The sequence below is a fragment of the Pseudomonas fluorescens genome (genome assembly GCF_005938625.1).
Classification (GTDB): Bacteria; Pseudomonadota; Gammaproteobacteria; order Pseudomonadales; family Pseudomonadaceae; genus Aquipseudomonas; species Aquipseudomonas fluorescens_BD.
Genome location: NZ_VCNJ01000040.1, coordinates 1 through 229114 on the forward strand (window position 1 = coordinate 1; position 229114 = coordinate 229114).

The following is a 229114-nucleotide window of genomic DNA, read 5'->3' on the forward strand; positions in this document are numbered from 1 at the left end:
CGAAAGAGTGGCCTTTTTTGTATCTGTTGAAAAAGTCCTTTCGCAACAATGATCTGTCACTGTGCAGTGAACCGCTTGGGATCTTCAGAAGTCCTCACTTGCGACTATGCTTGAGTCGCAGGCAAGACGTCTGCAATCCAGGAACTGCCCTCGCCGATACCCGGTGAGAGGCGTAGTATTTTGTGATTATTTTTTTCTACAGGGATTGGTAACTTGGCTGGATACCTCCATCCTGTCGCGCACAATCCAAGAGGTGATTGATGCGCGCCAACTCGTCTGATCCACAAGACACCGTCACAGCGGAACATCCGATCAAACCCGAGCGCCTGCGCTTGCTGGATCGGTTGAGCAAATACCGGCAACCGATTGGTCTGGCGGTCACTTTGCTGCTGTTCGCGATTGCGCTGATTGCCTGTCGTCATCTGCTCGCCGAACTCGATCTCGATGCACTGCACGACTCGATTCTCGACGTGCCGAAACCCGCCCTGCTCGGTGCGTTCGGCGCGACCGTGGTCGGCTTCATTATTCTGCTCGGCTACGAATGGTCGGCCAGCCGCTATGCCGGCGTGACCTTGCCGCCGCGCGCATTGGCGCTGGGCGGCTTCACCGCATTTGCGATTGGCAATGCGATCGGCTTGTCGCTGCTGTCCGGCGGCTCGGTGCGCTACCGTTTATATGCACGACTGGGTCTGGGCGCGTCGGAAGTCGCGCACATGACCTTGTTCGCCAGTTTGTCGCTGGGCTGCGCCTTGCCGCCGCTGGCCGCACTTGCAACGCTGAGCGACCTGCCTGCTGCCTCGCAGGCGCTGGGTTTGTCCGAAGGCCTGCTCGGCACAGTCGCCGCTGTCGTGCTGGCGCTTGGCGCAGTACTGGCTATCGGCATCTACCGTCGACGCCTGCCGGAACAACCGTTGCGCGACAACCTGCTGGTCAGGGTTGGCCGCCGCACGTTGCGCTTGCCGGGTCGACGCCTGACGTTCCTGCAACTGATCATTACCGCCCTCGACGTTGCGGCGGCTGCCACCGTTCTCTATCTATTGCTGCCGGAAGCGCCACCGTTCGGCGCGTTCCTGCTGGTGTACCTGCTGGCACTGGCTGCCGGCGTACTCAGCCACGTACCCGGCGGCGTCGGTGTGTTCGAAGCGATTCTGCTGGCCGCTTTCGCCGACAAGCTCGGTGCCGCGCCTCTCGCCGCTGCGCTGCTGCTGTATCGCCTGATCTACGTGGTGTTGCCGCTGCTGGTCGCCTGCGTATTGCTGCTGATCAACGAAGGCCAGCGCCTGTTTCAGACCCAGACCATGCGCGCGGCGTCTGGTCTGGCCGCGCCGATTCTGGCGGTATTGGTGTTTCTGTCCGGCGTGGTGCTGCTGTTTTCCGGCGCCACTCCCGAGATCGACACACGTCTGGAGCACATCGGCTTTCTGATTCCGCATCGCCTGGTCGACGCTTCGCACTTTGGCGCCAGTCTGATCGGCGTCCTCTGCCTGATGCTCGCTCAAGGCCTGCGTCGGCGTCTGTCGGCGGCGTGGATGCTCACCACCATTCTGCTGCTGGTTGGCGCCCTGCTCTCGCTGCTTAAAGGCTTCGACTGGGAAGAAGCGACGCTGATGACCCTGACGGCTGCGCTGCTGGGAGTGTTCCGCCGTTCGTTCTATCGCCCGAGTCGCCTGACCGAACTGCCGTTCTCGCCGCTGTATCTGGTGGCCAGCCTCTGTGTGCTGGGTGCTTCGACGTGGCTGCTGCTGTTCGCCTATCAAGACGTGCCGTACAGCCATCAACTGTGGTGGCAGTTCACCCTTGATGCCGACGCACCGCGCGGTCTGCGTTCGCTGCTCGGCGCCGCTGTGCTGTTGCTGGTGATCGCCCTGACCTGGCTGCTGCGCACCGCACGCCCGGTCATTCACCTGCCGACGCCTGACGAACTCGATCGCGCAGCGAAGATTCTGATGGCGTCGTCGCAACCCGATGGCGGCCTGGCGCTGACCGGTGACAAGGCGTTGCTGTTTCACCAGAACGACGAAGCGTTCCTGATGTACGCCCGCCGTGGCCGCAGTCTGGTGGCGCTGTACGACCCGATCGGCCCTGGCCAGCAACGCGCCGAGATGATCTGGCAGTTCCGCGACCTCTGTGACATTCACCACGCTCGCCCGGTCTTCTACCAGGTGCGCGCGGAGAATCTCCCGTACTACATGGACATCGGCCTGACCGCGATCAAACTTGGCGAGGAAGCCCGGGTCGATCTGCTTCGCTTTGACCTGGAAGCCAAGGGCAAAGAGATGAAGGACCTGCGCTACACCTGGAACCGTGGCACCCGCGATGGTCTGTCGCTGGAGATCCATGAGCCGGGTCAGGCGCCGATGGATGAGCTGAAAGTGATTTCCGATGCATGGCTGACCGGCAAGAACGTGCGTGAGAAAGGCTTCTCCCTCGGCCGTTTCAGCGACGATTACCTGAAGCATTTCCGCATCGCGGTGATTCGCTTCGAAGGCCGCCCGGTGGCGTTCGCCAACTTGCTCGAAACTTATAGCCACGATCTGGCCAGTCTCGACCTGATGCGCGCACACCCGGACGCCCCCAAGCTGACCATGGAATTCATGATGGTCGGCCTGATTCAACACTATAAGAGTCACGGATACGCGCGCTTCAGCCTGGGCATGGTGCCGTTGTCGGGGTTGCAACCCCGGCGTGGTGCACCGCTGACCCAGCGTCTGGGCTCGATGGTTTTCCGCCGTGGTGAGCAGCTGTACAACTTCCAAGGCTTGCGCCGCTTCAAAGACAAGTTCCAGCCTGACTGGGAACCCCGTTATATGGCCGTGCCCGCCGGACTCGATCCGTTGGTGGCGCTGGCCGACACTGCTGCCCTGATCGCGGGCGGCTTGACTGGATTGGTGAAACGCTGATGATTCAACGCTCCCTGAAGTACATCCTGGCTGCACTGATCGTGCTGGCCGTGATTGCCGGCGGCGGTTTCTGGTACCTCAAACGTCCGGCACCGGAACCGACCGTCGAACAATTGACCCCGGCCGACGGCGCCGCCATGACCCGCGTTATCCCGGGCACCAAGCCCAAGGCGCAGGTGCTGGTCGCGGTCAACGACGACCAGAAACTCTCTGAAAAACAACTGACCACCCTGAGCCGCAGTGCCTCGGCGCAGATCGTTCAAGTGATTCTGCCCAAGGACTGCCTGCTGCAAAGCCGCGCCCTGCAATCGGGCCTGCGTGAACTGAACGGCCCGGCCACTCTGGTCAGCGGCATTGGCCCTGGCGCTGTACTGGCCTGGCGCTGGTTGGCGGAACAGAAAGACGACAAGGCCCAAGCCATCTCCGTGGATCTGGCCCTGGAAAAAGGTGGCTGCACCCACCTGCTGCCAAAATCCGCCGCCCACGGCCACTGGCTGGCAGCCTGGAACGACAACCCGGACGACGCCAGCGCAGGTTTCGTGCGCGATCAACCGAACGCCGAAACCAGCATCAGCGACTACGACATCAACTTGCCGCAAGTGCTGAACAACGAACTGCGCAAAATCCTCGTTGGTGGCGACAAGGCCAACGGTGGTCTGGCGATCCCGGTGGTTGAAGTGCCGGCCGGCCAAGCCAAAGACACCGTGACCCTGTTCCTCTCCGGTGACGGCGGCTGGCGCGACCTCGACCGCGACGTCGCCGGTGAAATGGCCAAGATCGGCTACCCAGTGGTCGGCATCGACACCCTGCGCTACTACTGGCAGCACAAGAGCCCGGAGCAAAGCGCCCTGGACCTGACCGAACTGATGCAGCACTACCGGCAGAAATGGGGCACCAAGCGCTTCATCCTCACCGGTTACTCGTTCGGCGCCGACGTTCTGCCGGCGATCTACAACCGTCTGCCGGACACCGAGCAGCAACGCGTAGACGCCATCATTCTGCTGGCCTTCGCCCGCACCGGCAGCTTCGAAATCGAAGTCGAAGGCTGGCTGGGTAACGCCGGCAAAGAAGCCGCCACCGGCCCGGAAATGGCCAAGCTGCCACCGGCCAAGGTGATTTGCATCTACGGCGAAGAAGAGACGGATGAAAGCGGTTGCACGGACAAGACTGCAGTGGGCGAGGCAGTGAAACTGCCTGGCGGCCACCACTTCGACGAGAACTACCCGGCGCTGGCCAAGCGTTTGGTGGATTTGATCGAGAAGCGTCAGAGCAAGGACTCGGTCGCCGAAGAGTGATCTGAGCACCCACAAAAAGCCCCCGCAACTTCGCAGTTGCGGGGGCTATTTACATCTCGGACGATGAACCCGTTCCCCTGTAGGAGTGAGCCTGCTCGCGATAGCGCAGTGTCAGCCACCTAGTTGCCAACTGACACACCGCTATCGCGAGCAGGCTCACTCCTACAAGGGATGGCGCTGGATTCGAGATCTTGTGCAGTGACCGTAAATTTCTTGACTCTTCAGGAAGCTAAAAACGCGAAGTGTCCACATTCCATAAAACGTGGACACCTGCTTGATTGGCATTATCGAATCGTCAACTCCACACTCATTCATTTGCTGAACAAATACCCGCAAAACCGCCAGCAACGTTTAGTTTCGTTTACTTCTGGTCTCGCAATATCAGATGACGCCCACAGACCTTGTAGGCAAACTCCGAAACTCTTGTTGGGGCGCTGTGCCGCTCTATTGCGCTGTTTTTCGACGGGATACTCTCCGGACGTCGCTGACCCATTCAGCGATCGGGCTTGGTAACCCGGTGGAATAAGGCGCAACAGCGCACCCGACACGACTCAGGCGAAATCCCGTCCGAGCCCCTGTGTTATGGCAGCTGTGTGTGGGACGCTTTCGAGCGTGCCGGTTTCCTTGGTTCCCCGGTTTACCAACCTGCGCACAGCTGCCACCCATTCGCTTGGTATCGGATGCGGCAGCTCTCGAAATCAAGGGACCTGACAATGAACAATCCATCTGATCTTAAAACCATCGGCTTCACCCCCTTCCTCTACCACTCGGATCAAGCGTTCTTCAACGTCCGCGCCGGCATCCCGATCATCGATGCCTTGTCGCAATCCTCCGACCTGCTGTCCCTCGCCAAATCCTTCGCCGAGGATGCTGCTTTCATCAGAGACACCGACCGCCATGCTTGGGCTGCGCATTACCTGACGGTGATGGGCAAGGCCTTGATTGATGATGTGATCCAAGCGCTGATCCCACGACCTGCGCGGACGAAGAACGAGTCTGAAGCTGATCTACCTGAACGCACCTCTTGATTCAATACAATACCCTGTGGGAGCGAGCTTGCTCGCGAAAGCGGTGGGTCAGTTAAAAGATTCGTCGACTGACAGTACGCCTTCGCGAGCAAGCTCGCTCCCACAGGGGATTTGCGGTGGGTTTGAAGTTTATGTGCGGGCATAAAAAAGCCCCCGCCAGCCACAAGGCTAACGGGGGCTTATCAGTTGAGGCCAGGCTTACATCTCCACCTGCGTCCCCAACTCAATCACCCGATTAAGCGGCAAATTAAAGAACCGCAAATTACCATTGGCATTCTTCAACATGAACGCAAACAGCGCCTCACGCCAACGCGCCATGCCTTCAAGCTTCGAAGCAATCACTGTTTCGCGGCTGAGGAAGTAGGTCGTGCGCATCGGACTGAAATCCAGATCATCCAGATGGCACAGCTTCAGCGCCTGCGGCACGTCCGGCTCGTCGGTGAAACCGAAGTGCAGGATCACCCGGAAGAAGCCCTCCCCGTGCGCTTCAACTTCGAAACGTCGCGATGGCGGTACGCGCGGGATGTCTTCGTAGACCACCGTCAGCAACACCACTTGCTCATGCAGCACCTGGTTATGCAACAGGTTGTGCAACAACGCATGCGGTACGGCGTCGGAGCGTGCGGTGAGAAACACCGCCGTGCCCTGCACCCGATGCGGTGGCTGCACACGGATGCTGCTGATGAAGATCGGCAGCGGCAATGCGCCTTCATCGAGGCGTTCGACCAGCAGTTGTTTGCCGCGCTTCCAAGTGGTCATCAGCACGAACAGCGCGATACCGGCGATCACCGGGAAGGCGCCGCCCTGAACGATCTTCGGCACGTTGGCGGCGAAGTACAGACCGTCCACCAGCAGAAAGCCCAGCAGCACCGGCACCGCGAGGATCGGTGGCCATTTCCACAGCAGCAACATCACGGCGGACACCAGAATGGTGGTCATCAGCATGGTGCCGGTCACCGCCACGCCATAGGCCGAGGCCAGTGCGCCGGAGGATTCGAAGCCGAGCACCAGCAACACCACGCCGACCATCAGCGCCCAGTTCACCGCACCAATATAGATCTGGCCCTGCTCGTCGCTAGAGGTGTGCTGGATGTACATGCGCGGAATGTAGCCGAGCTGGATCGCCTGACGGGTCAGGGAGAACGCACCGGAAATCACCGCTTGCGAAGCGATCACCGTGGCCAGCGTCGACAGACCGACCAGCGGAATCAGCGCCCAGCTCGGTGCGAGCAGATAGAACGGGTTACGCGCCGCTTCCGGGTTTTCCAGCAACAAAGCGCCCTGACCGAAGTAATTGAGCACCAGCGCCGGCAACACCAGAATGAACCAGGCGCGGGCAATCGGCTTGCGGCCAAAGTGGCCCATGTCGGCGTACAGCGCTTCGGCACCGGTCAGCGCCAGCACCACAGCGCCGAGGATCGCCACGCCCATGCCTGGGTGCACCGTGAAGAAACGCACGGCCCATAGTGGGTTCATCGCATGCAACACTTCGGGGGTGTGGCTGATGCCATACACACCGAGGGCGCCGAGGACGAGGAACCAGGTGACCATGATCGGCCCGAACAGGATGCCGATTCGCGCGGTGCCATGGCTCTGGATCAGGAACAACCCGACCAGCACCACCAGCGACAGCGGCACGACCCAATGGTCGATGCCATCAAACGCCAGCCCCAGACCTTCAATCGCCGACAACACGGAAATCGCCGGGGTGATCATGCTGTCGCCATAAAAAAGCGCCGCGCCGATCAGTCCGCAAACCACCAGCAACGAGCGCAACTTCTTGCGATGCCCTGCCGCCCGCCGTGCCAGTGCGGTGAGCGCCATGATGCCGCCCTCGCCCTGGTTGTCGGCGCGCAGCACGAACATCATGTATTTGATCGACACGACCCAGATCAGCGACCAGAAAATCAACGACAGAATGCCCAGCACGCCGTCGTGGTTGACCGGTACGCCGTAACCGCCGGAAAACACTTCTTTGAGGGTGTACAACGGGCTCGTGCCGATGTCGCCGTAAACTACCCCGACCGCCGCGACCAGCATGCTCAGCGGCTTGGTGGCCGAACCCTCGGCGCCTGCCGCATGACTACTTGCCTGACCCATCCAACACTCCTACTTCTCAGAACCGGCTTCTTTGAATGAAGCACTATGCTTTGTGGTGCAGCATGCGCTGTTTTACCTGTTGTTACAGACGTTTTGTTGACTGTAAAAAATTGGTAAAGCTCAACGGCGCGAAGCATAGCGCAGCACTCGTCGTATTTCCCTGCATAAAGCTGGTCAAGTGCGTTGCCCGCCGCTAGAATTGCGCACTTTTTGATCAGAGGCGCGCCCTAAGCGCCCGTCCGTCGGCTTTCGCACCAAGAAAGCGATGTCACAAAATACCGAGGTTAGACATGTCCACCACTCCTGCGCCGGCCAATCCAAAGGTTGGCTTTGTATCTCTGGGTTGCCCGAAAGCACTGGTCGACTCCGAGCGCATCCTGACCCAGCTGCGCATGGAAGGCTATGACGTGGTGTCCACCTATCAGGACGCCGACGTTGTAGTCGTCAACACCTGCGGTTTCATCGATTCGGCCAAGGCTGAGTCGCTTGAAGTGATCGGCGAAGCAATCAAGGAAAACGGCAAGGTCATCGTCACCGGTTGCATGGGCGTGGAAGAAGGCAACATCCGCGACGTACACCCGAGCGTGCTGGCCGTGACCGGTCCGCAGCAGTACGAGCAAGTGGTCAACGCCGTGCACGAAGTGGTGCCACCGCGTAAGGATCACAACCCGCTGATCGACCTGGTGCCGCCGCAAGGCATCAAGCTGACCCCGCGTCACTACGCGTATCTGAAGATTTCCGAAGGCTGCAACCACAGCTGCTCGTTCTGCATCATCCCGTCGATGCGCGGCAAACTGGTCAGCCGCCCAGTGGGCGATGTGCTCGACGAAGCTCAGCGTCTGGTCAAATCCGGCGTTAAAGAGTTGCTGGTCATTTCGCAGGACACCAGCGCTTACGGCGTCGATGTGAAATACCGCACCGGTTTCTGGAACGGCGCGCCGGTGAAAACCCGCATGACCGAACTCTGCGAAGCCCTGAGCACCCTCGGCGTCTGGGTCCGTCTGCACTACGTTTACCCGTACCCGCACGTTGACGAGCTGATCCCGCTGATGGCCGCCGGCAAGATCCTGCCGTACCTGGACATCCCGTTCCAGCACGCCAGCCCGAAAGTGTTGAAGTCGATGAAACGCCCGGCGTTCGAAGACAAGACCCTGGCGCGGATCAAGAACTGGCGCGAAATCTGCCCGGACCTGATCATCCGTTCGACTTTCATCGTCGGCTTCCCGGGCGAAACCGAAGAAGACTTCCAGTACCTGCTGAACTGGCTGACCGAAGCCCAGCTCGACCGCGTCGGCTGCTTCCAGTACTCGCCGGTTGAAGGCGCTCCGGCCAATGATCTGGATCTGGAGATCGTACCGGACGACGTCAAGCAGGATCGTTGGGATCGCTTCATGGCGCACCAGCAGGCGATCAGCTCGGCCCGCCTGCAAATGCGCATCGGCCGTGAAATCGAAGTGCTGGTGGACGAAGTCGACGAGCAAGGCGCGGTTGGCCGCTGCTTCTTCGATGCCCCGGAAATCGATGGCAACGTGTTTATTGATAACGGCAGCAATTTGAAGCCGGGTGACAAGGTCTGGTGCAAGGTTACTGACGCCGACGAATATGACCTGTGGGCTGAGCAGATCTGATCTGAAGGTCAAAAGCCCCTCACCCTAGCCCTCTCCCAGAGGGAGAGGGGACTGATCGAGGTGTCTTTCGAATTGCGGCGACTAGAAATATCCAGTCGAACTCAGGTTTTGAAAAGCACAAAGATCAGCTCCCTTCCCCCTCGCCCCCTGTGGGGAGAGGGTTGGGGTGAGGGGGAGAGATCTTGCTGGCGACAGAAGTATCCAGCCAGACACCGCAACAAATACAAAAAGCCCCACTCTTTTTACAAGATGCGGGGCTTTTTTACGGCTATCGTTTAGCGGGGGACGGACTCCCTTGAAACGGACAAGAGGCAGACGGGCATGCGCCACCATTCGGTCATCCATACGCCGAAACTCAGCGATTATCAGGAACTGACCCGGGTCTGGGAGGCCTCGGTCCGCGCCACCCATGATTTTCTGCCGGACAGTTACATCGAGCTGCTGCGTAATCTGGTGCTCACGCGTTATCTGGATGCGGTGATGTTGATCTGCACCAAGGACGCCGACCAGCGCATCACCGGGTTCGCCGGGGTAGCAGCGGGCAAGATTGAAATGTTGTTCATCGATCCCGACCATCGCGGCCAAGGGTTGGGCAAGAAGCTGCTGAACTACGCGATGCAGCATCTGAATGCTGATGAACTCGACGTCAACGAACAGAACCCGCAGGCCTTGGGTTTTTACTTCAAACAAGGTTTTGAAGTAATCGGCCGTTCGGAAGTCGATGGCATGGGCCAACCGTATCCGTTGTTGCACATGCGCCTGCGACAAAATCAGCAACGCTCAGGCAACGGCTGACACACCATGGAACTCCTGTGGGAGCGAGCTTGCTCGCGAATGCGGTGTACCAGTCACTGCACATATAGACTGACAGGACGCCTTCGCGAGCAAGCTCGCTCCCACATTGAATTCAGCGCCTGTAAATGGAACCGGGCTTAACCGGCGCCACACAGGTACAATGCCCACCCCTTTTTTGTTACGGCCCTGTCATGACTGACCCGATTCGCCTCTCCAAACGCCTCATCGAACTGGTCGGTTGCTCCCGCCGGGAGGCCGAACTGTTCATCGAGGGCGGCTGGGTCACCGTGGATGGCGAAGTGATTGACGAGCCGCAATTCAAGGTCGGCGAGCAGAAGGTCGAGCTGGACAAGGACGCCAAGGCCACCGCGCCGGAACCGGTGACCATCTTGCTCAACGCCCCTGCCGGCATGGACGTCGAGAGCGCCATGCAATCGCTCAGCGCCGAAACCCTCAGCGAAGAGCACCGCTTCAGCAAGCGCCCGTTGCGCGGGCACTTCCTGCGCCTGACCGCCAGCGCCGATCTGCAAGCCAAGGCCAGCGGGCTGCTGGTGTTCACTCAAGACTGGAAAATCCTGCGCAAGCTCACCGCCGACGCCGCGAAGATCGAGCAGGAATACATCGTAGAAGTCGAAGGTGACATGGTCGCCCACGGCCTCAACCGTTTGCAGCACGGCCTGACACACAAGGGCAAGGAGCTGCCGCCAGTCAAGGCCAGCTGGCAGAACGAAAACCGTCTGCGCTTCGCCATGAAAAACCCGCAGCCGGGAATCATCGCCCAGTTCTGCGAAGCGGTCGGCCTGAAAGTCATCGGCATCCGCCGCATCCGCATCGGCGGCGTCTCGATCGGCAAAGTCCCGGTCGGCCAATGGCGCTACCTGTCCGGCAAAGAGAAGTTCTAAGACTTCCACTGCCGCCACACATTCCGGCAGCGCGCCTGCGCGCTGCCCACAACGCTTATCAGGATTACTCACATGATTCATAACGACGTATTGCGCAGCGTGCGCTACATGCTCGACATCAGCGACAAGAAGGTTGTCGAGATCATCAAGCTCGGCGGCATGGAAGTAGCCCTCGCCGACGTAGTGACCTGGCTCGACAAGAAAGAAGAAGACGAAGAAGGTTTCGTACGCTGCCCGGACGAAGTCATCGCGCATTTCCTCGACGGTCTGGTGATCTTCAAGCGCGGCAAGGACGAAAGCCGTCCGCCGCAGCCGATCGAAGTGCCGGTGACCAACAACATCATCCTGAAAAAGCTGCGCGTGGCCTTCGAACTGAAAGAAGACGACATGCACGCAATCCTCAAGGCCGCCGAGTTCCCGGTGTCCAAGCCTGAGCTTAGCGCGCTGTTCCGTAAGGTCGGCCACACCAACTACCGCCCGTGCGGCGACCAGTTGCTGCGCAACTTCCTCAAAGGGCTCACGCTGCGCGTGAGAGCTTAAAAGCAGCTACAAGCTACAAGCTGCAAGTTGCCACACCGCGTGAACTTGTAGCTTGCAGCTTGCCACTCGAAGCTGGCCGCATGGCCCCCCATTCCTTTCGAAAATAGTGGCTCCGCTTTTCGCGGCTGACGACTAGGGTGTATTGATCCCTAATCCTCAGGACTCGCCATGCACCCGTATTTCTCCCTGCAAGGCCGCACCGCTCTGGTGACCGGCGGCACCCGTGGTATCGGCAAAATGATCGCCAAAGCCTTTGTCGAGGCCGGCGCCCGCGTCTATGTCTGCTCGCGCGATGCCGAGGCGTGCCATCAAACGGCTGAAGAACTCAGCGCCTTGGGCAAGTGTCACGGCGTGGCGGCGAATCTGGCGACGGAAGAAGGCGTGCAGGAACTGGCCGCTCGCCTGGGCGAGCAGATCACGCATCTGGATATTCTGGTGAACAACGCCGGCACCACTTGGGGTGCGCCGCTGGAGAGCTATCCGGTCAAGGGCTGGGAGAAGGTCATGCAGCTCAACGTAACGTCGGTGTTCAGCTGCATCCAGCAGTTTCTGCCGTTGTTGCGCAAGGGTGGTTCTGCGGCGAATCCGGCGCGGATTATCAATATCGGTTCGGTGGCGGGGATTTCTTCCTTCGGCGAGCAGGCCTATGCCTACGGGCCGAGTAAGGCCGCCCTGCATCAATTGTCGCGGATTCTTGCGCGGGAGCTGGTGAGCCAGCACATCAACGTCAACGTGATCGCGCCTGGAAGGTTTCCGAGCAAGATGACGCAGCATATTGGTAATGATGAGAAGGCGCTGGCTGAGGATACGGCGCTGATCCCGATGAAGCGCTGGGGGCGTGAGGAAGAGATGGCGGCGTTGGCGATCAGTCTGGCGAGTACGGCTGGGGCGTATATGACCGGGAATATTATTCCGCTGGATGGTGGTTTCAGTCTGTAGATCGGCGGCGCGGCCTTCGCGAGCAAGCTCGCTCCCACATTGGATCTATGGCGTGTACAAGATCCCTGTGGGAGCGAGCTTGCTCGCGAATAGGCCAGCCCTGCCACCACCAGACTTGAGGTTGGACGGGTTATCATGCCCACCCCGCCCCCGCTTCGAATGCAAACCATGACTTACAGCGTTTCCCCCATCGGCTTCGTGCGCTCCTGCTTCAAGGAGAAATTCGCCATCCCCCGCCAACCACAATTGGCCCCCGCCGCCCGTGGCGTGCTGGAACTGGTGGCGCCGTTCGATCAGGGTGACGCGGTGCAGGGTCTGGAACAGGTCAGTCATGTCTGGCTGCTGTTCCTGTTTCATCAGGCACTGGAAGACAAACCGCGCCTGAAAGTCCGCCCACCACGCCTGGGCGGCAACAAATCCATGGGCGTGTTCGCCACCCGCGCGACTCACCGTCCCAACGGCATCGGCCAATCGGTGGTGAAACTGGACAAGGTCGAGGCCAATCGTCTGTTCATCTCCGGCATTGATCTGCTGGACGGCACGCCGATCCTCGACATCAAGCCCTACGTGCCATACGCCGACATCATCCCCGACGCCGCCAACAGCATCGCCAGTGCTGCGCCACAGCTGATTGACGTGCAGTGGACGGACTCGGCGCTGCAACAGGCGCACACACACGCTCAGCGCCTCGACGAGCCGTTGGTTGAGCTGATTGAGCAGTGTCTGGCGCAGGATCCGCGCCCGGCCTATCAAAACCCGGCGCCCGAGCGCGAATACGGCGCGCAATTCTGGGATCTGGACGTGCGCTGGCATTACCCGACGCCTGAGCAGATTCGCGTGCTCGAAGTCATTCCCGCCATGGTCTGAAACCGCGCCCAATGTAGGAGCTGCCGAAGGCTGCGATCTTTTGATTTTGCTCTTCAAAAGCAAGATCAAAAGATCGCAGCCTTCGGCAGCTCCTACAGGTGAATGTCGCGGGCATAAAAAAGCCCCCATTGCCAATTCAGGCAATGGGGGCTTTTTCAGTGGGGCTTACTTCTCGACGAACGCACGTTCGATCAGGTAGTCACCCGGCTCGCGCATCCGCGCCGAGATCTTCAGGCCGAAGCTGTCGAGCACTTCGCTGGTCTCGTCGAGCATGCTCGGGCTGCCGCAGATCATCGCGCGGTCGTCCTGCGGGTTGATCGGTGGCAGGCCGATGTCGCTGAACAGCTTGCCGCTGCGCATCAGGTCAGTCAGACGGCCCTGATTCTCGAATGGCTCGCGGGTCACGGTCGGGTAGTAGATCAGCTTGTCACGCAGCGCTTCGCCGAAGAACTCGTTCTGCGGCAGGTGCTCGGTGATGAATTCGCGGTAGGCGACTTCGTTGACGTAGCGTACGCCGTGAACCAGGATTACTTTTTCAAAGCGCTCGTAGGTTTCCGGATCCTGAATCACGCTCATGAACGGCGCCAGACCAGTGCCGGTGCTCAGCAGGTACAAATGCTTGCCCGGGTTCAGGTCATCGAGAACCAGAGTACCGGTAGGCTTCTTCGAGATGATGATCTCGTCGCCTTCCTTCAAATGCTGCAGCTGCGAGGTCAGCGGGCCGTCCTGCACCTTGATGCTGAAGAACTCCAGATGCTCTTCCCAGTTCGGGCTGGCGATCGAGTAAGCGCGCATAAGCGGGCGGCCGTTGGGCTGTTGCAGGCCGATCATCACGAACTGACCGTTCTCGAAGCGCAGGCCCGGATCGCGGGTGCACTTGAAGCTGAACAGAGTGTCGTTCCAGTGATGAACACTGAGGACACGCTCGTGGTTCATGTTGCTCATGTACGTTTGACTCCTGGATATTGGGTCTGCGCTGGCTTTTGAAGGCGACGGTGCGCAATTGCATCGCATTCTAATAGCGACGACAATATCTGTTAACTGGATTATTAAGATAAGGGTTATCGGTTATATCGATATGCGATTTACTCTCCGTCAACTGCAAGTCTTCGTCGCCGTCGCCCAGCAGGAAAGCGTATCCCGTGCTGCGGGTCTGCTCAACCTCTCGCAGTCGGCTGCCAGCACCTCGATCACCGAACTCGAGCGCCAATCCAGCTGCCAGCTGTTCGACCGCGCCGGCAAACGGCTGAGCCTCAACGCCCTCGGCAAACAGTTGTTGCCGCAAGCGGTGGCGCTGCTCGATCAGGCCAAGGAAATCGAAGATCTGCTCAACGGAAAATCCGGTTTTGGCTCGCTGTCGGTGGGTGCGACGCTGACCATCGGCAACTACCTGGCGACCCTGCTGATCGGCAGCTTCATGCAGCGCCACCCGGAGAGTCAGGTGAAGCTGCACGTGCAGAACACGGCCAATATCGTGCAACAAGTCGCCCACTACGAAATTGATCTGGGTCTAATCGAAGGCGATTGCAGTCACCCGGACATTGAAGTGCAGAGTTGGGTCGAAGATGAGCTGGTGGTGTTCTGCGCGCCGCAACATCCGCTGGCGCAACGCGGCAGCGCGACCATGGAAGAGTTGACCCATGAGGCGTGGATTCTGCGCGAGCAGGGTTCCGGCACGCGACTGACCTTCGATCAGGCCATGCGTCACCATCGCAGCGCGCTGAATATCCGTCTGGAGCTGGAACACACCGAAGCGATCAAACGCGCGGTGGAGTCGGGGCTGGGAATTGGCTGCATCTCGCGGCTGGCGCTGCGCGATGCGTTCCGACGCGGCAGTCTGATACCGGTGGAAACGCCGGATCTGGATCTGGCGCGACAGTTTTACTTCATCTGGCACAAACAGAAGTATCAGACTTCGGCCATGCGCGAATTTCTCGATCTGTGCCGCGCTTTCACCGCCGGGGTGCAGCGCAGCGACGAGATCGTCTTGCCGACCATCGCTTAAAACAGAATCACTGCCCACACCAGCGCGATCATGCTCAGCGCGACAAACTGCGCGGCGCTGCCCATGTCCTTGGCGTTTTTCGACAGCGGGTGCAGCTCCAGCGAAATGCGGTCGATGGCCGCTTCCACCGCCGAATTCAACAACTCGACGATCAGCGCCAGCAGGCACACGGCAATCAGCAAGGCCTGCTCGACACGGCTGACATTAAGGAAGAACGTCAGCGGAACCAGCACGACATTAAGCAGCACCAGTTGACGGAATGCCGCCTCACCGGTGAAGGCTGCGCGCAGACCGTCCAGCGAGTAACCGGAAGCGTTGAGGATGCGTTTCAGGCCGGTCTGGCCCTTGAAAGGTGACATAAAGTAGAAACCAACCAAAAAGGAGTGGGAAAGCTAGATCAACAAAAGTCAAAAAAGCGTGAAGACGCCAGCCATTATTGGCTCGGAATTGACTCAAGTTGTTGCAGCAGTAAAGCCGCTTGCGTGCGAGTGCGCACATTCAGCTTGCGAAAGATCGCCGTGACGTGGGCCTTGATGGTCGCTTCCGACACACTCAGCTCATAGGCAATCTGCTTGTTCAGCAGGCCTTCGCAGACCATGGTCAACACACGGAACTGCTGCGGGGTCAGGCTGGCGAGACCATCGCTGGCGGCTTTGGCTTCGTCGGAAACGGCGACCGCTTCAAACGCTTGCGGCGGCCAGAAGACATCGCCATCGAGCACTTTGCGCACCGCTTCCTGAATCACGCTGAGGTCGCTGGATTTGGGAATAAAGCCACTGGCGCCAAACTCACGGGATTTGACCATCACCGACGCTTCTTCCTGCGCCGAAACCATCACCACCGGAATCTGCGGGTACTGTCCGCGTAGCATGACCAGCCCGGAAAACCCGAAAGCGCCGGGCATGTTCAGGTCCAGCAGGACCAGATCCCAGTCAGCTTTTTCGGTCAGGCGAGATTCCAGCTCGGCGATGCTCGCCACTTCTACCAGGCGGACATCCGGGCCAAGGCCCAGCGTCACCGCTTGATGCAGGGCGCTACGAAACAATGGGTGATCATCGGCAATCAGGATGTCGTATGTGGCCATTTTTCAAATGATCCTGTTTTTGATGGCAGCCCCGGTGCATTCCGGTCTGGCCAAAGCAACTCAAGATGCCGCTTGAAAGCGGTATCCACAGGGGCACGTTCAACGCCAATCAACAGCAAACACGGCGTTTCAAACCTTGGCCGCACCCTAATCGGCGCCAAGCATGCCCAGCGAAGACGGGGTGGTCAAGCAGCACGGCCGCTGGCTTGTACAGTATGGGCCACTATTGCGCCAACTCCGGCTGCGGCTTTCGTATATAGGGCAACAACTCGGCGTGGGCCGGCGTTGACTCGTTCATGTCCAGTTGCTGCTTGGCGCCCAGATAATGCTGGCTGAACACGTCGAAATAGGCGTCCAGCGCCGAGGCTGCGTCGCTGTCACCGGCCAGTTCCAGGCACAATGCTGCGACTTCGGCGGTGCACAGGTGCTCGCTGCGGGTCGAACGGCGCAAGCGGTAGCGCGAAAGCTTGTCGGGCAGCAGGCTGAGAATCGGCAAACGGTCGAAATACGGACTCTTGCGGAAAATTTTCCGCGCTTCAGTCCAAGTGGCGTCGAGCAGAATGAACAGCGGCCGCTTGCTGTTATCGATCGCGACGGTGTTGGTCACTCGCGCCGGTTCAACGTATTCGCCGGGAAACACCAGATACGGTTGCCATTGCGGATCATTGAGCAGCGCCAGCATCTGCGGATCAGGCTCGGTACGCGACCAGATAAATGCGTGGTTATCGCGCACCACGTCGGCAATCAGCCAACCGGTGTTGCTCGGTTTGAACACTTCCTTGCCGGTCATGATCAGGCACACGCCCGATCGGGTTTCGACACTCGGACGCCAGGCGCACAAACAATGGCTGATGATCACCCGACAGTCGCGGCAACGCTCGGAGCGAAAGCCACGAGCCTGAATCGGCTTGATGCCTTCATCTTCGCGCTGATCGCGCAGACGGGCGACGGCGTTAGGGGCATGATTCATCGCGGATAACGCCGAAAAGCAGGAAAACTCGACACAAACAACACTCGGCAGGGCAATAAAGGCCGGCAGTTTACCAGAGCGACGGGCACAAGCCTGTACCCTCCCGACCGGCTCCCCTATAATTCGCCGCCACTGAACGCACAGTCACGTGGCTGGTCGAAGCACCAGTCACTGAACCAGGAGAGTTTCATGCTGCGCCTTATCGTTCCCACCGCTGCCATTCTGCTGGCGTCGTCCTTCACCGCTCAGGCTGCATCCCTGAGTGAGCAGAATCTGAACCGCGAGCTGCGCAACGTCGCCGCCCAGAGCAGCGTCGGCACGCCTCGGGCAATCAATGAAGACATTCTTGATCAGGGCTACACCGTTGAAGGCACGCAGTTGATCAACCACCTGAGCGTGCAAAAGAGCCACGCCGACAAGATGCGCGCTGACCCTAAAGCCGTGTATTTCCAGTTGGGCGCCTCGGTGTGCAACAACCCGTCGTTCCGCAAGCTGATGGCCAAAGGCGCGATCATGCGTTACGACTTCACCGAAGTGAAAACCAACAAGGCCATCGGCTCCGCCAGCTACCAGGAATCGGATTGCCCGAAAGCCGGCCCGGCGAAGAAGAAGTAATCATCGCGAATTGGCGCGCCGCTGTTCATCCTCGGCGCGCAGTTCGGCCAGCAAGGCCTGTAGATAGTGCGAACGGCGTTCACCGCCCGCCAACCGCCGGCAGCACTCCTCTTCGAGACTGAGATGATTGGTCTCGGCTGATGCCTTCAACATTCGATACAGCTGCGTATCGATCTCCAGAATCACTCTGGCCATGTGTCCCGCCTCCTTGCCACCCGCAAATCCTTAATAGCGTGCACCTTGACGCAAAGCTGTCGTACGGCGCCTGTAAGTTAGTTAATCAGAGGGATTGCCGCTCGGCGCACGTTCGGACGAGCGGTGACGGGACGGGCGGAAAATCAATAAACGGTTGCCAGCCAAAACCTTGCAGCGCAATGATCAAGTCAGCGCGATTGCGCGCAAGGGTCTAGATTCACAGTATTCCCGATCACTTTTTCAACGGCAGGAAAGGAACTGCCGATCGTGTGTTTTTTGCAGCGCGGCACTGACGCTGCTCGTCAGGGCCATCCGCTCTGTGCAGAAGGAGACGTTGAATGCCTTACCAACCGAATGACCTCTTGAGCCGTCATTTTCAGGAAAGCGGTCCCGACCTCATCAGCCAGGTCGAAGCACAACTCAACCGTGTTTCCCCCAACAGCCCGAACATTCCCATCTACCGCGACATGATCCTGACCGTGCTGCGCATGGCCCAGGAAGACCACAACCGCTGGAACGCCAAGATCACCCTGCAGGCCCTGCGCGAACTGGAGCAGGCGTTCAGGGTACTGGAACAATTCAAGGGGCGGCGCAAAGTCACGGTGTTCGGCTCGGCGCGCACGCCGGTTGAACATCCTTTGTATGCCATGGCCCGAGAGCTCGGCGCGGCGTTGACGCGCTCGGACATGATGGTCATCACCGGTGCCGGGGGCGGCATCATGGCCGCCGCCCATGAAGGTGCCGGCCGCGATCATAGCCTCGGTTTCAACATCACCCTGCCCTTCGAACAGCATGCCAACCCGACCGTCGACGGTACCGGCAATCTATTGCCGTTCCACTTCTTCTTCACGCGAAAGCTGTTCTTTGTCAAAGAGGCTGACGCACTGGTGTTATGCCCGGGCGGGTTCGGCACACTGGATGAAGCATTGGAAGTGCTGACTTTGATCCAGACCGGCAAAAGTCCATTGGTGCCGGTGGTGCTGCTGGATGCGCCGGGCGGCACATTCTGGCAAGGCGCGATGGACTTCATTCGCCAGCAACTGGAGGACAACCGCTACATCCTGCCGACTGACATGAAACTGATGCGTCTGGTTTACACCGTTGAGGAAGCGGTGGAACAGATCAATCAGTTCTACAGCAACTTCCACTCCAGCCGTTGGCTCAAACGTCAGTTCGTGATTCGCATGCATCACAAGCTCAGCGATCAGGCCCTAGGGCACATGCAGGAAGCATTCGCCGATCTGTGCCTGAGCGACCAGTTTCATCAACACGACTACAGCGGTGAGGAACACGATGAAGCACAGTTCAGCCATCTGGCCCGGCTGGCCTTCGCCTTCAATGCCCGCACTCACGGGCGCCTGAGGGAGTTGATCGACTACATCAACCTGCCGGAAAACTGGGCTCATTCAAAACCGCAAACAGCGCAACGTTCGCGCGAACCCTCCAAGGTAATTTGAGGGCAAAAAAAACGGCCCGCTATTTTCATAGCGGGCCGTTTTTATTGAATCGATTTAATCGTCCATGCATCTACCGCTGAACAAGCGGTTGATCATCTCCATCGAAAACCCCCGATAGGCCAGAAACCGGCCTTGCTTGGCCCGTTCTTTCGCATCAATCGGTAAATGCCCGGAGAACTTCCTACGCCACGTTTCCTGCAGTTGTTCCTGCCAGCTGATACCGCTTTCGCGCAGGGCAAGCTCGATATCCGCGCGTTGCAAACCGCGCTGGCTCAGCTCCTCGCGAATCCGTAGAGGGCCGTAGCCGGAACGGGCACGGTAGGAAACAAAGCTTTCAAGGTAACGGGCTTCGGAAAGCAGTCCCTCTTCCGTCAAACGGTCGAGGGCTGTTTCGATCATCTCCGCCTCAGCGCCGCGTTGACGCAATTTGCGCGTCAACTCGACTCGACCGTGCTCGCGGCGTGCGAGCAGGTCCATGGCGGTTCGCCGCACCGCGACGAGGGTATCGAGTACGGCGGTGGTCATCGCTGTAATCAGATATCAGCGTCGGCCAGGTCGTCTTCAGTCTCTTTGACTGCAGAGGCCTTGGAGTCGATCACTGTCGGCGTCAGCAGTTTGTCACGCAGTTGTTTCTCGAGCTTCGCAGCGATTTCCGGGTTGTCCGCCAGGAACTTGGCCGAGTTGGCCTTGCCCTGACCGATCTTGGTGCCTTCGTAGGCATACCAGGCGCCGGATTTCTCGACAAAACCGTGCAGCACACCCAGGTCGATCATCTCGCCATTGAGGTAGATGCCTTTGCCGTAAAGAATCTGGAACTCGGCCTGACGGAACGGCGAAGCGACCTTGTTCTTCACAACCTTGACGCGGGTTTCGCTACCGACCACTTCGTCGCCTTCTTTCACCGCGCCGGTACGGCGGATGTCGAGACGAACCGAGGCGTAGAACTTCAGCGCGTTACCACCCGTGGTGGTTTCCGGGCTACCGAACATCACGCCGATCTTCATACGGATCTGGTTGATGAAGATCACCAGGCAGTTGGCGTTCTTGATGTTACCGGTGATTTTACGCAGCGCCTGGGACATCAGACGGGCTTGTAGGCCCACGTGCATGTCACCCATTTCGCCTTCGATTTCAGCCTTTGGTACCAGTGCAGCCACGGAGTCGACGATGATCACGTCAACAGCGTTGGAGCGCACCAGCATGTCGGTGATTTCCAGCGCCTGTTCACCGGTGTCCGGCTGCGACACCAGCAGGTCGTCGACGTTGACGCCCAGTTTGCCGGCGTACTCAGGGTCGAGAGCGTGTTCGGCGTCGACGAATGCGCAGGTCGCGCCGGCTTTTTGCGCCTGGGCGATCACGGACAAGGTCAGTGTGGTTTTACCGGAGGATTCAGGACCGTAGATTTCAACGATACGGCCTTTTGGCAGGCCGCCAATGCCGAGCGCGATGTCCAGACCCAGAGAGCCAGTCGAGATAGCCGGGATCGCCTGACGGTCTTGATCGCCCATACGCATCACGGCACCCTTGCCGAATTGACGTTCGATCTGACCCAGGGCCGCAGCCAAGGCTTTCTTCTTGTTGTCGTCCATTAAAGTCCTCACGTAATCAATAAGGCCTGACGGCCAACACCTGTATAAGTAGCCAGTATTATTCCACAGCGCTCGCGGATCGCCTACCCCTGATTTTCGATTTCTCGTGCCGCTAGTCGCAGGAGCCCCTCTAGCGCGGCCTTCACCGTTTGTCGGCGGACGTCATCGCGGTTGCCGGGGAAGTGCTGAACCTCACTGGTGACCGTTTCGCCAACGCCCCAGGCCAGCCACACCGTGCCGACCGGTTTGTTCGGCGAGCCGCCGTCCGGCCCGGCCACACCACTGACGGCTACGGCAAATCGCGCCAGGCTTTTGTCCTGGGCGCCACGCACCATCGCTTCAACCACCTCGCGACTGACCGCGCCCACCGTTTCGAACAACTCGGTCGGTACATTCAGTTGCTGGGTTTTCTGCCGGTTGGAGTAGGTCACATAACCGGCCTCGAACCACGCCGAACTGCCCGGGATCCGGGTGATCGCTTCTGCGATGCCGCCACCGGTACAGGACTCGGCGGTGGTGACGTGGGCATTGAGCAGTTGCAGACGTCGGCCAAGGTCGGCGGCCAGTTGAGTGATCTCTTTCACGGCGTGCTCCGGATCGTGTGGAATGCCTCCACCGTACACGACCCGGTTGCGCTTTCAATACACAGACTCATTCAAAATGTTCGGGTGCGAGCGCTCTGACATACGCCTGACACGCCTGCAAGGCGATCAGTCCACGGTCGCCGGTGTCGGTGATGGCGACAATTCGTTGAGCATGCGCCGGGTCAAGTCGGGCGCGTACGGTTGCATGATCCACGCTGCCGGCGCCGGCGGTGGCTGACACGTTGCAGCCTGGGGCAGTGTCGCTGGCGTCGAGAAGGACTGACAGGCGCACATCAGCAGTGGCAAGACGATCGCGCAAGCGATCCTGATCACGTTGGGCATCGCTCAGCGCTCGATAATGGGTTTGTTCACTGGCGGCGAGTCGTTGCTCCAGCGCCAGGCGTTTATCCTGCTCAACCTGCTGCGCTGCGGCAGCAGCAACATTCTGTTGATTGAGGACTTCGGCGTTTAACCGTGCCTGCTCCGCCAATTGCCGGCCGTAGCGCCACTCCTGAAACTGCCAGGCTGCGGCAAAAGCAGCAGCGGCCAGCAACACAACGCCAATCATTCGCCAGTGGATTGGCATAGCACCGCCCTCGCCCGTGCCCAGATTTCCAGACGATCCTGCAAGCCGTTCAACCCGCCGTTGATGCGCCGGGTGATGGTGTTGAACTGGTCGCGATCGGCCAGTTCGTTCAAGCCGTTCTGTTCCCAGAACCAAGCGGCAGACTCAGCGGCCCATTGCGGTTGTTCGAGCAGCTCGGGCAACGACAGCAGACGCTCATCGCCGAACAGACCGAGGCTGCACTGACGGTAATTCGAACGGCCGGTAATCTGAATCAACCCGCGCCCCCGATACTTTTGTCCGTCGCCGTCAGCCTCAGGTGTGTTACCCAGACGTAAGGCCAACGTGCCGGTGTCGTATTTGCTCAGGTATTGGTTGTTGCCCAGTTCACGCACATAGCGCAATTGACCCGACTCGTGCCCGACTTGCGCGAGGAACGCCGCGATACGTTTAGGCGTGTTGATATGGCGGCGAACCATGGCGCTATTGAGCGCAGAAACAAAAACGCCCGCTTGGCTGCGGGCGTTGGGCATGATGTCGATAAGGTCTTTTTCAGTAATTTGCATAATGCTTGATCCTCCCTGGATATTGCCCTGATTGAATCATGGTTGACGGCCAATACCTGCCAGCCATTTATTTGCCAGAGTTTTCAGGGTGCCCGCTGCCGCCTCAGGTGTTTCGTCCAATGGCAGCACTTGCCCGCCCGATGACAGCCAGGCCTGATACTCAGTCCAGTCGCGATTGGTCGGATCCTGGGGGATGAATGCTGAATCCTCCATGCGCAATACGCCGCACGCCGTCAATTGGTATGTCATGTGTCACTCCTAGATTTCAGCGTCCGCTGTCCATTCAATCTGCAACCCGTTACCGGGCGCGCTGTTGGGTGATGTCACCGTGCTAAGCGCGAAAGTACGCTGCGTCACACCGTGCACGAACGTCCCCGTACAGGCTGTTTGTACCGTGTAGTTCCAGACCTGATTACCTGTATTTGCAGGGCAATACAGCACGACGGTAGGTTGCACTCGCTTCAGTATTTGCATGTGGATGGCCAAGCCATATTGGCCAGCGTTGGCACCTGCCGATTGACTGAACGAAAGAACGCACGTACTGACGCCATTGTTCGCCTGAATCGGTAAACGGTTGGCGAAAGACTTCTCAAAGTATCGCTGACACAACATCAACTCTTCAGCGACCGGACGGTATTCGAAAGGCGTGGAAACCGGTCCTTCCTCCAACTGGAGTTGCGCCAGATCAACCGTCTGCACAACGTTGAGTGGCAGGTCGAACGCCAGTCTCAGGTGGTCGTTCGTGCCCAGCATTTTCCCCGCAATGGACGGTACTTGAAATGTCGCGGTGTATTTTGTCCAAGCCGTATTCAACTGGAAGACGTCCACCGTTTTTATTACGGATTCCGAACCGCTGACGCCAAACAACTGCCCCACGGTCACTTTCAGCGCGCGCGGCGCATCGGATCTTGCCCAGAACGTGACGGTGGCGGTCTTCCCGGCCAGGGTTCGCACCGACTCAATGGCCTGGGAGATTTTGTGCTCCGTTGCACCAATTCCTGCCGTGGTTTGCTGCCAACGCAGGAAATACGCCGGCTCACCGGCCACCTCGGTTTGCCCCGGGGTGAAGCTTTGCCGGCTGATACCCACAGCTGCATTACCGTTCCAGTCACAGCGAAAACGGTCGGCTACATAACCACCGACGTTCGGTGCCTGATTGGTGATCCCGCGTTGCCAGATATCGAATCCGCCATTGATCAACAGATTCTTGCGGTACACCTGCACCGGGAATTGCTGCAAGGGGTCGGGTTTCGACAACAGCCGAATCGCCTGCGCGAGTTGATTGGTTTGCTCTTCGTCCGGGGTCAATCCTGCGGCTTTAATTGCGCTGAGAATTTCTTCGGTAACGCTGTTACCCCAACTGGCCGGGATTAATGAACCGGGCTTTCCAGCAATCGGGTCTTCATCGACAAACTTGCCGTTCTCCAGGCCGGAGCCGGGAACGCTTTTTGGATAGTCCATGTTGATTCCTCAGCCGTTTGCCCGCAGCAGGCCTTCCAGCCAATCGGGCTCGACCGGACGCGACAGTGCGTTTGGAAAGTCCGGATCATTTGGCCACTCACGCAGAGCTTGCCGGTAAGCCAGCAACTGCTTGAACTCTTCGGCGCGCAGGGTCGTGCCGCCGCCAACTTCAAGCTCTTCAGCGTCGCGGAACACCAACCACTGGGTGTTTTGAAGCACCTGGTTGCGCCATGCACGCTCATGACTGGCAAGCGCAATCGGCGAAATAAGCGGATCGGTCAGTACAGGCTGGCCAGAGTGACTGGCGCTGATGACTTTGCCGCTTGCCTGCCCGGCAAACAGCTCGGCGTATTGCGCCTGGGTGATTTCCACCGCCCCGTCAGGCACTTCGGGAAGTGCGCTGTCGACTCGATCAAAGCCCAGGCTTTGCGCATAGAAATAAATCGTCATGATCAATACCCCCAAACCAGAACGCGACCCGAAATCCCCGGCTCAGCCTTTACACTTCCAGCCAGCACATTTCGGACCCGCGCAACCACTGTCGTTGTCGTGGAGTTCGCGCCGTCAAATGCCCAAACGGTTACGTTGGAGCTACTCCAACCTGCCGGATAGCCTTCATTGGCAACACCTCCGAGGACAGCATTGGGAAACCTGATCGGCAGCGACACCGTCATGTTGCCATTCGCATCGGAGCCCCCCGTTACCCACTGCACGATCAAACCGCTGGGCAACTTTTGATATCCCGATGTGGCGAACTGCGCGGCATAATTGGCTGAATACTTCAGCGCAGCGGTGCCATACACCACCCACACTCCAGACTCCCTGACGAAGTTCGCACTCTCCCCATTGGTCATCACGATCGACGCCAGATAAGCCCCTTGCGGACTGATCTGCGCACCGGTTTTACTGGCCACCGTGACGGGCGCACTATTACGGCAATGCAAGCTGATCGTGGCGCCGCTCGGCACCGCAGCGGCATCCGGAAGCGTCACGGTATACGCCGCGTTACCGCCCAGCCCAATCGAGCAGCCAACATCGGTCTGGGTCAATTGGGTGGCGGCGGATATTCCGCGAGCACTGGCATAACTGCCCAGCGCCCGTTGCACAAACTCGGACGTTGCTGCCGAGCGTCCGCCATCAAACTGCGGCGCCGTCGTGAACAATGTCGGGCTGCGCAAAGCCGCCAACAACTGATTGTTCGACGACTCATTCGGCGTCAGGCCGGCCGCCTGAACGACGTTAAGAATTTCTTGCGTGACGCTGTTGCCCCACGTCGCCGGGATCAGCGAACCGGGTTTACCGGCGATCGGGTCTTCGTCGACAAACTGGCCATTGACCAACCCGACACTGGGCACACTCTTGGGATAGTCCAAGGTTTATCTCCTTAATCTGAAAATACATTGGGCGCAGGCCTCAGCCGCTTGAAGCGGCTAGCCACACCGAGGCCGAAGACCGGGAAACGGTCAAAGGAACAAACGTTTCCTTGTGCAGATATCAATCGGTCACGACAGCGCCGGGAATTGCCGGCCAAGTGACGGCCTCGGGAAAGCCGCCCTGCTTTTCAATGCGGTTCAGCTCTACGCTGTAGAGCTTCCATTCCATCAGCAAAAGCTGTTCATCATGGCTGGCATCGCCGATGTCTTCGGCGTACTGCAGGGGCGCGATTCTCAGCACGGCATCGCGAAGCAACGCATCACGTTTAGCGAGAATGACGCGTTTGCGATCCGCCAGTTGCGCGATGTCATCGACCCGCCAGGCGTGATCCACCCAGATGTGAAAGCCACCCGGCCAAGGCAACCGGGTGAAGCCCTCCGGCAATTCGCCAAGCGCGTTCCAGGTTTCCCGAATGCCTGTGTCAGTGCGATAGACATCCCCACGACAATCGATCTGCTGTTGCAACGAACCCTTGTCATAGGCCCAGGCAAACCCCTCAGGCGCTGGGGAGAGTTCGATGCTCAGCGTCACCGCATTGCTTGGCAGTTGCAGACCGATCCCGGGCACCAGCGGAAACTCGACAGGCCCGGTCAATGCACCGCTGTCATCTATCAGATAATTGAACATGTGCACCTCAGATCAGTTTGATTCGCGCGGGATAAGCGATGTTTCGCGGTCGGGTTTCGCCAGCGAAATTGCCGATATTGCCGATGTAGGCATCATTGTCGAATGCAGGGTTGGGATAGGTCGTTGCCACCGTTGCTGAAGTCGGTAAAAAATTGACGTTGGTGGTAACGTCCCAGGCGGTATCCGGAATCGCTGGAGCAGGCTTGAATGTCGCCCCGGTTCCCGTCGGCAGATAATGGTTGTGGCTTTGCAAAGCGTGCATTTGCAGACTGCCTGTTACACGTCCAGCATCAACGTTTCTGCTCTCACTCAGCACCCGCAAAAATTCGCCCCGAATCTCGGGAATTCGAAAGTTCGAAGCGCCATCGCCACTGGTCCAGGCACCTTCTCTGCCCACTCGGGCCGCTTCGGTCGTCAATGCCCCGGACGCCTGAGCAAAATCCCACAGCCACGGCCATTCGGCCCGCTTGAACAGATCACCGTTGGGAACGCCATAACCACCCGGATTAAGCGTTGTGGTGGTCTCGAACAACGGGCGGCCCAAGGCGGTATTGTCGAAGCGTCCGATCGGCCACCAGCTCCCGGCTCCGTCACTGCGCAGATGCCACCAGTCACCTCCACCCATCAACACCAGAAACGGATAACCGCTGGCCGACAGGTAGGTGTGAAAGCGAATCCTGTCGGTGCCGGATGCTTGAACAACGAGGCGATTGCCGCTGTTGTCGACACGACGAAGAATCACATCGCGTACACCCAGAGCAAGATCCGCCGGAGGTAAAGTCAGGGTCACGGGAGCGGGACTGCCATCGATCAAAACGAGACCGAGTTCCTGCTCGGCCAGTGACTTGGAAGCTGCAAGCCGGGTAATCACCGAACGCATCGGACTCGCGCTACCAACAATCGACTGAATCGCCTTGTACAACTGCCCGGTATCCGCCTCGGACGGCACTAACCCGCCGCCGGTAACCACACTCAGAATCTCCTGAGTCACACTGTTGCCCCAAACCGCCGGAATCAACGAACCCGGCGCTCCCGCCACCGGGTTTTCATCGACGAAACGACCATCGACCAGACCGACGCTGGGGACGCTTTTTGGATAGTCCATAATTGGTTTTCCTGTACCTGGAATATTGATAGGCGATGCCGACAAAGCAGCATCCAGTCACTCGGCAGTCATCCAGGCAGGCTTTTTCGGTCGAGAGCGTTTGGCGGGAAATTTCTTCGCCTGGGGCCACTTGCGCAGCGCCTGCAGGTAGGTCAGCAGCGTCAGGTATTCAGCGTCGGACAGCGTGGTGATCTTCATCAGCTCCACTTCGTCACGGTGACGATCGCGCAACCAGACAATCCGGTTGAATTCCTGATCGCGCCACGCCTTGGCTTCGGCCGATGTTTGCTCTTCAGAAAGAGCTGTCGACTCGACCAGGATCGGCAGACCTTGCTCGTCATGGGATCGCTCGGTACCCGCTACAGGATTTGCGATGACCGACTCATAACGCGCCTCGTCGATTTCAACGGCATCGTCTGGAAGGCTGGTGTGATAACCCGACAAATAGGTGTTGCCGGTGGTGCGGCTATAGAAACGTTTCATTTCAGTTACCCACCCCCAGGACAGTGACAAAACCGGAGCCACCGGAATTACTCAAGACTTGAACCTGGCTGGGATCAAAGTAGGTCACCAAGGGTGGAGTGACGATATCGAAAAAGGGTGCGTTGCCGCTGTGCGAGTAACTTGCCCAGGTAGCGGCGCACTGGGTCTTGAAAGCCACCGGCCAGGGTTTTGCAACATAGGTTTTATCTGTAGCGATGGTGATCATGACCCACTGAATCATGAAGCCCCCCAACCAGCTCGGAAAAGCGATATAGCCGTTCGCGCCAATGCTGTAGGAAACACCAAACCAGAGTTTTTTCGGCGTGACGAAAGTGGTGTCATCCGTCCCCGCATTGACCTGGGCTTGAGTCGCGATCCGCGCCCAGCCAAAAACCGTTTCAGTGGCTTGCACCACTTTCTTTTCGATCGCCTGGAACACCCGCTGCGGAGTCATCAGACGGCTGCTGCTGGTACCCGCCTCGGCCTCATCCTTGCTTGCCAGAGAATCACTTTTGTTCTTTTCGACAATTGCCGAAATCGCCGCTTTGAGTTGCGTAGTGTCGCCCTCGTCGGGGGCTAGTCCGGCGGCAGTGATCACATTGATGACTTCATCGGTAACGCTGTTGCCCCATCGCGCCGGAATCAATGAGCCCGGCGTTCCCATCAATGGGTTTTCATCAACAAATTTGCCATTCACCAGCCCGGAACTGGGCACACTCTTCGGATAATCCATCCCGTCATTCCTCCCTAGTCATAATTGATGTGCACCTTGGTATGCGCCGGCGCACTGCGGTGAATCAGGCATTCCAGTGCCGAGCCCGGGTTGACACCGAAACGCTCACCCCAATAGCTCGCGCCGAAACGCCGACCCAGCAACAAGCGCCCGCCGGTATTGAGCGTCCACATGAACTGCGCTTCCCACGTACCCCAATGCGCCGAGCCGAAACGCGAGCGGCCCATGCGTGGGGCTTCGAGTTCGGTGATGGTCGCGTTGGGGTAACCCTGGCTTTTGGCGATGTCGATGTAGTAACCGACAGCCTGGCTGCCGACCGCGAGCAAGCGCCGGCGTACGGCGAGGCGGCGGTCGTCGAACAGCGGTGTGGCGCCCAGGCACGGGTCGGGCAGGTTCATCACCCGCTCCCAATCCGGCACCAGTTCGCTGACGCCGGCCGGGTCCATCTCGTTGAGCAGGTCGGCGGCGCGGGCATCGAGGCGCGCCAGTTCGACGGCGACGCCTTGCAGCACTTCTTCCAGCTCCGGCACGCGCTCCGGGTCCCACGCAGGGCCAGTGGGCAGCAAGGCGCGCAGTTGCGCCTGATATTGCGCGGCGGTTCTTATGCCCCCCATACGCAACCTCCGAAGGTCAGCAGTTCGCTGTCGTTGGCCGTGACGTTGGCCACGGGAGCTGTCAGCACGTGGTCGGTTTCACCTGCGGCGCTACTGATCGCTTCGCGAATATGGCTGATCAGCAAGTCCTCACCGAGGTCAGCCTCGCGGTTGTGCAAGTCGCGCAATTGGGTTTCGACCGCCGCGCGCACGGCGCTGGTGTCGGGGGTCAACTTCAGGCGATAGGTCACGGGCACCTGAATCGGTGGAAGCACATGCACTTCAGCCGTCACTGGGCGCAGCGGCTCGATGTAAGCCTGTACTTCGGCCAGTTGCTCGTCGTTTGGCACCGGTTGCGGGTCGTCGTCACGCATGATGTACACGCCGACGGTGCCAGGGCCAAGCAGGCCACCACGGCACCAGGCACGCGTCACGCCCGGCACTTCCAGTGCCCAGGTCTCGTAGTCGCTGGCCGAACCGCCATGGGGAATCACGCGGTAAGAACGAATCACCCGCGAGCGCAGCGACTCCAGACTTTCCCGCGCAACACCGCCGCTGAGTCCCGGTGCCAGCACCACAAAACTGTTACCGACCACACCGGCAATCGGCTGCACCGGTGTCAGCGCCAGCCCGGCGTCGGCATTGCCGAGGCTGCCGGGATCCAGCGCGGCGATGGTGGTGGTGTTGCTGCCATTGGCCGTGGTGCGCACGGCGGTGACTTTGTAGGTGCGGCCGTCATTGGTTTGCAGCAGCGTATCGGCGTCGAGCACCGCGCCGGCAGTCGCGGTAAAACTAACGCTACCGGTGGCGACTTGCGCGGGTTTGCGCGGTTGATTCAAACGCAGCGCAGCGATGCGCTCCAGAGTCGATTCATCGGCTTTGTCGGGAAGGATCTGCTCGGCAATCCAGTCGAGATAACCGTACAGACCATAAGCGGCGCCGCCGAGGGTACGGGCCAAGACTTGCGCATCGGACTGGCGCAGCGAATCGCCGGCCAGGTCGCTTTGGGTGCGCTTGATCAGCACCGGCAGCGAAGGGGTTTCAAACGGCATAGATCACCTGCCAACTGTTATCGGGGTTGATGTCCAGACGTTCGCCGTCAGCCAAGGTCAGGACCGTGCGCAGGTTCAGGCGCTGGGCGTCGAGGCGTTCGCTGATGATGTCGATGGCGCTGCAGTGGCCGTCGTCGATCAGCCACTGCAAGGCTTCACGGGCATAGAACTCGGCGTCCATCTGCGTTTGTCGGGTCAGCTTGACCCGGCGCAACAGCCACAGCCGCGAGCCGATGCGATCGTCGGCGACGGTGGGAAAGGTGTCGCCCCACCAGCCGAAACGTTCTTCGTCGTCGAGAGCGTCGTCATCGGCGGCGCGACGCCAGGTGAACAGGCTGATGAGCACGGAGCGGGTTAGCGCGGCATGGAGGTTTTGGCTGATAAGCATCACTTGCCTCCTGCCGGCGCGCCGGTCTGGCCGCTGCCGGCCTGTACACCGACGTGCACGTGTTTGATCTGGCTGATGCCACCGGCGAGTTGATCGCCGGTGGAAACGATCTTGCCGGTCTGGTTGATCACCGGCGTATCGAAGTTCACCGCGCTGCTGGCGCGGATGTTCAGCGTGGCGGTTTCGATATCGATGATCCGCCCGCGCTTGAAGTGAATCCGGTCGCCCTCGTCGGTGTAGATCGCCACTTCGCCCGACGCCAGCGATTGCAGGCGATAGCGGCGGTCAGCGATGACCAGGGCGATGGCGTGGGAACGGTCGCCACCGATGAAGGTGACGACACCTTCGGCACCGGCCAGCGGATGGCTGGTGAAGCCGTAAGGTTCGAAGTGCTCCATGTCGTCATTCACTTCGCCGGCGGTGAGGCGCATTTGCAGCGATTGCAGCTTGGATGCCGAATTGGCGAGCACGACAGTGCCGCGCGCCAGCAGGCGTGTCAGTAGGCTCATGAATTGTCCTCAAGTGGTGAGGTTGATGCTGATCCCTGTGGGAGCGAGCTTGCTCGCGAAAGCGTCCTGACAAGCACCAGAGCGGTGTCTGATCTGACGCCTTCGCGAGCAAGCTCGCTCCCACAGGGGCGGGCGTCAGGCTGATGGTTTTTTCGGGGGGCTCGGATTGGCGTCGAAGGTATGCGGCGGTGCCACTTGCAGCGTGGTCACCGAGCCTTGTGCCGACAGCGAGTACGTGACTTTGGAGATCAGCATGTCGCCATCAAACCCAAGCACCGGATCCGTGACTTTGACCAGCGTGTTGTGCCGCCAAAGATCACCGTTGGCCTGACGCCAGCCCTGCACCTGATATGTGGTGGTCTGCGCCCGCCCCATACGGGTGATGCTCTCCCACTGGGCGCGTTGCTGGGCCAGTTCGAATGTCAGCGCGGTGCCCTCGTTGATGATGGTGGTGCGTCGACGTTTGAAGCTCAGATCGGTCGCGCTGGATTCAACCTCGCTGACTGCCGCCCCGCTCTTCTTGTCCGAACCTTTCTGCTGGCCGATCACCCGGTACTCGGAGAACACCTGGCTCTGATCCATGGGGGCGTTGGCCGACAGGATATTCTTGCCCAGCTCCAGCGCATCACTGGCCCGCCCACCGCTGCCAGGCTTGGCCAGCACCAGCCGGCCCTGCGCGTCATCGGTGGAAAACACCCGGAACAGCGAGAGCAACCGGTCGATCGACTGGAACACCGTTTCGCCCGGCACGATGGTGTGCTTGGCGAGCCGCACGGTCTCGGGAATTTCATTGACCACCATCAGCCCGTACTCCATCGCCAGCGCCTGAACGATGCTCAACAGCGGTTGCTCCTGCCACTGGTTCGGCTGGTTTCTGGCGGCGCAATCGACCAGATCCTGGGTCTTGGAACTGCCCTCGATGCTCAGGCTGATCTGGCGCCCGTCATAGCTGATCGGAGCCTTGAACACATAGCCGGTGAGCACCAGGTCCTGGCCGATTTTCACTTCGCAGGGGTCACCCGGCTTGATCCGCTGGTCCACCGTCTGCCCCGGCCACTGCCAGGTGATGTCAAGTTTGAAAGTGCGGAACTGGCGCTCTAGATCGGCCGTGATCTCCACGCTTTTCCAGCCGCCGTATTCCATGTTGTTGACGGTCAATGTGACGCTGTTATCCATCTCGCTCATGGTTCACTCCCTGGACACTTTCACGTCGTTGGGGGAAAAGCCCGGATGGTTCATCGCGTTGCTTTGAGTCACCTGAGTTACCCGTGTGGCATCGGCAAATTGCTTGTAGGCCACAACCAGCGCCGGCAGGCTTTCCTGGAACGATTTGGTGACCTGGCGCACACCGGATGACGCCACTGCCTTGAGATGCGCCAGCAGCGCTTCCTTGACATCGTTGATTGCCTGGTGGTGCTGGGGATCGGCCTTGTCCAGCATCGGATCAATGGCCACCCCGACCGCCTTCTGCAGCGCTTTCATTTCATCGGTCACCGGTACTTCCGGACGGGTCACGGGTTGATCCGCCTGATGCGCCACCGAAGGTGTCGACGACAGTTTCACTGCCGGGGTCGCCACTGGCATCGACGCCACCCACTGCGCCACTTTGACCAGCATTGTGTCCTGCACCAGATCGGCCATGGCTTGCGCCGCGGCGTTGGTGTCCTTGCCGGTGGTGATCTTCGGCGCATCAGCCTTGCGGATGGCTTCGAGTTGCTGGGAGACGTCGGCAATCACGCCACGGTAGCCCTCCTTCGCAAACTCCTTGAGCTCCTTGATATCGCCGAGCAAACCCTTGAATTCCGCTGCCACTTCCTTGGGTAACTCCTTCACTGCCTTGACCAGTTCAGTGATCTGTCTGTACTGCTCGATCAGCGGTTTGAGCTGCTCCTTGATCACCTCATAAACCCCGGTCAGGCTGTTGCGCAGATTGGCGATGCCGATCCGCGCAGCCTTGATCAGCGTCATCGCCTGTTCGAAGCGTGCCACCGCCGAACCCAGCAGTGTGTCTGCCTTGACCAGCAAGACTTTCTGCGTGCTGACGCTGGCAGTCGGGAACGGCAACGGCTGATCGGGATAGAACTTCAGAGTAAAGGTCACCAACCCGCCGTCCTGGCGGGTGTGGGTCATGTCGCATTCACCGACCTTGACTTGCAGGCGTCCGAGCCACGGATGCACCAGTTCACCACTGCCCGCCTCCAATGCCTTGAGCAGCTTGTCGCGCTGCTCCAGGCAATCGGCGCCGATGATGAATGCGGTGACGTCATGAATCCTGGCCTGCTGGCCGAGATCTTCGAAATACGGCAGGTCGCGCTGCGGATACTCGTGCAACTGACCTTTGCGACCGACCGGGGTTTTCGCCTGATCGATCCAGAACCCGACACCACGAAAGGATGCCGGCAACAAACGGTCACGCCAGTTCATTGGAACCTCCTGCCGACAACGAGCGATAGCCAATGCGCGAAGACAGCGCCAGGCCCGGTTGATTGCTTTGCGGTTGATCGGTGCGCAATCCGGCCGGCGCATTTTCGAAGCGCACGGTCAGGCCGCCTTCGAGTTGTGTGCGGTTGTTGATAGCGCTTTGTTGAATCAGCGCGCCAGAACTCTGTGGCAACGAACCACTTTGCAGTGCACCGTTGCCCGCTGCTTGCGGCGTCGCCCCGAAGAACGCCGGCGCCAGCTCCCCTTTGCCTTCGGCATTGGTCTGGCGTTGCGCTTCGGTGAACGTTTCAACTTTGCCGGTGACCTTGGCGATCAGTCCGGCAAAGCCACCGTCGAACAACTCCTTGATCGGCGCAATGACGGTTTGCAGCTTTTGCCACAACTCGCCGAACCACTCGGTGATCGGCCCCCAGTTCTTGATGATCTGCCCCAACGGCGTCCATTCGAACATGTTGTGCAGAAACTCCAGCACCGGCGCGGCCAACGCTTGCACCACGCGCCACAGCGCCGAAAACACTTCGCTGATCGGTTGCCAGTACATCGCGATCTGTTCCAGCGGCGACCATTCGAACAAGCTCTGGAAGAAACTTTTGATCTGCTGCGCCGACACTTGCAACGCTGCCCAGATCGGTTCGAAGAAGGTCACGATGCTGCCCCAGTTGTTGACGATCATGCCCAGCGGGGAGTAATCGAACAACGTGCCGAAGAAGTCCTTGATGGCTTGTGCCGCCGGTTGCAGCGCCGTCCAGATCGAGGCAAAGAACCCGGTGATCGCCCCCCAGTTGTTGATGATCATCCCCAGCGGTGTCCAGTCGAATAGACCTTTGAGGAACGCCATCACCGGCACACTCAAGGCCTTGAGCAAGTCCCAGATCGCCGAAAACAGACCAGTCAGCGGCGTCCAGTTTTCCAGGATCATGCCGGCGGGCGTCCACGAGAACACCGACTTGAAGAAGTCGATCACTGGCGCGGTGACCGCTTTGACCTTGTCCCAGATCCCGGAGAAGAATCCCGCGATCGGTGACCACAGCGCCGCCAGTGAATCCAGCGGTCGCCAATCGAGGATCGAGCGCAACGTCGCCATCGCACTCACCCCGATGTTTTTCACGCCCTCCCACATGCCCTTGAAAAAGGCACTGATCGGCGTCCAGTTGGCATAAATCAAACCGGCCGCCACCGCGATGCCCATGGCGATCAACATGATCGGGTTGGTCTTGAGCACCATGCTCATCACGTCCATCACCTGGGTCATACCGGTGACGGCAGTTTGCATCGCCGAGAAGGCAATCGCCCCCGCCGCCAGGCCCTCGACCAGTTTCGGGTTGTCGGCAAGCAGGCTGCCGACCTGCGTCAGCATCGGTTCCAGCCCGACCACCAACGCCCCCACCGCCGGCACCAGTGCCGCGTCCACGGCTGCGGAAACCTTTTCCATCGACGCACTGAACACGTTCATGTTCTGCGCTGCGACTTTCGGTGTGGCGGGCAGGTCGACGGTTTTTGCAGCGTCGCCCACTTCGGTCAATTTGCCCTGAAATGCTGCTGCCGACTTGATGCCATCCACAAACGGCGTGATCACGCTGCCGCCCTTGAACAGCCCGCTGATGTCCAGTTTGTCGAGGCCGACCTGCTCGAGATTTTTCTTGAAACTGCCGACCTTGGCCTGAAGGGCGCCGAGCTTGGGCGATAGCTCATCGATGCCCGTGATCAGCACCGGAGTTTTTACTTTCTTTTCTTCGTCTGCCATCACTGCACCTGCTGCATCGCATTGATCCGTTGCGCGTGCTCCAGCGATTCGCGGAGCACATCCAGTGGCCTGGCCATCATCTGTTCGGGGTCAACCTTCCAGAACCAGGCCAGGTCATAGGCGACGGCAATCAGGTCGGTGATGGCGCCGACGCCGCACTCATGAAAAAACTCGCAACGGCCCAGCTCAGCGCGTTGAGGTCAGCCAGATCCAACTGGTTGACCGACGACGGTGGAATACCGGCGCACACGGCGATGTATTTGGCCGCCACATCCATGTCGAGGCTGACTTCTTCGCTCTTGTCGATCTTGTACGGCAGCGCCTTGATCGCTCGCACTTCCTGCACCGTCGGGCGGCGCAGGACGAGTTCGGTCAGGGGCTCGCCGTGAGCTTCGATCGCAACCTGAAGCTTCACGGCGCCGCTCATTGCCAGGTCCCCTTGATGCCTTCGAATTTCAGTTCGATGGTGGCGTCATCGCCCTTGGAGACTGGCTCTTCGACCAGATACGCACCGGCCAGTACGTAGACTTTGCCGTTGCTGAATTCGCAGGTGACGGTGATGTCGGTGCCTTCGATCAGCTTTTTCAGCGGGAAGTCGGCGGTGTGCAGCGCGGTCACTTTGAACGACGGCGCGATGTCGGTTTCCTTGTAGAAGCCGGGTACGACGGTTTCGCGTTTGACCGCCATCAGCGGGGCTTCGCAGCCGCCATTGATGGTCAGTTGTGCGCCGTCGACTTTGACGTAGCAGGTGCCTGCAATCAGTTGACCCATGGTGTTACTCCCTTGCATAAAAAAGCCCACGCGAGGTGGGCTGATAACTTGCCGTCAAACGCGCGGATCAAGCCGCGTCGTCGTACTGCAGACGGAATTGGTTGAGCAGTGCGAACACGCGCAGACCGTTGATGTAATCCGGCGGGAACAGCACGTTCACGCGGCTAGGATCCTGCACGTCGCGTTCGACGATCAGGTGTTCGGCGAACAGCTCGGCGTTCTCGACGTGGCCTTCCAGTTCGAGCTTGGCGTACTGGGCGATCAGCTCACCGCGAATGGTCGCCGGGGTGACGATTGGCTGGCCAGCGCCGAAACGGGTACCGTCGGAGGCCAGTTTGTGGCGACCGTATTTGCTGGTGATCACGCTTTGCAGACGGCGCACGATGAACGCCGACTGGTGCATTGTTTCGCTGTCCAGGTAGGAGTTGTCGGCCTGACCGTAAGCGTTTTTCTGGTAAGTGGTGATCGAGCGCTGGATGCGCACGTAGCCGCCTTCGTAGTACGCGGTGGCGATGCCGTAGTTGAGCAGCGACTGACGCTCGGTCAGGGTGAAGCGTTCACTGGCCGGCGCCGGATCAACGCCCGGCAGGCTGCCGCTCTGGGTTGGACGGCTGGCGTCGGCGGAGATAAACACCGCGGTGCGTGCAGCCAGTGCAGCGGCTTGTACCCAGAACGGTTGCGGAACGCCCGGCTCCAACGCCTGAATTGTCATGTGCTGATCGTTACGTGCCTGGCCGGCTGCAACCAGCGTACCGACGGTGCCGCGTTTGGCGCTGTAGACGTGACCGAACAGTTGCTTGGCCCACGACCAGCGACCGGTGCTGTCATCCATGACCGCTTGCCAAGTGTTGAGGGTCGACAGATCGGACCATGGCAGTGCGATGAACTCGAACGGCTCGTCACCCAGCGCGGCAATCGCCGCCACCTGATCCGGCACACCGGCACCGCCGGTCATGGCGGTGATCGCAGTGGTCAGGCCGGCCGGGGTGTCTTCGCCGTTGCTCTTGCCCAAGCGATTGAATTGCAGGCTGATGTCGTTACCGCTGTCGCCGGTCCATTTGGCGCTCAGGGTGACCACACCTTCGGCAGCGGCAGCGCTGACCGGCAGATCGGCGGTGGCGTTGATTTTCTGCGCCAGGGCGGTGGCCGCCTGAGCAGCGGTGGCACCGTTGACCACGGTGGCTTGCACACGCACGCCGCCGACATACAGATTCAACACGCCAGCCTGAGTGGCGGCGCCAGTCAGGGTCAGCACGCCTTTGGCGATCGCGCCTTCGGCGTTGTGCAGCGGCAGGCACCAGATCTCACCGATCGGGTCAGCCTTGCGGAAGGTCTCGTACATCGAGGCGAGCATCGAGCCCTGGCCGCCGATGCTCTTGGCCAGCGCAACGCTGGAGACCAAAACCAGTTTGCCGACTTCGGTCGGGGCAATGTTGTCGTTGACCTGAGCGACGATCAAACGACGCAGGGTCGAACTCGCGCTATTGGCGGCCGAGTTGTCCATTTCGGCATAGAACAGCGGTACACGAATGTCCGCAGGGATGTTGCTGAATCCGATCGCCATTATTTGGCTCCCTTTTGTTTGGCTGGTGCGGTTTTGAGGGTGATATCGCCGTCGGCCAGACGTCGGCGCCACCAGGCGCTGTCCAGCACTTCACGGCCTTCCAGCGGCAGCAGATCGCCCGCCTCCGGGTCAGGTACAACGCGGCCTTCGGCCGGCAGTACGGTGATGCGATTGCTCATGGGGTTACGTCTCCAGAGAAAGTCATTTCCACGCGCCCATCGGGGCCCGGGCGTTTCAGGTTGGGGTCGGCCGGGTCGATCGCATCGACCCGCACGGTGGCCCCGGTAAAGGACGACAAACCGTCCAGTTCGCGTTCGTGCCAACTCTCCGCAGGCTGACTCGGCAGATTGCGGCCAAGCTGGAACTCGGCAAAAAAGCGCAGCCGGTAGAAGGCGCGGCTGCTGTTGATCGAGACCAGCTCGCCGCCGTCGTAAACGATGGCGCTGTAGTCTTTGTCGGGCTTGAACCCCACCACCGCGCGCCACAGTTCGGCGCGCAGGTCGTGCAACAGATCCAGCGCTTTTGTAGCGTCGCTGGCGTCAAGCACCAGGACGATTTCGAAGCGGTCGCGGATCGGTTGGGTGGTGAGGTTTTGGCTGGTGCTGTTGCTGGCCAGATCGGCGATTGGCAGCACATGCGCCGAAGGTGTTGGCAGATCCGGGTTGCCTTGCAGCAACGCCAGATCGACACCCACCGAAATGTGATTGGCCAGGCTTGGGCATTGCCCACGCAATTGCGTGAGGATCGGGGTGATCTTCATGGGGGGTGTTCCAGAATTGAAATGAGTTGCAGAAAACACCGCGAATCCCCTGTAGGAGTGAGCCTGCTCGCGATGGCGGTGCCACATTCAAAATCAATGTGCCTGACACACCGCTATCGCGAGCAGGCTCACTCCTACAGGGGACTCGTGGGCTGAGAGATCAGTCTTTGGCTTCGGCTTTGGGGTCCAGGCACGATGCATCGATCAGACAGCGATAGCTGTTCTCGCGATTGCCGCTGGCCGTGACCTTGTCGATCGACCAGCGTCCGCGCATGAAATCCGGCCAGGTATCATCGAGCAGCACCAGGCCTTCAGCGGCCAGTCGCGGATCGCCCGGGCAGGTGATCTTCACCTTGAACTTTTGCCGGAGCATCTTGCGCACTTCACCCTCGCCGACGGCAATGGCGTCGGCTTCATTGGGTTGCTTCTGGCGGATGGTCTTGAACGGCGCAAGTCCCGTTTCGACCCAATGCAAAACGCCTGTAACCGCATCGACAAAACAGGTCTTGCAGCCCTTGGCCTGTTCGCGGGCGGCCTCTTCCAGCGTGGCGCTGATGAAGGCGTGATCGCCGGGACGATTGTTGTGGGTGACCGACAATGTCACATCCTGCAGTTTCTGCCCCGAGATTGATTTGATCTGCCCGGGCCGCGCCAGCACATACGCATCGCCATAAGGTTTGGCGACCAGGTTGTACTTTTTTGCCAGCCGCGTCAGAAAGCCCATATCGGTTTCATTGGATTGGTCGACGTGGGCGATCTTGATCATCGAAACGTCCGCCGCGACACGCGATGAAAATCCGTGCTGCGACACCAGTTTGCTAAACAGTTGACCGAGCGTCGTCGGTCCATGACTGGCGGTGCGGCGCTGCTTGAAACCGGTCTCGTCATCCTTGCTGAAAGGCGCTGCAGTGGCCACCAGGGTCAGGCGAAACGGAAACAGCGTCGGTGTCAGGCGAGTGACTTTGAACTGGCCCTTGTCGACCATCTCTTCCATTTCCAGGTAACCCACCAGCAGGCCGATTTTCCCGCCGAGGTTCGGCAGCCCTTCGAGGCCTTCCAGATCAATGGTCAGGGTCAGTTGATCCGACTCGATACCGGCGGCATCAATGTGTTCCCAACTGATCAGACGCTGGTTGAGCAGATCGGCGTTTGCGCCATAGATCTGAACGACCGGGGTAAAACCCAGTGCCATACAACCTCCTTAATCCCAGGCCGTAAGCGCTTTGATCGCGGCGGGTTTGCTGTCGAGCTCAGGCAGCACGATCCAGATGCCTGCAGGCAGGACCGGACCGTGCTCGGCCAGAGTCGGGTTGAGTTTCCACAGGGCTTCTTCAGCGGCATCATCGCTGCGCCCGGTTTCGCGGTAGAGCAGCAGATTCACCGAATCACCGGCCACGCTTCGAACCTTACGCATTGTTGAACTCCGCCAATTCAATGACCCAGTCGACCACCATCGCCGTGCCGTCATCGATGATCTGGCTTTGGGTTTCCTGAACGTTGTTGATCCGCCACAGACCCCAGTTGCGACCGATGCCATCGATCAGCGGCAGCGGTATACGCAGCGCCTGCAAGTCGCGCAATTCATCGAGCCGATCCATGGCCACGGCGTACATCGACTTGCCGGTGATGGTCAGGGTTTCCGGTTTTTGGCCGGTCTGGCTGGATTTCGGTTTGCTGGTGAGGATCTGTATTTCGGTCCAGCCGCCATCGGACTTGCGCAGCAACTGGTGGTACGCAAAGTTGCGCGACAGGCCGAAGATGAAACTGCCCAATGCCATTTGTTGTTTCATCAGGCGACTCCATCGGTGAGGGCTGCGTCACGGCGGGTGCCGAGAGGGTTGGTATTCATCGAGGAAATGAACTGCGTGTTGAAATGGTTTTGCATGACTTGCGAGATCACCGCGCCGACTTTTTCCGAGCTGGCTATTTCGCTGCCGCTGATCTGAATCGACGGTGCATAGGTGATCTGCTGGTTTTGCGTCTGAGCGTTGCTCAGGTCCTTGGCCACTTGCGCGGGAGGCGCGAGTTTGTCCTCGGCAGGCTTGCCCCATTGTTCACCGACGTAAGAACCGAGCATTGCGCCCAGAGTCCCACCGATGAATGTCCCGATACCGGGCGCAATGAAAGTACCGATTGTGGCGCCAATGGCAGTGCCGGCGAGCTCGCCGGCGGCACCTTTGACCGCTTGGTCATCGCCTTCGCGCCAACCTTTCAGTCCGGTATAGGCCGCGTGCGCAATGGCCAGCGGCGCTCCCAGTTTTACCGCCGGCAGCGCTTGGGCGATTTTGGGCATGACCTTGGCGCCGACGCTTTCGACCAAGGGCATAAGCTTGGCAGCAGGCCCTTTGAGTCGCGATGTCATCTCGCTGTTGCCCAGGCGATCGGCGAACAGTTTGAAGCCCATTTTGATGTCATCGAACAGAGGCGCGACCTTAGCCGTGATCCCCCCTAAACGACTGCCCCCACTGGCGCGCGGAACTGTCGTGCGCGCCGCTGTTCTGGCCTGCGGGCGTCGACCCGATCGACGACCCGATCGTTTGTTTTTTCGCCCGCCATCAGAGACATCGTCACCGACGATGGCATCAGCAAGATCGGGGGGGAGTCGCGTCGTCGCCAGACGTAACAGCTTCGCGGAAACGGTGTCGAGGACTGAGGCAACGCCGGTTTTCAGCGCCCCTCCCACAAAAGGAAGAGCAGCGGCACCAAGCAGAACCAATCCTGCAGTAAGCGCCGGGAAAGCCTCCGCCGCAGTACTCACGCCATTGGCCAGCGCGGTGAGCACCACTGCCGCACCATCGGCCAACGGCGCCAATGCCGTGCCGAATGCGGTGGTCAGCCGGGTCAGACTCGCATCGAGCGCATTCCAACGCCCTTGCGACGTATTGCCAAATGCCTCGGCGGATTTCGCGGCTGCCCCCGAATCGGCGCCAAGTTCCGACGTCGCGTACTTACCCTTGTCGGCTACCTGCGAGAAGGCGTTTTTTACATCATCGGGCTTCTTCAGCAGTTCAAGAATCCTGACGTCGTTTTCGCCAAACAGCGTCTTCGTCAGTGCTGCCCGTTCTTGCAGCGGTTGTTTATTGAGTGCAGCAAGCACCGAGTTGATGGCAGCGGGAGCGTCCTTGCGCATCTCTCCTGCCAACGATTCGGGATTCAACCCTAACTGGCTCAGAGCCGTACGCTGCTCCGTCGAAGTCTCTGTGCCCTTGGCCAGCACCGAAGTGATGCCCTTCAGCGCGGCGCTGGCGCCCTCCTTGTCCGCGCCGCTGTTAAGCAGCGCAGCCGCAAACGCGGCCACCTGTTCCGGGGTCATGCCGGCAGTGATTGCAGTCTCGCCGGAGCGTTGCACGACCGAACCGATGTCGGCGGCCTTGGCATCCAGGCCACTGTTGCCGAGATAGCTCGTCGCATCGGCCAGATCCTGGCTCTGATAGCGATCCAGCTTCAGCGACGAACGCCAGGCCGCCAACATCTCGCCAGCCGTTTTGACGTCCATGCTGAACGCCGATGCGTTGATCGCGGCATCACGGGAGAACCATTTCAGCTCGTTCGCCCGTTGGTCACCCTTGGCTCCATCGGCAATACCGGATCGTGCTCCGGCGACTTGAACTTGCAATAGGTCAGCGTTGGTTGCACCACTGGCCGCCACCTGTTTCTCGCTGGCCAGTTCCAGAGTGTTCTGTGAATGCGTTTGCAGCTGGTCGTTGCTCATCTTGAGCAACTGATTGAGTTCAACCAACGCAGTCTCGTTGGCCATCGCCGGCTGCATCAGCTTCGGCGGCGGACGCTGCTCGATCTCGGCCTTGAGTTTGGACTTCGGCTCAGCGCTTGCAGCAGGGGCTGTCGCGCCAGCCTTGAACAACGACTGCTGGCTGACCAGTAGCTCCCGCAGCTTGACCTGCTCCTGAGTCAGCAAACGAATATCCACGCTTGCCAACGCCAACGTGACGTTCAAATCCTGCAGCGGTTTGCCGAGGTTGTCGGGCAGCGTAAATCCGCCCGTTGTATTGCCGCCCTCACCGGCGTACGTGAGCGCATATTTGCTCTCTGCCATGCCGCTCTACTCCTGTTTTACGCCAAGGCGAGTGATCGCTATGTCGTAGCGGCGCAACGCCTTTTCGGCGTCCCATTCCAGAATCTCCGCTTCACTTACCGGGTAAATGAGCGGGACGATATCGAGGATTACTTCGATGTCGCGTTCCGAAAGTAGGCCGCCGGCTGGTTTAAAAAATCGTCGATGCGCACCTGCAATTGCGTCCAGTCCGGGACGGTCATCAGGGCCAGATCGGGGATCATCAGGCCGGTGCAATGGGCGGTGATGAACTCGGCGCGTTCCTTGGCCGTTTTCAGTTTCTTCATCACTTTGGTGGCGCGCAGCACCGGCATTTCCAGGCTCAGCGAGGTCACGGTGCGGCCAGTCACGGCGAGCGGTTGCAGCAGCTGGATCTGGTCGGGATCGGCGGATCTCTCCGCGTCTTCGACCTGGTCGAGAAAGTACGACGCAGGGCGTGTCGACATCTCGTGCACGTACTGGGCGATGCTCACGTAGTCCGGGCGCTTGAGCTGGTCGAGTTCCTTGACCGACAGGCCAGTGGCGAGCAACGCCAGTTCGAAGAACTGATCGTCTTCATCATCGCCGGCGCGTTCCAGCGCTTCTTTTTGCGCGGCGTAGAACAGTGGCTTGAGCTGGATTGTCTCGATCTGCGAACCGTCGTCGCCGGTGATCGGCGACAACAGGTCATGCTGGGGTGGCATCCACGACATGTATGAATTCCTTGGTGATTCTTGGGGGTTACTCAATTTCTGCCAGTCACACTGGCCCACTGTGGGAGCGAGCTTGCTCGCGAAAGCGGTGGTTCAGTCACATTGATGTTGCATGTGCCAAAGGCTTCGCGAGCAAGCTCGCTCCCACAGGGTTTTGTGATTGCCTGTAAGCCGTGAGTTACGGCATCAGCACCGCACGCCGCGCATCACCGAGGATGTCGACGCCGTTGAGCACGAACTTCTGGGTGCGCACATCGATGTCGATCACCGGTACGCCGTTTTCCAGGCGGTTGTAGGTACGGCAGGACAGCTCGAGATTGGTCTTGGGCTTTTCACCCATTTTCATCGCGGTTTCCTCGAGGGATTTCAGCTTGCCGCCGACGGTGTGGTAAGTGAACCAGGTGTTGCCGTCCTGATCCTGACCGGCTTCACGCACGTTCAGCAGAATGTCGTCGCCCAGCTTCACACCCAGTGCCAGCATGACTTCGGCGCCGAGACCTTGCAGGGTCAGCTTGGCGTTCAGCGCTTTGCCGCCCTTGGCCATTTCTTCGACGATGAAGCGGCCGCCACGCATCTCTTCCACGTCGAATTCGATCTTCGGCGGGGTGAATTCTTCAACGGTCGCCGACAACGGCAGGCCTTGCAGGGTGGCCGCGATGGCCTGTCTTACGCGGTTGGTAAACATTAGAGAACGTCCTCCAGGAACTGCTCGATGATTTCATCGCGGGCGTTGAGTTGATAAACCATGTGTTCGTTCGGCGCGTAGCGGCCGTAGTCGATGACCACGTACCAGGTGCCGTTCTTGTACTTCTCGACGCTGTTGAGTTCCGGGTGCAGATAGACGCTGCCACCAGGAATGGTTTCGTCGGCGACCAGGGTTTGCAGCCAGTCGTTGATGCGCTTGACCTCTTGATCCATGAAGGATTTGGTCAGGTTCTTGGCCATGGCTTTCTGGCCCGCCTTGACCAGCTTGCGGCTGATCGCATCTTCGAGGCCGACGTAGCTGATGAACTTGCCGGTGATCGAGCGGTTACCCAGCAACGAGAAGCCGCCGAGCACGGTGCGGGCGTAATAGCTGACGCCGTAACGGTTGAGCAGATCGCCCTCAGTGGAGGTGTCGAGGATGTTGTATTCGACGACGCGGGACACGTCCTCGGCGTAGGTCACCTGGTTGCCCGGGCTCTCCCACTGCTTGACCTTGGCCAGCGCGGCAATCGCCAGACTCGACGGCGACAGGAAGACGTTTTTCTTCGCCGCTTTCGAATACACGGCAGGCATGTTGTGCACCACCAGGCAGCGGTCGAAACCGAGGTCGGCACCGCCGAGTTCCTGGCTGTACAGCACTTGATCGGCGACCGAAGCGTCCTTGCCGTCCAGCACCACACGGGCCTTGATGCGCTTGCCGAACGAGGCGAACTCGCTGGCTACTGCTTTAGTGCCGGTGAAGCCCGGCGCACCGATGATGGTCAGGTCTTCCGGAACGCTGCCCAGCGCAGCTAGACCGAGCTTGCGGCCGGTCAGTGGATCGACGCCGCCGATCACTGCGTTAACGGTGTCGGCCGGGGTCGCGCCCGCTTCGACGATCACTACGTAGACCGGCACCTTGACCACTTTGAGGATCTGGTAGACGGCATGGTACAGAGTGCCCTCTTCCGAACCGGTCGGATCGAGCAGCGCGTGGGTGGTGAAGCTGTTGATGCGGAACGGTGCGTTGCGCGGAATCAGCGGATCGGCTTTCGGCGCAGTGCCGACCAGACCGATGACGTTGTCACCCAGGCCACCCATGGCCTCGGGGGATTCGGTGGCATTGACGGTAATGCCGTTGTGCTCGAAGTTCAAAACCTCAGCCATGTTCAGTCAGCCTTCTTGGCAGCGGCCTTTTTGGCCTGGGTGGTAGGTGTTTTCAGTTCCAGTCGACCGGCGAAGTGCAAGGCACTGGCTTCGACATCGAGCAGATCAAGGTCTTGACCGATGCTCGACCAATGCCCACCGCCGGTGGGGAATGGGACGAGCACGGTGTAGGTTTGGCGGGTTGCCATTTTTCGTTTCTCCATAAACGGGAAAGCCCCTCTTTGGGAGGGGCTTGGCGGGTGTTGAGTTTTTTGAGCGGATAAGAAAACGCCCCGGGGGGGGGGGAGGGGCTCTTATTGAGGTTCTATAGGATCAAGCGGAGCGGAATCAGGCCAACCGTCCAACAGCATATCTTCGTGGAATTCACCGGCCTTGATCGCGCGCAAAAGTGTCAACTCGCGATCAAAACAAGCTTGAACGTGAGCCCGAACAGCCTTGGCGATGGTAATGATTTGCCCCGACCCGATCTCGACAAAACCAGTCACCGTTTTGAAGTTGCAGCGGTAATCGGGATCGAGGACGGCGGACAATCCGGTACTGGCAATCAGCGCCTGGCTGTCTCGGGTGGTCTCGATTTGCAAACCTTCAACGCTTACGCCAGTTGCCTCGCGCCTGTAGCGCTCGACGGCGACAAGTTGCGGATAGTTTGGCAAGACTTCGGCGATTGGCTCCTTGACTACCTCTCCGTCAACCAACCGCCAAACCCCATCTGATTCTAATACCGTGCGACGAAACAGCTCTGCAGTGATCGCGACAGCCCCACTGGGAATATCTGCGTGAAGGGCTGAGTCATAGCGTCCTGTCAAAATGCCTGTGTTATCAAATACTGCATATTTAGTCATAACCACTACCACCCCACAGCAATGACAGTTGTAGGGGCAACCGCACCAAAAGCCCCCGACAAACCAAGGTTTTGAAGCGTTGCGCCGTTTTTATCGCGGGCCACTACCGCTAAGCTGTTGTAACCCGGCGAGCTATTCATACAGTTCGTTGCAATAGCGCACGCCGCCATGGTGGTTGGAAAAGTCATTGGCCACACAAACCTGGTAGTGCCGAGCGAAGTCGTCGGCATGACAACATCGAGCCATTGGATGACAAAGCCGCCCAGCCACGAAGGAAACACTATGTAGCCGCCGGTTGCCCCCTTGAGGATCTGAAAACCCCAGCGGAGCTTTTTCGGGGTCACGATCGTGGCGTCATTCGCACCACCATCTGTCAGCGCCTGCGTAGCGACATTGGCAGTTCCAAGTTTGATTTCGGTCGCTTGTTGAGCGAATACCGAAAGTGCGGCGATATCGATGCTTCCCTGATTGATCGGCGCGTTCCAGGCTTTGATGCACCACATGACGGCGAGGTTGCGCGGGCGAGTGCCGACCAGTGTTCCTCGAGTGTATTGGGCCTCATCTGCCTGAAAGAGTGCGGAGGGGGGAACTCCGGTCGATATACCTGCGCCGATGTAAGCTGCAGACCCCGCAAGATCCCCACCGACGAACGCATGACTGTTTCCCGAACCGTCAGCATTGACCTTCCACGCGGCACTTACAGATTGAACGCCAAGCCCGTCCTGAGTAACGGCGTCGACTCCCATCAGCGTGGCTTTCTGCCAACTGCCTAGAGAGCGACCTGCATCCACGCCTCGACCATGATCCCATCCACGCAGGAACTCACCACGCGATTCCGGCAAGCGGAAATTGCCTGCGCCCTCATTACCTTTGTTGTAAGTGGTGCCGAGGTAAGCGGCCAGGTCAGGATAGGTCGCAATGCTCTGAACACTGCCATCCAGTTCCAGATAACCGGGAGCGACGATACCCGTCGGGAACGCCAGAACAGCACCAACCGGAACAGCAGACTTGAGCCGTTCGACTTCCTTGGCCAGTGCGGCGACATCGATGGTCCCCTGATTGACCGGGGCGTTCCAGGCTTTGATGCACCACATGACGGCGATGTTGCGGGGGCGAGTTTCATTTCCACCGGTGTAGGTAGTAGACCAATTGGGAGTACCACCTGCAGATAGAATGATTCCGTATGAGCCGCCTGATGCTGTAATGGATGTCGGTGCCGAGAAGACGTGGGTATGAGACTTGAGTTCATCTGCCTGGTAGCTACCAATTCCTCGTCCAGCATCCACCCCGCGCCCATGATCCCAACCCCGCAAAAACTCCCCACGCGCCTCCGGCAAACGGAAGTTCCCAGCGCCCTCATCACCCTTGTTGAACTTGCCGCCCAGATAAGCGCTCAAGTCCGGGTACGTCGCACTGCTCTTGACGCTGTTATCCAGCTCCAGAAACCCCGGCGGTGGTGCATCAACCGGGAACGCAACAATCGACCCCACCGGCAACGCCGAAGCCTTGGCAATCAGCGCTTCGACTTCAGCCTTGGTGTAAGAGTCCTTGATCCCAAACCCAGCCAGCGTCTCGGGGTTTGCCCCGGCAGTCGCACGGCCATATTCATCAACCGTCAGACTCTTGTAAGTCCCGGCAGCAATCCCGGTGCGCCCGGCCAGCATCTTGAACGTCAACGCGGTCGTGCCGAGGGTGATCGGTGCATTGGTGGTCAGGTGCCACAACGAATCTCCATTCGCCGTGCCCTCCTCGACCATGACCGTCAGACCCGGCGTAACCTTGGCGTTACTGTTGGCATCGGTCGCCCGTACCCAGTCGCCATTGGCGACGATCCACAGGCCGTTGTCCTTGGCCAGCGTCTGGTTCGCAACAAGCACGCGGTCGCCAGCAATCACTGCAACACCGTCGATTTGCTGCGCACCGTTCAACACGATGTTGGTGGATGCCGCAACACGCACCGATTGCTTGCCATCGAGTTTGCCGAGTTCTTCGGCCAGATAACTCATGACCCAGGCACGGGTGGCTTTGACCACGGTGTCGTCGATCAACAACGTCACCAGCGACGCATTACTCGTCTCGAAAATCGAGCGAATGTAGAACTCTTTGCCCGAACCCGAGGTGGCCAGCACCGGTTTGAACGACTCCGGATATTTGACGATGGCGTAAAGAATCCCGGTGTCAGTCCACAACCCCGCTTCCCGCACATACCAGCCGCCAACATCCGGCGGAATGGTCACTTCGGCGAGCAGCCAGCTCGGATTTTTCTCGTCCTGGAACAGCGCATTGAGCGGTCCGCGCCAGACTTCGCGCTTCAGCGCAGTGGCGGTCGCGGCCGGGTTGTAGACCGTGCCGCCGCCGTCACCGACGGAAATCTGCGTCAACTTGATCGGCGTGCCCGCGGCCTTGCACGCCGTTTCGTAGGCAATCCCTGCGTTGGTGAGCAGGGTGTAATAGTCAGCCATTCAGGCCCCCTGGGGATAAATAGTGGATGTTTCGACGGTGTACATGCCGGCAGCCACGAACGCCTCTCCCGAGGTTTCGAGCCCTTCGATGAACACCGGATAAACCGTGGTCAGTTCGCCGCAGAACGTCGCGGCGCCGATGACGTGATTGCCGAAAGCGCTCAAGCCAACGGAGACCGTCAGCACATCGCGCTCGCTCTTGGCATCAGCCAGACGTCGATCGAGACGGGCGTCGATTTCTTCGCTATAGGGTTGGTCGCTGAAGGCGCGTACGGAAAAGCTGTACGGCGCGCCGGGCGGTGTCTGCTCGTACCAGGCGCGGATCTCGGGTCTTAACTGCAAACCCTTGGCGGCGTTTTCCAGCGCCTTGCGAGTGCCGGCCTGGCGCGCGGTGGGCCAAGCGAGCTCGACGGTCAGGCGCTTTTCTGCCTCCGGTGCGGTGGTGCTCCATTCAGCAACACCGCGATCAGCTGCCAGATACGGCAGAAAAGCGACCGGGGTTTCTGCGGGGTTCATCAGTTCGGGAAATGGCGGCGCGATGCGATCAAGCAGTGCGCCGAAGCCCAGATCCAGGCCGCGTTCGAGGGCCGAACTGTTCGCCGGCAACAACGTCGGGCGCTGAGTTTTTTCACTCATAGCATCAGCACCTCAACCTCGACCGCCGTGCAGTACGGCGCTTGAAACGCTGAGGTCACGATCGGCGCCAACGGTTCTAGAATCTGCAATTGCACGGCGCCGGCGCTGTGCAGCGTGTAGTCGATCCAGCTCGGATCGACCCGGCCTTCGAGGCGATGGCAACTGTCGGCGTAGGCCTGCAATTGTTGTTGCGCAGCGACTTTGGTCAGGCCCGAGTCGGGGCCGGAATTGATCTTGGCGACGACGCGAATCTTGTAGCGCTGAATGTCGGCAGCCTTGACGGTGACGAGGTCGGTTTCCGGTCGTACATCAGGCCGTGCGAAGTGCTGACGAACGCCTTCAAGCAGCGACGCGGAAGGCGTGCCATCGCCGTCGCGGGACAGGACAGTGACCTGCACTTCGCCCGGCGCGGTGCGTCGAGCATTGCCATCCTTGACCTGCGCGGCGAGGCCGTCCGGATTGAAGGTGTAGGTGACATTCACCACACCTGCCTCGGTGGATTCGACCTGCACTGTCGGACGCTCGCCGAGGGTGAAGACTTCGCGGCGATACTGCATCCGCGAACCTGCTGCCGGCGCATGCGGCGCCAGGTAATAACGCAAACGCGCGTCGTCGTCGCTTTCATAAATCGCCGGCACCGGTGGAAATGCTGCCGAATCACCTGGATCAAGTAACTGCCGCTCAAGGCCCATGTCCGCCAGCCGCGCATCGAGATTGCTGCCCGTCGCCCACCACGCCAGCATCTGTTTGATGCGAGCGTTGTATTTGCGCTCGTGGGTTTGCAGCCGCACACAGAAAGCTTCAAGCGCCAATGTCAGCAGTTCGCTTTCGTTCTCGAGACTGGTCCTGAGTTTCGCAGCACTGTCCGGCGAACGTGCCCCGACGTATTCGACGACGAAAGTCTTGAACTCAGCGAGCAAGTCTTCGAAGGCTTCAACGGTGATCAGCGCGGGTTCGGCCAATTGGTTCTGGCCGGGGATCAACATGCTCATGTCACGACCTCGAAGGTTTGTTGACGGTTTTTCCAGGTGCCGGCGAAACGCAGCAGCAGGCCGGCGCCCTGACGGCTGGCGACGATCACTTGCGGTTGAAAATCGCTGATGCCGTTTTCGGCGTTGTAGAACGCTTGCGCCGCGTGGCTCTGGGCCAACAGCAGAACGTCATCACCGAGGTTTTTCCCCAGTAGCGAGGGGATCAGTGATCCGTACAAAGGCCGTTTTTGCCGGGTGCCCAGCGGCGTGGTCAGGGCCCGGGTCGCGCGCTGCACAAACTGCAGCCAGTCGTCGACCGTGGCCCCGCTGTCTCTATCGATTCCGATCATGGGAAGCTCTTGATTCAGGGGCTGATGACGCGGCCCTGGTGATCGACCAATGGGCCGCTGAAGTGCACGCCCGAGGTGTCGATAGTCAGGCCGACGGCACCGAGTTGCAGGATGATCATTTGTGGAGTCATCGCTAATCGGGCCGGGCCGATGCTCAGTTCCAGCGAGTCGCGAGAACCGCTGAAGGCTGCCGGGCCGTTTTGCCAGTGCAGGGTGTGCGAAGCATCGTCGTAACCACTTTCGCTGCCGTCCTGATGCACTCGACGGGTCAGCGTCGGCACCGTGGAGGCTGGCGGAAAGCGATCGCTGTTCAAGCCGAACAACGCCACGCTTTGTGCGCCGCTTTCGCCGCTGCCGTAGTTGAACAGCAGACACTGCTCACCCACTGTTGGAATCCGCGACTCACTTTGCGCCCCGGCACTGGGGTTGAAAAACTTGATGGCCGGCGTGAGCAAGCCACCGTGACTGACCTGACAGCTGTTGCTCGCGGCGTCGACTGTCTGGCAAATGCCGATGCGGCAAAAGCTTTCCGCGCGGCGGTGCAGGTCTTCGATTTCCGCTTCCATCTCGGCCAGGCGCTCGATGATCGGGCCGAGTTGCATGCGCAATAGTGCATCAAACATCTCAGGCCTCCAGCGCGGTGTATTGGTCGGGATCGTCGATATTGCTGACTTCCCAGGTGCGGGCGAATTTCGGCGTACCGAGTGGATCGTCGAGCAAGGTCGGGCCGAGGTAGAGGGTTTGGTTGAACGTCAGCGTCCAGGTTTTGTATTGCTGATCGGCGCGAATGAGTAATGACGGCAAGCCATCAATGTTCATTGGCAGATCGCATTGATCGCCGGGCAAGCTCCAACCGTTGTCGGTGATCAGATTTTTCAGCACAGCGATCAGATCGCATGCTGCAAATGCGCTGGCAGAAAGGGCCGGGATGACTTGCAGGGATACCGTCATGACATGCGCAATTCGCCCGTCAGCGCCACGTACTCCCGCCCCATTCCGGTCGAAGTTGATCAACACCCAAGCCTGATCGCCCGGGGCAATGAAATCATCGTGATTGCCGACATTGAGGTTGAGACCGGCAGCGTTGCGCAGTGTCGTCGCGATGGCCGTGAACAGTTGCGACGGCTGCTGGATCGGTGTGGGCATACATGACCTCCTTTTCGATCGTCCACGCGCAGCCCTGCCGCCAAAATGGCGGCACGGAGAATTAATACGGTTAAGGTTGGTCGCGGGGCGGGACTTCGCAGACGCCGATGCGCTTGGCGGCCCAGCGTTCATACAGACCGATGGCGACGTCGGCGCCGGCCATCGCTGTCAGGCAACCGAACGCGCCAGCGGCCCAGATCGACATGCCGGCGGCATACAGCAGCATGATCGCCGACACACCGCAGATCATGCAGGCACCGGAGCGCAGGGCCAGACGGCGCAGCAGCGGCCAGCCACGTGCGCCCTCCTTGTCGGCCCGCCACATTTCGCCGGACACTCCGCCCACTACGGCAAGGAGGATGACCAGCCAGATCGGCATGTCTGCCAACGCTTGTTGCTCGGTTGTCATGTCACGCCTCCTGGTGTGATGGATGAATTGTGTGTGTTGGGTTCAATCGGTTTCTCTTGAGGTAGGCATTCCAAAAAGCCCGGCGCGGGGGCTGAGCTTTTCAGTAATGCACTCCAGACTTGGTTACGGCGGATATGCCGAATCAGAACGGAGCGACTGGCCAATTGATCGTCGGGAATGTGTTTTGCTCGTTAACTTCGCTGACGGCAACGAAGTACTGCTTATAGGCGATCAAAGCCGACTCGTCCGCTGGAGTGGCGATGCCGAGGTCCGACTTGTATTGCAAAGGGTTAAACATCAGCCAGCGCTCGGCTGCATCAAAACGTTGTTGCATGCGACCGGTGGTGATCAGTTGTTGCTCGAGGGGAGTAGCCGCAACATATTCATCTCCAGCAGGGCCCCAGGTGATTTTCATTCCCGACTGAGCAGTGTCGTTACCGGTGATGTCCCGCCATGCGGCATAGGGTTCATTTGCCGGTACAGCCGGAGCGTCTCCCTCGGTGTCGACCACCTGAAGAATCACGGTGTAACCCATTACGGTGGTTGTAAGTGCGTAACGATTCATTCCAATTCCCTTTTTTGATGAGTTCTAAGCGAACGCTGTGTGTTATGTCTGTCAGTACGGCGCGACAGGCCAGACCAGTTAATAAAGATTCATTTCGTGTTGCTGGGTTTGTTGTTAGCGATAAACATCGCGATGAAGTTAGGCAGGCATTCCAAAAAGGCCGGCACCAGTGCCGGGCTTTTCAGTAATGCGCTCCTTCGCCTTCCTTCAAATCCTGTGTTCAAGAAGGAAGCTGACTTTTCGGCGCTACTGGCGCGGTACGAGTCCATTCAAACTGTTTTTCCGACCGCGGTCCCTGCCCGCCGGATAACTGCTTCTGGTGCTTTACGCTGCACACCCGGGTCAGTTGCCAACCCTCTGAACCGTTGAGGCCGGTTCATCGCTGCCTGTTCTTGTGGAACTAAAGAGCTTTCTTGCCAGCCGCTTTGTCGAGCGGCTTGGTGGCAAGGATATGCATGTATGCATATCCAGTCAATGCGTAAATGCATTTATTTATGCATGATAAATGCGCAGATGCATGGGAGCCCCGCCGTTCAAGGGCTGCAGGTTTTTGTGCAGACGAAAAAAAACCCGCAAAGGGCGGGTTCTATCTGAAGGGGTTCAGGCTAGCGGGCGTACATGCCCCACCAGAAGACGTGACCGAGAATGACGATCTGCTCTTCCTGGATTTCCTGGAAGCTGTAGTCCTCGTCCGGGTGTTCATCGCGATTGAAGCTGCGCAGACGAATGCCGGTGGGCAAGCGGTAGAGTTGCTTCACGCGCAACTGGCCATTGTGGTTGATTGCGTAAAGGTCGCCATCAATGATGTCGCCAATGCCGCACTTGCCCGCATTGACGCCGACGGTGGCGCCATCGCGTAACACCGGCAACATGCTGTTGCCGCGCACTGTCACGCATTTGGCCTGGTCGAACTGCACACCATTATGGCGCAGGCTGCGCTTGCCGAAGCGCAGGCTAGAGCGTTCGCTCTCTTCGATGACGAATCTTCCTGATCCAGCAGCCAATTCAACCTCGCGAAGGAACGGCACCGATACTTCGTCATCATCGACAGGCGTATCGTCGTCCCACAGCATTATGTCCTTGAGTTCCGCGTGTACGTCATCACGCGCGGCACCGGCCGACGGCACGACATCCGCGCGCCCGCGCAATTGATCGGTGCTCACGGCGAAGTACTCGGCGATCTTCGAGATGTGTTTATCCGAGGGATCGACGATCTTCCCGCTGAGAATTCGCGAGAGAGTTGATTGAGGCACGCCGGTGCGACGGTGGAGCTCCGTGGGGGAGATCCCGTGCTGGTCGAGCAGTGCTCTTAAGACGGAGGCTACGTTGCGTTTTTGCATAACGCGCATAGTGCTTGAAGTTATTCGTTAAGACAAATGCTGATTTGCATAATTAACGCATAAAAATGAATTCAGCTGCAAAATGATATTGCCGAGCCATCATTCTGCATTGAATAACGGTCCAGCGCCAACGTGTGGTCAGCCTTTGACGCGACGCGCAGCAGCATTGGCTTTTTTAAGTCGATCAGTTCTGGCCTTCCTGTCGTAATCGTCCTTGGCGCCCATGATTCCCCCGGCAGCGTGCACCCAGTCGGTGGCGGTACAGCCAGAGATCAGCACAGCAGAAGTAAAGACTGAAGCAATGATAAGGATGTTTTTCATATTCGATTTCCCGGTGTCACTGATGAACACGTTGAATTGCAGGGTTGAAGAAAGAACACACCCCGCGAATCTTTGGCGGTGATTGGCTCTTTACTCATCCATAAGCTTTTGCAGTTTTGTCTGAGCCCGTTCGAGCCTCGCTTCCTGTTTCTTGATCACTTTCACATCACCGTACTGACGCGCGGCCTCCAGATAGTTCTGTCTGCGTCGCACTTCGGCTTCGGCCTTCTGGATGGCGCTTGAACGGTCATCTTGCGCGGAGGGTTCTTGGCAATAACGCTCGACATTGGCAAGTGCCTGCTCTAGACCGGACTTGCGATAAACATTGTCCGTCGCCTCAGCGCGCTCAATCTGGAACACAAGTTCGGCACGGCGCTGCGCGCAACTTTCACGGGCACCAGCCCATGAACTATCTATGATCAAAACGCTACCAATCAGCAGAGACAGATTGCAAAACAGACTCGGTCTCATGAGAAAAATCCCAGATAATTTTTTTCTCCAGCGCGGCTACGGAAGTTGCTCACCCGAGACCATGCATTACGACAACCTAACGTTTCCTGTACGCCAGAAAGTGCCGCCATCATCATGTCGCGACAGCGAGCTCTACACGTTGGAAAATGCTCCACCATCCACGCTACTGGTACGTAAACATGATCGAAACACAGCAGAACAGGAGTGCGATCACACAATGTGGAAATACTCACATCCTTTTCTTTTCCAGCAATAACCGCCGGCACAAACACAATACCTTCCCGGCTTATTGCAATTGATCGCTTCCAGGCGGGAGACTTGGCCCCATGAGAACTGCGCACGCAAAACCAGAGCATTTATAACGTTCCTCAACAGCCTAAACATCATCATGTTATTCAAGGCAACTAAACAGCCGCACTGCGCTGACTCTCCGGCAGTCGCAGGGGCTGTTGGCTTGACTTGGATCACATTAACAACGAACGGCCGTTGAGGCCTTACTGGCGTCTTACTCAGTCTTACTTAGTCGCCGGAGGCCTTGCACCCGGGGGGTTTGCGCTAGCGAGGGACGTGGCATACGCCATTGATCAGGTTATTGATGTTGTAGTAATACTCGGCATCGGAGAAGTAATTGAACGTCACCATACCGCCTTGAAAGCCTCTTTCCATGAACGGAAGTTCATCGCCGGCAGTATCCGCGTCAAACTTTACAATCGAACGCGTCTTGAACAGAAACCTGGAAGTATCCAGATGTGTTAGTGCAATCTCGAACTTTCGATCATAGGTATAAACTTTTCCTTCAGGTGTTTTGACGACGTAGTACACATAGAGAGCGCCCTCCCTTGGATCGATCGTCATATCACCAACGCCATGCCAACGAACTTCGTGATCATGAGTATGGACAAAATCGATGGATGCAAAACAGGGGGCGCGTGGAATATCGCGATTAATAAAATAGAAATGCCTGATAACCAGAGCACCAAAGATGCATGCAGACGAGACGCCAAACAATGCGATTATTTTTTTCCAACGAGTTGGTAGTTCACGCATATGGCCTCCCCTTTACTTTCCGGCTTGATACACTTGATCAGTAATTGAGAGAGCGGTTTACGCACATAGTAGTTAATATCGGACAATACAATCGGTGGTTCGAACTCGCTGAGCGCTTTGACAATATCCTCTTTGGACATTCTTTCACTTTCTTCTACATACAATTTCGCTTCGCCTTCTTGCCAGATGAGTTTCCACTCCTCCAGATCAGCGGGCTTTTTAAACACCAGATAAGCGTAAAAGACCGGAAGAGCAATCGCCGACACCAGGATTGCAGGCAAAAGGAAGCGCCAGTAACGACTGAATGGCTTTTTCACCGTGGGAGCGTCGACGATGGACGGTTCAGCATCGTTTACCAACGCAGGCGGCGACTCAGAGGCTTGAGTCTGCGCGCTGACCAACCGGATTTCACACAACAGCACCGCGCCACGGCGTGGCAAAGTTTTGAGACTGTCCCGTGGCAAACCAACGTCAGCGAAATGCGCGCGGAGCATGTGCAGGGTCTTGTAATAACTGCTGTCGGAAATCACCAGCCCGCGCTCCCCCCAGACCCTGGAGATGAGTTGTTCCTTATCAGTCACGCCGGCTATCAGCGCTAGCAGCAGGTCACTTTCATTACTGCCCAGCAAGGCTGACCGCCGCGCCCGGCTGAGGGTCATTTTCTCTGCATCGTAGTAACAATCGCTCGCTGACGCTTGTGAGCCGATGCCCTCTGACTGTTCCAAGCTGCTTCCTCGACTTGCCTTGCGCCCACGCGTTCTGATCATTCGATAGCTTTTCGGCACTATAGGACACAATGCCAACCCGAGCGGCCGCGCGTTGCTGCATCCACCTCAAAAAAACTTCATACTCAGCCCCACTGAATCAACCCACGGGCCGCATCGCTGGCAAACACTCGCCATTTCGTAGATGCGAACGACCCCGTTTTTGCCTTGTCACTTTTTCCGGTAAAGCTAAACCTCTGATGAATAAAGCTATTTCAGACCTGTCCTCCCACACCCCGATGATGCAGCAGTACTGGCGCTTGAAGAATCAGCATCCAGATCAGCTGATGTTCTACCGCATGGGCGACTTCTACGAGATCTTCTACGAAGACGCGAAGAAGGCAGCCAAGTTGCTGGACATCACCCTGACCGCCCGTGGACAGTCGGCGGGGCAGGCGATTCCGATGTGTGGCATTCCTTACCACGCGGCGGAAGGCTATCTGGCGAAACTGGTCAAGCTTGGCGAGTCGGTGGTGATTTGCGAGCAGGTCGGCGACCCGGCGACCAGCAAAGGCCCGGTGGAACGTCAGGTGGTGCGGATCCTCACGCCGGGGACGGTCAGTGACGAGGCGCTGCTCGACGAGCGCCGCGACAACCTGATCGCTGCGCTGCTGGGGGATGAGCGTCTGTTCGGTCTGGCCGTGCTGGACATCACCAGCGGCAGTTTCAGCGTGTCGGAAATCAAAGGCTGGGAGAACCTGCTCGCGGAACTGGAGCGGATCAATCCGGTTGAGTTGCTGATCCCGGATGACTGGCCAAGGGACCTGCCAGCGGAAAAACGCCGTGGCGTCAGTCGTCGTGCGCCGTGGGATTTCGAGCGTGATTCAGCACTGAAAAGCCTTTGCCAGCAGTTCTCCACCCAAGACCTGAAGGGCTTTGGCTGCGAGAACCTGACCCTGGCCATCGGCGCTGCCGGTTGCCTGCTGGCCTACGCCAAGGAAACCCAGCGCACTGCCCTGCCCCACCTGCGCAGCCTGCGCCACGAACGTCTCGACGACACCGTGGTGCTGGACGGTGCGAGCCGCCGCAACCTGGAACTGGACACCAACCTGGCCGGTGGCCGCGACAACACCCTGCAATCGGTGGTCGACCGTTGCCAGACCGCCATGGGCAGCCGTTTGCTGACCCGCTGGCTGAATCGCCCGTTGCGCGATCTGACGGTATTGCTGGCGCGCCAGACCTCGATCACTTGCCTGCTCGATCGTTATCGTTTCGAAAAGCTGCAACCGCAGCTCAAGGAAATCGGCGATATCGAGCGAATTCTCGCGCGGATCGGCCTGCGCAACGCGCGTCCTCGTGACCTTGCCCGGCTACGCGACGCCCTTGGCGCACTGCCTGAACTGCAAATGGCGATGACCGATCTGGAAGCGCCGCACCTGCAAGGTCTGGCGACCACCACCAGCACTTACCCGGAATTGGCGGCGCTGCTGGAAAAAGCCATCATCGACAACCCGCCGGCGGTGATCCGTGACGGCGGCGTGTTGAAAACCGGCTACGACAGCGAACTTGACGAGCTGCAATCGCTGAGCGAAAACGCTGGCCAGTTCCTCATCGATCTCGAAGCCCGCGAGAAAGCCCGCACCGGTCTGAGCCACTTGAAAGTCGGCTACAACCGCATTCACGGCTACTTCATCGAATTGCCGAGCAAACAGGCCGAGTCGGCACCGGCGGACTATATCCGTCGACAAACCCTGAAAGGCGCCGAGCGTTTCATCACGCCTGAGCTGAAGGAATTCGAAGACAAGGCACTCTCGGCCAAGAGCCGTGCTCTGGCCCGCGAGAAGATGCTTTACGAAGCGCTGCTGGAAGACTTGATCAGCCAGTTGCCACCGTTGCAGGACACCGCCGGTGCGCTGGCCGAACTTGACGTGTTGAGCAACCTCGCCGAGCGTGCGCTGAACCTCGACCTGAACTGCCCGCGCTTCGTCAGCGAGCCCTGCATGCGCATCACCCAGGGTCGTCACCCGGTGGTCGAGCAAGTACTCACCACGCCGTTCGTGGCCAACGACCTGAGCCTGGACGACAACACGCGCATGTTGGTGATCACTGGCCCGAACATGGGCGGTAAATCCACCTACATGCGCCAAACCGCACTGATCGTCCTGCTCGCGCATATCGGCAGCTTCGTACCGGCGGCCAGTTGCGAACTGTCGCTGGTCGACCGCATCTTCACCCGCATCGGCTCCAGTGATGACCTCGCCGGTGGCCGTTCCACCTTCATGGTCGAAATGAGCGAGACCGCCAACATCCTGCACAACGCCACCGAGCGCAGCCTGGTGCTGATGGACGAAGTCGGTCGCGGCACCAGCACCTTCGACGGTCTGTCGCTGGCATGGGCGGCGGCCGAGCGTCTGGCCCATCTGCGCGCCTACACGCTGTTCGCTACGCATTACTTCGAACTGACCGTGCTGCCTGAAGCCGAGCCATTGGTGGCCAACGTCCACCTCAACGCCACCGAGCACAACGAACGCATCGTCTTCCTGCACCACGTGCTACCGGGGCCTGCCAGCCAGAGCTACGGTCTGGCGGTGGCGCAATTGGCCGGCGTGCCAAGCGAAGTCATCGTGCGTGCCCGCGAGCACCTGAGCCGACTGGAAGAAACCGCTTTGCCGCATGAAGCGCCGAAACCTGCCGCCAAGGGCAAACCGGCGACGCCACAGCAAAGCGACATGTTCGCCAGCCTGCCGCACCCGGTACTCGATGAGCTGGCTAAACTGGATCTGGATGACCTGACCCCGCGCCGTGCACTCGAAATGCTCTATGCACTGAAGAACCGGATATAAGCACTGAAGAAGCGGATATAACGCAAACGGCTTCAAGCTGTTAGAATCTCGCGCGGTTTGGGATGCTGCTGGCTAATAGCCTGGCCAGCAGGTATCGCTCCCGAACCTGGCGACCCCAACCGTGAAGGGGCAACGCTGCCGCCGCCTGAGGAGAAAATTAGAAATGACCTTCGTCGTCACCGACAACTGCATCAAGTGCAAGTACACCGACTGCGTAGAAGTCTGTCCGGTGGACTGCTTTTACGAAGGCCCGAATTTCCTGGTGATTCACCCGGATGAGTGCATCGACTGCGCCCTGTGCGAACCGGAATGCCCGGCTGTAGCAATCTTCTCCGAGGACGAAGTTCCGGAAGAGATGCAGGAGTTCATTCAACTGAACGTTGATCTGGCTGAAATCTGGCCGAACATCACCGAGAAGAAAGAATCGCTGCCTGATGCCGAAGAGTGGGATGGTGTCAAAGGCAAGATCAAAGACCTCGAACGCTGATCTGCCCCGCGCTCGAATGAAAAGGCCCCTTGCGGGCCTTTTTGCTTTTCTGTCATTTGCTTTTTTACGGGCAAAAAAAGGGGCGGTATGACCCGCCCACATTTTTTCCCTATTCCCTGTATTCCTTTTCATCATCCTGATGAATCGCTTCCTGCGATGTCCGTTCCCCTCTTCCTTGAAGGGCGTGTCTGTCCGTCGACACAATCCAGATACTAAAGAGTTCCCTGCCAAGAGCAATCGTCCCTGGATACCAAAAAAAACTGTAATAAGCCCTTCACATTAAAAAATAAGTATATAAATCAATATGTTAAATACTTAGCTTGAGTACGATCGCCGTCTGCTTCAGTGTAAAAATAACGAACACCTACGGAACGGTAAGCCAAGGCTTACACCGCAAACCTACAAAACCTCCCCTGTAGGAGCTGCCGAAGGCTGCGATCTTTTGATGTTAAAAACAGAATCAAAAGATCGCAGCCTTCGGCAGCTCCTACCTAGGCCGTCGCGCAAAAAAAAACCCCGAACCAGTCGGGGCTTTTTGCGGGTGGTCGTGTGATGCGCTTACTGAAACAGCGACTCGCTCGACAGGCCATTCTTCTCGAGGATTTCACGAAGGCGCTTGAGGCCCTCCACCTGGATCTGCCGCACCCGCTCCCGGGTCAGGCCGATCTCCAGGCCTACATCTTCCAGCGTGCTGCTCTCATGACCGCGCAAGCCGAAGCGGCGTACAACCACTTCGCGCTGCTTGTCGGTCAGCTCCGAGAGCCATTGATCGATGCTCTGCGACAGGTCGTCATCCTGCAACAGTTCGCACGGATCGGTCGGACGATCATCGGTGAGGGTGTCGAGCAGGGTTTTATCCGAATCCGGACCCAGCGAGACGTCGACCGAAGAAACCCGCTCGTTAAGGCCCAGCATACGCTTGACCTCGCCCACCGGTTTTTCCAGCAGGTTGGCGATTTCTTCGGGTGAAGGTTCGTGGTCGAGCTTTTGCGTCAGCTCCCGTGCAGCCCGCAGGTACACGTTGAGTTCCTTGACCACGTGAATCGGCAACCGGATGGTCCGGGTCTGATTCATGATCGCGCGCTCGATGGTCTGACGAATCCACCAGGTCGCGTAAGTCGAGAAACGGAAGCCGCGCTCGGGATCGAACTTTTCCACCGCCCGGATCAGCCCAAGGTTGCCCTCTTCGATCAGATCCAGCAGCGACAGCCCCCGATTTACGTAACGCCGGGCGATTTTGACCACCAGCCGCAGGTTACTTTCAATCATGCGCTTGCGCCCGGCCGGATCGCCACTTTGCGACAAGCGCGCAAAATGAACTTCTTCCTCCGGGGAGAGCAATGGGGAAAAGCCGATTTCGTTGAGATACAACTGCGTGGCATCAAGTGCACGCGTGTAATCGATGTACTTATGTTGTTTAAGTGAAGCGGAGTGTTTGGATTTGGAACGAACGGAAGGTGGAGCAGCCCCTTCATCATTCGACATCGAAGAATCCGAATCGATGCCGGTCTCCATAAGGAGAACCTCATCGTCGATGTCAAACTCCGGCACTTCTTTACTGAGAGCCATTGTTATAGTCCTTTGGTGAGTTCGACCCCAAGCTCAAGCGACGCCTTTATCCTTGGCAGCGCTGGAGCCTGTCCCCTCTACGTGACGGAACAGGCTGGCTTACAAATCAACGTCTTGGCAGGAACTGCAGCGGATCTACAGGTTTACCTTGGCGGCGAATCTCAAAATGCAGTTTCACCCGGTCTGTACCCGTTGACCCCATTTCGGCAATTGTCTGTCCGACCTTGACCTGCTGTCCCTCCCGAACCAACAGCCTGCGATTATGTCCGTAGGCACTGACGTAGGTTTCGCTGTGTTTGATGATGACTAATTCGCCGTAGCCCCTTAAGCCACTCCCGGCGTATACCACCGTCCCATCAGACGCAGCTAAAACAGGCTGTCCCAAATCTCCGGCGATATCAATTCCTTTATTCAAACTACCGTTTGAAGAGAATTTTCCAATCAGAATGCCATTAGATGGCCATCCCCAGCCGGTCGGGGCCGGACCTGCCGGAGGCAGTGGCGCGGGTGCTTGCTTGTTGGCGACGGACGGTGCAACGCCTGCCGAACCGCCAGTAGAACCGGTGGTTGTGGTGGTCGTCGTGCCATTTGCCTGGCGCCGGATTACCGTGGTTTTACTCGAAGAAGAAGGCGAAGAACTGCTGTTGCTGACCACCGCCGTCGGCGTTGAACCGGTGCGGCCATCGAAGCGAATCGTCTGACCCGGATGGATCGTGTACGGCGTAGGAATATTGTTCCGGGCCGCGAGGGCTTTGTAGTCCCAGCCATAGCGAAACGCGATTGAAAACATCGTATCGCCCGGACGGACTACATACTGTCCGGTCGTCACGGTAGGACGCTGGGCCACCGCATTGTTGCGATCGACCACCCGGACATTGCTCGATTTGGTGCTGGAGCAACCGACCAGCAAGGTGCTCAAGACAAGGCCAGTCACCAGGCGCTGAAAGCTCGTGTTACCCATACGCTGCGCAATGACTGTGAGACTCACCCGCCGCTCCCTTTGTGGTGGCTGAAAAATGTGAAATGCCGGATGTCGGCATGAGGTGTCGCCAGTATAACGGGCCGGATCGGCTTTACCTTTAATGAAGCGAAATCGCTTCGCGCACACGTTTGCAAGTTGGCAATCTGCTGCGTTTAAACCATCGCTGCCGGTGTAAGACACAGACGAACGAAAGGAATTCAGCGCACCGGAACAAATGCTCAGGCCAGTGGCCCATTAAGCAGCGGCACGAAACGAACAGCCCCCAGAACGTGTCGGGAAAAGCCGTTTTCCTCACGCACGATCAGCAACAATTGTTGCACTTCACCGGAGCCCACCGGGATCACCATGCGCCCGCCCGGAGCCAGTTGATCGAGCAAGGCTTGCGGTACATCCGTGGCCACGGCGGTGACGATAATGCCGTTATACGGCGCCAGCGCCGGCCAGCCTTCCCAGCCATCGCCCCAGCGGAACACCACGTTGCGCAGGTTCAGTTCGACCAAACGTTCCTTGGCACGGTCTTGCAGCACCTTGATGCGCTCGACCGAGAACACTCGCTCAACCAGTTGCGACAACACCGCAGTCTGGTAACCGGAACCAGTGCCGATCTCGAGCACTTTATCCAGTGGACCCGCCTCCAACAGCAGCTCGCTCATGCGCGCCACCATATAAGGCTGGGAAATCGTCTGGTTATTGCCGATCGGCAGCGCCGTGTCTTCATAGGCGCGATGGGCCAGCGCTTCATCGACGAACAGGTGACGCGGCGTGCGCCGAATCACTTCCAGCACCTTGGCGTTGGACACACCCTCTTCGTACAGGCGCTGGATCAGACGCTCACGGGTTCGCTGCGAGGTCATGCCGATACCGCTGCGCAGCCGGTCTTCGTGTTCACGGGCCATCAGCGCAGTCCCTCCAGCCAGCCGTCGAGGCTTCTAAAGGCATCGTTGAAGGTGCGATCGAGCTGCAACGGGGTGATGGAAACATAGCCCTGCATCACCGCATGAAAGTCGGTGCCCGGGCCGCCATCTTCGGCATCGCCGGCAGCGGCAATCCAGTAACCGGCCTTGCCACGCGGATCGACCACTTTCATCGGCGCCGCCGCGCGGGCGCGATGGCCGAGCCGGGTCAGCTGGATGCCACGAATGTGATCGATGGGCAGATTGGGGATGTTCACATTGAGCACCGTGCGCGGTGGCAGATCGAGCCCGGCATGGGCCTCGACCAGTTTGCGCGCAAAGTAAGCTGCCGTCGGCAGATTATCCACTTGCCGCGAGACCAGCGAAAAAGCGAACGACGGACGCTCGAGAAAACGTCCCTCAAGGGCGGCCGCCACTGTCCCGGAATACAGCACATCGTCGCCAAGGTTGGCGCCGAGGTTAATGCCGGAAACCACCATGTCCGCCTCTCGCTCCAGCAAGCCGTTCAGGCCCAGGTGCACGCAGTCGGTCGGTGTGCCATTAAGGCTGATAAAGCCGTTGGCCAGATATTGCGGGTGCAGCGGACGGTCGAGCGTCAGCGAACTGCTGGCGCCGCTTTTGTCCTGCTCCGGGGCGATAACCACGCACTCGGTATAATCCGCCAGCGCAGCATAAAGCGCGGCAAGACCGGGTGCGGTTACCCCATCGTCGTTAGAAATCAGAATACGCATGGGCTGTCCGTCTGCCCCACCGGCACCAGATCAACGAGTTCGCGCACCAATACAGTGGCGAAGCATCCGGCCGGGAGGACGAATTCCAGTTGCAGAATGTCAGGCTGGGGATAATGCCACGTCAACCCGCCAATGGGCAGCCGCAGGATGCGACGTTCGTGACTCATACCGGCGTTGATCAACCAATCGCGCAGATCCGCTTCACCGGCGGCAATCCCCTGCTCCAGATCATGGACAGCGCCTGCGGTCGGCGAGTCACCTTCGCCCCACTGCGGGCCGGTCGGATGCAGGTCAAGAATCGCCAGACGCGGGTCGCTGCACTCGGCCTCACCGGCCGGGAAAAAACTGCGGCTGTCGGTGAACGCCAGCAGATCGCCGACCTGGGCTTTTTGCCAGGTGCCATCGGCAACCCGTGCGGCGAGCACCTGATTGAACAGAAAACTGCGCGCGGTCGAGAGCAGGCGCGAACGCACATTGCGTTGCTCCGGCAGGGCTTTGCGCGCGGCCCACGAACGCGCGTCAACGACGTTGCCGCCGTCATGGCCGAAACGCTGGGCGCCGAAATAATTGGGGATGCCTTGCCTGGCGATCAGTTGCAGTCGCTGTTCAATCGCATCTTTATCGCCAGCGAACTGAGTCAAGCGCAAGGTGAAACCATTGGCCGAATGCGCGCCGCGTTGCAGCTTGCGTTTGTGGCGAGTGATCTTGAGGATTTTCAGCGTATCGTTTTCCGCCGCCGACAGATCCGGATCGGCCTTGCCCGGCAATTGCACGCTGAACCACTGGCGGGTCAGCGCCTGACGATCCTTGAGACCGGCATAGCTGACCGTGCGCAGCGGCACGCCGGCAGCCTTGGCGATACGCCGCGCAGCTTCTTCAGTGTTCAGGCCGCGTTTCTCGACCCAGATCCACAGGTGTTCACCGTCGCCACTGAACGGGATGTCGAGGACTTCATCGACCTGAAAATCTTCAGCGATGGCTTTCAGTACCGCGGTCCCCAATGGTTCGCCATAGGCGCGCGGGCCGAGCAATTGCAGTTCATTCATGCGCGCAGCAACAAGGCAACGGAGTGCACGGCGATACCTTCTTCGCGACCGACAAAGCCAAGCTTTTCGGTGGTGGTAGCTTTCACGTTCACTTGATCCAACTCAACTTGAAGATCCGCCGCGATCAGCGCGCGCATCGATTCGATATGCGGGGCCATTTTCGGCGCCTGGGCAACGATGGTGTTGTCGATGTTGCCGACTTTCCAGCCTTTGGCATGGATCAGCGCGACCACATGACGCAGCAGCGCGCGGCTGTCGGCACCCTTGAATTGCGGGTCGGTGTCCGGGAAGTGTTTGCCGATATCACCCAGCGCCGCAGCGCCGAGCAAGGCATCGCTCAAGGCGTGCAGCAGGACGTCACCGTCGGAATGAGCGAGCAGCCCGAAGCTGTGTGCAATGCGCACGCCGCCCAGAGTAATGAAATCGCCTTCAGCGAAACGGTGCACATCATAGCCGTGGCCAATACGCATAAAAAAAACGCCCCGATTTTTGTCAGGGCGTGATTCTACCCGCATTAACCGCGCAGAGCGCGTGCGTGATGCTGCAAGTGGTCGTCTATAAAGCTTGAGATGAAGAAATAGCTGTGGTCGTAGCCCGGTTGCAGGCGCAATGTCAGCGGATGACCCGCTTGTTTTGCCGCTTGTTGCAAGGCTTCGGGTTTGAGCTGAGTGGCGAGGAAGTCGTCGCGATCCCCTTGATCGACCAGCAGCGGCAGTTTTTCATCCGCTTCGGCGATCAGTGCGCAGGCATCCCACTCTTTCCACTTCGAACGGTCTTCACCGAGGAAACGGGAAAAGGCTTTTTGCCCCCACGGGCAATCCATCGGATTGTTGATCGGCGAGAACGCCGACACCGATTGATAGCGCCCTGGATTTCGCAATGCGCAGACCAACGCACCGTGGCCGCCCATCGAGTGGCCGCTGATGCTGCGTTTGTCCGACGCAGGGAAATGCGCTTCAACCAATGAAGGCAATTCCTGCACGACATAGTCATGCATCCGATAGTGGCGCGACCAAGGCTCCTGCGTAGCATTCAGATAGAACCCGGCGCCGAGGCCGAAATCCCACGCACCGTCCGGATCAGCCGGCACATCAGGGCCGCGCGGACTGGTGTCCGGCGCAACGATGATCAAACCGAGTTCAGCGGCCATGCGCATCGCGCCGGCCTTTTGCATGAAGTTTTCGTCGGTGCAGGTCAGGCCGGACAACCAATACAGAACCGGCAGCTTGCCGCCCTGCTCCGCCTGCGGCGGCAGGTAGACGGCAAACACCATGTCGCAACCGAGCACGTCGGAGCGATGGCGATAACGCTTGTGCCAACCGCCAAAACTCTTCTGACAGGAGATGTTTTCCAGACTCATGGGGATTCTCCCAGCTGCAAGTGGCAAGCTTCGAGCTTCAAGAACAGGCAAAAGCGCCTTTGCTTGCAGCTTGAAGCTTGTAACTTGGGGCTGCTTTTAGAAATGAATGACGGTACGGATGCTCTTGCCTTCGTGCATCAGGTCGAAGGCCTTGTTGATGTCTTCCAGACCCATGGTGTGAGTGATGAACGTATCCAGCGGGATTTCGCCGCTTTGGGCCATGTCGACGTAGCTTGGCAACTCGGTACGACCGCGCACGCCGCCGAATGCCGAACCGCGCCAGACGCGACCGGTCACCAACTGGAACGGACGGGTCGAAATTTCCTGACCAGCACCGGCAACACCGATGATCACCGACTCACCCCAACCTTTGTGACAGCACTCAAGGGCGGCGCGCATCAGTTGCACGTTGCCGATGCACTCAAAGGAGAAGTCGACGCCGCCATCAGTCATGTCGACGATCACTTCCTGGATCGGACGATCGAAGTCTTTCGGGTTCACGCAGTCGGTGGCGCCGAGTTGTTTGGCGATCTCGAACTTGGCCGGGTTGATGTCGATGGCGATGATGCGCGCAGCCTTGGCTTTCACCGCGCCGATTACTGCCGACAGACCAATACCGCCGAGACCGAAGATGGCCACGGTGTCACCCGGTTTGACCTTGGCGGTGTTAAGCACTGCACCGATACCAGTGGTGACGCCGCAGCCTAGCAGGCAAACCTTTTCCAATGGCGCATCTTTGGAGATCTTGGCCACGGAGATTTCCGGCAACACGGTGTATTCCGAGAACGTTGAAGTGCCCATGTAGTGAAAAATTGTTTCGCCCTTGTAGGAAAAACGCGAGGTGCCGTCCGGCATCAAACCTTTGCCCTGGGTTGCGCGAATCGCCTGACACAGGTTGGTCTTGCCCGACTTACAGAATTTGCACTGGCCGCATTCCGGGGTGTACAGCGGAATGACGTGATCGCCAACGGCAACCGAGGTCACGCCTTCGCCGATCGCTTCAACAATGGCGCCACCTTCGTGGCCAAGGATCGAAGGAAAAATACCTTCCGGATCAGCGCCGGACAGGGTGTAGGCGTCAGTGTGGCAAACCCCGGAAGCGACTACGCGCAGCAACACTTCACCGGCCTTGGGCATGGCGACATCGACTTCTACGATTTCCAGCGGCTTCTTGGCCTCGAAGGCAACGGCGGCGCGCGACTTGATCATGCTGACTCTCCAGTGAATCCAATGAATAAAAAAACCAGACAAGGAGTGTAATACATGGCTTTACAATGAATAATCCGGGCAAAAGCAAAACATTATTGCCATACAGGGATAATCCCGATGTCCGAAAACCGCTGGGAAGGCATCGACGAGTTCGTCGCCGTTGCTGAATGCAGCCAGTTCACTGCCGCCGCCGAACGTCTTGGGGTTTCGTCCTCCCACATCAGTCGACAAATCGTACGCCTGGAGGAGCGTTTACAGACGCGCCTGCTCTATCGAAGTACCCGCCGGGTGACGCTGACTGAGGCTGGACAGACATTCCTGCAACATTGCCAACGTTTGCAGGACGGTCGTGAAGAAGCCTTGCGCGCAGTTGGCGACCTGACCAGCGAACCGAAAGGCATGCTGCGCATGACCTGTGCCGTCGCCTACGGCGAGCGGTTTATCGTGCCGTTGGTGACGCGGTTCATGGGGCTGTATCCGCAGTTGCGCGTCGATATCGAGCTGAGCAATCGCCAACTCGATCTGGTGCATGAAGGGCTGGATCTGGCGATTCGCTTGGGTCGTTTGCAGGACTCGCGGTTGGTTGCGACACGCCTGGCGCCTCGGCGAATGTATCTCTGCGCGTCACCGTCCTACGTTGAGCGGTACGGTCGCCCACACAGTTTGTCGGAACTCTCTCGCCATAATTGCCTGATCGGCAGCTCGGACCTCTGGCAGCTTGAGCAAAACGGGCGGGAATTTTCCCAGCGGGTGCAGGGCAACTGGCGCTGCAACAGTGGGCAGGCGGTGCTGGATGCGGCGCTTCAGGGAGTGGGGTTGTGTCAGTTGCCGGATTATTACGTGCTGGAACATTTGCACAGTGGCGCGCTGATTTCGTTGCTGGAGGCGCATCAGCCACCGAATACGGCGGTGTGGGCGCTGTATCCGCAGCAACGGCATTTGTCGCCGAAGGTGCGCAAGTTGGTGGATTTTCTTAAGGAAGGGTTGGCTGAACGGCCGGAGTATCGTGGGTAACTCACGCGTTGTCTGAGCAGCCGCTTTCGCGAGCAAGCTCGCTCCCACAGGGGGCCCGCAGTGAATGCACATTGGGTGTCAGGCGCAAAGCAAATGTGGGAGCGAGCTTGCTCGCGAAGGCAGCAGAACAGGCAGCACAGCACTCAGCAGCGATTCGCCCAACGCTGACGCAACCATTCCAAATCTTCCGGCCGTGTCACCTTGAGGTTATCCGCCCGCCCTTCAATCAGACGCGGCTTGAGACCGGCCCACTCCATCGCCGAAGCTTCATCGGTAATCACGGCATCCGCCACCAGACTGTCCGCCAACGCCCGATGCAACGCACCGAGGCGAAACATCTGCGGCGTGTACGCCTGCCAGATCACGCTGCGATCCACGGTCTCAACCACCCGACCTTGCTTGTCGACCCGCTTCAACGTGTCGCGCGCCGGCACCGCGAGCAAACCGCCCACCGGATCATCCGCCAGCTCATCAAGTAACTTGTCGAGATCTTCACGACTCAGATTTGGGCGTGCCGCATCGTGCACCAGCACCCAGTCTTCATCATCGGCACCCTGCGCATGCAAATGCAGCAAGGCATTGAGCACCGAACCAGAACGCTCGGCCCCGCCTTCAACCCGCTGAATACGCGAGTCGCCCGCGCACGCGAGGTTCGGCCAGTAAGGATCATCAACCGCAAGACTGACCACCAAACCCTTGAGACTTGGGTGATCGAGGAAACAGCCAAGGCTGTGTTCGAGAATTGTGCGCCCGCCCAGTTGCAGATATTGCTTGGGACGGTCCGCGGCCATTCGGGCACCGACGCCCGCGGCAGGAATCACGGCCCAAAAGGCCGGCAGGGAATTGATCATTGGGCCAACTGGTAAAGGGTTTCGCCGTCCTTGACCATGCCCAGTTCGTGACGAGCCCGTTCTTCAACGGTCTCCATGCCCTTCTTCAACTCGCTGACTTCAGCGTCCATCACCCGATTGCGCTCCAGCAAACCTTCGTTCTCGGCGTGTTGATCAGCAATCTGCTGATTCAGCTCGGCGACTTGCGCCAGACTGCCATTGCCCACCCACAGGCGGTACTGCAGACCGGCCAGTAGCAAGAGCAAAACGAGAAACAACCAGTAAGGACTGCGCATCGAATATCAGGTATCCAGTGAAAAAAGACAGCCACGCCAAAACTTTGAAGCATCTGATAGCACGAAGCCTGGAAAGATCCAGGCTTGTGCTGTCAAGGCATCAGATTAGTGGCAAATCCATCGCTGTCACGACTTTTTCGACACAATCCGGTGTCCTTCCATCGATTTGTACTTAGCCGCGGAACTCGCTGCGACCGTTGTACTTGGCCTTGCCATTCAACTGCTCTTCGATACGCAGCAGTTGGTTGTACTTGGAAACGCGGTCGGAACGGCACAGCGAACCGGTCTTGATCTGGCCAGCCGAGGTGCCCACAGCCAGGTCGGCAATGGTCGAATCTTCGGTTTCGCCCGAACGGTGCGAGATCACTGCAGTGTAACCGGCAGCCTTGGCCATCTGGATGGCTTCCAGGGTTTCGGTCAGGGTGCCGATCTGGTTGAACTTGATCAGGATCGAGTTGGCGATGTTTTTATCGATGCCCTCTTTCAGGATCTTGGTGTTGGTCACGAACAGGTCGTCGCCCACCAATTGAACCTTCTCGCCGATCTTGTCGGTGAGGATCTTCCAGCCAGCCCAGTCGGACTCGTCCAGACCGTCTTCGATCGAGATGATCGGGTAACGTTCGGTCAGGCCTTTCAGGTAGTCAGCGAAACCTTCAGCAGTGAACACCTGGCCTTCGCCGGACAGATTGTACTTGCCGTCTTCGTAGAATTCGCTGGCCGCACAGTCCAGGGCCAGGGTCACGTCAGTGCCCAGCTTGTAACCGGCATTGGCCACAGCTTCGGAGATCACTTTCAGCGCGTCTTCGTTGGACGCCAGGTTCGGTGCGAAACCGCCTTCGTCGCCAACGGCAGTGCTCAGGCCACGGGCCTTCAGCACAGCTTTCAAGTGATGGAAAATCTCGGTGCCCATGCGCAGACCTTCCGAGAACGACTTGGCGCCAACCGGCTGCACCATGAATTCCTGGATGTCGACGTTGTTATCGGCGTGCTCGCCACCGTTGATGATGTTCATCATCGGCACCGGCATCGAGTAAACACCCGGCGTGCCGTTGAGGTTGGCAATGTGTGCGTACAGCGGCAGGTCCTGATCCTGTGCAGCAGCCTTGGCCGCAGCCAGGGACACGGCGAGGATGGCGTTGGCGCCCAGAGTTGCCTTGTTTTCGGTACCGTCGAGCTTGATCATCGCGTGATCCAGGGCTTTCTGGTCGCTTGGGTCGGTACCCAGCAGCAGATCGCGGATCGGACCGTTGATGTTGGCTACCGCTTTGAGCACGCCCTTGCCCAGGTAACGGCTCTTGTCGCCATCACGCAGCTCGAGCGCTTCACGCGAGCCAGTGGATGCACCGGACGGCGCGCACGCGCTGCCGATGATGCCGTTGTCGAGAAGCACGTCCGCTTCCACGGTGGGATTGCCACGGGAGTCGAGAACTTCACGACCTTTGATGTCGACGATTTTTGCCATTGTTGTAAACACTCCAAAGTTGACGAAAACGACGCAGCTAGAGGAAATCTTTTTACCGTCGGCAAGGGGTGTGCAGCGGGCAGACTTGCAGACGATAACGCTCATGCCCGAGGGCATGAGCGACAAATCGTGCGGTACTTTACCGGAGAATTGAGTGTTACGCGGTTTCTACCGTCGGAAAACTCTTCACCAGTTCGTCCAGAGCTTTGAGCTGGGCCAGGAATGGCTCCAGTTTGTCCAGACGCAAGGCGCAAGGGCCGTCGCATTTGGCGTTGTCCGGATCCGGATGCGCTTCGAGGAACAGACCCGCCAGCGACTGGCTCATGCCGGCCTTGGCCAGATCCAGAACCTGTGCACGGCGACCGCCGGCGGAGTCGGCACGACCACCCGGCATTTGCAGCGCATGGGTCACGTCGAAGAATACCGGGTACTCGAACTGCTTCATGATGCCGAAGCCGAGCATGTCGACCACGAGGTTGTTGTAGCCGAAGCTCGAACCACGCTCGCAGAGGATCAATTGATCGTTACCCGCTTCCACGCACTTGTTCAGGATGTGTTTCATTTCCTGAGGTGCGAGGAACTGGGCTTTCTTGATGTTGATCACTGCATTGGTCTTGGCCATCGCGACGACCAGATCGGTCTGGCGCGACAGGAAGGCCGGCAGTTGAATGATGTCGCAGACCTCAGCGACGACCGCGGCCTGATCAGGCTCGTGGACGTCGGTGATGATCGGCACGCCGAAGGCTTGTTTGATGTCCTGGAAGATGCGCATGCCCTCTTCCAGGCCAGGACCACGATAGGAGGTCACAGAAGAACGGTTGGCCTTGTCGAAACTGGCCTTGAACACGTAAGGGATACCGAGTTTCTCGGTGACCTTCACGTACTCTTCGCAAACCTGCATGGCCATGTCACGGCTTTCCAGCACGTTCATGCCGCCGAACAGCACCATGGGTTTGTCGTTGGCAATCTCGATGTCGCCGACGCGGATGATCTTCTGTGCCATCGGGGTTACGCCTTCTTCTGGTGTTGAGCCAACGCGGCTTTGACAAAACCGCTGAACAGCGGATGGCCATCGCGTGGTGTCGAGGTGAACTCAGGGTGGAACTGGCAAGCGACGAACCATGGGTGATCGGCCGCCTCCACCACTTCAACCAGCGCAGCATCAGCGGAGCGACCGGAGATTTTCAGGCCGGCTTCGATCAGTTGTGGCAGCAGGTTGTTGTTCACTTCGTAACGGTGACGGTGACGCTCGACGATCACGTCCTTGCCATAGCAGTCGTGCACCTTGGAGCCGGCTTCGAGCAGGCAGTCCTGAGCGCCGAGACGCATGGTGCCGCCCAGGTCGGACGATTCGGTACGCACTTCAACGGCACCGGTCGCGTCTTCCCACTCGGTGATCAGACCGACAACCGGATGGCCGCTGGCGCGATCGAACTCGGTGGAGTTGGCGTCTTTCCAGCCCATCACGTTACGGGCGAATTCGATGACCGCCACTTGCATACCGAGGCAGATGCCGAGATACGGAACCTTGTTTTCGCGAGCGTACTGAACGGCAGTGATCTTGCCTTCCACGCCGCGCAGACCGAAGCCGCCCGGTACGAGAATCGCATCAACACCTTCGAGCAGCGCAGTGCCCTGGTTTTCGATGTCTTCGGAGTCGATGTAACGCAGATTGACCTTGGTGCGATTGCTGATGCCGGCGTGACTCATCGCTTCGATCAGCGACTTGTAAGCGTCCAGCAGCTCCATGTACTTGCCGACCATGGCGATGGTCACTTCGTGTTCCGGGTTCAGCTTGGCGTCAACCACCGCTTCCCACTCGGACAGATCAGCGCTGCCGCATTGCAGACCGAAACGCTCAACGACGAAATCGTCCAGACCTTGCGAGTGCAGGATGCCCGGGATCTTGTAGATGGTGTCGGCGTCTTCCAGCGCGATCACCGCACGTTCTTCAACGTTGGTGAACTGAGCGATCTTGCGACGCGACGAGATGTCGATCGGATGATCGGAACGGCACACCAGCACGTCCGGCTGCAGACCGATCGAACGCAGCTCTTTTACCGAGTGCTGGGTTGGTTTGGTCTTGGTCTCGCCGGCGGTGGCGATGTACGGCACCAGCGTCAGGTGCATCAGCATCGCGCGCTTGGCGCCGACTTCGAAACGCAGTTGACGGATGGCTTCAAGGAAAGGTTGCGACTCGATGTCACCGACGGTGCCACCGATTTCAACCATCGCCACGTCAGCGTCACCGGCACCCTTGATGATGCGGCGCTTGATTTCGTCGGTGATGTGCGGGATTACCTGGATGGTCGCACCCAGGTAGTCACCACGGCGCTCTTTGCGCAGCACGTGCTCGTAGACACGGCCAGTGGTGAAGTTGTTGTTCTGGGTCATGGTCGTGCGGATGAACCGCTCGTAGTGGCCCAGGTCCAGGTCGGTTTCGGCGCCGTCGTGGGTGACGAACACTTCACCGTGCTGGAACGGGCTCATCGTGCCCGGGTCGACGTTGATGTACGGGTCCAGCTTCAGCATGGTGACCTTAAGTCCCCGCGCCTCCAGGATGGCCGCCAATGAAGCCGATGCAATGCCTTTCCCCAATGAAGAAACAACACCGCCCGTGACGAATATGTAGCGCGTCATGAAAAACCCTAGAAGTCTGCGTTAAAGCGGTACGAGCCGCCGGGGAAAGCGAAGGAAGGCCGAAGCCCCCGATCACCTGCATTAATCACAGTGCACCTTTCAAAAAAACCGCCGCGTTGGGACAGACCGGCAGGTGAAACACCGGTACGTTGCTCGCTACACATTTTTTGGAATCGCCCAGCAAAGACTGCTTGGTAATCGGCAACTCCTGCAATTCAGGCGAATCCACAGAAGTTGTATCAAGAAGGGAGCGTAGTCTACCGGAATGCTCCTTTCAGCTCAAACCTTGATCTTCGTCTGTTGGCTGCCAATGCAATTTCCAGCCGTCCAGCACAGGGCCATCAAGTCCCGGCAGGTTCGCCACCGCGAGCAATTCATCGCCGCGAAACAGCAGCGGCAATCTGCCACGGACGAAACCCGGCACCGAGCGCTCATTGAGCAGGCGCTTGAGGTCGCGATGGCCGCGATCCGCCAGATGCATCACTTCACCGCCCTGACGATAGACAATGCGCAGCGGCCCGCAAGGCGACTGCCCCGTGAACATGACACGTCCGTTATCGGCCAAGCGTAGCGCTGACGCCGGGCTCTGCCACTCGGTGCCGATCACTGGAGTGCGTAGCCAGTCGCCGCTGAGCCACCACAGACGACCGGCACTGCGGTGGAGCTCGCCATCGGCCAGGCGCCAGATCGGTGAGGCATCGTGAGCGGCCTCGCACAGATCCATCCATCCCGACCAATGGTCGCTATCGGGCAGTTGTGTAAAGGGCTCGAGCCAATGGCTGATCGCGTTTCGTTGGCGGGCGGCGGACAGAGCGGCAAGTGGCGCCAGTTCCAGCGACGGCAAACCCAACCATGCGAAATCATGAGCAGTCGCGGCTTGTGCCAGATCGATCTGCGCCAGTTCATCGAGCAGCCCCTGGGCTTCACGCAGATGCGCGGCACTGCGGGCCATGCTCGCCTGCGCTTGTGGCCAGCGCCCGGTCAGCAGCGGCATGACTTGATGGCGCAGATAGTTGCGCGAGAATTGCCGATCCTCATTCGATGGGTCTTCAATCCAGCGCAATTGATGAGTCTGCGCATACGCCTCCAGCTCGGAACGAGAGAAGTCCAGCAAAGGGCGAATCAGTGTGCCCTGCCCCACTGGCCGTTGCTGCGGCATCCCGCCAAGCCCTCTGACACCGGCACCGCGCAACAGACGAAACAGCAGCGTTTCTGCCTGATCGTCACGATGCTGACCGGTCAGCAGTACATCATTGGCTTGCGTCAGCGCACTGAACACAGCGTATCGCGCATCCCGCGCCGCCCGCTCCAGACTCGCGCCCGGCTGCACCTTCACCCGTTCAATCAGCAACGGCACGCCCAGTGCGTCGCAAACTGCTTGGCAATGCTGCGGCCACGCATCAGCCGCAGCCTGGAGGCCGTGATGGATATGGATGGCGCTTAACGGAGGGAGTGATACGTTTTTTGCCAGATCGGCAAGCAGATGCAGCAGAACAGTTGAGTCGAGGCCACCAGAGAAGGCGATACGCCAATGAGCGGCATTGCGCCAAGGCTCAAGTTTCAGCAATAGCCGGGAAGGCAAATCACTCTTCGAAGAATTCATAGAGAGGGTCGCTTCTCAAGGATCCTGTAGGAGCTGCCGAAGGCTGCGATCTTTTGATCTCGGAAGATCGCAGCCTTCGGCAGCGCCTACAGGGGTATTGCGTTCGACTTAGAGACCGTAGCTCATCAGTCGATCATAACGGCGCTTCAATAGCGCTTCGTTATCGAACTTCTTCAACATCGCCAGTTGCGAGCTCAGCTCGGCACGGATCGATGCTGCCGCGGCAGCCGGATCACGGTGTGCGCCGCCCAGAGGCTCGCCAATCACCTTGTCGACAATGCCCAAGCCTTTCAGGCGCTCGGCGGTGATACCCATCGCTTCAGCAGCATCCGGCGCTTTTTCAGCGGTTTTCCACAGAATCGAAGCGCAACCTTCCGGCGAGATCACCGCGTAGGTCGAGTATTGCAGCATGTTCAGCTGATCGCAGACACCAATCGCCAATGCACCGCCGGAACCACCTTCACCGATAACGGTGGCAATGATCGGGGTCTTCAGACGCGACATCACACGCAGGTTCCAGGCAATCGCTTCGCTCTGGTTGCGCTCTTCAGCGTCGATACCCGGATAGGCACCCGGGGTGTCGATGAAGGTCAGGATCGGCATCTTGAAACGCTCGGCCATCTCCATCAGACGGCAAGCCTTGCGGTAGCCTTCCGGACGCGGCATGCCGAAGTTGCGGCGCACCTTCTCACGGACTTCACGGCCCTTCTGGTGACCGATGATCATCACCGGCTGATCTTCCAGACGGGCGATACCGCCAACGATTGCGGCGTCGTCAGAGAAGTGACGGTCGCCGTGCAGTTCGTCGAACTCGGTGAAGATGTGCTCGATATAGTCGAGGGTGTACGGGCGTTTCGGGTGACGCGCCAGGCGTGCGATCTGCCAGCTGGTCAACTTGCCGAAGATGTCTTCGGTCAGCGTTTTGCTCTTGTCCTGCAGGCGGGAGATCTCATCGCCGATATTCAGCGAATTGTCATTACCGACCAAGCGCAACTCTTCGATCTTGGCTTGCAGGTCGGCGATCGGCTGTTCGAAATCTAGAAAATTCGGGTTCATAGGCGTCCGTCTTGGGTCGTGTCCCAAATGAGCTTGGGCCGGCCGGTTGTCTATTCGCGCCCTACCTTAAGGGAGAGGCGCGCTGAGGTCGAGATTAAAAATTCAGGTTGCGGGCAAGCGCAGTGATGGCACTTGCCGGTCAACGGTATTGGAGAAAGACGTTGTCTCGCCCGAACTGGTCACGCAGAGCCTGAATCAAGGCATCCGCCGGATCAATTCGCCAGGTCTCGCCAAACTGCAACAAGGTCTTGGCATCCGGGCTGGTGTATTCCATGGTGATCGGGCAAGCGCCACGATGACGCTTGAGCAACTCGCCCAACCAGCGTAGCTGATCGCCTTTCAAGTCCTGAGTCTGAAGCTTTAGACGCAGACTTTCGGCCAGGTTGGTCCGGGCGTCTTCCATGCTCATCACACGTTTGACCCGCAGCTTCAGGCCCCCGGAGAAGTCGTCATTGCTGACCTCGCCTTCCACGACCACCATCGCGTCAGTCTGCAACAACGACTGCGCCGCATGGAACGACTCGGAAAACAGCGAGGCCTCGATGCGTCCAGAACGGTCATCCAGGGTAATGAACCCCATCTTGTCGCCCTTCTTGTTCTTCATGACCCGCAGCGCAATGATCATGCCCGCGACGGTCTGGGTATCACGCGCCGGTTTCAGATCAATGATGCGCTGGCGGGCGAAACGACGAATTTCACCTTCGTATTCATCAATCGGGTGACCGGTCAGGTAAAGGCCCAGGGTGTCTTTCTCCCCTTTGAGCCGCTCCTTGAGCGTCAACTCCTTGGCCTTGCGATGGTTGGCGTAAACGTCAGCGTCTTCTTCGACGAACAGTCCACCGAACAGGTCCGAGTGCCCGCTGTCCTGAGTGCGTGCAGTTTGTTCGGCGGCCTTGATCGCCTCTTCCATGGCCGTCAGCAGCACCGCGCGGTTGCGGTCGATGTTGGCCTGGTAGGCTTTTTGCTCATCGTGGAAGTACGGGCCAAGGCGATCCAGAGCGCCGCTGCGAATCAAGCCGTCGAGCGTGCGTTTGTTGATGCGCTTGAGGTCGACCCGGGCGCAGAAATCGAACAGGTCCTTGAATGGCCCCGCCAGACGCGCCTCAGTGATCGCCTCAACTGGCCCCTCGCCTACGCCCTTGATCGCGCCCAGGCCATAAATGATCCGGCCCTCATCGTTCACCGTGAACTTGAACTCCGAAGTGTTCACGTCCGGCGCGTCGAGGCGCAGTTTCATCGTGCGCACTTCCTCGATCAAGGTCACGACCTTGTCGGTGTTGTGCATGTCCGCCGAGAGTACCGCGGCCATGAATGGCGCAGGGTAGTGGGCTTTCAACCATGCAGTCTGGTACGAGACCAGGCCGTAGGCGGCGGAGTGGGATTTGTTGAAGCCGTAACCGGCGAATTTTTCTACCAGGTCGAAAATGTTACCGGCGAGGTCGGCGTCGATATTGTTGGTCGCGCAACCTTCAATGAAACCGCCGCGCTGCTTGGCCATTTCTTCGGGTTTTTTCTTACCCATGGCGCGACGGAGCATGTCCGCACCACCGAGGGTGTAACCGGCCATGACCTGGGCAATCTGCATCACCTGTTCCTGATACAGGATGATGCCGTAGGTCGGCGCCAGAACAGGCTTCAAACCTTCGTACTGGTAATCCGAGTGCGGGTACGCCAGTTCGGCGCGACCGTGCTTACGGTTGATGAAGTCGTCCACCATGCCGGACTGCAGCGGGCCCGGACGGAACAGGGCCACCAGTGCGATCAAGTCTTCCAGGCAGTCGGGCTTGAGCTTTTTGATCAGCTCTTTCATACCACGCGATTCAAGCTGGAATACCGCGGTGGTCTCAGCTTTCTGCAACAACGAGTACGTCGGTTTATCGTCCAGCGGGATAAACGCGATATCCAGCGGTGGCTCGTTGACCTTGGCGCGGTCGCGGTTGATGGTTTTCAGCGCCCAATCGATGATCGTCAGGGTCCGCAGACCGAGAAAGTCGAACTTCACCAGACCGGCGGCTTCAACGTCATCCTTGTCGAACTGGGTTACCAGACCATCACCGGCCTCGTCGCAATAGATCGGCGAAAAGTCAGTCAGCTTGGTCGGCGCGATTACCACACCACCGGCGTGTTTACCGACGTTACGCACAACGCCTTCGAGCTTGCGCGCCATCTCCCAGATTTCCGCAGCCTCTTCATCGACCTTGATGAAGTCACGGAGGATTTCTTCCTGCTCGTAGGCTTTTTCCAGGGTCATGCCGACTTCGAACGGAATCATCTTCGACAGACGATCCGCCAGGCCATAGGACTTGCCCTGTACCCGCGCCACGTCGCGCACCACAGCCTTGGCGGCCATGGAACCGAAGGTGATGATCTGGCTTACCGCGTTGCGGCCGTACTTCTCGGCCACGTAGTCGATCACGCGGTCACGACCGTCCATGCAGAAGTCGACGTCGAAGTCGGGCATGGATACCCGTTCCGGGTTAAGGAAACGTTCGAACAGCAGGTCGTATTCCAGCGGGTCGAGGTCGGTAATCTTCTGTACATAAGCCACCAACGAACCGGCACCCGACCCACGGCCCGGACCTACCGGCACGCCGTTGTTCTTGGCCCACTGGATAAAGTCCATCACGATCAGGAAGTAACCGGGGAAACCCATCTGGATGATGATATCCAGCTCGAAATTCAAGCGGTCGACGTAGACCTGACGCTTGGCTTCGTAGTCTTCGGTGGTGTCCTTGGGCAGCAGCACCGACAGGCGCTCTTCGAGACCGTCGAAGGAGACCTTGCGGAAATATTCATCGATGGTCATGCCATCGGGAATCGGGAAGTTGGGCAGGAAGTGAGTGCCCAGCTTCACTTCGATATTGCAGCGCTTGGCGATCTCGACGGTGTTTTCAATCGCGTCAGGAATATCGCTGAACAGCTCGATCATTTCCTCGGCGCTTTTCAGGTATTGCTGATCGCTGTAATTCTTCGAGCGCCGCGGATCGTCGAGGGCGCGGCCCTCACCGATGCACACGCGGGTTTCGTGGGCGGCGAAATCTTCCTGCTTGATGAAACGTACATCGTTGGTCGCCACCAGCGGCGCGCCAAGTTTGTCGGCAAGTGCGACGGCACCGTGCAGCTGCTCTTCATCGTTAGGACGATTGGTGCGCTGGATTTCCAGATAGAAACGATCCGGGAACACCGCCATCCATTCGCGCGTCAGAGTTTCGGCTTCAGCCGGATTGCCGCCGATCATGGCCATGCCGATCTCGCCTTCTTTGGCGGCGGACAGCATGATCAGGCCTTCGTTGGCTTCAGCAACCCACTCGCGCTCGACGATGATCATGCCGTTGCGCTGACCTTCGATGAAGCCGCGCGAGATCAACTCGGTGAGGTTGCGATAGCCCTTGGCGTTCATCACCAACAGGCTGAGCCGGCTCAGCGGTGCGTCCGGGTCTTTGTTCGACAGCCACAGGTCGGCACCGCAGATCGGCTTGATGCCCGCGCCCATGGTGTTTTTATAGAATTTGACCAGAGAACACATGTTGTTCTGGTCGGTGACCGCGACCGCCGGCATGTTCATGGCCGTCAGCGCCTTGACCAGCGGCTTGATCCGCACCAGCCCGTCGACCAGGGAGTATTCAGTGTGCAGGCGTAGATGAACGAATGAAGCCGGCATAGTGATCCTGTCCAGTTACATAGAGACAACAAGGCCCGGATTGTACCGGGCCTCGAACAAAACATCAGCCTTGCGACTAAACCTGTGTCAGGCCTTCGAGCGCTTCATAAGCCTGACGCACCGGGGCGAACGAGCGCCGGTGAATCGGCGTCGGGCCAAGCCGCACCAACGCTTCCAGATGAACGGGCGTCGGATAGCCTTTATGGCCACCGATGCCGTAACCCGGGTAGATCAATTCAAACGCGGCCATTTCACGGTCGCGGCTGACCTTGGCCAGAATCGACGCGGCAGCGATGGCTGGAACCTTGCCGTCGCCCTGCACGACCGCTTCGGCGCGCATCGGCAGTTGCGGGCAGCGGTTGCCGTCGATCATCGCCAGTTTCGGCTGGATGTGCAGGCCAGCGACGGCGCGCTGCATGGCCAGCATGGTTGCGTGGAGGATGTTCAGCTCGTCGATTTCCTCGACTTCCGCACGGGCGATGCACCAGCTCAGGGATTTCTCGATGATTTCGTCATAGAGCTTTTCGCGCTTGGCTTCGGTGAGTTTCTTCGAGTCGTTGAGGCCGAGGATCGGCCGGTTCGGATCGAGAATCACCGCCGCTGTCACCACCGCACCGCACAAAGGGCCACGACCGACTTCATCGACGCCGGCCACCAGGTCTTCAACTTCGGCGACCAGGGTGAAATCCAGGCCCATCTGCATGCTTGTCTTGCTCATCGTGTCTGACCGATCAGGTTGAGGACGGCGTCCGCCGCCTGATTGGAGGCGTCCAGCCGCAGCGTGCGGTGGATCTCATCAAAGCCGCGCGTCTGTTCTTCGCCACCTTCGATCAATGGCGACAGGGTCTGCGCCAGTGCTTCGACTGTTGCATCATCCTGCAATAATTCTGGCACCAGCAGACGTTGGGCCAGCAGGTTCGGCAGCGACACGTACGGGCTCTTGACCATGCGTTTAAGTATCCAGAACGTCAGCGGTGCCAAACGGTACGCCACCACCATCGGTCGCTTGTACAACAGTGCTTCAAGGGTGGCGGTGCCGGAAGCGATCAACACGGCGTTGCACGCCGCCAGAGCGAGGTGGGATTTGCCATCGAGCAAGGTCACCGGCAGATCGCGGCCGGCGAGCATCTCTTCAAGTTGCGCGCGACGCTCCGGGTTGGCGCACGGGATGACAAAGCGCAAACCCGGGCGCAATGCACGCAGACGTTCAGCGGTATCGAGGAACAGCGCGCCCAGTCGGGACACTTCGCCGCCACGGCTGCCGGGCATCAACGCCACCAGCGGGCCGTCGGGCAAGCCCAGCTCGGCACGCGCCGCAGCGCGATCGGCCTCCAGCGGAATGGTGTCGGCCAGCGTGTGGCCAACGAACCGCACCGGCACGCCTTTGTCTTCGTAGAATTTTGCTTCGAACGGCAGCAGTGTCAGCATCAGATCACAGCCTTCGCGGATCTTCAGCACACGCTTCTGGCGCCACGCCCATACCGACGGGCTGACGTAATGGACGGTCTTGATCCCAGCCTGACGCAGCTTCAATTCGATATTGAGGTTGAAGTCCGGTGCATCGATACCGATGAACACGTCCGGCTTCGCGGCGATCAGCGTGGCGATCAGGTCCTTGCGGCGCTTGAGCAACTCACGCAAACGGCCGAGGACTTCCACCAGACCCATGACCGACAAACGTTCCATGGGAAAATAGGAGGTCAACCCCTCGGCCTGCATCAACGGGCCGCCGACGCCGATGAACTCGACCGCCGGGTGTTGAGCCTTGAGCGCGCGCATGAGGCCGGCGCCGAGAATGTCACCGGAAGCTTCACCCGCCACCAGCGCAATACGCAGATTGGCCATGATCAGCGAGTGATGCCGCGAGTCGACGACTGAATGGAGTCACGGAATATCGCGACTTCCGGGAACTGCGCCGCAGGTTCGGCCAGCTCAGCCAGCGCCTGTTCGACCGTGAGGCCCTGGCGATAGACGGTTTTGTAAGCGCGACGCAGGGTGTGGATCGCGTCCTCGCTGAAGCCGCGACGGCGCATGCCTTCGAAGTTCATGCTGCGCGCTTCGGCCGGGTTGCCGAACACGGTGACGAACGCCGGGACGTCCTTGCCAATGGCAGTGCCCATGCCGGAAAAGCTGTGCGCGCCAATGTGGCAATACTGGTGAACAAGGGTGAACCCGGAGAGGATCGCCCAGTCATCCACATGCACATGGCCGGCCAACGCCGTGTTGTTGACCAGAATGCAGTGGTTGCCGATGACACTGTCGTGCCCGATGTGCGCATAGGCCATGATCAGGTTGTGATCGCCCAGGGTGGTTTCCGAACGGTCTTGAACGGTGCCACGGTGGATGGTCACACCTTCACGAATGACGTTGTGGTCACCGATCACCAGGCGGGTTTCTTCGCCTTTGTATTTCAGATCGGGCGTGTCTTCGCCTACCGAGGAAAACTGATAGATGCGATTGTGCTTGCCGATGCGGGTCGGGCCTTTGAGGATTACATGCGGCCCGATCACGCTACCCTCGCCGATTTCCACACCTGCGCCGATGATCGACCACGGGCCGACCTCGACGCCGTCGGCCAGAACGGCCGACGGATCGATGATTGCGCGAGGGTCAATCAAACTCATAGCTTGCGTTCCGCGCAGATGATCTCAGCGGAGCAGACCGGCTTGCCATCGACCGAAGCCTGGCATTCGAACTTCCAGATCTGACGCTTGCAGCTGATGAACTTGGCTTCAAGGATCAGCTGATCGCCCGGCAACACAGGCTGGCGGAAGCGCAGCTTGTCGGAACCGACGAAGTAGTAGAGCGTGCCGTCGGCGGGCTTCACATCAAGCATTTTGAAACCGAGGATCCCGGCAGCCTGAGCCATCGCTTCGATGATCAGCACACCCGGCATGATTGGATGCGCAGGGAAGTGACCATTGAAGAACGGTTCATTGATGCTGACATTCTTGTAGGCGCGAATGCGCTTGCCTTCAGTGTCCAGTTCCACAACCCGGTCCACCAGCAGGAACGGGTAACGGTGAGGCAGGTATTCGCGAATCTCGTTGATGTCCATCATTTCGGGGGGAAGCCTATGTAAAGATTGGGAGCGCGACTGACGCGCACTCCTCTAGCAAATCAAGGAGGCAGTCTAGAGGCTGTGCACACTTGATATGGAAATGGTATCAGCCATCTGATGAAGCATTGCCGTCAGGGGTCACTTCCCCTACGCGCTTTTCCAGCTGTTTCAACCGTCGCGCGATGTCATCGAGCTGACGGATGCGGGCCGCGCTTTTGCGCCATTCGGCCGCCGGTTGCATGGCTGTACCGGAAGAATAGGCACCCGGCTCGGTAATCGAGTGGGTCACCATGGTCATCCCGGTCAGGAAAACGTTGTCGCAAATATCAATGTGGCCGACCAGGCCAACACCGCCGGCGAGCATGCAATGCTTGCCGATTTTGGTGCTGCCGGAGATCCCGACGCACGCCGCCATGGCCGTGTGATCACCGACCTGAACGTTATGGGCAATCTGGATCTGGTTGTCGAGTTTCACGCCATTACCGATCACGGTGTCAGCCAGAGCGCCGCGGTCGATGGCGGTGTTCACGCCAATCTCGACATCGTCGCCGATGGTCACGCCACCGATCTGGGCGATCTTCTGCCAGATACCTTTTTCGTTGGCAAAGCCGAAGCCTTCACCGCCGAGCACGGCACCGGACTGGATCACCACACGCTTGCCGATACGCACGTCGTGATACAGCGTCACGCGCGGGGCGAGCCAGCCGCCCTCGCCGATTTCGCTGCGGGCACCGACGACGCAATGCGCGCCCAGCGTCACTTGCGGACCAATTCGCGCGCCGGCCTCGATCACTACAAAAGGACCGATGCTGGCAGTAGGATCAACCATGGCGTCCGCCGCAATGACCGCTGACGGATGGATACCCGCAGTGGCTTTCGGCTTGGGGTCGAACAAGTGAGAGATACGCGCGTAAGCCAGATAAGGATCAGGCACCACCAAAGCATTACCGGCAAAACCTTCGGCATCAGCTTCTTTGAGCAGCAAGGCTGCTGCCTGCGAGCCGGCCAGGTATTTGCGGTATTGAGGGTTTGCCAGAAAGCTCAACTGAGCTGGGCCAGCCTCTTGCAAAGTGGCTAGCCCAGTAATTTGCGTCTCAGGGTCGCCACGCAAGGTGGCGCCGAGGAACTCGGCCAACTGGCCGAGCTTGATAGTCACGGTCATGGGTTACTTCAGCTGATTCATGCGCTCGATAACCTGGCGCGTGATGTCGTACTGAGGTTTGACATCAATCACTGCGCCACGCTCGAACACCAAGTCAAAACCACCTTTCTTGATGACTTCTTCCACTGCGCTATCCAGCTTCGGCTTCAGTTGCTTGAGCATTTCGCGGTCGGCAACAGCTTTGGCTTCGTTCAGTTCTTTGGACTGGAACTGGAAGTCACGGGCCTTTTGCTTGAATTCAAGCTCCAGACGCTCACGCTCACCTTGCTGCATTTTATCGCCACCGGCCATCAGGCGATCCTGAATGCCCTTGGCACTGCTTTCCAGGGTCTTCAGTTTGGTCAGCTGCGGACCAAACTTCTTCTCGGCATCCACGGCGTATTTCTTCGCAGCGTCGGATTCCAGCAAGGCCATCTGATAGTTCAGAACGGCAATTTTCATGTCAGCAAATGCCGGGCCTGCCACCATCAAGGAGGCCAGGAGAACCAATTGAGTCAACTTACGCACGATGCACTCCTACAAAATCCATTGTCGTTATCTTGGGTCAGACGCTTAGAACGTCTGGCCGAGGGAGAATTGGAACACTTGAGTCTCAGCGTCATCCGGTTTCTTGATCGGCATGGCCAACGCGAAGCTCAGAGGACCCAGTGCGGTGACCCAGGTCACGCCCACACCCACGGAACTGGCCATGTTGCTCAGGCTGATGTCGTTGCACTGCGTGTTCGACTTGGTACCGTTGGCATTGGTAGTGTCCGAGCACTTGGAGTCAAACACGTTACCGACATCCCAGAATACCGAGGTACGCAGGGAGCGCTGATCTTTCACGAACGGCAACGGGAACAGAACCTCGACACCACCCTGGATCAGGACGTTACCACCGAACGGCAGTGGGTCCTGGTCCGGGTCGGCCAGCGTACCCGGGTTGGTGCCACGGCTCGGCGTACTGCGCGGGCCAAGGGTGCTGTCCTTGAAGCCACGTACCGAGTTGAAACCACCAGCATAGTAGTTTTCATAGAACGGCAAGCCGTCAGTCGAACCATAACCGTCGCCGTAACCCAATTCGGTATGCAGACGCAGGGTGTAGTTCTCGCTGATCGGCTGGAACAGCTGACCGCGGTAATCAAGCTTGTAGAACGACAGGTCGCTGCCCGGCACGGTAGTTTCCAGCGTCAGACTCTGGGAACGGCCACGGGTCGGCAGTACGCCTTTGTTCAGGGTCGATTCAGACCAGCCGGCCGAGGCCTTGAAGTTCAGGTACTTGTCGCCTTCCTTGTTAACGAAGTCGAAAATCTCGTCAACGGTGTAGGTACCGGTCTTGATCTCGTCTTGTTGAACCGACAGACCAAACGTCAGACGCGAAGTCTCGCTGATCGGGTAACCAACGTTAACGCCGGCACCCAGGCTGTCTACCGCATAGCTTGCCACGTCGACGTCGAGGTCTTTGTAGTCAGTAGTGCGATAGAACGCGTTGTAACCCAGACTCACGCCATCGGCGGTCCAGTACGGGTCAACGTAGCCGAAGTTGTAGCGGCTCTGGTATTCGCTGCGGGTCAGGCCGATGCTGACGCGGTTACCAGTACCGAGGAAGTTGTTCTGGGTGATCGAACCACCGAGGATCAGACCAGCACTCTGGGCGAAACCGACACTTGCGGTAATCGAACCGGAAGCCTGTTCTTCAACGGCGTAGTTCACGTCAACCTGGTCGTCGACACCCGGAACAGCCGGGGTTTCGACGTTGACCTCTTTAAAGAAGCCCAGACGCTCAAGACGGGTCTTGGATTGGTCGATCAGGTAAGTCGAAGCCCAGCCGCCTTCCATCTGACGCATTTCACGACGCAGCACTTCGTCTTCGGACTTGGTGTTGCCACGGAAGTTGATGCGGTTGACGTAGGCGCGCTTGCCCGGATCAACAGCGAACAGGATGTCTACAGTGTGATCATCATCGTGCGGCTGCGGTACGCCGTTGACGTTGGCGAAGGTGTAACCCTCGTTACCCAGACGACGGGTGATCAGTTCGGACGTGGTGGTCATCAGCTTGCGCGAGAACACCTGACCTTTCTGCACCAGCAGCAAGGACTTGACCTGATCTTCAGGGACTTTCAGATCACCGCTGAGCTTGACGTCACGAACGGTGTACTTCTCGCCTTCGGTGACGTTGACAGTGATGTAGACGTGTTTCTTGTCCGGGGTGATCGACACCTGCGTCGAAGCGATATCCATATTGATATAGCCACGGTCCAGGTAGTAGGAACGCAGGCGCTCCAGGTCACCGGACAGTTTTTCACGGGCGTACTTGTCGTCGTTCTTGAAGAACGACAGCCAGTTGGTGGTCTTCAGCTCGAACAGGTCGGTCAGGTCTTCCTCAGGGAAAACCGTGTTGCCTACCACGTTGATGTGCTGAATGGCCGCAACGGTGCCTTCGTTGATTTTCACTTTCAGGCCGACGCGGTTACGCGGCTGCGATACCACTTCGGTATCGACCGTAGCCGAGTAGCGACCTTGCGCGACGTACTGACGCTGCAGTTCGTTACGCACGCCTTCAAGGGTGGCACGCTGGAAGATTTCGCCTTCGGCCAGACCGGATTGCTTGAGACCTTTCATCAGGTCTTCAGTCGAGATCGCCTTGTTGCCTTCGATTTCGATACTGGCGACCGACGGACGTTCGACGACCGTGATGACCAGAACGTTGCCTTCGCGGCCCAGCTGGATATCTTGAAAGAAACCGGTTTTGAACAACGCACGAGTGGATTCCACCAGGCGACGATCATCCGCCTGCTCACCGACGTTCAACGGCAAGGCACCAAAGACGCTACCCGCGGAGACCCGCTGGAGGCCATTGACGCGAATATCAGAGATAGTGAAGGACTCGGCGTGAACTTCGGCGATCATCAATACGGTGAGAACCGCAGTTAGCAGCAGACGTTTCATGAAGTCCTTTCTTATTCCAACTGGCAATAAACAAACTGCCGCAAAATGCGGCAGATTCGCAATTCAGCGAAGCGTTACAGTCGACCCAGATCGTTGACCAGAGCAAGCAACATCACCCCGACCACCAAACTGATACCGATCTGTATCCCCCAACCTTGCACCCGATCCGACAAGGGACGACCACGCGCCCACTCGATCAGATAAAACAACAAATGCCCCCCATCCAGTACAGGAATGGGCAGCAAATTCAGAACCCCCAGGCTAATACTCAGATAAGCAAGGAAATTCAGGAAATCAGCGACGCCCGACTGGGCAGAAGCGCCCGCCACTTTAGCAATGGTTATCGGTCCACTCAAGTTTTTTACCGAGAGCTCGCCGAACAGCATTTTCTTCAGTGAATCGAGCGTCAGGATGCTCATGGTCCAAGTGCGACGAGCACCCTCGCCAATCGCCGCCAACGGCCCGTAACTGACCTCGCGAATCATCTCCGGCGGCCAGTCGACTGCTTTCACGCCCGCGCCCAGATAACCACTTGGCGATTTGCTTTCACCACGCGCCGCCAAGGTCACAGGGACGTCGATTTGAGCACTGTCGCGCTCGATGCGCAGCATGATTTTGGTATCAGGACGCGTACGAACGGTATCGACCACCTGCTGCCAGTCATTCAGCGCCTGACCGTCGAGTACCAGCAAACGATCGCCAGTCTTCAGGCCTGCGGCCTGGGCCGGACCTTTTGGATCAAGCTCGGCAAGTACCGGCGGCAACGCCGGGCGCCACGGGCGAATACCCAGCGAGCGAATCGGATCCGGCTCATCAGCGCCTTTGAGCCAATTGTCCAGCTTCAGCTCACGCGGCGTATCCGCAGTCGAACCCTGCTCACGCACCAGCAATTGCAGAGAACCGCTTTCACCAAGACGTCGTACCAATTGCAGATTGACGGCCGCCCAACCGGTAGTAGGCTCACCATCGATAGCGACGATTTCCTGGCCTGCGCTCAAGCCGGCGCTGGCGGCGATGCTGCCGGACTCAACCGCACCGATGACCGGACGCACCTGCTCGCTGCCGAGCATGGCCAACACCCAGAAGAACACCAGCGCCAAGAGAAAGTTGGCAATGGGGCCGGCCGCAACAATGGCGATACGCTGACGCACGGATTTGCGATTGAACGATTGATCAAGTTGATCGACCGGAACCTCACCCTCGCGCTCGTCGAGCATTTTGACGTAGCCGCCCAGCGGAATCGCGGCAACCACAAACTCGGTGCCTTGCTTGTCGTGCCAGCGCAATAACGGCATGCCAAAGCCTACAGAGAAACGTAGAACCTTGACGCCACAGCGACGTGCGACCCAGAAGTGGCCGAATTCGTGAAAGGTGACCAGCACACCCAAGGCGATCAGGGTGCCGGCAATCATATAGAGCGCGCTCATCTACTTTCTCCGCAATCCTGTTCAGTGCCGCGTGTAGCCATTGTGTAGCAAATTCTATCGATCGTGGCGCTTCAACCATTGCTCAGCCAGAGCTCGCGCCTTGGCATCAGCCGTAAACACGGCATCGAGATCTGCCAGCGCAACGACCGGCTCGAGGCTCAAGACCTCCTCGATGATACTCGCGATTTCCAGGTAACGAACCCGTCCGTCGAGAAACGCTGCCACCGCCACCTCGTTGGCTGCGTTGAGCATCGCCGGCGCACTGTCGCCAGCCTCGGCAGCTTGCCGTGCCAAACGCAGACAAGGGAAACGCTCTTCATCCGGTGCTTCGAAGTCCAGACGCGCGACAGCAAACAAATCCAGCGGCGCCACGCCAGAATCAATGCGCTCCGGCCAGGCCAAGGCATTGGCGATCGGCGTCCGCATATCCGGATTGCCCAACTGCGCCAACACCGAGCCATCGACATAATCGACCAGCGAGTGAATGACGCTCTGCGGGTGAATCACCACTTCAACCTGCGAGGGTTTTGCATCAAACAACCAACAGGCCTCGATCAGCTCGAGACCTTTATTCATCATGCTGGCCGAATCGACCGAAATCTTGCGCCCCATGGACCAGTTCGGGTGCGCACACGCCTGATCAGGTGAAACATGCGCCAGTTCACTCATCGGCGTCTGTCGGAACGGACCACCAGAGGCTGTGAGCAAAATCCGGCGGACACCGACAGAGCTCAATCCACGGGCAAAATCCTGTGGCATGCACTGGAAGATCGCGTTGTGCTCGCTGTCGATCGGCAGCAACACCGAACCGCTCTTGCGCACCGCCTGCATGAACAAGGCGCCGGACATCACCAGCGCCTCTTTATTAGCGAGGAGAATCTTCTTGCCGGCTTCAACGGCGGCCAGGGTCGGACGCAGACCTGCCGCCCCAACGATCGCTGCCATTACCGCATCGACTTCCGGAGCAGCAGCGACCTGACACAGGCCCTCCTCCCCCACCAGCACACGGGTCGGCAAACCGGCGGCGCGCAAATCATCCTGCAAGCCACGCGCGGCGGCGGCCTCGGGCACCACGGCAAATTGCGGCACGTGACGCACGCACAAAGCGAAAAGCTCACTCAGACGCGTGAAACCACTCAACGCGAAGACCTGATAACGCTCAGGATGACGAGCAATAACATCCAGCGTGCTCAGGCCGATCGAGCCCGTCGCGCCCAGAACGGTAATCTGTTGAGGGCGACTCACGGTGCAGCCATCCACAGCAGCACGGCAAACACTGGAATTGCGGCAGTCAGACTGTCGATACGATCAAGCACACCACCATGACCGGGCAGCAGATTACTGCTGTCCTTGATACCGGACTGACGCTTGAACATGCTTTCAGTCAGGTCGCCGACAACCGAGATGAAGACGATCAGTGCGGCGCCGATCAAGCCTTTAAGCAGTTCGGCGACGGTCCAGTCACGCACCAGACCGACAATCGTGGTGATCAGCAGGCTTAGCGCCAGACCGCCGTAGACGCCTTCCCAGCTCTTGCCCGGGCTGACTTGCGGGGCCAGCTTGCGCTTGCCGAACTTGCGACCAGAGAAGTAGGCACCGATGTCGGCACCCCAGACCAGCACCATCACAGCCATGATCAGCCAGTTACCCAGCGGGTATTGTTTGATCTGCACCAGACCTTGCCAGGCCGGCAGCAGAATCAGCAGGCCGATGACCAGTTTGGTTGCCGCACTGGACCAATGCACGCTGGAACGCGGGTAGGTCAGCACCAGCCAGGTCGCCGCCGCCCACCACAATACAGACGCACCCAGCACCCACGGCGCAAGCCCGGGCAGGATGTACATGATGAACAACATGAACGCGACCACGGCGGCAAAACCCACGCGGAACGCTTGCCCGGTGAAACCAGCCAGACGCGCCCATTCCCAGGCACCCAAAGTCACGACCAGACCGATGAACAAGGCAAAACCGGAGCCTTCCAGCAGGAAAAACCCGCACAAGGCAATCGGCAGCAGGATCAGTGCAGTAATGATTCGTTGTTTAAGCATTAAACCCGGGCTCCAGCTTCGACCTGTTCGCTCGTTTTACCGAAGCGACGCTGGCGCGAAGCGAAATCGGCCAGCGCATTGCGCATGGCATCGTGTTTGAAGTCCGGCCAGAACAGGTCGGAGAAGTACAACTCGGCGTAAGCCAGTTGCCACAGCAGGAAGTTGCTGATGCGATGCTCGCCACCGGTACGAATGCACAGGTCTGGCAACGGCAGATCGCCGGTCGCCAGACAGGTTTGCAGCAGATCCGGGGTGATGTCTTCCGGACGCAAGTGTCCGGCCTGGACTTCACGCGCCAGACGCTGTGCAGCTTGCGCAATGTCCCACTGACCACCGTAATTGGCGGCGATCTGCAGGATGAAGCGGTTGGAGCCCGCCGTCATCGCTTCAGCTTCACGCATTGCTGCCTGAAGCTCCGGATGAAAGCGCGAACGATCGCCAATGATGCGCAGGCTGATGTTGTTGTCGTTGAGGCGCTTGGCCTCACGACGCAATGCCTTGAAGAACAAGTCCATCAAGGCGCTGACCTCATCGGCCGGGCGCTGCCAGTTCTCACTGGAAAACGCGAACAGGGTGAGCACTTCGACCTTGGCCTCGGCGCACACCTCGATCACGGCACGCACAGCGTCCACGCCCGCTTTATGCCCGGCGACACCCGGCATAAAGCGTTTTTTCGCCCAGCGATTGTTGCCATCCATGATGATCGCGACATGGCGCGGCACCGCGGACGGCGCAGTCTGCTTGGTCTTATCCATTAAAAGCTCGAACCTTATACGGCCATCAGATCCGCTTCTTTTTGCTTGGTAGCCGTGTCGATATCAGCCTCGGCCTTGTCGGTGAGCTTCTGAATATCGGCAGCGGCACGACGCTCTTCGTCTTCGCTGATTTCTTTGTCCTTGACCAGCTTCTTCAGCTCGCCCAGGGCATCACGACGAATGTTGCGCACGGCAACACGGGCGTCTTCGGCGGCACTGCGCGCCTGCTTGGTGAAGCCCTTGCGGGTTTCTTCAGTCAGGGCAGGCATGGAGATCAGCAGCAACTCGCCCAGGTTGGTCGGGTTGAGGTTCAGGCCAGCACTCTGAATTGCCTTGTCGACCGCTGCGAGCATATTGCGCTCGAACGCAACGACTTGCAGGGTGCGCGAGTCTTTTACAGTGATGTTCGCCACTTGGGTGATGGAGGTATCTGCGCCGTAGTACGGCACCATCACGCTACCCAGAATGCTAGGGTGAGCCTTGCCGGTACGAATCTGACCAAATGCGTGGGCCAGAGAGTCCAGGGATTTCTGCATGCGCTCTTGAGCGTCTTTCTTGATTTCGTTGATCATTGTTGACCTTCCTCGATCAGGGTGCCTTCAGCGCCGCCATGGACGATGTTCAGCAGGGCACCGGGCTTGTTCATGTTGAATACGCGCAGCGGCATCTTGTGGTCGCGGCACAGGCAAATAGCGGTCAGATCCATCACGCCCAGCTTGCGATCCAGCACTTCATCATAAGTCAGATGATCGAACTTCTCGGCATGCGGGTCTTTGAACGGGTCTGCGGTGTAAACGCCATCGACCTTGGTCGCTTTGAGCACGACGTCGGCATCGATTTCGATTGCACGCAGGCAGGCTGCCGAATCCGTCGTGAAGAACGGATTGCCGGTACCGGCTGCGAAGATCACGACGTCTTTGGAGTTCAGGTGACGCATGGCTTTGCGACGATCGTAGTGATCAGTCACACCCACCATGGAAATGGCCGACATCACGATGGCCGAGATATTGGCACGTTCCAGCGCATCGCGCATGGCCAGGGCGTTCATCACAGTGGCCAGCATGCCCATGTGGTCGCCTGTAACCCGATCCATACCGGCTTTGCTCAGGGCTTCGCCACGGAACAGGTTACCGCCACCGATCACCAGACCGACCTGTACGCCGATGCCAACCAGTTGGCCGACTTCCAGCGCCATGCGATCCAGCACTTTTGGATCGATCCCGAACTCTTCCGAGCCCATCAGGGCCTCGCCGCTAAGCTTGAGTAGAATGCGTTTATAGCGAGCCTGATAACCACTGCCCTGCTGAGCCATTGCGAATCTCTCCTGCGGCGTATTTAAAAATTCTTTGCGAGCTGTTTACAGCTGGCGTTCACTCTAGCTTGGCGCTGCTTCAGCGCCATCGGAACATGGCTTTGTAAGTCAGTTCCAAGTGGAAACCAATTAAAAAATTGGCAACCCCATCTGAAAAGAGGCTGCGCGCGTTAGCGGGCAGCCTCTTTCGGCGACAGTTGAAAAACCGTCTTACTGCTTGGCGGCAGCCAGCTGGGCAGCAACTTCTTCAGCGAAGTTGTCTACTGGCTTCTCGATGCCGTCACCCACTTTGTAGTAGGTGAAGGAAACGATTTCTGCGCCGCCTTTCTTGGCCAGCTCGCCAACCTTGATTTCAGGGTTCTTGACGAACGCCTGCTCAACCAGGCTTGCTTCTGCCAGGAACTTGCTGATACGGCCTTTGACCATATTTTCAACAATGTTTTCTGGCTTGCCTTTGATCTTCTCTTCGTTCAGCTGCAGGAACACAGCTTTTTCACGCTCGATCGCTTCAGCCGAAACTTGCGAAGGCAGCAGGAACTCAGGGTTGCTAGCAGCTACGTGCATTGCGATGTCTTTGGCCAGCTCGACGTCACCGCCTTTCAGAGCCACAACAACACCGATCTTGTTGCCGTGCAGGTACGAACCTACAACGTCAGCTTCGATACGAGCCAGACGACGAATGTTGACGTTTTCGCCTACTTTGGCAACCAGTGCTTCACGAGCAGCTTCTTGCGAAGCGATCAGCGGAGCAGCGTCGGTCAGCTTGTCAGCGAAAGCTTTTTCAACGCTGGCAGCAACGAAGTTTTTGAAGTCGTCTTGCAGGGCCAGGAAGTCGGTCTGCGAGTTCACTTCCAGGATAACGGCAGCCTTACCGTCGTCCTTGATTGCGATTGCGCCTTCAGCGGCAACGTTGCCAGCCTTTTTCGCAGCCTTGATCGCGCCCGAAGCACGCATGTCATCAATGGCTTTTTCGATGTCGCCGTCAGCCTTTTCCAGGGCTTTCTTGCAGTCCATCATGCCTTCGCCGGTACGCTCGCGCAGTTCTTTAACCAACGCTGCAGTAATTGCTGCCATTTTCAAATTCCTCTTGGATAGGTTTTCAACCATTCCACCCGATCGAACGGGCGTTCAATTCTTCCCGAACCAGCTTGTAGCCGCTGCACGTTACAGACGCTGTAGCTGCGCTGCCGACAAATGGTTTTCGAGGTGGCAAAAAGGGGGCCAAGCCCCCTTTTTGCTTACTGAGTCAACGCCAGGGCGTTAGTTACTCAGCTGCAGCCTGAGTTTCTTCAGCTGCGAATTCTACAGTGCCGCCAGCAACATTGTTGCGACCACGGATTACTGCGTCAGCCATCGAACCCATGTACAGCTGGATAGCGCGGATTGCGTCATCGTTGCCTGGGATGATGTAGTCAACGCCTTCCGGGCTGCTGTTGGTGTCGACAACGCCGATTACCGGGATGCCCAGCTTGTTGGCTTCGGTGATCGCGATGCGCTCGTGGTCAACGTCGATCACGAACAGTGCGTCTGGCAGACCGCCCATGTCCTTGATGCCGCCCAGCGAACGATCCAGCTTCTCGAGATCACGGGAGCGCATCAGCGCTTCTTTCTTGGTCAGCTTGGCGAAAGTACCGTCTTCGGCTTGAACTTCAAGGTCACGCAGACGCTTGATGGAAGCACGAATGGTTTTGAAGTTGGTCAGCATGCCGCCCAACCAGCGGTGATCGACGTACGGCGAACCGCAACGTGCTGCTTCTTCAGCAACGATCTTGCCAGCGGAACGCTTGGTGCCGACGAACAGAATCTTGTTTTTGCCCTGGGCCAGACGCTCTACGAAAGTCAGAGCTTCGTTGAACATTGGCAGGGTTTTTTCAAGGTTGATGATGTGAATCTTGTTACGCGCGCCGAAAATGTACTTACCCATTTTCGGATTCCAGTAACGGGTTTGGTGACCGAAGTGCACACCGGCCTTCAGCATATCGCGCATATTGACTTGGGACATGATAGTTCCTTAATAAGTCGGGTTTGGCCTCCACGTATCCCAATGACCAACCAGTGGCATAAAGCCAAAAGCACCCAGGTCATCGTGTCGACACGTGTGTGGATTTAAGCTTTTCGGGGTATCCCCGGAAAGCGGCGCATTTTATACCACAGGGTACGCAGAAACGGAACCCGGAATCTGTATTCGCACCAAGGACATGGGCGCAGCCCCCTTGGAATCGGCCCCGAACGCACCATTGTATAGAGAGAAGCGATGCACGCGGGCGCTGAATTGCGCCGTGCGTCTGTTAGAATCGCGTTTTTCAGGGTCGCCAATCGAACACCCGCCACCCTATTTGTATCAGCAAGCGCCGCCGAGCGCAGAGAGAGCCTGTATGACCGTCAACCTCAAAACCCCCGAGGACATCGCTGGCATGCGTGTCGCCGGCAAACTGGCCGCCGATGTGCTGGAAATGATTGCCGAACATGTCAAACCGGGTGTCACCACCGATGAGCTGAACCAGATCTGCCACGACTACATCGTCAATGTGCAGCAAGCCATCCCTGCCCCGCTCAATTACAAGGGTTACCCGAAGTCGATCTGCACCTCGATTAACCACGTGGTCTGCCATGGCATTCCGAATGACAAGCCGCTGAAAAACGGCGACACCCTTAACATCGACGTCACCGTGATCAAAGACGGTTACCACGGTGACACCAGCCGCATGTTCCATGTCGGCGAAGTGCCGGTCTGGGCTGAACGCCTGTCGCAGATCACCCAGGAATGCATGTACAAAGCGATCGAGATCGTCAAACCTGGCTGCCGTCTCGGCGACATCGGTGAAGTGATCCAGAAGCATGCCGAGAAAAACGGTTTCTCGGTGGTTCGCGAGTTCTGCGGCCACGGTATTGGCAAGGTCTTCCACGAAGAGCCGCAAATCCTGCACTACGGCCGTGCCGGCACCGGCATGGAACTGAAAGCCGGCATGACCTTCACCATCGAACCGATGATCAACCAGGGCAAGGCCGACACCAAAGTATTGGGCGACGGTTGGACCGCGATCACCAAAGACCGCAAGCTGTCGGCTCAGTGGGAACACACCCTGTTGGTCACCGACACCGGCTACGAGATCTTCACCCTGCGCGCCGACGACACCATCGCGCGCATCTCGGCCTGATCCACACAACGCTCCCAGCCTTATAGAAGGAAAGCCAATCGATGCCGCAGGTGGATCCCGAACTCTTCGACCGCGGCCAGTTCCAGGCTGAACTGGCCCTGAAAGCGAGTCCTATCGCGGCGTTCAAGAAGGCGATCCGCCAGGCTCGTGAGGTGCTCGACACGCGTTTTCGCCAGGGTCGCGACATTCGCCGCCTGATCGAAGACCGTGCCTGGTTCGTCGACAACATCCTGCAAAAGGCCTGGGAGCAGTTCAACTGGAGCGAAGACGCCGACATCGCGCTGGTCGCGGTCGGCGGCTACGGTCGTGGTGAGTTGCACCCGTATTCCGACATTGATTTGCTGATCCTGCTGGACAGCGCTGATCACGAAGTCTTCCGCGATTCCATCGAGCGTTTTCTCACTTTGCTGTGGGACATCGGCCTGGAAGTCGGTCAGAGCGTTCGCTCTGTCGACGAATGCGCCCAAGAGGCGCGCGCCGACCTGACCGTGGTCACTAGCCTGATGGAAAGCCGCACCATTTGCGGCCCCGAGCGTCTGCGTCAGCGCATGCTCGACGTCACCAGCACCGCACACATGTGGCCGGCCAAGGAATTCTTCCTCGCCAAACGCGCCGAACAAAAGGCGCGCCACCACAAATACAACGACACCGAATACAACCTGGAACCCAACGTCAAAGGCTCGCCCGGCGGCCTGCGGGATATCCAGACGATTCTCTGGGTGGCCCGGCGTCAGTACGGCACCCTGAACCTGCGCGCCCTCGCCGGCGAAGGCTTCCTGGTCGAGAGTGAAAACGCGTTGCTCGCCTCCTCCCAGGAATTCCTCTGGAAAGTGCGCTATGCGCTGCACATGCTGGCGGGCCGCTCCGAAGACCGTTTGCTGTTCGATCATCAGCGCACCATTGCCGGGCTGCTCGGTTTTGAAGGTGACGACGCCAAACAGGCCGTCGAAAACTTCATGCAGCAGTATTTCCGCGTGGTGATGAGCATTGCCCAGCTCAGCGATCTGATCATCCAGCATTTCGAGGAAGTCATCCTCGCGCCGGAAGACGAAGCGCCGCCGCAGCCGATCAACTCGCGCTTCCAGCTCCACGACGGCTATATCGAAGCACGCAACGACAACGTGTTCCGCCGCACGCCGTTCGCCATGCTCGAAATCTTCGTGCTGATGGCTCAGCAGCCGGAAATCAAAGGCGTGCGCGCCGACACCATTCGTCTGCTGCGCGAGCACCGTCACCTGATCGACGACAATTTCCGCAACGATATCCGCAACACCAGCCTGTTCATCGAGCTGTTCAAGTGCAAGATCGGCATCCACCGCAACCTGCGCCGGATGAACCGTTACGGCATTCTCGGGCGCTATTTGCCGGAGTTCGGCTTTATCGTCGGACAGATGCAGCACGACCTGTTCCACATCTATACGGTCGATGCGCACACGCTGAACCTGATCAAACATCTGCGCAAACTGCAGTACACCCAGGTCTCGGAAAAATTTCCGCTGGCTGCCAAGCTGATGGCCAAACTGCCCAAACCCGAACTGATCTACATGGCCGGCCTGTACCACGACATCGGTAAAGGCCGGCATGGCGATCACTCGGAAATCGGCGCGGTCGATGCCGAGGCGTTCTGCCAGCGCCACCAGTTGCCACTGTGGGACAGCCGTCTGATTGTCTGGCTGGTGCAGAACCATCTGGTGATGTCGACCACCGCCCAACGCAAGGACTTGTCCGATCCACAGGTGATCCACGATTTCGCTCAGGCTGTCGGCGACGAAACCCGCCTCGATTATCTCTACGTTTTGACCGTGGCCGACATCAACGCGACCAACCCGACGCTGTGGAATTCGTGGCGCGCCAGTCTGTTGCGCCAGCTCTACACCGAGACCAAGCGCGCCTTGCGCCGTGGCCTGGAAAACCCTGTGGATCGCGAAGAGCAGATCCGCCAGACCCAAAGCGCTGCGCTGGACATTCTGGTGCGCGGCGGCACCGACCCGGACGACGTCGAGCAGTTGTGGGCGCAGTTGGGCGATGACTATTTCCTGCGCCACACCGCCGGCGACGTGGCCTGGCATAGCGATGCAATCCTGCAGCAACCGGTCGATGGCGGACCTTTGGTGCTGATCAAGGAAACCACCCAGCGCGAGTTCGAGGGTGGTACGCAGATCTTCATTTATGCGCCGGACCAGCATGACTTCTTCGCGGTGACCGTGGCGGCGATGGATCAGCTCAACCTGAACATTCATGACGCCCGGGTCATCACCTCGAGCAGCCAGTTCACCCTCGACACCTACATCGTGCTGGACAACGAAGGTGAATCCATCGGCGACAATCCGGCGCGGGTCAAGCAGATCCGCGAAGGTCTGACCGAAGCCCTGCGCAATCCGGACGATTACCCGACGATCATCCAGCGCCGCGTGCCGCGCCAGCTCAAGCATTTCGCCTTCGCGCCGCAGGTCACCATCCACAACGATGCCCAGCGTCCGGTGACCGTGCTGGAATTGACCGCACCTGATCGCCCGGGCCTGCTGGCGCGGATCGGCGGGATTTTCCTCGAGTTCGACCTGTCGCTGCAGAACGCCAAGATTGCGACCTTGGGCGAGCGGGTGGAAGACGTGTTCTTTATCACCGACGCCCACAACCAACCGTTGTCCGACCCGTTGCTGTGCAGCCGTTTGCAGGATGCGATCGTTGAGCAGCTGAGCGTCAATCAGGAACCCGATATCAAACTGTCGCGCATCAGTATTTGATGGCGCCCCCGGATTCAAATGGCTTTGCACGAGACCCAGCCCCAATGAACAACGCTCTGAACCAGCTCCAGCCGTACCCGTTCGAAAAGCTCCGCGCCCTGCTCGGCACTGTGACGCCAAATCCGGACAAACGCCCGATCGCTCTGTCGATCGGCGAGCCGAAACACCGTTCGCCAAGCTTTGTCGCCGAGGCACTGGCCAACAGTCTGGATCAGATGGCGGTGTATCCGACCACTCTCGGCATCCCGGCATTGCGTGAGGCCATTGGCGGCTGGTGCGAGCGTCGTTTCGGCGTGCCGAGCGGCTGGATCGATCCGGCGCGCAACGTGCTGCCGGTCAATGGCACCCGCGAAGCACTGTTCGCGTTCACCCAGACCGTGGTCAACCGTGGCGATGACGCACTCGTGGTCAGCCCGAACCCGTTCTACCAAATCTACGAAGGCGCAGCGTTCCTCGCCGGCGCCAAGCCGCACTATCTGCCTTGCCTTGACGAGAACGGCTTCAACCCGGATTTCGATGCTGTTTCGCCAGACATCTGGAAGCGCTGCCAGATTCTGTTTTTGTGCTCGCCAGGCAACCCGACCGGTGCGTTGATCCCGGTCGACACCCTGAAAAAACTGATCGCCCTGGCGGACGAGTACGACTTCGTGATCGCTGCCGACGAGTGCTACAGCGAACTGTACTTCGACGAACAGACTCCACCGCCGGGCCTGCTGACTGCTTGCGTTGAATTGGGCCGCAAGGATTTCAAACGCTGCGTGGTGTTCCACAGCCTGTCCAAGCGCTCCAACCTGCCGGGCCTGCGCTCCGGTTTCGTGGCGGGCGATGCTGACATCCTCAAGGGCTTCCTGCTGTATCGCACCTACCACGGCTGCGCGATGCCGGTGCAAACCCAACTGGCCAGCGTTGCCGCGTGGAACGACGAAGTTCACGTTCGCGCCAACCGCGCGCTGTACCGGGAAAAATTCGATGCGGTGCTGGAAATCCTCAGTCCGGTGATGGATGTGCAACGTCCGGATGGCAGCTTCTATCTGTGGCCGAATGTACAAGGTGATGACGCGGCGTTTTGCCGTGACTTGTTCGAACAGGAACACGTGACTGTAGTACCCGGTTCTTACCTGTCCCGCGACGTCGATGGCGTCAATCCAGGTGCGGGTCGCGTGCGAATGGCATTGGTCGCCCCCTTGGCCGAATGCGTAGAAGCCGCAGAACGAATTCGCGCATTCGTTACTCGCCAACAGTAACTGTCAAATATCCGCACCAGGCAATCTGGTGCGGACTTTCACCATATAGAAATCACAACTTACAACGCATCGCTTTACTCACCTACCCACAAACAAATAACTTACCCCGCACAACAAAGACAATGTATCAAGCAATACAAGTTCACGACCTATTGAACTTGTAGATACCCATTAAAAAATCAGACTTATAAATATCACTAAACCTCAAAAGGAATTGATCATGTATAAAACCAAGCCGTGCCTGAAACTTGAGATAGATGACCCCATTGCCAGCTTTCGAGCAGCCATCAATGAAAACCCTAAAAACATTTCGTACACCTCCGGTTCGTCCTCACGAACAATGGCAATCAACGCAAAGTGCTGGCACCCGAACCGTCATCTGACCATTTCGTTCCTGGACAACCCCCCCGCCTCGCTGAAAGAGGCGATAAAAAAGCATATATGGGAATGGGCTGATTATGTCAGTCTCACCTTTAGTTTCATCGACAGTAAAGACGGCATCATCCGAATTAAAACCAATACAACTGAAAATGCATCTCAAATTGGAACTGACGCACTGACAGTCGCTGCGAGAGAGCCAACCATGTTCATATCCGCGCGACCGGAAGATTCAGACTTCCGCACAGTGGTATTGCACGAATTCGGTCATGTTCTCGGATTACATCACGAGCACTTGCACCCGGATGCGAACATTCCCTGGAACAAACCAAAGGTCTATAAGGAATACGCAGAAAAATGGGGAATGGATAAGGAGAAAGTGGACCTGAACATCTTCACACCGATAACCGAGCAGACCACCATCACCGGGTACGATCCAACATCCATCATGCATTACCCTGTCGAAAAGGAACTCACCGATGGAAAATTCGAAGTACCGATGAACACCGAGATCAGTTGGGAAGACAAACGCATAGCCGCACATTTCTACCCGATCGAAATCCCTGACGACGGCTCCTGCGAGCGACCATGAAGCGCCATCAGGGACAGTCTTTCACTACGACTTGACCTGCCCCAGATTGGCTTCACTCAAATCCAGATCGGCCAACACTTCTCTGAGCACGTCATCACCGATCTGGTGATGACGACTGAGGCTATAGAGTTCCAGACGCTGGGCCCTTAGCGCTTTCAAACGCAGACGCCGCTCCAGTAGATCCATCTGGAACGCCAAGGCCTGAGCTTCGGCGGAATCGTTGAAGACATCGAGCTGATGGCGATACTCGGACATGATCCGCGCCTTCAGTTCTGCCGACAGCGCCGCTTGAGCAGCGTCCTGCGGGGTAGTTTCCTCGGTTTCGAGCGCGTGAATCGCCGCCTCTGCGGTTTTACGCCACGCGTCGCGCACCTCCTGGCGCCGTTTGTCATCCGGACTTTTCTCGATACCTCGCAACAACAGCGGCAGCGCGATACACGCCGAAACCAGCGACAGCAGAATCACCCCGGCAGCGATGAAGATCAGCAAATCACGCTCGGGAAACGCATCCGCCCCCATCAACATCGGCACCGACATCACACCCGCCAGCGTCACCGCGCCACGCACGCCGCCAACGGTCAGCAGCCAGCAGGAGCGCGCAGTCGGCACTTGTGTCAGATCGCCCTTGCCGCGCAAGCGTCGCAGCAGCACCGACAAACGCCAGATGCTCTGCACCCAGATAAACCGCAGCAACACCAGCGTGAGGAAAATCGCCACAACATCAAGACAGCGATAGAACAACGTCGGCCACAGCGTCGGCTCGTGGCTAACAACGGCTTTGATGATGTCCGGCAATTGCAGACCAAGCAGGAGGAAGATCAAGCCGTTGAAGGCGAACTCCAGCAGCGACCAGACGCTGCGATTGAGCAAGCGGGTGCTGGTCTGCCGAGGCAACAGATCAAGCCAGCTCTGCATCATCCCCGCCGCCACGGCCGAGAGAATGCCCGAGACGCCAAGACGTTCGGCCAATACATAAGCAGCAAACGGCAACAGCAACATGAACACCACGTGCGTCGCGGGATCGTCCCAACCGCGAGCGATCATCCACGCCCGCAAACGCCCGACCAGCCAGCTCAATGCCACGCCGACCGCCAGCCCACCCAGCGCCACCACGACAAAGGTGAGGCTGGCGTTGGTCAGCGAGAACACCCCTGTAATAGCCGCCACCAGGGCAAACTTGAAGGTCACCAGACCCGAGGCATCGTTCATCAGCGCCTCGCCCTGCAATATATGCATCAGCGGGGTCGGCAAACGGTTTTGCGAAATGGCCGACACCGCCACTGCGTCCGTCGGCGACAACACCGCCGCCAGGGCGAAGGCCACAGGTAACGGAATTGACGGCAACAACCAATGAATGAAGTAGCCGGCGCCGACCACGGTGAACAGCACCAGCCCGACCGCCAGCGTCAGGATCGGCCCGCGCAAATGCCAGAACTCGCGTTTGGGCATGCGCCAGCCATCGGAAAACAACAAGGGTGGCAGGAACAGAAACAGGAACAATTCGGGATCGAGCGCCACATGCAGGCCCAAGGTCGGCCAGGCGAGCAAGGCGCCAGCGGCGATTTGAACCAGCGGCAGTGGCAACGGGATGACCCGTCCGACCAGCCGCGAGACGCTGACCAGCATCAGCAGGATCAGGACGGTGTAAGCGGTTTGCATAAAGCGGAAATCTCAGACAATCGACAGCGTTGAACTGCCATATTAGCTGCTTAGGATGGATCTGACCGTTGCACCTATGTAGCACTGCTGCAACGCAGGCCCCTTGTGGGAGCGAGCCTGCTCGCGAATGCGCTGCGTCATTCAACAGAGATATTGCCTGATACGGCCCCTTCGCGAGCAGGCTCGCTCCCACAGGGTTTTTCAGCGTCACGACAACCGTGGCCGACGAAACCGTTTGGTCATGGCATAATCCGACACCATTTTTCTCCAGCACCTGTAAAGGGGGCAATTCCTTGACCGTTTCAAGTAAAACGTTGCACCTTTTCGGCATCAAAGCCTGCGACACCATGAAAAAGGCGCGCACCTGGCTCGATGAACACGCTGTCAGCTACGACTTTCACGACTACAAAAGCGCCGGCATCGACCGTGAACACCTGACCCAATGGTGTGACGAACACGGCTGGCAAACGGTGTTGAACCGCGCAGGCACGACCTTTCGCAAACTCGACGACGAACGTAAAGCCGATCTCGACCAATCGAAAGCCATCGAACTGATGCTCGCTCAACCCTCGATGATCAAGCGCCCGGTGCTCGATCTCGGTGACCGAACCCTGATTGGCTTCAAGCCAGATATCTACGCGGCCGCTCTGAAGTAAGCAGCCCGTCACTCTTTGTAGAGGTGTATTTACATGTCCAATTCCCTGTTCAGCATCGCCTTTGGTGTCGGCACTCAGAACCGTCAAGGCGCATGGCTGGAAGTGTTCTACGCACAGCCACTGCTCAATCCTTCGGCCGAACTGGTCGCTGCCGTCGCGCCGATCCTCGGTTACACCGAAGGCAACCAGGCGATCACCTTCACCACCGCTCAGGCTGCACAACTGGCTGAAGCCGTGAAAGGCATCGACGCCGTGCAAGGCAAGCTGCTGACCCGCCTGGCCGAGAGCCACAAGCCGCTGGTCGCCACCCTGCTGGCCGAAGACGCACAGCTGACTTCGACCCCTGAGGCCTACCTCAAGCTGCACCTGCTGTCGCACCGTCTGGTCAAGCCGCACGGCGTGAGCCTGGCCGGGATTTTCCCGCTGCTGCCAAACGTCGCGTGGACCAGCCAAGGTGCAATCGACCTGAGCGAACTGACCGAAATGCAACTGGAAGCCCGTCTGCGTGGCGAGCTGCTGGAAGTGTTCTCGGTGGACAAGTTCCCGAAAATGACCGACTACGTGGTTCCGGCCGGCGTGCGTATCGCTGACGCCGCGCGTCTGCGTCTGGGCGCTTACGTCGGTGAAGGTACCACCGTGATGCACGAAGGTTTCATCAACTTCAACGCCGGCACCGAAGGCCCGGGCATGATCGAAGGCCGCGTTTCCGCTGGCGTATTCGTCGGCAAGGGTTCCGATCTGGGCGGCGGTTGCTCGACCATGGGCACTCTGTCGGGCGGCGGCAACATCGTGATCAAGGTCGGCGAAGGCTGCCTGATTGGCGCCAACGCCGGTATCGGTATTCCGTTGGGCGACCGCAACACCGTTGAGTCGGGCCTGTACGTGACCGCTGGTACCAAGGTTGCGCTGCTCGACGAAAACAACAACCTGGTCAAGGTTGTGAAAGCGCGTGAATTGGCTGGTCAGACTGATCTGCTGTTCCGTCGCAATTCGGAAACCGGTGCTGTGGAATGCAAGACCCACAAGTCGGCGATCGAACTGAACGAAGCGCTGCACGCTCACAACTAAACTGCCATACGATCCCCCCTGTGGGAGCGAGCTTGCTCGCGAAGGCGTCCCGTCAGTCAACAACAGTGCTGAATGACACGACGCTTTCGCGAGCAAGCTCGCTCCCACAAGGTTCGGTGTATACCCGCCCAAGTTCACAGGGCTGAACAGATGATGATTCCCTCCCCCTGGCGTGCCGATTTCCCGGCCATCGCCGCGCTGCAACGGCAAGACCAGACCTATCTGGACAACGCCGCCACCACGCAAAAACCCCAGGCCCTGCTCGACGCACTGACGCATTACTACGCTAATGGCGCGGCCAATGTGCATCGTGCGCAACACCTGCCCGGCGCTCACGCGACGCAGGCGTTCGAAGACAGTCGGCTCAAGGTCGCCCAGTGGCTGAATACCGGTGACAGCGGGCAGATCATCTTTACCCACGGCGCCACCAGTGCGCTGAATCTCCTGGCCTATGGCCTGGAACATCTTTTCCACCCGGGCGATGAAATTGTCATCAGCGCCCTGGAGCATCACGCCAACCTGCTGCCGTGGCAGCAACTGGCACAACGGCGCAATCTGAAACTGGTGATCCTGCCGCTGGAAGCTGACGGCCTGATCGACCTCGCTGCCGCTGTGCATCTGATCGGCCCGCGCACGCGCTTGCTGGCGATCAGTCAGTTGTCCAACGTGCTCGGCGCCTGGCAGCCATTGCCGGCGTTGCTGGGCATGGCCAAGGCGCAGAACGCGCTGACCGTGGTCGATGGCGCGCAAGGCGTGGTTCACGGCCGGCATGACGTGCAGGCGCTGGGTTGCGACTTTTATGTGTTTTCCAGCCACAAGCTCTATGGCCCCGATGGCCTCGGCGTGCTGTTCGGGCGCAACGCTGCGCTGGAGCGGTTGAAGCCTTGGCAGTTCGGCGGCGAAATGGTGCTGGAAGCCAACTACCACGACTCGCGCTTCCGCCCTGCGCCGCTGGGTTTTGAAGCGGGTACGCCGCCGATTGCCAGTGTCATCGGCCTCGGCGCGACGCTGGATTACCTGGCGGGTCTGGATCAGGACGCGATGTCTGCCCATGAAGCCGCGCTACATGACTATCTACTGCGTGGACTCGCGGCGCGTAACGGCATTCGTCTGCTCGGCAAGCCGCAACTGGCACTGGCCAGTTTTGTCGTCGAGGGTGTGCATAACGCCGATCTGGCGCACCTGCTGACCGAACAAGGTATTGCCGTGCGCGCCGGCCATCACTGCGCGATGCCGCTGTTGAAAAGCTTCGAACTGGCCGGGGCGATTCGTGTGTCGCTGGCGCTGTACAACGATTCCGAGGATCTGGAGCGCTTCTTTGAAGCACTGGATCAGGCATTGGAGTTGTTGCGATGAGCTTGCCGGTCGCAGCGGCAGAGGCGCTGCAGACATTTCAGAACGCAGCCGGCTGGGAACAGCGGGCGCGGTTGTTGATGCAGTTTGGTGATCGTCTGCCGCCGCTGGATGACACGGACAAGTGCGACGCTAACCGGGTGCATGGCTGTGAGAGTCAGGTGTGGCTGGTTGGCGAACTGCACGACGATCACTGGCAATTCAGCGCCAGCAGCGATGCGCGGATGATTCGTGGGTTGGTGGCGTTGTTGCTGTTGCGGGTTAACGGCTTGTCAGCGGCCGAGCTGCAGCAAGTTGATTTGCCGGACTGGTTTAATCAGTTAGGTCTTTCGCGACAACTATCGCCATCGCGCAGCAATGGCCTGAACGCCGTGCTCCAGCGGATGAATGAGTTGGCTCGCTGACTGATCGTTCCCACGCTCTGCGTGGGAATGCCTCAACGGACGCTACGCGTTCGGCTCTGGATTGGACGCGGAGCGTGCCGGGCTGCATTACCACGCGGAGCGTGGGAACGATCAAAGCCCCAGCATCAAACCTGAGGCTTGACTCGGTCAGCCGGGCGCCGCACACCCGCGACAATCTTGTCCACAGCCTTGGTCGCCGCAACCATCCCGAACGTCGCCGTGACCATCATCACCGCACCAAACCCACCGGCGCAGTCCAGCTTCACGCCATCGCCAACAAAACTCTTCTGCAAACAAATGCTGCCATCCGGTTTCGGGTAGCGCAGTTGTTCCGTGGAAAACACACACGGCACGCTGTAATGCCGGGTCACGGTGCGCGAGAAGCCATAGTCGCGACGCAACGTCGAACGCACTTTCGACGCCAACGGATCGTTGAACGTGCGGTTGAGATCACACACCTGAATCAACGTCGGATCAATCTGCCCGCCCGCGCCGCCAGTGGTGATGATCTGGATCTTGCGGCGTTTGCACCAGGCGATCAGCGCAGCCTTGGCGTTGACCGCGTCAATGCAGTCGATCACACAGTCGATGTTCGGCGTGATGTATTCGGCCATGGTGTCGCGGGTGACGAAATCCGCCACGGCATGCACGGTGCAATCCGGATTGATCCCGCGCAGACGCTCGGCCATCACCTCGACCTTGGGTTTGCCGACGGTGCTGTCCAGCGCATGCAACTGGCGGTTGGCATTGCTGACGCAGACGTCATCGAGGTCGAACAGCGAAATCTCGCCGACGCCACAGCGGGCCATGGCTTCCGCCGCCCAGGAACCGACGCCACCGACGCCGACAATCGCCACGTGGGCCGCGCGCAGGCGCTCCAGGCCTTCAATGCCATACAAACGGGCGATGCCTGCAAACCGCGGATCTTCTGTACTCATGACCATTACCCCAAAAACCGGCGCGCATTATAGGGCTACGCGGCGACAAGTTCTAAACATCAGCTACAAGTGTAAGAACTTAAGTCAAAGTCGGCTGCCCAATGTCGGGCATTTCCCTGTCTGATGTACGACTTGCGAACTGCCGGTGTAGGATGCGCGCCCCTCGGGCGTCTAGCCGACCGATCCTTCGTTCCACAGCCTTTGGAACCCGAAATAGCTATGTCATCGCGTAAATTTGGACTCAACCTGGTGGTGGTTCTGGCAATCGCCGCCCTGTTCACCGGTTTCTGGGCGCTGATCAATCGCCCGGTTTCCGCGCCGAACTGGCCGGAGCAAATCTCCGGTTTCTCCTATTCGCCGTTCCAGCAGGGACAATATCCGCAGAAGGATCAGTACCCGACTGACGACGAAATGCGCCGCGATCTGGAGATCATGAGCAAGCTGACGGACAACATCCGTATCTACTCGGTCGACGGTTCGCTGCAAGACATCCCGAAACTGGCTGAGGAATTCGGCCTGCGCGTGACGCTGGGGATCTGGATCAGCCCGGATCAGGAACGCAACGAACGGGAAATCACCCGCGCCATCGAACTGGCCAACACCTCGCGCAGCGTGGTTCGTGTGGTGGTCGGTAACGAAGCGATCTTCCGCAAGGAAATCACCGCCCAAGAGCTGAGCGTACTGCTCGATCGCGTGCGCGCGGCGGTGAAAGTACCGGTGACCACGTCCGAGCAATGGCACGTCTGGGAAGAACACCCGGAGCTGGCCAAGCACGTTGACTTGATCGCTGCACACGTTCTGCCGTACTGGGAGTTCATTCCGGTCGACAAGGCCGGGCAGTTCGTTTTCGATCGCGCCCGCGACCTGAAAAAGCTGTTCCCGAAAAAGCCGCTGCTGCTCTCCGAGGTCGGCTGGCCGAGCAACGGTCGCATGCGCGGTGGCGCCGATGCGTCGCCGGCAGATCAGGCGATCTACCTGCGTAACCTGGTCAACAAGCTCAACCGCCAAGGCTTCAACTACTTTGTGATCGAAGCGTTTGACCAGCCGTGGAAGGCCAGTGACGAAGGTTCGGTCGGCGCGTACTGGGGCGTGTTCAACGCCGCGCGTCAGCAGAAATTCAACTTCGAAGGCCCGGTCGTGGCGATCCCGCAATGGCGCGTGCTGGCGATCGGTTCGGTGGTGCTGGCGCTGTTGTCGCTGACCTTGCTGATGATCGACGGCTCGGCCCTGCGTCAACGCGGGCGGATCTTCCTGACCTTCATCGCCTTCCTTTGCGGTTCGGTGCTGGTGTGGATCGGTTACGACTACAGCCTGCAATACAGCACGTGGTTCAGTTTGACGGTCGGCTTCCTCTTGGCGCTCGGTGCGCTTGGGGTATTTATCGTCTTGCTGACGGAGGCGCATGAGCTGGCCGAAGCGGTGTGGATTCACAAGCGTCGGCGCGAGTTCCTGCCGGTCGAGGGCGACTCCAGCTATCGCCCGAAAGTCTCAATCCACGTGCCGTGCTACAACGAGCCGCCGGAGATGGTCAAACAGACCCTCGACGCCCTCGCCGCCCTCGATTATCCGGACTACGAAGTCCTGATCATCGACAACAACACCAAGGACCCGGCGGTGTGGGAGCCGGTGCGCGACTACTGCGAAACCCTCGGCCCGCGCTTCAAGTTCTTCCACGTCTCGCCGCTGGCCGGTTTCAAGGGCGGCGCGTTGAACTACCTGATTCCGCACACCGCCAAGGACGCTGAAGTGATCGCGGTAATCGACTCCGATTACTGCGTGCACCCGAACTGGCTCAAGCACATGGTGCCGCACTTCGCCGACCCGAAAATCGCTGTGGTGCAATCGCCGCAGGATTATCGCGACCAGAACGAAAGCACCTTCAAGAAGCTCTGCTACGCCGAATACAAAGGTTTCTTCCACATCGGCATGGTCACCCGTAACGACCGTGACGCGATCATTCAGCACGGCACCATGACCATGACCCGTCGCTCGGTGCTGGAAGAATTGGGTTGGGCCGACTGGTGCATCTGTGAAGACGCCGAGCTCGGCCTGCGCGTGTTCGAGAAAGGCCTTTCGGCAGCGTATTACCACGACAGCTACGGCAAGGGCCTGATGCCGGATACGTTTATCGACTTCAAGAAGCAGCGTTTCCGCTGGGCCTACGGTGCGATTCAGATCATCAAACGCCACACCGGCAGCCTGTTGCGCGGCAAGGACACCGAGCTGACCCGTGGCCAGCGTTATCACTTCCTCGCGGGCTGGTTGCCGTGGGTGGCGGACGGCATGAACATCTTCTTCACCGTCGGCGCACTGTTGTGGTCGGCGGCGATGATCATCGTGCCGCAACGGGTCGATCCGCCGCTGCTGATCTTCGCAATCCCGCCACTGGCGCTGTTTGTGTTCAAAGTCGGCAAGATCATCTTCCTGTATCGCCGAGCAGTTGGCGTGAACCTGAAAGATGCCTTCTGCGCGGCACTGGCCGGGCTGGCGTTGTCGCACACCATCGCCAAAGCGGTGCTGTACGGCTTCTTCACCACCAGCATCCCGTTCTTCCGCACGCCGAAAAACGCCGACAACCATGGCTTCTGGGTGGCGATTTCCGAGGCGCGGGAAGAGCTGTTCATCATGCTGCTGTTGTGGGGCGCGGCGCTGGGGATCTACCTGGTCAACGGCATGCCGAGCAACGACATGCGTTTCTGGGTAGTGATGCTGCTGGTGCAATCGCTGCCGTATCTGGCGGCGCTGATCATGGCGTTCCTGTCGTCATTGCCGAAACCGGCCGCTGCGCCTGAGCCGGCGCCGGTCGTCTAAATCCTCATCGATGCACTAAACGGCGGCCAATGGTCGCCGTTTTGCTTTAAGATAACCGCCATTTTGCGGGGCTTGGCGTGATACGCGGTGTAACCGACCGAACCCAATCCCTGTGGGAGCGAGCTTGCTCGCGAAGGCTTTGTAACATTCAACCCTTATGTTGCCTGATACACAGTTTTCGCGAGCAAGCTCGCTCCCACATCGGCCCCAGCTCAAATTCATGACCCCGGAGTTTTCCATGACGGCCCACGCCGACCTTTCGCCGACCCTCCAACTCGCCATCGACCTGATCCGCCGTCCGTCCGTGACGCCGGTCGACGCCGATTGCCAGAAGCAGATGATGCAGCGCCTGGGCGATGCCGGTTTCAGCCTCGAGCCGATGCGCATCGAAGATGTGGATAACTTCTGGGCGACCCACGGCACCAACGACGGCCCGGTGCTGTGTTTCGCCGGCCACACCGACGTGGTGCCGACCGGCCCGGTCACCGCGTGGCAGATCGATCCGTTCAACGCGCTGATCGATGAACACGGCATGCTCTGCGGCCGCGGCGCGGCGGACATGAAAGGCAGCCTGGCGTCGATGACCGTCGCCGCTGAGCGTTTCGTCGCCGATTACCCGAACCACAAGGGCAAGGTCGCGTTCCTGATTACCAGCGACGAAGAAGGCCCGGCACATCACGGCACCAAGGCAGTGGTCGAGCGCCTGGCCGCGCGCAACGAGCGTCTTGACTGGTGCATCGTCGGCGAACCGTCAAGCACCACGCTGGTTGGCGACGTGGTGAAAAACGGTCGTCGCGGCTCGCTGGGCGCCAAGCTCACCGTCAAAGGTATTCAGGGCCACGTCGCCTATCCACACTTGGCAAAGAATCCGATCCACCTCGCCGCTCCGGCGCTGGCCGAACTGGCCGCCGAGCACTGGGATCACGGCAACGATTTCTTCCCGCCGACCAGTTTCCAGATCTCCAACGTCAACTCCGGCACCGGCGCGACCAACGTGATTCCGGGCGATCTGGTGGCGGTGTTCAACTTCCGTTTCTCCACCGAATCGACTGTCGAAGGCCTGCAGAAACGCGTGGCCGACATCCTCGACAAGCACGATCTGGACTGGCACATCGACTGGGCGCTGTCCGGTCTGCCGTTCCTCACCGAACCGGGCGCGCTGCTCGACGCGGTGTCGGCGAGCATCAAGGACATCACCGGCCGCGAGACCAAGGCGTCGACCAGCGGCGGTACGTCCGATGGCCGTTTCATCGCGACCATGGGCACGCAAGTGGTTGAGCTGGGCCCGGTCAACGCGACCATCCACCAGGTCAACGAACGCGTGCTGGCGGCGGATCTCGACGTACTGACCGAGATCTACTACCAGACCCTGATCAAGTTGCTCGCCTGATGCTCGCTTGCCCCATTTGCAGTGAACCGCTGAATGCGGTGGACAACGGCGTGGTCTGCCCTGCCGGCCATCGTTTCGACCGTGCGCGACAGGGTTACCTGAACCTGCTGCCGGTGCAGCACAAAAACAGCCGTGATCCTGGCGACAACCAGGCCATGGTCGAAGCGCGCCGTGACTTCCTGAACGCCGGACATTACGCGCCGGTGGCCAAGCGTCTGGCTGAACTGGCAGCGAGTTATGCACCGGATCGCTGGGTCGACATCGGCTGTGGCGAGGGTTATTACACCGCGCAGATCGCCGAGGCCCTGCCGCACGCGGATGGCTACGCGCTGGACATCTCCCGCGAAGCGGTCAAACGCGCCTGCAAACGCAACCCGGCGATTAGCTGGTTGATCGCTAGCATGGCCCGTGTGCCGTTGGCGTCGGGCAGTTGCCAGTTTCTCGCCAGTGTTTTCAGTCCATTGGATTGGGAAGAAGCCAAGCGTCTACTCAGCGTTGGCGGCGGTCTGATGAAAGTCGGCCCGACCAGCGGCCACCTGATGGAACTGCGCGAGCGCCTGTACGACGAAGTGCGCGAATACACCGACGACAAGCACTTGGCCCTGGTGCCGCAAGGCATGGCGCTGGCGCACAGTGAAACCCTGGAATTCAAGCTGACGCTGGACAAGCCCGAGGATCGCGCCAACCTGTTGGCGATGACGCCTCACGGCTGGCGCGCCAGTGCCGAGCGTCGCGTGGCAGTGATCGAACAGGCCGAACCGTTCGAGACCACCGTATCGATGCGCTACGATTATTTCGTTCTTCAATAACTTTTGGTCTCGGGCAAATGCCCGGGGCCGGCTAAATCCGCGAATGGATTTTTCAGACCCGCAGTGAGGACATCCATGCGCCAACCGGATATCGAGATTTACCTGAAAGACGCCGACGTCGACCACAAGGCCATTTCGGCCTGGCTGGGCGAAGCGCTGGGCCCGTGCAGCGACTGGGTACAGAAAGGCCAGACTTACAAGTGCAAGGCCGGCAACGTGCCGGTGACCTGGCTGCCGAAAGCCGTGGGCAAGTGGAACAGCCTGTACCTGGAAAGCGACCAGACCCCGTGGGACGACGACATCGCCTGCGCCCGCGCTGCGTTCGCTGCGCTGAACGTCGAAGTGCGTTGCGCGCCGGGGACGTGGGTCGAAGAAGAAGGTGAGGAGACAGCGGATCGCTGGATGCGCATCAGCGCAGACGGTGAAGAAGAAATCACCTGGAAAACGGCATAAAAGCAGCTGCAAGTTACGAGCTGCAAGCTGCAAGTCTCAAGTTGAACTGCTTGTAGCTTGCAGCTTTTGACTTGCAGCTCGAAGCTGCTTTTACAAGCCTACAACATCCTCAGCCTGCAAACCCTTCTCGCCAGTAATCACCGCGTATTCAACCTGCTGGCCTTCAGTCAGCGACCGATGCCCTTCGCCGCGAATCGCGCGGTAGTGCACGAACACGTCCACCCCGTCTTCACGCTGGATAAAGCCGTAGCCCTTGGCGTCGTTGAACCACTTCACGTTGCCGGTTTCACGTGTTGCCATCTGTTCATACTCCTTTTTTATTATTGAACAGGCTTTTCGCAGGAAAGCCTTTGAGGAACGTCAGCCTGTGTCCGACGTCCATAAAGGGCCCCGGCGACAGACCGCCGAGTATATGACAGGCGCGGAAAGTCTCAACTGGAGATTACTTCGCCGCTTTTTTGCCGATTTTCAGCGAATCCGGCACACTATCGACCGCCCGAGCACTTGCTCGGTTTTATTCACTCACGCAGAAGCCGTATGACCCGTTCCCCGTTCCGCCGTCTTGTGTTTGGCACCTTGCGCCGACTGTTGTACCTCTGGGTTCGCTCGGAGACGATCAACCAGTCGTCGTTCACCCTCAACCTCGACCGCAGTCGTCCGGTGTTCTACGTCCTGCAAAACCCTTCGCTGACCGATCTGGCCGTGCTCGACACCGAGTGCACCAAGGCCGGCCTGCCGCGTCCGGTGCTGCCGGTGTCGGTGGGTTCGCTGATCGAACCGGCGGCGTTTTTCTACCTGACGCCGGATCCCGACTGGCTCGGTCGCCAGGACAAACGCGGCGCACCGCCGACGCTGACCCGATTGGTTAGCGCCCTCACCCAAAACGCGGCCGAAGACGCGCAGATCATTCCGGTCAGCGTGTTCTGGGGCCAATCGCCGGACAGCGAAAACAGTCCGTGGAAGCTGTTGTTTGCCGACAGCTGGGCCGTCACCGGGCGCCTGCGTCGCTTGCTGAGCATCATTGTTCTCGGGCGTAAAACCCGCGTGCAATTCTCCGCACCGATCCATCTGCGCGAGCTGATCGAGCACAACAAGGGCCACGAACGCACCGTGCGCATGGCCCAGCGAATCCTGCGTGTACACTTCCGCAATCTGAAAGCTGCGGTGATCGGCCCGGACATTTCCCACCGCCGCAATCTGGTCAAAGGCTTGCTCAATCAGCCATTGGTCAAGCAAGCGATCCTCGACGAAGCCGAGCGCGAAAACATCTCCGCGGAAAAAGCCAAGGCCCAGGCCCTGCGTTACGGCAACGAAATCGCGTCGGACTACACCTACACCGCGATCCGCTTCCTCGAAGTGGTGCTGAGCTGGTTCTGGAACAAGATCTACGACGGCATCAAAGTCAACCACATCGAAGGCGTGCAGAAGGTCGCGCAAGGTCACGAAGTGATCTACGTGCCGTGCCACCGCAGCCACATCGACTACCTGCTGCTCTCCTACCTGCTGTTCCGCAACGGTCTGACCCCGCCGCACATTGCCGCAGGGATCAACCTGAACATGCCGGTGATCGGCAGCCTGCTGCGTCGTGGCGGCGCATTTTTCATGCGCCGCACGTTCAAGGGCAATCCACTGTACACCTCGGTGTTCAACGAATACCTGCACACCCTGTTCACCAAAGGCTTCCCGGTCGAGTACTTCGTCGAGGGCGGTCGTTCGCGCACCGGACGCATGCTGCAACCGAAAACCGGCATGCTCGCGATTACGATGCGCAGTTTCCTGCGTTCGTCGCGCATGCCGATCGTGTTTGTGCCGGTGTACATCGGTTATGAGCGCGTACTGGAAGGTCGCACCTACCTCGGCGAACTGCGAGGGGCGAGCAAGAAGAAAGAATCGATCTTCGATATTTTCAAAGTCATCGGCGCGCTCAAGCAACGCTTCGGTCAGGTCGCGGTGAATTTCGGCGAGCCGATCAAACTGGCGGAGTTCCTCGACGCCGAGCAACCGGACTGGCGCCAGCAGGAACTCGGCCCGCAGTACAAACCGGCGTGGCTCAACGAAACCACCAATCGCCTCGGCGAGAAAGTCGCACAGCATTTGAACGAAGCGGCGGCGATCAACCCGGTCAACCTGGTGGCGCTGGCGCTGCTGTCGACCACGCGGCTGGCGCTGGACGATCGCGCCATGGCACGGGTACTGGATCTATACCTGGCGCTGCTGCGCAAAGTCCCGTACTCGCCGCACACCACGCTGCCGGAAGGCGATGGTCGTGCGCTGATCGAGCACGTGAAGGACATGGACCTGCTCGCCGAGCAGAACGATGCGCTGGGCAAGATTCTCTATCTGGATGAGCAAAACGCCGTCCTGATGACTTACTACCGCAACAACGTCTTGCACATCTTTGCCCTGCCGGCGCTGCTGGCGAGCTTCTTCCAGAGCGCCTCGCGCATGAGTCGCGAACAGATCCTGCGCTACACCCGCGCGCTCTATCCGTACCTGCAATCGGAGCTGTTCATTCGCTGGACGCTGGACGAACTCGACGGCGTAGTCGATCAGTGGCTGGAAGCGTTCGTCGAGCAAGGCCTGCTGCGTTTCGAGAAAGACGTCTATCTGCGTCCGGCGCCAAGTTCGCGGCATTTCGTCCTGCTGACGCTGCTGTCGAAAAGCATCGCCCAGACCCTGCAGCGCTTCTACATGACCGTGTCCTTGCTGCTCAACAGCGGCCAGAACAGCATCAGCGCCGAAGAACTGGAAGACCTCTGCACGGTTATGGCTCAACGCCTGTCAATCCTCCACGGCCTCAACGCCCCGGAATTCTTCGACAAGAGCCTGTTCCGCCACTTCATCCAGACCCTGCTCGACCTCGACGTGCTGCGTCGCGACGAGGCCGGCAAACTGAGTTATCACGAACTGCTCGGCGAACTCGCCGAAGGTGCGGCCAAACGTGTGTTGCCGGCGGAGATTCGCTTGTCGATCCGTCAGGTCGCGCTGCATCGCAGTGAAGATGCTGCAGACCAGGTCGTCGCCCAACCCGAGACCTGATGCAAACCTGGTGGGAGCGACCCTGCTCGCGAAGACGGAGTGTCAGACAACTGAAATGTTGAATGCTAAACCGCTTTCGCGAGCAAGCTCGCTCCTGCACTGATAGGAGAATTCCCGATGAAAAAACTCACCCTGCTCGCCGCCGCCACATTGCTGAGCGCCTGCCAATCGACCACTCCTGCCGGCAAGGTCGGCCTCGACGGTGAAGTGTTCTACCTGCAGCGCATCGCCCTGCCACCGAGCGCCACCCTCAGCGTCAGCCTGCAAGACGTCTCGCTAGCCGATGCGCCAGCCGTGGTGCTGGACGAGCAAAAAGGCCCGATCAAAGGCCAGGTGCCGCTGCCCTTCCACCTGAGCTACGATCCGGCCCAGGTCAAACCCGGCCATCGTTACTCGGTCAGCGCGCGCATCGAGGTCAATGGTGAGCTGATGTTCATCACCACCGAAAACCACGCCGTGCAACTCGACGGCAACGATCCGCAACCGCTGAAAATTCGCGTCGACGCCGTTCGTTAATTCATTTTCCGCAACCCTTTTCCGCAAAAAGGAAGCCGCCATGCTCCGCCCTACCCTTCGCTTCGCCGGCCTGTGCGCAGGCCTGATGATCTCCGCCAGCGCGCTGGCCCTGTCGCTCAGCGACCTGTCACAAAAAGATGCCACCGGCGGCCTCAAGGACGCCCTGACCCAAGGCGCACAAATCGCCGTCAAGCAACTGGGCACACCCGGCGGGTTCAGCAACAACCCGGACGTGAAGATCGAGCTGCCGGGCAAACTCGGCAAAGCCGCGAGCAAGATGAAAGCCTTCGGCATGGGCGCTCAGGTTGAAGAACTGGAAACCGCCATGAACAAGGCTGCGGAATCCGCCGTGACTCAGGCCCAGCCAATCCTCGTCGACGCCGTGAAGAAAATGAGCGTGGAAGACGCCAAAGGCATCCTCAGCGGCGGCAAGGACTCGGCCACGCAATACCTCGACAAATCCAGCCGCGAACAGATCCGCGCCAAGTTCCTGCCAATCGTCAAGCAAGCGACCGACAAAGTTGGCGTGGCGCAGAAGTACAACGCCTTCGCCGGCCAAGCCGCGACGTTTGGCGTTGTTGATGCGAAGAGCGCCAATGTCGAAAACTACGTCACCGAACAAGCGCTCAATGGCTTGTTCGAAATGATCGGCAAACAGGAGGAAACCATCCGCCAGAATCCGGCTGCTGCGGCGACCAGTCTGGCGAAGAAGGTGTTCGGCACGCTTTAAGCTGTCACAACATGGGGGCGAAGGAGTTCGCTCCCGTGCTTACATCCACCGACAGGACTACGTAAAAAGAACACCCACTCCCGTCCCATCTTCCTTCGTCCAAAAACCTGCAACTCGTCTAATCCCTCTAGTGCCGACGCCGCCTCGCTATACGAGCAAGCAAAATTCTCAGCCACATTGCTCACGGTGAACTCCTTCGCCACTCCGTTTTTGGCCACCTCGTACATCGCGCGTTGTTTTTCCGTGAGTTGCTCAAAGAAGCCGCAATTCTTCAGCTTGCGCTCGAACGCTTCGGTGCACCCCACGCTCTTGCGGTAAACATCGGTAAACCCGAGCACCGCTCGCTGGATCACCGAACACTGGAATTCGATGAAGTAAGTCAGATCCAGCTCATCCGCCTCGGTGTACAGATATGAACGTCCATATTTCACCGGCGCATTACGCAGTAACAAACTGATCGCTATGTAGCGAAACGACGCAAATTCATTCTTGAACATGAACCAGTAAAACAACGCCCTGGCGACTCGCCCATTGCCGTCGCGAAAGGGATGTTCGTAGCCCAAGGCAAAATGCAGTGTGATCGCCTTGATCAGTGGATGCAGGTAGCTCGTCTCTTGCGGTGAGCCTTCGGGCAGGTTGATCCAGTGCGACAGTTGCTCCAGCCGCGACACCAACCCTGCTGCAGGTGGTGGCCGGTGTACGGTGTTGCCCGCCCCATCCTGAACGACCACTTCGTCGTTGGTTCTGAACACCCCGGGGGAATACTGCTCGTCATCGATGCCCTCGACCCCCACCCGATGAATCGCTGAGATCAACTCCACACTCATGGGTTCGTAACGTCTCTCCCAGGCAAAATTCATCATCCGGTAATTCCCCATCACCATGCGTTCATCCGGAGTGCGGGGCTGGCGCCGCTGCTTGAGCATGTCCTTGGCCACACGCGTAGTCGTCGCAGCGCCTTCCAGCTGACTGCTGGCGATGGCTTCATCTTCGATCAAATCGTTAAGCAGATAACTGAAATGTGCCCGTTCGCCGATCTGGCTGGTCATGTATTCCAGCGCCGCCGTACTGGCCTGCCGATCCACAATTGAGATGGTTTTCTGTGCCAGCGGCGTCAACAGGTACTTCCCCCACTGCACAGGCTCGCCCAGTGGAAGAAGGTTGATGTATTGGACCGCCCGCGCCTTCTTGACCAAAGCCCAGCACAGTCTGGCATCCAGCCCCGCCGCCCAGCGATAACGCAACGCTTCAAATGGCAGATAACGACCTTGATCATCGAGCGGCTTGAGCAGCGCAAGATAATCCTCCAGACGATGCTTGTGGGGCGGGCGCACCAACAAGTCGAAAACGGGGTCGGTTCTGCCTTTCAATGCTGGCGGCTTTTTCATCAAGACAAACTCAGGAAAGCTGTAAAGCAGAGGCTGGAGTACAACATCCGAGGCAATCTGGCTCAAGATCAGAGGCTTCTGAAAAAGATGTAGGAAGTGGCGTAGGTAAAGCGGGCTATGGGTCGTCAGCTAGAGACTGGTCGGCGATCAGGCTCGCACACAGTTGAACTGAGTACACCTGCAGAAAACAGGTCGACTATCAGACCGCCTTCGCGAGCAGGCTCGCTCCCACAGTTGAATTGAGTACACCTGCAGAAAACAGGTCGGCTGTCAGGCCGCCTTCGCGAGCAGGCTCACTCCTACAGTTGGATGGAGTACACCTGCAAAAAACAGATCGGCTATCAGGCCGCCATCGCGAGCAAGCTCGCTCCCACAGAAGAGCAAGAGCAGATCGCTTCTGCTCCTCACCACTCAACAGGATGAGCGTTAGCTCGGCTGCAGCTTTTGATCTTGATCTGAAGGCCCGTCGGCAGGCTGAGTGGTGGGATTGATCCGGGGGTAGGCGCGCAGCGCCGTTCGACGAAGTCGAACACATCGAAAGGAGGTGCAGCGAAGCAAACCGGAAGCGATGCCCCCGGATCGATCCCGGAGCGAAGGAACCCCGAGCCCCAGCGAGCGGGCCGAACGTCAGGGCAAAGCCTTTTGGGTTACCTTTTCGGCGTTTGGAAAAGGTGACTCGCTGTAAGAGCGAAACCGCCAGCGGCAGCACCCACAAAAACGGATATACACCCAAACCCCCAAGAACATGGTCGGCCCGAAGGCCGCCACGTCACAAAAGGATCAAGCGTCCTTACGCACCCGAAACCAAGCCGCATACAACGCCGGCAAAAACAACAGCGTCAACGCCGTCGCAACAATCAACCCGCCCATGATCGCCACCGCCATCGGCCCAAAAAACACACTGCGCGACAACGGAATCATCGCCAAAACCGCCGCCAACGCCGTCAACACAATCGGCCGGAACCGCCGCACAGTCGCCTCGATAATCGCCTGCCAAGGCTTAAGCCCCGAGACGATATCCTGCTCGATCTGATCCACCAGAATCACCGAATTACGCATGATCATCCCCGACAGCGCAATCGTCCCCAACATCGCCACAAACCCGAACGGCTGGCGGAACACCATCAAGAACAACGTCACCCCAATCAACCCCAACGGCGCCGTCAAAAACACCATCGCCGTGCGCGAAAAACTGCGCAACTGCACCATCAACAGCGTCAGCACCACGACGATGAACATCGGAACCCCGGCATTCACTGACTTCTGCCCGCGCTCGGAATCCTCCACCGTGCCGCCGACATCCAACAGATAACCATCAGGCAACTCGGCACGAATAGAATCCAGCGTCGGCATGATCTGCTTGACCAACGTCGCCGGCTGCTCTTTGCCATAAATATCCGCGCGCACGGTCACGTTCGGCAGCCGATTGCGATGCCAGATAATCCCTTCCTCAAAGCCATATTCCAGCGTGGCAATCTGCGACAACGCCACACTGCGGCCGTTATCCGTCGGCACCGCCAGACTCGGCAGCAACGACAACTCAGTGCGCTCATGCACCGTGCCGCGCAGCAGAATCTCGATCAATTCGTTGTCTTCGCGATACTGACTGACACTCGACCCGGTCAACGAACTCTGCAGGAATTTCGCCAGATTGGCCGTGCTCACGCCCAGCGCCCGGGCGCGATCCTGATCGATATTCAGGTACACGACCTTGCTCGGCTCTTCCCAATCCAGATGCACATTGACCACATGTGGATTCTCGCGAACCTTGGCCGCCACCTTGCGCGCCAACGCACGAACCTCTTCGATGTGTTCACCGGTCACGCGGAACTGCACCGGATAACCAACCGGCGGGCCGTTCTCCAGTCGTGTCACCCGCGAGCGCAGCGCCGGGAACTGCTCGTTCAGCGCTTCAATCAACCAGGTGCGCAGCGCTTCCCGCTCTTCGATGGTCTTCGCCAACACCACAAACTGGGCGAAGCTCGCCGCCGGCAATTGCTGATCGAGCGGCAGGTAGAAACGTGGCGATCCGGTGCCGACATACGCCACGTAATTATCGATGCCCGCATGATCCTTGAGCATCGCCTCAAGTCGCTTGACCTCACCGGTGGTATTGGCCAGCGACGCGCCTTCAGCCAGTTTCAGATCGACCATCAACTCCAGTCGATTGGAAGCCGGGAAGAACTGCTGCGGGACGAAGCGGAACAACATCACCGAGGCAATAAACAGCCCGACTGTCAGCACGATCACGGTCTTGCGATGCATCACGCACCACTCGACCAGACGCCGGACCCGCTGATAAAACGGCGTGCCGTAAGGATCCGGCTGACCATCGCCAGTGCCATGTTTGGCCGCATGAATTTTCGCCAGATCCGGCAGGAGTTTTTCCCCCAGATACGGCACGAACATCACCGCCGCCACCCACGAAGCGAGCAACGCGATGGTCACCACCTGGAAGATCGAACGGGTGTATTCACCTGTGCCGGACTGCGCGGTGGCAATCGGCAAAAAACCTGCGGCAGTAATCAACGTACCGGTGAGCATCGGGAACGCGGTGCTGGTCCAGGCGTAGCTCGCCGCGCGGATGCGGTCGAAGCCCTGCTCCATTTTGATCGCCATCATTTCCACGGCGATGATCGCGTCGTCCACCAGCAAGCCCAGCGCCAACACCAACGCGCCAAGAGAGATCTTGTGCAGGCCGATGCCGAGGTAATACATGCAGGCGAAGGTCATCGCCAGCACCAGCGGAATGGTCAGCGCCACCACCATGCCGGTGCGCACGCCGAGGGAGAAGAAGCTCACCAGCAACACGATTGCCAGCGCTTCGACCAGTACCTGAACGAACTCGCCGACCCCGGTTTTCACCGCCGCCGGCTGATCGGAAACCTTGCGCAGTTGCATGCCGGCCGGAAGGTTTTTCTGGATGCGCGAGAAATCACCCTCCAGCGCTTTACCGAGCACCAGAATGTCGCCACCGTCCTTCATCGCCACCGCCAGACCAATCGCGTCTTCGCCCATGAAACGCATGCGCGGCGCCGGTGGGTCGTTGAAACCGCGACGCACATCGGCGACATCGGAGATCCGAAACGTACGATCACCGACGCGGATCGGGAAATTCTTTATCTCATCGACTGTCTGAAAATTCCCCGATACCCGTAGCTGCAAACGCTCGCTACCGGTTTCAAAGAACCCAGCAGTCGACACCGCGTTCTGTTCTTGCAGCGCTTGTTGTACCGCCGACAGCGGCAGGCCGAGGGTCGCCAGTTTGACGTTGGACAGCTCGACCCAGATTTTCTCATCCTGCAAACCGAGCAGGTCGACCTTGCCGACATCCTTGACCCGTTGCAGCTGAATCTGGATGCGGTCGGCGTAATCCTTGAGCACGGCGTAATCGAAACCGTCGCCGGTCAGCGCATAAATATTGCCGAACGTGGTGCCGAATTCATCGTTGAAAAACGGCCCCTGAATATCCGGCGGCAAGGTCTGGCGAATATCGCTGACCTTCTTGCGCACCTGATACCAGAGATCGGGGATTTCCTTGGAATGCATCGAGTCGCGGGCAATGAACGTGACTTGCGATTCACCGGGGCGCGAGAACGAGACGATGCGCTCGTATTCGCCGGTTTCCATCAGTTTCTTTTCAATGCGCTCGGTGACCTGGCGTGAGACTTCCTGCGCGGTAGCTCCCGGCCAGCGGGTTTGAATCACCATGGCTTTGAAAGTAAACGGCGGGTCTTCACTCTGGCCGAGTTTGGTGTAGGACAAGGCGCCGACGATGGCCAGCAAAAGCATCAGGAACAGTACGATCTGGCGATTACGCAGCGCCCATTCGGAAAGGTTGAAGCGCATCGGGGCTTACTCCTTGTCCACCAGATTGACCACACGGTTGGAGCGATCCACCGGACGCACCTGCTGACCTTCCAGAAGCACATGCACGCCGGCGGCGACCACCCAATCACTGGCGTTCAAGCCTTCGAGCACCGGCACGCTTTTCTCGCCGAACGGGCCGACGCGTACCGGGGTTTTCTTCAAGGTGTTGTTGCCGTTGACGACCCAGACGTAGGTCGCGCCGTTTTCCGCAGTGAGTGCCGAGAGCGGCACTGACAGGGAAACGTTATCGGCCGATTGCACGAACACCCGGGCGCTCTGACCCAGTTCGGCCGGGACTTTGCCGCTGGTGAACGAGATGCGTGCAGCGAAGGTGCGCGAGCGTGGATCGGCGGCAGGCGACAGTTCGCGGATCTGTCCGGCGAAGCGCTGATTCTGTTGGGTCCACAGTTCGACCGTCACGGGCTGACCAACCTTGAAGCGGCCGAAGCTCTGCTCCGGCAGGCTGATCAGCACTTCGCGCTCGCCGTCGGTGGCGAGGGTGAACACGGTTTGCCCGGCGGCAACCACTTGTCCCACTTCGACCGAACGTTTGGCCACCACGCCATCCTGCGGCGCACGCAGCACCGCGTAACTGGCCTGATTGGTCGAAACGTTGAATTCAGCTTTGATTTGTTTGAGGCGGGCTTCACCGGAACGGTAAAGGTTTTCGGCGTTGTCGTAAGCCGAGCGGCTGACCATCTGCCGATCCATCAGAGTCTTGTAGCGATCGCGCTCGGCGCGCACCAGATTGAGATTGGCTTCGGCGGCGGCAACCTGGGCGCGGGTGGCTTCCAGTTGCAGACGCACGTCTTGCGGATCGAGCTCGGCGAGCGGTTGATCAGCCTTCACCCGCTGGCCTTCATCGACCAGTCGTCGGCTGACTTTGCCGCCAATGCGAAAGGCCAGATCGGGTTCGTAGCGGGCGCGCACCTCGCCCGGATAACTTTCCATCGCCTGCGCCGAAGGCTCTGGCTGCACCACCATGGCCGGTCGCACGGTCACTTGCACCGCCTCTTCCTGACCACACGCTGACAAAAGGAACGCCAGACTCACTGGCAACGCGAGGGACAACGCATGGCGGAACATGGTGACGGACCTTTCGCTAATGGTGCTTGGAATAATTATACTGGCGGGTATGTTATTAATAGCAAACTCACCAGTCCAGTATTAAAAGCGAAGAATGTCGAACAATCTTTCAGCTCCAAACGGTCCGGGCCGCCCCAAGGATCTGGCCAAGCGCCAGGCAATCCTCGACGCGGCGAAAATTCTCTTTCTGAGTCATGGCTATGCCAACACCAGCATGGACGCGGTCGCCAGCGAGGCCGGCGTGTCGAAGTTGACGGTCTACAGCCATTTCAACGACAAGGAGACGTTGTTCTCCGCTGCCGTGGTGGCCAAATGCGAGGAGCAATTACCGCCGTTGTTCTTCGAATTGCCCGAAGGCATCGCTGTGGAAAATGTGTTGCTGAACATTGCGCGAGGCTTTCATCACCTGATCAACAGTGATGAGTCGGTGAATTTGCACCGCTTGATCATGGCGTTGGGCAGTCAGGACCCGAAGCTGTCGCTGATCTTCTTCGAGGCCGGCCCGCAGCGCATGGTGCAAGGCATGGAGCGGTTGTTGACGCGCATTCACGAGACCGGTGCGCTGAGCATTGATCTGCCGCGCAATGCCGCTGAGCATTTCTTCTGCCTGATCAAGGGTGCGGGGAATTTTCGGCTGTTGTATGGCTGTGGCGAGCCGTTGACTGAAGAGGCAGCGGAAAGCCATGTGCAGGAAGTGGTGGCTTTGTTTATGCGTGCTTACAGGCCCTGACTTTTAAGGTATCTGAGCGGACGCCTTCGCGAGCAAGCTCGCTCCCACATTGGAATGCATTTCAAATGTGGGAGCGAGCTTGCTCGCGAATGGGGGCGCCTCGGTATTAAGGCTTGAGCGCTTTCTTCGGATAGATATCGTATCGGCTCGATTTGCCATCCAGCGCATGACTCGGCTTCGGCCCCTCAATGCACGGCGCCTTGCGCGGTCGCTTGACCACCACCCGGTGCGTCGCCAGTGCCAGCGCTGCCTGCAACAGTGCCGGCGCATCCGGATCATCGCCCACCAGCGGCCGGAACAGGCGCATTTCCTTCTTCACCAGCGCAGTCTTTTCGCGATGCGGAAACATCGGGTCGAGATAGATCACCTGCGGCGGCTCGCCTTCCCAGTTCTGCATGACCTCGATGGAGTTGCCCTTGAGCAAGGTCATCCGCGCCACGATCGGCGCCACGTCGAAATCCTCCGCCGCGCGCGCCAGGCCATCCTCCAGCAACGCGCCAATCAGCGGCTGACGCTCGATCAGACTCATCTCGCAACCGAGACTGGCCAGCACGAACGCATCCTTGCCCAACCCCGCCGTGGCATCCAGCACCCGCGGGCGCACGCCTTGGGCAATGCCGACCGCCTTGGCGATCATCTGCCCGCTGCCGCCCCCGTATAAACGCCGATGCGCCGCACCGCCCTCAACGAAGTCGACGCGCACCGGACCCGGTGCATCCGGGCCGAGCTGTTGCAGCTGCAAACCCTGCTCGCCGACCTGCAAGGCAAACTCGCCGTCCGTCACTTCACGCGGCAGACCGAGGCATTCGGCCCACTGCTGCGCTTGCGCTTCAAACGTCGCGCCGAGTGCTTCGACGTGGATGCGGCAGGCCGCGGGTTGCTCAATCATGGAAAACACGCTCAAAAATTCAAGGAGCGGCAAAAACCGCCGATAACTCATTCAACGCGCATTTTGCCAGAGCTGAGCGTCAACCGAAAAAAATGTCAGGCATTCTTCCCACATCGATTGGCTACATTTCGCCCCATGGCGACTTTAGCCGTCACAACACTCAAGCACTGAGCGGCGTCAGTCACCTGTGGCAGGATTTCTTTGCCCAGGCGATGGCCGAACAGACGAGTGAAGTGGTGCCTGCCTGCGGCACGTTTCCGCCGGTTGACCTGAGCAGCCCGGAAGAACCGACTATCGGCAGCGAGCTGCACGCGCACATCGTCAGCCAGCGCGAGTGCGATGTGGTGGAAACCGAAGTGCGTCCGCCGGAGCCGCTGTTCCTGCCGATCGCCGAGTTCGAAATGGACTTGCTCGACAAGCCATTCCCACCGTTCCCGCCGGAAGAACTGAAAGCTCAGCAAGAGCAACAGGATTTCGACAGCAGCTGGGTGCGCCCAGTGGTGATCAACAATGGTCAGCCCGTTCCAGAGCCTGGCCCGGCACCGCAGAAGAAACCGCTGTACCTGCCGATTGCCGAGTTCGATCTGGACCTGTTGCAAAAGCCTTATCCGCCGTTCCCGCCGGAAGAAATCGTCGAGCAACAGAAGGCGCTGGACTTCGATAATGGCTGGGCCCGCCCGATCGTTCTGCAGAACCTGCGCCTCGCCGCTTAACCCTCAGCGACACACGCTCCAGCGCCCGACATCGACATGAAAATGGTTGCGGTGGGCGGCGTTGTAATCCGGACTCAACACCACACTGAATGCCTCGCAGGCGCCATCGCGCAGCTGACGCAGAAACTGCGCGTCCTGATTTTTCTTGGGCCAGTCCTTGAGCACGCTGACCGTGCGGCCGTCGGCCAGCCGAAACCCGGCAATGTCCAGCGCATCAGCACTTGCATGACGGCTGAGCGCCCCGCTCTCGCGATTGTAGACATTGCGGCAGGCGAAGCTGCCGAGGTGATCAAGACGCGCCACTTTCTGACCGTAAACCGACTGTGCGGCGGGTTGCAGCGAATGGTGTTCGAACATCGCGTAGGCCACCGCCAACGGACAACTGGCGAGGAAACTGCTGCTCAGCGCCACCTCGCCGCCCTGTACACGCAAGGCGCCGATTAGCGGACATTTGGCGTCAGGACTGTCGGATTGACGTGTGACGCGCAGATCGGAGCTGCTTAACGCTTGGGTGCAGAGTTCAGGATCGCTGCGCAAGCGCATCAGCTTGTAGCCGGTCAGCCAGTTGGGCGCGGCTTTCACGTCCAGCGGTGCCCACGGATTCCACTGCGCCGGCACGTCCAGCCAACCGCGCCAGACACTGACCGCGGCGCCGCCGATCATCATCAGCACCAGCCAGAATATCCACCGCCCCATGTTCAGCCTTTGAAAAACTGATTGGCCTTGGCGTACGGCATCGACTGCGAGGTAAAGCCGAACGTGCCCGATTGCTGGATCTCTTGCGCGGCGCGGAAGAACTCGCCGAACGCTGCCAACGCCAATGCCGAACCAGTGCTGATCCGCCGCACGCCCATTTCCTGCAGTTCCTGCACGGTCAGTTTCAAACCGCCGGACATCAACACATTGACCGGTTTCGGCGCCACCGCGCGCACCACCGCCAGCACGTCTTCGGCACTGCGCAAACCTGGCGCGTACAACACGTCAGCGCCGGCCTCGGCGAAGGCCTGCAAGCGGCGAATGGTGTCGTTGATATCGGGATTGCCGTGAAGGTAGTTTTCCGCGCGGGCAGTCAGGATGAAGGGGAATGGCAACGTGCGCACGGCGGCGACGGCCGCTTCGATACGTGCCACGGCGTGTTCAAAGCAATAGATCGGCGCATCCGCGCGGCCCGTCGCGTCTTCGATCGAGCCCCCGACCGCACCCGCCTCGGCTGCGCGAAGCAGGCTTCTCGCAGCCTCGGCCGGGTCATCGGCGAAACCGTTTTCCAGATCCACCGCCACCGGCAAATCGGTGGCCGCGACAATCGCGCGGACATTGGCCAGGGTCTCGTCGAGACTCAACGCACCATCGGCCTTGCCTTGGGAAAACGCATAACCGGCGCTGGTGGTTGCCAAGGCCTGATAGCCGAGACTGGCGAGCATTTTCGCCGACCCCGCATCCCACGGATTGGGAATGACGAAAATCCCCGGTTGTTCATGCAGGGCTTTGAAGGTGTGAGCTTTACGGGTTTGAGCGTCCATCGGCAGGCTCCTGGGCAAGACAAAAATCCGTTTCAGAGCAGGCCAAGTTGCTCCGCGGCGGGCTCTCTGTATAGCTCAGGCAGCGATGGCAGGCCAGGCAAACGTTCCATCAGTTGTGCGTGAAAACGTTGCGCCAGTTTCGCCGCAAGGAGGTTGTCGGCGGTGTGCAGGAAGATATACGGCGTACGGCCCTCTTCGATCCACTCGGCGATTTTCGCCACCCACGGCACGAGGAACGTGTCGTTGGCCTCGAGCTCTGGATGACCAATGAAGCGCACTTGCGGAAATTGCGTAAATGCCGCCGGGCGTGTCGGTACTCGCGGCTTTTTCGATTGCGCGTGGATCACCGAAGATTCGGTCGACAGGCAGCTGAACAGCGCACGCGGGTCGAGGCAGATGCGTTCAACGCCACGATCCAGCAGCAGCCGATTGAGCAAGCGTTCGCTCTCGCCCTTGGCGAAGAACTGTTCATGGCGCACTTCCACTGCCAACGGGCAATCCAGCGCATCGATAAATGCCGCCAGTTCCGGCAGTCGGTGTGGCGTGAAGCTCTTCGACAATTGCAGCCACAGCGGCGAAACGCGCTCACCGAGCGGCTTGAGTAACTGCAAGAAGGTTGCGGCGGCGGTCAGTTGATCGCGCAGATCACCGCTGTGGCTGATGTCGCCGGGAAATTTAGCGGTGAAGCGAAAGTGTTCGGGCATAACTTCGGCCCAACGCTGAACCGTGGCAGGCGAAGGACTTGCGTAGAAGGTCGTGTTGCCTTCAACGGCGTTGAACACTTGCGAATAGAGACTGAGGAAGTCAGAAGTTTTTGCATCTACCGGGTACAGATACTCGCGCCAGGCGTTTTCGCTCCAGGACGGGCAGCCGAGGTAGTAAGGCAGATCCATCAGATGTACAGATCGAGGCCCAGCACGTCTGCATCCCAATCGACAAAACCGGCGGTGCTCAGGTAGCTGGCCAGGGCCATCGCTACGCTTTTTTTCATCGCACGGTGGTAGATCATGTCTTGTTGGCGGGCGGGCAGATTGCTCAGGCGTTGCGCGGCAGCTTTGGCGGCAGCACGGGCAGCCAGTTGCTCTTCAGTCGGAAATTCGATCTCGCCGTCGATATCGTCGACGGACTCATCCACAGTCACATGGCCTTTGCGAGGCTTGCGCTTGATGGGGTAGGACTGAGAGGAAAGGCCGTCTATACGCATAAATTCATGCTCGGTATCGATGATGGCAATTTAGCGGCACTTGACCGACTTAGCAAACCGCCGAGTGATAACTAGAACACATAAAGCGCAAAAGGTTTAAAGCGAGGGGTTAGAAACTGACGATTGGCCAATTAGGAGGAAACACAATTCCCTGTGGGAGTGAGCTTGCTCACGAAGGCGGTGTGTCAGAAAAGCAGATCGAGACTGAGACACAGCCTTCGCGAGCAAGCTCGCTCCCACAGGTTTTGTGGTGAATCAGCGGGCTTTCGGGGTGGCGACTTTATCGCGCAGGTAAACCGGTTGCGCGTCATCCGCCGGGATCGACTCGCCGCGTTCCCAGGCAAAACGCGCCAAGGTCAACAGGTCTTCGGCGTGGGGCAGCATGCCCGCATCCGAGCCGGTCAGATTGACCGCAATGCGCTCGCCATAACTCCAACCGGTGCCTGCACCGAACCAGTCGCCACTGGCATTGGCCGGCAGCGCCGCGACTTCCGGTGGCAACACCGCTTCGGCACCGACCAGACGCATCTCCCCCGCCGTCTCGCGGTAGCAGCCCCAATACACTTCATCCATCCGTGCATCGATGGCCGCCGCGACCTGACTCACGCCATGTTCACGCAACGCGCGCTGGGCCAGCACCGCCAAGTTGGACACCGGCAGCACCGGACGATCCAGCGCGAACGCCAGACCCTGCACCACACCAATGGCAATCCGCACCCCGGTAAATGCACCCGGCCCGCGACCGAAAGCAATCGCATCGACCGCTTGCAACGTGGTGCCGGCGTCGGCCAGCAGTTGCTGGATCATCGGCAACAGCTTCTGCGCGTGCAGGCGCGGGATCACCTCGTAATGGCTCGTGACCTTGCCGTCATGCAGCAAGGCAACGGAGCAAGCTTCAGTCGCAGTGTCCAGGGCCAGCAAGGTGCTCATCGATGTTTCCAAAACAGGGGTGGGAAAAGTGCGTCAGTATAAACAACTACGGCCCGCAAGCGGGCCGTGGATGATGCTGCAGTTCAGACTTTTCAGCTCAGCGCGGCCAGCACCTTGGCGGTGATCGCATCGACCGAACCAACGCCCGGGATGTGGCTGTACTTCGGTTTGCCGGCGTTTTTCGCGGACAGGCTCTGATAGAACTCCACCAGCGGCTTGGTCTGCGAGTGGTAGACCGACAGGCGATGACGCACGGTTTCTTCAGTGTCGTCCTTGCGCTGTACCAGCTCTTCGCCGGTGATGTCATCTTTGCCAGCGATTTTCGGCGGGTTGTAGACGATGTGGTAAACGCGGCCGCTGGCTTCGTGAACACGACGGCCGGCGATGCGTTGAACGATTTCTTCGTCTTCAACAGCGATTTCAACCACAGCATCCAGCTCAACGCCGGCAGTCACCAGGGCTTCAGCCTGCGGAATGGTGCGCGGGAAGCCGTCGAACAGGAAACCGTTGGCGCAGTCTGGCTGAGCGATACGGTCCTGAACCAGTGCGATGATCAGGTCATCCGACACCAGGCCACCGGCATCCATGATGCTCTTGGCTTGCACGCCCAGCGGAGTACCGGCCTTGACCGCTGCACGCAGCATGTCGCCAGTGGAAATTTGTGGAATGCCGAATTTTTCGGTGATGAACTTAGCCTGAGTACCTTTACCGGCCCCGGGAGCTCCCAGCAGAATGACGCGCATTAGATGTGCTCCTCAATTTTTTTATAAAAAGCTTTTACAAAACAAAGGATTCGCCTCTTGGGACGAATCCTGAAAATACGGGTCGTGGCCGCACAAACGGCCAAAGGCTGATCAAGATACACAGCAGGCTGCGCCCACACAAGACGCCAAAAGTCGGAGAAACCGACGCCCCCTGCGACCTTGCGACGCGGTAACCCAAGTCGCAACCCCATCATTAACTGTCGCCTGGCGGCACTTCCCCTCGTCAGGCAAAGCGGCATCCGGCGTTTGTGTCCGGTGCCGCGTGCCACGACAAAAACGTTAGCCGGTATTTCGCAAACCGGCGGCAATCCCCGCCACAGACACCAGCAACGCCTGTTCTACCGGGCTGCCCTGCTCGACATCCTGCTGTCGCGAACGGGCCAGCAACTCGGCCTGCAATAGATGCAGCGGGTCGAGGTAGGTATTGCGCAGACGGATGAATTCAAGGGTATCTGGGCTATGTGCCAGCAACTGCGACTGCCCGGTCAGGCCGAGCACCACGGTGCACGCCTGCGACAATAGGTCGCGTAACTGCGCGCCCAACGGCAGCAGGTCCGGCTCGACCAGACGCTGATCGTAGGACAACGCGATATCCGCGTCAGCCTTGGCCAGGACCATTTCCAGCATATCGATGCGGGTGCGGAAGAACGGCCACTGCTCGCGCATCTGCCCGAGCAACTCGCCTTCACCGCGCTCCAGCGCTTTGCTCAGCGCCGATTCCCAGCCGAGCCACGCTGGCAGCATCAGCCGCGTTTGCGTCCAGCCGAAGATCCACGGAATCGCTCGCAGACTTTCTATGCCGCCGGCGCGACGCTTGGCCGGGCGACTACCGAGCGGTAAACGCCCCAGTTCCTGCTCTGGCGTGGACTGGCGGAAGTACTCGACGAATTGCGGATTTTCTCGCACGACCTGGCGATAAGCACTGACACCGTCAGCCGCCAATTCATCCATCAGATGGCGCCACTCAGGCGTTGGCGGCGGTGGCGGCAGCAAAGTCGCTTCAAGCACCGCCGCCAGATACAGATTGAGGTTTTGTTCGGCGATGTCCGGCAGGCCAAATTTGAATCGAATCATTTCCCCCTGCTCGGTGGTGCGGAACCGCCCGGCGACCGACCCCGGTGGCTGCGACAAAATCGCCGCGTGCGCCGGGCCACCGCCACGCCCTACGGTGCCGCCGCGACCATGAAACAACAGCAGTTCAACTTGTTGCTCGCGGCAGATTTCCACCAAGCGTTCCTGCGCGCGATATTGCGCCCACGCTGCCGCCGTGGTGCCGGCGTCCTTGGCCGAGTCGGAGTAGCCAATCATGACTTCCTGCGGGCCTTGCAGCCGTGCGCGATAACCCGGCAGCAGCAACAGCCGCTCCATCACCGGCCCGGCGTTGTCGAGGTCAGCGAGGGTTTCGAACAGCGGCACCACACGCATCGGCCGCAACACGCCGGACTCTTTGAGCAGCAGTTGCACGGCGAGCACATCGGAAGCGGCGCCAGCCATGGAGATCACGTAGGAACCGAGCGACGCACCCGGTGCGGCGGCGATTTCCTTGCAGGTGTTGAGCACTTCGGCGGTGTCGGCAGACGGTTTGAAGTGTGCTGGCAGTAATGGCCGGCGATTGCTCAGTTCCCGCGTAAGAAAACTGATGCGCTGCTCTTCGTCCCAGTCTTCATAGCGACCGAGACCGAGGTAATCGGTGATTTCGGTCATCGCCGAGCTGTGCCGCGAGGAGTCCTGACGCACATCCAGACGTACAAGGAACAGGCCGAAGGTCACCGCACGACGCAAGCAATCAAGCAACGGGCCGTCAGCAATCACGCCCATGCCGCATTCGTGCAGCGAGTTGAAACACAGCTCCAGCGGATCGAGCAGATCACGGTTGTTGCTCAGCACATCAGACGGCGCTGGCGTCGGTGCGGTCAGTGCGGCATGCGCCCAGTTGCGCGTGGCACGCAGGCGTTCGCGCAGTTGTTTGAGCACCGCACGGTACGGTTCGGCGCTGTCGCCGGCCTTGGCTTTGAGAGCGTCGCTGGCCTGCTGCATCGACAGTTCGGCCGCCAGATGATCGACATCGCGCAGGTACAAATCGGCGGCCATCCAGCGCGCCAGCAGCAACACTTCACGGGTTACTGCGGCGGTGACGTTGGGGTTGCCGTCACGGTCGCCGCCCATCCACGACGCGAAGCGAATCGGCGCTGCTTCCAGTGGCAGACGCAGGCCCGTCGCTTCATGCAAAGCCTTGTCGGCCTTGCGCATATGGTTGGGAATCGCCTGCCACAGCGAATGCTCGATCACCGCGAAACCCCATTTGGCTTCATCGACCGGCGTCGGTCGTGTGCGGCGGATTTCTTCGGTGTGCCAGGCTTCAGCGATCAGCCGTTGCAGGGTGTTTTGAATCTGTTCGCGTTCGGCGCTGGTCAGGTCGCGATGATCCTGCGCGGCGAGTTGCGCGGCGATCGCGTCGTACTTCTGGATCAGCGTGCGTCGCGCGACTTCGGTAGGGTGCGCGGTCAACACCAGTTCGATTTCCAGGCGCGCCAGTTGCCGGGCCAGCGACTCGGCGCTGTGGCCTTCGCTGCGCAAACGGGCGAGCAATTCCGGCAGTACACGGGACTCGAACGGCGCCGGCTGCGACTCTTCGCGCCGATGGATCAATTGATACTGCTCGGCGATGTTCGCCAGATTGAGAAACTGGTTGAACGCCCGCGCCACAGGGAGCAATTCGTCCTCGCTCAATTGATTGAGGCTGGCGCTCAGTTCGGCGTCCATCGAGCCTCGCCGGTCGGCCTTGGCGCCTTTGCGAATCTGCTCGATCTTGTCGAGGAAGGCCTCGCCGTACTGGTCTCGAATGGTGTTGCCCAGCAGCTCTCCGAGCAGGTGAACGTCTTCGCGCAAGCGTGCATCAATATCGGTCATCAGCAATTCCCCAGCAGTAATCCGGACGGCTTAGAAACGAGTGCATGACCTAGAGAGTGCCGCTCTACGACGCTTCTTACAAGCAGCCGACCAAGGGACGTTAAACCTTGCGGACAAAAGCTAGTCTCAACAGTAAGCCGTACAACGGCTTGCCGCCGGCGCTGCCGGAAACTCACCCAGGCCTGCCATGAGCAGGCGCGAAATGAGGTCATCATGAAAATTCGTGAACTCGCCCAGCATTGGGAAGAAAACGCCAAGGGTCGCCTGACCGACACTGGCTACACGATTCATCTGGACGTCGAAGCCGCTGCGCGCTTGGCAGCGATTGCCGAGATGTACCCCAAACGGCATGCCGAAGAACTGCTCGGCGAACTGATTGGCGCAGCCCTTGAAGAGTTTGAAGCGAGCCTGCCGTATGTGAAGGGCTCGACGGTGGTGGCGACGGATGAGGAAGGTGATCCGTTGTATGAGGATGTCGGGCCTACGCCACGGTTTCTGGCGCTTTCGCGTCGGCATTTGCATGACCTCTCGGCGGCTGAGGGCAAGCAAAAACACTGACCCAACACAGATCAAACTGTAGGAGTGAGCCTGCTCGCGATAGCGGTTTTTCATTCAATATTGTTGTTGTCTGACATGACGCTATCGCGAGCAGGCTCACTCCTACAGGGTTATGTTTCCATCTGGAAAATTGTCTGATTTCTCCCCGCGCATACCGCTTCAGCCCGCCAAAGTTCCCGCTCTAGAGCCTTGTCCATTCGGTCAAAAATTATTTAGGCGATAGGCCATCTTTTCTGAACTTTTGAAAAATCCCGCCGGTCGGAACCTGTAACCACGCCTGGAACGAGCGTTTCAAAAACGCGCTTTCACACGTCGCTTGCGGCTCCTCGACCAGGATGGATTCAGATGTTTTCAGGAGATGCCTAATGGAGTTGAAGACCATGAAAAACCAAACCTCGTTTACCCACCTGCGCGGTCTGAAACTGGCGGCTCTGGCCATCGGCACCAGCTTCGTACTGGCCGGTTGCGCCGGTAACCCACCGACCGAGCAATACGCCGTGACCCAATCGGCCGTGAACAGCGCGGTCAGCGCCGGCGGTACCGAGTTCGCTGCGGTTGAGATGAAGCAAGCGCAGGACAAACTCAAACAAGCCGAAATCGCCATGCACGACAAGAAGTATGACGAGGCTCGCACCCTGTCCGAGCAAGCCGAGTGGGACGCTCGCGTAGCCGAACGCAAAGCTCAGGCCGCCAAGGCTGAACAAGCCGTGAAGGATTCCCAAAAAGGTGTTCAGGAACTGCGTCAGGAAAGTCAGCGCACCGTGCAGTAAGCGCGCATCCCGATAGCAACGCTGAAACTTTTATCGATAGAAAGGACGAAAATTATGCGTAAGCAACTGATGATCCCCGCTCTTCTGGCCGCAAGCGTCGCTCTGGCTGCCTGCTCTACCCCGCCTAACCCGAACCTGGAACAGGCGCGCACCAACTACGCCGGCCTGCAAGCCAACCCACAGGCGAGCAAAGTCGCGGCGCTGGAAACCAAAGACGCCAGTGATTACCTGGACAAGGCCGACAAGGCTTATCTGGACAAGCAAGACGCAGCCAAGGTCGACCAACTGGCCTATCTGACCAACCAGCGCGTGGAAGTGGCCAAGCAGACCATCGCCCTGCGCACCGCTGAAAACAATCTGAAGAACGCCGCCGCCCAACGTGCTCAGGCACGTCTGGATGCTCGCGATCAGCAGATCAAACAGCTGCAGGACAGCCTGAACGCCAAGCAGACCGATCGCGGTACGCTGGTGACTTTCGGTGACGTACTGTTCGCCACCGACCGTGCCGACCTGAAATCCAGCGGTCTGGTCAACATCAACAAACTGGCGCAGTTCCTCCAGGAAAACCCGGATCGCAAAGTGATCGTCGAGGGTTACACCGACAGCACCGGTACCGCTAGCCACAACCAGTCGCTGTCCGAGCGTCGCGCCAATTCTGTGCGCACCGCGCTGGTGAAAATGGGCGTTAATCCAGCGCGCATCGTCACTCAAGGCTACGGCAAGGAATACCCGGTTGCCGAGAACGGCAGTGTCTCCGGCCGTGCGATGAACCGTCGCGTGGAAGTGACCATTTCCAACGACAACCAGCCAGTAATGCCGCGTTCGGCTGTTAGCTCGAACTAAGCTTCAGGCTGTAACGCGAAAGCCCCGCCTGACTCAGTCCGGCGGGGCTTTTTTGTGGGAGCTGAAATCGTAGCCCCTCACCCCAGCCCTCTCCCGAGGGAGAGGGGGCCGAATGGGGGATGCTGAATAGCTGCGTCGACCTGAGAGTGCTTTGCCGAATCCATAATCGACACAACCTTTCAGGTGGGCGTGTAGCGAAAGAACACTTCGGTCAGTCCCGTCTCCCTCTGGGAGAGGGTTAGGGTGAGGGCTGAACCTGCAGAATCACTGTTCCAGCTTCTGCGGGGTCTCTTCACCCATGCAGCGCACGGCTTTTTTCTGTGCGTTGATCAGCACGCCGGTCAGGCCTTTCTGCTCGGTATCGAACAGCACCAGCACGCCATCAATGCACTGCGCCACTTGCGGCGCCGGGTCGAGCGAGACTTTGTAGTCTTCGCCGGGCACGGTCTTGAGCATGGTGAACTCGTTGAGCAGCAACGCATCCTCGGGTTTGGCAAAGTGCAGGTAGCCGTAGTACCACAGCGCCCCGACGGTGCCGAGGATGCTGCAGATACCGGTGATGATCAGCGGGATGGCGTTACGTTCTTCAGTCATTGCGGACTCTCATCTTCAGAATTCGGGGGTTGCGGGTAATTGGGGATTTCGCCGAGGCGGCGCAGGCCGTTGAAATGCTCGGGATCATCGAGGTAGCGCAACATCACCTGACGCCAGACCGGGTCGCCGAAGGTCTGCACATGACCGCCACGGGTCAGTTGCAGCACACGCGGTGGCGGCGCAGCCTGATACAGACGGATGCCGTTGGAAAGCGGCACCAGTGGATCGTCGATACTGTGGAAGATCAATTTCGGCACGCCGTTGAGTTGCGGCATCGAGTTGATTGCGCTGTCACTGTCCGGCACCAGCCACGACAGGGGTACTTGAAATGGCCAGGTCAGCCATGAAGTGCTGAGCGCATATTGGCCGACGCTGCGATAGCTGGCGGGCACACCGTCTAGCACCAGCGCTTTCAGCTGTTTTTGCCGCTCGGGATGCTGCACCAGCCAATGCACGGCCATTGAACCGCCGAGGCTCTGGCCGAGCAGCACCAGAGGTTTACCTTTGACTTCCGGCGCCTTGTCCAGCCATGCAAACGCCGCGTCGATGTCCTGATAGATCGCCGGCAAACTCGGCTCGCCCTCGGACAAGCCATACCCGCGATAGTCCACCAGCAACACCTGATAGCCGTTTTTCGGCAACCACCAACTGCCGCCCAAGTGCATCGGCAAATTACCGCCGTTGCCGTGCAAATGCAGGACCGTGCCTTTGACCTCGACGCCAGGTTTGGCTGGCAGCCACCAGGCATTCAGCCTCAAGCCATCCGCCGTCACCAGCGTGACGGTGCGGTATTCGAGTTTGGCTTTTTCCGGGGTGAAAATCTGGCCCGGCTCGGGGTAGAACAACAAAGAGCTGCAACCGCCGAGGGTCAGGAGCAGGCAAATGATGCCGAGGATTCTCATTCGGTGAAACCTCGCAAAAATTCAGGTTGGAACACAGAGAGATCGTTCCTACGCTCCGCGTAGGAATGCATCCCGTGACGCTCTGCGTCACAGTGGACGCGGAGCGTCCATGGCGGCATTCCCACGCAGAGCGTGGGAACGATCGGTGTGGTATCAGAGAATATTGGAATAGTCGGCTTCGATCCGGTCCAGGCTCAAGTGATTGAGGAAGTTGGAGAAGCACATCCATGCCGACAACGCGTTCAAATCGCGGAACTGGTCCGGCAGATACTTCGGCGGCACCACCAAACCTTCATCCACCAACTGGCGCAGGGTACGCATATCTTCCAGCGTGGTCTTGCCGCAGAACAACAACGGAATCTGTTCAAGCTTGCCCTTACGCACGGCCAACTGAATGTAGTTGTAAACCATGATAAAGCCCTTGAGATAGGACAAGTCTTTGGTGAATGGCAGCCCGGTCGGCGTCGATCCACGGAAAACGCGACTGGCGTTGCCGTAGCTTTCGGCCATTTCAAAACCCTGCTCGCGGAAAAACTCGAACACCTGCAAGAAGTCCGCACCCTCCTCTACCATGTGAATGGCGCGGGTGCGGTTGGTCAGTTTGCGCAGACGGCTCGGGTAGGAGGCGAAGGTGATGATTTCCATCAGAATCGCCAGGCCTTCCTGCGTTACCGTCGACGACGGCGGGCCTTTCGACAGGAAGGTGCAGATCGGCTGATTGAGACCGTTGAGCGTGGTGCCGACGTGCACCAGACCTTCGTGGACTTCCAGCGCGCGTACATCACGATCGTTGAACATCGCGTCGGTGCGGATCTTGATGTAGTCGGCGCCCGCTGCGGCGTCGGCAACAATGCCGTCGGACTCGAACACGCGAATGGTTTCCTCGGCCTCACCGAAGACTTTGTTCAAACGGGTTTGCAGCAAGTGCACGGCGTCTTTGGCGGTGAGGGTTTTCGGCTCATCCTTCAAGTCGCCACGGCCATCGATATTGTTGAGGTAGTCGGACATCATCAGGCCAAGGTCGGCCAGGGTCGGGTCGCCGGCGTGGAAGGCATCGGAGGCGGCGCCGTACAGCTCTTGCGAGATCAGGCCGAAATCCTCGGTGCCGCGCGCTTCGAGCATGCGCACCACCATGCGGTATTCCTTGCACATACGCCGCATGATCTGCCCAACCGGGTTGAACTGGCCGAGCTGGCGGGTGATATCGCGCTCGATGTTCTGAAATTCCAGTTTGACCTTGCTCGAATCGAAACTCAGCGGCCGATTGAGGTAGTAGTCGCGATCGATCGCCGGCATTTCCTTGCCTTTGGCCTTGAGGAAACCCTTGCGGATGTTCTCGTCCCACTTGACCGCGTCGAGCACACGGATTGGCGTCTGCGCCAGCACAATGCGGTCGGACAACATGCGTATCGTCTGCTGGTAATCGTCCACCCGAAACTCCTGTAGAAAACCTGACGTAAAGAATTATTGGCCGCGGGCCTGGCGCTGGTAGCGCACGGCTTCGACAAAGACATCGGAATTGGCCGGATCGTCGAGGTAAGCAAAGACCTTGTCGAGGTTGCTGTCGACATGCACGCCGTCGCCATCGTCAGTCTGGAAGGCCTGACCGTTGAGGGCTTTTTGTCTGATCGCTTGGTTGATCTGCTCGAGGTCGAGGTTATAGACCACCAGTTCGTGTTTGTCGGTGAGTTCGAAACCGGCGATGGTGAAATGGCCACCGTACTGCGCAGGGACTTTCGCCGACAGATACCAGCGGTTCCCGTGGCGCGACACAGTGAACGGATAGGCTTCGCGTTCACGGGGCTTGGCCTTGAACCAGGTGACGGCCTGATAGCGGTCGTTGCCCAGCCGCGTCAGTTCAAGGTTCATCGGCTCGCCCCAGGCATTGGTGCTCGACCATTTGCCGAGCAAGCCCTTGGGCGCCGGGTCACTGGTAGCCAGGGGGTCCTTGAAGGTCACCAGACAGCCACTGAGCAGCAGGAACGACAAGGCGATCAGCACGCCACGCCAGGCTTTCATTCAATACTCCCTATGAACATTGGCCGCCCTCATGGTGATCGATCGTTCCCACGCTCTGCGTGGGAATGCATCCACTGACGCTCTGCGTCATGTCGACGAAGGGACGCGGAGCGTCCCCGGCGGCATTCCCACGCAGAGCGTGGGAACGATCTTGTGGTCAGACCGACGCGAGCACCAGGTGCATGTAGCGCGTCAGAATGCCGAGCATGTCCTCTTCGGCCAAAGGCTCGGCGTCGTTGAGCAGGCCCTGATATTCCATCCGTCCGATAATCGCCGTCAACACCTTGGCATCCTGTTGCGGTTCACGCGAGCCCAGCACCTGAAACAACTGGCAGGTGCCCTGCAGCAGAATCTGCTGATGTGAGCGCACCAGAATTGCCAGACGCGGGTTGAGCAGCGCTTCCTGACGGAACGCCTGTTCAGCCATCAAATGCTCGCGACGGTTAAGCAATTGCCGGTGAACATAGTCGGCCATCAACCGCGCAATGTCGTCAGCCAGTTGCGAGCGCGACTCCGGACTACCATCACCACTGACGACCATGTCACGCAACAGACCTTCATTGTTGACCCACAACTTGGCCATGTACGCCGCGCTGCGCTCGACATATTGGGCGAAGGTATCGGTGAGCAGGTCGTCGATGTCCTTGAAGTAGTAGGTGGTCGCCGACAGCGGAACACCGGCCTCGGCCGCCACGGCACGGTGGCGCACGGCGCGCACGCCGTCGCGCACGACAATCCTCATCGCGGCGTCGAGAATGTCCTGTCGACGCTGCTCACTGCCCTGTCGGCTGGCCTTGCGACCCTGGTACTGAACGCTTTCAGCGACCGCAGTGGCGATACCCGCTGCACCTTCTTGAGCGATTGCAACCATCACGACTGGACTTCCTCTGCTATTTCAAAAGTAACCAATTGATACATTTGTACCAGACAGGCAATAAAAAGCCGCCTGTTTTAGGCGGCTTTTCAACTGAAACGTTTACGCTTGCGGTCGCATGTGCGGGAACAGGATCACATCGCGGATCGACGGCGAGTTGGTCAACAACATCACCAGACGGTCGATGCCGATGCCTTCACCGGCCGTTGGCGGCATGCCGTACTCCAGCGCGCGAACGAAGTCGGCGTCGTAGTGCATGGCTTCGTCGTCGCCGGCGTCCTTGTCGGCCACCTGCGCCATGAAGCGCTCGGCCTGGTCTTCCGCGTCGTTCAACTCGGAGTAGGCGTTGGCGATTTCACGGCCACCGATAAACAGCTCGAAACGGTCGGTGACGTTCGGGTTATCGTCGTTACGACGGGCCAGCGGCGACACTTCAAACGGGTACTGAGTGATGAAGTGCGGCTGTTCCAGCTTGTGCTCGACCAGTTCTTCGAAAATCATCACTTGCAGCTTGCCCAGACCTTCGAAGCCCAGCACCTTGGCGCCGGCCTTCTTGGCGATGGCGCGGGCCTTGTCGATGTCGTTCAGATCATCGGCGGTCAGCTCAGGGTTGTACTTGAGGATCGAGTCGAACACCGACAAGCGTACGAACGGTTCGCCGAAGTGGAACACCTTGTCGCCGTACGGCACGTCGGTGCTGCCCAGCACCAGCTGCGCCAGTTCACGGAACAGTTCTTCGGTCAGGTCCATGTTGTCTTCGTAATCGGCGTACGCCTGATAGAACTCCAACATGGTGAATTCCGGGTTGTGACGAGTCGAAACGCCTTCGTTACGGAAGTTGCGGTTGATCTCAAACACTTTTTCAAACCCGCCAACAACAAGCCGCTTGAGGTACAGCTCAGGCGCGATACGCAAGAACATTTCCATGTCCAGCGCGTTGTGGTGGGTTTCGAACGGCTTGGCCGCAGCGCCGCCCGGAATGGTCTGCAGCATCGGCGTTTCGACTTCGAGGAAGTCGCGCTTCATCAGGAAGCTGCGGATGTGCGCGATCACTTGCGAACGCACGCGGAACGTCTGACGCACTTCTTCGTTGACGATCAGGTCAACGTAGCGCTGACGGTAACGCTGTTCGGTGTCGGTCAGACCGTGGTGCTTGTCCGGCAGCGGACGCAGGGATTTGGTCAGCAGACGCACGCTGGTCATTTCAACGTACAGGTCGCCCTTGCCGGAACGCGCCAGGGTGCCTTCGGCGGCAATGATGTCGCCCATGTCCCAGGTTTTCACCGCGGCCAGGGTGTCTTCCGACAGGGTTTTACGGTTGACGTAGACCTGGATGCGACCGGTCATGTCCTGAATCACCATGAACGAGCCACGGTTGAGCATGATGCGACCGGCAACCTTGACCGGGATTGCAGCCTCTGCCAGCTCTTCCTTGGTCTTGTCCGCGTATTTCTTCTGCAGATCTTCGCAGTAGTTTTCGCGGCGGAAGTCGTTCGGGAAGGCGTTGCCCTTGGCGCGCTCGGCAGCCAGCTTTTCCTTGCGCAGGGCGATCAGGGAGTTTTCTTCCTGTTGCAGGGCTTGCGGGTCGAGTTGTTGGTCGCTCATGTCTTTAGATATTCCATCAGGTTCGTTGCCCCCGGGCCTTGCGGCCCGGGGATCGCCAGCAGGCTGGCTCCTACAGGGATCGGCTTGAATCAGCCGATCCTGTAATGCGTCTTTTACAGCCCGGACTTCAGGCTGGCATAAAGGTATTCGTCGATGTCACCGTCGAGTACCTTGTCGCAGTCGCTGCGTTCGATGTTGGTGCGCAGATCCTTGATCCGCGACGCATCAAGCACGTACGAGCGAATCTGGTGACCCCAGCCGATATCCGACTTGGTGTCTTCCAGCGCTTGCGACGCGGCGTTGCGTTTCTGCATTTCCTGCTCGTACAACTTGGCCCGCAGCATTTTCATGGCGGTGTCCTTGTTGGCGTGCTGGGAACGTTCGTTCTGGCAGCTGACCACGGTGTTGGTCGGTACGTGAGTGATACGTACGGCCGAGTCGGTGGTGTTTACGTGCTGACCACCGGCACCGGAGGAACGATAGGTGTCGATCCGCAGGTCTGCCGGGTTGATTTCGATTTCCACCTTGTCGTCGATCTCTGGCGAGACGAACACCGCGGAGAACGAGGTGTGGCGACGGTTGCCGGAGTCGAACGGGCTCTTGCGCACCAGACGGTGCACGCCGATCTCGGTACGCAGCCAGCCAAAAGCGTATTCGCCCTTGATGTGCACGGTCGCACCTTTGATACCGGCGACTTCACCGGCCGACAGTTCCATGATGGTCGCGTCGAAACCGCGCTTGTCAGCCCAGCGCAGGTACATGCGCAGCAGGATGTTGGCCCAGTCCTGGGCTTCGGTGCCGCCGGAACCGGCCTGGATGTCCAGGTACGCGTTGTTCGGGTCCATTTCATGGCTGAACATGCGGCGGAATTCCAGCTTGGCCAGATTTTCCTCGAGACGGGCCAGCTCGGCGACGACATCGCCCACTGCGCCTTCGTCGTTTTCTTCGACGGCCATGTCCAGCAGGTCGCGGCAATCGGCCAGACCGCCGTTCAGTTCGTCGAGGGTATCGACGATCTGTGCCAGCGCGGCGCGCTCGCGGCCCAGTTCCTGGGCGTATTCAGGTTTGTTCCAGACGCTCGGATCTTCAAGCTCGCGATTGACTTCAGTCAGACGCTCATGCTTTTGATCGTAGTCAAAGATACCCCCGAATAGTTTCGGAGCGCTCGGACAGGTCCTTGATGGTGTTCAGGATCGGGTTGATTTCCATGACGGGCAGCACTCGTTGGCGAACTTTTGAAAGCCGGCGAGTATAACGTAATCAGGCTGTGACGGCAGCCCGTCTGGCGGGTGTGGGGATCATTAAAGCCTTTGCCCTCACCCTAGCCCTCTCCCAGAGGTAGAGGGGACCGATTGGGGGATATTTGAGAGGTACGCCGACGTGAAAGGGCTTGGCTGAATCCGGAAATGCCAAGCTTGCAGATCCATAATCGACTCGGCCGATCAGGTCGATGTACAGCGCCAGACACCTCGGTCGGCCCCCTCGCCCTCTGGGAGAGGGCTGGGCGGGCGGCGTTCCGATGAGGGAAAGGGCGTTACTCGATCCCGACCTGATTACGCCCGTTGTTCTTGGCCAGGTACAGGCCCCGGTCCGCCGCCGAAATCAGCAACCGGCAATCACTGCCCGCCTGCGGCACCATCGTTGCCAAACCAATACTGATCGTCAGGCTCGCGCCTTCAGCCGGGGCGTTATGCGGAATATTCAGCGCGGCCACGGTCTGACGCAATTTCTCTGCAACCAGCCGCGCACCACCCGGCGAGGTGTTCGGCAACACCAGCACAAACTCTTCCCCGCCATAACGCGCAGGCAGGTCCGATGGTCGCGCGCTAGCGTCACGGATCGCCGTGGCGACCTTGCGCAGCGCTTCATCGCCTTCAACGTGACCAAAACTGTCGTTGTAGGACTTGAAGTAATCAACATCGATCATCAACAACGACAACTGGCTCTGATCACGCAGCGAACGGCGCCACTCCAGCTCCAGGTATTCGTCAAAGTGGCGGCGGTTGGACAGCCCGGTCAAGCCATCGGAGTTCATCAAGCGCTGCAACACCAGATTGGTGTCGAGCAATTGCTGCTGACTGACCCGCAGAGCGCGGTACGCGGCATCACGTTGCAACAACGTCATGTACGAGCGCGAGTGATAGCGGATGCGCGCGACCAGTTCGATGGTGTCCGGCAGTTTCACCAGATAATCGTTGGCCCCGGCGGAGAACGCCGCGCTCTTGATCAGCGGGTCTTCCTTGGTCGACAGGACGATGATCGGAATGTCCTTGGTCGCCGGGTGATTGCGGTATTCGCGCACCAGGCTGAGGCCATCGAGGCCGGGCATCACCAGGTCCTGCAGGATCACCGTCGGTTTGATCCGCACGGCTTGGGCGATTGCCTGATGAGGGTCGGAGCAAAAGTGAAAGTCGATGTTCTCTTCGTTCGACAGCCCACGGCGCACGGCTTCGCCGATCATCGCCTGATCGTCCACCAACAACACCATGGCGGCGTTTTCGTCGGTTTTAATGTCGTCGATCTGTAAGTCATTCATGGGCGGTCACCTGAGTACTGCGGGGGCCAGGATTGCGGATAAACCTGTTCATTTTGGGAAAACCTCCAGCAATCGTGGCGCTATCTTTTCCAGTGGACGGATTTCAACGGCAGCATCAATAGCCGCAGCAGCCTTGGGCATGCCGTACACCGCACTGCTTTGCTGATCCTGCGCGATGGTCAAGTAGCCCTGTTGGCGCATGAGCTTAAGCCCTTGCGCCCCGTCGCGTCCCATCCCGGTCAATAAAACCCCGACGGCGTCGCCATTCCAATAACTGGCGACACTCTCGAAAAACACGTCGATCGAGGGCCGATAGATTTCGTTGACCGGCTCGGCGGTGTAGGCCAGCGTGCCGTTTTTCAACAAGCGGATATGGTGATTGGTGCCGGCCAGCAGCACCGCGCCCGCTTGCGGCGGTTCGCCTTCGCGGGCCAGACGCACATCGAGGCCGCTGGCGCTGGCCAGCCATTCGGCCATCCCGGCAGCGAAGACCTGATCGACATGCTGCACCAGCACAATGGCCGCCGAGAAATCCTTCGGCAAGCCTTTGAGCAGCACTTCCAGTGCCGCCGGCCCGCCTGCGGATGAGCCGATCGCCACAAGCCGCTGACAGGAACCAGAGCTGCGCTGGGCCGTCGGTGCCGGACGCGAACGTTGCGGCTTGTCGCCGATCAGCCAGCCAATATTGAGGATCTTGCGCAGCAATGGCGCCGCGGCTTCCCGAGCATCACCGGCACCGAGGGCCGGGGTATCGACCACGTCCAGCGCGCCGTGGCCCATGGCTTCAAAGACCCGATGCACGTTCTGCTGGCGATCGACCGTCACAATGACGATGGCACACGGGCTTTCAGCCATGATCCGGCGCGTGGCTTCGACGCCGTCCATCACCGGCATGATCAGATCCATGAGGATCAGATCCGGGGTGTTTTCGGCGCACAGTTGCACTGCCTCGGCGCCGTTGCGGGCCACCCAGAGCACTTGATGCGTTGGCTCGAAGGCCAGCGCTCGGCGCAGTGCTTCCACCGCCATGGGCATGTCGTTGACGATTGCGATCTTCATGCCCGCGCTCCTCCGATAAGCTCGACCACTGCGTCGAGCAGGGCGTCGTCATGAAAACTGGCTTTGGCTAAATAGTAGTCCGCCCCGGCATCGAGTCCACGGCGGCGATCCTCTTCCCGATCCTTGTACGACACGACCATCACCGGCAGCGATTGCAGACGATTGTCGCGGCGCAGCAGGGTGACCAGTTCGATGCCGTCCATGCGCGGCATGTCGATGTCGGTGATCAGCAAATCGAAGTCCTCCGAACGCAGTGCGTTCCAACCATCCATGCCGTCCACCGCCACCGCTACGTCGTAGCCGCGATTGAGCAGCAGTTTGCGTTGCAGCTCGCGCACGGTCAGCGAGTCGTCGACCACCAGCACCCGTTTACGCGCAGCTTCTGCGGCCTGATTGCCGTGGCGGGCGATGCGTTCAAGACGCCCGGTATTGAGCAGTTTGTCCACCGAACGCAGCATGTCTTCGACGTCGACGATCAACACTACCGAGCCGTCGTCGAGCAAAGCCCCGGCAGAGATGTCCTGCACTTTGCCCAGACGCTCGTCGAGTGGCAAGACCACCAAGGTGCGCTCGCCAATGAAGCGCTCCACGGCAACGCCATAAACCGCATCGCGCTCGCGGATCACCACGACTTTGAGAGTTTCGCCGCTGTTCTGGCTGGCCGGACGGTTAAGCAACTGGCTGGCCGCGACCAGCCCGATGTGCTGGCCTTCGTGCCAGAAATGCTGACGGCCCTCGACCTGCACGATGTCTTCCGGGGCCAGATCGCACATGCGTTCGATGTGCGCCAGCGGGAAGGCGTAGGCCTCTTCGCCGACTTCCACCACCAGACTGCGCACCACCGACAAGGTCAGCGGCACTTCCAGATGGAAGCGACTGCCCTCGCCCGCCGTCTGTTCCAGCACCACGGCGCCGCGCAACTGGCGGACCATGTGTTGAACGGCATCGAGGCCGACACCCCGGCCAGACACCTCGGTGACGGTGTCACGCAAGCTGAAACCGGGGAGGAACAGGAACGTCAGCAGTTCTTCTTCGCTTAACTGCGCCGCCGTTTCCGCTGGGGATAACTGCCGCTCAATGATGCTGCGGCGGACCTTTTCCAGATCGACGCCGTTGCCGTCATCGCTCAATTCCAGCACCAGCAGTCCGGCCTGATGCGAGGCACGCAGGCGGATCAGACCCTCTTCGGATTTGCCTTTGAGCAGACGCTGCTCCGGGGTTTCGATGCCGTGATCGACGGCATTGCGCAGCAAATGGGTCAGCGGCGCTTCGAGCTTTTCCAGCACATCGCGATCGACCTGGGTTTTCTCGCCTTCGATCTCCAGGCGTACCTGTTTGCCGAGACTGCGGCCCAGATCACGGACCATGCGCACCTGACCGGTGAGGACATCGGCGAATGGCCGCATGCGACAGGCCAGCGCCGTGTCGTAGAGCACTTGCGCACGCTGACTGGCCTGCCAGGCGAATTCGTCCAGCTCGGCGTTTTTCTCGCTCAGTAGCTGCTGGGATTCGGCGAGCAAACGGCGCGCGTCTTCCAGGGCTTCCAGAGCTTCAAGGCTCAGCGCGTGCTCCTTGAGGTGGACGTTGAGATTTTCCAGCGCCCGCAGACCGTTGTTCTGCATACGTTTGAGGCGTTGCATGGTCGCCAGATGCGGCTTGAGCCGCTGGGTTTCCACCAGCGATTTGCTCGACAGATCGAGCAGGCTGTTCAGGCGCTCGGCGGTGACACGCAAGACACGCTCGCCACCTTCGGTGGAGCGTTTGCTTTTGCGTGGCGTCGGCTCGGAGGGCTCGACCGGCGCGTCCATGACCGGAGCTGGCGCGGGTTCAAAGACCGGCGGCGCTTCAAGTTGCAACTCGGCCATCGGCGGTGCAATCAGCGTTGCCGGCGGTGCCGACGGATCGAGCAAACCCGCCATCAACGCCACGTAAGCTTCAATATCGCTCGCTTGCGGCGCATTGGCTGGCGTGGCGATGCGCATCAGCAAATCGGTGCCCTGCAACAACGCATCAATGTGCTCGGGCCGCAGCAACAACCGCCCTTCCTGCGCACAGACCAGACAATCTTCCATGACATGAGCGACGCTGACGCCGCTGTCGATACCGACTATCCGCGCCGCACCCTTGAGCGAGTGCGCCGCGCGCATGCACGATTCCAGTTGATCGGCCTGGGTCGGATTACGCTCCAGCGCCAGCAGCCCGGCGCTGAGGACTTGGGTCTGCGCTTCGGCTTCGAGACTGAACAGCTCGAGCAGCGAGGCGTCGCGCATTTGCTCGGGGGTCATGTGAGGCTCCGGGTCACGGCGGACAACAGCTGTTCTTCATCCAGCCAGCGCAAACTGCGACCGCGATATTGCAGAACGCCACGGGTGTATTTGGCACTGGCTTGCGCGCCGGACTGCGAGGCGGCATCGAGAATGCGTTCGTCGATGGCGTGAATGCCGTCAACTTCATCCACCGGCACCACCACCGGCCCGCCATGCGCAGCGATGATCAGCATGCGCGGCATGATTCGCGCCCCCGTGGCCGGCGCGGCGTTGCCATCCAGATCGAGCAGTTCGACCAGCGACAGGCACGCCACCAGCGCGCCGCGCACATTGGCCACGCCGAGCAAGGCGCGCGAGCGCTGGTGCGGTAACGAGTGAATCGCCTGCAGCGGTGCGACCTCAACGAGACTGCGCGTCGCCAGCCCCAGCCATTCTTCGCCGAGACGGAACATCAACAGCGAGCGGGTTTTCACATCGCTTTCCACGGCGATCGCCACCGGATCACGCTCATCCTGCTGCAACGCATAACGATCAAGCAGGCGCGTGGCGGCGGCGGAATACACCGAGCAATTGCGGCAATGAATATGCTCTTCCAGCAGCGGGCAGGACTTGTCGCCATGAATGCCGATGCGGTTCCAGCAATCATCGATGGCCCGGGCATCTTCGTGGGTGACGTTAAAGGTGTCGGACGGGATCATCGTTTAAGCTCACTGTCGGCGGTGCGGCCGCTGCGGGCGGCGCGCTCCTGCAATCGTCTGGCACCCGCCGTGTCGCCCTGAGCCTGTAGCAGCGCAGCCAGGTGCATCAACGCTTCGGGGTGTTGCGGTTCGAGGTACAACGCTTTGCGATAGAAACCCTGCGCTTCGAGGGTCAGGCCGGCGACATCGCTGAGCAGGCCGAGCCAGTAAAACACTTGGGCCACCGGCTCGTGGCTGCGCAAATACTGTTCGCAGGCAGCGCGGGCCTCGGCACTTTTGCCTTCGTTGGCCAATGCAGCGATGTTGGCCAGCAGGGTCGCCGCGTCCGGGTTGGCGCTTTTGCTGGCGGTCGGCAGTGGCGTTACGGCGGCAAACGGTCGAGTGCGCACCGGTGCTGGCGGCGTGCTGCGAGGCGGTTGGCTGACCGGCACCACGACGGGCTTGGGCGTTGGCAACGGCTCGGGGTGCGGATCACTGTGGCGACTGAACGCAAACGACTGCGGGATACCGATTGAACGCATGCCCAAACGTCCGAGCAGACTGCCCTCGGCCGGGCCGATAAACAGCACGCCGTCGAAATGAGTCAGGCGTTTGAGCACCTCGAACACCAGTTTTTGCGTTGGCTGATCGAAATAGATCAGCAGGTTGCGGCAGAACACGAAATCGAACGCCGGCTCGCTGGCCAGCAGCGTCGGATCGAGCACATTACCGACCTGCAAACGCACCTGCTCACGTACGTTCTCGTTGACCCGATGGCCTTCTTGCTCAGACGTGAAATGCCGGTCGCGAAAGTCCAGATCCTGACCGCGAAACGAATTCTTGCCATACAACGCACGCCGCGCTTTCTCCACCGACAGTGGGCTGACGTCCATGCCGTCGACCTTGAACTGATGCGGTTTGAGCCCGGCATCGAGCAAGGCCATGGCGATCGAATAGGGTTCTTCGCCGGTTGAACATGGCAGGCTGAGAATACGCAGCGCACGCATGTTGTTCAGCTCGGCGAGGCGATTGCGCGCCAGTTTGCCCAGCGTGGCGAAGGATTCCGGGTAACGGAAAAACCACGTTTCCGGGACGATCACTGCTTCGATCAGCGCCTGCTGTTCGTCCCGCGAGCCTTGCAATAACTGCCAGTACTCATCGGCATGCGCGGCTTGCGAAAGTGTTGTGCGCTGGCGCACGGCGCGCTCAATGATCGCCGGACCCACCGATGTAACATCGAGGCCGATGCGTTCCTTGAGGAAGTCGAAAAAGCGCTGATCGCTGCTCATGACTGCGCCTCAAGCTGCGCCGGATTCAGCGGCGGATCGGGGAACAGCAAGGCGCGCACGGCGTTATCGAGCAAGTCCTTGACCCGCACCCACTGCACCAATCCCTGGGCGTCTTCGCGCACCGGGCCGAGGTAAGGCGCCTCGCGGTTGTCGAGGCCATAAGGCTGAAATTCCTGCGGATGGCAACGCAGGGTGTCGGTGGCCTGTTCGAGAATCAGCCCGAGCCATTGCGCCGGTTGCGACTCTTCAGGCTGGTAGTTGACGAGCACAAGACGCGTACTGGTGCGCGCCTCAGCGGGATGGCCGAAGGTCAACGCACTGAGGTCAATCACCGGCACTACCGCGCCACGATAGGCGAACACCCCGGCGACCCATTGCGGTGCCCGGGCAATCGGCTTCAACGGCAGGCGCGGCAGCACCTCCGCCACTTCGGTAGCGCGCAAGGCGTAACGCTCGCTGCCGATGCGAAACAGCAGAAACAACGCCGGCTTCGCCACTGGTGCAGCGCCGCGTTTGGCGATGATGTCGCTCATCAGACTTTAAATCGCGAAACGCCACTGCGCAGCCCGACGGCCACCTGGCTCAGTTCGTCGATGGCGAAACTGGCCTGACGCAGCGACTCGACCGTCTGGCTGCTGGCGTCGCCCAACTGCACCAGCGCATGGTTGATCTGCTCGGCGCCGGTGGCCTGGGCCTGCATGCCTTCGTTAACCATCAACACCCGCGGCGCCAGCGCCTGAACCTGGTGGATAATCTGCGACAGCTGTTCACCGACCTGCTGCACTTCGGACATACCGCGACGCACCTCTTCGGAGAATTTGTCCATGCCCATGACACCCGCCGACACCGCCGACTGGATCTCGCGAACCATTTGTTCGATGTCGTAGGTGGCGACCGCGGTCTGATCCGCCAGACGTCGCACTTCCGTGGCGACCACGGCAAAACCGCGACCGTATTCACCGGCCTTCTCGGCTTCAATCGCCGCGTTGAGCGACAACAGGTTGGTCTGGTCGGCAACCTTGACGATGGTCACCACCACCTGGTTGATGTTGCCGGCCTTCTCATTGAGGATCGCCAGTTTGGCGTTGACCAGATCGGCCGCGCCCATCACCGAGTGCATGGTGTCTTCCATGCGCGCCAAGCCTTGCTGGCCCGAGCCGGCGAGCACCGAGGCCTGATCGGCAGCGGTGGACACTTCGGTCATGGTGCGCACCAGATCGCGCGAGGTTGCAGCGATCTCACGGGACGTAGCCCCAATCTCGGTGGTGGTCGCGGCGGTTTCGGTGGCGGTGGCTTGTTGTTGCTTGGAGGTGGCGGCGATCTCGGTCACCGAGGTGGTCACCTGCACCGATGAGCGCTGCGCCTGCGACACCAACGCAGTCAGCTCGGTCATCATGTCGTTGAAGCCGGTTTCGACGGCGCCGAACTCGTCCTTGCGCTCAAGGTTCAGACGCGAACTGAGGTCACCGGTGCGCATGGTTTCGAGAATCTGCACAATGCGGTTCATCGGCGCCATGATTGCGCGCATCAACAACAAGCCACACAGGCCGGCGGCCAGCACGGCGACCAACAGGGAAATGAACATGCTGACTTTGGCGGCAGCCACGGCATCGTCGATATTGTTCATGGCCTGATCGGCGACTTTCTTGTTCTCGCCGATGATGTCGTTGAGCTTCATGCGCCCGGAATACCAGGCCGGCGTGAGCTTGTCGTGGAACATCTTGACCGCATCCGCTTCCAGATTGCGTTTGTGCAGATCCAGCACGGCATCCTGAATCTGGATGTAGGCGTCGTGGTACTTCTCGAACGCGGCAAACTCGAGACGATCCTCGTCGGTCGCCATGGTCTTGCGATAGTTCTCCATCTGCTCCTGCAGACGCGCCTCGAACGCCTTGTAGTCCGCCGCGTCCTCGCTGGAAATCCCCTGGCCCTCCTTGAGCCCGAGCAGCTCCTGAGTCTGCAGATAGCTGTCGACCCAAGCGCCGCGAATCATCGAGCTGTAATAGACGCCGGGAATCGCGTCATCTCGCACGCTGTTTTCACTGGCCTCGATCTTCAACAGCCGTGAATACGAAACGACGACCATCAGCAACATGATGGCGATAATCACCGCAAAGCTCGCCAAAATGCGTTGGCGCAACGTCCAGTTCTTCACAGTGATTCCTCGTGCCTGATCGAAATGCGGGGAGTATAGCCGAGGGCGGTGTTTCATTTATAAGACGCTTTTTAACCCTCGGGCCTGTCCGGCGGGATTGGCGGGAAGGCTCTGGGGTGGGACTGTCCGACAACTCGGGGTTGCCGTGCCAGTGGGGTAATAGCAAAAAGGGGCGATGGAATGGTCATTGCTGTCGCTGTGCGGCGGAAAATGCCTTCGCGAGCAAGCTCGCTCCCACCTTGGAACGCAATACCCTGTGGGAGCGAGCTTACTCGCGAAGGGGGTCAGCCGGGTTTACGCCGATGCGATGCGCACCTGCTTCTCCAGCTCCGACTTCAACCCCGGCTCCAGCTTCAACTGCCGCGCCAGTTCATCGAGATAGCTCTTCTCCATAAAGCTCTCCTCATCCACCAACATCACACTGGCGATGTACATTTCTGCCGCCATCTCCGGCGTACTCGCAGCTCGGGCGACGTCGGTCGGGTCGAGGGGTTTGTTGAGTTCGGCGTGCAGCCAGTGCTGCAGTTCCTGGTCGTTATCGAGTTTGGTGAATTCGCCTTCGATCAGTTCGCGTTCGCGGTCATCGATGTGGCCGTCGGCCTTCGCGGCAGCGACCAGCGCCTTGAGAATGGCCTGGCTGTGTTGTTCGGCCTGCGCCGGTGGCAGACGATCAAGGGTCTGCGGTTCACTTTGTGGGGCGGTGCCTTTCTGCGCGTTGTAGTTGCCATAAGCCTTGTAAGCCAGCACACCCAGCGCCGCGAGGCCGCCGTAAATCGCGACTTTGCCGCCAACCTTGCGCACTTTCTTGTTACCAAGCAGCAAGCCCATCGCGCCAGCCGCCAATGCACCACCACCTGCACCTGACAGCAGACTGCCGAGGCCCCCGGAGCCTGAAGCGCCGCCGAGCAAACCGCCCAAGCCACCGGCAGCCGGTTTGTTCTGCGTGCCACCGGCCTTGTTCTGCAACAGATCCTGGCCGGACTTGAGCAGTTGATCGAGCAATCCACGGGTGTTCATGTCACGCCTCCAAACCAAGGGTATCCGGCTTTATAAGGCCTTCAGCCTAGTTCGAAAGTGCCCACGACCTGCCAGTGAGTGTGCTTCCAGATATTGCAGCTCTTCCTTGTGCGCCATAAATTGAAGAAGCCCACCCACTGTGTTCAGTCATCAAGGCATCAGAACAAAATCGTCAAACACCCAGGCAACGTTACCTCGTGCGACAAGCTCCAATCTCTTGATATTCAACCCTGAGAACTCAATAACTCTGTATGGCCTATCGAGTCTGACTTGTCCGAGATAGAGGCCGTCTTTGTCATAAAAATGAACTTCGCCATAGCTATTCAGGGGTTGATTTGCAACGAATTTGAAGCTCACCTTTTGGCATGGCCGAATGAACGTAATATCTGCTTTCTCTTGCGCCACCACATACCAATGAAGTTGTTTGCCAGGCTCACCAGTGCCTATTTCCGCGTGTGTAGAGATAGCCGGATTAGCAGGCCAAACCGCAGTCGTCAACAGTTTGAAGGTAAGAACCGGTGTAACCAGCACCTCACCTGCCCTTCTGATCGTCCGAGAAAGCTCATTATCAAAATTCTCTGTCAACAATGTCTTGACCGTATAGATCCTCTTCGGAAACTTCACGACCTGCTTGCCATCAGGGCTGCCCGAATAATTCACGCTCATACCGATGCTCAGCTGGCTTGCGTCACCCAGCGTGAAAAGCCAATCCAATGGTATTGAACGGCTCAGCCCTGAAGCTGGAGCAAGAATTCCCTTGTCCTCGAAACTCGTCACTTTTCCATCGCGGTCTGTACCGCTGTAAATGAGCGAGACTGGTTGGTTTTTGACTTGATGTGGCCACTGCCCGACATCCAGAAGCGTTTGCGCGTGCAGTTGCGTGACGTCCAGATCGCCACCATGCGCATCACCGATAATCGGACTCGGCAGGTCAGGATGGTAGTCCGTAATGGGCCCGATAGTGGCCGCAAGTATTGGCGATGTCTGAATCGGCTTGTCACCGCGCAGGTGCACAGAACTGAGCTCCACCAGCTTGCCGAGATTCGCCGCAATGAATGCACTGTCGAGTTGAAAGTTGGCCCGACTGTAGGAGTTCAGCGGCTTGGCCTCAAAGGTTGGAGATCCCGCTCCCGCGGCGCCCTTAACGATGAGGAGGAATTTTTCGTCCGGGCCCGGAAGATAACCGACGATTTCGACCCGACCCGTAGCACCTTGCAGATTGGCAGAGTCCAGTGGGTCGAGAACTCGTTTGACCGATTTTAGCAACTGCGGCGCAAGCAAAACTGGCAACCCCTCGCCCTTTACTTTGGCAGTGGTGACTGCCGAGTTGCCGACCGAGGCGCCCTCTCTGATAAGTGTGTAGGTCACCGACACGACACTACCAGCGATAACGCTCTTGTTCTCGATCTTTAAAATGCTCGGTTGCTTCTGCCCGAACTGGTCTTTGCCGACGGTGCCCGTGGCCGTAACGACAACGTCCGGGTTGCCTGTGACTCTTGCGGTGAAGGTGGCAAAGATCAAATCGCCAAACAGGAAGCGCGGATCACTGGTGAGTACAACGATCAGCAAGTGTTCACCGAGCTTCTCAAGTTCAATATCCGGATCATCGTCGGGACCATCAAGGGTTTCGCGCAACAAAGCCTTGGGCAATCGGTTACCCGCCAAATCCACATCAATGGTTTGCACAGCCGACCAGAGTGAGTCCGGATCGGGATTGTTACCCAACTGATCGGTAACCGTATAAGAGATGCTGAATTTCGGGTGATCCCCGGCCCTTTCCAAGTCTGCACGGGTGACGCTGAAACAGACCTTGACCGGATCACTGGAACCCGGATCTGGCGCCTGAGTCTCGGTGACATAGTGGTACACATCATGGCCGTTGAGGTTCAATCGAATGCAGTCAAAAGCACGGCAATATGGGTAAGAAACGCACACTTGGGCACCAGCGGCAGGAAAGTCCGGGCCAACGCCGTTGCGCAATGCATCGGACAGGATCAACTCGAGCTCGGAATGTTCGCCGTCTCCTGGAGTGGTGTCTTGATTACCGGGACGGACCTTGTTGTATAGCAACTCCAGCGGTGGCTCGGAGGTGCCAATGTTTCCACTGCCCCGCTTCACGGTACAGGTGATCCGGTTAACAACATCGGGAAGCAGTAACTTATGGGGAATGTGCAGTGTTACAGCATCGTCTTCGGCGAGCGTCTGCACACTGTCGATGCCGGGTTGACCATTCTGATTCAAAAACACCGTATCGCCCCGTCGCTGGTTCAGATACGGACCGAAGACGACTTTTGCGCCTTTCGGCGCCAAATCATAGATGCGCAATGGAACACCCAAATGCGCGCCTTTGACCGGTCGTGTGGCTTCTGGCAGATCAGGTGGACTCAACGCCAGCACCTGATTGTCCACCTCCATGACACCTGACATCAGCTCATCACTTTGTGGCAAACAAGTCGGAGCTACCGGTTCTGAGCTATCAGACTGCCCGGTGGGGATCGTGTCCATGTAAATCTCCTATCGCAAATTGAACGCCAGAAATTTCTGCAATCAGTGAGCGCCGATGAGGGCCAGATGGACAACTGTCAGAAATTACAGGTAGAGGCCCTTTCCCGACGAATGGCAAGAGCAAACTGGCGAATCATTTTCGGAAATCGATCCATCGACTAAAAAGATATACAGTCCGAGCCATCGATTAAATCGCCCACCGGGTATTCCCGTCATGATGACCCTGCGTCAGATCCGTCACTTCATCGCCGTGGCCGAAACCGGCTCAATCTCCGCCGCCGCACAAACCGCGTTCATTTCCCAGTCGACCCTGACCCTGGCGATCCAGCAACTGGAAGAGGAAATCGGCGTCAGCCTGTTCAGCCGCCACGCCAAGGGCATGACCCTTACGCACCAAGGCCATCAATTCCTGCGCCAGGCGCACCTGATTCTGGCGACCGTGGACAACGCCAAGCGCAGCCTGCAACAGAGCACCGATCAGGTCGCCGGGCAGTTGATCGTCGGCGTGACCAGTCTGGTCGCCGGTTATTACCTGGCAGATTTGCTTACCCGGTTTCAACGTGCCTACCCCAACGTCGAAATCCGCGTGATGGAAGACGAGCGCCCTTACATCGAGCATTTGCTGGTAAGCGGCGAGATCGATGTCGGCGTGTTGATCCTCTCCAACCTCGAAGATCGCCACGCTTTGCAGACTGAAGTCCTGACCCACTCACCGCACCGTTTGTGGCTCCCGGCCCAGCATCCACTGCTGGAACACGACAGCATCAACCTCGCCGACGTCGCCCGCGAACCGCTGATTCAACTCAACGTCGATGAGATGGATCGCAACGCCCAGCGTTTTTGGCGCGGTTCCGGGCTGCAACCGAAAATCACTCTGAGAACCGCGTCCACCGAGGCTGTACGAAGTCTGGTCGCCGCCGGTTTGGGCGTGTCGATCCAGCCGGACATGACTTATCGCCCATGGTCACTGGAAGGCGACATCATCGAAGCGCGACCTATCGCCGACCTCAACCAGACCCTGGACGTCGGTCTGGCCTGGCGCCGTGGCACTGCGCGCCCCGCTCTCGTCGATCCATTCCTGACCGTGGCCCGCGAACAACCCCACGGCGGCCGCAAGCCATCTATTTAATCGAACGCTGCCTTCAGTATTTAGAATTTGTCGACCTCGGAGCCGCGCACTAGTCTTGCTGCATCTATAAGACGGCCGGCTCCCGATATCAGGGAGCAACAATGGCCACACAAGAAAAGAGATCGCGGAAAATGGCTGGCGCGCAAACCCCGATGTGTACCGCGTTGTTGATCGATGGCGAATTGGTCGCCGGGGAAGGTTTTGTCGAGCCGATTCTCAACCCCGCCACTGGGGAAATTCTCACGCACATCGCCGAAGCCAGCACTGAGCAAGTCGAAGCCGCCATCCTCGCCGCCCACCGCGCCTTTGCCGAGTGGTCGCGCACCACGCCGCAGCAACGTTCGAACATGCTGCTCGACATCGCCAACGCCGTGGAAAAACACGCTGACCACCTCGCCCGCCTCGAATCGCTGAACTGCGGCAAGCCGCTGCATCTGGCGCGTCAGGACGATCTGACGGCGACCGTCGATGTCTTCCGTTTCTTCGCCGGCGCGGTGCGTTGCCAGACTGGTCAGTTGAGCGGCGAATACCTGCCGGGCTACACCAGCATGGTCCGTCGCGATCCGATTGGCGTGGTTGCCTCGATTGCGCCGTGGAACTACCCGATCATGATGGCCGCGTGGAAAATCGCCCCGGCCCTCGCCGCCGGCAATACGCTGGTGTTCAAACCCTCCGAACACACGCCGCTGTCGATCCTCGCTCTGGCGCCAGCGCTGGCTGAAATCCTCCCGCGCGGGGTGATCAACATCATCTGCGGTGGCGGCGAAGGCGTCGGCAGCCACTTGGTCGGCCACGCCAAAGTGCGCATGGTCTCGCTGACCGGCGATATCGTCACCGGGCAGAAAATCCTCCAGGCCGCCGCGAAAACCCTGAAACGCACGCACCTCGAACTCGGCGGCAAAGCCCCGGTGATCGTCTGCAACGACGCCGACATTCAAGCCGTAGTCGAAGGCGTGCGCACCTACGGTTATTACAACGCCGGGCAGGACTGCACCGCCGCGTGCCGGATCTACGCGCAGGCCGGGATTCACGACAAATTGGTTGCCGAACTCGGCGCCGCCGTCAGCAGCCTGCGCTTCGCCGGCAAACGTGATGCCGACAACGAGATCGGCCCGCTGATCAGCACCCGCCAGCGCGACCGCGTCGCCAGTTTCGTCGAACGCGCCCTCGGTCAGCCGCACATCGAACGCGTAACCGGTGCGGCGGTGCATTCCGGCGCCGGTTTCTACTATCAACCGACCTTGCTCGCCGGTTGCAAACAGAGCGACGAAATCGTCCAGCGCGAAGTGTTCGGCCCGGTAGTCACCGTGACCCGTTTCGACGAACTCGCGCAGGCCGTCGACTGGGCCAACGATTCCGAGTACGGCCTCGCCTCGTCGGTGTGGACGCAAAATCTGGACAAAGCGATGCAGGTTGCCGCGCGCTTGCAGTACGGCTGCACGTGGATCAACAGCCATTTCATGCTGGTCAGCGAAATGCCCCACGGCGGGTTGAAACGCTCCGGTTACGGCAAAGACTTATCCAGTGATTCGCTGCAGGACTACAGCGTGGTGCGGCACATCATGGCCCGCCACGGCCAGCATCTCTGACTACGCTAATAACAAGCCGCCAACGGCATGCTTCACCGCGTTCACAACTGCCCCGACCATAATTTGAAGAAGAGGGTTCAACCATGTTCGTGCACAAGACCGCACTGCTCAGTGCAATCACCACGGCCCTGCTGGCCAGTGCCAGCCTGCAAGCGGCCGAGCCGCTGAAGACTGTCGGTGCTGGCGAAGGTCAGCTGGATATCGTTGCGTGGCCGGGTTACATCGAACGTGGCGAGAGCGACAAGGCTTACGACTGGGTCACCGGTTTCGAAAAAGAAACCGGCTGCAAGGTCAATGTGAAGACCGCTGCGACCTCGGACGAAATGGTCAGCCTGATGGCCAAGGGCGGTTACGACCTGGTCACCGCATCCGGCGACGCCTCGCTGCGGTTGATCGTCGGCAAACGTGTGCAACCGATCAATACCGCGCTGATCCCGAACTGGAACACCCTCGACCCGCGCCTGAAAGATGCGCCGTGGTACGTGGTCAACCAGCAGACTTACGGCACCCCGTACCAGTGGGGCCCGAACGTGCTGATGTACAACACCAACGTGTTCAAGACTGCGCCGAGCAGTTGGAGCGTGGTGTTCGCGGCGCAGGATCTGCCCGACGGCAAGCCGAACAAGGGTCGTGTGCAGGCCTATGACGGCCCGATCTACATCGCCGATGCGGCGCTGTATCTGAAGTCGACCAAGCCTGAATTGGGCATCAAAGATCCGTACCAACTCACCGAAGATCAATACAAAGCCGTGCTCGATCTGTTGCGCGCGCAGCAGCCGCTGATCCATCGCTACTGGCACGACACCACGGTGCAGATGAGCGACTTCAAAAACGAAGGCGTGGTAGCGTCGAGTGCCTGGCCGTATCAGGTAAACGGTTTGATGAACGAGAAGCAGCCGATCGCTTCGACCATTCCGAAAGAAGGCGCTACGGGCTGGGCTGATACCACCATGTTGCACGCCGAGGCCAAGCACCCGAACTGCGCGTACAAGTGGATGGACTGGTCGCTGAAGCCGAAAGTCCAGGGTGATGTAGCGGCCTGGTTTGGTTCGTTGCCGGCGGTGCCGGCGGCGTGCAAGGAGAGCGAGTTGCTTGGCGCTGAAGGTTGCAAGACCAACGGTTTCGACCAGTTCGACAAGATCGCTTTCTGGAAAACCCCGCAGGCTGAAGGCGGCAAGTTTGTGCCGTATAGCCGCTGGACTCAGGACTACATCGCGATCATGGGCGGCCGCTAAGCCCGGGAGCAACTCGGTCGAGCTCCCTTTCCCCCTCGCCCCCCTGGGGGAGAGGGCTGGGGTGAGGGGGTAGCTTTTGACCTTGCCCTTGATCTCAGAGCAACGGCCAATAAAGCCACCCTCACCCCCCCGCCCTCTCCCGGAGGGAGAGGGAGCTAAAAGCGGATCGCATCTCGTCCGCTGAATGTGTGAGTTAAGCAAACCGTAAAACGTTTCAGATTTTTCAGAAGTCCAGGCAGGGCCGCTGCGACGGCCTTCGCCTTTTTGGAGCACCGCACCATGACGCTTGCAGTCCAGTTCACCAACGTTTCCCGGCAGTTCGGCGACGTAAAAGCCGTTGACCGGGTTTCCATCGATATCGAGGACGGCGAGTTTTTTTCCATGCTCGGCCCTTCCGGCTCGGGCAAAACCACCTGCCTGCGCCTGATCGCCGGGTTCGAACAACCGAGCGCCGGCTCGATCCGTATCCACGGCGCCGAAGCGGCCGGTTTGCCGCCGTACCAGCGAGACGTCAACACAGTGTTTCAGGATTACGCACTGTTCCCGCACATGAACGTCCTCGACAACGTCGCCTATGGTTTAAAGGTCAAAGGGGTCGGCAAAACCGAGCGGCACAAACGCGCCGAAGAAGCCTTGGACATGGTCGCCCTCGGCGGTTACGGCGCCCGTAAACCGGTGCAATTATCCGGTGGTCAGCGCCAGCGCGTAGCCCTCGCCCGCGCCTTGGTCAATCGCCCGCGCGTGCTGTTGCTGGATGAACCTCTGGGCGCGCTCGATTTGAAATTGCGCGAACAAATGCAAAGCGAATTGAAGAAACTGCAACGCCAGCTCGGCATCACCTTCATCTTCGTCACTCACGATCAAACCGAAGCGCTGTCGATGTCTGATCGCGTCGCCGTGTTCAACAAGGGCCGCATCGAACAGGTCGACACGCCACGCAATCTGTACATGAAACCGACCACTACATTCGTGGCTGAATTCGTCGGAACCTCGAACGTGATTCGCGGCGATCTGGCCCGGGAAATCAGCGGCCATCCGCAGCCGTTTTCGATCCGACCGGAACACGTGCGGTTTGCCGAAGGCCCGCTCGCCAGTCACGAAATCGAAGTCAGCGGCCTGCTCCACGACATCCAGTACCAGGGCAGCGCCACCCGTTATGAACTGAAGCTGGAAAACGGCCAGACCCTGAGCATCAGTCACGCCAACAATCAGTGGATCGACAGCAGCGCACAACACCAGACCGGCCAGCGCCTGAGCGCGCGTTGGGCGCGGGAAGCGATGATTGCGCTGCACGATACCGTGACGAGCGGGGTGTGACATGAGCACGCTCGCGATGACTGCATCGCCGCCGTTGCGCAGGTTTTCCAATCTGCTCTACCGCAAGCCGAACCTGTATCTGTCGATGCTGCTGGTGCCGCCACTGCTGTGGTTTGGCGCGATTTACCTTGGCTCGCTGCTGGTGCTGTTGTGGCAGGGTTTCTACACCTTCGACGACTTCACCATGGCGGTCACCCCTGACCTGACCCTGGCGAATTTCGCCGCGCTGTTTCAGCCGTCGAACTTCGACATCATCCTGCGCACTCTGAGCATGGCCGTCGTCGTGTCGATCGCCAGCGCCATCGTCGCGTTCCCGATTGCCTACTACATGGCGCGCTACACCACGGGCAAGACCAAGGCGTTTTTCTACATCGCGGTGATGATGCCGATGTGGGCCAGTTACATCGTCAAGGCCTATGCGTGGACGTTGCTGCTGGCCAAGGGCGGCGTGGCGCAATGGTTCGTGCAGCACTTGGGGCTGGAGCCGGTGTTGCAGTTCATTCTGGGGATTCCCGGCGTCGGTGGCAGCACCTTGTCGACCTCGCACCTGGGGCGGTTCATGGTGTTTGTCTACATCTGGCTACCGTTCATGATTCTGCCGATTCAGGCGTCGCTGGAACGTCTGCCGCCGTCGCTGTTGCAGGCCTCTGCCGACTTGGGCGCGAAGCCGCGTCAGACCTTTATGCAGGTGATTTTGCCGCTGTCGATTCCGGGGATTGCTGCCGGTTCGATCTTCACGTTTTCGCTGACGTTGGGCGACTTCATCGTGCCGCAACTGGTCGGCCCGCCGGGCTACTTTGTCGGCAGCATGGTGTATGCGCAACAAGGTGCGATCGGCAACATGCCGATGGCGGCGGCGTTCACGCTGGTGCCGATTGTGTTGATCGCGGTTTACCTGTCCATTGTCAAACGACTGGGGGCCTTCGATGCGCTCTAATTCAGAAAAGCAGGGGGAGAAAGCCTCTCTAGGCCTGAAAATCGCAGCCTGGGGCGGGTTGGTGTTTCTGCACTTCCCGATCCTGATCATCTTCCTTTACGCCTTCAACACCGAAGAGGCCGCGTTCAGCTTTCCGCCGAAGGGCTTCACATTGCACTGGTTCAGCGTGGCGTTTTCGCGGCCGGATGTACTGGAGTCGATCAAGCTTTCATTGCAGATCGCAGCTATCGCCACGTTGATTGCGATGGTGCTCGGCACGCTTGCATCGGCCGCTTTGTACCGCCGGGATTTCTTCGGCAAGCAAGGCATTTCGCTGATGCTGATTTTGCCGATCGCACTGCCGGGGATCATCACCGGGATCGCGCTGCTGGCGACGTTCAAGACGCTGGGGATCGAGCCGGGGATGTTCACCATCATCGTCGGCCACGCGACCTTCTGCGTGGTGATCGTCTACAACAACGTCATCGCCCGCCTGCGCCGCACTTCGCACAGTTTGATCGAGGCTTCCATGGATCTCGGCGCCGACGGCTGGCAGACCTTTCGCTACATCATCCTGCCCAACCTCGGCTCGGCGTTGCTCGCCGGCGGCATGTTGGCGTTTGCACTGTCGTTCGACGAAATCATCGTTACCACGTTTACCGCCGGACATGAGCGCACGTTGCCGTTGTGGCTGCTCAACCAACTGAGCCGGCCACGGGATGTGCCGGTGACCAACGTCGTCGCCATGCTGGTGATGATGGTGACGATGCTGCCGATCCTCGGCGCGTATTACTTGACGCGCGGTGGCGAAAGCGTCGCCGGTAGCGGCGGTAAATAACCGAATAACTGAAGAAACCGAATTTCGTGTAGGAGCTGCCGAAGGCTGCGATCTTTTGAAGTTGCTTTGAAGATCAAGATCAAAAGATCGCAGCCTTCGGCAGCTCCTACATGGGTTCGGTTTCGGCAGAACAATAAAAGCGTTAGTGAGGACAACAGACATGCAAACCAAACTCTTGATCAACGGCCAACTGGTCAACGGCGAAGGCCCGGCGCAACCAGTGCTCAACCCTTCGCGTGGCGAAGTGCTTGTAGAGATCAACGAAGCCAGCGAAGCCCAGGTCGATGCCGCCGTGCGCGCCGCCGACAACGCTTTCGCCGAGTGGTCGCAAACTGCACCGAAAGACCGCTCGCTGCTGCTGCTCAAACTCGCCGACGCCATCGAGGCCCACGGCGAAGAACTGGCCAAGCTCGAATCCGATAACTGCGGCAAACCCTACAGCGCCGCGCTCAACGACGAGATCCCGGCGATTGCCGACGTGTTCCGTTTCTTTGCCGGCGCCAGCCGTTGCATGAGCGGTTCGGCCGGTGGCGAATACCTGCCCGGCCACACCTCAATGATCCGCCGCGACCCGGTGGGTGTGATCGCCTCGATCGCGCCATGGAACTACCCGCTGATGATGGTCGCCTGGAAAATCGCCCCGGCGCTGGCCGCGGGTAATACCGTGGTGCTCAAGCCGTCGGAACAAACCCCGCTGACCGCGTTGCGTCTGGCCGAACTGGCGTCGGAAGTCTTCCCGGCGGGTGTACTCAATCTGGTATTTGGTCGCGGTCCTACCGTCGGCAGTCCGTTGGTCACGCACCCGAAAGTGCGCATGGTTTCGCTGACCGGTTCCATCGCCACGGGCGCCAACATCATTTCCAACACTGCCGACAGCGTCAAACGCATGCACATGGAACTGGGCGGTAAGGCGCCGGTGATCATCTTCGATGACGCCGATATCGATGCGGCGGTTGAAGGTATTCGTACCTTCGGTTTCTACAATGCCGGGCAGGATTGCACCGCTGCGTGCCGGATTTATGCCCAGCAAGGCATTTACGACAAGTTCGTCGAGAAGCTCGGCGCGGCGGTCAGCAGCATCAAGTACGGCTTGCAGGATGATCCGTCGACTGAGCTGGGGCCGTTGATCACGGCGCAACATCGCGACCGTGTTGCCGGGTTTGTCGAGCGTGCTGTGGCGCAATCGCACATTCGTTTGATCACTGGTGGCAAGGCTGTCGACGGTAATGGTTTCTTCTTTGAACCAACCGTTCTGGCCGATGCGCAGCAGGACGACGAAATCGTTCGTCGCGAAGTGTTTGGGCCGGTGGTTTCGGTGACCAAATTTACTGATGAAGCGCAGGCACTGGAGTGGGCCAACGATTCGGACTACGGCCTCGCGTCCTCCGTGTGGACAGCGGATGTAGGACGCGCGCATCGCATGTCGGCGCGTTTGCAGTACGGCTGCACGTGGGTGAATACGCACTTCATGCTCGTCAGCGAAATGCCCCATGGCGGTCAGAAATTGTCCGGCTACGGGAAAGACATGTCCATGTATGGGCTGGAGGACTACACCACGGTTCGACATGTGATGTTCAAGCACTAAGCCTTTAAAAGCTTCGCGAGCAAGCTCGCTCCCACATTGAAATGCAATCCCCTGTGGGAGCGAGCCTGCTCGCGAAGGAGTCACCCCGGTTTCAGGAAGGAAACCGGCATTACGCACCACCAGGATCCCAAAACAATAACTACCGAACCGGGCGGCGCCCACAAAGCCCCGCCACGGCCTCGGCCATCCGAAATCTGCCGATTTCACGGAGCAAAACACACATGAGTTCCTCACCCGATCTCGCCACAGCCGTTGCCGACAGCGATGCCGAACAACTACGCAAACTGGGCTACACCTCGAACTTCAACCGCAGCATGAGCCTGTGGGAAAACTTCGCTTTGGGCTTCACTTATCTGTCACCCGTCGTAGGGGTTTATACCCTCTTCGGCCTGTGCCTCGCCGCTGGTGGCCCACCGATGTTCTGGGCGTATTTGCTGGTCGGTTGCGGCCAATTGCTGGTGTGCCTGATCTTCGGCGAAGTGGTCTCGCAGTTCCCGATTTCCGGCGGCGTTTACCCTTGGGCACGCCGCTTGGTCGGTAAAAAATGGGCATGGATGGTCGGCTGGATCTACTCCATCGCCCTCTGTGTCACCATCGCTGCCGTTGCGGTCGGCGCTGGCCCGTACCTGGCTGCCATGCTCGGTTTTGAGCCGAGCAACAACACCAACATCGTCATCGCGCTGGTGCTGACCCTGTTCGCCACACTGGTCAACCTCAGCGGCACCAAAGTGCTGGCGCGCATCGCCATGTTCGGCTTCCTCTGCGAACTGGTTGGCGCAGTGATCGTCGGCGTTTACCTGCTGGTGTTCGAACGCCATCAACCGCTGAGCGTGCTGTTCAACACCTTCGACATCAGCGTCGACGGCTCGTACCTGCCGGCCTTCCTCACTGCTTCGCTGGCGGGGATGTTCCTTTACTACGGCTTCGAGGCCTGCGGCGACGTTGCCGAGGAAACCCCGAACCCGAGCGCAAAAATCCCGGTGGCCATGCGCATGACCATCTACATCGGCGGCATCGCGGCGATGTTCGCCTGCCTCGCACTGATCCTCGCCGTGCCGGACATGCAAGCGGTGATCAACGGCACCGACAAAGACCCGGTCACCACCATCCTCAACAACGCCTTCGGCCCGGTCGGTTCGAAAGTGGTGATGGGCGTGGTGATGATTTCCTTCATCTCCTGCGTCATCAGCCTACAAGCCGCGGCGAGCCGTCTGCTGTACTCCTACGCTCGCGACGAAATGGTCATCGGCAGCCGACTGCTGAAAAAGATTTCTCCTACCACCCAAGTACCGGTTGCCGCACTGTTCGTGTCCGGCATCCTGCCGGCCCTGATCATCGCCCTCGGCTTCTTCCTGCAAGACGCCGTGGCCACCATCGTCAGCTTCGCCGCCATCGGCATCTACCTCGCGTTCCAGATGATCGTGCTGGCCGCGCTGTACGCCCGCAGCAAAGGCTGGAAACCAAGCGGCAAATTCACCCTCGGCGCCTGGGGCTGGCCGGTGAACATCGGCGCGCTGGTGTATGGCGTTGGCGCAATCATCAACATGGCTTGGCCACGTACGCCGGATGCAGCGTGGTATGTGAACTATGCGATGGTGTTGAGCACCGCGATCGTGATTGGTTTGGGGCTGGTTTATATGTGGATTGGCAAGCCGTATGACCATGGCAAGGCGCCGGCTGGGGATGCTTGGAAGGTGAGTCGCTAAGAAGAATCACCCCGGAATCGAGATTTGATTCCGGGGTCTCCTCGAAGCACTGTCATCAATTCATCAGTACGCCATTTGATATCGGCTTTACCTCTAACAGCTTCGAAGCGATCCAGATCGATCACCTTTCTCTTTTTACCCTTCGCTTCATCTTTGCTCACAGAATTGCTTCTCCCTTTTCCCGATTGCTAACTCATAAAGGAAAATCTTCGGTGCAGGGATGGTTCAGCAGCGGAATCTAAAAAAACAGGCATTTCCTACAGATACAGCCTGCCTGAAAAAGCCCCATTTCCTACGATGTGTGGCGAAAGGGTAGACTTGTCGCCGCAAGCGCCTGACCGATAGGCTTTATCCCGTCGCTGTTAATTCAGCGATCCGGGGTCGAAGCCGGAAACTGTCAAAACGGTGCTTGCATGCCCTCCATTGAACTGCGGCTTTTTCACAACTTCAGTTCTGCTTTATGGCGGGCCGTGTGGCGCGGGCCTTCCGGCTTTACCGTTTCGACAGGAAGTAACCCGACTTCGAACGCCACTCGGCTCGCCACCCAATTTTTCGAAGAATTGGTGGCGACTTTCCAACTCGAAACGGAAGTCACTACATGTCTACGCAAATCCAGAATCCACCTTCAACGCACTTCACCCCCACCGCCTTCACCCGCCACAACCGCTTCCTCCACGCCTTCATGCAAGACCACGAAGCCTGGTTCTGCGTGCAAGATCTCGGTCGCTTGATGGGTTACCCCCTGAACGAACGCCTCACCCTGAAACTCGATCCCGATCAGCGTCGCCATGTCCTTCTGCGTCGGGACGGCGAAATCATCGATTGCGCGATGGTCAGCGAGTCCGGCCTGTTCGCCCTGCTCGTCCATCACTTCGTCCCGGAAAACCGTCACCTGCGCCAGTGGTTGAGCCATGAAGTCATCCCGATGCTGCGTGAAACCCATTCAAGTCCAGTGGAAAACCACCCAAGTCTGAGTTCGATGCACTGGGCAGGCGTCACCGTACCGCTGCTGCACTGGCAGCAGCAGGCGTGGGTCAAATGGCGGGATGTGCCGGAGTTGATGCGCGGCCAGCGGCCGTATCCGGTTCTGAGCACTTGCAGCTAAGGCTCATAAACAAAAAACCTGTAGCGAGGAAGCTAGCTCCCTCGCCACAGGTTTAGCGTGTCCCCTCTAGCGAGTTGAATTCAGATGAGTAGAACTGTTCTCAAATGTCCTCAGATTGAGGAAGTCATTCCCTGTGATGAAAGCTTTGCGATCTCTTACCTGAAACTAAACGACAATGCCGATCTTCAGAAAGCCATTGCCGTCGGCATCACCGATGCCGACGCAGGCAATTTGATTGACCTGGCCACCGTAAGAGCCAAATGGCTTTCACGGTGCCCACCCCAGCGTTAAAACCGCGAAACACTGCGCATCGCATCCACCAGATACCGCATCGCAATCCGGTCATTCTCCGAAAGCTCCCGATAACGCTCCACCAGCTTCACTTCGTCAGAGCTGAGCCGACGCCTTTTGCGGCCGCTGCCCAGGCACGGAAAGATGCCCAGCATGTCGGTGATACCTTGTATTTTTGCCATGGACGATGTCCTTCAGTACTTCAAAGAATTGCTAAACCACCACATCGCCCTGCCCCTTACAGCAGCGCCGTGTGCCCTACCGGTCAGCACCGGTCATGCCCATAGAATAGAAATTAAATCGGCGCTGAAAAGCGGTTTTTAGAGTAATTAGTCGAAAAAAGCAGATATGCCGTGTAAATCAGAACGCCCTGTCAGATTTTTAACCGACATGTCTTGTTTCATTGACACACTGGCGCGGTGAATCAACGAATTTTGCATTGCGAGCGAACCGTTTAAGCTAGCCGGCATCTGTTTATAGTCCGTTGCGTTTGGCCGAAGGCTTGTCCGAACCGTTATTTCTGATCCAGCACGTGCCAGGAACGGCGCGGGATTGCACACGACAGGTTGTATTTATGCACCGCAGGAATTTGCTCAAAGCGTCCATGGCCATTGCGGCTTACACCGGTCTTTCGGCCACTGGCCTGCTGGCCAGCCGTGCGTGGGCGGCCAATGGCGGCGCCGCCGATGGCGAGGCTCAGGCCTTCGACTTCGAAGCCCTGAAGCGCCAGGCCAAGCAACTGGCTGGCAGCGCCTATCAGGACACCAAGCAGGTGCTGCCGCCAACCCTGGCGACCATGACCCCGCAGAACTTCAACGCGATCCGCTACGACGGCGAGCATTCGCTGTGGAAGGAAAACAAGGGCCAACTGGACGTGCAGTTCTTCCACGTCGGCATGGGGTTCCGTCAGCCGGTGCGCATGTACAGCGTCGACGCCAAGACCCGCACTGCCCGCGAAGTGCATTTCCGCCCGGCACTGTTCAACTATGAAAACACTTCAGTCGACACCCAGCAGCTCAAGGGTGACCTCGGTTTTGCTGGCTTCAAGCTGTTCAAAGCGCCGGAGCTGGATCGTCACGATGTGTTGTCGTTCCTCGGCGCCAGCTATTTCCGTGCGGTAGACGCCACTGGCCAATATGGCCTCTCGGCGCGCGGCCTGGCGATCGACACGTACGCGAAAAAACGCGAAGAATTCCCTGACTTCACCAAGTTCTGGTTCGAGACACCGGACAAGAACGCCACCCGATTTGTGGTGTATGCCCTGCTCGACTCGCCAAGTGCCACTGGCGCTTACCGTTTCGACATCGACTGCCAGGCCGAGCGCGTGGTGATGGAAGTCGATGCGCACATCAATGCGCGCACGGCGATCGAGCAATTGGGCATCTCGCCGATGACCAGCATGTTCAGTTGCGGCACCCACGAGCGCCGCATGTGCGACACCATCCACCCGCAAATCCACGACTCGGATCGTCTGGCGATGTGGCGCGGCAACGGCGAGTGGATCTGCCGTCCGCTGAACAACCCGGCGACGCTGCAGTTCAATGCGTTTGCCGACACCGATCCGAAAGGATTCGGTCTGGTGCAGACCGACCATGAATTCGCCAACTATCAGGACACCGTCGACTGGTACAGCAAGCGCCCGAGCCTGTGGGTCGAACCGACCACCGCGTGGGGCGAGGGCTCCATCGATCTGCTGGAAATTCCAACCACCGGCGAGACCCTCGACAACATCGTGGCTTTCTGGACACCGAAAAAACCGGTGGCTGCCGGCGATTCGCTGAACTACGGCTACAAGCTTTACTGGAGCGCGCTGCCGCCGGTGAGCACGCCGTTGGCGCGGGTGCAGGCAACTCGTTCTGGCATGGGCGGTTTCGTTGAGGGCTGGGCACCGGGCGAGCATTATCCGCCGGTGTGGGCGCGTCGCTTTGCTGTGGACTTCACTGGCGGCGGTCTGGATCGTTTGCCCCAGGGCACCGGGATTGAGCCGGTGGTGACGTGCTCGAACGGCAAGGTGCAGGACTTCAGCGTGCTGGTGCTGGATGACATCAAGGGTTACCGGATCCTGTTCGATTGGTACCCAACCAATGACAGCGTTGAGCCGGTGGAGCTGCGTTTGTTCATTCGCACCAATGACCGCACGTTGAGCGAGACCTGGTTGTACCAGTACTTCCCGCCGGCGCCGGATAAGCGTAAATATCCTTGATGATGTAGCTCCTACAGGGGGCATGTCAGCGGATTAGCGCAAGGAAATCAGAAAAAAAACCCGCCGGTTCAATGGCGGGTTTTTTATTGGCTGGTGACGGAGCGTCAATCAATCGCGCAAATCAGACTCATGAATCGGCTGATCACGATGAGTCGCGCGCTGGTACTGCGCCGGCCACACCGCTTTGCGCCCACCGAGATCATCGTCGGCATGCAACGGCCAATACGGATCACGCAGCAGCTCGCGGGCGAGGAAGATGATGTCGGCCTGACAGGTGCGCAGAATGTGCTCGGCCTGCGCTGGCTCGGTAATCATTCCCACAGTGCCGGTGGCGATGCCTGACTCCTTACGCACACGTTCGGCGAAGCGCGTCTGATAACCCGGCCCAACCGGAATTTCCGCGTTGGCCGCCGTCCCGCCCGACGACACATCGATAAGATCCGCGCCAAGGGTGTGCAGGCGTCGCGCCAGCTCCACGGTTTCATCCGGGTTCCAGCCATCCTCTACCCAGTCAGTGGCCGACACGCGGACAAACAGCGGCAACTCCTCAGGCCAGACCGCCCTCACCGCTTCGGTGACTTGCAGCACCAGCCGAATACGGTTTTCAAACGAACCACCATATTGATCGCGACGCTGATTACTCAACGGCGATAGAAACTGATGCAGCAGATAACCATGCGCCGCGTGCACCTCAACCACACTGAAACCCGCCTTCAACGCGCGTTTGGCGGCATCGACAAATGCCTGAATGACGTCAGCGATTTGCCCTTCATCCAGCTGTTTCGGTTGCGTGTGCTGTGGGTCAAAGGCAATCGGCGACGGCCCGACCGGGGTCCAGCCGCCATCATCGGGTTTGACGCTGCCATGCTTGCCGATCCACGGCCGATGGGTGCTGGCCTTGCGCCCGGCGTGGGCCAATTGAATGCCGGCAACCGCGCCTTGAGACGTAATGAAGCGGGTGATGCGTTGCAGCGGTTCGATCTGTTCGTCGTTCCACAGGCCGAGGTCTTCGGCGGTGATCCGCCCGTCGGCTGTGACCGCGGTGGCTTCGGTAAATACCAGACCGGCACCGCCCACCGCGCGGCTGCCGAGGTGCACCAAATGCCAGTCGTTGGCCAGGCCGTCGACGCTTGAGTATTGGCACATCGGCGAGACGGCGATGCGGTTGGGCAGGGTCAGTTGGCGAAGAGTGAAGGGTTCAAGCAGCAGACTCATGGGGCACCTCTCAAATCAGTGGGCAGGCTCCAGGGTTCTGTTTGAATAGTCGACGAGTGACAGGAAAAAGGCGCAGCACCCGCCCCCGCGGGCAAAAAATTCGACAAGACGTCACAAGGCCAATCAAGCAGTGCTTAGAGCCTAGTCGACAACCGGGGATGAGGGAGGGTTCAGAGTGATTCAGTGTGTGAACGACCTGCTCGCGAAGGACTTAACGCGGTTCGATGTGGGCAATCATCAACTGAACGGACTCGTTACCCCGAAACTCGTTAACGTCGAGCTTATAAGCCAGTTCAACCCACTGAATCGTCGGGTTCGGCCAGATATCGCGATCAACGCCAAAGGCAATGCCATCCAGCTTCACCGAGCCACATTCGCTCTTCAGCACCACTTTCAGGTGCCGCTCGCCGACCACCCGCTGCTCAACCAACTGAAACACGCCATGAAACAGCGGCTCCGGGAAGTGCTGCCCCCAGGGCCCGGCGTGGCGCAGGGCGCGGGCCAGTTCGAGGTGGAATTCTTCCACCGCCAGCGTGCCATCCGAGAGCAAACGCCCGGTCAGGTCATCCTCGCGAAGTTGCCTGCGCACCTCAGCGTCAAAGGCCTCGGCGAACAGCGGAAAATTCTCCTGCGGCAAGGTCAGACCGGCCGCCATTGCGTGGCCACCGTACTTGGCGATCAGGTTTGGGTGCTGCGCCGCGACCACGCTCAAGGCATCGCGAATGTGAAAGCCTTGCACCGAGCGCCCCGAGCCTTTGAGCAAACCATCGCCCGCATCGGCAAAGGCAATGGTCGGACGGAAATAACGCTCTTTCATCCGCGACGCGAGAATCCCGATCACACCCTGGTGCCACTCGGGATCGAACAGGCACAGACCAAACGGCATCGACTCGACCGGCAAGTCCTTGAGCTGCGCCAGCGCTTCACGCTGCATGCCCTGCTCGATGGATTTACGATCCTGGTTCATGCCGTCCAGTTGCACGGCCATTTCCCGGGCCAGGTTGGCGTCGGCGGTGAGCAGGCATTCGATGCCCAGACTCATGTCATCCAGACGCCCGGCCGCGTTCAGGCGCGGGCCGACGATAAAACCGAGATCCGTGGAGGTAATGCGTGCAGCGTCACGCTTGGCCACTTCAAGAATCGCTTTGATCCCCGGCCGTGCGCGACCGGCGCGAATTCGTTCCAACCCCTGATGCACCAGAATCCGGTTGTTGGCGTCCAGCGGCACCACGTCGGCAACGCTGCCCAGCGCCACCAGATCGAGCAACTCGCCGATGTTCGGCTGCGGCTTGTTCTCGTACCAGCCGAGACTGCGCAAACGCGCACGCAACGCCATCAATACATAAAAAATCACGCCCACGCCGGCCAGCGCCTTGCTCGGGAATTCGCAACCGGGCTGGTTCGGGTTGACCAGCGCATCGGCCAGCGGCAATTCATCACCGGGCAAGTGGTGGTCGGTGATCAGCACCTTGAGCCCGGCCTTCTTCGCCGCCGCCACGCCTTCGACGCTGGAGATGCCGTTGTCGACGGTCACCAGCAAATGCGGCTCACGGGTGAGAGCGACTTCGACGATTTCCGGGGTCAGGCCGTAGCCGTATTCGAAACGATTCGGCACCAGATAATCGACATGCGCCGCACCCAACAAACGCAAACCGAGCATGCCGACAGTGCTGGCCGTGGCGCCGTCCGCATCGAAGTCGCCAACGATCAGGATGCGCTGGCGTTGCTCCAGTGCCGTCACCAACAGGTCCACCGCCGCGTCGATGCCCTTGAGTTGCTGGAACGGGATCAACCGCGCCAGACTCTTGTCCAGCTCAGCCTCGGACTGCACGCCCCGCGCCGCGTACAGGCGGGTCAGCAGTGGAGGCAATTCACCCAGAAAGGGCAGCGTGGCGGGTAACGGACGAGATTCAATACGCATGGAGTGACGGAGACTTCTCTTGAAAACGTAGGATTATTCAGCGGTGGCGCGACTTCAGCCGCGCTCGCCCTGCAGCCACTGCAACTGGACTTCGTGCTGACCCCGGTCGTCGGTGACGAAGATCGTCCCTTCGCTGATCATCACGTCCCACTTGATAACGCGGGGCATGTCCTTGGCCAGGGTTTCCAGCACTTCTTGCGGAACCGCTGCGATGTTGACGTTTTTCAGATTCTTGATCGCCGGGATCACCTTGGTTTCCCAAACGCGCAGGCTGCCGTAGGCGAGCAGGCTGGTGCGTTCGGTACGACGCGAGCACCAGGTCAGACGATCGGCGTCTGGCTGGCCGACTTCGATCCAGTGCAGAACACGGTCGTCCAGGCTCTTTTCCCACAGTGCGGGTTCATCCACGTCTGACAGACCGCGACCGAACGACAACTGCTCGTTGTACCAGAGGGCGTAGGCCAGCAGTCGCACGGTCATGCGCTCTTCGGTTTCCGAAGGGTGACGGGCGATGGTCTGCTTGACGCTCTCGTAGACACTGCGGTCGAGGTCGGTGAGGTTCAGTTCAAACTTGTAGGTAGTGGACGGCTGGGCCATGAACGGGCTTCTTGATACGAGGAAAGTCGGCAAGTCTAACCGATGCGGTAGGCAATCATCGAATTGATGGCGATCAACCTGCGGCGTCTGACAGCCGGCTATGTTAAAACGCTGTATCTGCTTAGCCTTGTCCTACAGGATTCAGTATGCCGTTCACCAGCAAACCGCTCTCGGGTCTGAAAGTCATTGAATTGGGTACATTGATTGCCGGGCCTTTTGCCTCGCGCATTTGCGGCGAGTTCGGTGCCGAGGTGATCAAGATCGAGTCGCCGGACGGTGGTGATCCTTTGCGCAAATGGCGAAAACTGTACGAAGGCACGTCGCTGTGGTGGTTCGTTCAGGCGCGCAATAAAAAGTCGCTGACGCTAAACCTCAAACACCCTGACGGCTTGGCGATCCTGAAAAAACTGCTCAGCGAAGCCGACATCCTCATCGAGAACTTCCGCCCCGGTGTGCTGGAAAAACTTGGCCTGAGCTGGGAAACCCTGCACGCCTTGAATCCGAAACTGGTGATGGTGCGTCTGTCCGGTTTCGGCCAGACCGGGCCGATGAAGGATCAGCCGGGCTTCGGTGCGGTGGGGGAGTCCATGGGCGGCTTGCGCTACATCACCGGTTTCGAGGACCGGCCACCGGTGCGTACCGGTATTTCCATCGGCGATTCGATTGCCGCGCTGTGGGGCGTGATTGGTGCGCTGATGGCGCTGCGTCATCGCGAGGTCAACGGTGGTCTCGGCCAAGTAGTCGATGTGGCGTTGTATGAAGCCATTTTCGCGATGATGGAAAGCATGGTGCCCGAGTTCGACGTGTTCGGTTTTATCCGCGAGCGCACCGGCAACATCATGCCCGGCATCACGCCCTCTTCGATTCACACCAGCGCTGACGGCAAGCACGTGCAGATCGGCGCCAATGGTGACGCGATCTTCAAACGCTTCATGCTGATCATCGGCCGCGAAGACCTGGCCAACGATCCGACACTGGCCAGCAACGACGGGCGCGATAATCGCCGCGACGAACTGTATGGCGTGATTGATCGCTGGGTCAATTCGCTGCCGCTGCAAAGCGTGCTCGACCTGCTCAATCAGGCCGATGTCCCGGCCAGCCGGATCTTCAGTGCCGAGGACATGTTCAACGATCCGCAGTACCTGGCCCGAGAGATGTTCCTGCACGCCAAGCTGCCCGACGGCAAAGATTTCAAGATGCCGGGCATTGTGCCGAAACTCTCTGAGACACCGGGCAGTTCAGAATGGGTCGGACCGCAACTGGGTGAACACAATGCGCAGGTACTTCACGACCTTGGCTACGACGAGAGACAGATCGCCGAGCTGCGCGAAGACGGAGCCATTTAAACTGAAACACCGGCAGACATCGCACGCCAACCGCGCCCACCATTGGTGGACGTGGCGACTATTTGGCTTATTGTTTTTGCTCGCAGTGTCGACCGAGGCGCAGGCGAAACCGACGTTGATCTGGCTGCTGCGCGACTTGCCGCCACTGACCATTTTCGAAGGCCCGAAAAAGGGCCAGGGCGTGATCGACCAACTGATGCCGTTGCTGATCGCCGGCATGCCGCAATACGAACACACGCTGATGCGGGTCAATCGTGCCCGTGGTCTGCAGATGCTCCATGAAAACCCGTTTGCCTGTGACCCCGCGCTGCTGTGGAACAAGGAGCGGGCGCAGTGGGTGGCGTATTCGATCCCGGCGATCCGCGCCGTGAGCAACGGCCTGGTGGTGCGCCAGCAAGATCGCTCGGTGCTTGAACCGTATCTGGTCGACGGTGAAGTGGATCTGTCGGCGCTGCTGGTCGCTACGGAGCGCAAAGTCGGTGTGGTGGCGGAACGCAGCTACGGCGAGTTCATCGACACCCTTTTGCATCAAGCGCCCAGCGGTGCGTTGACTGCGCATTACGGCAACGATGCGCTGACCAATCTGCTGTCGATGCAGCGCCTCGGTCGGTTGCAGGTGGTGTTGGGCTATTGGCCGGAGATTCGCTATCAGGCGAAACAGGCACAGATCAATGAAGATGAGCTGGAGTTCTATCCGATTCAGGGCAACGGCAAGTATCTGTCAGGCTACGTCGCCTGTTCCGACACCACGCAGGGCCGCCAGGCCATCAGCGAGATCAATCATCTGCTGCGCACCCTGCCGCATGAACACCTGAATCAGCTCTACGCCGCTTGGCTGGATCCTGACAGACGTGAGGATTATCTGGAACAGGCCCGCACATTCTTCGAACGCCAGGCCGCGCAATAGGCAAATCGCAGACAAAAGAAACCCCGAGAAGTGGGGAGACCACTCGGGGTTAAACGTGGCCTATATAAAGACCCGTAGCAGCAAGCGACAAGCACCGGAGCACAATGCTTGATCCTGCTGTTACGTGGTCTGACTGACAGGGATGCAGGAAGGTTCCCACAAAAAATATTTCATCTTTACAGCGCCGCACGTTTGTCCAGTGCTGCGTTGCGCAAGGCCGCGATCACACAAGGCTCCAGCCGTCCTTCAGCGATCAGAACGTCGCGGTGCAAACCGTCGACGACATCGGTCAACTGGCGCTTGTCGGTCAACTGTGCCTGATTGAATTCGCGTTCCACCACGATGGCGCCGTGACTGTTCTTCAAGGTCACCAGGCATTCGCCATGGGAACCGCTTGGAGACAACGAAACCTGATACGGGCTCAGAGCCTCACCGAGCAATAGACTGATACTTTCCATCTCGATCTCCACTCAATAGTCCGAAAACTGTGTGCCTGGGGCGTGTTCACAATAAATGACCACCGGCCCGAGAAGAAAGTTCTGCATACCGATTGCCCCATTCCTGGAGTGTCACCGGTCTGTCAGAGCATGCACGGCGAAGATGACAGAAAAATAACCGTCCCCGTCAAACCCGCACGGATGGCGACGCGGCGATCAGGTAGCTGTCGAGCAAACCGCGCATCAGTACGGCCGATACCGGGGTTTGCAGGCGTCCCAACAGCCGCATTCTGTGTTCGCTCAGCAAGGATTCAAGATCGTTCAGCAGGCTTGGCGCGACCGTTCCCAGCAGGATCAGCGCGCGTGCCTCCTGCTGAACCGCCAGATGTTGGATTAGCGCCAGACCATCGCCGCCCTTGAGCTGCGGATCGCAAATGGCGATATCGACAATGCCGCGATGGCCCAGTGAAGACAGGGCCGACGCCAGCGACGGCGCCGTCAGTACGTCATAGATGCCAATGGCATTGAGCATTTGATGCAATGCCATCAGCTGGAACGGATTGGGTTCAAGTATCAGGACTTTAAGCGAGCGCATGAGCGACCTCTGAAGCGACAATCGCGGATTCTCACCGCAGTGATTGTCACTCTAGGGCAGCCGTCCTAAGCCTCCCATCGGAAAAGTAGCCGCGTCGTATAGGACATTTCCCATCTTCAATGCGGACATCGGCACCCGCTCTCTGCGCGACGCTGGGTGATGTCCGTCCAGCCGCCCAAGAGCCCACGCAATTTGCCGTCGGCACTGTAGAACGGCACCGTCCACTGATAGACCTCGCGGGGGCCGTTGTTGAATTGCAATCGTCGCTTGCTGAAGCGCGACTTGCGCGTGCGCAATTGCATCATGAACTCGTCGTGCAACATCAGCGCCGTGGCTTCGGGTAACGCGTTGACTTCAATCAGCATCCGCCCCAGCACCTGATCCAGTCGAACCGAGAGCGCTTCCTCATAACTGCGGTTGCACATGATCAGCCGCCCTTGCAGATCACGGACGAACACAGGATCCGGCATGGAGTCGATCAATGCATGCTGAAATGCCAGTTGATCGCCCAGATCCTTTTCCGCCGCGCGCCGCAGTTTGATCACGGCGGTCAGACGCCGATTCCATATCAACGACAACAGACCGAACACGCCAAGCCCGCCCATGCCCCAGCAACCCCATTCAAGCATCTGCTGCCAGACTGAGGGCACGGGCGCCGGTGCAATACCTTCCAGCCATTTCAAGCGGATCGCCCGCAATTCGGCTGCGGGAAACGCCTCAAGGGCCTTGTTGAGAATACTCAGCAGCACTGGCATGCCTTTGCGCACGGCCAGGTTATCCGCCTCCCATTTGCCTTCGACGAGACCGCCGACCTTGAGCAAACCCAGCGGGTAAAGCTGCGCGCCAATTTCGTTTTCGATGGTGGCGTAGGCCTCACCGCTTTCAACCAGCGCCCGCGCTTCGGCGTAGGTCTTGACAGAGCGAATCTCGATTGAGGGAAAGTCACGCCTGATCATGTCTTCCAGCGCATGCCGGGCCGGTAGCACCAGCACGCGTTTGCTCAACTGCTCGAAGGCATCCAGCCGAGGTGCGTCAGCGCGGCCGACAAACACCCAGCCCGCACCACCGAACGCGTGGCTGTAATCCAGGAATGCCTTGCGCTCCTCGCTCATGGCCAGGGTCGTACTGATATCGGCCGCGCCGCTCTCCAGACGTTCAAGCATGTGATCAGTGGAAAAAGACTCCTGATGCACAAACTGCAGCCCGGTCATCGCCGTCACGCGCTTGAGCACGTCGTTGTTCAAGCCGCTCCACTGCCCGTGCTCATCCTGAAACAGATACAACGGATACTGCACCGACGTCACCGTCACTTTGGGGTTGTCGCGAATCCATTGACGCTCGTGTGCAGCCAGTTCGATGGGCTGGATTCTCGACGCCCCGGCATCGTCGTGCAGCGCCAGTTGCGCTGCCACGCTGCAGCGCATCAACGCCAATAATCCGAACATAAACAACACACCCAGTGCCGGTTTCAAACCTCTATAAAACAGCATTGCCACTTCCTTCGTGATCGACTCACCCGTCCTTCGTGGGTGAAAACCCGAGCAGTGTGGCAGCACAAACAAAAAAGCCCGTCAGGAGACGGGCTTCAAAATGTGACAGCTTTTGGTGGCTTAAAGCGGCTTGCCGCGGTTGCCATGCTGGCTGACAAAGGCTTGCACGGCTTTCAGCTCGTTTGGCAGAACGGTGCAACGCTCGTTTCGCTCAAACAAATCAGAAAGATGTGCAGGTAGTTCGAGCGCTTTTCCTACACCGGCTTTCTCCACCGCATCCGGGAATTTCACCGGGTGCGCGGTGCCGAGAATCACCATCGGGATATCGAGGCTACGACGGCATTCGCGTGCAGCCTTGACGCCGATGGCGGTATGCGGATCCAGCACTTCGCCGGTCTGCTCGTAAACTTCGGCGATGGTTTCGCAGGTCTGCGCATCGTCCACGGCCAGTGAGTCAAACAGTTTGCGCGCTTCAGTCCAGCGCTCTTGTTCGACGCTGAAACCGCCGCCCTGCTTGAACGAATCCATCAGGCCGGCAATCGCTGCGCCGTTGCGACCGTGCAAGTCGAACAGCAGGCGTTCGAAGTTCGACGAGACCATGATGTCCATCGACGGCGACAGCGTGGCGTGCAGGGTTTCCTTGACGTACTGATTGCCGCTCATAAAGCGGTGCAGGATGTCGTTGCGGTTGGTGGCGACGATCAACTGATTGATCGGCAGGCCCATGTTGCGGGCCAGGTAACCGGCGAAGATGTCGCCGAAGTTGCCGGTCGGCACCGAGAACGACACCGAACGCGCCGGGCCGCCCAACTGCAGGGACGCATGGAAGTAGTAGACGATCTGGGCCATGATCCGCGCCCAGTTGATCGAGTTCACCGCGACCAGACGCGTGCCCTTGAGGAAGCTCTGGTCGGCGAAGCTCGCCTTGACCATTTCCTGGCAGTCATCGAAGTTGCCTTCGATGGCGATGTTGTGGATGTTCTCGCCGAAAATCGTGGTCATCTGGCGACGCTGCACTTCGGACACACGGTTGTGCGGGTGCAGGATGAAGATATCGACGTTTTCGCAGTGTTTGCAGCCTTCGATAGCAGCCGAACCGGTGTCACCGGAGGTGGCGCCGACGATCACTACGCGCTCGCCGCGCTTTTCCAGCACGTAGTCGAGCAGACGACCGAGCAGTTGCAGGGCGAAGTCCTTGAACGCCAGGGTCGGGCCGTGGAACAGCTCCATGACCCATTCGTTGCCGTTCAGTTGACGCAGCGGCGCCACGGCGCTGTGCGAGAACACGCCGTAGGTTTCTTCGAGAATCTTTTTGAAATCGGCGTCCGGAATGCTGCCGGTGACGAACGGGCGCATGACGCGGAAAGCCAGTTCGTGATACGGCAGGCCGGCCCAGGAAGCGATTTCTTCCTGGGTGAAACGTGGCAGGTTTTCCGGAACGTACAGACCGCCGTCGGTGGCGAGACCAGCCAGCAGGACGTCTTCGAAATTCAGGGCCGGTGCCTGGCCGCGGGTACTGATATAACGCATGATTTCAAACCTTCGGTTTGAGCTTCAAGTTACGAGCTACAAGCTGCAAGTAAAAGCCAGACCGCTTTTCTCTTGCCGCTTGCAGCTCGAAGCTTGCAGCTGCTTCTGTTTAGTTCAGGTGCTCGACGCGGATCCGTACAACCGGACCATTGACGCCGGCCAGCGCTTCGAGGGCGGCGATGGCATCGTTGATGCGCTGCTCGACCACACGGTGGGTCAGCAAGATCATTGGCACCAGACCGTCGTGTTCCTCGACTTCCTTCTGCATGATCGACTCGATGTTGATGCCGCGCTCCGAGAGGATGCTCGCCACCTGAGCAAGTACGCCCGGATGGTCCTTGGCCTGAATACGCAGGTAGTAGGCGCTTTCGCAGGCTTCGATCGGCAGGATCGGGTGGGCCGACAGCGAGTCTGGCTGGAAGGCCAGGTGCGGCACGCGGTTCTCCGGATCGGAGGTCATGGCGCGAACCACGTCGACCAGATCGGCGATCACCGACGAAGCGGTTGGCTCCATGCCGGCGCCAGCGCCGTAGAAAAGCGTCGAACCTGCGGCGTCACCGTTGACCATCACCGCGTTCATCACGCCGTTGACGTTGGCGATCAGACGATCGGCCGGGATCAGCGTCGGGTGTACGCGCAACTCGATGCCGGCAGCGGTGCTGCGCGCCACACCGAGGTGCTTGATGCGGTAGCCCAGCGCTTCGGCGTAGTTGACGTCAGCGGTGGTCAGCTTGGTAATGCCTTCGGTGTAAGCCTTGTCGAATTGCAGCGGAATACCGAAGGCGATGGAGGCCAGAATCGTCAGCTTGTGCGCCGCGTCGATGCCTTCAACGTCGAAGGTCGGATCGGCTTCGGCGTAACCCAGCGCCTGAGCTTCGGCCAGCACGTCTTCGAAGGTACGGCCCTTCTCGCGCATTTCGGTGAGGATGAAGTTGCCGGTGCCGTTGATGATCCCGGCGACCCAGTTGATGCGGTTGGCGGACAGGCCTTCACGGATCGCCTTGATCACCGGAATGCCACCGGCCACGGCCGCTTCGAACGCCACGATCACGCCTTTCTCGCGAGCCTTGGCGAAAATTTCATTACCGTGAACGGCAATCAAAGCCTTGTTCGCGGTGACCACATGCTTGCCATTCTCGATGGCCTTGAGTACCAGCTCGCGGGCAACGGTGTAGCCGCCCATCAGCTCTATGACGATGTCGATCTCAGGGTTCGTGGCCACTTCGAAGACATCGTTGGTAATCGCAATACCGGTCGTCTGGAACTGAGGCTTTGGCGTGCGCATGGCAATTTGTGCCACTTCGATTCCACGCCCGGCACGACGAGCAATTTCCTCGGCGTTGCGCTGAAGTACGTTGAAGGTACCGCCACCGACGGTCCCTAACCCACAGATGCCTACTTTGACCGGATTCACTGTGAACTCCCCATAAAACGGCCGACGCGGGGTCGGCCGGAAAACAACCGCGTGCTCGCGGCTCTCTATTAATGGCCCGGCGATGTGGCTGCCGGACCATGATCGTCACGGCTAACCGTGACGATGCGAATTTACTTCGCGCCCAGCGCCAGTTTGGCGACTTGTGGCGCAGGCTGGTAGCCCGGAATCACTTGTCCGTCTGCCAAAACGATGGCCGGTGTGCCGTTCACGCCGATCGACTGCCCGAGGGCGAACTGTTTGGAAACCGGGTTATCGCACTTGGCGGCCTTGATTTCCTTGCCATCGACCATTTTGTCCATAGCGGCTTTCTTGTCTTTCGAGCACCACACGGCTTGCAGTTGCTCGTCACCCGGCGAGTTCAAACCCTGGCGCGGGAACGCTACGTAACGCACTTCGATACCGCGCTTGTTCAGCTCAGGCACTTCGGCGTGCAGCTTGTGGCAGTACGGGCACGTGGTGTCGGTGAACACGGTGATGTGCGATTTGGTCTCGCCGACGGCCGGATAAACCACGGTTTCGGCCACCGGGATAGCGTTGATCAGTTTGGAGATGCCCAGGCGCTCGGTCTTCTCGGTCAGGTTGACCGGTTTGCCATCCTTGAGCTGGAACAGGTAACCCTGAACGATGTACTGGCCATCGGCGCTGGCGTAGAGCACGCGGCTGCCTTTGAGCTTGACTTCGTACATGCCCGGCAACGGGCTGGCGCTGATGCTTTCTACCGGAACCTCGAGCTCGAGTTTTTCCAGGCTTTGACGAATGGCTTTGTCGGCCGCGTCATCGGCGACGGCAAAGGTGCTGACCAACGCAATGGCTGCGGCGGCGAAAATCTGGGTCAGACGCATGAGAACTCCTGAAGGCGGACAAATGAAACGATCAGAACGCCCGTGCCGGAACACCGGGTCATAACCGTCCATCGTGCAAACCGGCAAAGCCTAACACATAAGGCCACGGTGGCCGAATGCGCCTGTCGCCACACTTTCAGGACGACATATCCCCTGTGGGAGCGAGCTTGCTCGCGAAGAGGCCAGCACATCCAAACATGTGCTGCCTGACACACCGCTTTCGCGAGCAAGCTCGCTCCCACAGGGACTTTTTTCAGCCGCGCGGGTGGTGTTTGGCGTGCAGATCCTGCAGGCGCGCGCGGGCGACGTGGGTGTAGATCTGCGTGGTGGAAAGGTCGCTGTGGCCGAGCAGCATCTGCACCACACGCAAATCCGCGCCGTGGTTGAGCAGGTGTGTGGCAAACGCATGGCGTAAGGTATGCGGCGACAGTGACTTGCCGATCCCGGCGACCTTGGCCTGATGCTTGATCCGGTGCCAGAAGGTTTGGCGCGTCATCTGCTCGCCGCGCTGACTGGGGAACAGTACATCGCTGGGGCGGCCACCGAGCAATTCGCCACGGCCATCACGCATATAGCGCTCGATCCAGACAATCGCCTCCTCGCCCATCGGCACCAGCCGCTCCTTGCTGCCCTTGCCCATCACCCGCAGCACGCCCTGGCGCAGATTGACCTGTTCCAGTGTCAGGCTGACCAGTTCGGTCACCCGCAAACCGCAGGCGTACAACACCTCAAGCATGGCGCGGTCGCGCTGGCCGATCGCTTCGCTCAAATCCGGGGCCTTCAACAGCGCTTCCACGTCGGCTTCTGAGAGCGATTTGGGCAGAGGCCTACCGAGTTGCGGCATGTCGACGCGCAATGTCGGGTCGACGCTGATCATCTTTTCCCGCAGCAGATAGCGATAAAAGCCACGCACCCCGGAAAGAAATCTCGCGGTGGAACGTGGTTTGTAGTTCTGCTCCAGACGCCAGGACAAGTGATCAAGAATCAACTCGCGGCCAGCATTGATCAGCTCCAGGTTTTTCTCCTGCAGCCAGCCATTGAACAGCGCCAGATCGCTGCGATAGGCGCCACGGGTGTTGTCGGACAGGCCCTTCTCCAGCCATAAAGCGTCGAGGAATTGGTCAATCAGCGGATGGTCGATGGCAGGCATGGGCGCTCAAGACACACAGCCTCATGGACTGTGCGCAAATGTAGAGTGAACTGTAGGAATGGACGCTAGTCTTTCATAGCCCGCTATTTCAAGGAACAGGGAGCATCAATGAACGAGCAGCAAATTCTTTTGGCATTTGGCGGGATTGGCGCGGCGGCGCTGGGGTGCCAATGGCTGGCCTGGCGCCTGAAGCTGCCGGCGATTCTGTTTCTGTTGCTGACCGGCATTCTGGTCGGCCCGGTGTTGGGCTGGCTCGACCCACAGGAAATGTTCGGGCCGCTACTGATGCCGCTGGTATCGCTGGCCGTGGCGCTGATTCTGTTCGAAGGCAGCCTGACCCTGCACCTGTCGGAATGGAAGGAGATTGGCAGCGTCGTTCATCGTTTGGTGACTCTTGGCGCGATCTCGACCTGGATCGTTATCGCAGTGGCCACGCACTTCCTGCTCGGATTCGACTGGATGCTGGCCATCCTCTTCGGCAGCCTGACGCTGGTGACCGGCCCGACGGTGATCGTGCCGATGCTACGTGTGGTACGGCCGAAAGCCTCGATCGCCAATATTCTGCGCTGGGAAGGTATCGTCATCGATCCGATCGGCGCCCTCCTCGCCGTGGTGGTTTACAGCTTCATCATTGCCAGTGCTGAAGGTCAGGGCCTCAAGCAGAGCCTGTTCACCTTCGGTGGGGTGATTCTCTGTGGCGCAGTATTCGGCATTGTCGGCGGCTGGTTGCTCGGCACGGTGATCCGCCGGCAATGGCTGCCGGAGTATCTGCATAACCTCGCCTCGCTGGCGGCGGTACTGGGGATTTTCATTGCTTCGAACACCGTGATGCACGAGTCCGGTCTGTTGGCGGTGACGCTGATGGGCATGTGGCTGGCGAACATGAAGGGCGTGGATGTGCGGCATATCCTGCACTTCAAGGAAAACCTCAGCGTGCTGCTGATTTCCGGCCTGTTCATTTTGCTGGCGGCGCGCCTGGATTTGTACGCGCTGATCGGTCTGGGGCCGCTGGTTTTGATTCTGCTGCTGGTGATTCAGTTGATCGCGCGTCCGTTGAACGTGTTGCTCAGTACAGCCGGCTCCAGCCTGAGCTGGCGTGAGCGGGCGCTGCTGTGCTGGATTGCACCACGCGGAATTGTCGCGGCGGCGGTCTCGGCGATTTTCGCGATTCGGCTGCATGAAGCCGGGCATGAAGGCGCGCTGCTGCTGGTGCCGCTGACCTTCGCGGTGATTATCGGTACCGTCGTGCTGCAGAGCGCCACGGCACGACCGCTGGCTCGCCTGTTGAAGGTTGCAGAACCGGCGCCGAGCGGTTTTCTGATCGTCGGCGCCAACGGCCCCGCGCGGGAGCTGGGCAAGTCGTTGCAGCAACTGGGCAGCCGCGTGCTGCTGACCGATTCGAGCTGGGAAAACATTCGCGCCGCACGCATGGAAGGTTTGCCGACGTATTTCGGCAACCCGGCCTCGCAACATGCCGATGCGCATCTGGATCTGGTCGGGCTCGGGCATTTGCTGGCGCTGTCGCCTTCGGGTGAACTCAATACCTTGGCAGCGATGCGCTTTCGGCATGACTTCGGCCATCAGCGCTTGTTTGGTCTGGCCAGTGGTCATGAGAGTCGGCGCAGCGATAAGCATCGGGCGAGTCTGGAACATCGAGGCAATCAGCTCGGTAGCGAGGCGTTTACCTACGCGAAACTGGCCAGCCAGATGGGCCAGGGCGCGGAGTTATACAGCACGACGCTGACGGATGGATTCGGCTGGGAGGATTACCGGGCGTTGCATGGCAACCGCGCGACGTTATTGTTTATGCGTGATGACAGTGGCTGGGTGCATGTGGTGACGCCGGAGACGGCTTTGAAACCGGGACCCGGATGGACGCTGCTGGCGTTGATTCAGGCTGAGACTTTCGGCGCCTGAGCTGACGCCTTCGCGAGCAAGCTCGCTCCCACAGTGATCGGGGTGAACACAAAATTTGTGTCCGGCAAAGAACCTGTGGGAGCGAGCCTGCTCGCGAATGGCGCGACTCGATATCAGGTCAGGCCGCAAACCCGGGCAGCACCGGCACCGGTCGCTTGTCATCATCAATGGCGACAAAGCTGAACTGCCCATGAATGGCCTTCTCACGACCATCACAGCTCATGCTCTCAACAAAGACTTCTACCTCGACCTTGAGGCTGGTGTTGCCAACCTTGATCACCTTCCCGACCAGTTCAACGATGGACCCGGCCGGGATCGCATGGTTGAAGTCGATGCGGTCGGTGGAAACGGTTACCAGCGGCAGGCGGCAGAAACGCGTGGCGGTGATGAAGGACACTTCGTCCATCCACGCCAGCGCGGTGCCGCCGAACAGGGTGTTGTGGTGGTTGGTGGTCGGCGGAAAGACGGCTTTGGTTACGCGGGTCACCGAGAGTTCGGTGCGGCGTTCGATTTCCTGGTCGCGGGGGGTCATGGTTCTGGCCTGAAACGAAAATACGGTGAATAAATTGCAGGCAACAAAAAAGCAGCCCGTAGGCTGCTTTTTTCTGCATCGGAAGCTGGACTTAAGCCAGTTTTTCCTTGATGCGAGCTGCTTTACCCGACAGGTCGCGCAGGTAGTACAGCTTGGCTTTACGTACGTCACCGCGACGTTTAACAGCCATGCTGTCGATCTGCGGGGAGTAGGTCTGGAAAGTACGTTCTACGCCAACACCGTTGGAGATTTTACGCACGGTGAACGCACTGTTCACGCCGCGGTTACGCTTGGCGATTACAACGCCTTCGAACGCTTGCAGACGGGAACGATCGCCTTCCTTCACTTTCACCTGAACGACAATAGTGTCGCCTGGGGCGAAGGTAGGGATTTCTTTGGTCATCTGCTCTGCTTCGAGTGCAAGGATGATTTTGTTGGTCATGCTGTGCTCCTAAGGTAAATCGTTCGATCTACCATCGATACGTTGTTAACTATCGTCCCGCTCGCGGATGTATTCCTCGAGCAGCTTCTTCTCTTCTCCAGAAAGCGAGCGGCTTTCCAGAAGATCGGCGCGTCGTTCAAAGGTCCTACCAAGGGACTGCTGTAAACGCCAACGCCGGATATGCGCGTGGTTGCCACTCAGCAACACGTCGGGTACACGCTGATCCGCATACACCTCAGGTCGGGTGTAGTGCGGGCAATCCAGCAGACCATCCGTAAAGGAATCTTCCTCAGCGGAGTCCGCATGCCCTAAAGCTCCAGGCAGCAGTCGTGTAACCGCATCGATCAGGACCATCGCCGGCAGCTCGCCGCCAGACAGTACATAGTCGCCAATCGACCACTCTTCATCGACATGAGCCTCAATAAAGCGCTCGTCAATGCCTTCATAGCGGCCGGCAATCAGGATCAATGCATCCGATTGTGCCAGCTCGCGTACCGCCGACTGAGTCAGTTGACGGCCTTGGGGGGACAGGTAAATCACCTTCGCCGCCTCCCCGGCTGCTGCCTTGGCCTGAACCAGAGCATCTTCCAGGGGCTTGATCTTCATCACCATGCCCGGACCACCGCCAAACGGGCGATCGTCCACAGTGTGATGCCGATCCGTCGTGTAATCTCGCGGATTCCAACAGGTCAGCTGCAAGAGCCCCTGTTTGACCGCACGACTGGTGATGCCGTAGTCGCCGATGGCGGAAAACATCTCGGGAAACAAACTGATCACTTCTACGCGCAAATTAGCCACGTTTAGAAGTCCGCGTCCCAATCCACCTTCATCTCGCCCGCGGCCAGGTCGATGGCCAGCACACATTGCTCCGTATAGGGCAACAGGCGTTCGCGATCATCCAGGCTGCCAGCGCAAGGCTTGACGACCATTACATCATTGGCGCCGGTTTCCAGAAGATGATCGATTTTCCCGAGCAATTGCCCCAGTTGATCAATAACCTTCAGACCTTCCAGCTGGTACCAGTAGTACTCACCGTCGGTCAATTCAGCGAACAGATTACGCGGCACGCAGATCTCATAACCGGCCAGAAGACGAGCTTCCTCACGATCATCAAGACCCTTGAGCTTTGCGACCAGGAACTTGTCGCTCCCGCGTCCACTGACCAGCTCGACCTGTTTCACATTGCCTTCGCGCTTGAGCGTCCAGGTTTTGTACTGCAACAGGTTTTCAGTCGGATCAGTAAAGGAATAAACCTTCACTTCGCCGCGAACGCCATGAACAGAATAAATTTTGCCAATAACGATCAAATCATCGGCAACAGCAGGCGTCGCGTTCATATTGCTCAGGCCGCAGCCTTTGCAGATTCCTTCAGCAACTGAGCAACACGCTCAGAAGGCTGTGCACCAACGCTCAGCCAGTAGGCTACGCGCTCTTGGTTCACGGACAGACGGATTTCCTGACCACGGGCAACAGGGTTGAAGAAACCAACCTGTTCTTTGTGGGAGCCGTCACGCGGGTTACGCGAGTCGGTTACGGTCAGGTGGTAAAACGGGCGCTTTTTGGAGCCGCCAAGGGCAAGACGGATTGTTAGCATGTGAACATCGTTCCTGTAGTCGGTGCTGCAAATCTAAATGCACAGCGGGCATGGGTGCCCGAAAGGCCGCATATTCTAAGGAATATCCGGACTTTTGCAAATGACTTTTTCCGGCGCCTGTGGCATGCCGTGCAGATTTGCATATAGAGCCGTCGATGAAAACGGCCAGTCAGCTCCCGCCGAGTGCGGGTTTGCTGTTGATCCTGCGTCCTTGCAGGGTCTGCGCCGGTGCGACGACCGGCGAGATTCCAGTGTCCCGTCTCACCCATTTCGCTCTCTTTTGGCGAGTGACTTGGGTAAGACGGGGCACCTTACATTTTCGGCATGCCGCCGCCGGGCAACATACCGCCCATGCCGCGCATCATTTTCGCCATTCCGCCTTTGGCGGTGAATTTCTTCATCATCTTCTGCATCTGCTTGTGCTGCTTGATCAAGCGACCGATGTCCTGCACCTGAGTGCCGGAACCCATGGCGATCCGACGTTTGCGCGAACCGCTGATCAGCTCAGGGTCGCGGCGCTCGGCCGGGGTCATGGAGTTGATGATGGCTTCCATCTGCTTGAATTGTTTCTCTGCGGCGTTCTGGGCATTGCCCATTTGCGACAGGTTGACGCCGCCGATGCTCGGCAGTTTGTCCATGAGCCCGCCGAGGCCGCCCATGTTCTTCATCTGTTGCAGCTGATCGCGGAAGTCTTCGAGGTCGAAGCCTTTGCCCTTCTTCAGCTTCTTGGCCAGTTTGTCGGCCTTGTCCTTGTCGAGGGTCGCTTCGGCCTGTTCGATCAGGCTGAGCACGTCGCCCATGCCGAGAATCCGCGAGGCGATACGCTCAGGGTGGAACGGGTCGAGCGCTTCGCTCTTCTCGCCCATACCGATGAACTTGATCGGCTTGGCGGTAATGGCACGTACCGACAATGCGGCACCGCCACGGGCGTCGCCGTCGACCTTGGTCAGGATCACACCGGTCAGCGGCAGCGCATCACCGAAGGCCTTGGCCGTGTTGGCGGCGTCCTGGCCGGTCATGGCGTCGACCACGAACAGGGTTTCGACCGGGTTGATCGCGGCGTGCAGCGCCTTGATCTCGCCCATCATCTCTTCGTCGATGTGCAGGCGACCGGCGGTATCGACGATGACCACGTCGATGAATTTCAGCTTGGCTTCTTTAATAGCCGCGGTGGCGATGTCGACCGGCTTCTGGCTCAGGTCGGACGGGAAGAACGTCACGCCGATGTCGTTGGCCAGGGTTTCCAGCTGTTTAATAGCAGCCGGACGATAAACGTCCGCCGACACCACCATGACCGACTTCTTCTTGCGCTCTTTAAGGAAGCGCGCGAGCTTGCCGGCGGTGGTGGTTTTACCGGCGCCCTGCAGACCGGCCATCAGAATCACGGCAGGCGGTACGGCGCTGAGATTCAAATCTTCGTTGGCCGCGCCCATCAGGCTTTCGAGTTCGGCCTGGACGATCTTCACGAACGCCTGGCCCGGCGTCAGACTGCGCGACACCTCGGTGCCGACAGCGCGCTCCTTGACCGAATTGACGAAGTCCTTGACCACCGGCAGGGCGACGTCGGCTTCGAGCAACGCCATGCGCACTTCACGCAGGGTGTCTTTGATGTTGTCCTCGGTCAGCTTCGCCTTGCCGGTGACATGGCGCAGCGTCTGCGAGAGACGGTCGGTTAAGTTTTCAAACATTGCGCGATCCTTTCAGGCCCTGTGTAGACCGGGATAATGGCGGCCCAGACCGGAATCAACATGTGCTCGGCGAGCCTGCGGCGTGGGCAGGTCGCGGATTATAGCGAAGACTGCGGCTGGCGGACACCTCGCTGTCAGCTTCCTGAGTCTTTCGTGCCATGGCGGTTCTATGCCAAACTCAGCGCCTTTCGGGCTTGCCTAACAGGATTTATGCTCCCCTTGTCACCCAGTTTGCTGACCACCCTCGCCGCCGCCCTTCTGTATGCCGCTGCGACCCTTTATCAGAGCACCCGCTTGGCCACCGGCGCCAAGGCGAACAAGCGCCTGCTGGTTGGCCTCGGCGTTTTCGCCGTGGTGGCCCACGCTGCCAGCCTGCTCACGCATTTGCTGACGCCAATAGGTCTGGGCCTGGATTTCTTCAGCGCCTCGAGCCTGATCGCGGCGGCGGTCATCGCCCTGACGCTGATCGCCTGCTCGCGCATTCCGGTGGAAAACCTGCTGGTGCTGCTGTTCCCGCTCGGCGCGATCACCGTGCTGCTGGCGCAGTTTGCGCCGACCGGCACGGTGCAGATCATCGATGAAGAGCCGGGCATCCTCGCGCACATCCTGCTGTCGATTCTCGCCTACGGCATGTTCACCATCGCGGTGTTTCAGGCCTTGCTGCTATTGGTGCAAGATCACCAGCTCAAGCACAAGCATCCGTCCGGGCTGATCAAGAACTTCCCACCGCTGCAAACCATGGAAAGCCTGCTGTTCGGCTTCCTCTGGGCCGGCTGGACACTGCTGTCGCTGTCGCTGATTTCCGGCTGGCTGTTCGTCGAGAACCTGTTCGCCCAGCATCTGGTGCACAAGACTCTGCTGGCGTGCCTGGCCTGGATCGTCTTCAGCGTACTGCTCTGGGGCCGTAATCGCCTCGGCTGGCGCGGTCACAAGGCGATTCGCTGGACCCTCGCCGGTTTCTGCCTGCTGATGTTGGCGTATTTCGGCAGCAAACTGGTTCGTGAATACATCCTGCACATCTGACGGGCGGCATAAATGGACGGTTTGCCCCTAGGGCCGATGCTCGCGGTATTTGTCCTGCTGATTTTATGGTCAGGGCTGTTTACCGCCGTCGAAATCGCGCAACAGCAACTGCTCGCGCAACGCACCGCCTCGCGTGCTAGCGATAAGCCGCTGGCGAAGCTGAGCTTTCCGCTCGACAGCCTGATCCTCTGCAACACCCTGTGCCGCGCACTCGCGGTCGTGATCGCGACGTTGCTGGCAATTTTCCTCTGCGAAGAAAGCGGCCCGTGGGCAGCGTGTCTCGGTGCCGGGGCAATCCTGCTGGTGTTCGCCGATTACTTCCCGCGTACCGTCGCTCAACGTTATCCCGACGCGGTGCTGGCGTTCGGCAACACCTTGCTGGCGGTGCCGCTGAAGATTGTTTATCCGTTTGCCTGGTTGTTCAGCCGTATCAGTGGCCTGCTGATGCGCCCGTTTGTGCGCAAGGCTCAAGTCGTACAGCAAAGCGAAGATGACTCACCTGCCGACCGTTACGACGATCCGGAGCACCCGGTTCACGCGCACCCGGTTTCGGGGATTCATGCGCTGGACAACATTACGGTCAATGACATTCTGGTGCCGCGCAGTGACGTCGACGGCATCAACCTCGACGATTCGATCGACGAGATCATCGAACAACTGCGCCATAACAAGCGCACGCGCCTGCCGGTGTTCCATAGCGACATCAACCAGGTTGAAGCGGTGCTCAATACACGGCAGATCCGTCATCTGTTGAACAACGGTGACTTGACCCGCGAAGCGTTGCTGGCGGCCAGTTACGAACCATACTTCGTCCCTGAAAGCACGCCGCTGCAACTGCAGTTGCTGAATTTCCACAAGCAACAGCGGCGCCTCGGCATGGTGGTCGACGAATACGGCGAAGTGCTCGGTATCGTCACGCTGGAAGACATTCTCGAAGAAATTGTCGGCGAGTTTGAAAGCGAGCACAGCCTCGATAATCCGCATATTCATCCGCAGTCTGATGGCCGCATGGTGATTGACGGTGCTGCGTCGATCCGCGAGTTGAACAAGTGCCTGGGCTGGCATTTGCCGAGTGACGGGCCGAAAACGCTGAATGGTCTGGTGACTGAAGCGCTGGAGACTATTCCGGAAAGTGCGGTTTGCTTGAAAATCGGGCGCTATCGCCTGGAGATTCTTGAGACTGAGGAGAACCGGGTGAGCAAGGTGTTGATTTGGCATACCTCTTCAGTGCCAGCCCTGGTGCCTGCCAGGTAAAAGATCAAAAGATCGTCCGAAGGTTCGGGCCGCGTTCGGACGATCTTTTTGCTCTTGTTCAATCGTTAGCCTCCTTCCTATAATCGAGGCGCTTACCCAAGCCCCGCCTAACCTTGTGCTTACCCCGCACACAACGGGTTTCGGCCATTTGCGCTGCACTCCGGCGACTGTTCCTACCTGAAACAGCGACCGCGCCTCATCCCACATCCCTGGGTGCTCGACCATAATAATTCGCTCCAACGGAGCTCATGACTGTCAGGGATCACCGCATGACGACCAGTACAGCTTATAGCGCGACCGCGCCTGCCCAACCGACCAACTCCGCCACCCGCGTGGCCACGGCGAGTTTTATCGGCACCGCAATCGAGTTCTACGACTTCTATGTTTACGCCACCGCCGCCGCTTTGGTGATCGGGCCGGTGTTCTTTCCGCAGACCTCCGGCACTGCGCAGATGCTCTCGGCGTTTCTTACTTTTGGTATCGCCTTTCTGGCCCGGCCGCTGGGCTCGGCACTGTTCGGCCACTTCGGTGACCGCATCGGGCGCAAATCGACGCTGGTCGCTTCACTGCTATTGATGGGCGTGTGTACGACGCTGATCGGCGTGCTGCCGGGGTACGCCACCATCGGCGCCTGGGCGCCGATTTTGCTGTGCGTGCTGCGTTTTGGTCAGGGGCTGGGATTGGGAGGTGAATGGGGCGGTGCCGCCCTGCTCGCCACGGAAAACGCGCCGAAAGGCAAACGTGCCTGGTTTGGCATGTTCCCGCAGCTAGGCCCTTCAATTGGCTTTCTCGCCGCCAACGGTTTGTTTCTGACCTTGGCCATGACGCTCGATGATGAGCAATTCCGAAGTTGGGGCTGGCGTATTCCGTTTCTGCTCAGCGCGGCGCTGGTGATGGTCGGTCTGTACGTACGACTGAAGCTGCACGAAACGCCGGTATTCTCTAACGCCATCGCCCGTCAGGAGCGGGTCAAAATCCCGCTGGTCGAGCTGTTCAGCCAGTATTGGGCTCCGACGTTGCTGGGCGCGGCGGCGATGGTGGTGTGCTATGCGCTGTTCTATATCTCGACGGTGTTTTCCCTGAGTTACGGGGTTTCCACACTCGGCTATAGCCGTGAGACGTTCCTTGGCTTGCTGTGTTTCGCGGTGCTGTTCATGGCCGCCGCTACACCATTGTCCGCGTGGGCCAGCGACCGTTACGGGCGCAAACCGGTGCTGATCATCGGTGGCGTGCTGGCGATTCTCTCCGGATTTCTGATGGAACCGTTGCTGACTCAGGGCTCGACCTGGGGTGTGGCGCTGTTTCTGTGCATCGAGCTGTTCCTGATGGGCGTGACATTTGCGCCGATGGGGGCACTGTTGCCTGAGTTGTTTCCGACCCACGTGCGTTATACCGGCGCTTCGGCGGCGTATAACCTGGGCGGCATTGTCGGGGCCTCGGCGGCGCCGTTCTTTGCGCAGAAACTGGTGGCGATGGGTGGTTTGAGTTATGTCGGCGGGTATGTGTCGGCGGCGGCGGTGCTGAGTTTGATTGCGGTGCTGTGCCTGAAAGAGACGAGGGATAACGATCTGAATCGGGTTGCCTGACAGAAGATCAAAAGCTTCGCGAGCAGGCTCGCTCTCACATTGGAATGCATTTCCCTGTGGGAGCGAGCTTGCTCGCGAATGTCGCGACTCGGTTTACAGCTCTACAACAACCGCCTGAGCAGCACGGGTCGCCTTGGCACGAGCAGCCTCGATCGACTCATCCCGCGCCAGCGCCACGCCCATGCGACGCTGACCATTCACCTCTGGCTTACCAAACAGACGCAACGCCGTGTCCGGCTCGCTCAACGCAGCTCCCAGATTGGCGAACGCTGTCTGCGTCGACTGCCCTTCCACCAGAATCACCGCCGAGGCCGATGGCCCGAACTGACGAATCAGCGGCACCGGCAGGCCCAGAATCGCGCGGGCGTGCAGAGCGAACTGCGACAGATCCTGCGAAATCAAGGTCACCAGGCCGGTGTCATGCGGACGTGGCGAGACTTCGCTGAACCACACCTGATCACCTTTGATGAACAGCTCAACGCCGAACAGACCACGGCCGCCCAGCGCTTCAGTCACCGCTTTGGCAACGCGCTCGGACTCAGCCAGGGCAATCGGGCTCATGGCTTGCGGCTGCCACGACTCCTGGTAGTCGCCCTTCTCCTGACGGTGGCCGACTGGCGCACAGAACGTGGTACCGCCGATGTGGCGCACGGTCAGCAGGGTGATTTCGTAGTCGAAATCGATGAAGCCTTCGATGATCACCCGACCTTTGCCGGCGCGACCGCCCTCTTGCGCGTAATCCCAGGCTTTCTGCACGTCATCAGCGCTGCGCAGCAGGCTCTGGCCTTTGCCCGACGAGCTCATTACCGGTTTGACGACGCATGGGAAGCCCAGGTCTTCAACGGCTTTGCTGTAGTCCTCGAAGGTGTCGGCAAAGTGGTACGGCGAGGTCGGCAGGTCCAGCTCTTCAGCGGCCAGACGACGGATGCCTTCACGGTTCATGGTCAATTGCGCAGCGCGAGCGGTCGGGATCACGGTGAAGCCTTCGGCTTCCAGTTCGACCAGGGTGGCGGTGGCGATGGCTTCGATTTCCGGCACGATGAAGTGCGGCTTCTCGGCTTCGATCACTGCGCGCAGGGCGGCGCCGTCGAGCATGTTGATCACGTGGCTGCGATGGGCGACTTGCATGGCCGGCGCGTTGGCGTAGCGGTCAACAGCGATCACTTCAACGCCCAGGCGCTGCAGCTCGATCACCACTTCCTTGCCCAACTCACCACAGCCACACAGCAATACGCGGGTCGCGGTTGGCGACAATGGAGTTCCGATACGGGTCATCTCAGGTCCTCAAAGAAGCGGATCATCGAGGAAAGCAACGCCAGACGCGCTTTCCATGGGGAGAAAGCGCGGCATTTTACATGAACCCGAGGATTTGGCTTCAGCCGGCGACGGCCTGTTTGCGATCACGCCAGGCCATGATCAGCCAGACGGCCGTCACGCCAGCAAACTTGGAGGCCAACGCGGTGATGATCACCGGCGGCGTCAGCAGGTCGATCATGCCGAAGAAGATGAAGGTATCGAGGGGAATACTCAGCGCCGAGCTGATCCACAAGCGGTCGCGCAACGGTCGCTTGGTGATGCTGAACACCAGCCAGTCGATGCACTCGGAGACCGCGAACGCCGTGGCGCTGGCCAGTGCGATGGAAGGATCTGACGTAACGTAAGACAGTACCAGCGCCGCCAGCATCGCCACGATCGCACCGTGGCCGAAGCGGGTTTGCACCATATCGCGCAGCACGAAGACCAGGCCGCCCCAGGCCGACCAGATGATGTCCAGGTGTGGCGCGGTGGAGAAGGCGAAGTTGATCAGCACAACGCTGCTGATGTAGGCGATGAGGAAAATCATGGGGGCGACCTGGCAGATTGGCGCACAGGTTACTTGACCAGTAGATCAAGAGCCACCCCCTCACCCCAGCCATCTCCCCCGCGGGGGCGAGGGGGAAAGGGAGCAGATCTTCGTTGAATCGACTCCCGAGTTCGACTCGATAACGCAGATCGGTGCAGCTCGAACAATCCCTCTCCTTCAGGCGAGGGGAAAGGAGCCGATCGGGGGCTTTGCAAAACCTGAGTTCGACTCAATCGTTCAGGTCGGCGTATAGCGTAAGACACCTCGGTCAGTCCCCTCTCCCTCTGGGAGAGGGCTAGGGTTGAGGGCACTCTCAAGCCGATCACGATTTCGAAGGGATCATCCACACCAACCCACTCGCCTTCGCCCGCTCATGACACAACCCCAGCACCACGCGGCGCTCGTCATTGGTCATGCGGCCCCAGCGCGTGATCTCCTCGACCGTACGCTGGCAGCCAGTGCAGATGTCGTCTTCATCCAGCGCACAAATATTCACGCAGGGCGAGGCGACGGGTCTTTCGGGGGTATTCATTCTTCTTGCTCAACCAGATCACGCGCATAACGCTGCGAGTTATGCACATAGTGAGCGGCGCTGGCCTCAAGCATTTTTTTCTGCGACTCGGTCAGCTCACGCACGACCTTGCCCGGCGAGCCCATCACCAGCGAACCATCGGGAATTTCCTTGCCCTCGCCGATCAGCGAGTTGGCGCCGATGATGCAGTTCTTGCCGATCTTCGCGCCGTTGAGAATCACTGCATTAATGCCGATCAGGCTGTAATCGCCAACGGTGCAGCCATGCAGCATCGCGTTGTGGCCGATGGTCACGCCGGTGCCGATGGTCAGCGGATAGCCCATGTCGGTGTGCATCACGGTGCCGTCCTGCACGTTGCTGTTCTTGCCGATCAGGATCAGTTCATTGTCACCGCGTAGCACGGCGTTGAACCAGACATTAGCGCCCTCTTCCAGTTTGACCTTGCCCACCAGCACGGCATTGGGGGCGACCCAGCTCTGTGGATGGGTCTCGACACGGGCGTCGCCCAAGCGGTATTTCATCTTGTTTCCCTCAGGGCTCACGGTGTGATGGCCATTCGAGCGATGGCTTAGGTATCAATAAAGCTTTTCGGTGGTTGATGCAGACTGATCTTGGCGTCATAGAGCAGATTGATCAACTCGACGATCATGATCGCGGTCAGGCCCCAGATCTTGTATTCACCATATCGATAACTCGGCACATACCAACTGCGGCCCTGATAGTCGATACGGTGAGTGTGTTCACGAGGGTCTTTGCGGAAGAATTCCAGCGGCACGCTGAAGACGGCGGCGATCTCGGCATCGTTGGCGCGGTATTCGACGAAGTCAGGGATGACGCCGACATACGGCGTGACCTTGATGCCGTGCAGGGAAATCAGTGGGCTGAGCGGGCCGATGACTTCGACCAGTCCGGGCGGCAGACCGATTTCTTCCTCGGCTTCACGCAGCGCGGTAAAGATCAGGTCCGGGTCTTCCGGATCGCGGCGACCACCGGGGAAGGCGACTTCGCCGCCGTGGGTCGAGAGCCCGCTGGCACGCAAGGTCAGCACCAGTTCCGGCTCGTCACTGCGGGTGATCGGCACCAGAACGGCGGCCTCAGGGAAACGTGTGTCGGTTTCCAGCGTGCGCGGAGTGTGGTTGCTTACCCTATGCAGTAGCTCGTCCAGCATGAGTGTTCTCGATCAGTGCCTTACCCTGCATCATGCACCAATCATTGCGAGCGCCCAAGCCCCCGAAACCCGTCGTGTCGCGAAACGACAACTTGCCGACCGACACCGCTGCACGCCAAGATAGGCGCAGCATTCAGGAAGCCCAGCATGAAATTTTGCAGCCACTGCGGTAACCCGGTCACCCAGCGCATTCCCGAAGGCGATTCGCGGCTGCGATTTGTCTGCGACAGCTGTCAGACCATTCACTATCAGAACCCCAATATTGTCGCCGGCTGTGTGCCGACGTGGGGCAGCAAAGTGTTGCTGTGTCGCCGCGCCATCGAGCCGCGCCTCGGTTACTGGACCTTGCCCGCCGGTTTCATGGAGAACGGCGAGACCATTGAGCAGGCCGCCGTGCGCGAGACTGCCGAAGAAGCCTGCGCCCGGGTGCGCAACCTGAGCATCTACACATTGATCGACGTGCCGCACATCAGTCAGGTGCATGTGTTCTTCCGCGCTGAGCTGGTCGATCTGGACTTTGCCGCCGGCCCCGAGAGCCTCGAAGTACAACTATTCGACGAAGCCGACATTCCCTGGGACGAGCTGGCTTTCCGCACAGTGGGGCGTACCTTAGAATGCTTCTTCGCTGATCGGCGTGTTGAGGTGTATCCGGTTCGTTCGGAATCGATTCCGCCGCTTGCTCAGCCTGCCATTACTTGATTTCTTCGCCGGCCAGCCGATAACCCGAGCACGTCTGCACAACACCTATAAATCATGTATCTGCGTCATTCCTGGGGAATCGTTTCAATGCGCTGGTTGCTTGCCCTGTTTTGCCTGTCGGTCGTTACCGTCTCCCAAGCGTCATTCGTGACCACTGTGACGCCGTCGAATACGCCTCTTATCGAAAAAGTTCTGGTGCTTAAGTCGGCTCATCAACTGCAGTTGATCGCCGACGGCAAGCCGCTGAAGACCTATCGCATTTCCTTGGGCAAGGGCGCGAAAAAAGGCCCGAAACTGATTGAAGGCGACAAACGCACACCGGAAGGTTTCTATTGGATCGACTGGCGCAAGACCAGCGACAAATTCAACCTGTCGATGCACATCTCCTACCCGAACATCAGCGATTCCGCCCGCGCCCGTCGCGAAGGCGTCGAACCCGGCGGCATGATCATGATCCACGGCACGCCGGATTCGGAAGAAACCCCGGAAGATCTGTTCCACACCCTGGACTGGACTGATGGCTGCGTCGCCATGCGCAACGTTGATATGCGCGAAGTGTGGAATCTGGTGCCGGACGGCACGATGGTCGAAATCCGCCCTTAATCCCTGACCACTGGTCACCTGCAAAAAAATAAATCAAAAGATCGTAGCCTGCGGCAGCGCCTACAAGGGTGATACCACTCTCAACTATAGGAGCTGCCGCAGGCTGCGATCTTTTGTTTTTTACAGCCCACCTTTAATACCACTTCAAACCACCCCCTCTAAACCCCGCCATTTCATTGGATTAACCGCCCATTGCCTGCGTTGACATGGTATTCAAGTGGTATTAATTTCCGCCCCACAAGCGAGCCACAACAATCCTATACTCGCGACGGAAATGCCCTACATGAACGACCTCCATGCCCTACGTCCCGATGACTCCCAGCCGACACCGCTGTACTTGCAATTGGCACGTAATCTGGAAGCGGCGATCCATGCCGGGCAGTGGAAGTCCGAGCAGGCGATGCCCTCGGAACGCAACCTCAGCGAGCAACTGGGCATTTCCCGAGTCACCGCGCGCAAAGCACTGGAAGTCCTCCTCGATCAAGGCCTGATCCGTCGCCTGCAAGGTTCCGGCACTTTCATCACCCCACGCCTCGAACAGCCGTTGTCGCGCCTCTCGGGTTTCAGCGAAATGCTCCGCCTCAAGGGCTTTGTACCCAGCTCGCAATGGCTGGAACGCGAAATCACCCTGCCGACCCACGAAGAACTGATCCGCCTCAGCCTGTCGCCGAACGACAAGGTCGCGCGCATGAAGCGTCTGCGCAAAGCCGATGACACGGTGATGGCCATCGAGATGAGCACCCTGCCCGCCTCGATCATGCCGAAACCGCAACGGGTCGGCGATTCGCTCTACGAATACCTCGACGGCATCGGCAAACCGATCGTCCGCGCCTTGCAACACATCCAGGCAATCAACGCCTCGGACGAATTTGCCGCGCTGGTCGGCATCGCCCCCGGCACCGCCATGCTGCTGATGACCCGGGTCGGCTATCTGGAAGACAACACGCCGATCGAAGTCACCGACACCTATTGCCGCAACGACTACTACGACTTTGTTGCAGAGCTTCGCCGCTGATCAGCAGCAAGCCAAACGAGAGAAGCGAAATGTCCGAAGACAACATCCTCACCGCCAGCGGCTGGGTTCGCGGCCGGCTGATTCACGAACACGGTAAAGTCGTGTCGATCGAAGGCGTGCCTTGCGACCCGGCGAGTAACGATCTTCCGTATCTGCTGCCGGGCTTCATCGATTTGCACGTCCACGGCGGCGGCGGCAAAGACATCATGGAAGGCGCCAGCGCTTTCGAAACCATCACCAGAACCCACGTGCGTTTCGGCACCACCTCGCTGCTGGCCACCACCATGACCGCGCCGAGTGCCGAGATTTCTAGGGTTTTGAAGGAAGTCGGAGAGTTCTGCGAACAGCGTCCGAAAGGCGCCGCACGGGTCCTCGGCGTACACCTCGAAGGCCCGTACATCAATCCCGGCAAACTCGGCGCACAACCGAATTTCGCCCACACCGCATTGATGGCCGAAGTCGAAGAATACCTGGCACTGGCGCCGATTCGAGTGATCACCATCGCTCCGGAAATCGCCGGTCACGACGCGTTGATTCGCGAACTGAGCAGCCGTGGCGTACGCATGCAGATCGGCCACACCCTCGGCAGCTACGAAGAAGGCGTTGCCGCACTGGATGCCGGCGCGACCAGCTTCACCCACCTCTACAACGCCATGAGCCCGCTGCATCACCGTGAACCGGGGATCGTTGGCGCCGCACTGGCCCACGCCAAATTCGCCGAGCTGATTCCGGATTTGTTGCATGTGCACCCCGGCGCGATCCGCGTGGCTCTGCGCTCGATCCCGTGCCTGTATTGCGTCACCGATTCGACCGCTGCCGCCGGCATGCCCGACGGTGAATACAAGCTCGGTAGCCACACCGTGACCAAATGCCTGGGCGGCGTACGCCTGCCTGACGGCACTTTGGCCGGCAGCACGCTGACCATGGATCAGGCCCTGCGCAATCTGGTGAAGATCGGTTTGCCGATCGCCGAAGCCTCGCAGCGTCTGTCGCAATTTCCCGCCGATTATCTCGGCATCAACGAACGCGGGCGCCTTGCACCTGGTGCCTGGGCCGACTGCGTGCGGCTGGATCGCTCACTCACACTGACCGCTGTCATGGTCGAAGGAGAAGACATTGACTTCAAAAATGCTTGAGGAGGCGCTGTCCTCCTTCGAGGCCGTGCAAGCCCAACTGCAACAGCTCGACCCGGCAATGATCGAGATCGCCGGACGCCTGCGCCGTCAGCCACCGCAAGTGGCGATGACCGTCGCACGCGGCAGCTCCGACCACGCGGCGAGCTACTTCGCTTACCTGACCATGCAGCAATTGGGCGTACCGGTGGCGTCGTTGCCGATGTCGGTGGTGACCATGCAGCAGGCGCCGTTGAAGGTCAGCGGTCAGGTGGCGTTCGCGTTCTCGCAGTCGGGACAGAGCCCGGATCTGGTCAACAGCCTGCGTCTGTTGCGCAAGCGTGGCGCGCTGAGCGTGTCAATGGTCAACGCCGCCGATTCGCCACTGGAAGCCGCGTGCGAATTCAGCCTGCCGCTACTCGCCGGCACTGAAAGCAGCGTCGCCGCGACCAAGAGTTTTATCGCCACTCTCAGCGCCAGCGCTCGTTTGATCGCGCACTGGAAAGAAGACAGCGAATTGCTCGAAGCCGGTAACGCCCTGCCTGAAGGTCTGCGTGAAGCGGCAAAACAGGACTGGAGCGTGGCCATCGAAGCGTTGCGCGATTGCGAGCGTTTGATGGTCATCGGCCGTGGCGCCGGTTTTGCCATCGCCCAGGAAGCGGCGCTGAAATTCAAGGAAACCTCGGCGATTCAGGCCGAAGCATTCAGCAGCGCCGAAGTGCGTCACGGCCCGATGGCGCTCATCGATGAACACTATCCATTGTTGGTGTTCGCACCGCGCGGCGCCGAGCAGGCTGGCTTGTTGAGCCTCGCGGCAGAAATGCGTCAACGCGGCGCCCGCGTGCTGCTGGCCGCGCCGGATGATGTGAGCGAGCGCGACCTGACCCTGACCCGCGCCGAGCACCCGGCCCTCGATCCGATTCTGGCAATTCAGAGTTTCTACGTGATGGCCGCCGGTTTGGCCGTGGCCCGAGGCATGGACCCGGATCAGCCGCGTCACCTGAGCAAAGTGACCCGCACGCACTAACAACTGCTGATTGATGCAGACCCCTGAAGGAGCTGCCGAAGGCTGCGATCTTTTGATTTTGATTCACAGAAAAACAAGATCAAAAGATCGCAGCCTGCGGCAGCTCCTACAGAGGACATCGAACCGAGATTTAACCGATGAGACCGAGCCATGCACAACAACAATAAAGAGCTGACCCTCAGCGCCCCGCTCAGCGGCCCGGTGCTCACGCTCGCCAAAGTCCCGGACGCGGTGTTCGCCAGCGGCGCGATGGGCGACGGCATCGCCATCGACCCGATCAACGACACGCTGTACTCGCCGTGCGCCGGGGTGATCATTCACGTCGCGCGCACCGGCCACGCTCTCACCGTACGTGCCGACAACGGCGCGGAAATCCTCCTGCACCTGGGCCTCGACACCGTTGAGTTGAACGGCGAAGGCTTCTCGATGCTGGTCAAGGATGGCACGCGTGTCAGCAAGGGCCAGCCGTTGTTGCGCTATGACCTGGACAAGGTCGGCCAGCAATGCAAAAGCCTCGTCAGCTTGTTGATCCTGACCAACAGCCAGGATTTTCAGGTGCGTCCGATCACGCTCAAAGCGGTGAAAGTTGGCGAACCGTTACTGCACATTGTTGCGCGCAACAGTTCGGCGGCGAATGTTGCAGACGTGGGTGGGCCTGATGTTCATGGCCATGTTCTGGTGGCGCATCGCGGCGGCTTGCATGCGCGCCCTGCGGCGCTGATTCGGCAGACCGCGCAAGGTTTCAAAAGCCAGTCGCAACTGCACTTCGCCGGCAAATCGGCGCCGTGCAACAGCCTGATCGGTCTGATGGGGCTGGCGGTTGGCGAGCAGGATGAAGTGCAGGTCAGCTGTCAGGGGCCGGATGCCGAAGCGGCGCTGCAAGCGTTGCTCACGGCGTTGGCCACGGCGCTGCCGGATGATCATCACGCTGCTGCACCGATCCATGTTGCGCCTCTTAAACGTCCGGCCGAAGCAGGTGTGTTGCACGGTGTCTGCGCCGCACCGGGATTGGTCGGCGGGCCGCTGTTTCGCTTGAGCGTGATCAGTTTGCCGGCGGATGCCGGTAATCACGATCCGATGCAACAGCAGTCGGTTCTCGACGCTGCGCTAACTCGGGTACGCAACGAAATCGACGGCACCCTCGCCCAAGCGAAAAAACACAAGAATGCCGATGAAGAAGCAATCTTCGCCGCGCATTTGGCACTGCTGGAAGATCCGGCACTGCTCGATGCTGCACAGCAATCCATCGAACAAGGCACTGCAGCGACTCACGCCTGGAGCCAGTCGATCGATGTGCAGTGCGAAGTCCTGCAGCACACCGGCAGCGCACTGTTGGCGGAACGCGCCAACGATCTGCGCGACCTTAAACAACGCGTGTTGCGTGCGTTGCTCGGTGAGGCGTGGAATTACGACGTGCCGGCCGGCGCCATCGTCGCCGCACATGAATTGACGCCGTCGGATCTGCTGCAACTCAGCGCGCAAGGTGTCGCCGGGTTGTGCATGGCCGAGGGGGGCGCGACTTCGCACGTGGCGATCCTGGCGCGGGGTAAAGGTTTGCCATGCATGGTGGCGCTGGGTTCGGCGCTGCTTGATCAGCCGCAAGGTCAATCGGTGGTGCTCGATGCCGATGGCGGTCGTCTGGAACTGACGCCCAACGCTGAACGTCTGGCTGAAGTTCAGCAGGCGCAAATCGAACGCCAGCAACGTCGCGATGCTCAACAAGCCAAAGCTCACCTGCCTGCCGAAACGCGAAATGGCGTGCACATCGAAGTCGTCGCCAATGTCGCCTCCAGCAGTGAAGCGGCGGACGCCTTTGCCAATGGCGCCGATGGTGTAGGCCTCTTGCGCACCGAGTTTTTGTTCGTCGACCGCCAGACCGCGCCGGACGTCGAGGAACAGCGCAGCGCCTATCAAGCCGTGATCGATGCAATGGGCGATCACCCAGTAATCATCCGCACCATCGATGTCGGCGGCGACAAGCAACTCGACTATCTGCCGCTACCCATCGAAGCCAACCCGGTGCTCGGCCTGCGCGGCATTCGTCTGGCTCAGGCCCGCCCGGAAATTCTCGATCAACAATTGCGCGCGCTGCTGCAAGTCAGCCCGCTGCGCCGCTGCCGAATCCTGCTGCCGATGGTCACCGAAGTGGATGAGCTGCTGCACATTCGCCAACGCGTCGACGCCCTGTGCCTGGAGATGAACATCGCGCAGCGCCCGGAAATCGGCGTGATGATCGAAGTCCCCGCCGCCGCGCTGCAAGCCGAGCAACTCGCCGAACACGCCGACTTCCTCTCGATCGGCACCAACGATTTGTCGCAATACACCCTGGCCATGGACCGCGACCACGCCGGTCTGGCCGCCCGCGTCGACGCCCTGCACCCAGCGCTGTTGCGCCTGATCGCCATGACCTGCGAAGGCGCGGCGGTGCACAAGCGTTGGGTCGGCGTCTGCGGCGCACTCGCCTCCGATCCGCTGGCGACGCCGGTGTTGATCGGTCTGGGCGTTACCGAATTGTCGGTCAGCCCGGTGCAGATCGGTGAAATCAAGGATCGCGTGCGCCAGGTGCACGAAGCCGAATGCCAGCGCCTCAGCCGCGACCTGCTCAAGTTGAGCAGCGCCGCCGCCGTGCGCCACGCCTGTCATCAACATTGGCCTCTGCGCTAACAAAAACAACAAGGACAAACGCCATGTACCAACTCTTCATCGAAGGCCTGCAACGCCTCGGCCGCGCGCTGATGCTACCGATTGCGATCCTGCCGATTGCCGGTCTGCTGCTGCGTCTGGGTGACACTGACCTGCTGAACATCGCAATCATCCATGACGCCGGACAGGTGATCTTCGCCAACCTGGCAATGATCTTCGCCATCGGCATCGCCGTCGGTTTCGCCAAGGACAACAACGGCACCGCTGGCTTGGCCGGGGTGATCGGTTATCTGGTGATGATCTCCACGCTCAAGGTGCTCGATGCGAGCATCAACATGGGCATGCTCGCCGGTATCGTCAGCGGCCTGATGGCCGGCGCGCTGTACAACCGCTTCAAGGACATCAAGTTGCCGGAGTACCTGGCGTTCTTCGGCGGCCGGCGGTTCGTGCCGATTGTCACCGGGTTCGCGGCGGTGGGTCTGGGCGTGGTGTTCGGCTATATCTGGCCGCCGATCCAGCACGGCATCAACAGCTTCGGCGCGTTGATGATGGAAAGCGGCAGCATTGGCGCGTTCGTGTTTGGCGTGTTCAACCGCCTGCTGATCGTCACCGGCCTGCACCACATCCTCAACAACATGGCGTGGTTCGTCTTCGGCAATTTCACCGATCCAACCACAGGCGCATTGGTGACGGGCGATCTGTCGCGCTACTTCGCTGGCGATCCGAAGGGCGGCCAGTTCATGACCGGCATGTTCCCGATGATGATCTTCGGCCTGCCGGCGGCGTGTCTGGCGATGTATCGCAATGCCCTGCCGGAACGCCGCAAGGTGATGGGCGGGATCTTTCTGTCGATGGCGCTGACTTCGTTTCTGACCGGGGTGACCGAGCCGATTGAATTCGCCTTCATGTTTTTGGCACCGTTGTTGTATCTGCTGCATGCGCTACTGACTGGATTGTCGATGGCGATTACCAACGCGCTGAACATTCACCTCGGCTTCACCTTCTCCGGCGGTTTCATCGACATGGTGCTGGGTTGGGGGCGTTCTACCAATGGCTGGTTGGTGATCCCGGTCGGGCTGGCGTATGCCGTGGTGTATTACGCGGTGTTTGATTTCTGTATTCGTCGTTTCAATTTGAAGACGCCGGGGCGTGAGGACGTCGCTGTCAGTGAAAAAGCCGTGTTGACTGAGAACGAGCGCGCCAGTGCCTACATCAAGGCGTTGGGCGGAGCAGAGAACTTGCTCACCGTCGGTGCCTGCACCACGCGGTTGCGACTGGAGATGGTTGATCGCAACAAGGCTTCGGATGCGGATCTGAAAGCGTTGGGTGCGATGGCGGTAGTGCGACCGGGTAAAGGTGGGAGTTTGCAGGTTGTGGTCGGGCCGATGGCAGACAGCATTGCCGATGAGATTCGTCTGGCGATGCCTGCATTGGGGCGTGCTGTTTTGGTTGAAACCGCTGTTGTTGATGAGCCGAAAGTTATGGCCGTTGCCGGTTCCGAGGCGCAGCAATGGCTGAACGCGTTGGGCGGTGGCGACAATGTGCTGCAACTGGATTGCATTGCGATGACGCGGATTCGCCTGCAATTGGCGGATGGCAAGGCGTTGTCCGAGGCGCAGTTGAAGGATCTGGGTTGTCACGGTGTCAGCCAGTTGGATGGCGGGGTCTGGCATTTGCTGGTGGGGGATAAGGCGGCGAGTTTGAGTGGGGCGTTGGAAGCGCTGGTCAACCACAGCGAGGTCAGCGCCAAAGTCTGACCCCACACATCACCCCTGTAGGAGCTGCCGCAGGCTGCGATCTTTTGATTTTGCTTTTTTACAATCATAAGCAAGAGCAAAAGATAGCAGCCTCGTTTCACTCGACAGCTCCTACAGGGAAGCTATCTATCCGAAGAATCAGGTCGGCTTTCAGGCCGTCATCGCTGGCAAGCCAGGCTCCCACAGGTTCTTCACTGTTCTCAAAATTGTGCACAACCTTGCGGGAGCCAGCCTGCTGGCGATGAACGATGACGCGGTCGTCAGGTTTGTGGATCGACTCGAACCAGTGCGCGGTTTACTGCGAGTTCGGCGAGCATGATGATTTGCTGGATGGCTAGTGCCGTGCTGCGTTGCAAGCCGCCGAGTTCGGTTGCGAAGTTGCTGGCCATAGCGTTTGCTGAGGCCAACGATTCACAGGCGTGGGCGAGCAGGCTTTCGGTGTCGACGCTGGAGTGGACGAGGAACATGGTGCTGGGTTTCGGGGTTTGGCGGGTTCGGGGCTGAGGTAGAAATCGAGGGCGCGTTTGATGGCTTCGCGGGTTTTTGCCAAGTCTTCGGCGCGGATGGCGGCTTCGAGTGGGGTGGTGGTTTCGGGGGGTGGATCTGGTATTAGCTTGTCCAAAATTCAACTCCTGCTACTGCAAGTGTGGATGCCATCGTTCGCCGGATCTCACGCGGCGAAGAGGTGGCAGCTATGTGCAGGGTGAGATCCACCGGAGCAGGCAACCGGCCAGACCGAAGTCTGCCCGCACACAGCCGCCATAACACAGGCAGTAGATTGAGCTGGCGCCAATTATCGTAGTGTTGGCGCTAGTTGCAAGCTTTCCGGGGATCTCACGCCCGGTCGCTGAATTGGCAGCGACAGGCAAAGACTAGAGAGCGGGCGTCCGACGGACAACCTGAAAACCTTGTGGGAAGGTTCGGCGAATCCGACACAGATTTAAACAGATCCAATTTCCTTGGAGACTGGACTGTCCCTATCGCCAGCAGGGCTAGCTCCCGCAGTTGGATTGGGTGCATTCAGACAGAGATTGGTCTGCTGGCAGGCCGCCATCGCTGGCAAGCCAGGCTCCCACAGGGATTGTGGTGCATCTGCGGGTGATTGGTTGCTGTGAGGTTGTTATCGCGAGCAGGCTCACTCCACATTTGGATTGAGTACACCTGAAAGACACAGGTCGGCTGTCAGGCCGCCTTCGCGAGCAAGCTCGCTCCCACAGAAAAGCAACAGTAAACCCCGCCCGCTCTTTACCACTCAATAGGTCGAGTGTCAGCTCGCCTGCTCTTGATCTTGATCCACAGGCCCCGTCGGCAGGCTGAGTGGAGGGATTTATCCGGGGGTGGGAGCGCAGCGACCGTTTGGCGCAGCCAAATGCATCGAGAGGAGGTGCAGCGAAGCAAACCGTAGGCGATGCGCCCGGATGAATTCCGGAGCGAAGGAACCCCGAGCTTTAGCGAGTGGGCCGAACGTTGGGGCAAGCCTTTTGGGTTACCTTTTCGGCGTTTGGAAAAGGTGACCCGCCGTAAGGGCGGAACCCTAAGCAGCCGTTACCACAGCAACGGATATGTACCCGGTCAGCCAGAACATCGTTGCCTGATCCGGCGCCTTCGCGAGCAAGCTCGCTCCCACATTGGAACCCCATCACCCGGAAAATCGTAAGCAACAAAAAACCCGCAGACGATCTCTCATCTGCGGGTTTCTTGTAATAAGCGGCTATCAGAAATCTTCCAGCCGCCACACCTCATAAGCCGGCGTCTCGTAGGGATGACTAAGTTTCAACGCCGCCACCACAGCAACGATCAACTCATCCGCCACCACAAGCTCAACCTTCCACTCCTCAACCCGCTCAACCTGCCCCGCCTCGCCAATGAACGGCTGACTCCCGTCCAAAGGTCGAAACTGGCCCAGACCAAGCACCTGCCAGGCACAGTGGTCATAGTCACCGATCCGCCCACCACCGGCAGCGAACACAGCCCCTTTGACCACCTCGACATGACTGTCAGGAACAAAAAACGCCAGCTTGTACACAGGCCTTAGTTAACCCAAACGCGTGCATTACGGAACATACGCATCCAAGGTGCGTCCTCGTTCCAGTCTTCCGAACGCCACGAGTTCTGCACGGCACGGAACACTCGCTCCGGGTGCGGCATCATGATCGTCACACGGCCATCACGGCTGGTGAGACCGGTAATCCCGCGCGGCGAACCGTTCGGGTTGGCCGGATAACGCTCAGTGACCTTGCCATGGTTGTCGACGAAACGCATCGCCACGCAACCGGACAGATCGGCTTCCAGCAGTGCCTCTTCGCTGGAGAACTCGGCGTGACCTTCACCGTGAGCGATGGCGATCGGCATACGCGAACCGGCCATGCCCTGCAGGAAGATCGAGTTCGATTCCTGGATCTGCACCATCGCCACGCGCGCTTCGAACTGCTCGGAGCGGTTGCGCACGAAGTGCGGCCAGAACTCGCTGCCCGGGATCAGCTCGTGCAGGTTGGACATCATCTGGCAACCGTTGCACACGCCGAGGGTGAAGCTGTCGTTACGCTCGAAGAAACCCTGGAACGCATCGCGGGCACGGCTGTTGAACAGTGCCGACTTGGCCCAGCCTTCACCGGCGCCGAGAACGTCGCCGTAGGAGAAACCACCGCACGCCACCAGACCTTTGAACTCGTTCAGGTCGACACGGCCAGCGAGAATGTCGCTCATGTGCACGTCGATCGCGTTGAAACCGGCGCGGTCGAACGCGGCAGCCATTTCCACCTGACCGTTGACGCCCTGCTCACGCAGCACGGCAACCTGAGGGCGGATGCCTTTCTTGATGTAAGGTGCGGCGATGTCCTGGTTGACGTCGTAGCTGAGCTTGACGCTCAGGCCCGGGTTGTCTTCTTCCAGCAGCACGTCGAACTCTTGCTCGGCGCAGTCGGCGTTGTCGCGCAGACGCTGGATCTGGTAGCTGGTTTCAGCCCAGGTACGTTGCAGCAGACGACGCTGGCCTTCGAACACGGTGTCACCGTTGAAGGTGATGTTGATCTGGCCATTGTTGATCGGCTGACCGATCACCGACACGCAGTCGCCCAGACCGGCGGCGCTGAATTGCGCGAGGATGTCTGGCGTGGCGTCCTGACGAACCTGAATCACTGCACCCAGTTCTTCGTTGAACAGGATGGCGGCGATGTCGGCGGTGGTTTCTGCCAGACCGTCGAGGTTCAGGCTCAGACCGCAGTGGCCGGCGAAAGCCATTTCCACCACGGAAGTCAGCAGACCACCGTCGGAACGGTCGTGGTACGCCAGCAGGTGACCGTCGGCGTTGAGGCCCTGAATCACCGCGAAGAAGGCTTTCAGGTCTTCAGCGTCATCGACGTCCGGTGCGTGTTTGCCGAGCTTGCCGTGTGTCTGCGCAAGGATCGAAGCACCCATGCGGTTCTGACCGCGACCGAGGTCGATCAGGATCAGGTCGGTGGTGCCCTTGTCCATGCGCAGTTCCGGGGTCAGGGTCTGACGGATGTCAGCCACTGGCGCGAAACCGGTCACGATCAGCGACATCGGCGAGGTCACGGTTTTTTCTTCGCCGTTATCGCTCCAACGGGTGGCCATGGACATCGAGTCCTTGCCCACCGGAATGGTGATACCCAGCTCAGGGCACAGTTCCATACCGACCGCTTTCACGGTGTCGTACAGACGCGCGTCTTCGCCCGGGTGGCCGGCAGCGGACATCCAGTTCGCCGACAGTTTGATGTCGGAGATCTTGTTGATGCGCGACGCGGCGATGTTGGTCAGCGTTTCGCCGATGGCCATGCGGCCCGACGCCGGAGCGTCCAGCAGAGCCAGCGGAGTGCGCTCGCCCATTGCCATCGCTTCACCGGTGTAAACGTCGAAGCTGGTGGCGGTGACGGCAACGTCGGCCACCGGAACCTGCCACGGGCCGACCATTTGGTCACGGGCCACGAGGCCGGTGATGGTGCGGTCGCCGATGGTGATCAGGAAGCTTTTGCTCGCCACAGCCGGGTGATGCAGAACGCGTTCGATGGATTCGCTGATGTCGAGGTTCGACGGATCGAAGTCATCGCCCAGCTCGGCTTCACGAACCACCGAACGGTGCATGCGTGGAGCCTTGCCCAGCAACACTTCCAGTGGCATGTCCACCGGGTTGTTGCCGAAATGGCTGTCGGTCACGGTCAGTTGCGGCTCGGCGGTGGCTTCACCGACAACAGCAAACGGGCAACGCTCACGTTCGCAGATGGCCTGGAAGCGCTCGAAGTCTTCCGGGCCGACCGCCAGCACGTAACGTTCCTGGGATTCGTTGGACCAGATTTCGTGCGGGGCCATGCCCGGCTCGTCGTTTGGAATGTTGCGCAGTTCGAAACGGCCACCGCGGTCGCCGTCGTTGACCAGTTCCGGGAAGGCGTTGGACAGACCACCCGCGCCCACGTCGTGGATGAAGCTGATCGGGTTCTTGTCACCCAGTTGCCAGCAACGGTCGATGACTTCCTGGCAACGACGTTCCATTTCAGGGTTTTCACGCTGCACGGAAGCGAAGTCGAGATCCGCCGAGCTGGTGCCGGTGGCCATCGAGGAAGCGGCGCCGCCACCCAGACCGATCAACATCGCCGGGCCGCCGAGGACGATCAGCTTGGAGCCGACCACGATCTCGCCTTTCTTGACGTGTTCTTCACGGATGTTGCCCATGCCGCCAGCGAGCATGATCGGCTTGTGGTAACCACGAACTTCGTCACCGTGCGGGGTGGTGATCGATTGTTCGAAGGTACGGAAGTAGCCGGTCAGGGCCGGACGGCCGAATTCGTTGTTAAACGCGGCGCCGCCGAGCGGGCCTTCGATCATGATGTCCAGCGCGGTGACGATGCGTTCAGGCTTGCCGTACGGCACTTCCCACGGCTGTTCGAAGCCGGGGATCTGCAGGTTGGAAACGGTGAAACCGGTCAGGCCAGCCTTTGGCTTGGCGCCACGGCCGGTTGCACCTTCGTCACGGATCTCGCCGCCGGAACCGGTCGATGCGCCCGGGAACGGAGCGATCGCCGTCGGGTGGTTGTGGGTTTCAACCTTCATCAGGATGTGCACCGGCTCCTGCACCGCACCGTACTGGCGGGTTTCAGGGTTCGGGAAGAAACGGCCGGCGACGTTGCCGACGATCACCGAGGCGTTGTCCTTATAAGCCGACAGAACGCCTTCGCTGTGCATCACGTAGGTGTTCTTGATCATGCCGAACAGGCTTTTTTCCTGGTTCTCACCATCAATATCCCAACTGGCGTTGAAGATCTTGTGGCGGCAGTGTTCGGAGTTGGCCTGGGCGAACATCATCAGTTCGATGTCGTGCGGGTTGCGCTTCAAGCCATTGAAGGCGTCGACCAGATAGTCGATCTCGTCTTCGGCCAAGGCGAGGCCAAGCTCGGTGTTGGCTTTTTCCAGCGCAGCGCGACCGCCACCGAGGATGTCGATGGCCGTCAGCGGCTTCGGCTCGGCGTGGCTGAACAGACCGGCGGCGTGTTCGAGGTTGGCCAGCACGATCTGGGTCATGCGGTCATGCAGCACGTCGGCAATCTGCTGCGCTTCGGCTTCGCTGAACTGACCGGCGACGTAGAAGGCGATACCGCGCTCCAGACGCTGGATCTTGCTCAGGCCGCAGTTGCGGGCGATGTCGCTGGCCTTGCTCGACCATGGCGAGATGGTGCCGAAACGCGGCAACACCAGAAACAGACGACCGGTCGGCTCTTGTACCGGAACGCTTGGGCCGTACTTCAGAAGGCGCGCTAGCACCTGCTGTTCGTCGCCGGTCAGGACGCCGGTGACTTCGGCGAAGTGAGCGAATTCAGCATACAGGCCACTGACAGCTGGAACCTTCTGGCTCAGTTGCTCAAGGAGTTTGCTGTGGCGAAAGGCAGAAAGGGCAGGAGCGCCGCGCAGGATCAACATCTTCGGGACAGCCTCGGGAAGGGGTGTGCTTTGAGGCCGTGCATTCTAGCCTAAACCGCCCTCAACATCACCCGAAACGCTACGCACGGTTGCACTCGGGTATCAATCTGTGTTTCCGACTTCAGAGTCAGGTAAATCAGCTATTCAGAGGCCGCTTATTTTTACTGTAACAAAAAGCCGTAAAGGCCCGTTTCTGCGGGGTTTAGCTCGGTTTTGTGATCGCTAGCAGACTCGCCCTGCACTGTCGAGATATGGCGCCCGTGGCCGTTTGCGTATACTGCGCAGATGTTTTTCCCAACGGCTTTGCGTCCGCGGTACGCCAAATGGCTGATCGCAACCGGACTCTTCCTGATGCTCGGTGGCTGTGTTGATAAACCCAACACACTCGAGCGCGTAAAGGAGGATGGTGTGCTGCGGGTGATTACCCGTAACAGCCCCGCCACCTACTTTCAGGATCGCAGCGGTGAAACCGGCTTCGAATACGAGCTGGTGAAGCGCTTCGCCGACGATTTGGGTGTCGAGCTGAAGATCGAGACCGCCGACAACCTCGATGACCTGTTCGATCAGATCGGCAAGCCGAACGGCCCGGTGCTGGCCGCCGCCGGTCTGGTCAGCAGCGATCAGCGCAAGCAGCAGGTGCGTTTCTCGCACTCCTACCTTGAAGTCACCCCGCAGATCATCTATCGCAATGGCCAGTCGCGGCCGACCGAGCCCGGTGATCTGGTCGGCAAAAAGATCATGGTGCTTAAAGGCAGCACCCACGCCGAGCAATTGGCCGAGCTGAAAAAGAAATTCCCCGGTATTGAATACGAAGAGTCCGACGCGGTTGAAGTGGTCGATCTGCTGCGCATGGTCGATGAAGGCCAGATTGACCTGACCCTGGTCGATTCCAACGAAGTGGCGATGAATCAGGTGTACTTCACCAACATTCGCGTGGCCTTCGACCTCGGCGATGCGCGCAGTCAGAGCTGGGCAGTTGGCCCGGGCGAAGACAACAGCCTGCTCAACGAAATCAACGCGTATCTCGACAAGGTGCAGAAGAACGGCACCCTGCAACGCTTGAAGGATCGCTACTACGGCCACGTCGATGTGCTTGGCTATATGGGTGCCACGACCTTCGCCCAGCACTTGCAGCAGCGCCTGCCGAAATATGAACAGCACTTCAAGAATTACGCGAAGAAAGAGAAAGTCGACTGGCGCCTGCTGGCTGCAATCGGCTACCAGGAATCGTTGTGGCAACCGACCGTCACCTCGAAAACCGGTGTGCGCGGGCTGATGATGCTGACCCAGAACACCGCGCAGGCGATGGGCGTGTCCAACCGCCTCGACCCCAAGCAGAGCATCATGGGTGGCGCCAAGTACCTGGCTTATATGAAGGATCAGCTCGACGATTCGATCAAGGAACCGGATCGCACCTGGTTCGCCCTGGCGGCGTACAACGTCGGCAGCGGTCACCTCGATGACGCGCGCAAACTGACGGCCAAGGAAGGATTGAACCCGGACAAGTGGCTGGACGTGAAGAAGATTTTGCCGCGCCTGTCGCAGAAGCAGTGGTACAGCAAGACGCGTTATGGCTACGCCCGTGGCGGCGAACCGGTGCATTTTGTGGCGAACATTCGTCGTTACTACGACATTTTGACCTGGGTGACGCAGCCACAGCTTGAGGGCGATCAGGTGGCCGAGGGCAACTTGCATGTGCCGGGCATCGACAAATCAAAACCCGCGCAAGAGCCTGCCCCGCTCTAAGCAACACCCCATAAACAAATGTGGGAGCGAGCTTGCTCGCGAATGCAGTGAGCCAGTCAACAAATATGTCGGCTGACACTCCGCCTTCGCGAGCAAGCTCGCTCCCACAGGGGTTATGCGTTGACCTTTAGCCTTTCAACGCGGCCGCCAGAATCAGCGCCTTCATCTCGGAAACAGCAGACTTGAATCCCACGAACAACGCATGCGCCACCAGCGCATGGCCGATGTTCAGTTCGTTGATACCCTTGATGGCCGCGACGGCTTCAACGTTGTGGTAATGCAAGCCGTGACCCGCGTTAACGATCAGGCCTTGGGCCAAACCAAACGCCACACCGTCCGCGACACGCTTGAGTTCTTCAGCCACTTCGGTCGGGGTTTCGGCATCGGCATAACGCCCGGTGTGCAGCTCGATGGCTGGGGCGCCAACACGCTTCGACGCAGCAATCTGGCGCTCGTCGGCATCGATGAACAGCGACACTTCGCTGCCGATCTTCGACAGACGCTCAACCGCAGCCTTGATGCGCTCTTCCTGCCCTGCCACATCCAGACCGCCTTCAGTGGTCAGCTCCTGACGGGTTTCCGGGACCAGGCAAATGTGCGCCGGACGGATGCGCTCGGCGAACGCCATCATTTCTTCAGTGACGCCCATTTCGAAGTTCATGCGGGTTTGCAGCACATCCTTGAGCAGCAGAACGTCGCGCTCCTGAATGTGCCGACGGTCTTCGCGCAGGTGCACGGTGATGCCGTCGGCACCCGCCTCTTCCGCGTCCAGCGCAGCCTTGACCGGGTCCGGGTAGCGCGTGCCACGGGCCTGACGCAGGGTGGCGACGTGGTCGATGTTCACGCCAAGAAGAATGCGATTGCTGGTGGTCACGGATGCGCTCCTGAATTGAGATATTCGGCGCACAGCATATCAGGGCTTGCGAAACAGCTCGCGACTGACGAGAGGTCGACCGCCCAAGTGAACGGCCAGTGCCTGACGCATCAGGCGCTTGGCCGCGGACAGCGCACCGGGCGCGGTCCAGTCGGCTTCGGCCATGGCCAGTAATTCGACGCCGTTGAACAGGCCCGGTTGCAGCAGGAAGACTCGCTCCAGACCGGCATCCACTTGCAGACGATAGAGACCGTCCGGCGCGACGGGTTCGCCATGGACATCAGTGTTCAACGAAAAGCCGTAACCAAGATCATCCAGTAGCCGCCATTCGAAGGAGCGCAGCAACGGCTCCAGCGGACGGCCTTCGGCCAATGCCAGCAAGGTCGCGGCGTAGTGATCGAAGACGCCCGGATGCGGATCTTCGGCAGGCAGCAAGCGAATCAGCAGTTCATTGAGGTAGAGACCACTGAACAGCGCCTCGCCATTGAGCCACGCCGAAGTGCCAGAGCTCTCCATGCGTCCGACGTTCTTTAACTCACCCTTGCCGCGAAATTCGACTTCCAGCGCCACAAACGGTCGCGCCAATGTCCCGGCCTTGCCCCGCGCACTGCGCAACACCGCCCGCAGCCGCCCTTGCGGCGTGAGGAAGTCGACCAACGCGCTGGTTTCGCGGTAGGCGCGGGAGTGCAGGACGTAGGCGGGTTGGGCGGGAGGCGGGCTTGAAGACATGGAGCTCTCATTGATAAAAACGCGGTTTTATATTCACCCCAAAACCAATGTGGGAGCGAGCTTGCTCGCGAATGCAGGGTGTCAGTCAACAAATATGTCGCCTGGCACTATGCCTTCGCGAGCAAGCTCGCTCCCACAGGTTTCTTCGGTGTTGCGACAACCGCGTATTTACAGGTCGCCGTAACCCAGCGAACGCAATGCACGCTCGTCGTCAGACCAGCCGCCCTTCACCTTGACCCACAGGTTAAGCATGATCTTGGAGTCGAACAGCAGCTCCATGTCCTTGCGCGCTTCGGTGCCGATGCGCTTGATACGCTCGCCCTTGTCGCCAATGATGATCTTCTTCTGGCCGTCACGTTCAACGAGGATCAAAGCGTGGATGTGCAGGGTCTTGCCCTGCTGCTTGAACTCTTCGATTTCGACGGTGATCTGGTACGGCAGCTCGGCGCCCATCTGGCGCATGATTTTCTCGCGTACCAGTTCCGCGGCGAGGAAACGGCTGCTGCGGTCGGTGATCTGGTCTTCCGGGAAGAAGTGATCGTTCTCCGGCAGATGATCGGCGATAACCTTTTCCAGCGCTTCGAGGTTGTGCCCGTGCTGTGCGGAAATCGGAATGATCTGCGCGTTCGGCAGTTGTTCCTGCAACCAGCTGAGGTGCGGCATCAGCTCGGCTTTGTCTTCGATGCGGTCGGTCTTGTTCAGCGCGACGATCAGCGGGCCGGTCACGTACTGCACGCGCTCGAGAACCATCTGGTCTTCGTCGGTCCACTTGGTGCGGTCGACCACGAAGATCACCACGTCGACGTCTTTCAACGCCGCCGAAGCGGTTTTGTTCATGTAACGGTTCAGGGCCTTTTCGCCACCCTTGTGCATGCCGGGGGTGTCGACGTAGATCGCCTGCACGTCACCTTCGGTTTTGATCCCGAGCATGTTGTGGCGGGTGGTCTGCGGCTTGCGCGAGGTGATCGCGAGCTTCTGGCCAAGAATGTGGTTCAGCAGCGTCGACTTACCGACGTTGGGACGGCCGACGATGGCAACATAGCCACAGCGAGTTGCGTTTGTATCAGTCATTGCCATTCTCCACGCCCAGGGCAATCAGTGCTGCGGCGGCCGCTACCTGTTCGGCAATACGACGACTCACACCCTGACCTCGGCTTTTTTCATTCAGTAAGACAACTTCGCACTCGACGAAGAAGGTTCGGCAGTGCGGCTCGCCCTGGATATCGACCACTTCATAGCGTGGCAGATCGCAACCGCGCGATTGCAGGTGTTCCTGCAAGCGGGTCTTCGGATCCTTGTTGGTGTCGACCAGGGTCAGACCCTCGAACTCGCCCGCCAGCCAGGCCAGTACGCGCTCACGCGCCATGTCCATGCCAGCATCGAGGTAGATCGCGCCGATCAAGGCTTCGAGGGCGTCAGCCAGAATCGATTCACGGCGGAAACCGCCGCTTTTCAACTCACCGGAACCCAGTCGCAGGTAATCGCCAAGGTCAAAACCGCGCGCCAGTACGGCCAGCGTCTCACCTTTTACCAAACGTGCGCGCAAACGCGACAACTGGCCTTCGCGGGCCAGCGGGAAGCGATCGAACAGTGCCTCGCCAGCGACGAAGTTGAGGATGGCATCGCCGAGGAATTCCAGGCGTTCGTTGTTGCGCCCGGCAAAACTGCGGTGCGTCAGGGCCAGCAGCATCAGCTCCTGATCCTTGAAGGTGTAACCGAGCTGGCGCTCGAGACGGCTTAGAGAAACGCTCACGGTTTACCCACGCTGAGTTCGTGGCTGGATTCCACTGCCATCGCCGGGATGCGGCGCAGGCCTGGGACAATTAACGCTGTGTTCAAAAATTAAATCCTGGCGATTGCGAAGCCGATTGTGCCGGCTCCAGAAATGCATTCGGCGCTGTGGTCAACAGCGCCGTGTGTGATTACTTGATCAGGCCAACCCGCGAGAAATTCGGCAGGTGACTGAGTTTCGGTTCCGGCCAGCTCATCCAGACCGCGAAGGCCTTGCCGACGATATTCTGGTCGGGAACCATGCCCAGCAGGTCCTTGGGAATGTTCGGATCATCCCAATAGCGACTGTCATTCGAGTTGTCGCGGTTGTCGCCCATCATGAAGTAGTGCCCCGCAGGCACTGTCCACGAGCGGTCCGGCGTGGCGCGGTAGCGGCTCATTTCCTTGCGGATCAGATGCTCGGCGGCACCCAGTTTCTCTTTGTACAGTTCGGCGCTGCCCAGCGTGCCCGGCTCGGCGCCGACCATCTGCTCGGCAATCGACTCGCCATTCACAAACAGACGCTTGTCGGCGGTGTAACGCACCGTGTCACCCGGCAGACCGACCACACGCTTGATGTAGTTGACGTTCGGATCGCTCGGATAGCGGAACACCATTACATCGCCGCGCTGCGGATCACCGACCTCGATGATTTTCTTGTCGATCACCGGCAGGCGGATCCCGTAAGAAAACTTGTTCACCAGAATGAAGTCGCCGACGTCCAGGGTTGGTTTCATCGAGCCCGAAGGAATCTGGAACGGCTCCACGAGGAACGAACGCAGCACCAGCACGATGAACAACACCGGGAAGAACGACTTGCCGTATTCGACCAGCAGCGGTTCTTTGTTCAGTTTTTCAACGACCACCCCGTCAGGCTGGCTGACACTGCCTTGATAAGAGGCAATGGCAGCACGCCGACGCGGTGCCAGGATCAACAGATCAAGCAACGCCAACAGGCCGCAGACGAACACGGCGATGACCAGCAACAGCGGGAAATTTAGTGACATAGGACCTAACTATCCAACCTGAGCACGGCAAGGAAGGCTTCTTGTGGAATTTCCACGTTGCCGACCTGCTTCATGCGTTTCTTACCGGCCTTTTGCTTCTCGAGCAGTTTCTTCTTACGGCTGACGTCACCACCGTAGCATTTGGCCAATACGTTCTTTCTGAGCGCCTTGACAGTTGTCCGGGCAACGATCTGACCACCGATGGCGGCCTGAATCGCTACGTCGAACATCTGACGAGGAATCAGTTCTTTCATCTTCTCGGTCAACTGGCGACCTTTGTAGTGCGAGTTGTCACGGTGCACGATCAGCGCCAGAGCGTCGACCTTGTCGCCGTTGATCAGCACGTCCAGTTTCACCAGATTAGCCGATTGGTAACGGTCGAAATGGTAATCCAGCGAAGCATAGCCGCGACTGGTGGATTTGAGACGGTCGAAGAAGTCCAGCACCACTTCGTTCATCGGCAGGTCGTAAGTGACTTGCACCTGATTGCCGAGGAACAGCATGTCGACTTGAACGCCACGCTTCTCGATGCACAGGGTGATGACGTTGCCCAGGTGTTCTTGCGGCACCAGGATATTGGCCCGCACGATTGGCTCGCGCATGTCTTCGATCGACGACACATCCGGAAGCTTGGATGGGTTGTCGACGTAAATCGTTTCACCGGTTTTCAGCACCAGTTCGAAAATTACTGTCGGTGCCGTGGTGATCAGGTCCAGGTCGTACTCGCGCTCGAGGCGCTCCTGGATGATTTCCATGTGCAGCATGCCGAGGAAGCCGCAACGGAAGCCGAAGCCCAGTGCGTCGGAGCTTTCCGGGGTGTACTGCAGCGACGAGTCGTTGAGGGTCAGCTTCTGCAGCGCTTCGCGGAAATCTTCGAAGTCGTCGGAGCTGACCGGGAACAGACCGGCGTAAACCTGTGGCTGGATGCGTTTGAAGCCGGGCAGCACTTCAACGTCCGGGGTCGAACTCAGGGTCAGGGTGTCACCGACCGGTGCACCGTGAATGTCCTTGATGCTGGCGATGATGAAGCCCACTTCGCCGGCCTTCAGATCCGAAGTAGCGGTGTGCTTCGGGTTGAACACGCCAACGCTGTCGACCAGATGGATCTTGCCGGTGGACTTGACGAGGATCTTGTCGCCCTTCTTCACGCGGCCATGACGTACACGCACCAGGGAGACAACGCCCAGGTAGTTGTCGAACCAGGAGTCGATGATCAACGCTTGCAGCGGATCTTCGATGTTGCCGGTCGGCGCAGGAATGGTGTGCACCAGACGCTCGAGCACTTCGTCGACACCCAGGCCGGTCTTGGCGCTGCAGGTGACGGCGTCGGTGGCATCGATGCCGATGATCTTCTCGATTTCGTCTTTGACGCGATCAGGATCGGCCTGCGGCAGGTCGATCTTGTTCAGCACCGGCATGACCTCGAGGCCTTGCTCGATGGCGGTGTAGCAGTTGGCCACGGACTGGGCTTCAACGCCTTGACCGGCGTCGACCACCAGCAGTGCACCTTCACACGCGGCCAGGGAACGGCTGACTTCATAGGTGAAGTCGACGTGGCCCGGGGTGTCAATGAAGTTCAGCTGATACTTGATGCCGTCTTTGGCGGTGTAATAGAGGGTAACGCTGTGGGCCTTGATGGTGATCCCGCGTTCACGCTCCAGATCCATGGAATCCAGTACCTGGGCTTCCATTTCACGCTCGGCCAGGCCGCCGCACATCTGGATGAAGCGATCGGCCAGCGTCGACTTGCCATGGTCAATGTGGGCGATGATGGAGAAATTGCGGATATGACTCAAATCACTCACGGATCAACACTCAAAAAGGCTGCAGGCATAGCCCGCCGAAAAATAGCCGGGAATTGTACCTGATACACGGCGCAAGCGTCACGTTCGCCTGTCACCCGGATTGCATGCAAAAACGCCCCGATCTGTCGACCGAGGCGTTTTCGAGTTTTAAAGCACAGGTCAATCGCCTGTCATCAACCGGCTCTTCGCAGCAGCCAGACACCTGCCAGTGCACAGACACCGGCCGGCACCAGCACCGCAAACAGCGGCGAGAAACCGAACACCAGGCTCGACGGACCAAGCAAATCCTGAACGATACGGAAGGTGAAGCCCACCAGCACGCCGGTAAATACGCGCTGGCCGAGGGTCACCGAGCGTAGCGGGCCGAAGATGAAGGAAATCGCCATCAGCACCAGTGCAGCGGTTACCAGCGGCTGCAACACCTTGACCCAAAATGCCAGCCAGTAACGACCGTTGCTCAGGCCTTGCTCGGACAGATAGTGGATGTAACCCCACAGACCGCTGATCGACAGCGATTCAGGGGCCATGACCACGGTGCTGAGCAGTTGCGGGCTCAACGCCACATCCCATTGCTCGCTCGGGGCATTGACGACTTCAGTGCTGCGCTCATGGAACAGCGTGGTGGCAACGTCGGTGAGCTGCCACTTGGTGCCGTCAAACTCGGCCTTCTTGGCGAAGCTTGAACTCAGCAGATGGCGCTCCTTGTCGAAGTGATAGCGAGTCACGCCATACAACAGACCGTTCGGTTGCACGGCGTTGATGTGGATGAACTCCTCACCCTGACGGTGCCACATACCGTGCTTGGCGCTTTGCGCGTCGCCACTGCCCTGCGCCAGCGAGCGATTGGCCTGGGCCATGCTTTCGGTCGCCGGAGCGACGTATTCGCCGATCAGCACACCGGCCAGCATCAGCACCAGCATTGGCTTCATGACGGCCCAGACGATCCGGCCGATGGACACGCCTGCAGCCCGCATGACCGTCAGCTCACTGCTGCTGGCCAGACTGCCAAGGCCGATCAGGCAGCCGATCAATGCGGCCATTGGCAGCATTTCGTAGAGACGGCGCGGCGCGGTCAGCAATACAAAGCTCAGAACATCGACCAGCGTGTAGGTGTCGCTGACGTCACCCATCTCATCGATGAAGGCAAACAAGGTTGCCAGACCGAGAATGATGGCCAGCACGGCGATGATCGCCATGAATACGCTACTGCCGATGTAGCGGTCGAGTTTAACCACGGGCCACCTCCAGCGCTGCGGAGCGACGGCTGGCCATCTTCAGACGCAGTGGCTCCCAATAAAGCAGGCCGAGACCGATGAACAGGAAGATCGCGTGCACCCACCACAGGCCAAGGGCCGGTGGAATCTTGCCTTTTTCAAGGGCGCCGCGCGCGGCAATCAGGATGGTCAGATAAGCCATATAAAGAAGAATCGCCGGCAGCAGCTTGAGGAAACGCCCTTGGCGCGGATTGACTCGCGACAGCGGCACCGCCATCAGGGTCACAATAAATACCAGCAGCGGCAGGGACAAACGCCATTGCAGCTCGGTTTTGGAGCGGATGTCATCGCTGCCCAGCAGAGACGAGGTCGGCATCGCGTCACGGTCGGTGACTTCTTCGCTGACGTCTGGCTTGGGCAACAGCACACCGTAGGTTTCGTAGTGAATAGCGCGATAATCGGCCTGACCCGGGCTGCCGTCGTAGCGATAGCCGTTGTCGAGAATCAGATAGCGATTGCCGTCGGGGCGCACTTCCTGACGGCCCTTTTCGGCCACCAGCACGGAAATCCCGCGATCCTTCTGATCGGCACCGAGGTTTTTCTGCGAAATGAACACGCTGCCCAGATTGACGCGATCGTCACTCAGGGTTTCGGTGTAGGTCACTCGCGTACCGTCACGCAAAGCCTGGAAGCGACCCGGTTCGAGGGTGTCGAATTCGGTCAGCGCGTCCTGCTTGTTCAGCAGCAACTGGAATTGATTGGCGCCTTGCGGGGCCAGGCCCAGACTCAACCATGCCACGACCAGTGCGACCAGGGTCGCCGGGAACAGGGTCATGCGAAACAGCTTCTGCTGACTCATGCCTGTGGCCGAGAGCACGGTCATCTCGCTTTCCAGGTACAGGCGACCGTAGGCCAGCAGGATCCCGAGGAACAGGCCCAGCGGCAGAATCAGTTGCAGGAACCCCGGCAGACGAAAGCCCATGATCAGGAACAGCGAACCCGGATCGAGCTGGCCGGCAGCGGCCTGAGCCAGATATTTGATGAAGCGACCGCTCATGATGATGACCAGCAGCACCGCACTCACGGCGCTGAGGGTCAGCAGGACTTCGCGGGACAGATAACGGAAGACGATCAAACCAGACACTCCAGGGTTGTCAGGCTAAGGCGGCCAAACAAGCAAACACATCGACCGGCCCGCAACGCAGAGCCGTCGGAAAAAGATGCGGCATTATCCTGTGATTGGGGGCGCCTGTCACTGCGCACACTCATCATGTCTGTAATCCTTTGCAGATCGTACAACCTAGGGGGCGTTCTCAATTAGTTTTCACACCGCGCCGGGTCTGCTGTTGTGCAGGGCAAGGCGCGAGAAGCGTGGTTTGGTCATTCCAAATAAGCTTCGAGCAACGCAGCCCTGCACAACAGCAGGCCCGGCCCTTCGGGTTGTGCCTTAAAGCCGGCCAGTCTGCGTTGCAGGCCTTGGAAAGGGAACAACCATTCCCAGCGGCCCGCGCCTTGCCTGGCTGGCTTTAAGGCGACAACGCGGTGTGAAAACTAATTGAGAACGCCCCCTAGGGTTGTCAGGCGCGGGGAGCGAGGTTCAAACTGCGGCCCTTGTCGCAGGCTTTGGCCTGCGCCTCTTCTCTTTATAAGCAGGCGACTGCGAATACCGTCGAACGCCTGCGTGTTGACCATTCATTCAGGGATCCGGACATGGAACTGGTTGTAAAAAGCGTTAGCCCAGAAACGTTGAAAACCGCCACCCTGGTGGTTGCCGTCGGTGAAGGCCGCAAACTCGGGGTCGCGGCCAAACAAGTCGACGAACTGAGCGGTGGTGCAATCAGCGCCGTACTCAAGCGTGGCGATCTGGCCGGCAAGGTTGGCCAGAGCCTGTTGCTGCACAGCCTGCCGAACCTGAAAGCCGAGCGCGTGCTGCTGGTCGGCGTGGGCAAGGATGAGGAACTGGGCGACCGTCCGTTCCGCAAAATCGTTGCCGGCATCCTCAACACCCTGAAGGGTCTGGGCGGCAGCGACGCCGTGCTGGCGCTGGATGAAGTTATTGTCAAAAACCGCGACAGCTACGGCAAAACCCGTCTGCTGGCGGAAACCCTAGTCGATGGCCAATACACCTTCGACCAGTTCAAGAGCCAGAAAGCCGAGCCGCGCGCGCTGAAGAAAATCACCCTGCTGACCATCAAGGCAGCGCAAGCCGAAGTGCAGCGCGCGGTGAATCACGCCACTGCGATCGCCAACGGCATGGCGTTCACCCGCGATCTGGGCAACCTGCCGCCGAACATCTGCCACCCGACGTTCCTCGGCGAACAAGCGAAGAATCTGGGCAAAGAGTTCAAGGATCTGAAAGTAGAAGTCCTCGACGAGAAGAAAATCAAATCCCTGGGCATGGGTTCGTTCTATGCCGTCGGCCAGGGCAGCGCCCAGCCACCTCGCCTGATCGTCATGCAATACAACGGCGGCAAGAAATCCGAGAAGCCGTACGCCCTCGTCGGCAAAGGCATCACTTTCGACACTGGCGGCATCAGCCTGAAACCGGGCGCCGGCATGGACGAAATGAAATACGACATGGGCGGCGCTGCCTCCGTATTCGGTACCCTGCGTGCCGTGCTTGAGCTGAAGCTGCCGATCAACCTGGTGTGCATCCTCGCCTGCGCCGAGAACATGCCAAGCGGCAACGCCTCGCGCCCGGGCGACATCGTCACCACCATGAGCGGCCAGACCGTGGAAATCCTCAACACCGACGCCGAAGGCCGTCTGGTGCTGTGCGATGCGCTGACCTACTCCGAGCGCTTCAAGCCACAAGCGGTCATCGACATCGCCACCCTGACCGGCGCTTGCGTCGTTGCCTTGGGCGCCCACACCTCGGGCCTGCTGGGCAACAACGACGAACTGATCGGCCAACTGCTCAGCGCCGGTAAAGCCGCTGACGACCGCGCCTGGCAATTGCCGCTGTTCGACGAATACCAGGAGCAACTGGACAGCCCGTTCGCCGACATCGCCAACATCGGTGGCCCGAAAGCCGGCACCATCACCGCTGCGTGCTTCCTGTCGCGCTTCACCAAAAACCTCAACTGGGCGCACCTGGACATCGCGGGCACCGCGTGGACCAGCGGCGGCAAGGACAAGGGCGCGACCGGCCGTCCTGTGCCTCTGCTGACCCAGTACCTGCTGGATCGCGCCAAAGCCTGAACCCGCTGATGGGCGGCGTCATTTTCGGGTGACGCCGCTTGCTGCTCTGGAACCGCAATGACCAAAGTCGACTTTTATATCCTGCCCAGCGCCGATCCGTCGGCTCGCCTGGATTTTGCCTGCAAGCTCACCGAGAAAGCCTGGCGCATGGGCCATCGCATCTACCTGCATTGCAGCGATGCCGCCCAGCGTGACGACCTCGACGCACGCCTGTGGGCGTTCAAGGGCGAAACGTTCGTGCCGCATGGTCCGGCCGACAGCGAACCGGACGGTTTGATCGTTTTGGGTCTGGGTGACGACTGCGGTCTGCATCAGGATTTACTGGTCAATCTCGACCTGAAAGTCCCGGCCTTCGCCAACAAGTTCGCCCGGGTGGCGGAAGTGGTGGTTGAAGATCCGACGATTCGGGCGGCCGCGCGGGAGAGTTTCCGTTTCTACCGCGAACAGGGCTATCCTCTGCAAGATCACCGTTTACAGCGACTCTGAGCATTCCAATGGACACTCCGAAACCGCAACAAAAGTCCGCACACCTGCTGGACGATCTCGAATCGATCCGTCAGTTGCTCGGCGATGACAACCTGCAACCACCGCTGTTGACCGATACGGTCGACGATGGCGAACAGGAACAGATTCCGATGTTGTTTGATTCGGTCGGCGCCGAGCCGGCCGCTGTCGAACCACCACCCGCGCCAGCCCCGACACCTGCTGCGCAACCAGCGGCGCCGGTGAACAAGGGCCCGGATGCCCTGCTCCACCTCGACAGCGAACTGCGCGCCGCCGCGCAATTGATCCTGCAAGACGTGATCGACGACTTCGCGCCGCACATCGAAACTGAAATCAAACGCCGCCTCGATGCTCGTATGGAACGACTCCTCAGCCAGTACGAATAACCCGCCCCATGTAGGAGCTGCCGCAGGCTGCGATCTTTTGACCTTTGTTTTTTAAAGACAAGATCAAAAGATCGCAGCCTTCGGCAGCTCCTACATTTAGATCTCCATCCAGCCTGCCCCGCTCGCCCTCGGCCCCATGCCCCGCTATACTCGTCGGCTTTTCCTGAATTAATGCCAATAGGGTCCCGCCGCGCATGGATAAGACCTACCAGCCGCACGCCATTGAAACTTCCTGGTACAACACCTGGGAGTCCGAGAACTACTTCGCCCCGCAAGGCGCGGGCGACTCCTACACCATCATGATCCCGCCGCCGAACGTCACCGGCAGCCTGCACATGGGTCACGGTTTCAACAACGCGATCATGGACGCCCTGATCCGTTTCCGCCGCATGCAGGGTCGCAACACCCTGTGGCAGCCGGGCACCGACCACGCCGGTATCGCCACGCAGATGCTGGTGGAGCGTCAACTCGAAGCCCAGGGCCAGAATCGCCATGATCTGGGCCGCGAAAAATTCCTCGAGAAAGTCTGGGAATGGAAGGATCAGTCCGGCGGCAACATCAGCCGTCAGATCCGTCGCCTCGGCTCGTCCGTTGACTGGAGCCGCGAGCGCTTCACCATGGACGACGGCCTCTCGGAAGCAGTCAAAGAAGCGTTCGTGCGCCTGCACGAAGACGGCCTGATCTACCGCGGCAAACGCCTGGTCAACTGGGACACCAAGCTGCACACGGCGATTTCCGACCTCGAAGTGGAAAACCACGACGAGAAAGGTTTCCTGTGGAACCTGAAGTACCCGCTGGCCGACGGCGCGAAAACCGCTGATGGCAACGATTTCCTGATCGTCGCGACCACCCGTCCGGAAACCATGCTCGGCGACTCCGCCGTCGCGGTAAACCCGAACGACGAACGCTACAAAGCCCTGATCGGCAAGTTTGTCGAGCTGCCACTGGTTGGCCGCCGCATCCCGATCATCGCCGACGATTACTGCGATCCTGAATTCGGCACCGGCTGCGTGAAAATCACCCCGGCCCACGATTTCAACGACTACGAAGTCGGCAAGCGCCACAACCTGCCGCTGCTGAACATCTTCGACAAGAACGCCAACGTGCTGCCTGCAGCCCAGGTGTTCAACCTCGACGGTACGCTGAACGACAGCATCGACGGCGCGATTCCGGCTGAATACGCCGGTCTCGAGCGTTTCGAAGCACGCAAGCAGATCGTGGCTGCGTTCGACGCCGCTGGCCTGCTGGTCAGCGTCAACGACCACGGCTTGAAAGTGCCGAAAGGCGATCGCTCCGGCACCATCATCGAGCCGTGGCTGACCGACCAGTGGTACGTGTCGACCAAACCTTTGGCCGAGCCTGCGATTGCCGCCGTTGAAGACGGCCGCATCCAGTTCGTGCCGAAGCAATACGAAAACATGTACTTCTCGTGGATGCGCGACATCCAGGACTGGTGCATCAGCCGTCAGCTGTGGTGGGGCCACCGGATTCCGGCCTGGTACGACGAGTCGGGCAAGGTCTACGTCGGGCGCGACGAAGCCGAAGTGCGTGCCAAGCACAACCTCGGCCCGGACGTAGCGCTGCAACAGGACAACGACGTACTCGACACGTGGTTCAGTTCCGGCCTGTGGACGTTCTCCACCCTGGGCTGGCCGGAAAAGACCGAATTCCTGAAGAAATTCCACTCCACCGACGTACTGGTGACGGGCTTCGACATCATTTTCTTCTGGGTTGCCCGGATGATCATGCTGACCATGCACCTGATCAAGAACGAGGACGGCACGCCGCAAGTGCCGTTCAAGACCGTTTATGTGCACGGTCTGGTGCGCGATGGCCAGGGCCAGAAGATGTCCAAGTCCAAGGGCAACGTCCTTGACCCGCTGGACATCATTGACGGTATCGAGCTGGAAGAGCTGGTGCAGAAGCGCACCTCCGGCATGATGCAGCCGAAACTGGCGAAGAAGATCGAGAAGCAGACCCGCGACGAGTTCGCCGACGGCATCGCCAGCTACGGCACCGACGCCCTGCGCTTCACCTTCTGCTCGCTGGCCTCGACTGGTCGCGACATCAAGTTCGACATGGGCCGCGTCGAAGGCTATCGCAACTTCTGCAACAAGATCTGGAACGCCGCGCGTTACGTTCTGGACAAGGGCGAAGACTGCGGCCAAAACGGCGAAGCCTACGAGCTGTCGCTGGCGGATCGCTGGATCATCTCGCAGCTGCAACGTACCGAAGCCGAAGTGACCCGTCAGCTGGATCAGTTCCGTTTCGACCTGGCAGCGCAAGCGCTGTACGAGTTCATCTGGAACCAGTACTGCGACTGGTACCTGGAACTGTCCAAGCCTGTGCTGTGGGACGAGAACGCGCCGGTTGAACGTCAGCGCGGTACACGCCGAACGCTGGTGCGCGTACTGGAAGTGGCGCTGCGTCTGGCGCATCCGTTCATGCCGTTCATCACTGAAGAAATCTGGCAGCGCATCGCGCCGCTGGCCGGTATTCAGGGCAAGACGATCATGCTGCAAGCGTGGCCAGTGGCCAACGAAGAGCGCATTGATCCTGCCGCCGAAAACGAGATCGAATGGCTCAAGGAACTGATGCTCGGCACGCGTAACATCCGTGGCGAAATGAACATCGGCCCGGGCAAGCCACTGCCGATCTACCTGAAGAACGTCAGCGCTGAAGATCAGCGCCGTCTGACCGAGAACGAAGCGCTGCTGAAGAAGCTGGCGCGTCTGGAATCGATCACCGTTCTGCAGGCTGGCGAAGAAGCACCGCTGTCCGCCACCGCGCTGGTTGGCGAGATGGAAGTGCTGGTGCCGATGGCCGGTCTGATCGACAAGGGCGCTGAGCTCGCGCGTCTGGACAAGGAAATCCTGCGTCTGCAGGGCGAAGTCCAGCGCGTTGGCAGCAAACTGTCCAACGCCGGTTTCGTCGACAAGGCCCCGGCCGAAGTCATCGAAAAGGAACGCGCCAAACTGGCCGAGGCTGAACAGGCCCTGGGCAAACTGGCCGAGCAGCACGCGCGGATTGCCAGCCTTTAACGGTAAATCGCAATGAAAAAGGGAGGCCCAAGTGGCCTCCCTTTTTCATTCCCGCCACATCCCCCCTGTAGGAGCTGCCGCAGGCTGCGATCTTTTGATCTGGCTTTTAAAAACCAAGATCAAAAGATCGCAGCCTGCGGCAGCTCCTACATGGGTTCGGCGCATGGCCCATCAATGTGGGACAATACCCGCCACTTTCAGCCATACCCGAATCGACCACGCCCATGAACGCCCCCCGCACCCCCAAACCTGCGCGCAAGAAGCCTGACTCCGCGACCCCGGCCAAGACCGTCGAGCCGCGTGAAAAGGCCACACTGCACCCGCGCAATCGCCATCAGGGTCGTTACGACTTCCCGGCGCTGATCAAGACCACGCCGGAACTGGCGAAGTTCGTGATCACCAACCCGTACGGCAAGGAAAGCATCGACTTCGCCAGCCCCGATGCGGTGCGCGTGTTCAACCGGGCGCTGCTCAAGTCGTTCTATGGCATTCAGCATTGGGACATTCCGGCGGATTACCTCTGCCCACCGGTTCCGGGCCGTGCCGATTACGTGCACTTCCTCGCCGATTTGCTGGCGAGCATGAACGACGGCAAAGTCCCGCGCGGCGCGATCGTCAACGTGCTGGACATCGGCATGGGCGCCAACTGCGTGTATCCGCTGATCGGTAACAGCGAATACCGCTGGCACTTCCTCGGTTCGGAGATCGATCCGACGGCCGTGGCTGCCGCCAGAGCCATCGTTCAGTCCAACGACCTGAACAAGGTGATCCAGCTGCGTCAGCAGGAAAACCGCAAGCACATCCTGATCGGTCTGCTGGAGCCGGGCGAGCGCTTTGATCTGACCATGTGCAACCCGCCGTTCCACGCCTCGATGGACGAAGCGACCAAGGGCAGCGAGCGTAAATGGCGCGCATTGGGCAAGGCCGATCCGAAGCGCAAACTGCCGGTGTTGAACTTCGGCGGTCAGTCGGCAGAGTTGTGGTGTGAAGGAGGCGAGGCGCGTTTCGTGACGCAACTGATCGCCGAGAGCGCGAACTTCCAGCACAAAGTGCTGTGGTTCAGCACGCTGGTGTCGAAGGCGTCGAACCTGCCAGCCATTGAAACCGCACTGAAAAAGGCCGGCGTGCTGGAAAGCCAGGTCGTGGAGATGTCACAGGGTCAGAAGCAAAGCCGCTTTGTGGCCTGGACTTTCCAGACCAAATCCGAGCAGCAGATCTGGCGTCGCGAGCGCTGGGTTCGCTGATAGCTGCGCAGATGCCCCTGTAGGAGCTGCGGCACGCTGCGATCTTTTGATCTTGATCCTGTGAAGAACAAGATCAAAAGATCGCAGCCTCGTTTCACTCGACAGCTCCTACAAGGCGGTGTTATTCCTCGCCAAATCGCAGACACAAAAAAACCGTGCCCGGATCGCTCCGGTGCACGGTTTTTTATTGCTGCGTCTTACTTGTTCACAGCGTCGGTCAGGCCTTTGGCCACAACCAGCTTGATCACTTTCTTAGCAGGGATTTCGATGGCAGCGCCAGTCGAAGGGTTACGGCCAGTGCGGGCAGGACGCTCGGTCACTTTCAGCTTGCCGATACCTGGCAAGGTGATTTCGCCGCCGTTTTCCAGCTGATCGGCAACGATTTGGCCCAGTTGGTCCAGAGCGTTACGCGCGGTGGTTTTCGGCGCGTCGATAGCTTCAGCGATGTCGGCGATCAGTTGGTCTTTAGTAAGAGCCATGTAGTGTTCCTTCCCTATCAAATTCATATGGATTGCAGAGTGCAGTGTCAGCCATCGAGCCCGATCTTCTGGATCTGGCACCCTCGGCGATAACCACGACGAGTCGGGTTATAGATGCCGAAATCAGGGTTTGGTTCGACCTGACAAATGCTGATTGCACGCTTAACGCAGTGACTTCGCGTAAGACCGGGCAAAACTAGCACAGAGACGGGGAAATATCCGCCTCTAGCTACCCATTTGGTCAGCTTTATTGCTCTAAATCGGTAAAAAACTGCATAAGCCCGGTCGCGCGCCCCGGTTTCGCCCTACAACCCGCGCCAAAACCAGTGGTTGCGGTACACTTAGCGCTTTTTCGGGGGAGCCTGCCCTCCTCCCATCCAACAGCCGAGAAGCCCATGCCGATCCGTCATTGCATCGTCCACCTGATCGACAAAAAACCCGACGGCACGCCCGCAGTTCTGCACGCCCGTGACACCGAACTGGCCGAGTCTGCAGCCATCGAAAACATGCTCGCCGACCTCAACGAGAGCTATAACGCCAAACAGGGCAAAGCCTGGGGCCTGTTTCATCCAGAGTCCGGCGCATTCCCGTTCAGCGGCTGGCTGAAGGAATACATGGAAGGCGGCAAGGATTTCACCGCGTTCAGCAAAGTGGCGGTCGAGCACCTGCAAAAGTTGATGGAAGAATCGAACCTGTCCGTCGGCGGCCATGTGCTGTTCGCTCACTATCAGCAAGGCATGACCGATTACCTGGCGATCGCCCTGCTGCACCACAGCGAAGGCGTGGCGGTGACCGATGAGCTGGACGTGACCCCGTCGCGCCACCTCGACCTCGGCCAGTTGCACCTGGCGGCGCGCATCAACGTCTCCGAGTGGCAGAACAACAAGCAGTCCAAGCAGTACATCTCGTTCATCAAGGGCAAGAACGGCAAAAAGGTTTCGGAATACTTCCGCGACTTCATCGGCTGTCAGGAAGGTGTCGACGGCCCAGGCGAGACCCGCACACTACTCAAGGCGTTCAGCGACTTCGTCGAGAGCGAAGACCTGCCGGAAGAATCCGCTCGCGAGAAGACCAAGACCCTGGTCGATTACGCCAGCAGCCAGGCCAAACTCGGCGAACCGATGGGCTTGGAAGAACTCTCCGAGCTGATCGACGAGGAACGCCCGAAAGCCTTCTACGATCACATCCGCA

At 59.2% G+C, this 229114-nt stretch carries 214 protein-coding genes and 1 pseudogene (1 of these 215 cut by a window edge); 65 read left to right on the forward strand and 150 right to left on the reverse strand.

The annotated features are described in order from the left end of the window. Nucleotides 1-260 precede the first annotated feature (260 nt). The 3 genes from mprF (at nucleotide 261) to FGA82_RS22205 (ending at nucleotide 5223) form a co-directional block, all read left to right on the forward strand. Nucleotides 261-2900, forward strand: a complete 2640-nt coding sequence (gene mprF / locus FGA82_RS22190) for a bifunctional lysylphosphatidylglycerol flippase/synthetase MprF (protein ID WP_141128770.1) — start codon at nucleotides 261-263, stop codon at nucleotides 2898-2900. After that, complete coding sequence (locus FGA82_RS22195; protein WP_141128771.1) at nucleotides 2900-4195, forward strand: virulence factor family protein; 1296 nt, start codon at nucleotides 2900-2902, stop codon at nucleotides 4193-4195. The genes mprF and FGA82_RS22195 overlap by 1 nt, the downstream gene beginning before the upstream one ends. Before the next feature lie 713 nt (nucleotides 4196-4908). Then, entirely contained in the window at nucleotides 4909-5223 is a 315-nt protein-coding gene (locus tag FGA82_RS22205) for a DUF3077 domain-containing protein (protein ID WP_141128772.1), read from the forward strand. 198 nt (nucleotides 5224-5421) lie between these two features. Here the strand turns inward: FGA82_RS22205 and FGA82_RS22215 are convergent, their stop codons facing one another. Further along, nucleotides 5422-7263 (reverse strand): potassium transporter Kup, encoded by a 1842-nt coding sequence (locus FGA82_RS22215; RefSeq protein ID WP_432767188.1) that lies wholly within the window; start codon nucleotides 7261-7263, stop codon nucleotides 5422-5424. 350 nt (nucleotides 7264-7613) lie between these two features. Here FGA82_RS22215 and rimO point away from each other — a divergent pair, with 350 nt between their 5' ends. The 6 genes from rimO to tsaA all read left to right on the forward strand — a co-directional run bounded on the left by rimO (nucleotide 7614) and on the right by tsaA (nucleotide 12994). Beyond that, nucleotides 7614-8951: a 30S ribosomal protein S12 methylthiotransferase RimO gene (rimO, locus tag FGA82_RS22220; protein WP_141128774.1), complete on the forward strand. Its 1338-nt coding sequence runs from the start codon at nucleotides 7614-7616 to the stop codon at nucleotides 8949-8951. Nucleotides 8952-9272: 321 nt separating this feature from the next. Beyond that, the gene (locus FGA82_RS22225) at nucleotides 9273-9746 is read left to right on the forward strand and encodes a GNAT family N-acetyltransferase (RefSeq protein WP_141128775.1); all 474 of its coding nucleotides are present in this window, start codon (nucleotides 9273-9275) and stop codon (nucleotides 9744-9746) included. Between the two features lie 191 nt (nucleotides 9747-9937). Then, nucleotides 9938-10648: an rRNA pseudouridine synthase gene (locus tag FGA82_RS22235; protein WP_141128776.1), complete on the forward strand. Its 711-nt coding sequence runs from the start codon at nucleotides 9938-9940 to the stop codon at nucleotides 10646-10648. Nucleotides 10649-10720: 72 nt separating this feature from the next. Continuing rightward, nucleotides 10721-11188, forward strand: coding sequence for a DUF1456 family protein (locus FGA82_RS22240; RefSeq protein WP_034154940.1), 468 nt, complete (start codon nucleotides 10721-10723; stop codon nucleotides 11186-11188). Between the two features lie 168 nt (nucleotides 11189-11356). Further along, nucleotides 11357-12127, forward strand: coding sequence for an SDR family oxidoreductase (locus FGA82_RS22245; protein WP_141128777.1), 771 nt, complete (start codon nucleotides 11357-11359; stop codon nucleotides 12125-12127). Between the two features lie 168 nt (nucleotides 12128-12295). Next, entirely contained in the window at nucleotides 12296-12994 is a 699-nt protein-coding gene (gene tsaA, locus FGA82_RS22250) for a tRNA (N6-threonylcarbamoyladenosine(37)-N6)-methyltransferase TrmO (RefSeq protein ID WP_141128778.1), read from the forward strand. 165 nt (nucleotides 12995-13159) lie between these two features. Here tsaA and fpr read toward each other — a convergent pair whose 3' ends face one another. Then, nucleotides 13160-13939: a ferredoxin-NADP reductase gene (gene fpr, locus FGA82_RS22260; protein WP_007908723.1), complete on the reverse strand. Its 780-nt coding sequence runs from the start codon at nucleotides 13937-13939 to the stop codon at nucleotides 13160-13162. A gap of 133 nt (nucleotides 13940-14072) precedes the next feature. Here fpr and FGA82_RS22265 point away from each other — a divergent pair, with 133 nt between their 5' ends. Next, a complete protein-coding gene (locus tag FGA82_RS22265; RefSeq protein ID WP_141128779.1) occupies nucleotides 14073-14999 on the forward strand; it encodes a LysR family transcriptional regulator in 927 nt (308 codons plus the stop codon). On the opposite strand, the gene FGA82_RS22270 is transcribed toward FGA82_RS22265, so the two are convergent. The 3 genes from FGA82_RS22270 to FGA82_RS22280 all read right to left on the reverse strand — a co-directional run bounded on the left by FGA82_RS22270 (nucleotide 14996) and on the right by FGA82_RS22280 (nucleotide 17053). Next, nucleotides 14996-15358, reverse strand: a complete 363-nt coding sequence (locus tag FGA82_RS22270; RefSeq protein ID WP_141128780.1) for a diacylglycerol kinase — start codon at nucleotides 15356-15358, stop codon at nucleotides 14996-14998. The two genes, FGA82_RS22265 and FGA82_RS22270, sit on opposite strands and share 4 nt — an antisense overlap. 74 nt (nucleotides 15359-15432) lie before the next feature. Continuing rightward, nucleotides 15433-16083, reverse strand: a complete 651-nt coding sequence (gene erdR / locus FGA82_RS22275; protein ID WP_007908734.1) for a response regulator transcription factor ErdR — start codon at nucleotides 16081-16083, stop codon at nucleotides 15433-15435. 223 nt (nucleotides 16084-16306) lie between these two features. After that, nucleotides 16307-17053, reverse strand: a complete 747-nt coding sequence (locus FGA82_RS22280; RefSeq protein WP_141128781.1) for a tRNA-uridine aminocarboxypropyltransferase — start codon at nucleotides 17051-17053, stop codon at nucleotides 16307-16309. A gap of 189 nt (nucleotides 17054-17242) precedes the next feature. Between FGA82_RS22280 and FGA82_RS22285 the strand changes: the two genes are divergently transcribed. Beyond that, on the forward strand, nucleotides 17243-17668 hold the full coding sequence (locus tag FGA82_RS22285) for a PA3611 family quorum-sensing-regulated virulence factor (RefSeq protein ID WP_034154935.1): 426 nt from the start codon (nucleotides 17243-17245) through the stop codon (nucleotides 17666-17668). Here the strand turns inward: FGA82_RS22285 and FGA82_RS22290 are convergent, their stop codons facing one another. Continuing rightward, complete coding sequence (locus FGA82_RS22290) at nucleotides 17669-17863, reverse strand: hypothetical protein (RefSeq protein WP_034154934.1); 195 nt, start codon at nucleotides 17861-17863, stop codon at nucleotides 17669-17671. A gap of 338 nt (nucleotides 17864-18201) precedes the next feature. Here FGA82_RS22290 and FGA82_RS22295 point away from each other — a divergent pair, with 338 nt between their 5' ends. Continuing rightward, nucleotides 18202-19320 carry a TIGR00730 family Rossman fold protein gene (locus tag FGA82_RS22295; protein ID WP_141128782.1) on the forward strand — a complete coding sequence of 373 codons (1119 nt, stop codon included), beginning with the start codon at nucleotides 18202-18204 and terminating at the stop codon, nucleotides 19318-19320. A 54-nt stretch (nucleotides 19321-19374) separates the two neighbouring features. Here FGA82_RS22295 and recX read toward each other — a convergent pair whose 3' ends face one another. From recX to FGA82_RS22540, 48 genes are all read right to left on the reverse strand, one after another. Continuing rightward, nucleotides 19375-19845, reverse strand: a complete 471-nt coding sequence (gene recX / locus FGA82_RS22300) for a recombination regulator RecX (RefSeq protein WP_141128783.1) — start codon at nucleotides 19843-19845, stop codon at nucleotides 19375-19377. 8 nt (nucleotides 19846-19853) lie between these two features. Continuing rightward, nucleotides 19854-20909 (reverse strand): recombinase RecA, encoded by a 1056-nt coding sequence (gene recA / locus FGA82_RS22305; RefSeq protein WP_008077164.1) that lies wholly within the window; start codon nucleotides 20907-20909, stop codon nucleotides 19854-19856. Between the two features lie 83 nt (nucleotides 20910-20992). Continuing rightward, nucleotides 20993-21493, reverse strand: a complete 501-nt coding sequence (locus FGA82_RS22310; protein ID WP_137217552.1) for a CinA family protein — start codon at nucleotides 21491-21493, stop codon at nucleotides 20993-20995. Between the two features lie 67 nt (nucleotides 21494-21560). Beyond that, nucleotides 21561-22079: a lysis system i-spanin subunit Rz gene (locus FGA82_RS22315; RefSeq protein ID WP_141128784.1), complete on the reverse strand. Its 519-nt coding sequence runs from the start codon at nucleotides 22077-22079 to the stop codon at nucleotides 21561-21563. Further along, on the reverse strand, nucleotides 22058-22624 hold the full coding sequence (locus FGA82_RS22320; RefSeq protein WP_141128785.1) for a glycoside hydrolase family 19 protein: 567 nt from the start codon (nucleotides 22622-22624) through the stop codon (nucleotides 22058-22060). Before FGA82_RS22320 ends, FGA82_RS22315 begins: the two co-directional genes overlap by 22 nt. Nucleotides 22625-22660: 36 nt before the next feature. Then, entirely contained in the window at nucleotides 22661-22873 is a 213-nt protein-coding gene (locus FGA82_RS22325; RefSeq protein ID WP_141128786.1) for a hypothetical protein, read from the reverse strand. A 9-nt stretch (nucleotides 22874-22882) separates the two neighbouring features. After that, nucleotides 22883-24085 (reverse strand): carbohydrate-binding protein CenC, encoded by a 1203-nt coding sequence (locus FGA82_RS22330; RefSeq protein WP_141128787.1) that lies wholly within the window; start codon nucleotides 24083-24085, stop codon nucleotides 22883-22885. Nucleotides 24086-24094: 9 nt separating this feature from the next. Continuing rightward, complete coding sequence (locus FGA82_RS22335) at nucleotides 24095-24535, reverse strand: phage tail assembly chaperone (protein WP_141128788.1); 441 nt, start codon at nucleotides 24533-24535, stop codon at nucleotides 24095-24097. A 2-nt stretch (nucleotides 24536-24537) separates the two neighbouring features. Continuing rightward, nucleotides 24538-25458, reverse strand: coding sequence for a gp53-like domain-containing protein (locus FGA82_RS22340; protein WP_141128789.1), 921 nt, complete (start codon nucleotides 25456-25458; stop codon nucleotides 24538-24540). A 121-nt stretch (nucleotides 25459-25579) separates the two neighbouring features. After that, nucleotides 25580-26146: a tail fiber assembly protein gene (locus FGA82_RS22345; protein WP_141128790.1), complete on the reverse strand. Its 567-nt coding sequence runs from the start codon at nucleotides 26144-26146 to the stop codon at nucleotides 25580-25582. Nucleotides 26147-26153: 7 nt separating this feature from the next. Further along, nucleotides 26154-27251: a phage tail protein gene (locus FGA82_RS22350; protein WP_141128938.1), complete on the reverse strand. Its 1098-nt coding sequence runs from the start codon at nucleotides 27249-27251 to the stop codon at nucleotides 26154-26156. A 57-nt stretch (nucleotides 27252-27308) separates the two neighbouring features. Then, nucleotides 27309-27734 (reverse strand): phage tail assembly chaperone, encoded by a 426-nt coding sequence (locus FGA82_RS22355; protein WP_141128791.1) that lies wholly within the window; start codon nucleotides 27732-27734, stop codon nucleotides 27309-27311. 1 nt (nucleotide 27735) lies between these two features. Beyond that, the gene (locus FGA82_RS22360; RefSeq protein ID WP_141128792.1) at nucleotides 27736-28467 is read right to left on the reverse strand and encodes a hypothetical protein; all 732 of its coding nucleotides are present in this window, start codon (nucleotides 28465-28467) and stop codon (nucleotides 27736-27738) included. A 14-nt stretch (nucleotides 28468-28481) separates the two neighbouring features. Continuing rightward, on the reverse strand, nucleotides 28482-29081 hold the full coding sequence (locus tag FGA82_RS22365; RefSeq protein WP_077571357.1) for a YmfQ family protein: 600 nt from the start codon (nucleotides 29079-29081) through the stop codon (nucleotides 28482-28484). Continuing rightward, entirely contained in the window at nucleotides 29069-30112 is a 1044-nt protein-coding gene (locus FGA82_RS22370; RefSeq protein ID WP_141128793.1) for a baseplate J/gp47 family protein, read from the reverse strand. Before FGA82_RS22370 ends, FGA82_RS22365 begins: the two co-directional genes overlap by 13 nt. Next, a complete protein-coding gene (locus FGA82_RS22375; protein ID WP_123719829.1) occupies nucleotides 30102-30500 on the reverse strand; it encodes a phage GP46 family protein in 399 nt (132 codons plus the stop codon). The genes FGA82_RS22370 and FGA82_RS22375 overlap by 11 nt, the downstream gene beginning before the upstream one ends. Beyond that, nucleotides 30500-31009: a phage baseplate assembly protein V gene (locus tag FGA82_RS22380; RefSeq protein WP_141128794.1), complete on the reverse strand. Its 510-nt coding sequence runs from the start codon at nucleotides 31007-31009 to the stop codon at nucleotides 30500-30502. The genes FGA82_RS22375 and FGA82_RS22380 overlap by 1 nt, the downstream gene beginning before the upstream one ends. Nucleotides 31010-31144: 135 nt before the next feature. Further along, entirely contained in the window at nucleotides 31145-32194 is a 1050-nt protein-coding gene (locus FGA82_RS22385; protein ID WP_141128795.1) for a phage baseplate assembly protein, read from the reverse strand. Between the two features lie 3 nt (nucleotides 32195-32197). After that, entirely contained in the window at nucleotides 32198-33433 is a 1236-nt protein-coding gene (locus FGA82_RS22390) for a DNA circularization protein (RefSeq protein ID WP_141128796.1), read from the reverse strand. Continuing rightward, a complete protein-coding gene (locus FGA82_RS22395; protein WP_141128797.1) occupies nucleotides 33420-35195 on the reverse strand; it encodes a phage tail protein in 1776 nt (591 codons plus the stop codon). The genes FGA82_RS22390 and FGA82_RS22395 overlap by 14 nt, the downstream gene beginning before the upstream one ends. 130 nt (nucleotides 35196-35325) lie before the next feature. Continuing rightward, on the reverse strand, nucleotides 35326-35622 hold the full coding sequence (locus FGA82_RS22400) for a phage tail assembly protein (protein WP_007908778.1): 297 nt from the start codon (nucleotides 35620-35622) through the stop codon (nucleotides 35326-35328). Next, complete coding sequence (locus tag FGA82_RS22405) at nucleotides 35619-35966, reverse strand: phage tail tube protein (protein WP_007908779.1); 348 nt, start codon at nucleotides 35964-35966, stop codon at nucleotides 35619-35621. Before FGA82_RS22405 ends, FGA82_RS22400 begins: the two co-directional genes overlap by 4 nt. 67 nt (nucleotides 35967-36033) lie before the next feature. Further along, a complete protein-coding gene (locus FGA82_RS22410) occupies nucleotides 36034-37530 on the reverse strand; it encodes a phage tail sheath subtilisin-like domain-containing protein (protein WP_141128798.1) in 1497 nt (498 codons plus the stop codon). Beyond that, on the reverse strand, nucleotides 37530-37709 hold the full coding sequence (locus tag FGA82_RS22415; protein ID WP_007908782.1) for a DUF2635 domain-containing protein: 180 nt from the start codon (nucleotides 37707-37709) through the stop codon (nucleotides 37530-37532). The genes FGA82_RS22410 and FGA82_RS22415 overlap by 1 nt, the downstream gene beginning before the upstream one ends. After that, entirely contained in the window at nucleotides 37706-38290 is a 585-nt protein-coding gene (locus tag FGA82_RS22420; protein WP_141128799.1) for a phage tail terminator protein, read from the reverse strand. The genes FGA82_RS22415 and FGA82_RS22420 overlap by 4 nt, the downstream gene beginning before the upstream one ends. A gap of 160 nt (nucleotides 38291-38450) precedes the next feature. Next, entirely contained in the window at nucleotides 38451-39482 is a 1032-nt protein-coding gene (locus tag FGA82_RS22430; protein ID WP_108225229.1) for a phage tail protein, read from the reverse strand. 9 nt (nucleotides 39483-39491) lie between these two features. Next, nucleotides 39492-39704: a tail protein X gene (locus FGA82_RS22435; protein WP_077571347.1), complete on the reverse strand. Its 213-nt coding sequence runs from the start codon at nucleotides 39702-39704 to the stop codon at nucleotides 39492-39494. Continuing rightward, nucleotides 39697-40080, reverse strand: coding sequence for a phage tail protein (locus FGA82_RS22440; RefSeq protein WP_141128800.1), 384 nt, complete (start codon nucleotides 40078-40080; stop codon nucleotides 39697-39699). Before FGA82_RS22440 ends, FGA82_RS22435 begins: the two co-directional genes overlap by 8 nt. Beyond that, nucleotides 40080-42344: a phage tail tape measure protein gene (locus FGA82_RS22445; RefSeq protein WP_141128801.1), complete on the reverse strand. Its 2265-nt coding sequence runs from the start codon at nucleotides 42342-42344 to the stop codon at nucleotides 40080-40082. Before FGA82_RS22445 ends, FGA82_RS22440 begins: the two co-directional genes overlap by 1 nt. 128 nt (nucleotides 42345-42472) lie before the next feature. Further along, nucleotides 42473-43054, reverse strand: coding sequence for a phage tail assembly protein (locus FGA82_RS22450; protein ID WP_141128802.1), 582 nt, complete (start codon nucleotides 43052-43054; stop codon nucleotides 42473-42475). A gap of 178 nt (nucleotides 43055-43232) precedes the next feature. Continuing rightward, nucleotides 43233-43739, reverse strand: coding sequence for a phage major tail tube protein (locus tag FGA82_RS22455; RefSeq protein ID WP_141128803.1), 507 nt, complete (start codon nucleotides 43737-43739; stop codon nucleotides 43233-43235). Further along, on the reverse strand, nucleotides 43739-44905 hold the full coding sequence (locus FGA82_RS22460) for a hypothetical protein (protein ID WP_064120771.1): 1167 nt from the start codon (nucleotides 44903-44905) through the stop codon (nucleotides 43739-43741). Before FGA82_RS22460 ends, FGA82_RS22455 begins: the two co-directional genes overlap by 1 nt. 2 nt (nucleotides 44906-44907) lie before the next feature. Then, nucleotides 44908-45093 (reverse strand): hypothetical protein, encoded by a 186-nt coding sequence (locus FGA82_RS22465; protein ID WP_007908808.1) that lies wholly within the window; start codon nucleotides 45091-45093, stop codon nucleotides 44908-44910. A gap of 105 nt (nucleotides 45094-45198) precedes the next feature. Then, the gene (locus FGA82_RS22470; RefSeq protein WP_141128804.1) at nucleotides 45199-45747 is read right to left on the reverse strand and encodes a DUF4376 domain-containing protein; all 549 of its coding nucleotides are present in this window, start codon (nucleotides 45745-45747) and stop codon (nucleotides 45199-45201) included. A gap of 5 nt (nucleotides 45748-45752) precedes the next feature. Continuing rightward, nucleotides 45753-48209: a phage tail-collar fiber domain-containing protein gene (locus FGA82_RS22475; protein WP_249384278.1), complete on the reverse strand. Its 2457-nt coding sequence runs from the start codon at nucleotides 48207-48209 to the stop codon at nucleotides 45753-45755. Beyond that, complete coding sequence (locus tag FGA82_RS22480) at nucleotides 48210-48845, reverse strand: phage tail protein I (RefSeq protein ID WP_141128805.1); 636 nt, start codon at nucleotides 48843-48845, stop codon at nucleotides 48210-48212. After that, nucleotides 48842-49837 (reverse strand): baseplate J/gp47 family protein, encoded by a 996-nt coding sequence (locus tag FGA82_RS22485; protein ID WP_141128806.1) that lies wholly within the window; start codon nucleotides 49835-49837, stop codon nucleotides 48842-48844. Before FGA82_RS22485 ends, FGA82_RS22480 begins: the two co-directional genes overlap by 4 nt. Continuing rightward, nucleotides 49834-50166, reverse strand: a complete 333-nt coding sequence (locus FGA82_RS22490) for a phage baseplate protein (RefSeq protein ID WP_141128807.1) — start codon at nucleotides 50164-50166, stop codon at nucleotides 49834-49836. The genes FGA82_RS22485 and FGA82_RS22490 overlap by 4 nt, the downstream gene beginning before the upstream one ends. Nucleotides 50167-50180: 14 nt before the next feature. Then, nucleotides 50181-50789 carry a phage baseplate assembly protein V gene (locus FGA82_RS22495; protein ID WP_141128808.1) on the reverse strand — a complete coding sequence of 203 codons (609 nt, stop codon included), beginning with the start codon at nucleotides 50787-50789 and terminating at the stop codon, nucleotides 50181-50183. Between the two features lies 1 nt (nucleotide 50790). After that, on the reverse strand, nucleotides 50791-51312 hold the full coding sequence (locus FGA82_RS22500; RefSeq protein ID WP_141128809.1) for a hypothetical protein: 522 nt from the start codon (nucleotides 51310-51312) through the stop codon (nucleotides 50791-50793). A gap of 70 nt (nucleotides 51313-51382) precedes the next feature. Further along, complete coding sequence (locus FGA82_RS22505; RefSeq protein ID WP_064393158.1) at nucleotides 51383-51721, reverse strand: phage holin family protein; 339 nt, start codon at nucleotides 51719-51721, stop codon at nucleotides 51383-51385. A 142-nt stretch (nucleotides 51722-51863) separates the two neighbouring features. Beyond that, entirely contained in the window at nucleotides 51864-52286 is a 423-nt protein-coding gene (locus tag FGA82_RS22510; RefSeq protein ID WP_141128810.1) for a tail fiber assembly protein, read from the reverse strand. A gap of 605 nt (nucleotides 52287-52891) precedes the next feature. Beyond that, nucleotides 52892-53626 carry a LexA family transcriptional regulator gene (locus tag FGA82_RS22515; protein WP_141128811.1) on the reverse strand — a complete coding sequence of 245 codons (735 nt, stop codon included), beginning with the start codon at nucleotides 53624-53626 and terminating at the stop codon, nucleotides 52892-52894. Between the two features lie 138 nt (nucleotides 53627-53764). Continuing rightward, nucleotides 53765-53947: a hypothetical protein gene (locus FGA82_RS22520; protein WP_141128812.1), complete on the reverse strand. Its 183-nt coding sequence runs from the start codon at nucleotides 53945-53947 to the stop codon at nucleotides 53765-53767. 90 nt (nucleotides 53948-54037) lie between these two features. Then, nucleotides 54038-54418, reverse strand: coding sequence for a DUF1090 domain-containing protein (locus tag FGA82_RS22525; RefSeq protein WP_141128813.1), 381 nt, complete (start codon nucleotides 54416-54418; stop codon nucleotides 54038-54040). Then, nucleotides 54415-54774 (reverse strand): hypothetical protein, encoded by a 360-nt coding sequence (locus tag FGA82_RS22530; protein WP_141128814.1) that lies wholly within the window; start codon nucleotides 54772-54774, stop codon nucleotides 54415-54417. The genes FGA82_RS22525 and FGA82_RS22530 overlap by 4 nt, the downstream gene beginning before the upstream one ends. 199 nt (nucleotides 54775-54973) lie before the next feature. Next, nucleotides 54974-55465, reverse strand: a complete 492-nt coding sequence (locus FGA82_RS22535) for a hypothetical protein (RefSeq protein WP_141128815.1) — start codon at nucleotides 55463-55465, stop codon at nucleotides 54974-54976. After that, nucleotides 55432-56190, reverse strand: coding sequence for a winged helix-turn-helix domain-containing protein (locus FGA82_RS22540; protein WP_141128816.1), 759 nt, complete (start codon nucleotides 56188-56190; stop codon nucleotides 55432-55434). Before FGA82_RS22540 ends, FGA82_RS22535 begins: the two co-directional genes overlap by 34 nt. Nucleotides 56191-56441: 251 nt before the next feature. Between FGA82_RS22540 and mutS the strand changes: the two genes are divergently transcribed. Together mutS and fdxA are read left to right on the forward strand one after the other, a co-directional pair. Next, nucleotides 56442-59012 (forward strand): DNA mismatch repair protein MutS, encoded by a 2571-nt coding sequence (gene mutS / locus FGA82_RS22545; RefSeq protein WP_171057345.1) that lies wholly within the window; start codon nucleotides 56442-56444, stop codon nucleotides 59010-59012. A 163-nt stretch (nucleotides 59013-59175) separates the two neighbouring features. Further along, entirely contained in the window at nucleotides 59176-59499 is a 324-nt protein-coding gene (fdxA, locus tag FGA82_RS22550) for a ferredoxin FdxA (protein ID WP_008077096.1), read from the forward strand. Between the two features lie 558 nt (nucleotides 59500-60057). Here the strand turns inward: fdxA and rpoS are convergent. The 8 genes from rpoS to FGA82_RS22590 all read right to left on the reverse strand — a co-directional run bounded on the left by rpoS (nucleotide 60058) and on the right by FGA82_RS22590 (nucleotide 67310). Next, nucleotides 60058-61068, reverse strand: a complete 1011-nt coding sequence (gene rpoS, locus FGA82_RS22555) for an RNA polymerase sigma factor RpoS (protein WP_122591386.1) — start codon at nucleotides 61066-61068, stop codon at nucleotides 60058-60060. A 106-nt stretch (nucleotides 61069-61174) separates the two neighbouring features. After that, nucleotides 61175-62056 (reverse strand): peptidoglycan DD-metalloendopeptidase family protein, encoded by an 882-nt coding sequence (locus FGA82_RS22560; RefSeq protein ID WP_116028752.1) that lies wholly within the window; start codon nucleotides 62054-62056, stop codon nucleotides 61175-61177. Nucleotides 62057-62268: 212 nt separating this feature from the next. Then, nucleotides 62269-62904 carry a protein-L-isoaspartate(D-aspartate) O-methyltransferase gene (locus FGA82_RS22565; protein ID WP_171057346.1) on the reverse strand — a complete coding sequence of 212 codons (636 nt, stop codon included), beginning with the start codon at nucleotides 62902-62904 and terminating at the stop codon, nucleotides 62269-62271. A 41-nt stretch (nucleotides 62905-62945) separates the two neighbouring features. Next, nucleotides 62946-63695, reverse strand: coding sequence for a 5'/3'-nucleotidase SurE (gene surE / locus FGA82_RS22570; RefSeq protein WP_007908831.1), 750 nt, complete (start codon nucleotides 63693-63695; stop codon nucleotides 62946-62948). Beyond that, nucleotides 63683-64741, reverse strand: coding sequence for a tRNA pseudouridine(13) synthase TruD (gene truD, locus FGA82_RS22575; protein ID WP_141128818.1), 1059 nt, complete (start codon nucleotides 64739-64741; stop codon nucleotides 63683-63685). Before truD ends, surE begins: the two co-directional genes overlap by 13 nt. Then, nucleotides 64738-65211, reverse strand: a complete 474-nt coding sequence (gene ispF / locus FGA82_RS22580; RefSeq protein WP_141128819.1) for a 2-C-methyl-D-erythritol 2,4-cyclodiphosphate synthase — start codon at nucleotides 65209-65211, stop codon at nucleotides 64738-64740. The genes truD and ispF overlap by 4 nt, the downstream gene beginning before the upstream one ends. Before the next feature lie 44 nt (nucleotides 65212-65255). Then, nucleotides 65256-66107, reverse strand: a complete 852-nt coding sequence (fghA, locus tag FGA82_RS22585; RefSeq protein WP_171057347.1) for an S-formylglutathione hydrolase — start codon at nucleotides 66105-66107, stop codon at nucleotides 65256-65258. 90 nt (nucleotides 66108-66197) lie between these two features. Further along, nucleotides 66198-67310, reverse strand: coding sequence for an S-(hydroxymethyl)glutathione dehydrogenase/class III alcohol dehydrogenase (locus FGA82_RS22590; RefSeq protein WP_008081726.1), 1113 nt, complete (start codon nucleotides 67308-67310; stop codon nucleotides 66198-66200). 117 nt (nucleotides 67311-67427) lie between these two features. On the opposite strand from FGA82_RS22590, the gene FGA82_RS22595 reads away from it, so the two are divergent. Then, complete coding sequence (locus FGA82_RS22595) at nucleotides 67428-68324, forward strand: LysR substrate-binding domain-containing protein (RefSeq protein ID WP_141128821.1); 897 nt, start codon at nucleotides 67428-67430, stop codon at nucleotides 68322-68324. A 143-nt stretch (nucleotides 68325-68467) separates the two neighbouring features. On the opposite strand, the gene ispD is transcribed toward FGA82_RS22595, so the two are convergent. The 23 genes from ispD to rpsB form a co-directional block, all read right to left on the reverse strand. After that, nucleotides 68468-69175: a 2-C-methyl-D-erythritol 4-phosphate cytidylyltransferase gene (ispD, locus tag FGA82_RS22600; protein WP_141128822.1), complete on the reverse strand. Its 708-nt coding sequence runs from the start codon at nucleotides 69173-69175 to the stop codon at nucleotides 68468-68470. After that, entirely contained in the window at nucleotides 69172-69450 is a 279-nt protein-coding gene (ftsB, locus tag FGA82_RS22605; RefSeq protein ID WP_007908838.1) for a cell division protein FtsB, read from the reverse strand. The genes ispD and ftsB overlap by 4 nt, the downstream gene beginning before the upstream one ends. A gap of 172 nt (nucleotides 69451-69622) precedes the next feature. Further along, entirely contained in the window at nucleotides 69623-70912 is a 1290-nt protein-coding gene (eno, locus tag FGA82_RS22610) for a phosphopyruvate hydratase (RefSeq protein ID WP_007908839.1), read from the reverse strand. A gap of 157 nt (nucleotides 70913-71069) precedes the next feature. Continuing rightward, nucleotides 71070-71915, reverse strand: a complete 846-nt coding sequence (kdsA, locus tag FGA82_RS22615; RefSeq protein WP_016985082.1) for a 3-deoxy-8-phosphooctulonate synthase — start codon at nucleotides 71913-71915, stop codon at nucleotides 71070-71072. Nucleotides 71916-71920: 5 nt separating this feature from the next. Next, nucleotides 71921-73552 (reverse strand): CTP synthase, encoded by a 1632-nt coding sequence (locus tag FGA82_RS22620; protein WP_007908841.1) that lies wholly within the window; start codon nucleotides 73550-73552, stop codon nucleotides 71921-71923. A 274-nt stretch (nucleotides 73553-73826) separates the two neighbouring features. Further along, nucleotides 73827-75155, reverse strand: coding sequence for a tRNA lysidine(34) synthetase TilS (tilS, locus tag FGA82_RS22625; protein ID WP_141128823.1), 1329 nt, complete (start codon nucleotides 75153-75155; stop codon nucleotides 73827-73829). Between the two features lie 108 nt (nucleotides 75156-75263). Next, nucleotides 75264-76211, reverse strand: coding sequence for an acetyl-CoA carboxylase carboxyltransferase subunit alpha (locus FGA82_RS22630; RefSeq protein ID WP_038357918.1), 948 nt, complete (start codon nucleotides 76209-76211; stop codon nucleotides 75264-75266). A gap of 139 nt (nucleotides 76212-76350) precedes the next feature. After that, nucleotides 76351-79872, reverse strand: coding sequence for a DNA polymerase III subunit alpha (dnaE, locus tag FGA82_RS22635; RefSeq protein ID WP_141128824.1), 3522 nt, complete (start codon nucleotides 79870-79872; stop codon nucleotides 76351-76353). Nucleotides 79873-79948: 76 nt separating this feature from the next. After that, on the reverse strand, nucleotides 79949-80575 hold the full coding sequence (gene rnhB, locus FGA82_RS22640; protein ID WP_034156324.1) for a ribonuclease HII: 627 nt from the start codon (nucleotides 80573-80575) through the stop codon (nucleotides 79949-79951). A gap of 11 nt (nucleotides 80576-80586) precedes the next feature. Then, nucleotides 80587-81717 (reverse strand): lipid-A-disaccharide synthase, encoded by a 1131-nt coding sequence (gene lpxB / locus FGA82_RS22645; protein ID WP_141128825.1) that lies wholly within the window; start codon nucleotides 81715-81717, stop codon nucleotides 80587-80589. Nucleotides 81718-81719: 2 nt separating this feature from the next. Further along, nucleotides 81720-82496: an acyl-ACP--UDP-N-acetylglucosamine O-acyltransferase gene (lpxA, locus tag FGA82_RS22650; RefSeq protein ID WP_141128826.1), complete on the reverse strand. Its 777-nt coding sequence runs from the start codon at nucleotides 82494-82496 to the stop codon at nucleotides 81720-81722. Beyond that, the gene (gene fabZ, locus FGA82_RS22655; protein ID WP_003222142.1) at nucleotides 82493-82933 is read right to left on the reverse strand and encodes a 3-hydroxyacyl-ACP dehydratase FabZ; all 441 of its coding nucleotides are present in this window, start codon (nucleotides 82931-82933) and stop codon (nucleotides 82493-82495) included. The genes lpxA and fabZ overlap by 4 nt, the downstream gene beginning before the upstream one ends. A 106-nt stretch (nucleotides 82934-83039) precedes the next feature. Next, nucleotides 83040-84095 (reverse strand): UDP-3-O-(3-hydroxymyristoyl)glucosamine N-acyltransferase, encoded by a 1056-nt coding sequence (lpxD, locus tag FGA82_RS22660; RefSeq protein ID WP_141128827.1) that lies wholly within the window; start codon nucleotides 84093-84095, stop codon nucleotides 83040-83042. Nucleotides 84096-84098: 3 nt separating this feature from the next. After that, nucleotides 84099-84602, reverse strand: a complete 504-nt coding sequence (locus FGA82_RS22665) for an OmpH family outer membrane protein (RefSeq protein ID WP_007908849.1) — start codon at nucleotides 84600-84602, stop codon at nucleotides 84099-84101. A 45-nt stretch (nucleotides 84603-84647) separates the two neighbouring features. Further along, complete coding sequence (gene bamA / locus FGA82_RS22670; RefSeq protein WP_141128828.1) at nucleotides 84648-87023, reverse strand: outer membrane protein assembly factor BamA; 2376 nt, start codon at nucleotides 87021-87023, stop codon at nucleotides 84648-84650. A 74-nt stretch (nucleotides 87024-87097) separates the two neighbouring features. After that, nucleotides 87098-88450 carry a sigma E protease regulator RseP gene (gene rseP / locus FGA82_RS22675; RefSeq protein WP_141128829.1) on the reverse strand — a complete coding sequence of 451 codons (1353 nt, stop codon included), beginning with the start codon at nucleotides 88448-88450 and terminating at the stop codon, nucleotides 87098-87100. 54 nt (nucleotides 88451-88504) lie between these two features. Further along, a complete protein-coding gene (gene ispC, locus FGA82_RS22680; protein WP_141128830.1) occupies nucleotides 88505-89695 on the reverse strand; it encodes a 1-deoxy-D-xylulose-5-phosphate reductoisomerase in 1191 nt (396 codons plus the stop codon). Next, nucleotides 89692-90498, reverse strand: coding sequence for a phosphatidate cytidylyltransferase (locus FGA82_RS22685; RefSeq protein ID WP_141128831.1), 807 nt, complete (start codon nucleotides 90496-90498; stop codon nucleotides 89692-89694). The genes ispC and FGA82_RS22685 overlap by 4 nt, the downstream gene beginning before the upstream one ends. After that, on the reverse strand, nucleotides 90498-91253 hold the full coding sequence (gene uppS, locus FGA82_RS22690; protein ID WP_034156332.1) for a polyprenyl diphosphate synthase: 756 nt from the start codon (nucleotides 91251-91253) through the stop codon (nucleotides 90498-90500). Before uppS ends, FGA82_RS22685 begins: the two co-directional genes overlap by 1 nt. 14 nt (nucleotides 91254-91267) lie before the next feature. Continuing rightward, a complete protein-coding gene (gene frr / locus FGA82_RS22695; protein ID WP_007908855.1) occupies nucleotides 91268-91825 on the reverse strand; it encodes a ribosome recycling factor in 558 nt (185 codons plus the stop codon). Continuing rightward, nucleotides 91822-92565: a UMP kinase gene (pyrH, locus tag FGA82_RS22700; protein WP_003222124.1), complete on the reverse strand. Its 744-nt coding sequence runs from the start codon at nucleotides 92563-92565 to the stop codon at nucleotides 91822-91824. The genes frr and pyrH overlap by 4 nt, the downstream gene beginning before the upstream one ends. Nucleotides 92566-92775: 210 nt before the next feature. Next, complete coding sequence (gene tsf / locus FGA82_RS22705) at nucleotides 92776-93639, reverse strand: translation elongation factor Ts (RefSeq protein ID WP_095119292.1); 864 nt, start codon at nucleotides 93637-93639, stop codon at nucleotides 92776-92778. Nucleotides 93640-93829: 190 nt separating this feature from the next. Continuing rightward, nucleotides 93830-94567, reverse strand: a complete 738-nt coding sequence (rpsB, locus tag FGA82_RS22710) for a 30S ribosomal protein S2 (RefSeq protein WP_003222119.1) — start codon at nucleotides 94565-94567, stop codon at nucleotides 93830-93832. Between the two features lie 373 nt (nucleotides 94568-94940). Between rpsB and map the strand changes: the two genes are divergently transcribed. The 4 genes from map to FGA82_RS22730 all read left to right on the forward strand — a co-directional run bounded on the left by map (nucleotide 94941) and on the right by FGA82_RS22730 (nucleotide 100681). After that, the gene (gene map, locus FGA82_RS22715; RefSeq protein WP_008081693.1) at nucleotides 94941-95723 is read left to right on the forward strand and encodes a type I methionyl aminopeptidase; all 783 of its coding nucleotides are present in this window, start codon (nucleotides 94941-94943) and stop codon (nucleotides 95721-95723) included. Nucleotides 95724-95764: 41 nt separating this feature from the next. Further along, complete coding sequence (locus FGA82_RS22720; protein WP_141128832.1) at nucleotides 95765-98467, forward strand: [protein-PII] uridylyltransferase; 2703 nt, start codon at nucleotides 95765-95767, stop codon at nucleotides 98465-98467. A 44-nt stretch (nucleotides 98468-98511) separates the two neighbouring features. Next, nucleotides 98512-99711, forward strand: a complete 1200-nt coding sequence (dapC, locus tag FGA82_RS22725; RefSeq protein WP_038357893.1) for a succinyldiaminopimelate transaminase — start codon at nucleotides 98512-98514, stop codon at nucleotides 99709-99711. Nucleotides 99712-99931: 220 nt separating this feature from the next. Further along, entirely contained in the window at nucleotides 99932-100681 is a 750-nt protein-coding gene (locus tag FGA82_RS22730; protein WP_052178188.1) for a M12 family metallopeptidase, read from the forward strand. Nucleotides 100682-100705: 24 nt separating this feature from the next. Here FGA82_RS22730 and FGA82_RS22735 read toward each other — a convergent pair whose 3' ends face one another. Further along, nucleotides 100706-102340 carry a Na+/H+ antiporter gene (locus tag FGA82_RS22735; RefSeq protein WP_141128833.1) on the reverse strand — a complete coding sequence of 545 codons (1635 nt, stop codon included), beginning with the start codon at nucleotides 102338-102340 and terminating at the stop codon, nucleotides 100706-100708. A 293-nt stretch (nucleotides 102341-102633) separates the two neighbouring features. Between FGA82_RS22735 and FGA82_RS22745 the strand changes: the two genes are divergently transcribed. The 4 genes from FGA82_RS22745 to FGA82_RS22765 all read left to right on the forward strand — a co-directional run bounded on the left by FGA82_RS22745 (nucleotide 102634) and on the right by FGA82_RS22765 (nucleotide 105821). Continuing rightward, nucleotides 102634-102996 carry an ArsC family reductase gene (locus tag FGA82_RS22745; protein ID WP_016985102.1) on the forward strand — a complete coding sequence of 121 codons (363 nt, stop codon included), beginning with the start codon at nucleotides 102634-102636 and terminating at the stop codon, nucleotides 102994-102996. A gap of 33 nt (nucleotides 102997-103029) precedes the next feature. Beyond that, a complete protein-coding gene (gene dapD / locus FGA82_RS22750) occupies nucleotides 103030-104064 on the forward strand; it encodes a 2,3,4,5-tetrahydropyridine-2,6-dicarboxylate N-succinyltransferase (protein ID WP_141128834.1) in 1035 nt (344 codons plus the stop codon). A gap of 150 nt (nucleotides 104065-104214) precedes the next feature. Continuing rightward, nucleotides 104215-105420: an aminotransferase class V-fold PLP-dependent enzyme gene (locus FGA82_RS22760; RefSeq protein WP_141128835.1), complete on the forward strand. Its 1206-nt coding sequence runs from the start codon at nucleotides 104215-104217 to the stop codon at nucleotides 105418-105420. Continuing rightward, nucleotides 105417-105821: a SufE family protein gene (locus FGA82_RS22765; RefSeq protein ID WP_141128836.1), complete on the forward strand. Its 405-nt coding sequence runs from the start codon at nucleotides 105417-105419 to the stop codon at nucleotides 105819-105821. Before FGA82_RS22760 ends, FGA82_RS22765 begins: the two co-directional genes overlap by 4 nt. Nucleotides 105822-105946: 125 nt before the next feature. Here FGA82_RS22765 and tcdA read toward each other — a convergent pair whose 3' ends face one another. Then, nucleotides 105947-106765 carry a tRNA cyclic N6-threonylcarbamoyladenosine(37) synthase TcdA gene (tcdA, locus tag FGA82_RS22770; protein ID WP_003222099.1) on the reverse strand — a complete coding sequence of 273 codons (819 nt, stop codon included), beginning with the start codon at nucleotides 106763-106765 and terminating at the stop codon, nucleotides 105947-105949. Nucleotides 106766-106978: 213 nt separating this feature from the next. Here tcdA and FGA82_RS22775 point away from each other — a divergent pair, with 213 nt between their 5' ends. The 4 genes from FGA82_RS22775 (at nucleotide 106979) to FGA82_RS22790 (ending at nucleotide 112222) form a co-directional block, all read left to right on the forward strand. Then, on the forward strand, nucleotides 106979-109570 hold the full coding sequence (locus tag FGA82_RS22775) for a glycosyltransferase (protein ID WP_141128837.1): 2592 nt from the start codon (nucleotides 106979-106981) through the stop codon (nucleotides 109568-109570). 238 nt (nucleotides 109571-109808) lie between these two features. After that, a complete protein-coding gene (gene dapE / locus FGA82_RS22780; RefSeq protein ID WP_122591327.1) occupies nucleotides 109809-110960 on the forward strand; it encodes a succinyl-diaminopimelate desuccinylase in 1152 nt (383 codons plus the stop codon). Beyond that, nucleotides 110960-111769 (forward strand): putative RNA methyltransferase, encoded by an 810-nt coding sequence (locus FGA82_RS22785; protein WP_141128838.1) that lies wholly within the window; start codon nucleotides 110960-110962, stop codon nucleotides 111767-111769. Before dapE ends, FGA82_RS22785 begins: the two co-directional genes overlap by 1 nt. A gap of 75 nt (nucleotides 111770-111844) precedes the next feature. Beyond that, a complete protein-coding gene (locus tag FGA82_RS22790; RefSeq protein WP_064120729.1) occupies nucleotides 111845-112222 on the forward strand; it encodes a hypothetical protein in 378 nt (125 codons plus the stop codon). 90 nt (nucleotides 112223-112312) lie between these two features. On the opposite strand, the gene FGA82_RS22795 is transcribed toward FGA82_RS22790, so the two are convergent. Further along, nucleotides 112313-112522, reverse strand: coding sequence for a cold-shock protein (locus FGA82_RS22795; protein ID WP_007908870.1), 210 nt, complete (start codon nucleotides 112520-112522; stop codon nucleotides 112313-112315). A 237-nt stretch (nucleotides 112523-112759) separates the two neighbouring features. Here FGA82_RS22795 and plsB point away from each other — a divergent pair, with 237 nt between their 5' ends. The 3 genes from plsB (at nucleotide 112760) to FGA82_RS22810 (ending at nucleotide 116507) form a co-directional block, all read left to right on the forward strand. Further along, nucleotides 112760-115261 carry a glycerol-3-phosphate 1-O-acyltransferase PlsB gene (gene plsB / locus FGA82_RS22800; RefSeq protein WP_102900548.1) on the forward strand — a complete coding sequence of 834 codons (2502 nt, stop codon included), beginning with the start codon at nucleotides 112760-112762 and terminating at the stop codon, nucleotides 115259-115261. Between the two features lie 117 nt (nucleotides 115262-115378). Continuing rightward, the gene (locus FGA82_RS22805) at nucleotides 115379-115777 is read left to right on the forward strand and encodes a YbaY family lipoprotein (protein WP_034156346.1); all 399 of its coding nucleotides are present in this window, start codon (nucleotides 115379-115381) and stop codon (nucleotides 115775-115777) included. Between the two features lie 40 nt (nucleotides 115778-115817). Beyond that, complete coding sequence (locus tag FGA82_RS22810) at nucleotides 115818-116507, forward strand: DUF4197 domain-containing protein (protein WP_141128839.1); 690 nt, start codon at nucleotides 115818-115820, stop codon at nucleotides 116505-116507. Here the strand turns inward: FGA82_RS22810 and FGA82_RS22815 are convergent. From FGA82_RS22815 to FGA82_RS22825, 3 genes are all read right to left on the reverse strand, one after another. Next, nucleotides 116504-117895 carry a Fic family protein gene (locus tag FGA82_RS22815; RefSeq protein WP_141128939.1) on the reverse strand — a complete coding sequence of 464 codons (1392 nt, stop codon included), beginning with the start codon at nucleotides 117893-117895 and terminating at the stop codon, nucleotides 116504-116506. The genes FGA82_RS22810 and FGA82_RS22815 overlap by 4 nt on opposite strands. Nucleotides 117896-118675: 780 nt before the next feature. Continuing rightward, nucleotides 118676-121744, reverse strand: coding sequence for an efflux RND transporter permease subunit (locus FGA82_RS22820; protein WP_141128840.1), 3069 nt, complete (start codon nucleotides 121742-121744; stop codon nucleotides 118676-118678). 6 nt (nucleotides 121745-121750) lie between these two features. Continuing rightward, nucleotides 121751-122851 (reverse strand): efflux RND transporter periplasmic adaptor subunit, encoded by a 1101-nt coding sequence (locus FGA82_RS22825; RefSeq protein ID WP_141128841.1) that lies wholly within the window; start codon nucleotides 122849-122851, stop codon nucleotides 121751-121753. A 94-nt stretch (nucleotides 122852-122945) separates the two neighbouring features. Here FGA82_RS22825 and FGA82_RS22830 point away from each other — a divergent pair, with 94 nt between their 5' ends. After that, nucleotides 122946-123581, forward strand: a complete 636-nt coding sequence (locus FGA82_RS22830; RefSeq protein ID WP_095119312.1) for a TetR/AcrR family transcriptional regulator — start codon at nucleotides 122946-122948, stop codon at nucleotides 123579-123581. Nucleotides 123582-123687: 106 nt separating this feature from the next. On the opposite strand, the gene FGA82_RS22835 is transcribed toward FGA82_RS22830, so the two are convergent. Then, nucleotides 123688-124470 (reverse strand): class I SAM-dependent methyltransferase, encoded by a 783-nt coding sequence (locus FGA82_RS22835; protein ID WP_141128842.1) that lies wholly within the window; start codon nucleotides 124468-124470, stop codon nucleotides 123688-123690. Between the two features lie 92 nt (nucleotides 124471-124562). Between FGA82_RS22835 and FGA82_RS22840 the strand changes: the two genes are divergently transcribed. Further along, nucleotides 124563-125183, forward strand: coding sequence for a hypothetical protein (locus FGA82_RS22840; RefSeq protein ID WP_007908883.1), 621 nt, complete (start codon nucleotides 124563-124565; stop codon nucleotides 125181-125183). Nucleotides 125184-125186: 3 nt separating this feature from the next. Here the strand turns inward: FGA82_RS22840 and FGA82_RS22845 are convergent, their stop codons facing one another. The 7 genes from FGA82_RS22845 to ppc all read right to left on the reverse strand — a co-directional run bounded on the left by FGA82_RS22845 (nucleotide 125187) and on the right by ppc (nucleotide 132511). Beyond that, entirely contained in the window at nucleotides 125187-125879 is a 693-nt protein-coding gene (locus FGA82_RS22845; protein WP_141128843.1) for an extensin-like domain-containing protein, read from the reverse strand. A 2-nt stretch (nucleotides 125880-125881) separates the two neighbouring features. Next, the gene (locus tag FGA82_RS22850; protein ID WP_141128844.1) at nucleotides 125882-126703 is read right to left on the reverse strand and encodes an isocitrate lyase/PEP mutase family protein; all 822 of its coding nucleotides are present in this window, start codon (nucleotides 126701-126703) and stop codon (nucleotides 125882-125884) included. A gap of 32 nt (nucleotides 126704-126735) precedes the next feature. Continuing rightward, nucleotides 126736-127596 (reverse strand): DUF72 domain-containing protein, encoded by an 861-nt coding sequence (locus FGA82_RS22855; protein ID WP_141128845.1) that lies wholly within the window; start codon nucleotides 127594-127596, stop codon nucleotides 126736-126738. Further along, the gene (locus tag FGA82_RS22860) at nucleotides 127596-127907 is read right to left on the reverse strand and encodes a hypothetical protein (RefSeq protein WP_102900558.1); all 312 of its coding nucleotides are present in this window, start codon (nucleotides 127905-127907) and stop codon (nucleotides 127596-127598) included. Before FGA82_RS22860 ends, FGA82_RS22855 begins: the two co-directional genes overlap by 1 nt. Nucleotides 127908-128162: 255 nt before the next feature. Next, nucleotides 128163-128837 carry a tRNA (adenosine(37)-N6)-threonylcarbamoyltransferase complex dimerization subunit type 1 TsaB gene (gene tsaB / locus FGA82_RS22865; RefSeq protein ID WP_141128846.1) on the reverse strand — a complete coding sequence of 225 codons (675 nt, stop codon included), beginning with the start codon at nucleotides 128835-128837 and terminating at the stop codon, nucleotides 128163-128165. Between the two features lie 92 nt (nucleotides 128838-128929). Next, complete coding sequence (gene adk, locus FGA82_RS22870) at nucleotides 128930-129580, reverse strand: adenylate kinase (protein ID WP_008078383.1); 651 nt, start codon at nucleotides 129578-129580, stop codon at nucleotides 128930-128932. A 300-nt stretch (nucleotides 129581-129880) separates the two neighbouring features. Continuing rightward, a complete protein-coding gene (gene ppc, locus FGA82_RS22875) occupies nucleotides 129881-132511 on the reverse strand; it encodes a phosphoenolpyruvate carboxylase (RefSeq protein ID WP_141128847.1) in 2631 nt (876 codons plus the stop codon). Between the two features lie 213 nt (nucleotides 132512-132724). Between ppc and FGA82_RS22880 the strand changes: the two genes are divergently transcribed. The 3 genes from FGA82_RS22880 to FGA82_RS22895 all read left to right on the forward strand — a co-directional run bounded on the left by FGA82_RS22880 (nucleotide 132725) and on the right by FGA82_RS22895 (nucleotide 134682). After that, nucleotides 132725-133069 (forward strand): pilin assembly protein, encoded by a 345-nt coding sequence (locus tag FGA82_RS22880; RefSeq protein WP_122843232.1) that lies wholly within the window; start codon nucleotides 132725-132727, stop codon nucleotides 133067-133069. Nucleotides 133070-133434: 365 nt separating this feature from the next. Beyond that, nucleotides 133435-133839 carry a DUF4398 domain-containing protein gene (locus FGA82_RS22890; RefSeq protein WP_034154861.1) on the forward strand — a complete coding sequence of 135 codons (405 nt, stop codon included), beginning with the start codon at nucleotides 133435-133437 and terminating at the stop codon, nucleotides 133837-133839. Between the two features lie 54 nt (nucleotides 133840-133893). Beyond that, on the forward strand, nucleotides 133894-134682 hold the full coding sequence (locus FGA82_RS22895) for an OmpA family protein (RefSeq protein ID WP_141128848.1): 789 nt from the start codon (nucleotides 133894-133896) through the stop codon (nucleotides 134680-134682). Nucleotides 134683-134946: 264 nt separating this feature from the next. Here the strand turns inward: FGA82_RS22895 and FGA82_RS22900 are convergent, their stop codons facing one another. From FGA82_RS22900 to FGA82_RS22980, 16 genes are all read right to left on the reverse strand, one after another. Further along, a complete protein-coding gene (locus tag FGA82_RS22900; RefSeq protein ID WP_034154859.1) occupies nucleotides 134947-135276 on the reverse strand; it encodes a hypothetical protein in 330 nt (109 codons plus the stop codon). Then, nucleotides 135273-136178 carry an alpha/beta hydrolase gene (locus tag FGA82_RS22905; RefSeq protein ID WP_141128849.1) on the reverse strand — a complete coding sequence of 302 codons (906 nt, stop codon included), beginning with the start codon at nucleotides 136176-136178 and terminating at the stop codon, nucleotides 135273-135275. Before FGA82_RS22905 ends, FGA82_RS22900 begins: the two co-directional genes overlap by 4 nt. A gap of 153 nt (nucleotides 136179-136331) precedes the next feature. Beyond that, on the reverse strand, nucleotides 136332-137582 hold the full coding sequence (locus tag FGA82_RS22915; RefSeq protein WP_171057349.1) for a flavohemoglobin expression-modulating QEGLA motif protein: 1251 nt from the start codon (nucleotides 137580-137582) through the stop codon (nucleotides 136332-136334). A gap of 60 nt (nucleotides 137583-137642) precedes the next feature. Next, nucleotides 137643-138197, reverse strand: coding sequence for a hypothetical protein (locus FGA82_RS22920; RefSeq protein ID WP_141128852.1), 555 nt, complete (start codon nucleotides 138195-138197; stop codon nucleotides 137643-137645). Nucleotides 138198-138354: 157 nt separating this feature from the next. Further along, nucleotides 138355-139068, reverse strand: coding sequence for a TetR/AcrR family transcriptional regulator (locus FGA82_RS22925; protein ID WP_141128940.1), 714 nt, complete (start codon nucleotides 139066-139068; stop codon nucleotides 138355-138357). 105 nt (nucleotides 139069-139173) lie between these two features. Then, nucleotides 139174-140676: a lysine--tRNA ligase gene (gene lysS, locus FGA82_RS22930; protein WP_016983551.1), complete on the reverse strand. Its 1503-nt coding sequence runs from the start codon at nucleotides 140674-140676 to the stop codon at nucleotides 139174-139176. 113 nt (nucleotides 140677-140789) lie between these two features. Then, a protein-coding gene (prfB, locus tag FGA82_RS22935; RefSeq protein WP_102900567.1) for a peptide chain release factor 2 occupies nucleotides 140790-141885 on the reverse strand; the annotation gives its coding sequence in 2 pieces (ribosomal slippage) (nucleotides 140790-141812 and nucleotides 141814-141885; 1095 coding nt in all). Between the two features lie 325 nt (nucleotides 141886-142210). Continuing rightward, nucleotides 142211-143212 (reverse strand): response regulator, encoded by a 1002-nt coding sequence (locus FGA82_RS22940; RefSeq protein WP_141128853.1) that lies wholly within the window; start codon nucleotides 143210-143212, stop codon nucleotides 142211-142213. Nucleotides 143213-143260: 48 nt separating this feature from the next. Continuing rightward, a complete protein-coding gene (locus FGA82_RS22945) occupies nucleotides 143261-144271 on the reverse strand; it encodes a chemotaxis response regulator protein-glutamate methylesterase (RefSeq protein WP_141128854.1) in 1011 nt (336 codons plus the stop codon). Continuing rightward, entirely contained in the window at nucleotides 144268-146556 is a 2289-nt protein-coding gene (locus FGA82_RS22950; protein WP_141128855.1) for a hybrid sensor histidine kinase/response regulator, read from the reverse strand. Before FGA82_RS22950 ends, FGA82_RS22945 begins: the two co-directional genes overlap by 4 nt. Continuing rightward, nucleotides 146553-147236, reverse strand: coding sequence for a chemotaxis protein CheW (locus FGA82_RS22955; RefSeq protein WP_141128856.1), 684 nt, complete (start codon nucleotides 147234-147236; stop codon nucleotides 146553-146555). Before FGA82_RS22955 ends, FGA82_RS22950 begins: the two co-directional genes overlap by 4 nt. Next, complete coding sequence (locus tag FGA82_RS22960) at nucleotides 147233-148504, reverse strand: CheR family methyltransferase (RefSeq protein ID WP_141128857.1); 1272 nt, start codon at nucleotides 148502-148504, stop codon at nucleotides 147233-147235. Before FGA82_RS22960 ends, FGA82_RS22955 begins: the two co-directional genes overlap by 4 nt. Next, nucleotides 148501-149037, reverse strand: coding sequence for a chemotaxis protein CheW (locus tag FGA82_RS22965; protein WP_141128858.1), 537 nt, complete (start codon nucleotides 149035-149037; stop codon nucleotides 148501-148503). Before FGA82_RS22965 ends, FGA82_RS22960 begins: the two co-directional genes overlap by 4 nt. Further along, on the reverse strand, nucleotides 149037-150659 hold the full coding sequence (locus FGA82_RS22970; protein ID WP_141128859.1) for a methyl-accepting chemotaxis protein: 1623 nt from the start codon (nucleotides 150657-150659) through the stop codon (nucleotides 149037-149039). Before FGA82_RS22970 ends, FGA82_RS22965 begins: the two co-directional genes overlap by 1 nt. A 294-nt stretch (nucleotides 150660-150953) precedes the next feature. Then, the gene (locus FGA82_RS22975; RefSeq protein WP_141128860.1) at nucleotides 150954-151676 is read right to left on the reverse strand and encodes a tellurite resistance TerB family protein; all 723 of its coding nucleotides are present in this window, start codon (nucleotides 151674-151676) and stop codon (nucleotides 150954-150956) included. Between the two features lie 150 nt (nucleotides 151677-151826). Then, complete coding sequence (locus tag FGA82_RS22980) at nucleotides 151827-154181, reverse strand: hypothetical protein (RefSeq protein ID WP_141128861.1); 2355 nt, start codon at nucleotides 154179-154181, stop codon at nucleotides 151827-151829. Nucleotides 154182-154395: 214 nt separating this feature from the next. Here FGA82_RS22980 and FGA82_RS22985 point away from each other — a divergent pair, with 214 nt between their 5' ends. From FGA82_RS22985 to FGA82_RS23020, 8 genes are all read left to right on the forward strand, one after another. Continuing rightward, a complete protein-coding gene (locus FGA82_RS22985; protein WP_007949637.1) occupies nucleotides 154396-155310 on the forward strand; it encodes a LysR family transcriptional regulator in 915 nt (304 codons plus the stop codon). Nucleotides 155311-155441: 131 nt separating this feature from the next. Next, nucleotides 155442-156899 carry a gamma-aminobutyraldehyde dehydrogenase gene (locus tag FGA82_RS22990; RefSeq protein ID WP_141128862.1) on the forward strand — a complete coding sequence of 486 codons (1458 nt, stop codon included), beginning with the start codon at nucleotides 155442-155444 and terminating at the stop codon, nucleotides 156897-156899. Nucleotides 156900-156982: 83 nt separating this feature from the next. Further along, nucleotides 156983-158134 (forward strand): putative ABC transporter substrate-binding protein YdcS, encoded by a 1152-nt coding sequence (gene ydcS / locus FGA82_RS22995; RefSeq protein ID WP_141128863.1) that lies wholly within the window; start codon nucleotides 156983-156985, stop codon nucleotides 158132-158134. Between the two features lie 279 nt (nucleotides 158135-158413). Continuing rightward, a complete protein-coding gene (locus FGA82_RS23000) occupies nucleotides 158414-159451 on the forward strand; it encodes an ABC transporter ATP-binding protein (protein ID WP_141128864.1) in 1038 nt (345 codons plus the stop codon). Between the two features lie 16 nt (nucleotides 159452-159467). Then, nucleotides 159468-160388: an ABC transporter permease gene (locus tag FGA82_RS23005; protein ID WP_432767189.1), complete on the forward strand. Its 921-nt coding sequence runs from the start codon at nucleotides 159468-159470 to the stop codon at nucleotides 160386-160388. Beyond that, nucleotides 160378-161205 (forward strand): ABC transporter permease, encoded by an 828-nt coding sequence (locus FGA82_RS23010; protein ID WP_034154841.1) that lies wholly within the window; start codon nucleotides 160378-160380, stop codon nucleotides 161203-161205. The genes FGA82_RS23005 and FGA82_RS23010 overlap by 11 nt, the downstream gene beginning before the upstream one ends. Before the next feature lie 160 nt (nucleotides 161206-161365). Next, nucleotides 161366-162790 carry a gamma-aminobutyraldehyde dehydrogenase gene (locus FGA82_RS23015; protein WP_141128866.1) on the forward strand — a complete coding sequence of 475 codons (1425 nt, stop codon included), beginning with the start codon at nucleotides 161366-161368 and terminating at the stop codon, nucleotides 162788-162790. A 221-nt stretch (nucleotides 162791-163011) separates the two neighbouring features. Beyond that, nucleotides 163012-164496 (forward strand): APC family permease, encoded by a 1485-nt coding sequence (locus FGA82_RS23020; RefSeq protein ID WP_141128867.1) that lies wholly within the window; start codon nucleotides 163012-163014, stop codon nucleotides 164494-164496. Here the strand turns inward: FGA82_RS23020 and FGA82_RS32185 are convergent. Next, entirely contained in the window at nucleotides 164493-164657 is a 165-nt protein-coding gene (locus FGA82_RS32185) for a hypothetical protein (protein ID WP_160056119.1), read from the reverse strand. The genes FGA82_RS23020 and FGA82_RS32185 overlap by 4 nt on opposite strands. 437 nt (nucleotides 164658-165094) lie before the next feature. On the opposite strand from FGA82_RS32185, the gene FGA82_RS23025 reads away from it, so the two are divergent. After that, nucleotides 165095-165601 carry a BRO-N domain-containing protein gene (locus FGA82_RS23025; RefSeq protein WP_141128868.1) on the forward strand — a complete coding sequence of 169 codons (507 nt, stop codon included), beginning with the start codon at nucleotides 165095-165097 and terminating at the stop codon, nucleotides 165599-165601. A 287-nt stretch (nucleotides 165602-165888) separates the two neighbouring features. On the opposite strand, the gene FGA82_RS23035 is transcribed toward FGA82_RS23025, so the two are convergent. Then, entirely contained in the window at nucleotides 165889-166074 is a 186-nt protein-coding gene (locus tag FGA82_RS23035; RefSeq protein WP_007908956.1) for a hypothetical protein, read from the reverse strand. A gap of 392 nt (nucleotides 166075-166466) precedes the next feature. On the opposite strand from FGA82_RS23035, the gene FGA82_RS23040 reads away from it, so the two are divergent. Further along, nucleotides 166467-168095, forward strand: coding sequence for a glucan biosynthesis protein D (locus FGA82_RS23040; RefSeq protein WP_116028700.1), 1629 nt, complete (start codon nucleotides 166467-166469; stop codon nucleotides 168093-168095). 108 nt (nucleotides 168096-168203) lie between these two features. On the opposite strand, the gene FGA82_RS23045 is transcribed toward FGA82_RS23040, so the two are convergent. The 3 genes from FGA82_RS23045 to FGA82_RS23055 form a co-directional block, all read right to left on the reverse strand. After that, a complete protein-coding gene (locus tag FGA82_RS23045) occupies nucleotides 168204-169310 on the reverse strand; it encodes an NADH:flavin oxidoreductase/NADH oxidase (RefSeq protein WP_064393243.1) in 1107 nt (368 codons plus the stop codon). A 211-nt stretch (nucleotides 169311-169521) separates the two neighbouring features. Next, entirely contained in the window at nucleotides 169522-171231 is a 1710-nt protein-coding gene (gene recJ / locus FGA82_RS23050) for a single-stranded-DNA-specific exonuclease RecJ (protein WP_141128870.1), read from the reverse strand. A gap of 54 nt (nucleotides 171232-171285) precedes the next feature. After that, on the reverse strand, nucleotides 171286-171828 hold the full coding sequence (locus FGA82_RS23055; protein WP_007908961.1) for a YaeQ family protein: 543 nt from the start codon (nucleotides 171826-171828) through the stop codon (nucleotides 171286-171288). A 146-nt stretch (nucleotides 171829-171974) separates the two neighbouring features. On the opposite strand from FGA82_RS23055, the gene FGA82_RS23060 reads away from it, so the two are divergent. Together FGA82_RS23060 and FGA82_RS23065 are read left to right on the forward strand one after the other, a co-directional pair. Next, entirely contained in the window at nucleotides 171975-173174 is a 1200-nt protein-coding gene (locus FGA82_RS23060; RefSeq protein ID WP_141128871.1) for a CaiB/BaiF CoA transferase family protein, read from the forward strand. Beyond that, nucleotides 173101-174081 (forward strand): TIGR02285 family protein, encoded by a 981-nt coding sequence (locus FGA82_RS23065; RefSeq protein ID WP_171057342.1) that lies wholly within the window; start codon nucleotides 173101-173103, stop codon nucleotides 174079-174081. The genes FGA82_RS23060 and FGA82_RS23065 overlap by 74 nt, the downstream gene beginning before the upstream one ends. A gap of 176 nt (nucleotides 174082-174257) precedes the next feature. Here the strand turns inward: FGA82_RS23065 and FGA82_RS23070 are convergent, their stop codons facing one another. The 7 genes from FGA82_RS23070 to xerD form a co-directional block, all read right to left on the reverse strand. Beyond that, entirely contained in the window at nucleotides 174258-174539 is a 282-nt protein-coding gene (locus tag FGA82_RS23070) for a DUF3509 domain-containing protein (protein ID WP_122598066.1), read from the reverse strand. 166 nt (nucleotides 174540-174705) lie between these two features. Continuing rightward, on the reverse strand, nucleotides 174706-175113 hold the full coding sequence (locus FGA82_RS23075) for a response regulator (protein ID WP_141128873.1): 408 nt from the start codon (nucleotides 175111-175113) through the stop codon (nucleotides 174706-174708). A 116-nt stretch (nucleotides 175114-175229) separates the two neighbouring features. Then, on the reverse strand, nucleotides 175230-176603 hold the full coding sequence (locus FGA82_RS23080; protein ID WP_141128874.1) for a transporter substrate-binding domain-containing protein: 1374 nt from the start codon (nucleotides 176601-176603) through the stop codon (nucleotides 175230-175232). Nucleotides 176604-176723: 120 nt separating this feature from the next. Continuing rightward, nucleotides 176724-178133 (reverse strand): threonine synthase, encoded by a 1410-nt coding sequence (gene thrC / locus FGA82_RS23085; RefSeq protein ID WP_141128875.1) that lies wholly within the window; start codon nucleotides 178131-178133, stop codon nucleotides 176724-176726. Nucleotides 178134-178242: 109 nt separating this feature from the next. Then, nucleotides 178243-179547, reverse strand: coding sequence for a homoserine dehydrogenase (locus FGA82_RS23090; protein WP_007908972.1), 1305 nt, complete (start codon nucleotides 179545-179547; stop codon nucleotides 178243-178245). 131 nt (nucleotides 179548-179678) lie between these two features. Then, nucleotides 179679-180410, reverse strand: a complete 732-nt coding sequence (gene dsbC, locus FGA82_RS23095; RefSeq protein ID WP_007908974.1) for a bifunctional protein-disulfide isomerase/oxidoreductase DsbC — start codon at nucleotides 180408-180410, stop codon at nucleotides 179679-179681. Nucleotides 180411-180663: 253 nt separating this feature from the next. Continuing rightward, nucleotides 180664-181560 carry a site-specific tyrosine recombinase XerD gene (gene xerD, locus FGA82_RS23100; RefSeq protein WP_122598061.1) on the reverse strand — a complete coding sequence of 299 codons (897 nt, stop codon included), beginning with the start codon at nucleotides 181558-181560 and terminating at the stop codon, nucleotides 180664-180666. 108 nt (nucleotides 181561-181668) lie between these two features. Here xerD and FGA82_RS23105 point away from each other — a divergent pair, with 108 nt between their 5' ends. Continuing rightward, nucleotides 181669-183477, forward strand: a complete 1809-nt coding sequence (locus tag FGA82_RS23105; protein ID WP_141128876.1) for a cation:proton antiporter — start codon at nucleotides 181669-181671, stop codon at nucleotides 183475-183477. 118 nt (nucleotides 183478-183595) lie between these two features. On the opposite strand, the gene FGA82_RS23110 is transcribed toward FGA82_RS23105, so the two are convergent. The 6 genes from FGA82_RS23110 to ffh form a co-directional block, all read right to left on the reverse strand. After that, on the reverse strand, nucleotides 183596-184009 hold the full coding sequence (locus FGA82_RS23110) for an acyl-CoA thioesterase (RefSeq protein WP_042557826.1): 414 nt from the start codon (nucleotides 184007-184009) through the stop codon (nucleotides 183596-183598). 91 nt (nucleotides 184010-184100) lie between these two features. Further along, nucleotides 184101-184451, reverse strand: coding sequence for a 50S ribosomal protein L19 (rplS, locus tag FGA82_RS23115; protein WP_003175895.1), 351 nt, complete (start codon nucleotides 184449-184451; stop codon nucleotides 184101-184103). 45 nt (nucleotides 184452-184496) lie between these two features. Further along, complete coding sequence (gene trmD / locus FGA82_RS23120) at nucleotides 184497-185249, reverse strand: tRNA (guanosine(37)-N1)-methyltransferase TrmD (protein ID WP_008081628.1); 753 nt, start codon at nucleotides 185247-185249, stop codon at nucleotides 184497-184499. 2 nt (nucleotides 185250-185251) lie between these two features. Then, complete coding sequence (rimM, locus tag FGA82_RS23125; protein WP_141128877.1) at nucleotides 185252-185788, reverse strand: ribosome maturation factor RimM; 537 nt, start codon at nucleotides 185786-185788, stop codon at nucleotides 185252-185254. A 5-nt stretch (nucleotides 185789-185793) separates the two neighbouring features. Next, nucleotides 185794-186045 carry a 30S ribosomal protein S16 gene (gene rpsP / locus FGA82_RS23130; RefSeq protein ID WP_003185073.1) on the reverse strand — a complete coding sequence of 84 codons (252 nt, stop codon included), beginning with the start codon at nucleotides 186043-186045 and terminating at the stop codon, nucleotides 185794-185796. Nucleotides 186046-186356: 311 nt separating this feature from the next. After that, nucleotides 186357-187733, reverse strand: a complete 1377-nt coding sequence (ffh, locus tag FGA82_RS23135; protein WP_141128878.1) for a signal recognition particle protein — start codon at nucleotides 187731-187733, stop codon at nucleotides 186357-186359. 210 nt (nucleotides 187734-187943) lie between these two features. Here ffh and FGA82_RS23140 point away from each other — a divergent pair, with 210 nt between their 5' ends. The 3 genes from FGA82_RS23140 (at nucleotide 187944) to FGA82_RS23155 (ending at nucleotide 191596) form a co-directional block, all read left to right on the forward strand. Continuing rightward, a complete protein-coding gene (locus FGA82_RS23140) occupies nucleotides 187944-188756 on the forward strand; it encodes a cytochrome C assembly family protein (RefSeq protein ID WP_008081632.1) in 813 nt (270 codons plus the stop codon). A 12-nt stretch (nucleotides 188757-188768) separates the two neighbouring features. Further along, entirely contained in the window at nucleotides 188769-190010 is a 1242-nt protein-coding gene (locus FGA82_RS23145) for a transporter associated domain-containing protein (protein ID WP_141128879.1), read from the forward strand. A gap of 269 nt (nucleotides 190011-190279) precedes the next feature. Beyond that, nucleotides 190280-191596 (forward strand): MFS transporter, encoded by a 1317-nt coding sequence (locus FGA82_RS23155; protein ID WP_141128881.1) that lies wholly within the window; start codon nucleotides 190280-190282, stop codon nucleotides 191594-191596. A gap of 93 nt (nucleotides 191597-191689) precedes the next feature. Here the strand turns inward: FGA82_RS23155 and purT are convergent, their stop codons facing one another. The 5 genes from purT to FGA82_RS23180 all read right to left on the reverse strand — a co-directional run bounded on the left by purT (nucleotide 191690) and on the right by FGA82_RS23180 (nucleotide 195139). After that, nucleotides 191690-192871, reverse strand: coding sequence for a formate-dependent phosphoribosylglycinamide formyltransferase (gene purT / locus FGA82_RS23160; protein ID WP_102900595.1), 1182 nt, complete (start codon nucleotides 192869-192871; stop codon nucleotides 191690-191692). A gap of 100 nt (nucleotides 192872-192971) precedes the next feature. After that, nucleotides 192972-193439 carry a preQ0 transporter gene (locus tag FGA82_RS23165; protein ID WP_126360484.1) on the reverse strand — a complete coding sequence of 156 codons (468 nt, stop codon included), beginning with the start codon at nucleotides 193437-193439 and terminating at the stop codon, nucleotides 192972-192974. 322 nt (nucleotides 193440-193761) lie between these two features. Further along, a complete protein-coding gene (locus tag FGA82_RS23170; protein WP_141128882.1) occupies nucleotides 193762-193971 on the reverse strand; it encodes a DUF1289 domain-containing protein in 210 nt (69 codons plus the stop codon). Next, nucleotides 193968-194492 (reverse strand): gamma carbonic anhydrase family protein, encoded by a 525-nt coding sequence (locus FGA82_RS23175; RefSeq protein WP_141128883.1) that lies wholly within the window; start codon nucleotides 194490-194492, stop codon nucleotides 193968-193970. Before FGA82_RS23175 ends, FGA82_RS23170 begins: the two co-directional genes overlap by 4 nt. Nucleotides 194493-194539: 47 nt before the next feature. Next, nucleotides 194540-195139 (reverse strand): CoA pyrophosphatase, encoded by a 600-nt coding sequence (locus FGA82_RS23180; protein ID WP_141128884.1) that lies wholly within the window; start codon nucleotides 195137-195139, stop codon nucleotides 194540-194542. A 147-nt stretch (nucleotides 195140-195286) separates the two neighbouring features. Between FGA82_RS23180 and FGA82_RS23185 the strand changes: the two genes are divergently transcribed. From FGA82_RS23185 to nagE, 7 genes are all read left to right on the forward strand, one after another. Next, nucleotides 195287-195838 (forward strand): NUDIX hydrolase, encoded by a 552-nt coding sequence (locus FGA82_RS23185; protein WP_141128885.1) that lies wholly within the window; start codon nucleotides 195287-195289, stop codon nucleotides 195836-195838. Nucleotides 195839-195925: 87 nt separating this feature from the next. Further along, nucleotides 195926-196441, forward strand: coding sequence for a L,D-transpeptidase family protein (locus FGA82_RS23190; RefSeq protein ID WP_141128886.1), 516 nt, complete (start codon nucleotides 195926-195928; stop codon nucleotides 196439-196441). Between the two features lie 283 nt (nucleotides 196442-196724). After that, nucleotides 196725-197456, forward strand: coding sequence for a GntR family transcriptional regulator (locus FGA82_RS23195; RefSeq protein ID WP_141128887.1), 732 nt, complete (start codon nucleotides 196725-196727; stop codon nucleotides 197454-197456). A gap of 29 nt (nucleotides 197457-197485) precedes the next feature. Continuing rightward, nucleotides 197486-198592, forward strand: coding sequence for an N-acetylglucosamine-6-phosphate deacetylase (nagA, locus tag FGA82_RS23200; protein ID WP_141128888.1), 1107 nt, complete (start codon nucleotides 197486-197488; stop codon nucleotides 198590-198592). After that, the gene (locus FGA82_RS23205) at nucleotides 198573-199595 is read left to right on the forward strand and encodes an SIS domain-containing protein (RefSeq protein ID WP_141128889.1); all 1023 of its coding nucleotides are present in this window, start codon (nucleotides 198573-198575) and stop codon (nucleotides 199593-199595) included. Before nagA ends, FGA82_RS23205 begins: the two co-directional genes overlap by 20 nt. 150 nt (nucleotides 199596-199745) lie before the next feature. Continuing rightward, nucleotides 199746-202259, forward strand: coding sequence for a phosphoenolpyruvate--protein phosphotransferase (gene ptsP, locus FGA82_RS23210; protein WP_141128890.1), 2514 nt, complete (start codon nucleotides 199746-199748; stop codon nucleotides 202257-202259). A 23-nt stretch (nucleotides 202260-202282) separates the two neighbouring features. Continuing rightward, on the forward strand, nucleotides 202283-203995 hold the full coding sequence (gene nagE / locus FGA82_RS23215) for an N-acetylglucosamine-specific PTS transporter subunit IIBC (protein ID WP_141128891.1): 1713 nt from the start codon (nucleotides 202283-202285) through the stop codon (nucleotides 203993-203995). A gap of 260 nt (nucleotides 203996-204255) precedes the next feature. Here nagE and FGA82_RS23220 read toward each other — a convergent pair. The 3 genes and pseudogenes from FGA82_RS23220 to purL form a co-directional block, all read right to left on the reverse strand. Further along, nucleotides 204256-204617, reverse strand: a pseudogene (locus tag FGA82_RS23220) (DUF6124 family protein). Between the two features lie 1092 nt (nucleotides 204618-205709). Next, nucleotides 205710-206021: a Nif3-like dinuclear metal center hexameric protein gene (locus tag FGA82_RS23225; protein WP_042607740.1), complete on the reverse strand. Its 312-nt coding sequence runs from the start codon at nucleotides 206019-206021 to the stop codon at nucleotides 205710-205712. A 5-nt stretch (nucleotides 206022-206026) separates the two neighbouring features. After that, a complete protein-coding gene (gene purL, locus FGA82_RS23230; RefSeq protein ID WP_141128892.1) occupies nucleotides 206027-209923 on the reverse strand; it encodes a phosphoribosylformylglycinamidine synthase in 3897 nt (1298 codons plus the stop codon). 285 nt (nucleotides 209924-210208) lie between these two features. Here purL and mltF point away from each other — a divergent pair, with 285 nt between their 5' ends. Next, nucleotides 210209-211669, forward strand: coding sequence for a membrane-bound lytic murein transglycosylase MltF (mltF, locus tag FGA82_RS23235; protein ID WP_141128893.1), 1461 nt, complete (start codon nucleotides 210209-210211; stop codon nucleotides 211667-211669). A 127-nt stretch (nucleotides 211670-211796) separates the two neighbouring features. Here the strand turns inward: mltF and pdxJ are convergent, their stop codons facing one another. From pdxJ to lptF, 8 genes are all read right to left on the reverse strand, one after another. Further along, nucleotides 211797-212543, reverse strand: a complete 747-nt coding sequence (gene pdxJ / locus FGA82_RS23240; protein ID WP_047292711.1) for a pyridoxine 5'-phosphate synthase — start codon at nucleotides 212541-212543, stop codon at nucleotides 211797-211799. Nucleotides 212544-212582: 39 nt separating this feature from the next. Continuing rightward, nucleotides 212583-213272 (reverse strand): DNA repair protein RecO, encoded by a 690-nt coding sequence (recO, locus tag FGA82_RS23245; RefSeq protein ID WP_141128894.1) that lies wholly within the window; start codon nucleotides 213270-213272, stop codon nucleotides 212583-212585. A gap of 168 nt (nucleotides 213273-213440) precedes the next feature. Then, nucleotides 213441-214343: a GTPase Era gene (era, locus tag FGA82_RS23255; RefSeq protein ID WP_016771562.1), complete on the reverse strand. Its 903-nt coding sequence runs from the start codon at nucleotides 214341-214343 to the stop codon at nucleotides 213441-213443. After that, a complete protein-coding gene (gene rnc / locus FGA82_RS23260; RefSeq protein ID WP_016986099.1) occupies nucleotides 214336-215025 on the reverse strand; it encodes a ribonuclease III in 690 nt (229 codons plus the stop codon). The genes era and rnc overlap by 8 nt, the downstream gene beginning before the upstream one ends. A 169-nt stretch (nucleotides 215026-215194) precedes the next feature. Then, complete coding sequence (gene lepB, locus FGA82_RS23265; RefSeq protein WP_007909027.1) at nucleotides 215195-216049, reverse strand: signal peptidase I; 855 nt, start codon at nucleotides 216047-216049, stop codon at nucleotides 215195-215197. Nucleotides 216050-216054: 5 nt separating this feature from the next. Beyond that, on the reverse strand, nucleotides 216055-217854 hold the full coding sequence (gene lepA, locus FGA82_RS23270) for a translation elongation factor 4 (protein ID WP_038357686.1): 1800 nt from the start codon (nucleotides 217852-217854) through the stop codon (nucleotides 216055-216057). A gap of 173 nt (nucleotides 217855-218027) precedes the next feature. Then, nucleotides 218028-219089, reverse strand: a complete 1062-nt coding sequence (lptG, locus tag FGA82_RS23275; RefSeq protein WP_141128896.1) for an LPS export ABC transporter permease LptG — start codon at nucleotides 219087-219089, stop codon at nucleotides 218028-218030. Continuing rightward, nucleotides 219082-220203 carry an LPS export ABC transporter permease LptF gene (lptF, locus tag FGA82_RS23280; protein ID WP_141128897.1) on the reverse strand — a complete coding sequence of 374 codons (1122 nt, stop codon included), beginning with the start codon at nucleotides 220201-220203 and terminating at the stop codon, nucleotides 219082-219084. The genes lptG and lptF overlap by 8 nt, the downstream gene beginning before the upstream one ends. Nucleotides 220204-220778: 575 nt before the next feature. Between lptF and FGA82_RS23285 the strand changes: the two genes are divergently transcribed. From FGA82_RS23285 to rlmF, 5 genes are all read left to right on the forward strand, one after another. Further along, nucleotides 220779-222269: a leucyl aminopeptidase gene (locus FGA82_RS23285; RefSeq protein ID WP_141128898.1), complete on the forward strand. Its 1491-nt coding sequence runs from the start codon at nucleotides 220779-220781 to the stop codon at nucleotides 222267-222269. Nucleotides 222270-222326: 57 nt separating this feature from the next. Continuing rightward, nucleotides 222327-222755: a DNA polymerase III subunit chi gene (locus tag FGA82_RS23290; RefSeq protein ID WP_141128899.1), complete on the forward strand. Its 429-nt coding sequence runs from the start codon at nucleotides 222327-222329 to the stop codon at nucleotides 222753-222755. 8 nt (nucleotides 222756-222763) lie between these two features. Next, complete coding sequence (locus tag FGA82_RS23295) at nucleotides 222764-223159, forward strand: DNA polymerase III subunit chi (protein WP_141128900.1); 396 nt, start codon at nucleotides 222764-222766, stop codon at nucleotides 223157-223159. A gap of 194 nt (nucleotides 223160-223353) precedes the next feature. Further along, nucleotides 223354-226200 (forward strand): valine--tRNA ligase, encoded by a 2847-nt coding sequence (locus FGA82_RS23300; protein ID WP_141128901.1) that lies wholly within the window; start codon nucleotides 223354-223356, stop codon nucleotides 226198-226200. 224 nt (nucleotides 226201-226424) lie between these two features. After that, entirely contained in the window at nucleotides 226425-227444 is a 1020-nt protein-coding gene (rlmF, locus tag FGA82_RS23315) for a 23S rRNA (adenine(1618)-N(6))-methyltransferase RlmF (protein ID WP_141128903.1), read from the forward strand. Between the two features lie 197 nt (nucleotides 227445-227641). Here rlmF and FGA82_RS23320 read toward each other — a convergent pair whose 3' ends face one another. Next, nucleotides 227642-227923 (reverse strand): HU family DNA-binding protein, encoded by a 282-nt coding sequence (locus tag FGA82_RS23320; protein WP_003221909.1) that lies wholly within the window; start codon nucleotides 227921-227923, stop codon nucleotides 227642-227644. A 395-nt stretch (nucleotides 227924-228318) separates the two neighbouring features. Here FGA82_RS23320 and yejK point away from each other — a divergent pair, with 395 nt between their 5' ends. Continuing rightward, nucleotides 228319-229114 carry the 5' portion of a nucleoid-associated protein YejK gene (gene yejK, locus FGA82_RS23325; RefSeq protein WP_007909053.1) on the forward strand. 209 nt of this gene lie beyond the right edge of the window, so the window shows 796 of its 1005 coding nt (coding positions 1-796); the start codon lies at nucleotides 228319-228321; its stop codon lies off the right edge, out of view.

Excerpts from the sequence above, each read along its gene's own strand:
- FGA82_RS23080 (WP_141128874.1), bottom strand. The coding sequence starts at position 176,603 with ATGCTGTTTTATAGAGGTTTGAAACCGGCACTGGGTGTGTTGTTTATG.
- FGA82_RS22890 (WP_034154861.1), top strand. The coding sequence starts at position 133,435 with ATGGAGTTGAAGACCATGAAAAACCAAACCTCGTTTACCCACCTGCGC.
- FGA82_RS22920 (WP_141128852.1), bottom strand. The coding sequence starts at position 138,197 with ATGAAAGCCTGGCGTGGCGTGCTGATCGCCTTGTCGTTCCTGCTGCTC.
- FGA82_RS22470 (WP_141128804.1), bottom strand. The coding sequence starts at position 45,747 with ATGACTAAATATGCAGTATTTGATAACACAGGCATTTTGACAGGACGC.
- dapC (WP_038357893.1), top strand. The coding sequence starts at position 98,512 with ATGAACAACGCTCTGAACCAGCTCCAGCCGTACCCGTTCGAAAAGCTC.
- bamA (WP_141128828.1), bottom strand. The coding sequence starts at position 87,023 with ATGAAACGTCTGCTGCTAACTGCGGTTCTCACCGTATTGATGATCGCC.
- FGA82_RS22830 (WP_095119312.1), top strand. The coding sequence starts at position 122,946 with ATGTCGAACAATCTTTCAGCTCCAAACGGTCCGGGCCGCCCCAAGGAT.
- FGA82_RS22295 (WP_141128782.1), top strand. The coding sequence starts at position 18,202 with ATGCCTTACCAACCGAATGACCTCTTGAGCCGTCATTTTCAGGAAAGC.
- uppS (WP_034156332.1), bottom strand. The coding sequence starts at position 91,253 with ATGGATAAGACCAAGCAGACTGCGCCGTCCGCGGTGCCGCGCCATGTC.
- FGA82_RS23055 (WP_007908961.1), bottom strand. The coding sequence starts at position 171,828 with ATGGCCCAGCCGTCCACTACCTACAAGTTTGAACTGAACCTCACCGAC.
- recA (WP_008077164.1), bottom strand. The coding sequence starts at position 20,909 with ATGGACGACAACAAGAAGAAAGCCTTGGCTGCGGCCCTGGGTCAGATC.
- FGA82_RS22785 (WP_141128838.1), top strand. The coding sequence starts at position 110,960 with ATGCTCGCTTGCCCCATTTGCAGTGAACCGCTGAATGCGGTGGACAAC.
- FGA82_RS22530 (WP_141128814.1), bottom strand. The coding sequence starts at position 54,774 with ATGCTCTGGTTTTGCGTGCGCAGTTCTCATGGGGCCAAGTCTCCCGCC.
- FGA82_RS23145 (WP_141128879.1), top strand. The coding sequence starts at position 188,769 with ATGGACGGTTTGCCCCTAGGGCCGATGCTCGCGGTATTTGTCCTGCTG.
- FGA82_RS22385 (WP_141128795.1), bottom strand. The coding sequence starts at position 32,194 with ATGAGCGAGATGGATAACAGCGTCACATTGACCGTCAACAACATGGAA.
- thrC (WP_141128875.1), bottom strand. The coding sequence starts at position 178,133 with ATGCGTTATATCAGTACCCGCGGCCAGGCACCGGCCCTGAATTTCGAA.
- FGA82_RS22270 (WP_141128780.1), bottom strand. The coding sequence starts at position 15,358 with ATGTCACCTTTCAAGGGCCAGACCGGCCTGAAACGCATCCTCAACGCT.
- FGA82_RS23020 (WP_141128867.1), top strand. The coding sequence starts at position 163,012 with ATGAGTTCCTCACCCGATCTCGCCACAGCCGTTGCCGACAGCGATGCC.
- lepB (WP_007909027.1), bottom strand. The coding sequence starts at position 216,049 with ATGTCACTAAATTTCCCGCTGTTGCTGGTCATCGCCGTGTTCGTCTGC.
- FGA82_RS22630 (WP_038357918.1), bottom strand. The coding sequence starts at position 76,211 with ATGAACCCGAATTTTCTAGATTTCGAACAGCCGATCGCCGACCTGCAA.
- FGA82_RS23165 (WP_126360484.1), bottom strand. The coding sequence starts at position 193,439 with ATGATTTTCCTCATCGCCTACATCAGCAGCGTTGTGCTGATCAACTTC.
- FGA82_RS22685 (WP_141128831.1), bottom strand. The coding sequence starts at position 90,498 with ATGCTTAAACAACGAATCATTACTGCACTGATCCTGCTGCCGATTGCC.
- FGA82_RS22765 (WP_141128836.1), top strand. The coding sequence starts at position 105,417 with ATGAGCTTGCCGGTCGCAGCGGCAGAGGCGCTGCAGACATTTCAGAAC.
- FGA82_RS23295 (WP_141128900.1), top strand. The coding sequence starts at position 222,764 with ATGGACACTCCGAAACCGCAACAAAAGTCCGCACACCTGCTGGACGAT.
- ftsB (WP_007908838.1), bottom strand. The coding sequence starts at position 69,450 with ATGCGCAGTCCTTACTGGTTGTTTCTCGTTTTGCTCTTGCTACTGGCC.
- FGA82_RS23180 (WP_141128884.1), bottom strand. The coding sequence starts at position 195,139 with ATGCTGGACGAGCTACTGCATAGGGTAAGCAACCACACTCCGCGCACG.
- FGA82_RS22955 (WP_141128856.1), bottom strand. The coding sequence starts at position 147,236 with ATGATCCCGTCCGACACCTTTAACGTCACCCACGAAGATGCCCGGGCC.
- FGA82_RS23320 (WP_003221909.1), bottom strand. The coding sequence starts at position 227,923 with ATGGCTCTTACTAAAGACCAACTGATCGCCGACATCGCTGAAGCTATC.
- mprF (WP_141128770.1), top strand. The coding sequence starts at position 261 with ATGCGCGCCAACTCGTCTGATCCACAAGACACCGTCACAGCGGAACAT.
- lpxA (WP_141128826.1), bottom strand. The coding sequence starts at position 82,496 with ATGAGTTTGATTGACCCTCGCGCAATCATCGATCCGTCGGCCGTTCTG.
- dsbC (WP_007908974.1), bottom strand. The coding sequence starts at position 180,410 with ATGCGTCTGACCCAGATTTTCGCCGCCGCAGCCATTGCGTTGGTCAGC.
- FGA82_RS22925 (WP_141128940.1), bottom strand. The coding sequence starts at position 139,068 with ATGGTTGCAATCGCTCAAGAAGGTGCAGCGGGTATCGCCACTGCGGTC.
- FGA82_RS22835 (WP_141128842.1), bottom strand. The coding sequence starts at position 124,470 with ATGATTGAGCAACCCGCGGCCTGCCGCATCCACGTCGAAGCACTCGGC.
- FGA82_RS22430 (WP_108225229.1), bottom strand. The coding sequence starts at position 39,482 with ATGGCACTGGGTTTTACCCCGGTCGTTCAGATCTATGGCGCAAACGCC.
- FGA82_RS22980 (WP_141128861.1), bottom strand. The coding sequence starts at position 154,181 with ATGGACACGATCCCCACCGGGCAGTCTGATAGCTCAGAACCGGTAGCT.
- mltF (WP_141128893.1), top strand. The coding sequence starts at position 210,209 with ATGTTTTTCCCAACGGCTTTGCGTCCGCGGTACGCCAAATGGCTGATC.
- era (WP_016771562.1), bottom strand. The coding sequence starts at position 214,343 with ATGACTGATACAAACGCAACTCGCTGTGGCTATGTTGCCATCGTCGGC.
- FGA82_RS22760 (WP_141128835.1), top strand. The coding sequence starts at position 104,215 with ATGATGATTCCCTCCCCCTGGCGTGCCGATTTCCCGGCCATCGCCGCG.
- recO (WP_141128894.1), bottom strand. The coding sequence starts at position 213,272 with ATGTCTTCAAGCCCGCCTCCCGCCCAACCCGCCTACGTCCTGCACTCC.
- FGA82_RS22860 (WP_102900558.1), bottom strand. The coding sequence starts at position 127,907 with ATGCGTATAGACGGCCTTTCCTCTCAGTCCTACCCCATCAAGCGCAAG.
- truD (WP_141128818.1), bottom strand. The coding sequence starts at position 64,741 with ATGAATGAACTGCAATTGCTCGGCCCGCGCGCCTATGGCGAACCATTG.
- FGA82_RS23185 (WP_141128885.1), top strand. The coding sequence starts at position 195,287 with ATGAAATTTTGCAGCCACTGCGGTAACCCGGTCACCCAGCGCATTCCC.
- xerD (WP_122598061.1), bottom strand. The coding sequence starts at position 181,560 with ATGCCTGCCATCGACCATCCGCTGATTGACCAATTCCTCGACGCTTTA.
- FGA82_RS22510 (WP_141128810.1), bottom strand. The coding sequence starts at position 52,286 with ATGAATCGTTACGCACTTACAACCACCGTAATGGGTTACACCGTGATT.
- dnaE (WP_141128824.1), bottom strand. The coding sequence starts at position 79,872 with ATGCCGGCTTCATTCGTTCATCTACGCCTGCACACTGAATACTCCCTG.
- rplS (WP_003175895.1), bottom strand. The coding sequence starts at position 184,451 with ATGACCAACAAAATCATCCTTGCACTCGAAGCAGAGCAGATGACCAAA.
- rimO (WP_141128774.1), top strand. The coding sequence starts at position 7,614 with ATGTCCACCACTCCTGCGCCGGCCAATCCAAAGGTTGGCTTTGTATCT.
- FGA82_RS22990 (WP_141128862.1), top strand. The coding sequence starts at position 155,442 with ATGGCTGGCGCGCAAACCCCGATGTGTACCGCGTTGTTGATCGATGGC.
- FGA82_RS23000 (WP_141128864.1), top strand. The coding sequence starts at position 158,414 with ATGACGCTTGCAGTCCAGTTCACCAACGTTTCCCGGCAGTTCGGCGAC.
- FGA82_RS23290 (WP_141128899.1), top strand. The coding sequence starts at position 222,327 with ATGACCAAAGTCGACTTTTATATCCTGCCCAGCGCCGATCCGTCGGCT.
- FGA82_RS22790 (WP_064120729.1), top strand. The coding sequence starts at position 111,845 with ATGCGCCAACCGGATATCGAGATTTACCTGAAAGACGCCGACGTCGAC.
- FGA82_RS22590 (WP_008081726.1), bottom strand. The coding sequence starts at position 67,310 with ATGATCAAGTCGCGCGCCGCCGTTGCCTTCGAGGCCAAGAAGCCGCTG.
- ptsP (WP_141128890.1), top strand. The coding sequence starts at position 199,746 with ATGCACAACAACAATAAAGAGCTGACCCTCAGCGCCCCGCTCAGCGGC.
- rpsB (WP_003222119.1), bottom strand. The coding sequence starts at position 94,567 with ATGTCCCAAGTCAATATGCGCGATATGCTGAAGGCCGGTGTGCACTTC.
- FGA82_RS23015 (WP_141128866.1), top strand. The coding sequence starts at position 161,366 with ATGCAAACCAAACTCTTGATCAACGGCCAACTGGTCAACGGCGAAGGC.
- FGA82_RS23040 (WP_116028700.1), top strand. The coding sequence starts at position 166,467 with ATGCACCGCAGGAATTTGCTCAAAGCGTCCATGGCCATTGCGGCTTAC.
- purT (WP_102900595.1), bottom strand. The coding sequence starts at position 192,871 with ATGACCCGTATCGGAACTCCATTGTCGCCAACCGCGACCCGCGTATTG.
- FGA82_RS22985 (WP_007949637.1), top strand. The coding sequence starts at position 154,396 with ATGATGACCCTGCGTCAGATCCGTCACTTCATCGCCGTGGCCGAAACC.
- FGA82_RS22460 (WP_064120771.1), bottom strand. The coding sequence starts at position 44,905 with ATGGCTGAGGTTTTGAACTTCGAGCACAACGGCATTACCGTCAATGCC.
- ffh (WP_141128878.1), bottom strand. The coding sequence starts at position 187,733 with ATGTTTGAAAACTTAACCGACCGTCTCTCGCAGACGCTGCGCCATGTC.
- lpxD (WP_141128827.1), bottom strand. The coding sequence starts at position 84,095 with ATGACCGTGACTATCAAGCTCGGCCAGTTGGCCGAGTTCCTCGGCGCC.
- fdxA (WP_008077096.1), top strand. The coding sequence starts at position 59,176 with ATGACCTTCGTCGTCACCGACAACTGCATCAAGTGCAAGTACACCGAC.
- ppc (WP_141128847.1), bottom strand. The coding sequence starts at position 132,511 with ATGACCGATATTGATGCACGCTTGCGCGAAGACGTTCACCTGCTCGGA.
- FGA82_RS22845 (WP_141128843.1), bottom strand. The coding sequence starts at position 125,879 with ATGGGGCGGTGGATATTCTGGCTGGTGCTGATGATGATCGGCGGCGCC.
- FGA82_RS22345 (WP_141128790.1), bottom strand. The coding sequence starts at position 26,146 with ATGTTCAATTATCTGATAGATGACAGCGGTGCATTGACCGGGCCTGTC.
- FGA82_RS22395 (WP_141128797.1), bottom strand. The coding sequence starts at position 35,195 with ATGGCAGACGAAGAAAAGAAAGTAAAAACTCCGGTGCTGATCACGGGC.
- FGA82_RS22205 (WP_141128772.1), top strand. The coding sequence starts at position 4,909 with ATGAACAATCCATCTGATCTTAAAACCATCGGCTTCACCCCCTTCCTC.
- tsaA (WP_141128778.1), top strand. The coding sequence starts at position 12,296 with ATGACTTACAGCGTTTCCCCCATCGGCTTCGTGCGCTCCTGCTTCAAG.
- FGA82_RS22455 (WP_141128803.1), bottom strand. The coding sequence starts at position 43,739 with ATGTTTACCAACCGCGTAAGACAGGCCATCGCGGCCACCCTGCAAGGC.
- FGA82_RS22370 (WP_141128793.1), bottom strand. The coding sequence starts at position 30,112 with ATGCCGTTTGAAACCCCTTCGCTGCCGGTGCTGATCAAGCGCACCCAA.
- FGA82_RS23105 (WP_141128876.1), top strand. The coding sequence starts at position 181,669 with ATGAACGAGCAGCAAATTCTTTTGGCATTTGGCGGGATTGGCGCGGCG.
- FGA82_RS22365 (WP_077571357.1), bottom strand. The coding sequence starts at position 29,081 with ATGGGGGGCATAAGAACCGCCGCGCAATATCAGGCGCAACTGCGCGCC.
- FGA82_RS22475 (WP_249384278.1), bottom strand. The coding sequence starts at position 48,209 with ATGGCTGACTATTACACCCTGCTCACCAACGCAGGGATTGCCTACGAA.
- adk (WP_008078383.1), bottom strand. The coding sequence starts at position 129,580 with ATGCGCGTCATTCTGCTGGGAGCTCCCGGGGCCGGTAAAGGTACTCAG.
- FGA82_RS22380 (WP_141128794.1), bottom strand. The coding sequence starts at position 31,009 with ATGAGCCTACTGACACGCCTGCTGGCGCGCGGCACTGTCGTGCTCGCC.
- FGA82_RS23175 (WP_141128883.1), bottom strand. The coding sequence starts at position 194,492 with ATGAAATACCGCTTGGGCGACGCCCGTGTCGAGACCCATCCACAGAGC.
- FGA82_RS22325 (WP_141128786.1), bottom strand. The coding sequence starts at position 22,873 with ATGACATACCAATTGACGGCGTGCGGCGTATTGCGCATGGAGGATTCA.
- FGA82_RS22465 (WP_007908808.1), bottom strand. The coding sequence starts at position 45,093 with ATGGCAACCCGCCAAACCTACACCGTGCTCGTCCCATTCCCCACCGGC.
- FGA82_RS22235 (WP_141128776.1), top strand. The coding sequence starts at position 9,938 with ATGACTGACCCGATTCGCCTCTCCAAACGCCTCATCGAACTGGTCGGT.
- FGA82_RS23155 (WP_141128881.1), top strand. The coding sequence starts at position 190,280 with ATGACGACCAGTACAGCTTATAGCGCGACCGCGCCTGCCCAACCGACC.
- FGA82_RS23300 (WP_141128901.1), top strand. The coding sequence starts at position 223,354 with ATGGATAAGACCTACCAGCCGCACGCCATTGAAACTTCCTGGTACAAC.
- eno (WP_007908839.1), bottom strand. The coding sequence starts at position 70,912 with ATGGCAAAAATCGTCGACATCAAAGGTCGTGAAGTTCTCGACTCCCGT.
- FGA82_RS23010 (WP_034154841.1), top strand. The coding sequence starts at position 160,378 with ATGCGCTCTAATTCAGAAAAGCAGGGGGAGAAAGCCTCTCTAGGCCTG.
- FGA82_RS22290 (WP_034154934.1), bottom strand. The coding sequence starts at position 17,863 with ATGGCCAGAGTGATTCTGGAGATCGATACGCAGCTGTATCGAATGTTG.
- FGA82_RS22390 (WP_141128796.1), bottom strand. The coding sequence starts at position 33,433 with ATGAACTGGCGTGACCGTTTGTTGCCGGCATCCTTTCGTGGTGTCGGG.
- FGA82_RS23195 (WP_141128887.1), top strand. The coding sequence starts at position 196,725 with ATGAACGACCTCCATGCCCTACGTCCCGATGACTCCCAGCCGACACCG.
- FGA82_RS22805 (WP_034156346.1), top strand. The coding sequence starts at position 115,379 with ATGAAAAAACTCACCCTGCTCGCCGCCGCCACATTGCTGAGCGCCTGC.
- ydcS (WP_141128863.1), top strand. The coding sequence starts at position 156,983 with ATGTTCGTGCACAAGACCGCACTGCTCAGTGCAATCACCACGGCCCTG.
- recJ (WP_141128870.1), bottom strand. The coding sequence starts at position 171,231 with ATGCGTATTGAATCTCGTCCGTTACCCGCCACGCTGCCCTTTCTGGGT.
- FGA82_RS23065 (WP_171057342.1), top strand. The coding sequence starts at position 173,101 with ATGCGCAGGTACTTCACGACCTTGGCTACGACGAGAGACAGATCGCCG.
- lpxB (WP_141128825.1), bottom strand. The coding sequence starts at position 81,717 with ATGGCCAATCTGCGTATTGCGCTGGTGGCGGGTGAAGCTTCCGGTGAC.
- tcdA (WP_003222099.1), bottom strand. The coding sequence starts at position 106,765 with ATGGTCATGAGTACAGAAGATCCGCGGTTTGCAGGCATCGCCCGTTTG.
- FGA82_RS22915 (WP_171057349.1), bottom strand. The coding sequence starts at position 137,582 with ATGTTGTCCGACCGCATTGTGCTGGCGCAGACGCCAATCCGTGTGCTC.
- FGA82_RS22945 (WP_141128854.1), bottom strand. The coding sequence starts at position 144,271 with ATGAAGATCGCAATCGTCAACGACATGCCCATGGCGGTGGAAGCACTG.
- FGA82_RS22595 (WP_141128821.1), top strand. The coding sequence starts at position 67,428 with ATGTCCGAAAACCGCTGGGAAGGCATCGACGAGTTCGTCGCCGTTGCT.
- FGA82_RS22895 (WP_141128848.1), top strand. The coding sequence starts at position 133,894 with ATGCGTAAGCAACTGATGATCCCCGCTCTTCTGGCCGCAAGCGTCGCT.
- FGA82_RS22450 (WP_141128802.1), bottom strand. The coding sequence starts at position 43,054 with ATGTCGTGGATGCCACCCCAGCATGACCTGTTGTCGCCGATCACCGGC.
- plsB (WP_102900548.1), top strand. The coding sequence starts at position 112,760 with ATGACCCGTTCCCCGTTCCGCCGTCTTGTGTTTGGCACCTTGCGCCGA.
- FGA82_RS22730 (WP_052178188.1), top strand. The coding sequence starts at position 99,932 with ATGTATAAAACCAAGCCGTGCCTGAAACTTGAGATAGATGACCCCATT.
- FGA82_RS23110 (WP_042557826.1), bottom strand. The coding sequence starts at position 184,009 with ATGACCCCCCGCGACCAGGAAATCGAACGCCGCACCGAACTCTCGGTG.
- rlmF (WP_141128903.1), top strand. The coding sequence starts at position 226,425 with ATGAACGCCCCCCGCACCCCCAAACCTGCGCGCAAGAAGCCTGACTCC.
- fpr (WP_007908723.1), bottom strand. The coding sequence starts at position 13,939 with ATGAGCAACATGAACCACGAGCGTGTCCTCAGTGTTCATCACTGGAAC.
- FGA82_RS23060 (WP_141128871.1), top strand. The coding sequence starts at position 171,975 with ATGCCGTTCACCAGCAAACCGCTCTCGGGTCTGAAAGTCATTGAATTG.
- pyrH (WP_003222124.1), bottom strand. The coding sequence starts at position 92,565 with ATGGCTCAGCAGGGCAGTGGTTATCAGGCTCGCTATAAACGCATTCTA.
- FGA82_RS22905 (WP_141128849.1), bottom strand. The coding sequence starts at position 136,178 with ATGAGAATCCTCGGCATCATTTGCCTGCTCCTGACCCTCGGCGGTTGC.
- FGA82_RS22840 (WP_007908883.1), top strand. The coding sequence starts at position 124,563 with ATGTCAGGCATTCTTCCCACATCGATTGGCTACATTTCGCCCCATGGC.
- FGA82_RS22820 (WP_141128840.1), bottom strand. The coding sequence starts at position 121,744 with ATGCGCTTCAACCTTTCCGAATGGGCGCTGCGTAATCGCCAGATCGTA.
- FGA82_RS22265 (WP_141128779.1), top strand. The coding sequence starts at position 14,073 with ATGCGATTTACTCTCCGTCAACTGCAAGTCTTCGTCGCCGTCGCCCAG.
- FGA82_RS22245 (WP_141128777.1), top strand. The coding sequence starts at position 11,357 with ATGCACCCGTATTTCTCCCTGCAAGGCCGCACCGCTCTGGTGACCGGC.
- FGA82_RS22950 (WP_141128855.1), bottom strand. The coding sequence starts at position 146,556 with ATGACCCCCGAGCAAATGCGCGACGCCTCGCTGCTCGAGCTGTTCAGT.
- frr (WP_007908855.1), bottom strand. The coding sequence starts at position 91,825 with ATGATCAACGAAATCAAGAAAGACGCTCAAGAGCGCATGCAGAAATCC.
- ispF (WP_141128819.1), bottom strand. The coding sequence starts at position 65,211 with ATGCGTATTGGCCACGGCTATGATGTGCACCGTTTCGCTGAAGGCGAT.
- lysS (WP_016983551.1), bottom strand. The coding sequence starts at position 140,676 with ATGAGCGACCAACAACTCGACCCGCAAGCCCTGCAACAGGAAGAAAAC.
- FGA82_RS22855 (WP_141128845.1), bottom strand. The coding sequence starts at position 127,596 with ATGGATCTGCCTTACTACCTCGGCTGCCCGTCCTGGAGCGAAAACGCC.
- rseP (WP_141128829.1), bottom strand. The coding sequence starts at position 88,450 with ATGAGCGCGCTCTATATGATTGCCGGCACCCTGATCGCCTTGGGTGTG.
- nagA (WP_141128888.1), top strand. The coding sequence starts at position 197,486 with ATGTCCGAAGACAACATCCTCACCGCCAGCGGCTGGGTTCGCGGCCGG.
- FGA82_RS22735 (WP_141128833.1), bottom strand. The coding sequence starts at position 102,340 with ATGCAAACCGCTTACACCGTCCTGATCCTGCTGATGCTGGTCAGCGTC.
- FGA82_RS22815 (WP_141128939.1), bottom strand. The coding sequence starts at position 117,895 with ATGAAAAAGCCGCCAGCATTGAAAGGCAGAACCGACCCCGTTTTCGAC.
- recX (WP_141128783.1), bottom strand. The coding sequence starts at position 19,845 with ATGACCACCGCCGTACTCGATACCCTCGTCGCGGTGCGGCGAACCGCC.
- FGA82_RS22415 (WP_007908782.1), bottom strand. The coding sequence starts at position 37,709 with ATGAGCAATCGCATCACCGTACTGCCGGCCGAAGGCCGCGTTGTACCT.
- FGA82_RS22960 (WP_141128857.1), bottom strand. The coding sequence starts at position 148,504 with ATGAGCAGCGATCAGCGCTTTTTCGACTTCCTCAAGGAACGCATCGGC.
- FGA82_RS22420 (WP_141128799.1), bottom strand. The coding sequence starts at position 38,290 with ATGAAGATCACCCCGATCCTCACGCAATTGCGTGGGCAATGCCCAAGC.
- FGA82_RS22440 (WP_141128800.1), bottom strand. The coding sequence starts at position 40,080 with ATGAAACAACAAATGGCATTGGGCAGTTTCATCTTCGGCCTGTCGCGC.
- FGA82_RS22335 (WP_141128788.1), bottom strand. The coding sequence starts at position 24,535 with ATGACGATTTATTTCTATGCGCAAAGCCTGGGCTTTGATCGAGTCGAC.
- FGA82_RS22775 (WP_141128837.1), top strand. The coding sequence starts at position 106,979 with ATGTCATCGCGTAAATTTGGACTCAACCTGGTGGTGGTTCTGGCAATC.
- FGA82_RS22810 (WP_141128839.1), top strand. The coding sequence starts at position 115,818 with ATGCTCCGCCCTACCCTTCGCTTCGCCGGCCTGTGCGCAGGCCTGATG.
- FGA82_RS22350 (WP_141128938.1), bottom strand. The coding sequence starts at position 27,251 with ATGGACTATCCAAAAAGCGTCCCCAGCGTCGGTCTGGTCGATGGTCGT.
- FGA82_RS22620 (WP_007908841.1), bottom strand. The coding sequence starts at position 73,552 with ATGACGCGCTACATATTCGTCACGGGCGGTGTTGTTTCTTCATTGGGG.
- FGA82_RS22965 (WP_141128858.1), bottom strand. The coding sequence starts at position 149,037 with ATGAGCGACATCATCGCCAAACGCGGCGCTGCACCAGTGGCGAAGCCG.
- erdR (WP_007908734.1), bottom strand. The coding sequence starts at position 16,083 with ATGGCCACATACGACATCCTGATTGCCGATGATCACCCATTGTTTCGT.
- FGA82_RS22215 (WP_432767188.1), bottom strand. The coding sequence starts at position 7,263 with ATGCTGGTCGCGGCGGTCGGGGTAGTTTACGGCGACATCGGCACGAGC.
- FGA82_RS22720 (WP_141128832.1), top strand. The coding sequence starts at position 95,765 with ATGCCGCAGGTGGATCCCGAACTCTTCGACCGCGGCCAGTTCCAGGCT.
- FGA82_RS22410 (WP_141128798.1), bottom strand. The coding sequence starts at position 37,530 with ATGGCGATCGGATTCAGCAACATCCCTGCGGACATTCGTGTACCGCTG.
- purL (WP_141128892.1), bottom strand. The coding sequence starts at position 209,923 with ATGTTGATCCTGCGCGGCGCTCCTGCCCTTTCTGCCTTTCGCCACAGC.
- FGA82_RS22520 (WP_141128812.1), bottom strand. The coding sequence starts at position 53,947 with ATGAAAAACATCCTTATCATTGCTTCAGTCTTTACTTCTGCTGTGCTG.
- FGA82_RS22850 (WP_141128844.1), bottom strand. The coding sequence starts at position 126,703 with ATGGACGCTCAAACCCGTAAAGCTCACACCTTCAAAGCCCTGCATGAA.
- tilS (WP_141128823.1), bottom strand. The coding sequence starts at position 75,155 with ATGAATTCTTCGAAGAGTGATTTGCCTTCCCGGCTATTGCTGAAACTT.
- FGA82_RS22355 (WP_141128791.1), bottom strand. The coding sequence starts at position 27,734 with ATGAAACGTTTCTATAGCCGCACCACCGGCAACACCTATTTGTCGGGT.
- tsaB (WP_141128846.1), bottom strand. The coding sequence starts at position 128,837 with ATGAGCACCTTGCTGGCCCTGGACACTGCGACTGAAGCTTGCTCCGTT.
- FGA82_RS22485 (WP_141128806.1), bottom strand. The coding sequence starts at position 49,837 with ATGAGCATGTTGATCCCCGGCCAGAACCAATTGGCCGAACCCGCGCTG.
- rimM (WP_141128877.1), bottom strand. The coding sequence starts at position 185,788 with ATGAACGCGACGCCTGCTGTTGCCGATGATTTGATCGTTATTGGCAAA.
- FGA82_RS23025 (WP_141128868.1), top strand. The coding sequence starts at position 165,095 with ATGTCTACGCAAATCCAGAATCCACCTTCAACGCACTTCACCCCCACC.
- FGA82_RS22225 (WP_141128775.1), top strand. The coding sequence starts at position 9,273 with ATGCGCCACCATTCGGTCATCCATACGCCGAAACTCAGCGATTATCAG.
- FGA82_RS22900 (WP_034154859.1), bottom strand. The coding sequence starts at position 135,276 with ATGACTGAAGAACGTAACGCCATCCCGCTGATCATCACCGGTATCTGC.
- rnhB (WP_034156324.1), bottom strand. The coding sequence starts at position 80,575 with ATGCAGATGGGCCTGGATTTCACCCTGGTCGCCGAAGTTGAAGACCTG.
- fabZ (WP_003222142.1), bottom strand. The coding sequence starts at position 82,933 with ATGATGGACATCAACGAGATTCGCGAATACCTGCCTCACCGTTACCCG.
- FGA82_RS22315 (WP_141128784.1), bottom strand. The coding sequence starts at position 22,079 with ATGCCAATCCACTGGCGAATGATTGGCGTTGTGTTGCTGGCCGCTGCT.
- FGA82_RS22280 (WP_141128781.1), bottom strand. The coding sequence starts at position 17,053 with ATGAATCATGCCCCTAACGCCGTCGCCCGTCTGCGCGATCAGCGCGAA.
- FGA82_RS23045 (WP_064393243.1), bottom strand. The coding sequence starts at position 169,310 with ATGAGTCTGCTGCTTGAACCCTTCACTCTTCGCCAACTGACCCTGCCC.
- FGA82_RS22360 (WP_141128792.1), bottom strand. The coding sequence starts at position 28,467 with ATGGATTATCCGAAGAGTGTGCCCAGTTCCGGGCTGGTGAATGGCAAA.
- FGA82_RS23285 (WP_141128898.1), top strand. The coding sequence starts at position 220,779 with ATGGAACTGGTTGTAAAAAGCGTTAGCCCAGAAACGTTGAAAACCGCC.
- map (WP_008081693.1), top strand. The coding sequence starts at position 94,941 with ATGACCGTCAACCTCAAAACCCCCGAGGACATCGCTGGCATGCGTGTC.
- FGA82_RS22535 (WP_141128815.1), bottom strand. The coding sequence starts at position 55,465 with ATGCGTGAACTACCAACTCGTTGGAAAAAAATAATCGCATTGTTTGGC.
- FGA82_RS22285 (WP_034154935.1), top strand. The coding sequence starts at position 17,243 with ATGCTGCGCCTTATCGTTCCCACCGCTGCCATTCTGCTGGCGTCGTCC.
- rpsP (WP_003185073.1), bottom strand. The coding sequence starts at position 186,045 with ATGCTAACAATCCGTCTTGCCCTTGGCGGCTCCAAAAAGCGCCCGTTT.
- FGA82_RS22400 (WP_007908778.1), bottom strand. The coding sequence starts at position 35,622 with ATGAGCGGCGCCGTGAAGCTTCAGGTTGCGATCGAAGCTCACGGCGAG.
- FGA82_RS22975 (WP_141128860.1), bottom strand. The coding sequence starts at position 151,676 with ATGAACACCCGTGGATTGCTCGATCAACTGCTCAAGTCCGGCCAGGAT.
- FGA82_RS22500 (WP_141128809.1), bottom strand. The coding sequence starts at position 51,312 with ATGCCCACACCGATCCAGCAGCCGTCGCAACTGTTCACGGCCATCGCG.
- dapD (WP_141128834.1), top strand. The coding sequence starts at position 103,030 with ATGTCCAATTCCCTGTTCAGCATCGCCTTTGGTGTCGGCACTCAGAAC.
- FGA82_RS23075 (WP_141128873.1), bottom strand. The coding sequence starts at position 175,113 with ATGCGCTCGCTTAAAGTCCTGATACTTGAACCCAATCCGTTCCAGCTG.
- FGA82_RS22195 (WP_141128771.1), top strand. The coding sequence starts at position 2,900 with ATGATTCAACGCTCCCTGAAGTACATCCTGGCTGCACTGATCGTGCTG.
- FGA82_RS23140 (WP_008081632.1), top strand. The coding sequence starts at position 187,944 with ATGCTCCCCTTGTCACCCAGTTTGCTGACCACCCTCGCCGCCGCCCTT.
- rpoS (WP_122591386.1), bottom strand. The coding sequence starts at position 61,068 with ATGGCTCTCAGTAAAGAAGTGCCGGAGTTTGACATCGACGATGAGGTT.
- kdsA (WP_016985082.1), bottom strand. The coding sequence starts at position 71,915 with ATGGCACAGAAGATCATCCGCGTCGGCGACATCGAGATTGCCAACGAC.
- FGA82_RS22505 (WP_064393158.1), bottom strand. The coding sequence starts at position 51,721 with ATGACAACCGAGCAACAAGCGTTGGCAGACATGCCGATCTGGCTGGTC.
- FGA82_RS22495 (WP_141128808.1), bottom strand. The coding sequence starts at position 50,789 with ATGTTTGATGCACTATTGCGCATGCAACTCGGCCCGATCATCGAGCGC.
- FGA82_RS22565 (WP_171057346.1), bottom strand. The coding sequence starts at position 62,904 with ATGACCTCGCAGCGAACCCGTGAGCGTCTGATCCAGCGCCTGTACGAA.
- FGA82_RS22515 (WP_141128811.1), bottom strand. The coding sequence starts at position 53,626 with ATGCAAAAACGCAACGTAGCCTCCGTCTTAAGAGCACTGCTCGACCAG.
- FGA82_RS22330 (WP_141128787.1), bottom strand. The coding sequence starts at position 24,085 with ATGGACTATCCAAAAAGCGTTCCCGGCTCCGGCCTGGAGAACGGCAAG.
- FGA82_RS22320 (WP_141128785.1), bottom strand. The coding sequence starts at position 22,624 with ATGCAAATTACTGAAAAAGACCTTATCGACATCATGCCCAACGCCCGC.
- ispD (WP_141128822.1), bottom strand. The coding sequence starts at position 69,175 with ATGATCAATTCCCTGCCGGCCTTTTGGGCCGTGATTCCTGCCGCGGGC.
- FGA82_RS22490 (WP_141128807.1), bottom strand. The coding sequence starts at position 50,166 with ATGATCGGAATCGATAGAGACAGCGGGGCCACGGTCGACGACTGGCTG.
- tsf (WP_095119292.1), bottom strand. The coding sequence starts at position 93,639 with ATGGCAGCAATTACTGCAGCGTTGGTTAAAGAACTGCGCGAGCGTACC.
- FGA82_RS22240 (WP_034154940.1), top strand. The coding sequence starts at position 10,721 with ATGATTCATAACGACGTATTGCGCAGCGTGCGCTACATGCTCGACATC.
- FGA82_RS22525 (WP_141128813.1), bottom strand. The coding sequence starts at position 54,418 with ATGAGACCGAGTCTGTTTTGCAATCTGTCTCTGCTGATTGGTAGCGTT.
- FGA82_RS23070 (WP_122598066.1), bottom strand. The coding sequence starts at position 174,539 with ATGGAAAGTATCAGTCTATTGCTCGGTGAGGCTCTGAGCCCGTATCAG.
- FGA82_RS23170 (WP_141128882.1), bottom strand. The coding sequence starts at position 193,971 with ATGAATACCCCCGAAAGACCCGTCGCCTCGCCCTGCGTGAATATTTGT.
- surE (WP_007908831.1), bottom strand. The coding sequence starts at position 63,695 with ATGCGTATTCTGATTTCTAACGACGATGGGGTAACCGCACCCGGTCTT.
- FGA82_RS23190 (WP_141128886.1), top strand. The coding sequence starts at position 195,926 with ATGCGCTGGTTGCTTGCCCTGTTTTGCCTGTCGGTCGTTACCGTCTCC.
- FGA82_RS22480 (WP_141128805.1), bottom strand. The coding sequence starts at position 48,845 with ATGAGTGAAAAAACTCAGCGCCCGACGTTGTTGCCGGCGAACAGTTCG.
- FGA82_RS23035 (WP_007908956.1), bottom strand. The coding sequence starts at position 166,074 with ATGGCAAAAATACAAGGTATCACCGACATGCTGGGCATCTTTCCGTGC.
- FGA82_RS23005 (WP_432767189.1), top strand. The coding sequence starts at position 159,468 with ATGACTGCATCGCCGCCGTTGCGCAGGTTTTCCAATCTGCTCTACCGC.
- FGA82_RS22795 (WP_007908870.1), bottom strand. The coding sequence starts at position 112,522 with ATGGCAACACGTGAAACCGGCAACGTGAAGTGGTTCAACGACGCCAAG.
- nagE (WP_141128891.1), top strand. The coding sequence starts at position 202,283 with ATGTACCAACTCTTCATCGAAGGCCTGCAACGCCTCGGCCGCGCGCTG.
- FGA82_RS22375 (WP_123719829.1), bottom strand. The coding sequence starts at position 30,500 with ATGCTTATCAGCCAAAACCTCCATGCCGCGCTAACCCGCTCCGTGCTC.
- dapE (WP_122591327.1), top strand. The coding sequence starts at position 109,809 with ATGACGGCCCACGCCGACCTTTCGCCGACCCTCCAACTCGCCATCGAC.
- FGA82_RS22405 (WP_007908779.1), bottom strand. The coding sequence starts at position 35,966 with ATGGGTCAACTGATTGCAGGCACCTGCTACGTCAAAGTCGACGGCGCA.
- FGA82_RS22880 (WP_122843232.1), top strand. The coding sequence starts at position 132,725 with ATGAAAATTCGTGAACTCGCCCAGCATTGGGAAGAAAACGCCAAGGGT.
- FGA82_RS22445 (WP_141128801.1), bottom strand. The coding sequence starts at position 42,344 with ATGGCAGAGAGCAAATATGCGCTCACGTACGCCGGTGAGGGCGGCAAT.
- FGA82_RS22940 (WP_141128853.1), bottom strand. The coding sequence starts at position 143,212 with ATGAATGACTTACAGATCGACGACATTAAAACCGACGAAAACGCCGCC.
- FGA82_RS22825 (WP_141128841.1), bottom strand. The coding sequence starts at position 122,851 with ATGTTCCGCCATGCGTTGTCCCTCGCGTTGCCAGTGAGTCTGGCGTTC.
- FGA82_RS22435 (WP_077571347.1), bottom strand. The coding sequence starts at position 39,704 with ATGCGTAAGGTTCGAAGCGTGGCCGGTGATTCGGTGAATCTGCTGCTC.